This window comes from Inquilinus ginsengisoli, assembly GCF_050434925.1.
GTDB classification, from domain to species: Bacteria; Pseudomonadota; Alphaproteobacteria; order DSM-16000; family Inquilinaceae; genus Inquilinus; species Inquilinus ginsengisoli_B.
This window is the reverse complement of record NZ_JBNDJK010000001.1, coordinates 1,665,138-1,895,823: the sequence shown is the minus strand read 5'-3', so window position 1 is coordinate 1,895,823 and position 230,686 is coordinate 1,665,138. Positions and strand designations below refer to the sequence as shown.

181 protein-coding genes and 7 pseudogenes (2 of these 188 only partly in view) are annotated in these 230,686 nt (G+C 66.5%); 82 read left to right on the top strand and 106 right to left on the bottom strand.

What is annotated here, in order from left to right; translation table 11 throughout:
- From QFZ27_RS09100 to QFZ27_RS09070, 7 genes are all read left to right on the top strand, one after another.
- Nucleotides 1–971: the 3' portion of an ABC transporter substrate-binding protein gene (locus tag QFZ27_RS09100; RefSeq protein WP_429225872.1), read on the top strand. It extends 649 nt beyond the left edge of the window; the window shows 971 of its 1,620 coding nt (coding positions 650–1,620); its start codon lies beyond the left edge, outside the window; it ends in the stop codon at nt 969–971.
- Nucleotides 972–1,035: 64 nt separating this feature from the next.
- Nucleotides 1,036–2,013 (top strand): ABC transporter permease, encoded by a 978-nt coding sequence (locus QFZ27_RS09095; RefSeq protein WP_429225871.1) that lies wholly within the window; start codon nt 1,036–1,038, stop codon nt 2,011–2,013.
- The gene (locus tag QFZ27_RS09090; RefSeq protein ID WP_429225870.1) at nt 2,010–2,909 is read left to right on the top strand and encodes an ABC transporter permease; all 900 of its coding nucleotides are present in this window, start codon (nt 2,010–2,012) and stop codon (nt 2,907–2,909) included. The genes QFZ27_RS09095 and QFZ27_RS09090 overlap by 4 nt, the downstream gene beginning before the upstream one ends.
- Nucleotides 2,906–3,916 (top strand): ABC transporter ATP-binding protein, encoded by a 1,011-nt coding sequence (locus QFZ27_RS09085; RefSeq protein WP_429225868.1) that lies wholly within the window; start codon nt 2,906–2,908, stop codon nt 3,914–3,916. Before QFZ27_RS09090 ends, QFZ27_RS09085 begins: the two co-directional genes overlap by 4 nt.
- Nucleotides 3,913–4,947 carry an ABC transporter ATP-binding protein gene (locus QFZ27_RS09080; RefSeq protein WP_429225867.1) on the top strand — a complete coding sequence of 345 codons (1,035 nt, stop codon included), beginning with the start codon at nt 3,913–3,915 and terminating at the stop codon, nt 4,945–4,947. The genes QFZ27_RS09085 and QFZ27_RS09080 overlap by 4 nt, the downstream gene beginning before the upstream one ends.
- A 58-nt stretch (nt 4,948–5,005) precedes the next feature.
- On the top strand, nt 5,006–5,800 hold the full coding sequence (locus QFZ27_RS09075; RefSeq protein WP_429225866.1) for an alpha/beta hydrolase family protein: 795 nt from the start codon (nt 5,006–5,008) through the stop codon (nt 5,798–5,800).
- A gap of 60 nt (nt 5,801–5,860) precedes the next feature.
- Complete coding sequence (locus QFZ27_RS09070) at nt 5,861–7,072, top strand: M20/M25/M40 family metallo-hydrolase (protein ID WP_429225865.1); 1,212 nt, start codon at nt 5,861–5,863, stop codon at nt 7,070–7,072.
- Between the two features lie 358 nt (nt 7,073–7,430).
- Here QFZ27_RS09070 and QFZ27_RS09065 read toward each other — a convergent pair whose 3' ends face one another.
- The 6 genes from QFZ27_RS09065 to ltrA (QFZ27_RS09040) form a co-directional block, all read right to left on the bottom strand.
- Nucleotides 7,431–7,967: a group II intron maturase-specific domain-containing protein gene (locus QFZ27_RS09065; protein WP_429225864.1), complete on the bottom strand. Its 537-nt coding sequence runs from the start codon at nt 7,965–7,967 to the stop codon at nt 7,431–7,433.
- The gene (gene ltrA / locus QFZ27_RS09060) at nt 7,967–8,803 is read right to left on the bottom strand and encodes a group II intron reverse transcriptase/maturase (protein WP_429225863.1); all 837 of its coding nucleotides are present in this window, start codon (nt 8,801–8,803) and stop codon (nt 7,967–7,969) included. Before ltrA (QFZ27_RS09060) ends, QFZ27_RS09065 begins: the two co-directional genes overlap by 1 nt.
- A 627-nt stretch (nt 8,804–9,430) precedes the next feature.
- Nucleotides 9,431–9,796 (bottom strand): response regulator, encoded by a 366-nt coding sequence (locus QFZ27_RS09055; RefSeq protein ID WP_429225862.1) that lies wholly within the window; start codon nt 9,794–9,796, stop codon nt 9,431–9,433.
- A gap of 11 nt (nt 9,797–9,807) precedes the next feature.
- On the bottom strand, nt 9,808–12,897 hold the full coding sequence (locus tag QFZ27_RS09050; RefSeq protein ID WP_429225861.1) for a CheR family methyltransferase: 3,090 nt from the start codon (nt 12,895–12,897) through the stop codon (nt 9,808–9,810).
- Between the two features lie 604 nt (nt 12,898–13,501).
- Entirely contained in the window at nt 13,502–14,038 is a 537-nt protein-coding gene (locus tag QFZ27_RS09045) for a group II intron maturase-specific domain-containing protein (protein ID WP_429225859.1), read from the bottom strand.
- A complete protein-coding gene (gene ltrA, locus QFZ27_RS09040) occupies nt 14,038–14,874 on the bottom strand; it encodes a group II intron reverse transcriptase/maturase (protein WP_429225858.1) in 837 nt (278 codons plus the stop codon). Before ltrA (QFZ27_RS09040) ends, QFZ27_RS09045 begins: the two co-directional genes overlap by 1 nt.
- 917 nt (nt 14,875–15,791) lie before the next feature.
- On the opposite strand from ltrA (QFZ27_RS09040), the gene QFZ27_RS09035 reads away from it, so the two are divergent.
- Entirely contained in the window at nt 15,792–16,691 is a 900-nt protein-coding gene (locus tag QFZ27_RS09035; protein ID WP_429225857.1) for a LysR family transcriptional regulator, read from the top strand.
- Here the strand turns inward: QFZ27_RS09035 and QFZ27_RS09030 are convergent, their stop codons facing one another.
- From QFZ27_RS09030 to trbB, 11 genes are read right to left on the bottom strand one after another with little or no spacing between them, the layout of a single operon-like run.
- Nucleotides 16,692–16,940: a DUF2274 domain-containing protein gene (locus tag QFZ27_RS09030; protein WP_429225856.1), complete on the bottom strand. Its 249-nt coding sequence runs from the start codon at nt 16,938–16,940 to the stop codon at nt 16,692–16,694.
- Between the two features lie 6 nt (nt 16,941–16,946).
- The gene (locus QFZ27_RS09025) at nt 16,947–18,095 is read right to left on the bottom strand and encodes a TraB/TrbI/VirB10 family type IV secretion system protein (RefSeq protein ID WP_429225855.1); all 1,149 of its coding nucleotides are present in this window, start codon (nt 18,093–18,095) and stop codon (nt 16,947–16,949) included.
- Complete coding sequence (gene trbG / locus QFZ27_RS09020) at nt 18,092–19,051, bottom strand: P-type conjugative transfer protein TrbG (protein WP_429225854.1); 960 nt, start codon at nt 19,049–19,051, stop codon at nt 18,092–18,094. Before trbG ends, QFZ27_RS09025 begins: the two co-directional genes overlap by 4 nt.
- A complete protein-coding gene (gene trbF / locus QFZ27_RS09015) occupies nt 19,051–19,737 on the bottom strand; it encodes a conjugal transfer protein TrbF (RefSeq protein ID WP_429225852.1) in 687 nt (228 codons plus the stop codon). Before trbF ends, trbG begins: the two co-directional genes overlap by 1 nt.
- On the bottom strand, nt 19,734–20,966 hold the full coding sequence (trbL, locus tag QFZ27_RS09010; protein ID WP_429225850.1) for a P-type conjugative transfer protein TrbL: 1,233 nt from the start codon (nt 20,964–20,966) through the stop codon (nt 19,734–19,736). The genes trbF and trbL overlap by 4 nt, the downstream gene beginning before the upstream one ends.
- Before the next feature lies 1 nt (nt 20,967).
- The gene (gene trbK-alt / locus QFZ27_RS09005; RefSeq protein ID WP_429225849.1) at nt 20,968–21,222 is read right to left on the bottom strand and encodes a putative entry exclusion protein TrbK-alt; all 255 of its coding nucleotides are present in this window, start codon (nt 21,220–21,222) and stop codon (nt 20,968–20,970) included.
- 4 nt (nt 21,223–21,226) lie between these two features.
- Nucleotides 21,227–21,955, bottom strand: a complete 729-nt coding sequence (trbJ, locus tag QFZ27_RS09000) for a P-type conjugative transfer protein TrbJ (RefSeq protein WP_429225848.1) — start codon at nt 21,953–21,955, stop codon at nt 21,227–21,229.
- Nucleotides 21,952–24,384 carry a conjugal transfer protein TrbE gene (gene trbE / locus QFZ27_RS08995; protein WP_429225847.1) on the bottom strand — a complete coding sequence of 811 codons (2,433 nt, stop codon included), beginning with the start codon at nt 24,382–24,384 and terminating at the stop codon, nt 21,952–21,954. The genes trbJ and trbE overlap by 4 nt, the downstream gene beginning before the upstream one ends.
- 9 nt (nt 24,385–24,393) lie before the next feature.
- Nucleotides 24,394–24,663 (bottom strand): VirB3 family type IV secretion system protein, encoded by a 270-nt coding sequence (locus tag QFZ27_RS08990; protein ID WP_429225846.1) that lies wholly within the window; start codon nt 24,661–24,663, stop codon nt 24,394–24,396.
- The gene (locus QFZ27_RS08985; RefSeq protein ID WP_429225845.1) at nt 24,660–24,989 is read right to left on the bottom strand and encodes a TrbC/VirB2 family type IV secretion system protein; all 330 of its coding nucleotides are present in this window, start codon (nt 24,987–24,989) and stop codon (nt 24,660–24,662) included. The genes QFZ27_RS08990 and QFZ27_RS08985 overlap by 4 nt, the downstream gene beginning before the upstream one ends.
- Complete coding sequence (trbB, locus tag QFZ27_RS08980) at nt 24,986–25,981, bottom strand: P-type conjugative transfer ATPase TrbB (protein WP_429225843.1); 996 nt, start codon at nt 25,979–25,981, stop codon at nt 24,986–24,988. Before trbB ends, QFZ27_RS08985 begins: the two co-directional genes overlap by 4 nt.
- An 874-nt stretch (nt 25,982–26,855) precedes the next feature.
- On the opposite strand from trbB, the pseudogene QFZ27_RS08975 reads away from it, so the two are divergent.
- Nucleotides 26,856–27,203 (top strand): annotated as a pseudogene (locus QFZ27_RS08975) (nucleotidyl transferase AbiEii/AbiGii toxin family protein); the annotation flags it as partial.
- 96 nt (nt 27,204–27,299) lie between these two features.
- Here QFZ27_RS08975 and QFZ27_RS08970 read toward each other — a convergent pair.
- The 15 genes from QFZ27_RS08970 to QFZ27_RS08900 all read right to left on the bottom strand — a co-directional run bounded on the left by QFZ27_RS08970 (nt 27,300) and on the right by QFZ27_RS08900 (nt 38,146).
- Nucleotides 27,300–27,734: a CopG family transcriptional regulator gene (locus QFZ27_RS08970; protein ID WP_429225841.1), complete on the bottom strand. Its 435-nt coding sequence runs from the start codon at nt 27,732–27,734 to the stop codon at nt 27,300–27,302.
- Nucleotides 27,735–27,741: 7 nt separating this feature from the next.
- The gene (locus QFZ27_RS08965) at nt 27,742–29,733 is read right to left on the bottom strand and encodes a conjugal transfer protein TraG (protein WP_429225840.1); all 1,992 of its coding nucleotides are present in this window, start codon (nt 29,731–29,733) and stop codon (nt 27,742–27,744) included.
- 146 nt (nt 29,734–29,879) lie between these two features.
- A complete protein-coding gene (locus QFZ27_RS08960) occupies nt 29,880–31,610 on the bottom strand; it encodes a relaxase/mobilization nuclease domain-containing protein (protein WP_429225839.1) in 1,731 nt (576 codons plus the stop codon).
- 336 nt (nt 31,611–31,946) lie between these two features.
- Nucleotides 31,947–32,231, bottom strand: coding sequence for a hypothetical protein (locus QFZ27_RS08955; protein ID WP_429225838.1), 285 nt, complete (start codon nt 32,229–32,231; stop codon nt 31,947–31,949).
- A 295-nt stretch (nt 32,232–32,526) separates the two neighbouring features.
- Nucleotides 32,527–32,724, bottom strand: a complete 198-nt coding sequence (locus QFZ27_RS08950) for a hypothetical protein (RefSeq protein WP_429225837.1) — start codon at nt 32,722–32,724, stop codon at nt 32,527–32,529.
- A 273-nt stretch (nt 32,725–32,997) separates the two neighbouring features.
- A complete protein-coding gene (locus tag QFZ27_RS08945) occupies nt 32,998–33,645 on the bottom strand; it encodes a lytic transglycosylase domain-containing protein (protein ID WP_429225836.1) in 648 nt (215 codons plus the stop codon).
- Complete coding sequence (locus QFZ27_RS08940; RefSeq protein ID WP_429225834.1) at nt 33,642–34,187, bottom strand: S26 family signal peptidase; 546 nt, start codon at nt 34,185–34,187, stop codon at nt 33,642–33,644. Before QFZ27_RS08940 ends, QFZ27_RS08945 begins: the two co-directional genes overlap by 4 nt.
- Nucleotides 34,157–34,621, bottom strand: a complete 465-nt coding sequence (locus tag QFZ27_RS08935; RefSeq protein ID WP_429225833.1) for a DUF2840 domain-containing protein — start codon at nt 34,619–34,621, stop codon at nt 34,157–34,159. The genes QFZ27_RS08940 and QFZ27_RS08935 overlap by 31 nt, the downstream gene beginning before the upstream one ends.
- Nucleotides 34,618–34,842: a ribbon-helix-helix protein gene (locus QFZ27_RS08930; RefSeq protein WP_429225832.1), complete on the bottom strand. Its 225-nt coding sequence runs from the start codon at nt 34,840–34,842 to the stop codon at nt 34,618–34,620. The genes QFZ27_RS08935 and QFZ27_RS08930 overlap by 4 nt, the downstream gene beginning before the upstream one ends.
- Nucleotides 34,839–35,477 carry a ParA family partition ATPase gene (gene parA, locus QFZ27_RS08925; protein ID WP_429225831.1) on the bottom strand — a complete coding sequence of 213 codons (639 nt, stop codon included), beginning with the start codon at nt 35,475–35,477 and terminating at the stop codon, nt 34,839–34,841. Before parA ends, QFZ27_RS08930 begins: the two co-directional genes overlap by 4 nt.
- A complete protein-coding gene (locus QFZ27_RS08920) occupies nt 35,474–36,514 on the bottom strand; it encodes a replication initiator protein A (RefSeq protein ID WP_429225830.1) in 1,041 nt (346 codons plus the stop codon). Before QFZ27_RS08920 ends, parA begins: the two co-directional genes overlap by 4 nt.
- Complete coding sequence (locus tag QFZ27_RS08915; protein WP_429225829.1) at nt 36,511–36,804, bottom strand: helix-turn-helix transcriptional regulator; 294 nt, start codon at nt 36,802–36,804, stop codon at nt 36,511–36,513. The genes QFZ27_RS08920 and QFZ27_RS08915 overlap by 4 nt, the downstream gene beginning before the upstream one ends.
- A gap of 130 nt (nt 36,805–36,934) precedes the next feature.
- Nucleotides 36,935–37,477 (bottom strand): DUF2285 domain-containing protein, encoded by a 543-nt coding sequence (locus QFZ27_RS08910; RefSeq protein WP_429225828.1) that lies wholly within the window; start codon nt 37,475–37,477, stop codon nt 36,935–36,937.
- The gene (locus QFZ27_RS08905; RefSeq protein WP_429225827.1) at nt 37,419–37,700 is read right to left on the bottom strand and encodes a transcriptional regulator domain-containing protein; all 282 of its coding nucleotides are present in this window, start codon (nt 37,698–37,700) and stop codon (nt 37,419–37,421) included. The genes QFZ27_RS08910 and QFZ27_RS08905 overlap by 59 nt, the downstream gene beginning before the upstream one ends.
- 191 nt (nt 37,701–37,891) lie before the next feature.
- Entirely contained in the window at nt 37,892–38,146 is a 255-nt protein-coding gene (locus QFZ27_RS08900; protein WP_429225826.1) for a DNA -binding domain-containing protein, read from the bottom strand.
- Nucleotides 38,147–38,284: 138 nt separating this feature from the next.
- On the opposite strand from QFZ27_RS08900, the gene QFZ27_RS08895 reads away from it, so the two are divergent.
- Nucleotides 38,285–38,542: a helix-turn-helix domain-containing protein gene (locus QFZ27_RS08895; RefSeq protein ID WP_429225824.1), complete on the top strand. Its 258-nt coding sequence runs from the start codon at nt 38,285–38,287 to the stop codon at nt 38,540–38,542.
- Between the two features lie 161 nt (nt 38,543–38,703).
- Here the strand turns inward: QFZ27_RS08895 and QFZ27_RS08890 are convergent, their stop codons facing one another.
- Nucleotides 38,704–39,897, bottom strand: coding sequence for a DUF932 domain-containing protein (locus QFZ27_RS08890; protein ID WP_429225823.1), 1,194 nt, complete (start codon nt 39,895–39,897; stop codon nt 38,704–38,706).
- A 316-nt stretch (nt 39,898–40,213) separates the two neighbouring features.
- On the bottom strand, nt 40,214–40,522 hold the full coding sequence (locus tag QFZ27_RS08885; RefSeq protein WP_429225822.1) for a DUF736 domain-containing protein: 309 nt from the start codon (nt 40,520–40,522) through the stop codon (nt 40,214–40,216).
- 1,097 nt (nt 40,523–41,619) lie between these two features.
- Here QFZ27_RS08885 and QFZ27_RS08880 point away from each other — a divergent pair.
- The 3 genes from QFZ27_RS08880 (at nt 41,620) to QFZ27_RS08870 (ending at nt 42,787) form a co-directional block, all read left to right on the top strand.
- Complete coding sequence (locus tag QFZ27_RS08880) at nt 41,620–41,988, top strand: DUF7831 domain-containing protein (protein ID WP_429225821.1); 369 nt, start codon at nt 41,620–41,622, stop codon at nt 41,986–41,988.
- Nucleotides 41,989–42,271: 283 nt separating this feature from the next.
- Complete coding sequence (locus QFZ27_RS08875) at nt 42,272–42,454, top strand: hypothetical protein (protein ID WP_429225820.1); 183 nt, start codon at nt 42,272–42,274, stop codon at nt 42,452–42,454.
- 42 nt (nt 42,455–42,496) lie between these two features.
- The gene (locus QFZ27_RS08870) at nt 42,497–42,787 is read left to right on the top strand and encodes a hypothetical protein (protein ID WP_429225819.1); all 291 of its coding nucleotides are present in this window, start codon (nt 42,497–42,499) and stop codon (nt 42,785–42,787) included.
- Nucleotides 42,788–42,849: 62 nt separating this feature from the next.
- Here QFZ27_RS08870 and QFZ27_RS08865 read toward each other — a convergent pair whose 3' ends face one another.
- Entirely contained in the window at nt 42,850–44,925 is a 2,076-nt protein-coding gene (locus QFZ27_RS08865) for an ATP-dependent helicase (RefSeq protein WP_429225818.1), read from the bottom strand.
- A gap of 194 nt (nt 44,926–45,119) precedes the next feature.
- On the opposite strand from QFZ27_RS08865, the gene QFZ27_RS08860 reads away from it, so the two are divergent.
- From QFZ27_RS08860 to ligD, 5 genes are all read left to right on the top strand, one after another.
- Nucleotides 45,120–46,181, top strand: coding sequence for a PDDEXK nuclease domain-containing protein (locus QFZ27_RS08860; RefSeq protein ID WP_429225817.1), 1,062 nt, complete (start codon nt 45,120–45,122; stop codon nt 46,179–46,181).
- A 72-nt stretch (nt 46,182–46,253) separates the two neighbouring features.
- Nucleotides 46,254–47,351, top strand: coding sequence for an ATP-dependent DNA ligase (locus tag QFZ27_RS08855; RefSeq protein WP_429232434.1), 1,098 nt, complete (start codon nt 46,254–46,256; stop codon nt 47,349–47,351).
- The gene (locus tag QFZ27_RS08850) at nt 47,351–47,596 is read left to right on the top strand and encodes a hypothetical protein (RefSeq protein ID WP_429225815.1); all 246 of its coding nucleotides are present in this window, start codon (nt 47,351–47,353) and stop codon (nt 47,594–47,596) included. The genes QFZ27_RS08855 and QFZ27_RS08850 overlap by 1 nt, the downstream gene beginning before the upstream one ends.
- Nucleotides 47,597–47,672: 76 nt before the next feature.
- Nucleotides 47,673–47,855 carry a hypothetical protein gene (locus QFZ27_RS08845; RefSeq protein ID WP_429225813.1) on the top strand — a complete coding sequence of 61 codons (183 nt, stop codon included), beginning with the start codon at nt 47,673–47,675 and terminating at the stop codon, nt 47,853–47,855.
- 6 nt (nt 47,856–47,861) lie between these two features.
- Complete coding sequence (gene ligD, locus QFZ27_RS08840) at nt 47,862–50,519, top strand: DNA ligase D (RefSeq protein ID WP_429225811.1); 2,658 nt, start codon at nt 47,862–47,864, stop codon at nt 50,517–50,519.
- A gap of 187 nt (nt 50,520–50,706) precedes the next feature.
- Here ligD and QFZ27_RS08835 read toward each other — a convergent pair whose 3' ends face one another.
- Nucleotides 50,707–57,030 (bottom strand): autotransporter outer membrane beta-barrel domain-containing protein, encoded by a 6,324-nt coding sequence (locus QFZ27_RS08835; protein ID WP_429225809.1) that lies wholly within the window; start codon nt 57,028–57,030, stop codon nt 50,707–50,709.
- A 1,430-nt stretch (nt 57,031–58,460) separates the two neighbouring features.
- On the opposite strand from QFZ27_RS08835, the gene QFZ27_RS08830 reads away from it, so the two are divergent.
- The gene (locus QFZ27_RS08830; protein WP_429225807.1) at nt 58,461–59,450 is read left to right on the top strand and encodes an HWE histidine kinase domain-containing protein; all 990 of its coding nucleotides are present in this window, start codon (nt 58,461–58,463) and stop codon (nt 59,448–59,450) included.
- A gap of 321 nt (nt 59,451–59,771) precedes the next feature.
- On the opposite strand, the gene QFZ27_RS08825 is transcribed toward QFZ27_RS08830, so the two are convergent.
- Complete coding sequence (locus QFZ27_RS08825; protein WP_429232433.1) at nt 59,772–60,263, bottom strand: Ros/MucR family transcriptional regulator; 492 nt, start codon at nt 60,261–60,263, stop codon at nt 59,772–59,774.
- 274 nt (nt 60,264–60,537) lie between these two features.
- Here QFZ27_RS08825 and QFZ27_RS08820 point away from each other — a divergent pair, with 274 nt between their 5' ends.
- Nucleotides 60,538–61,230, top strand: coding sequence for an SOS response-associated peptidase (locus tag QFZ27_RS08820; RefSeq protein WP_429225805.1), 693 nt, complete (start codon nt 60,538–60,540; stop codon nt 61,228–61,230).
- A gap of 64 nt (nt 61,231–61,294) precedes the next feature.
- On the opposite strand, the gene QFZ27_RS08815 is transcribed toward QFZ27_RS08820, so the two are convergent.
- A complete protein-coding gene (locus QFZ27_RS08815) occupies nt 61,295–62,617 on the bottom strand; it encodes a recombinase family protein (RefSeq protein WP_429225803.1) in 1,323 nt (440 codons plus the stop codon).
- A gap of 336 nt (nt 62,618–62,953) precedes the next feature.
- Between QFZ27_RS08815 and tnpA (QFZ27_RS08810) the strand changes: the two genes are divergently transcribed.
- The 9 genes from tnpA (QFZ27_RS08810) (at nt 62,954) to QFZ27_RS08770 (ending at nt 79,178) form a co-directional block, all read left to right on the top strand.
- Nucleotides 62,954–63,418 carry an IS66-like element accessory protein TnpA gene (gene tnpA / locus QFZ27_RS08810; protein ID WP_429225802.1) on the top strand — a complete coding sequence of 155 codons (465 nt, stop codon included), beginning with the start codon at nt 62,954–62,956 and terminating at the stop codon, nt 63,416–63,418.
- Nucleotides 63,418–63,771 (top strand): IS66 family insertion sequence element accessory protein TnpB, encoded by a 354-nt coding sequence (gene tnpB / locus QFZ27_RS08805; protein ID WP_429232432.1) that lies wholly within the window; start codon nt 63,418–63,420, stop codon nt 63,769–63,771. The genes tnpA (QFZ27_RS08810) and tnpB (QFZ27_RS08805) overlap by 1 nt, the downstream gene beginning before the upstream one ends.
- 61 nt (nt 63,772–63,832) lie before the next feature.
- Nucleotides 63,833–65,425, top strand: coding sequence for an IS66 family transposase (tnpC, locus tag QFZ27_RS08800; RefSeq protein WP_429225800.1), 1,593 nt, complete (start codon nt 63,833–63,835; stop codon nt 65,423–65,425).
- 702 nt (nt 65,426–66,127) lie between these two features.
- Nucleotides 66,128–72,262 (top strand): hypothetical protein, encoded by a 6,135-nt coding sequence (locus QFZ27_RS08795; RefSeq protein WP_429225799.1) that lies wholly within the window; start codon nt 66,128–66,130, stop codon nt 72,260–72,262.
- Between the two features lie 394 nt (nt 72,263–72,656).
- Nucleotides 72,657–73,190 carry a hypothetical protein gene (locus QFZ27_RS08790; RefSeq protein ID WP_429225797.1) on the top strand — a complete coding sequence of 178 codons (534 nt, stop codon included), beginning with the start codon at nt 72,657–72,659 and terminating at the stop codon, nt 73,188–73,190.
- Between the two features lie 32 nt (nt 73,191–73,222).
- On the top strand, nt 73,223–73,864 hold the full coding sequence (locus tag QFZ27_RS08785; protein ID WP_429225795.1) for a hypothetical protein: 642 nt from the start codon (nt 73,223–73,225) through the stop codon (nt 73,862–73,864).
- 91 nt (nt 73,865–73,955) lie between these two features.
- Nucleotides 73,956–74,570: an ImuA family protein gene (locus QFZ27_RS08780; RefSeq protein WP_429225793.1), complete on the top strand. Its 615-nt coding sequence runs from the start codon at nt 73,956–73,958 to the stop codon at nt 74,568–74,570.
- The gene (locus tag QFZ27_RS08775; RefSeq protein ID WP_429225791.1) at nt 74,503–75,984 is read left to right on the top strand and encodes a Y-family DNA polymerase; all 1,482 of its coding nucleotides are present in this window, start codon (nt 74,503–74,505) and stop codon (nt 75,982–75,984) included. The genes QFZ27_RS08780 and QFZ27_RS08775 overlap by 68 nt, the downstream gene beginning before the upstream one ends.
- Nucleotides 75,981–79,178, top strand: coding sequence for an error-prone DNA polymerase (locus QFZ27_RS08770; protein WP_429225789.1), 3,198 nt, complete (start codon nt 75,981–75,983; stop codon nt 79,176–79,178). Before QFZ27_RS08775 ends, QFZ27_RS08770 begins: the two co-directional genes overlap by 4 nt.
- Nucleotides 79,179–79,724: 546 nt before the next feature.
- Here the strand turns inward: QFZ27_RS08770 and QFZ27_RS08765 are convergent.
- From QFZ27_RS08765 to QFZ27_RS08750, 4 genes are all read right to left on the bottom strand, one after another.
- On the bottom strand, nt 79,725–83,315 hold the full coding sequence (locus tag QFZ27_RS08765; protein ID WP_429225787.1) for a hypothetical protein: 3,591 nt from the start codon (nt 83,313–83,315) through the stop codon (nt 79,725–79,727).
- 51 nt (nt 83,316–83,366) lie between these two features.
- Entirely contained in the window at nt 83,367–84,215 is an 849-nt protein-coding gene (locus QFZ27_RS08760; protein WP_429225786.1) for a hypothetical protein, read from the bottom strand.
- An 840-nt stretch (nt 84,216–85,055) separates the two neighbouring features.
- On the bottom strand, nt 85,056–85,187 hold the full coding sequence (locus QFZ27_RS08755) for a hypothetical protein (protein ID WP_429225785.1): 132 nt from the start codon (nt 85,185–85,187) through the stop codon (nt 85,056–85,058).
- Nucleotides 85,188–85,536: 349 nt separating this feature from the next.
- The gene (locus tag QFZ27_RS08750) at nt 85,537–86,544 is read right to left on the bottom strand and encodes a LysR family transcriptional regulator (RefSeq protein WP_429225784.1); all 1,008 of its coding nucleotides are present in this window, start codon (nt 86,542–86,544) and stop codon (nt 85,537–85,539) included.
- 97 nt (nt 86,545–86,641) lie between these two features.
- Here QFZ27_RS08750 and QFZ27_RS08745 point away from each other — a divergent pair, with 97 nt between their 5' ends.
- Together QFZ27_RS08745 and QFZ27_RS08740 are read left to right on the top strand one after the other, a co-directional pair.
- Nucleotides 86,642–87,391 carry an SDR family oxidoreductase gene (locus QFZ27_RS08745; RefSeq protein WP_429225782.1) on the top strand — a complete coding sequence of 250 codons (750 nt, stop codon included), beginning with the start codon at nt 86,642–86,644 and terminating at the stop codon, nt 87,389–87,391.
- Nucleotides 87,392–87,423: 32 nt separating this feature from the next.
- The gene (locus tag QFZ27_RS08740) at nt 87,424–88,500 is read left to right on the top strand and encodes an alkene reductase (RefSeq protein WP_429225780.1); all 1,077 of its coding nucleotides are present in this window, start codon (nt 87,424–87,426) and stop codon (nt 88,498–88,500) included.
- A 591-nt stretch (nt 88,501–89,091) separates the two neighbouring features.
- Here QFZ27_RS08740 and QFZ27_RS08735 read toward each other — a convergent pair.
- The 7 genes and pseudogenes from QFZ27_RS08735 to QFZ27_RS08705 form a co-directional block, all read right to left on the bottom strand.
- Nucleotides 89,092–89,808: a hypothetical protein gene (locus tag QFZ27_RS08735; protein ID WP_429225779.1), complete on the bottom strand. Its 717-nt coding sequence runs from the start codon at nt 89,806–89,808 to the stop codon at nt 89,092–89,094.
- Complete coding sequence (locus QFZ27_RS08730; RefSeq protein WP_429225778.1) at nt 89,792–90,145, bottom strand: PadR family transcriptional regulator; 354 nt, start codon at nt 90,143–90,145, stop codon at nt 89,792–89,794. The genes QFZ27_RS08735 and QFZ27_RS08730 overlap by 17 nt, the downstream gene beginning before the upstream one ends.
- A gap of 778 nt (nt 90,146–90,923) precedes the next feature.
- On the bottom strand, nt 90,924–91,976 hold the full coding sequence (locus tag QFZ27_RS08725) for a serine hydrolase (RefSeq protein WP_429225777.1): 1,053 nt from the start codon (nt 91,974–91,976) through the stop codon (nt 90,924–90,926).
- A complete protein-coding gene (locus tag QFZ27_RS08720; RefSeq protein WP_429225775.1) occupies nt 91,943–92,230 on the bottom strand; it encodes a serine hydrolase domain-containing protein in 288 nt (95 codons plus the stop codon). Before QFZ27_RS08720 ends, QFZ27_RS08725 begins: the two co-directional genes overlap by 34 nt.
- 439 nt (nt 92,231–92,669) lie before the next feature.
- A pseudogene (locus QFZ27_RS08715) lies at nt 92,670–92,939 on the bottom strand (transposase); the annotation flags it as partial.
- Nucleotides 92,911–93,150, bottom strand: a complete 240-nt coding sequence (locus tag QFZ27_RS08710; RefSeq protein WP_429232542.1) for a hypothetical protein — start codon at nt 93,148–93,150, stop codon at nt 92,911–92,913. The pseudogene QFZ27_RS08715 and the gene QFZ27_RS08710, both read right to left, overlap by 29 nt.
- Nucleotides 93,147–93,578 (bottom strand): annotated as a pseudogene (locus QFZ27_RS08705) (transposase); the annotation flags it as partial. The gene QFZ27_RS08710 and the pseudogene QFZ27_RS08705, both read right to left, overlap by 4 nt.
- Before the next feature lie 80 nt (nt 93,579–93,658).
- Here QFZ27_RS08705 and QFZ27_RS08700 point away from each other — a divergent pair.
- The 4 genes from QFZ27_RS08700 to QFZ27_RS08685 all read left to right on the top strand — a co-directional run bounded on the left by QFZ27_RS08700 (nt 93,659) and on the right by QFZ27_RS08685 (nt 101,307).
- Nucleotides 93,659–94,144 (top strand): transposase, encoded by a 486-nt coding sequence (locus QFZ27_RS08700; protein WP_429225774.1) that lies wholly within the window; start codon nt 93,659–93,661, stop codon nt 94,142–94,144.
- 211 nt (nt 94,145–94,355) lie between these two features.
- Nucleotides 94,356–97,247 carry a beta strand repeat-containing protein gene (locus tag QFZ27_RS08695; protein WP_429225772.1) on the top strand — a complete coding sequence of 964 codons (2,892 nt, stop codon included), beginning with the start codon at nt 94,356–94,358 and terminating at the stop codon, nt 97,245–97,247.
- 1,391 nt (nt 97,248–98,638) lie between these two features.
- Entirely contained in the window at nt 98,639–99,370 is a 732-nt protein-coding gene (locus QFZ27_RS08690) for a class I SAM-dependent methyltransferase (protein WP_429225771.1), read from the top strand.
- On the top strand, nt 99,367–101,307 hold the full coding sequence (locus QFZ27_RS08685; protein ID WP_429225770.1) for a hypothetical protein: 1,941 nt from the start codon (nt 99,367–99,369) through the stop codon (nt 101,305–101,307). Before QFZ27_RS08690 ends, QFZ27_RS08685 begins: the two co-directional genes overlap by 4 nt.
- A gap of 429 nt (nt 101,308–101,736) precedes the next feature.
- Here the strand turns inward: QFZ27_RS08685 and QFZ27_RS08680 are convergent, their stop codons facing one another.
- Complete coding sequence (locus QFZ27_RS08680; protein ID WP_429225769.1) at nt 101,737–102,324, bottom strand: recombinase family protein; 588 nt, start codon at nt 102,322–102,324, stop codon at nt 101,737–101,739.
- A gap of 66 nt (nt 102,325–102,390) precedes the next feature.
- Between QFZ27_RS08680 and QFZ27_RS08675 the strand changes: the two genes are divergently transcribed.
- Entirely contained in the window at nt 102,391–105,489 is a 3,099-nt protein-coding gene (locus QFZ27_RS08675) for a Tn3 family transposase (RefSeq protein ID WP_429225768.1), read from the top strand.
- 112 nt (nt 105,490–105,601) lie between these two features.
- Here the strand turns inward: QFZ27_RS08675 and QFZ27_RS08670 are convergent, their stop codons facing one another.
- The 6 genes from QFZ27_RS08670 to QFZ27_RS08645 all read right to left on the bottom strand — a co-directional run bounded on the left by QFZ27_RS08670 (nt 105,602) and on the right by QFZ27_RS08645 (nt 125,322).
- Nucleotides 105,602–106,363: an AP2/ERF family transcription factor gene (locus QFZ27_RS08670; protein ID WP_429225767.1), complete on the bottom strand. Its 762-nt coding sequence runs from the start codon at nt 106,361–106,363 to the stop codon at nt 105,602–105,604.
- 786 nt (nt 106,364–107,149) lie between these two features.
- The gene (locus QFZ27_RS08665; protein ID WP_429225766.1) at nt 107,150–114,640 is read right to left on the bottom strand and encodes a hypothetical protein; all 7,491 of its coding nucleotides are present in this window, start codon (nt 114,638–114,640) and stop codon (nt 107,150–107,152) included.
- Between the two features lie 711 nt (nt 114,641–115,351).
- Nucleotides 115,352–115,513, bottom strand: coding sequence for a hypothetical protein (locus QFZ27_RS08660; RefSeq protein ID WP_429225765.1), 162 nt, complete (start codon nt 115,511–115,513; stop codon nt 115,352–115,354).
- 946 nt (nt 115,514–116,459) lie between these two features.
- Entirely contained in the window at nt 116,460–117,344 is an 885-nt protein-coding gene (locus QFZ27_RS08655; RefSeq protein ID WP_429225764.1) for a hypothetical protein, read from the bottom strand.
- A 636-nt stretch (nt 117,345–117,980) separates the two neighbouring features.
- On the bottom strand, nt 117,981–124,652 hold the full coding sequence (locus QFZ27_RS08650; RefSeq protein ID WP_429225763.1) for a hypothetical protein: 6,672 nt from the start codon (nt 124,650–124,652) through the stop codon (nt 117,981–117,983).
- A gap of 352 nt (nt 124,653–125,004) precedes the next feature.
- On the bottom strand, nt 125,005–125,322 hold the full coding sequence (locus QFZ27_RS08645) for a hypothetical protein (RefSeq protein WP_429225762.1): 318 nt from the start codon (nt 125,320–125,322) through the stop codon (nt 125,005–125,007).
- 925 nt (nt 125,323–126,247) lie between these two features.
- Between QFZ27_RS08645 and QFZ27_RS08640 the strand changes: the two genes are divergently transcribed.
- Nucleotides 126,248–128,485, top strand: a complete 2,238-nt coding sequence (locus tag QFZ27_RS08640) for a calcium-binding protein (protein ID WP_429225761.1) — start codon at nt 126,248–126,250, stop codon at nt 128,483–128,485.
- A gap of 581 nt (nt 128,486–129,066) precedes the next feature.
- Here QFZ27_RS08640 and QFZ27_RS08635 read toward each other — a convergent pair.
- The 4 genes from QFZ27_RS08635 to QFZ27_RS08620 form a co-directional block, all read right to left on the bottom strand.
- On the bottom strand, nt 129,067–129,327 hold the full coding sequence (locus tag QFZ27_RS08635; protein ID WP_429225760.1) for a ribosomal protein L7/L12: 261 nt from the start codon (nt 129,325–129,327) through the stop codon (nt 129,067–129,069).
- Nucleotides 129,328–129,915: 588 nt separating this feature from the next.
- Complete coding sequence (locus QFZ27_RS08630) at nt 129,916–130,959, bottom strand: tyrosine-type recombinase/integrase (RefSeq protein ID WP_429225758.1); 1,044 nt, start codon at nt 130,957–130,959, stop codon at nt 129,916–129,918.
- 20 nt (nt 130,960–130,979) lie between these two features.
- Nucleotides 130,980–131,162: a hypothetical protein gene (locus QFZ27_RS08625; protein ID WP_429225756.1), complete on the bottom strand. Its 183-nt coding sequence runs from the start codon at nt 131,160–131,162 to the stop codon at nt 130,980–130,982.
- Complete coding sequence (locus QFZ27_RS08620) at nt 131,163–131,354, bottom strand: hypothetical protein (protein ID WP_429225755.1); 192 nt, start codon at nt 131,352–131,354, stop codon at nt 131,163–131,165.
- 302 nt (nt 131,355–131,656) lie between these two features.
- Between QFZ27_RS08620 and QFZ27_RS08615 the strand changes: the two are divergent.
- From QFZ27_RS08615 to QFZ27_RS08600, 4 genes and pseudogenes are all read left to right on the top strand, one after another.
- Nucleotides 131,657–131,893: pseudogene (locus QFZ27_RS08615) on the top strand (DUF4158 domain-containing protein); the annotation flags it as partial.
- On the top strand, nt 131,821–133,092 hold the full coding sequence (locus QFZ27_RS08610; RefSeq protein WP_429232431.1) for a Tn3 family transposase: 1,272 nt from the start codon (nt 131,821–131,823) through the stop codon (nt 133,090–133,092). The pseudogene QFZ27_RS08615 and the gene QFZ27_RS08610, both read left to right, overlap by 73 nt.
- A 122-nt stretch (nt 133,093–133,214) precedes the next feature.
- Nucleotides 133,215–133,460 (top strand): recombinase family protein, encoded by a 246-nt coding sequence (locus QFZ27_RS08605; protein WP_429225754.1) that lies wholly within the window; start codon nt 133,215–133,217, stop codon nt 133,458–133,460.
- Nucleotides 133,457–133,606 (top strand): hypothetical protein, encoded by a 150-nt coding sequence (locus tag QFZ27_RS08600; RefSeq protein ID WP_429225753.1) that lies wholly within the window; start codon nt 133,457–133,459, stop codon nt 133,604–133,606. Before QFZ27_RS08605 ends, QFZ27_RS08600 begins: the two co-directional genes overlap by 4 nt.
- A gap of 468 nt (nt 133,607–134,074) precedes the next feature.
- Here QFZ27_RS08600 and QFZ27_RS08595 read toward each other — a convergent pair whose 3' ends face one another.
- Nucleotides 134,075–135,082, bottom strand: a complete 1,008-nt coding sequence (locus QFZ27_RS08595) for an AraC family transcriptional regulator (protein ID WP_429225751.1) — start codon at nt 135,080–135,082, stop codon at nt 134,075–134,077.
- 704 nt (nt 135,083–135,786) lie between these two features.
- On the opposite strand from QFZ27_RS08595, the gene QFZ27_RS08590 reads away from it, so the two are divergent.
- Together QFZ27_RS08590 and QFZ27_RS08585 are read left to right on the top strand one after the other, a co-directional pair.
- Nucleotides 135,787–137,430, top strand: a complete 1,644-nt coding sequence (locus tag QFZ27_RS08590) for a calcium-binding protein (protein ID WP_429225750.1) — start codon at nt 135,787–135,789, stop codon at nt 137,428–137,430.
- Nucleotides 137,431–137,543: 113 nt separating this feature from the next.
- Nucleotides 137,544–139,880: a beta strand repeat-containing protein gene (locus QFZ27_RS08585; RefSeq protein WP_429225749.1), complete on the top strand. Its 2,337-nt coding sequence runs from the start codon at nt 137,544–137,546 to the stop codon at nt 139,878–139,880.
- A gap of 146 nt (nt 139,881–140,026) precedes the next feature.
- Here QFZ27_RS08585 and QFZ27_RS08580 read toward each other — a convergent pair whose 3' ends face one another.
- Nucleotides 140,027–141,139 (bottom strand): tyrosine-type recombinase/integrase, encoded by a 1,113-nt coding sequence (locus QFZ27_RS08580; RefSeq protein WP_429225748.1) that lies wholly within the window; start codon nt 141,137–141,139, stop codon nt 140,027–140,029.
- Nucleotides 141,136–141,303, bottom strand: a complete 168-nt coding sequence (locus QFZ27_RS08575) for a hypothetical protein (protein WP_429225747.1) — start codon at nt 141,301–141,303, stop codon at nt 141,136–141,138. Before QFZ27_RS08575 ends, QFZ27_RS08580 begins: the two co-directional genes overlap by 4 nt.
- Before the next feature lie 70 nt (nt 141,304–141,373).
- Between QFZ27_RS08575 and QFZ27_RS08570 the strand changes: the two genes are divergently transcribed.
- Nucleotides 141,374–141,550 (top strand): hypothetical protein, encoded by a 177-nt coding sequence (locus QFZ27_RS08570; RefSeq protein ID WP_429225745.1) that lies wholly within the window; start codon nt 141,374–141,376, stop codon nt 141,548–141,550.
- 450 nt (nt 141,551–142,000) lie between these two features.
- On the opposite strand, the gene QFZ27_RS08565 is transcribed toward QFZ27_RS08570, so the two are convergent.
- On the bottom strand, nt 142,001–142,813 hold the full coding sequence (locus tag QFZ27_RS08565) for a LuxR family transcriptional regulator (protein WP_429225744.1): 813 nt from the start codon (nt 142,811–142,813) through the stop codon (nt 142,001–142,003).
- Nucleotides 142,814–143,558: 745 nt separating this feature from the next.
- Between QFZ27_RS08565 and QFZ27_RS08560 the strand changes: the two genes are divergently transcribed.
- Nucleotides 143,559–144,596 carry a GDP-L-fucose synthase family protein gene (locus QFZ27_RS08560; protein ID WP_429225743.1) on the top strand — a complete coding sequence of 346 codons (1,038 nt, stop codon included), beginning with the start codon at nt 143,559–143,561 and terminating at the stop codon, nt 144,594–144,596.
- A gap of 65 nt (nt 144,597–144,661) precedes the next feature.
- On the opposite strand, the gene QFZ27_RS08555 is transcribed toward QFZ27_RS08560, so the two are convergent.
- A complete protein-coding gene (locus tag QFZ27_RS08555) occupies nt 144,662–144,877 on the bottom strand; it encodes a response regulator (protein WP_429225741.1) in 216 nt (71 codons plus the stop codon).
- A 243-nt stretch (nt 144,878–145,120) separates the two neighbouring features.
- On the opposite strand from QFZ27_RS08555, the gene QFZ27_RS08550 reads away from it, so the two are divergent.
- Nucleotides 145,121–145,708 (top strand): LabA-like NYN domain-containing protein, encoded by a 588-nt coding sequence (locus QFZ27_RS08550; RefSeq protein ID WP_429232430.1) that lies wholly within the window; start codon nt 145,121–145,123, stop codon nt 145,706–145,708.
- Between the two features lie 289 nt (nt 145,709–145,997).
- Here the strand turns inward: QFZ27_RS08550 and QFZ27_RS08545 are convergent, their stop codons facing one another.
- The 7 genes and pseudogenes from QFZ27_RS08545 to QFZ27_RS08515 form a co-directional block, all read right to left on the bottom strand.
- A complete protein-coding gene (locus QFZ27_RS08545) occupies nt 145,998–146,375 on the bottom strand; it encodes a MucR family transcriptional regulator (RefSeq protein ID WP_429225739.1) in 378 nt (125 codons plus the stop codon).
- A 368-nt stretch (nt 146,376–146,743) separates the two neighbouring features.
- On the bottom strand, nt 146,744–147,985 hold the full coding sequence (locus tag QFZ27_RS08540) for an MFS transporter (RefSeq protein ID WP_429225737.1): 1,242 nt from the start codon (nt 147,983–147,985) through the stop codon (nt 146,744–146,746).
- Between the two features lie 516 nt (nt 147,986–148,501).
- On the bottom strand, nt 148,502–149,788 hold the full coding sequence (locus QFZ27_RS08535) for an NRAMP family divalent metal transporter (protein WP_429225736.1): 1,287 nt from the start codon (nt 149,786–149,788) through the stop codon (nt 148,502–148,504).
- A 266-nt stretch (nt 149,789–150,054) separates the two neighbouring features.
- Nucleotides 150,055–151,488: a PAS domain S-box protein gene (locus QFZ27_RS08530; RefSeq protein WP_429225734.1), complete on the bottom strand. Its 1,434-nt coding sequence runs from the start codon at nt 151,486–151,488 to the stop codon at nt 150,055–150,057.
- A gap of 433 nt (nt 151,489–151,921) precedes the next feature.
- Nucleotides 151,922–152,251 carry a response regulator gene (locus QFZ27_RS08525; protein ID WP_429225733.1) on the bottom strand — a complete coding sequence of 110 codons (330 nt, stop codon included), beginning with the start codon at nt 152,249–152,251 and terminating at the stop codon, nt 151,922–151,924.
- Between the two features lie 175 nt (nt 152,252–152,426).
- Entirely contained in the window at nt 152,427–153,002 is a 576-nt protein-coding gene (locus QFZ27_RS08520) for a fatty acid desaturase (RefSeq protein WP_429232429.1), read from the bottom strand.
- Between the two features lie 157 nt (nt 153,003–153,159).
- Nucleotides 153,160–153,342 (bottom strand): annotated as a pseudogene (locus QFZ27_RS08515) (fatty acid desaturase); the annotation flags it as partial.
- 1,210 nt (nt 153,343–154,552) lie between these two features.
- Between QFZ27_RS08515 and QFZ27_RS08510 the strand changes: the two are divergent.
- Complete coding sequence (locus tag QFZ27_RS08510) at nt 154,553–154,888, top strand: ribbon-helix-helix domain-containing protein (protein ID WP_429225732.1); 336 nt, start codon at nt 154,553–154,555, stop codon at nt 154,886–154,888.
- A 285-nt stretch (nt 154,889–155,173) separates the two neighbouring features.
- On the opposite strand, the gene QFZ27_RS08505 is transcribed toward QFZ27_RS08510, so the two are convergent.
- Nucleotides 155,174–155,887: a hypothetical protein gene (locus QFZ27_RS08505; RefSeq protein WP_429225731.1), complete on the bottom strand. Its 714-nt coding sequence runs from the start codon at nt 155,885–155,887 to the stop codon at nt 155,174–155,176.
- Nucleotides 155,888–156,104: 217 nt separating this feature from the next.
- On the opposite strand from QFZ27_RS08505, the gene QFZ27_RS08500 reads away from it, so the two are divergent.
- A complete protein-coding gene (locus QFZ27_RS08500) occupies nt 156,105–157,127 on the top strand; it encodes a DUF4158 domain-containing protein (protein WP_429225730.1) in 1,023 nt (340 codons plus the stop codon).
- Nucleotides 157,128–157,175: 48 nt separating this feature from the next.
- Here the strand turns inward: QFZ27_RS08500 and QFZ27_RS08495 are convergent, their stop codons facing one another.
- The 7 genes from QFZ27_RS08495 to QFZ27_RS08465 form a co-directional block, all read right to left on the bottom strand.
- Nucleotides 157,176–158,576 carry a DUF1254 domain-containing protein gene (locus QFZ27_RS08495; protein ID WP_429225728.1) on the bottom strand — a complete coding sequence of 467 codons (1,401 nt, stop codon included), beginning with the start codon at nt 158,574–158,576 and terminating at the stop codon, nt 157,176–157,178.
- 168 nt (nt 158,577–158,744) lie between these two features.
- Nucleotides 158,745–160,370 (bottom strand): DUF1254 domain-containing protein, encoded by a 1,626-nt coding sequence (locus tag QFZ27_RS08490; RefSeq protein ID WP_429225727.1) that lies wholly within the window; start codon nt 160,368–160,370, stop codon nt 158,745–158,747.
- A 421-nt stretch (nt 160,371–160,791) separates the two neighbouring features.
- Nucleotides 160,792–162,681, bottom strand: a complete 1,890-nt coding sequence (locus tag QFZ27_RS08485; protein WP_429225726.1) for a HupE/UreJ family protein — start codon at nt 162,679–162,681, stop codon at nt 160,792–160,794.
- Between the two features lie 122 nt (nt 162,682–162,803).
- The gene (locus QFZ27_RS08480; RefSeq protein WP_429225725.1) at nt 162,804–165,236 is read right to left on the bottom strand and encodes a DUF3604 domain-containing protein; all 2,433 of its coding nucleotides are present in this window, start codon (nt 165,234–165,236) and stop codon (nt 162,804–162,806) included.
- Nucleotides 165,175–165,987 carry a porin family protein gene (locus tag QFZ27_RS08475; protein WP_429225724.1) on the bottom strand — a complete coding sequence of 271 codons (813 nt, stop codon included), beginning with the start codon at nt 165,985–165,987 and terminating at the stop codon, nt 165,175–165,177. The genes QFZ27_RS08480 and QFZ27_RS08475 overlap by 62 nt, the downstream gene beginning before the upstream one ends.
- An 88-nt stretch (nt 165,988–166,075) precedes the next feature.
- Nucleotides 166,076–166,417, bottom strand: coding sequence for a hypothetical protein (locus QFZ27_RS08470; protein ID WP_429225723.1), 342 nt, complete (start codon nt 166,415–166,417; stop codon nt 166,076–166,078).
- 355 nt (nt 166,418–166,772) lie between these two features.
- Nucleotides 166,773–168,572: a tetratricopeptide repeat protein gene (locus tag QFZ27_RS08465; protein ID WP_429225722.1), complete on the bottom strand. Its 1,800-nt coding sequence runs from the start codon at nt 168,570–168,572 to the stop codon at nt 166,773–166,775.
- A 325-nt stretch (nt 168,573–168,897) separates the two neighbouring features.
- Between QFZ27_RS08465 and QFZ27_RS08460 the strand changes: the two genes are divergently transcribed.
- From QFZ27_RS08460 to QFZ27_RS08410, 11 genes are all read left to right on the top strand, one after another.
- A complete protein-coding gene (locus QFZ27_RS08460; RefSeq protein WP_429225721.1) occupies nt 168,898–169,125 on the top strand; it encodes a hypothetical protein in 228 nt (75 codons plus the stop codon).
- A gap of 238 nt (nt 169,126–169,363) precedes the next feature.
- Entirely contained in the window at nt 169,364–169,960 is a 597-nt protein-coding gene (locus QFZ27_RS08455; RefSeq protein WP_429225720.1) for a hypothetical protein, read from the top strand.
- A gap of 42 nt (nt 169,961–170,002) precedes the next feature.
- Complete coding sequence (locus QFZ27_RS08450; RefSeq protein WP_429225718.1) at nt 170,003–171,289, top strand: paraquat-inducible protein A; 1,287 nt, start codon at nt 170,003–170,005, stop codon at nt 171,287–171,289.
- Nucleotides 171,282–172,970, top strand: a complete 1,689-nt coding sequence (locus QFZ27_RS08445) for a PqiB family protein (protein ID WP_429225717.1) — start codon at nt 171,282–171,284, stop codon at nt 172,968–172,970. The genes QFZ27_RS08450 and QFZ27_RS08445 overlap by 8 nt, the downstream gene beginning before the upstream one ends.
- 86 nt (nt 172,971–173,056) lie before the next feature.
- On the top strand, nt 173,057–173,545 hold the full coding sequence (locus QFZ27_RS08440; protein ID WP_429225715.1) for a PqiC family protein: 489 nt from the start codon (nt 173,057–173,059) through the stop codon (nt 173,543–173,545).
- A 127-nt stretch (nt 173,546–173,672) separates the two neighbouring features.
- Complete coding sequence (locus QFZ27_RS08435; protein WP_429225713.1) at nt 173,673–174,380, top strand: hypothetical protein; 708 nt, start codon at nt 173,673–173,675, stop codon at nt 174,378–174,380.
- Between the two features lie 137 nt (nt 174,381–174,517).
- On the top strand, nt 174,518–175,282 hold the full coding sequence (locus QFZ27_RS08430; protein WP_429225711.1) for a bestrophin-like domain: 765 nt from the start codon (nt 174,518–174,520) through the stop codon (nt 175,280–175,282).
- 270 nt (nt 175,283–175,552) lie between these two features.
- Nucleotides 175,553–176,029, top strand: coding sequence for a hypothetical protein (locus QFZ27_RS08425; RefSeq protein WP_429225709.1), 477 nt, complete (start codon nt 175,553–175,555; stop codon nt 176,027–176,029).
- Nucleotides 176,030–176,470: 441 nt separating this feature from the next.
- On the top strand, nt 176,471–176,824 hold the full coding sequence (locus tag QFZ27_RS08420; protein WP_429225707.1) for a hypothetical protein: 354 nt from the start codon (nt 176,471–176,473) through the stop codon (nt 176,822–176,824).
- Nucleotides 176,825–176,915: 91 nt separating this feature from the next.
- Nucleotides 176,916–177,686, top strand: a complete 771-nt coding sequence (locus QFZ27_RS08415; RefSeq protein ID WP_429225705.1) for a DUF2092 domain-containing protein — start codon at nt 176,916–176,918, stop codon at nt 177,684–177,686.
- Nucleotides 177,683–177,895 carry a hypothetical protein gene (locus QFZ27_RS08410; RefSeq protein WP_429225704.1) on the top strand — a complete coding sequence of 71 codons (213 nt, stop codon included), beginning with the start codon at nt 177,683–177,685 and terminating at the stop codon, nt 177,893–177,895. Before QFZ27_RS08415 ends, QFZ27_RS08410 begins: the two co-directional genes overlap by 4 nt.
- A 517-nt stretch (nt 177,896–178,412) precedes the next feature.
- Here QFZ27_RS08410 and QFZ27_RS08405 read toward each other — a convergent pair.
- The 3 genes from QFZ27_RS08405 to QFZ27_RS08395 all read right to left on the bottom strand — a co-directional run bounded on the left by QFZ27_RS08405 (nt 178,413) and on the right by QFZ27_RS08395 (nt 182,265).
- Nucleotides 178,413–179,288 carry a hypothetical protein gene (locus tag QFZ27_RS08405; protein WP_429225703.1) on the bottom strand — a complete coding sequence of 292 codons (876 nt, stop codon included), beginning with the start codon at nt 179,286–179,288 and terminating at the stop codon, nt 178,413–178,415.
- On the bottom strand, nt 179,285–179,695 hold the full coding sequence (locus QFZ27_RS08400) for a hypothetical protein (protein ID WP_429225701.1): 411 nt from the start codon (nt 179,693–179,695) through the stop codon (nt 179,285–179,287). The genes QFZ27_RS08405 and QFZ27_RS08400 overlap by 4 nt, the downstream gene beginning before the upstream one ends.
- A gap of 587 nt (nt 179,696–180,282) precedes the next feature.
- The gene (locus QFZ27_RS08395) at nt 180,283–182,265 is read right to left on the bottom strand and encodes a calcium-binding protein (protein ID WP_429225700.1); all 1,983 of its coding nucleotides are present in this window, start codon (nt 182,263–182,265) and stop codon (nt 180,283–180,285) included.
- 699 nt (nt 182,266–182,964) lie between these two features.
- Here QFZ27_RS08395 and QFZ27_RS08390 point away from each other — a divergent pair.
- Both QFZ27_RS08390 and QFZ27_RS08385 read left to right on the top strand, forming a co-directional pair.
- Complete coding sequence (locus QFZ27_RS08390; protein WP_429225698.1) at nt 182,965–183,195, top strand: hypothetical protein; 231 nt, start codon at nt 182,965–182,967, stop codon at nt 183,193–183,195.
- A 454-nt stretch (nt 183,196–183,649) separates the two neighbouring features.
- The gene (locus QFZ27_RS08385; RefSeq protein ID WP_429225697.1) at nt 183,650–184,651 is read left to right on the top strand and encodes a GDP-L-fucose synthase family protein; all 1,002 of its coding nucleotides are present in this window, start codon (nt 183,650–183,652) and stop codon (nt 184,649–184,651) included.
- A 683-nt stretch (nt 184,652–185,334) separates the two neighbouring features.
- Here QFZ27_RS08385 and QFZ27_RS08380 read toward each other — a convergent pair.
- The gene (locus QFZ27_RS08380; protein ID WP_429225696.1) at nt 185,335–185,649 is read right to left on the bottom strand and encodes a response regulator; all 315 of its coding nucleotides are present in this window, start codon (nt 185,647–185,649) and stop codon (nt 185,335–185,337) included.
- Between the two features lie 633 nt (nt 185,650–186,282).
- Between QFZ27_RS08380 and QFZ27_RS08375 the strand changes: the two genes are divergently transcribed.
- The 3 genes from QFZ27_RS08375 (at nt 186,283) to QFZ27_RS08365 (ending at nt 188,693) form a co-directional block, all read left to right on the top strand.
- Complete coding sequence (locus QFZ27_RS08375) at nt 186,283–187,377, top strand: peptidoglycan-binding protein (RefSeq protein WP_429225695.1); 1,095 nt, start codon at nt 186,283–186,285, stop codon at nt 187,375–187,377.
- 119 nt (nt 187,378–187,496) lie between these two features.
- A complete protein-coding gene (locus QFZ27_RS08370) occupies nt 187,497–188,363 on the top strand; it encodes a class I SAM-dependent methyltransferase (protein WP_429225694.1) in 867 nt (288 codons plus the stop codon).
- Between the two features lie 120 nt (nt 188,364–188,483).
- The gene (locus QFZ27_RS08365) at nt 188,484–188,693 is read left to right on the top strand and encodes a DUF2934 domain-containing protein (protein ID WP_429225693.1); all 210 of its coding nucleotides are present in this window, start codon (nt 188,484–188,486) and stop codon (nt 188,691–188,693) included.
- 509 nt (nt 188,694–189,202) lie between these two features.
- Here QFZ27_RS08365 and QFZ27_RS08360 read toward each other — a convergent pair.
- The 5 genes from QFZ27_RS08360 to QFZ27_RS08340 form a co-directional block, all read right to left on the bottom strand.
- The gene (locus tag QFZ27_RS08360) at nt 189,203–190,009 is read right to left on the bottom strand and encodes a tyrosine-type recombinase/integrase (RefSeq protein WP_429225692.1); all 807 of its coding nucleotides are present in this window, start codon (nt 190,007–190,009) and stop codon (nt 189,203–189,205) included.
- A gap of 169 nt (nt 190,010–190,178) precedes the next feature.
- Nucleotides 190,179–190,400, bottom strand: a complete 222-nt coding sequence (locus QFZ27_RS08355; protein WP_429225691.1) for a hypothetical protein — start codon at nt 190,398–190,400, stop codon at nt 190,179–190,181.
- Between the two features lie 588 nt (nt 190,401–190,988).
- On the bottom strand, nt 190,989–191,387 hold the full coding sequence (locus QFZ27_RS08350; RefSeq protein WP_429225690.1) for a GlcG/HbpS family heme-binding protein: 399 nt from the start codon (nt 191,385–191,387) through the stop codon (nt 190,989–190,991).
- 455 nt (nt 191,388–191,842) lie between these two features.
- Nucleotides 191,843–192,424 (bottom strand): tyrosine-type recombinase/integrase, encoded by a 582-nt coding sequence (locus tag QFZ27_RS08345; RefSeq protein ID WP_429225689.1) that lies wholly within the window; start codon nt 192,422–192,424, stop codon nt 191,843–191,845.
- Between the two features lie 588 nt (nt 192,425–193,012).
- A complete protein-coding gene (locus tag QFZ27_RS08340) occupies nt 193,013–193,297 on the bottom strand; it encodes a ribbon-helix-helix domain-containing protein (RefSeq protein WP_429232428.1) in 285 nt (94 codons plus the stop codon).
- Nucleotides 193,298–193,841: 544 nt separating this feature from the next.
- Here QFZ27_RS08340 and QFZ27_RS08335 point away from each other — a divergent pair.
- From QFZ27_RS08335 to QFZ27_RS08315, 5 genes are all read left to right on the top strand, one after another.
- Entirely contained in the window at nt 193,842–194,132 is a 291-nt protein-coding gene (locus QFZ27_RS08335; protein WP_429225688.1) for a hypothetical protein, read from the top strand.
- A gap of 926 nt (nt 194,133–195,058) precedes the next feature.
- A complete protein-coding gene (locus QFZ27_RS08330) occupies nt 195,059–196,438 on the top strand; it encodes an IS1380 family transposase (protein ID WP_429225687.1) in 1,380 nt (459 codons plus the stop codon).
- Between the two features lie 253 nt (nt 196,439–196,691).
- Nucleotides 196,692–197,039, top strand: coding sequence for a hypothetical protein (locus tag QFZ27_RS08325; RefSeq protein WP_429225685.1), 348 nt, complete (start codon nt 196,692–196,694; stop codon nt 197,037–197,039).
- 333 nt (nt 197,040–197,372) lie between these two features.
- Nucleotides 197,373–197,732 carry a hypothetical protein gene (locus tag QFZ27_RS08320; RefSeq protein WP_429225684.1) on the top strand — a complete coding sequence of 120 codons (360 nt, stop codon included), beginning with the start codon at nt 197,373–197,375 and terminating at the stop codon, nt 197,730–197,732.
- Between the two features lie 391 nt (nt 197,733–198,123).
- Nucleotides 198,124–198,543, top strand: a complete 420-nt coding sequence (locus tag QFZ27_RS08315) for a hypothetical protein (protein WP_429225682.1) — start codon at nt 198,124–198,126, stop codon at nt 198,541–198,543.
- Nucleotides 198,544–199,442: 899 nt separating this feature from the next.
- Here the strand turns inward: QFZ27_RS08315 and QFZ27_RS08310 are convergent.
- The 5 genes from QFZ27_RS08310 to tnpA (QFZ27_RS08290) all read right to left on the bottom strand — a co-directional run bounded on the left by QFZ27_RS08310 (nt 199,443) and on the right by tnpA (QFZ27_RS08290) (nt 205,344).
- Nucleotides 199,443–202,463, bottom strand: a complete 3,021-nt coding sequence (locus QFZ27_RS08310) for a hypothetical protein (RefSeq protein ID WP_429225681.1) — start codon at nt 202,461–202,463, stop codon at nt 199,443–199,445.
- A gap of 229 nt (nt 202,464–202,692) precedes the next feature.
- On the bottom strand, nt 202,693–202,977 hold the full coding sequence (locus tag QFZ27_RS08305; protein ID WP_429225680.1) for a hypothetical protein: 285 nt from the start codon (nt 202,975–202,977) through the stop codon (nt 202,693–202,695).
- Nucleotides 202,938–204,594, bottom strand: a protein-coding gene (gene tnpC / locus QFZ27_RS08300; protein WP_429225679.1) for an IS66 family transposase whose coding sequence is annotated in 2 segments (ribosomal slippage) — nt 202,938–204,503 and nt 204,505–204,594 — 1,656 coding nt in all. Because the reading frame shifts where the segments join, the coding sequence is not laid out codon by codon here. Before tnpC (QFZ27_RS08300) ends, QFZ27_RS08305 begins: the two co-directional genes overlap by 40 nt.
- Before the next feature lie 58 nt (nt 204,595–204,652).
- Entirely contained in the window at nt 204,653–205,000 is a 348-nt protein-coding gene (gene tnpB, locus QFZ27_RS08295; protein WP_429225624.1) for an IS66 family insertion sequence element accessory protein TnpB, read from the bottom strand.
- Nucleotides 204,997–205,344 carry an IS66-like element accessory protein TnpA gene (gene tnpA, locus QFZ27_RS08290; RefSeq protein WP_429225678.1) on the bottom strand — a complete coding sequence of 116 codons (348 nt, stop codon included), beginning with the start codon at nt 205,342–205,344 and terminating at the stop codon, nt 204,997–204,999. Before tnpA (QFZ27_RS08290) ends, tnpB (QFZ27_RS08295) begins: the two co-directional genes overlap by 4 nt.
- Nucleotides 205,345–205,387: 43 nt before the next feature.
- Between tnpA (QFZ27_RS08290) and QFZ27_RS08285 the strand changes: the two genes are divergently transcribed.
- From QFZ27_RS08285 to QFZ27_RS08275, 3 genes and pseudogenes are all read left to right on the top strand, one after another.
- Entirely contained in the window at nt 205,388–205,690 is a 303-nt protein-coding gene (locus QFZ27_RS08285) for a DDE-type integrase/transposase/recombinase (RefSeq protein ID WP_429225677.1), read from the top strand.
- 1,042 nt (nt 205,691–206,732) lie between these two features.
- A pseudogene (locus QFZ27_RS08280) lies at nt 206,733–207,431 on the top strand (IS5 family transposase).
- Between the two features lie 108 nt (nt 207,432–207,539).
- Complete coding sequence (locus QFZ27_RS08275; protein WP_429225675.1) at nt 207,540–207,899, top strand: hypothetical protein; 360 nt, start codon at nt 207,540–207,542, stop codon at nt 207,897–207,899.
- Nucleotides 207,900–208,261: 362 nt separating this feature from the next.
- Here the strand turns inward: QFZ27_RS08275 and QFZ27_RS08270 are convergent, their stop codons facing one another.
- The 4 genes from QFZ27_RS08270 to QFZ27_RS08255 form a co-directional block, all read right to left on the bottom strand.
- A complete protein-coding gene (locus tag QFZ27_RS08270; RefSeq protein ID WP_429225674.1) occupies nt 208,262–208,765 on the bottom strand; it encodes a Ros/MucR family transcriptional regulator in 504 nt (167 codons plus the stop codon).
- A 137-nt stretch (nt 208,766–208,902) separates the two neighbouring features.
- Nucleotides 208,903–209,943, bottom strand: a complete 1,041-nt coding sequence (locus QFZ27_RS08265; RefSeq protein ID WP_429225673.1) for a site-specific integrase — start codon at nt 209,941–209,943, stop codon at nt 208,903–208,905.
- 38 nt (nt 209,944–209,981) lie between these two features.
- Nucleotides 209,982–210,563: a P-loop nucleotide/nucleoside kinase family protein gene (locus QFZ27_RS08260; protein ID WP_429225672.1), complete on the bottom strand. Its 582-nt coding sequence runs from the start codon at nt 210,561–210,563 to the stop codon at nt 209,982–209,984.
- 15 nt (nt 210,564–210,578) lie between these two features.
- The gene (locus QFZ27_RS08255; protein WP_429225671.1) at nt 210,579–211,118 is read right to left on the bottom strand and encodes a 2'-5' RNA ligase family protein; all 540 of its coding nucleotides are present in this window, start codon (nt 211,116–211,118) and stop codon (nt 210,579–210,581) included.
- Nucleotides 211,119–211,450: 332 nt separating this feature from the next.
- Here QFZ27_RS08255 and QFZ27_RS08250 point away from each other — a divergent pair, with 332 nt between their 5' ends.
- Nucleotides 211,451–211,912, top strand: a complete 462-nt coding sequence (locus tag QFZ27_RS08250) for a UPF0158 family protein (RefSeq protein ID WP_429225670.1) — start codon at nt 211,451–211,453, stop codon at nt 211,910–211,912.
- Nucleotides 211,913–211,976: 64 nt separating this feature from the next.
- Here QFZ27_RS08250 and QFZ27_RS08245 read toward each other — a convergent pair whose 3' ends face one another.
- Together QFZ27_RS08245 and QFZ27_RS08240 are read right to left on the bottom strand one after the other, a co-directional pair.
- Nucleotides 211,977–212,549: a recombinase family protein gene (locus QFZ27_RS08245; protein WP_429225669.1), complete on the bottom strand. Its 573-nt coding sequence runs from the start codon at nt 212,547–212,549 to the stop codon at nt 211,977–211,979.
- Nucleotides 212,550–212,942: 393 nt separating this feature from the next.
- Nucleotides 212,943–213,374, bottom strand: a complete 432-nt coding sequence (locus QFZ27_RS08240; RefSeq protein WP_429225668.1) for a hypothetical protein — start codon at nt 213,372–213,374, stop codon at nt 212,943–212,945.
- Between the two features lie 260 nt (nt 213,375–213,634).
- Here QFZ27_RS08240 and QFZ27_RS08235 point away from each other — a divergent pair, with 260 nt between their 5' ends.
- Nucleotides 213,635–213,991, top strand: a complete 357-nt coding sequence (locus QFZ27_RS08235) for a hypothetical protein (protein WP_429225667.1) — start codon at nt 213,635–213,637, stop codon at nt 213,989–213,991.
- Between the two features lie 240 nt (nt 213,992–214,231).
- Entirely contained in the window at nt 214,232–217,204 is a 2,973-nt protein-coding gene (locus tag QFZ27_RS08230; protein WP_429225666.1) for a Tn3 family transposase, read from the top strand.
- 57 nt (nt 217,205–217,261) lie between these two features.
- On the opposite strand, the pseudogene QFZ27_RS08225 reads toward QFZ27_RS08230, so the two are convergent.
- Together QFZ27_RS08225 and QFZ27_RS08220 are read right to left on the bottom strand one after the other, a co-directional pair.
- Nucleotides 217,262–217,501 (bottom strand): annotated as a pseudogene (locus QFZ27_RS08225) (IS6 family transposase); the annotation flags it as partial.
- Nucleotides 217,502–217,564: 63 nt separating this feature from the next.
- On the bottom strand, nt 217,565–220,462 hold the full coding sequence (locus QFZ27_RS08220; protein WP_429225665.1) for a beta strand repeat-containing protein: 2,898 nt from the start codon (nt 220,460–220,462) through the stop codon (nt 217,565–217,567).
- 306 nt (nt 220,463–220,768) lie between these two features.
- On the opposite strand from QFZ27_RS08220, the gene QFZ27_RS08215 reads away from it, so the two are divergent.
- The 3 genes from QFZ27_RS08215 to QFZ27_RS08205 all read left to right on the top strand — a co-directional run bounded on the left by QFZ27_RS08215 (nt 220,769) and on the right by QFZ27_RS08205 (nt 223,557).
- A complete protein-coding gene (locus tag QFZ27_RS08215; protein ID WP_429225663.1) occupies nt 220,769–220,897 on the top strand; it encodes a hypothetical protein in 129 nt (42 codons plus the stop codon).
- Between the two features lie 524 nt (nt 220,898–221,421).
- On the top strand, nt 221,422–222,123 hold the full coding sequence (locus tag QFZ27_RS08210; protein ID WP_429225661.1) for a hypothetical protein: 702 nt from the start codon (nt 221,422–221,424) through the stop codon (nt 222,121–222,123).
- A gap of 1,074 nt (nt 222,124–223,197) precedes the next feature.
- Nucleotides 223,198–223,557 carry a hypothetical protein gene (locus tag QFZ27_RS08205; protein ID WP_429225659.1) on the top strand — a complete coding sequence of 120 codons (360 nt, stop codon included), beginning with the start codon at nt 223,198–223,200 and terminating at the stop codon, nt 223,555–223,557.
- A 950-nt stretch (nt 223,558–224,507) separates the two neighbouring features.
- Here QFZ27_RS08205 and QFZ27_RS08200 read toward each other — a convergent pair.
- The 3 genes from QFZ27_RS08200 to QFZ27_RS08190 are packed head-to-tail and all read right to left on the bottom strand — an operon-like array spanning nt 224,508 to nt 226,023.
- A complete protein-coding gene (locus tag QFZ27_RS08200; protein ID WP_429225657.1) occupies nt 224,508–225,623 on the bottom strand; it encodes a tyrosine-type recombinase/integrase in 1,116 nt (371 codons plus the stop codon).
- Nucleotides 225,620–225,781: a hypothetical protein gene (locus QFZ27_RS08195; protein WP_429225655.1), complete on the bottom strand. Its 162-nt coding sequence runs from the start codon at nt 225,779–225,781 to the stop codon at nt 225,620–225,622. Before QFZ27_RS08195 ends, QFZ27_RS08200 begins: the two co-directional genes overlap by 4 nt.
- Nucleotides 225,782–225,783: 2 nt before the next feature.
- The gene (locus tag QFZ27_RS08190) at nt 225,784–226,023 is read right to left on the bottom strand and encodes a hypothetical protein (protein WP_429225654.1); all 240 of its coding nucleotides are present in this window, start codon (nt 226,021–226,023) and stop codon (nt 225,784–225,786) included.
- Between the two features lie 234 nt (nt 226,024–226,257).
- Between QFZ27_RS08190 and gspD the strand changes: the two genes are divergently transcribed.
- From gspD to QFZ27_RS08170, 4 genes are read left to right on the top strand one after another with little or no spacing between them, the layout of a single operon-like run.
- Nucleotides 226,258–228,465: a type II secretion system secretin GspD gene (gspD, locus tag QFZ27_RS08185; protein ID WP_429225653.1), complete on the top strand. Its 2,208-nt coding sequence runs from the start codon at nt 226,258–226,260 to the stop codon at nt 228,463–228,465.
- Nucleotides 228,466–228,468: 3 nt separating this feature from the next.
- Nucleotides 228,469–228,939, top strand: coding sequence for a GspH/FimT family pseudopilin (locus QFZ27_RS08180; RefSeq protein ID WP_429225652.1), 471 nt, complete (start codon nt 228,469–228,471; stop codon nt 228,937–228,939).
- Entirely contained in the window at nt 228,936–229,319 is a 384-nt protein-coding gene (locus tag QFZ27_RS08175; RefSeq protein ID WP_429225651.1) for a prepilin-type N-terminal cleavage/methylation domain-containing protein, read from the top strand. Before QFZ27_RS08180 ends, QFZ27_RS08175 begins: the two co-directional genes overlap by 4 nt.
- A complete protein-coding gene (locus tag QFZ27_RS08170) occupies nt 229,316–229,942 on the top strand; it encodes a prepilin-type N-terminal cleavage/methylation domain-containing protein (protein ID WP_429225650.1) in 627 nt (208 codons plus the stop codon). The genes QFZ27_RS08175 and QFZ27_RS08170 overlap by 4 nt, the downstream gene beginning before the upstream one ends.
- A 9-nt stretch (nt 229,943–229,951) precedes the next feature.
- On the opposite strand, the gene QFZ27_RS08165 is transcribed toward QFZ27_RS08170, so the two are convergent.
- Nucleotides 229,952–230,686, bottom strand: the 3' portion of a protein-coding gene (locus QFZ27_RS08165; RefSeq protein WP_429225649.1) for a hypothetical protein. 132 nt of this gene lie beyond the right edge of the window; the window shows 735 of its 867 coding nt (coding positions 133–867); the start codon falls outside the window, past its right edge; the stop codon is at nt 229,952–229,954.

Sequence of the window (230,686 nt, the reverse complement as noted above, 5' to 3'; positions counted from 1 at the left end):
GCCGCAACCCCCACTACTCCGGCAGGGCGCCGGAATGGGACCATGTGAAGTTCGTCCCGGTGCCGTCCGACGGTCCCCGCCTCGCCGGGCTGCTCTCGGGCGACTACGACTTCATCGACGCGCCGGCGGCCCGCGACATCGAGCAGATCAAACAGCACGACGACCTAGCCTATACGTCCAGGGAATCGAGCCGGGTGATCTTCCTCCAGATGGATATCGGGCGCGACAAGAGCCCGTTCATCGAGACCAAGGACGGCGCCAACCCGTTCCGGGACGAACGCGTGCGGCAGGCCATCTCGATGGCCATCGACCGCAAGGCCATCGTCAGCAGGATCCTGGACGGCTTCGCCGAGCCCGCATACCAGTTCGTGCCGAGCACGATGTTCGGTGCCCTCCGCGACCCGCAGCCGCTGCCCTACGACCCCGCCCAGGCGAAAAAGCTGCTCGCGGAGGCCGGCTATCCCGACGGCTTCGACCTAACGCTGCACGCGACCAACAACCGCTACATCAACGACTCCCAGGTCGCCCAGGCGGTGGCGCAGTTCCTCACCCGCGCCGGCATCCGGACCAAGCTCGACGCGATGACCAGCTCGATCTTCTTCACCCGGCGCGCCAAGCGGGAGTTCAGCTTCGCGATGGGCGGCTGGGGCTCGACCAGCGGCGGCGCGGCGTCCTTCCTGCGGCAATACGTGACGACCGACAACGACGCGCTCGGCATCGGCGCCTCGAACTATGGCGGCTGGTCCGACCCGGACTTCGACAAGGTGCTGGTCCAGGCGATCGCGACCGTCGACGAGACCAAGCGCGCCGAACTCCTCCGCCAGGCCATGCAGATGGCGGTCGACAAGCTCGGCTTCATCCCGCTGCACTTCGAAAGCTCGCTCTGGGCTTTCCGCAAGGGGCTGCACTATCAGGGCCGCATGGACCAGTACACGCTGGCCCAGGACATCACCACGGCCGCGTCGGACTAACGCCCTCCCGTTCCGCGGCCGGCGTCCGACGCGCCGGCCTCCCTCCTTCACCGGGCCGGCAGACATGACGCTCTACGCCTTCCAGCGCCTTCTGCAGAGCATCGCGGTGCTCTTCGCCGTGTCGGTGGCCGTGTTCCTCGCGGTCTATGCCATCGGCAACCCGGCCGACCTGCTGATCAGCCCCGACGCCACCCAGCTCGAGCGGCAGGAGCTGATCGCGCGGCTGGGCCTCGACCAGCCGGTCTGGACGCAATACGCCACCTTCCTGTGGAACGCGCTGCATGGCGACATGGGGACCTCCTTCGTGCATGGCGAGCCGGCCCTTCGCCTGATCCTCAGCCGCCTGCCCGCGACCTTCGAGCTGGTGACGCTGTCACTGCTGGTCGCCAGCCTCATCGGCATTCCGATCGGCCTGTGGGCAGGCCTGAACGACGGCAGCCGCCTCTCCGGGGCGGTGATGACCGGTTCGATCTTCGGCTACTCGATCCCGAGCTTCTGGAAGGGCTTGGTGCTGATCCTGATCTTCGCCGTCTGGCTGCGCCTCCTGCCCGCCTCCGGCCGCGGCGACACGGTCTCGGTCATCGGCATCCCGTTCAGCTTCCTCACTCTCGACGGGTGGCGGCACCTGGCAATGCCCGTGCTCAACCTATCGATCCCCAACATCGCGCTGATGATCCGGTTGACCGCGGCCGGGGCGGCCGAAGCCCGCAGCCAGGACTATGTCAAATTCGCCCGCGCCAAGGGCGTCGGCAGCCGGCGCATCGTCCGCCGCCACATCCTGCGCAACATCCTGAGCCCGATCGTCACCGTCCTGGGCATGGAGTTCGGCTCGCTGCTGGCGTTCTCGACCATCACCGAGACGGTCTTCGCCTGGCCGGGCATGGGCAAGCTGCTGATCACCAGCATCTACCAGCTCGACCGCCCGGTCATCGTCTCCTACGTGATGCTCGTGACCTTCATCTTCGTGGTGATCAACCTGCTCGTCGATTTCGCCTATGCGGCGCTCGACCCGCGCGTGAAGCTGGTGGAGCGCATGTCGTGACCGTCGCCACCCGACCACCGCTGAAAGACACGCCCGCGCGCCGGGCGATCCTCGCCGGGCTGAAGCGCCGTCCGCGCATCCGCGGCGCGCTGATCGCCCTGGCCGCGATCGTCCTGATCGGCCTGCTGCTGCCCCTGCTGGCGCAGCAGTATCCCTACGACCTTGCCTCGTTCAGCATCATGGACAGCCGCCTGCCGCCGGGGTCCGAAGGCATGGACGGCACGGTGTACTGGCTCGGCACCGACAGCCAGGGGCGCGACCTGCTGTCGGCGATCTTCTACGGCATGCGCATCAGCCTGCTCGTTGGCCTGGTCTCGACCGCGATCTCGTTGGCGATCGGCGTCACGGTCGGGCTGGTCGCGGCCGTGCTGGGCGGGCGCGTCGAATCCCTACTGATGCGGTTCGTCGACTTCATCCTGGGCTTCCCTTCCATGCTGGTGGCGCTGGTCCTGCTTGCGGTGATCGGACGCGGCATCGACAAGGTCATCATCGCCATCGTCGTCGTGCAGTGGGCCAATTATGCCCGCATCATGCGCTCGGCCGCACTGGGCGAGCGCGCCAAGGAATATGTCGAGGCTGCCTACAACCTGGCCTATCCCCAGCTCCGGGTGATGTTCCGCCACATCATGCCGAACAGCCTGAACGCGGTGCTGGTGATCGCGACCGTGCATGTCGCCTCGGCCATCACCCTGGAGGCCACCCTGTCCTTCCTCGGCGTCGGCGTGCCGGTGACCCAGCCGTCGCTCGGCCTGCTCGTCGCCAGCGGCTTCGACTATCTGATGAGCGGCGACTACTGGATCAGCCTCTATCCCGGGATCGCGCTGCTGATCCTGATCTTCTCCCTCAACCTCGTCGGCGACCGGCTGCGGACGGCGCTCGATCCGAAACGCGCATGACCGACGACCGGCCCACCGTGCTGCCTCTTACTCCCGTATTGGAGGTGAAGAACCTGCAGACGGTCTTCCACGACGTCCACGGGGCCTGGCCCGCCGTGAACGGGCTCAGCTTCACGCTCACTGCCGGCGAGGTTCTCGGCTTGGTAGGGGAATCCGGCTCCGGCAAATCCGTGGCCGGCTTCTCGATCCTCGGTCTGGTCGACCGGCCGGGAGAGATCACGCAGGGCGAGGTGATCTTCAAGGGCCGGGACCTGCTCGCCCTGCCGCCTGAGGCGCAGCGCCAGCTCAGGGGCGCGGCACTGGCGATGATCTTCCAGGATCCGCTGACGACGCTGAACCCCGTCCTGACGATCGGCGAGCAGATGGCCGAGGCGATCCTGGAACACGCCCGCATCGCCCGCGCCGAGGTTCGCCGCCGGTGCCTCGACAGCCTGCGCAAGGTCGGCATCACCTCTCCCGAGACACGGCTCTCGCAATATCCGCACGAGTTCTCGGGCGGGATGCGCCAGCGGGTGGCGATCGCCATCGCCCTGCTCAACAACCCCGACCTGATCATCGCCGACGAACCGACCACCGCCCTCGACGTGACGATCCAGGGCCAGATCATCGCCGAGATGCAGGCGCTGCAGCGCGAGACCGGCACCGCGATGATCTGGATCACCCACGATCTCGGCGTGGTGGCGGAGCTGGCGGACCGGATCGCGGTCATGTATGCCGGCGACATCGTCGAGATCGGCGCGACCGACGACGTGCTCGACCGGCCGCGCCATCCCTATACCCGCGGGCTGCTCAACTCCGTCCCCGGCGACACGGCGCGGGGCGACAGGCTGCGCCAGATCGAGGGCACCGCGCCGCCGCTGTCCGCGCGCCCCGCGGGCTGCGCCTTCCATCCGCGCTGCGACCGCGCGACCGACATCTGTCGCCGGGTAGAGCCGCCCGAGACCGCCGGGCCGTCCGGCCGGCGCTGGCGCTGCCATCACCCGCTGCCCGAGGATGCCGCCGCATGAACACGGACGCGATCCTCGACGCCGAGGGGCTCGGCCGCACCTTCACCCGACAGCCGCTTCTGGCCGAACGCCTGCTCAGCCTGGTCGGACGCCGGCCGGACATCCCCGTGGCGCGCGCGGTACGGTCGGTCGACCTCAGCGTGCGGCGCGGCGAGGTCCTGGGCCTGGTCGGCGAATCCGGCTGCGGCAAGTCCACGCTGGGGCGGATGATCACCGGCATCACCCGGCCGACCGCGGGCCGCATCCGCTACAACGGCGTCGCGATGGACGAGATGACGCCCAAGGCCCGGCGCGATTTCACCCTCGGCGTCCAGATGATCTTCCAGGATCCCTACGCCTCGCTCAACCCGCGCCAGCGCGTCGGCGACATCCTGGCCGAACCGCTGCGGGTCCATCGTCTGGCGCGGGGCGGGCCGGCCATTCGCGAACGGGTCGACGGGGCGCTGGCCGAGGTCGGGCTCGACCCGTCCTACCGCGACCGCTATCCGCACCAGTTCTCCGGCGGGCAGCGCCAGCGGATCGGCATCGCCCGGGCGCTGATCGTCGAGCCGGACCTGCTGGTCTGCGACGAGCCGATCGCGGCACTCGACGTCTCGATTCAGGCGCAGGTCATCAACCTGTTCCTTGAGCTGCGGGCACGGCGGGCGCTGACCTACTTGTTCATCAGCCACGATCTCTCGGTCGTGCACCACGTGGCAGACCGCGTGGCCATCATGTATCTGGGCCAGATCGTCGAGTTTGCGCCCGCCGCGGAGCTGTTCGCCACCCCGGCACACCCCTACACCCGCACGCTGCTGTCCGAGATCCCTTCGGTCAGGAACCGCAAGCGCCGCTTCCATGCCGTGCGGGGGGAGCTTCCCTCGCCGCTGCGCCCTCCCCCAGGCTGCGCCTTTCACCCGCGCTGTGCCTTCGCCATGGACCGATGCCGCATCGAGGCGCCGACGCTGCGCGCGATCGGCACCGGCCGCACGGTGTCCTGCCACCTCTTCGCCGATGAACGAGACCCAAATGACGCTTCAGTCCCTTCTTGAGAGCCATGGGACCCGTGCGATCCCATTCAATTTCGAGGGCCAGCCCGGTCGCGAGATCGTGCTTCACGCTTACCGCTCCGCCGGCTACGGGCCGGGCAAGGACGTGGTCTTCGTCCAGCACGGCATGCTGCGTAACGGCGACGAGTACCGCGACTTCTGGATCCCCGCGGCGGACCGGCACGGCCTGCTGATCGTGGCGCCGACTTTCTCCAACGACGGTTTCAAGGGCGCGGAGAACTACAACGACGGCATGGTGCGTGACGTTAAGGGGCAGATCGCACCGGCCGATACCTGGATCTACCGGGTGCCGGCGCTGGTCGCCGCCGCGCTGGTCGAGGCCGGGGTGATGGCGCCGGGCCGCGCCCGCATCTTCGGCCATTCCGCGGGCGGGCAGTTCCTGCACCGGATGGTGTCCCTGGTCGGCTTCGGCCCGTTCGCGGCCGTGGCCGCCGCCAATTCCGGCTGGTACTCCCTGCCGACACTCGACACGCCCTTTCCCGCCGGCCTCGCCGGGACCGGCCTCGGCGAGCCCGGCCTCAAGCGGCTGCTGGAGAGCCCGCTCCATGTGATGGCCGGGTCGAAGGACAGCGAGGCCACCGCCGACAACCTGCCCTCGCAGCCCGAGGCGGTGGCCCAGGGACCGGGGCGCCTGCACCGCGCCCGCAACTACCACGCCGTGGGCAAGGCGATGGCCGGCATCCTCGGCTGCGCCTTCAACTGGCGGTTCACCGAGGTGCCCGGCGTTGCCCATGACGGCCGCGCCATGTCGGTTGCCGCCGCCGGGATCTGGTTCGATGATCGGCTGCCCGATGTCGCCGCGCTCGGCACCGGACCCGCAACTGTCAACGCCTGACCCCGTCCGCCGCGCTTCTTGACCGAAAGGGGCCGCCTGATCGGCCCGCAAAGGCAATCCATGACCTACGAGATCCCGCAGATCATCGCCTCGCCGCAGTTCCAGGCGGCCATCGCAGCGCTCCGCAGCCAGCATGACCGCCTGGTCGAGGAGATCATCATGCTGACCGAGATCCCCTCGCCTCCCTTCAAGGAGGAGCGCCGTGCGCTGGCCTATGAGGCGATGTTCCGCGAGCTCGGGCTCGAGGCGGTGGGCCGCGACGCCATCGGCAACGTCACCGGCATCCGCCGCGGCCGGGCCAACGGCCAGATGGTCGTCGTCGCCGCCCATCTCGACACTGTCTTCCCCAAGGGCACGGACTGCACCGTCCGGCGGGAGGGCACGAAGCTCTTCGCGCCCGGCGTGGGCGACGACACGCGCGGCCTCGCAGTGCTGCTGGCCTTCATCCGCGCGCTCGACGCCGCCGGAATCGAGACCGAGCAGGACCTCCTCTTCGTCGGCGACGTCGGCGAGGAAGGCAAGGGCGACCTGCGCGGCGTCCGCCACCTGTTCACCGAAGGCCCGTTGCGCGACCGGGTCACGGCCTTCTTCACCATCGATGGGCTGGAGCTCGACACAATTACGACGGCGGCCGTCGGGTCCTACCGCTACCGGGTGACCTTCCGAGGCCCGGGCGGGCATTCGCTGAACGCCTTCGGCACCGTCAACCCGGCGCATGCGATGGCCGGTGTGGTGCTGGGCCTGTCGCGGGTCGAAGTGCCGGCCGAGCCGCGCACGACCCACTGCGCCTCGGTCTTCGGCGGCGGCACCTCGATTAACGCGATCCCGAACGAGGTGTGGGTGGAGATCGATCTCCGCTCCGAAAGCCAGTCGGAGCTCGGCCGGCTCGATGCCCGCCTGCATGCTCTAGTCGACGAGGCCGTGGCCGGGGAGAACGCCCGCGGCGACACCGCCGCCGGCCGGATCATCGCCGAGATGAAGCGCATCGGCAACCGCCCGGCCGGCCGCACCGACCACCGCGAGCGGATCGTCCAGGCCGCGCTCACGGCGCTGCCGGCCTTCGGCTTCGCCCCCGCGACCAAGGCCAGCTCCACCGACGCCAACATCCCGATGAGCCTCGGCGTCCCTGCGATCTGCCTCGGCTCCGGCGGCACCGGGGGCCGCGCGCATTCCCTGGAGGAGTGGATCGACGTCGAGCCGGAACTCTCGCTGCGCGGCCTCTCGGCCGGGCTGGCGACGATCCTGGGAACCGTCGGGATGCGGCTGGACTGAGCGGTCGCCGCAACTCGGTGCTCTAGACGAAGCGTACAGCAGGCACCAGTTGCTCCAACTGCGCCGGCTTTCTGCAATCCGCGATCCACGTCTTCCCCGAGGAAGGAGTTCCAATCCAGCGCTTACGCCCCGCTGGCCAGACTTCTACCGGGGATCTTCGGCTCGGTTCACGTGGGCTTATCCCGGATGCCGGCTGCGCCGGTTCGGAGATTGATGTAACCCGGTATGCTGTCCTGACGGATCAATTCCTCTGGAACCTGAAGATTTGGTGTCATCCAGATCGGGATAGGGGGAAGCCTCGCGGCTCCCCCCTCCCACACCACCGGACGTACGGGTCCGTATCCGGCGGTTCGGCGGATTAAGCGGGGAGCGGGTTGGCGATGGAGGCGAGACCGAGGGACTGAAGTGCGGCGGTGGGGAGTGCAATGGTGAGCGCGGGGCTGTTGCTGAGCCGCCAGGGGCCGTGTGGGCTGCCGGCGGTCTGGGCCGCCAGATCCCGGCCGACGCCGTGGCGTCGCAGCTCGGCAAAGCGCTTGGGTCCGCGCTTCCATTGCTTCCAGGCGATGGCGCGGAGCCGCCGCCTGGTCCACTGGTCGAGTGCGCGCAGCACCGACGGGGTCTGGCAGAAGCCGAAGTAGCCGCGCCACCCGATCAGGTAGACGGACAGCTCCTCGATGATCTGCTTGAGGCTGTCGCCGCGGGTGCGCCGCGTCAGGACCCGGACCTTCGCCTTGAAGCGGTCGATGGCCTTCGGCGCGATCCGGCGCCGCGGCTCTCTTCCGCCGGTGAAGCTGAAGCCCAGGAACTTGCGGGCGCTCGGTTTGGCGACCGCGCTCTTGGCCCTGTTGACCTTCAGCTTGAGCCGCTTGGCCAGGAACCGCTCGATGCCGGCCATCACCCGTTCGCCCGCCTGCTGCGCACATAGATGTTGCAGTCGTCGGCGTAGCGGACGAAGCGATGGCCGCGCTTCTCCAGCTCCTGGTCCAGAACGTCCAGCATCAGGTTCGGCAACAGCGGCGAGAGCGGTCCGCCTTGCGGCGTCCCCTCCTCCGTCGGGCCGACGAGGCCGCCCTCCAGCACGCCCGCGGTCAGAAAGCCGCGGATCAGCTTCAGGAGGCACTTGTCGGCCACCCGCTTGGCCACCAGCCCCATCAGGATATCGTGGTTGACCCGATCGAAGAACTTCTCCACGTCGAGATCCACCACCACGCCGTAGCCGGACGCAATATCGGTCTGCGCCCGGGCCACCGCCTGATGCGCCGAGCGCCCCGGCCGGAAGCCGAAGCTGGCCTCGGAGAACGTCGGGTCCCAGTCCGCCTGCAGCGCCTGCATCACCGCCTGCTGGATGAAGCGGTCGAGCACCGTCGGGATGCCGAGCGGCCTCACGCCACCCGACGCCTTCGGGATCTCCACCCGCCGCACCGGCTGCGGCTTGTAGGTGCCGTTGATCAGCTGAGCCCGGATCGCGGGCCAATGCCGCTTCAGGTGGGCCGGCAGATCGTCGACACCCATGCCGTCGACCCCCGCCGCACCCTTGTTGCGCCGCACTCGTGCCAGCGCCGTCTTCAGGTTCTCTCGGTCAAGGATGATCTCCATCGACGGTCCCGCGACCGCCAGGCGTTCGAGGCTGGCTCTCGCCGCGCGAGCTTCGGTCGCCTGGGCCGCAAGGCTCGGGGCTTCACCCTCCGCCGAGGGGCCCAGGGTCAGCTTGCTCTGATCTTTCTGCCGCATGGCTCGCTCGAGATCGCCGCTCTACTGGCCTCTTCCACCGTTCGGGCCTTCGGCGGCAACCGCCGCCTACTATGCCCTCAGCTGACTTCTGCGCCGCGGTCAGGCGGCCTTGCGGCCACCTCAGTCCCGAGGGACACGGCGCAGACCTCCCGAGGTAAGACCGACCGCCTTCACCGCACGCCCGCCGGATTTACCACCCCGGCCATTGATGGCCCTGGACTTCGCGATCAACGGCTCGCTCGTCCGGCCGGGTAGGCCTCATATCCGGTTCTTGTCCATCGGGCCGCGGCTTTGCTCCACGCTTCCTTCAGACCCCGCCTCGCGGCGACGCCCTTGCGCTTCGATAGTCCTTCACCGCCATCAGGCTGGACAGAGGACTTCCACCTCCAAGCTGTCAGTCATGCTCGGCACACCGCAGAAAACCCCGCCTTTTTGGGGCGGGGCTCTGGATCAGATCTCGATGTGTATCGAGTTATAACAAAGGTGGTTGCGGGGACACGCAACCATCTACGTTCACGCACGCCGATGTGCGATCATCGGACCACTGACCCGGCCTCAAGCGGGCACTGATTCCTCGATGCGCGCCGATCTGCGAGCCAGCGCCGGCATCGCATTCGGTCGTGCACTCTAGGAAGCAATAACCGCCTGTAGCGTCTCGACCAGCTCTCCTACTCGGATGGGCTTGGCGAGCACGGGGTGGCCGCACAAATCTCCTGGGATCTCCGCCCGCACATGCCCGCTGGCGAAGATGAAGGGAATTCCTCGGCGCTCAAGCTCCCGGGCGAGCTCGAAACTGTCCTCGCCGTTCAACCGTATGTCGAGAACGGCAGCTCCTACCCTCTCATGGTCGATCGCCGACAGCGCCGTGGCCACCGAGGGGACGGGTGGCATCACATTGAAGCCCGCAGCGGTCAACGCACCTGCTATCTGCTCCGCCAGGAGCCACTCATCCTCGACGATCAGAAGCTTGGCATTCCAGTCTGTGCGGCCCATTCGCGCCTCTGCTACAGCTCAAACCGCAAAGTGACGACCAACCCTTCAGGCGCGAATCTCAACTCGGACTTGCCGCCCAGGGCATGCTGGGTTTCGCGCTCGACGAGCTTCAGTCCGAAGCCGGGCTTCGCCGGCGCTGTCGGAGCAGGTCCGCCGGTTTCCTTCCAGACAACTTTGATGTCGTTTTTCTTCTGCGACCATGTCACGGACACCTCCCCCTCGGGCATCGACAGTGCACCGTACTTGCCGGCATTGGTCGCGAGCTCGTGTAAGACCATCCCGAGCGAAAGCGCGCATTTCGGCTTCAGCCGGATTTCCGGGCCGTCCAGCTTCACCCGGCGCTTGCCGAACGGCGCCAGCTGCTCGCGCGCCAGGGTCTTGATCGAAGTCTCCGTCCAGCTCTCTTCCGAGAGGAGCGAATAGGATGTCGCCATCGCCTGAAGCCTGCCGACGAATGTCTCGTGGAACGCCTCGATCGAAGCGGCGCCGCGGACAGTCTGTTCGGCAACGGCAATGACGATCGCCAACATGTTCCTGACCCGGTGGTTCAACTCGGAGACGAGAGTTCGCTGGTGCTCTTCGGCGCGGGCCAGCGAGGTCACGTCCACGAAAGTAACCACGACACCATCGATGCGATTCAAGGAGTTGCGGTAAGGCGCGAGCCGGACCAGATAGGTCCGATCATTCTCGACCGCCTCGACGCGCCGCTCCATGCTGTTTCCAGCCTCCAGCGTCGTCCGCACATCCTCGGTCAAGGTCGGCAGGCTGATGCGGCTGGTCAGATCCGTCAGGGGTCGGCCGCGGTCCCCGGGCAGGATGTTGAAGATGTCGGCCACTGCCGGGGTGAAGCTGCGGATGACGAGATTCTTGTCCAGGAAGACCGTCGCCAGCTGGCTGCTTTCGAACAGGTTCTGCAGATCGCTGTTGGCGAGGTCAAGCGCATCAACCTTGGAGTTGAGCTCGCTGTTGACGGTATGCAGCTCTTCGTTCAGCGACTGCAGTTCCTCCTTGGAGGCCTCGAGCTCTTCGTTGGTCGACTGCGACTCCTCATTGACCGAGACCAGCTCCTCGTTGCTCGATTTCAGCTCTTCCAGCGCCGTCTCGTATTCCTCGACCAGCGACTGCAGGCGCTCCCGCGTGTCCCGCAGCTCGCGTTCGAGTTGCAGGGCCGCGCCATCAGCGGGCACCTGCAGCCGGGCCAGGGCCTCCTCCCGGCTGAGCGTGGCACCCTGGTCGGCAAAAAGCACCAGGAACAGCGGCTCTTCGCTTTCGTTCCGGGCCATGGGCTCGATCGTCAGGGTGATGATCTGGACCCGCTCGTCGTCGCTTTCGACCGCAAGGCCCTCGCGGACGATGGTGCGCCCGGTCTCGACCGCCTCGCGCAGAGCGGTGCGCAGGTCCAGCCGCAGGCCGCGGCGGGCCATGGCAACGAGGTGTCGGTTCGGAATTCCGACCGCGGGTTCAAGGTACTTGCCGGTTCGGGCCGAATAGTGGACCACGTCGCCATCGCGGTTGATCACGACGTGGGGAGGAGCGAACTGCTCCAGCACGCGGGCTTCGACGGCGTGCCGCAGTCCCGCCGCTGCCGGCACCGCCCGCCGAATGCGTGAATCGTGCGCCTTGCCCGGTGTCAGGCCGGCCACCGAAAGCGGCAGCCGCCGGGCCATCTCCCCGCCATCATCCCGGCTGCGGAAGATCCGGTGTTTCTTGTCGACGGCGCCGAACAAGTCGGAGAACTGGCTGACATTCTCCGACGTGCCCAGGAACAGATAGCCGCCGGGCCGCAACGCGTAGTGGAAGACAGGGATGACCTGCCTCTGCGCCTCCGGGCCGAAATAGATCAGGAGGTTCCGGCAGGACACCAGGTCCAGCGTCGAGAACGGCGGATCGCGGAGCACGCTATGTGGAGAGAAGATGCACAGGTCGCGGACCTCCTTTCCGATCACAAAACTAGCACCGTCTGTGGAGAAGAAGCGCTGCCGTCGATCGGGCGAGACACCGTCGAGGAGACCTTCCGGGTAACGGCCGGTACGCGCGATCGCCAGGGCGTGCTCGTCTATATCGGTGGCGAAGAGCTGCACCTTGGGAACCGCGCTGAGCGTCTCCATGTGCTCGCGCATCAGAATCGCAACGGAGTACACCTCCTCGCCAGTGGCGCATCCCGGCACCCAGATACGGATCGCCTCATCGGCGCCGCGTCCCTCGAACAGCTTCGGGATGACCGTCCGCGCCAGCGTCTCAAACGCATCGGCATCACGGAAGAAACTGGTGACGTTGATCAGCAGGTCGCGGAACAGCACGCCGACCTCGGTTGGATCTGCCCGAAGCCGATCCAGATAAGCTTCGATCGTCGCCAGTTGATTGATTTGCATGCGCCGCTGCACCCGACGCAGGAAGGTTTTCGGCTTGTAGCCGGCGAAGTCGTGGCCCAGCTGGTTCCGTAGGGTTGCGCAGATCTCCAGCCTGACCTCCTCCACGGCGCTGAGCCTCTCGTCCTCCGTGTTCGCGCTCTCCGTCAACCGGTCCAGCTGGTTCAGGGACCGCGCGAATTCGACGAGCTGAGGGCCCATCTCTGCCGCCGGGACCGCGAGATCGATGAACCCGGTGGCGATGGCAGTCTGCGGCATGTCCGGATGGGCGGGCCCATGGCCGTCGGCCACCTGCGCCAGCGTCAGACCGCCGCGCTGCTTGACCGCCTTGGCGCCCAGCGTGCCGTCGCCGTCGCCTCCGGACAGGATCGCGGCAGCCGCGTACTCGCCCCGGTCCTCGGCCAGCGAGCTCAGGAACAGGTCGATCGGCTTGCGCTCCCGGTGCAGAGGGTCCGGCTTGCGGACATCAAGTGTGCCGCCGGCGATCGTCAGGATGGCGTCCGACGGGAGAACGTAGACGTGGTCCCGCTCGACCCGAACGCCGTGGGCTGCGACCAGAACGGGCATCGGGGTGAGCCGCGCCACCACCTCGTGCAGCAGGCTTTTGCGCTGGGGATTCAGGTGGGTCACGATTACGAACGCCATGCCGGGCTCCTGCGGCATGCCGCCGAAAAAGCCTTGCAGCGCCTCGACGCCGCCAGCGGAGGCGCCGACGCCGACGATCGGGATCATCGGTTCTCTGGACATCGTGGCACCTGAATAAGCCGGCCGCCTCGTGCGGTTCCGGTGAATCAACACTCTACCGCGCAAGCCGTGCCCTGTCCGATGTCGCGGCTGCGGGGGTTGGGATATTCGACTGCGCGAGACCGGACGCCCAGCAGCGTCGTCTGCATGAGGTGTCACGGTCGCGCAGTTCGCGCCAAATCTGTTGCCCCGGACTCAGCACATCAATCAGCTGCATACCGGGCATATCTATTTCCAAGACGACAAAGGGCTCCGAGCGGGAGCAAAGGAAAACGGCGAAGATTCCCGACGGCATCGCAGTGACTGGTCCGCAGCAAGCCGTGTGCGGTGATCGCGCTCCTCACGCATAAGATTGAGCGGCAATGCGAACAGCGCCGCCGCCACGAAGGCACCAGCCGATCTGGCCCGACCTTCCGACGGTGAAGGGGTGGTGGAGCGTGCGTCGTGCGCTACTCCTGTGCTGGCCTCGGCGCTCGGATCAAGCCTAGCCTTTCCTGTGGAAACTCGGCCGGAATCGGGATAGGGGGAAGCCTCGCGGCTCCCCCCTCCCACACCACCGGACGTACGGGTCCGTATCCGGCGGTTCGGCGGATTAAGCGGGGAGTGGGTTGGCGATGGAGGCGAGACCGAGGGACTGAAGTGCGGCGGTGGGGAGTGCAATGGTGAGCGCGGGGCTGTTGCTGAGCCGCCAGTGGCCGTGTGGGCTGCCGGCGGTCTGGGCCGCCAGATCCCGGCCGACGCCGTGGCGTCGCAGCTCGGCAAAGCGCTTGGGTCCGCGCTTCCATTGCTTCCAGGCGATGGCGCGGAGCCGCCGCCTGGTCCACTGGTCGAGTGCGCGCAGCACCGACGGGGTCTGGCAGAAGCCGAAGTAGCCGCGCCACCCGATCAGGTAGACGGACAGCTCCTCGATGATCTGCTTGAGGCTGTCGCCGCGGGTGCGCCGCGTCAGGACCCGGACCTTCGCCTTGAAGCGGTCGATGGCCTTCGGCGCGATCCGGCGCCGCGGCTCTCTTCCGCCGGTGAAGCTGAAGCCCAGGAACTTGCGGGCGCTCGGTTTGGCGACCGCGCTCTTGGCCCTGTTGACCTTCAGCTTGAGCCGCTTGGCCAGGAACCGCTCGATGCCGGCCATCACCCGTTCGCCCGCCTGCTGCGCACATAGATGTTGCAGTCGTCGGCGTAGCGGACGAAGCGATGGCCGCGCTTCTCCAGCTCCTGGTCCAGAACGTCCAGCATCAGGTTCGGCAACAGCGGCGAGAGCGGTCCGCCTTGCGGCGTCCCCTCCTCCGTCGGGCCGACGAGGCCGCCCTCCAGCACGCCCGCGGTCAGAAAGCCGCGGATCAGCTTCAGGAGGCACTTGTCGGCCACCCGCTTGGCCACCAGCCCCATCAGGATATCGTGGTTGACCCGATCGAAGAACTTCTCCAGGTCGAGATCCACCACCACGCCGTAGCCGGACGCAATATCGGTCTGCGCCCGGGCCACCGCCTGATGCGCCGAGCGCCCCGGCCGGAAGCCGAAGCTGGCCTCGGAGAACGTCGGGTCCCAGTCCGCCTGCAGCGCCTGCATCACCGCCTGCTGGATGAAGCGGTCGAGCACCGTCGGGATGCCGAGCGGCCTCACGCCACCCGACGCCTTCGGGATCTCCACCCGCCGCACCGGCTGCGGCTTGTAGGTGCCGTTGATCAGCTGAGCCCGGATCGCGGGCCAATGCCGCTTCAGGTGGGCCGGCAGATCGTCGACATCCATGCCGTCGACCCCCGCCGCACCCTTGTTGCGCCGCACTCGTGCCAGCGCCGTCTTCAGGTTCTCTCGGTCAAGGATGATCTCCATCGACGGTCCCGCGACCGCCGGGCGTTCGAGGCTGGCTCTCGCCGCGCGAGCTTCGGTCGCCTGGGCCGCAAGGCTCGGGGCTTCACCCTCCGCCGAGGGGCCCAGGGTCAGCTTGCTCTGATCTTTCTGCCGCATGGCTCGCTCGAGATCGCCGCTCTACTGGCCTCTTCCACCGTTCGGGCCTTCGGCGGCAACCGCCGCCTACTATGCCCTCAGCTGACTTCTGCGCCGCGATCAGGCGGCCTTGCGGCCACCTCAGTCCCGAGGGACACGGCGCAGACCTCCCGAGGTAAGACCGACCGCCTTCACCGCACGCCCGCCGGATTTACCACCCCGGCCATTGATGGCCCTGGACTTCGCGATCAACGGCTCGCTCGTCCGGCCGGGTAGGCCTCATATCCGGTTCTTGTCCATCGGGCCGCGGCTTTGCTCCACGCTTCCTTCAGACCCCGCCTCGCGGCGACGCCCTTGCGCTTCGCTAGTCCTTCACCGCCATCAGGCTGGACAGAGGACTTCCACCTCCAAGCTGTCAGTCATGCTCGGCACACCGCAGAAAACCCCGCCTTTTTGGGGCGGGGCTCTAGATCAGATCTCGATGTGTATCGAGTTATAACAAAGGTGGTTGCGGGGACACGCAACCAACCATCATGCGAGTGACGGCACAGCATTCGCTGACGCAATTGGGCAAGCTGACCGGTCCGCGTGAACGATGGCCGTTCGGCTAGATCATCCACCCAATTTGGTGAAACGATCACCGGACACTACCTCCATGGCGAGGAGCGTAGTTCACGGCTTCAATCCCGACCGGCCGCAATCGTGGCCACGATCGCATGCCCCTGCGCGTCTCCCCGACGGGGCAGTTCCTTATTCGAAGATCCCGCACGCCGCTGGGTGGCCAGTCGAGGGATATACCTCTGACTGACCTTCCCGACTGCCGCAACGCTCCGGCCAAAGGGGTTGAACATGCAATGCGACGCATCCGCCGCCCTGGATGAGACACTCGGAATGAGACGGACGAGTCGGGGCAGGTTCAAAGTTCGGTGATCAGCCAAATGTTCGATCCCAATTTACGATCGCTGAGATACCTGATCGCCGTGGCGGAGCATCTCAGCTTCCGCCGGGCTGCCGAGGCTTTGGGCATCCGGCAGTCTGCGGTCAGCCGCCAGATCCAGAAGCTCGAGGAAACAATCGGAGTAACGCTCTTCGACCGTCATCCAGGCGGCCTGCGGCTGACCCATGGCGGCCGGTCGTTCATCCGCGACACTCGCTACATCCTCATGCTGCTCGACCATGCAATCGACCGGGCGGATCGCAACGGCAGGGTGGAGACGGGGTTGCTGACGCTCGGATTCTTCCCCTCGTTCGTGACAGGTCGGCTCCGCGCCGTCCTCGAGCAGTTCCGCCACCGGAACCCGAACGTCGTGCTCGAGACCATGGAAGGGAGCCCGGTCGACCAGCTTGAATGGCTTCGGGCCCGGCGCATCGATGCGGGCGTCCTCGCGGGAGGCTATGAGGCACCCGACGTCGAACGCCTGCCGCTTTGGCAAGAGCAGATCTTCGTCGCGCTTCCGCAGGATCATCGCCTGATTGCCTCCGAGACCGTCGAGTGGCGGGATCTTCGGCGGGAGCACTGGCTCGTCCGAACCTTCGAGAGCGGCGCCGTCGTCTACAATTTTCTGATCGGCAGGATCGCGAGCGACGGGCACTTCCCGACGACCTCTCTGCACCTGACCTCGCGCGACAACATCCTGGGCCTCGTCGGCGCGGGATTCGGCATCACCATCGTTCCCGAAACCCTGGTGGAGCTGGCCTATCCCGGCGTCGCATTCCGGCCGATCGTCGGGGAAGGCGCGCTGCTCCCGATCTCGGCAGCCTGGCTTCGTTCCAACGACAATCCCGCCCTGCGCCGGTTCGTCCGTCTGCTTCGCAGCCTTGCCGAGCGCCGGGCGTAGTCACTTCGGGATACCGGCGGCGCCGCCCCTGGTACCCAGAGAACGCCTCGCCGTCGCGAAGCCACGGTCGGACGCCATGAACCGCATGAGCATCGGCACGACCAGACGGACAGGCTCTATCGCCGTACCGCTGTCCCGCCCGAGCAGCTCGGCATAGGCGACGAGATCCCGATGAACGGCGGCAGGCAGATCGACCGTGAGCTTGACCGGCCTGTCGTCGAGCACCGCTCCCAGCTTGAGCTTCGCCATCGTCAGTCACTCCCGATAGGGTTCCAGAAGGAGGTCACGGCTGACCATCACCCGGACCGGGAAGCCTTGCCGCACCGTGATGGTCGGAGGGATGTCGAGATTTCGCCGGACCACCTCCTGCCCGACATCGTCCAGGGTGTCGCCGCCGGCACGCCGCAGCGCCTGCAGGATCCCGCTCTCATCGCTGCCGGCATCCAGACCGGTGCCGACGCCGAGGATCGAGGAGAGCGCCGCAGCGGCGAACAGCCGGCCCCAATGGTGATCGACCTCGTCCTCGAGGCCGGCATGGCCTTCCGTATCCATGCTCGGCAACCGTTCCAGAACAATCGATTTGCCATTCGGAAGGATGAGTCGGGTCCAGACCTGGAGCACGCTGTCCTGCCCGAAGCCGATCCGGCTGTCATAGGTGCCGACCAGCAGCGAGCCTTGCGGCACCAGCAGGTGCCTGCCTGACGCGCTGTCGAAGGCGTTCTCCGTCACCCGGGCGATCACCTGTCCCGGCCGATCGGACCTGAGGCCGGTGACGAGCGCCGCTGCGATCACCGAGCCCGCCTGGAGCAGATAGGGCGACGGGGAATTCCGCAGCCGGTCCGGGCTCACTGTGGTCCGATCGGCGGCCGCCCCGCGGGCGTCGAGTTCGTTTCCCTGCCCCGAAGCGCTCGCCAGAGGGTCCTCGATCGATCCCGGGGTCGTGGAGCCATCTGCAATGCCCGAATGGGCGGATTCCGTATTCCTGGGCTGGCCACGGCCGATGAACAGCTTGCTGGTTCGCGCCGCCTCCTGCTCCTGGGCGATCCGCTGCTGTAGCGGGTCGACGCCGGGCCCGGTCGGCGGCGTCACCGGCCGCCCCTGTTCCTGCGCTCGAAGGATCGGCCGGCCGAGGTCGCCGGGCAGCGGCGGCCCGAGCTGCGGGACGCCGGCATAGTCCCTGGGCAGCGTGGCCAAGCCCTCGGCCGTCGTCCTGCGCTCGGTGCTGTAGAGCTCCTGTTGAGGCTCCGCCTGGCGGCCATCGTCGAGCGCCCAGACCAGGGCGCCGAGCACGGCCATCGCGGCCAATGCCGCCGCGGCAACGAGCGCCCTGCGCGACAGTCTTGCGACGGACGGCCGCTCCGGATGCAGGCGCAACGCTGCTCTGAGCTCAGCCTCTCCGGTCATCGGGCATCGGTCCGCACGATCCGGACCACCTGCTGCTCGCCGGCCCCAAGCCGCAGCTCGGCGGCAGCGAAGAGCCGGTCGACGACATAATAGTTCTGCCGGACTCGGTAGTTGACGAGCTGGGCATCACCTTCCGCGCCGATCACGAAGAGCGGCGGCATCTCACCCTGGCCCACCCCGCGGGGAAATTCGATGTATACCTTCGCGCCGTCGTCGAAGGCCTGGATCGGCCGCCAGGGCGGGTCGTCGCCCTCGATGCGATAGCGGAAGCGCAGCCGCGCCAGGTCGATGGCAGTCGCGACCGGCGCCGCCGCTTCGGCCTCGACATTCCGATGCCGCAGCGCGATCAGCTCGTCCTCCGGGTACTGCCACGACACGGCCGCCATGTAGGTCTCGGTCGTCGAGCGCAGCTCGATTAGATAGGTGCGCCGGTCGGTGTTGATGACGAGGTTCGTCACGAGGTCCGGCCGGGTTGGCTTTACCAGGATATGGACTCGGCGCGATGCCCCTGCCCCGCTTTCCGTGTCGCCGACGATCCAGCGCACCGTGTCGCCGGCGGCCACCGGCCCCGAGCCGACGAGGCCTTCGCCAGGCTGGAGCGCGATGTCGGTGACCTGCCCGGGTGCGGTGTAGACCTGATACAGCGCTCCGGCGGAATAGGGAAAGACCTGCACCGCATTGACGTAGCCGTCGCGGCTCGGCTGCATTCGGGCCGCGGCATTGGCGCGGCTGACCCGCAGCTTCGGATCGGACGGCTCGGGCGGCGCCCGCTTGCCGCCGGGCAGCGGCTTCAACTGCCCGGGCAAGGGCAAGGGCTTCGGCACCTCGACGATGTCGACCGGCTTCGGCGGCTCCGGAAGCCGCACTGCCTCGACCGGCTCGTCGTACCGGATCGAGGGCGTGCCGCTTCCGCAGGCGGCGAGTGGCAGAATGCAAAGGACCAGCAGGAGGCGCATCAGCCGAGCTCCTTCGACCAGTTGATGGCGTTGACGTAGATGCCGAGGGGGTTGCGGCGCAGTCCGTCAGCATCGTGCGGCGGGTCGACGATGATGGTGAGGATCGCAGTCCAGCGCTCGGTGGCGGCCAGGCTGCCATTCTCGAAACGACGTTCGACCCAGGCGACTCGGAAGCTGTCGCCAGAGGCGCGGATGACGCTCGACACCTCGACCGCAACCTGCTGGCGGCCGATCTTGCCGAAGAGATCGCTCACGCGTGCGTATTCGTTGAGCGCGACGGCGCCGCGATCGGTGACGAACTCATAGGCGCGCAGCCAAGCCTGCCGCACCACCACCGGATCGGCCGGAAAACCCCGCACATCCTCGATGAAGCGGGCGAGATGCCAGGCGATCTGAGGGTCGGTCGGCTGGTAGCCGGCGCTGGCGGGCGCCACCGCCTGGACCTGGCCCAGCCGATCGACCTCGACCACCCAGGGCACGACAGTGCCACGGGCCGCCTGCCAGAGGAGACCGGCGCCGAGGCCGCCGGCGAGCACAAGGCATCCGAAAGCCATGAACCGCCAGTTGCGGGCTTGGACCCGGGCCGAGCCGATGCGCTCGTCCCAGAGCTGTGCCGCCTTCTGGTACGGCGTCTCGGGCGCAGGCGCCCGGCCGTATCGGACCGAGGAGCGGCGGAACGGGTTCATCGGTGATCCTCCTCAGCGAGGGAGACGGAGGCCGAGCCGCCGCCGTGGTCGCTGGAGCGCACGGTGTGGGTGGCGGCCGCGACGCCGTGCCGGACGGACTCAGCGTGCTTCAGGCGCTGAGCCCAGCCGGGAGCGCCGCCGGCCGCTGCGGACGGAGTCGAGGGCTCTCGTGGCGCCGACGGCGGGATCGGCCCACCAGCTCCGGGCGACGCCCCTCCTCCACCCTGACCGCCGAGCGCCCGGATTTCGCGGCTGAGCTCCGCCCGGCGTTCCAGCTGTCGCTCGACCGCAAGGCCGCCAGTGAAGCGGCCGCCCGCAGCACCCAGGCGGGCCGCGGCCGAGACGGCTCCGGCTGCTGCCGTGCCGCCGGCGAGGGCGAGGCCGCCGGCCGCGAGCGCCGTTCCGGCCGCAGCGCCGGCGCCGAGCTGCGGGGCACCCGAGACTAGGCCGGTCGCGATGCCGGGCCCGAAGAGGCCAAGGCCGAGAAGAGAGAGCGCGGCGAGCACTAGCGCCAGCGCGTCCTCCAGTGTCGGCTGGGCCTCGCCGAAGCCGCGGGTGAACTCGCCGAAGAGGCCCGTGCCGATGCCGACGATCACCGCGAGCACCAGCACCTTCACACCTGAGGCGACCACGTTGCCGAGCACCTTTTCGGCCAGGAAGGCGGTCTTGCCGAAGAGGCCGAAGGGCAGCAGGACGAACCCGGCGAGGGTCGTGATCTTGAATTCGATCAGAGTGACGAAGAGCTGCACCGCCAGGAGGAAAAATGCCACCAGCACCACCAGCCAGGCGATCAGCAGCACGAAGATCTGGACGAAGTTGTCGAAGAAGGAGACAAAACCCATGAGCTCGCCCGCGGCCGCCAGGATCGGCCGGCTCGCGTCGAGGCCGACCCGTGCGAGGCGGCCCGGCTGGAGGAATTCGGCCAAGCCGACTCCCGAGCCCGACGCTTCGAGGCCCAGCCCCGCGAAGCTCTCGAACACGATGCGGGCCAGGCCGTTGAAGTTGCCGATCAGGAAGGCGAAGACGCCAATGAAGAGCGTCTTGCGGATCAGCCGTGCGAGAACGTCTTCATCGGCGGCCAGCGCCCAGAAGAGACCCGCCAGCGTGATATCGATCGCGATCAGGGTCGAGGACAGGAATGCGACATCACCCCTCAGCAGCCCGAACCCGGAATCGATGTATCGGGTGAAGACCTCGAGAAAGCGGTCGATGACGCCGATGCCGCCCATGTCAACGCTCCTCCTCGACCTTGCCGAGGAAGCGGTCACGGACCTGGTCCCAGGTATCTCGGCAGACCGGATCCTCGGGCCCGGCAAGGCCGAGAGATCGGCATCGGGCGAGCTCGGCCGAGAGATCGTTCTGATGCTGGGACAAGATGCGTATTACCGGTGTCTCCGGTTCGCGGCGGACGACGAGCGCGGTCGCCAGGAACCCAGCGCCGAGCAGGGCAAGCGTCGCCAGGCGAACGAGTTTTATGGGCTCCATGGCCTCACTCGTGGAACATCGTGACCGGTGAGGGCTGGTAGGCGGCGCCCGCGGCCAGGAAGCGCCGGCGTTGTTCTGCAGCCTGCTGCTCGGCCGCGGCCCGGCGCGCCTGCTCCAGTGCCTCGGCACGCCCCTGGGCCGCGAGCAGCGCCGTCAGGTCGGCCACCTGCTTGGCCTGTACGGCGAGAAGCTGGTTGCCGGCCTGGGTCGCCTGCAGCACGCCGACGGCCCCCTGGCTGGCGTCGACGAGCCTGCCGGTCACGGTCTGCGTTACCGGCAGCTCGTTTACCACCCCGGCCCCGATCGTCAGCGCGTGCTGGAACGCTGAGACTGAGGTCTGCCACCGGTCTCGGGCGCCGGCGATGAGGGCTTGATCGCTGAGATCCGCGTCGAGATCCCGGTACTGGCGAAAGGCGCTCTCAATCGACCCGACATCGTATGCGATCCGGTCGGCTTGACGCAGCAAGCCTTGGATTTCGGAGAACGAGCCGTCGATTTCGCCGAGCACCGAGGTCGGCAGGGAGGCGAGCTGGCGAGCCTGGTTCAACAGCATCTGCGCTTCGTTCTGAAGGCTGGTGACCTGGTTCTTGATCTGCTCCAGGGCCCGGGCGGCCGAGAGCAGGTTCTCGGCGTAATTCTTCGGGTCGAACACGATCCAGGCGGCCTGGGCAGCAGCCGGGGCGTTCAGGACGGCGCCAGCGATCAGCGCGGCGCAGAGGCGGCGACAGGTCATCGAGCGGGCTCCACGTTGAGTTGGGGCAGGAGGTCGGCCGCCCAGCCGAGACCGCGGCGGCGAAGCCAGGCCTCGGCGAAGCCGTCCCGGCCGTGGGTGGCCAGCGTGTCGGCAATGGCCAGCTGGTCGGCCTTCGACGAGGCGGCGCAGAATGCGAGCGCGGCGTCTCCGAGGCCGAGCTCGAACAAGCGGTTGCCGCGCCGGGATTGGCAGTAGTAGTCGCGCTTCGGGATCGCCCGGCCGAGGATCTCGATCTGCCGTTCATTGAGCCCAAACCGGCGGTACATTGCGGCGATCTGCGGCTCGATCGCCCGTTCGTTGGGCAGAAACAATCGGGTCGGGCAGCTCTCGACGATCACCGGCGCGATGCTGCTGGTCTCGATATCGGCAAGGGACTGGGTCGCAAAGACCACCGCGGCGTTCTTCTTGCGCAAGGTCTTCAGCCATTCGCGCAACTGCGCCCCGAAGCCAGGATCGGCGAGGGCCAGCCAGCCTTCGTCGATCAGGATCAGGGCCGGACGGCCGTCGAGGCGCCGGTCGATGCGATGGAACAGGTATGACAGTACGGCGGGCGCAGCGCCTGTACCGATCAGGCCCTCCGTTTCGAACGCCTGGACATCGGCGTTGCCGAGATGCTCGGCCTCGGCGTCGAGCAGCCGGCCATACGCCCCGTCGAGGCAATAGGGCTGCAGCCCCCGCTTCAGCACGGCGGATTGCAGCAGCACGGAAAGCCCCGTGAGAGTCCGCTCGCTCACCGGTGCGGAGGCGAGCGAGCTCAGGGCCGACCAGAGGTGCTCCTTGTCCTCGGGGCCTATCGCGACGCCCTCCTTGAGCAGGAGGGCGGCCACCCATTCGGCGGCCCAGCCGCGCTCCGCGCCGTCGTCGACGTCGGCAAGCGGCTGCAGGGTGACGCCGTCCTCGTTGCGGTCGGCAAGGCTGTCGCCGAGATCGTGCCAGTCCCCGCCCATGGCGAGGCAGGCGGCCCGGATCGAGCCTCCGAAGTCGAAGGCGAAGATCAAGGACCGCGCATAGCGCCGGAACTGCAGTGCCATCAGCGCCAGCAGCACGCTCTTCCCGGCGCCGGTCGGTCCGATCACCAGCGTATGGCCGACGTCGCCGACATGGAGCGCGAAGCGGAAGGGGGTCGAGCCCTCGGTCCGGCCGTGGAACAAGGGCGGACCATCGAGGTGGACATCCCGGTCGGGCCCGGCCCAGACCGCGGAGAGTGGAACCATGTGGGCGAGGTTCAAGGTCGAAACCGGCGGCTGCCGCACATTGGCGTAGACATGTCCCGGCACGCTGCCGAGCCAGGCCTCGACGGCGTTGACTGTCTCGGCGATGCACGTGAAGTCGCGGCCCTGGATCACCTTCTCGATGAGGCGCAGCTTCTCGGCGGCGGCAGCCGGATCCTGATCCCACACGGTGACGGTCGCGGTGACGTAGACTTGGCCGAGGGCATCGGTCCCAAGCTCCTGCAGCGCGGCGTCCGCATCCATCGCCTTGTTGTGGGCATCGGTATCGATCAGCGCCGTGGCCTCGTTGGTCATCACCTCCTTGAGGATCGCCGCAATCGATTTGCGTTTGGCGAACCACTGCCGCCGGATGCGGGTGAGGAGCCGCGCCGCGTCGGTCTTGTCGAGGCAGATCGCTCGCGTCGACCAGCGATAGGAGAAGGCGAGGCCATTCAGCTCGTCGAGGATGCCGGGAAAGGTCGCGCCGGGGAATCCGATGACCGTCAGCGATCTCAGATGCGCGGCGCCGAGCCGCGGCTCGAGACCGGCGACGAGCGGCTCGTCGGCCAGAAGCGCGTCGAGATGCATCGGCACCTCCGGCACCGCCACCCGCTGGCGTCGGGTCGATATGCAGGCATGGAGATAGGACAGCGTCTCTGCATCGTCGAGCCAGGTCGCTTCCGGCACGAAGCCCTCGATCAGCTTCAGGATGCGATCGGTCCGGTCGATGTAGCCGCGCAGCAGTTCCCAGGGATCGACGCCGCGGCGGCGGCCCTCGTAGAGCCAGGATTCGACCCTCGAGACCTCCTCGGCCGGCGGCAGCCAGACGAAGGTGAGGAAGTACGCGCTGTCGTAGTGGCTGCCCGCTTCCTCGAACTGTGCCCTGCGTTCGGCCTCCACAAGCGCCGAGACCGGATCCGGAAAGCGGCCTTCGGGATAGCTCTCAGCCGGCTGTCGGCGCGCCTCGGCAAAGATGGCCCACCCGGAGCCAAGCCGGCGCAGGGCATTGTTGAGGCGCGCCGTAGCGCCCACCAGTTCGGCAGGAGTGGCGGAATCGAGATCTGGCCCGCGATAGCGCGCGCTGCGCTGGAAGCTGCCATCCTTGTTCAGCACGATTCCGGGCGCGACCAGGGCCGCCCAGGGAAGCACGTCTGCGAGCTGCGCGGCCGTCTTGCGAAATTCGGAGAGGTTGAGCATCGCCTGAGCTCAGATGCCGAGATGAGAGGGGTAGCGGAGGTGCCGGCGCGCGACCTCGGCGAACCAGGGGTCCCGCTTGGCGGCCCAGACGGCAACGGCGTGTCCGACCAGCCACAGGACGACGCCGGCGATCCAGAGCCGCAACCCGAGCCCGATCGCAGCGGCGAGCGTGCCGTTGACGATGGCAATGGCCCGGGGGGCGCCTCCGAGCAGGATCGGCTCGGTAAGCGCCCGGTGCACCGGCGCGTGGAAGCCTGGAACGGAGTCGATCCCGGTCATGGCACGAGCGCGCCGCCGGTGAAGGAGAAGAAGCTGAGGAAGAAGCTTGATGCGGCGAATGCGATCGACAGGCCGAAGACGATCTGCACCAGTCGGCGGAAGCCGCCGGAGGTGTCGCCGAACGCGAGCGTCAGGCCGGTGACGATGATGATGATCACCGCAATGATCTTGGCAACCGGCCCCTCGACCGAGCTCAGGATCTGCTGCAGAGGTTCCTCCCAGGGCATGCCCGAACCCGCGGCCTGAGCCGGTTGGCTCTGAACGACGCAGCCGATCAGGCAAAGGACGGCAAGTCCTCGGAAGCGACGAGCGAAGGAGGGAATCACGGTTGAACTCCTGGAAGGATGGGTTGATGGGAATCCGAGATCGAGGCGAGGTGGTAGTCGCCCGCCGCGGCCAGGCCGTGGACCTCGGCAACCTCGATCAGCCGGCGCTGGGTGCCGCGGCCGGCGAGGACGGCGATGAGGTCGATGGTCTCGGCGATCAGCGCCCGCGGCACCGTGACGACCGCTTCCTGGATCAGTTGCTCCAGGCGCCGGAGCGCGCCCATGGCCGAGCCGGCGTGGATGGTGCCGATGCCCCCCGGATGGCCGGTGCCCCAGGCCTTGAGCAGGTCGAGGGCCTCGGCACCGCGGACCTCTCCGATCGGGATGCGGTCGGGCCGCAGGCGAAGGGCGGAGCGGACGAGATCGGAAAGCGACGCGACGCCGTCCCTGGTCCGCAGCGCCACGACATTGGGTGCCGTGCATTGCAGCTCGCGGGTGTCCTCGATCAGGACGATCCGGTCGCCTGTCCTGGCGAGTTCCGCGAGCAGCGCATTGACCAGGGTGGTCTTGCCGCTCGAGGTGCCTCCGGCAACGAGGATGTTGCGACGTCGCGACACGGCGCGGCGCAGCGCGTCGGCCTGCGCCGTGCTCATGATCCCGGCGGCGACGTAGTCGTCGAGGGTGAAGACCGCGACGGCGGGCTTGCGGATCGCAAAGGCCGGCGCGACGACGAGCGGCGGAACCAGCCCCTCGAACCGCTCGCCGGTTTCGGGCAACTCGGCCGAGACCCTGGGCGCTCGGGCATGGACTTCGGCGCCGACGTGATGCGCCACCAGCCGGACGATGCGCTCGCCGTCAGCCGGCGACATCCGTTCGCCGGTGTCGGCAAGGCCGTCGGTGAGCCGGTCGATCCAGAGCCGGCCGTCTGGGTTGAGCAGCACCTCGACGACGGTCGCATCCTGCAGCCAAGTCGCGATTGCCGGCCCGAGCGCCGTGCGCAGCATGCGGGCGCCGCGCGAGACCGCTTCCGCTCTGTCCGGGACTGTCGGCATCGCTTTCCCCTTCTCCGTCGGCCGGGGTCCGGCCATCAGGCGGGGACCATTAGAAGGGGCAGGATTCGCTTGGAGGCAACAAGGGGCAGCAGGGCGTAGGGCGGCAGCGCGCGAAGACAAGAAATCGGCACGAGGTCACTGAAATACCGCCTGCCGGCGAGAGCCCGAGACGGTTGATCTCGCGGCAGGCGGTCCAGGGCCTGCGGCACGGATATGAACGGCGTCTGACGCGGGCTCCCGCTGCGCAACCAGACGGATCGCTTCATCCGGCCGGGCATGCTGGGCCGGAGCACGGCGGCTCACCGGTTGCGACCGCGGGCATCGAATGTGAAAAACCTCTGCATATGCTGATGTCAGCCGAGGAACTGTCACAGACGGGCCAGCGCCCGGCAGAGAAGATCCTTCAGAACGGGACCCCGGTCCGGATGCATGACTGGTTCAGGCGGGGATCGGCCCGGAAACCATGGCTCGTCTCGTGAGCGATGGGGTTGCGGTCAGGCCGGCTCGCGGCGTCCATCAAATCGCGGGAGCCGCCCCGACGCCTGGCATACGCTCGCCGAAGCCGCAGCGCTCGTTCCAAGGGCTATTGTCCGCCTGACGTCGGCCCTGGATTTCACGAGCTGACCCTTCAGATGCCGTCGGGGGTCTGGATGGCGATCGATCGAGCCGGCTGGCGGCCAAGAGTGGCATACCCGCCCATCCGCTTTGTCCACCTCAGCGGCTGGGCGCTGCCCGACGGGCTCGATTACGGCGATCCCGACGCGGCGGCGATCACAGGGCGCTTCCGGAGGATCTGCGCGGTTCCCGTGCCAGATGACGGGGTCGTGTTCGACGTGCAGGGCCTTGAGGCTGCGACCATTCGCGACCAGGCCGATTGCGGCGGCGTGCTGTCCGTACCAGCGTCACCATCGCAAGAGCACGCGTGGCGATCCGGGTGGGAATCGGCTTCGGAGACGCTGTCACGCCGCAGCCGATCGAGATGGACTATCCGGCGTTGCTCGACCCACCGGCCCCGCGGTTGCGCGCCTATTCGCCCGAGACCGTCGTCGCCGAGAAGGGGGAGCCAATCGTTGCGCTGGGAATCGTCAACAGTCGCATGAAAGACTTCTGGGATCCGTCGACGATCTCGCGGACCTTCAAGTTCGGACGCGCCATGCTGGCGGCCACGCTGCGACGGACCTTCGAGCGGCGGGGCACGCCTTGGCCGACCAAGGTACCGGTTGCCTTTCAGGAGCCTTCGCTGCGGAAAAGGCCGGGCAGTGGCACGCCTTCCTCGGTCGTGATCGCCTGGCCGCGCCCGGAGCCGTCTGCGTCCCCGCTACTCGCTGCCCGAACCAGCCTCCTTCGTCGGAGTCGTCACTTCGGCAGAGATCTCCTGCAGCAGCCCCTTTCCCTTGGCGAGCCGCCTTCCCAGCGTTTCCAGGAACTCCTGATACCGCTCCCGCCCCTTGGCCTGGGCGGCCGCATGCGCGTCGCGAGGCAGAGGCGGCGTGACGGCGAGCCAGAACCTGATGAACAGCGCTAGCGCTTCGACCGAGATTCCAAGGTCGCGATCGAGCCGCTGCACCTGCCGGGAGAGATGGTCCAGGCGCCGGGCGAAAGCAGCCTCGCGATGATCCGGTTCGTCCGGCGAAAGGAACGAAGCAACGGCGGCTTCGACGATGGACGAGCGCGACAGCCGCTTCCGGTCGGCAAGGTCCTCGACCCTTCGCAGCAGGTCGGGCGAGAAGTAGACATTCAGCCTTGTCTTCACGGGTTCCTCAGAGTGATATGCCGTCGTCGGGGTCCAGCGCCGCCTGCCGGGCGACGGAGCGCATGGCCCGCCGCACCGCTCGTGCCTTCGATGCTTCGTCATCCGGCTCGTCTTCGAGGTCGGCGAAAACGGTCTCGGGCGCCGGCGCCTCCGGCACCATCGCCTCATGCGCGGGCAGCATGGGCTCGCGCCGAATTCCTCCGTTGGCCTGATCCTCCGCATCGCCGCCGGAACGCTCGCAATCCTGACCCCTTTGGTCCGGCGGCGCGCCGGTCCAATCGTCGGCACCCGATGCAGTCCCTGGCGAATCCAGGACCGGAATGGGATCCGCAGGCGGCGGCAGAATGCGGCCAGCGAAGCGGGGATCCTCGAAGTAGCGGACTTTCCCGGCCCGGACAGGAGGAAGGCCTGAGACGAGAACCAGTTCCTCTCCTGGTGGCAGCTGCATCACCTCCCCCGGGGTGAGCAGCGGTCGTGCCGTTTCCTGGCGCGACACCATCAGGTGTCCGAGCCAGGGTGACAGCCGATGACCCGCGTAGTTCTTCATCGCCCGCAGCTCGGTCGCGGTGCCGAGTGCGTCTGACACTCGTTTGGCCGTTCGCTCGTCATTGGTCGCGAAGGCGACGCGCACATGGCAATTGTCGAGGATCGAATTGTTGGGCCCGTAAGCCTTTTCGATCTGGTTGAGCGACTGGGCGATCAGGAAGCTCTTGAGGCCGTAGCCGGCCATGAAGGCGAGCGCGCTCTCGAAGAAGTCCAGGCGTCCGAGCGCCGGGAACTCGTCCAGCATCAGGAGCAGGCGCCGGCGCCTGCCTGCCGTCTCCAGTTGCTCGGTGAGCCTGCGCCCGATCTGGTTGAGCACCAGGCGGATCAGCGGCTTGGTCCGGCTGATGTCGGACGGCGGGACCACGAGGTAGAGCGTCGCCGGCTGATCGCGCTCGACCAGGTCCATGATCCGCCAGTCGCAGCGCGCGGTGACCTTGGCGATCACCGGATCGCGATAGAGGCCAAGAAAGCTCATCGCGGTCGACAACACGCCGGAACGCTCGTTGTCGCTCTTGTTGAGGAGCTCGCGGGCGGCCGAGGCGACAACTGGATGGGGCCGGTCCCCGAGGTGGCGCGTCGACATCATCGACCGCAAGGTGCTCTCGATCGGCCGCCTTGGATCGGAGAGAAAGGCGGCGACGCCGGCGAGCGTCTTGTCCGACCCGGCGTAAAGAACGTGGAGGATGGCGCCGACCAGAAGGCTGTGGCTGGTCTTCTCCCAATGGTTGCGCCGCTCCAGCGCGCCTTCGGGATCGACGAGGATATCGGCGATGTTCTGGACGTCGCGGACCTCGGCGTCGCCGCGGCGGACCTCGAGCAGCGGGTTGTAGGCGGTCGAGCCGGAATTGGTCGGATCGAACAGCAGCACGCGGCCGAAACGGGCACGCCAGCCGGCGGTGAGCTGCCAGTTCTCCCCCTTGATGTCGTGGACGATGGCAGAGCCGGGCCAGGTCAGAAGTGTGGGCACGACGAGGCCGATGCCCTTGCCGCTGCGGGTCGGGGCGAAGCAGAGCACATGCTCCGGCCCGTTGTGGCGGAGATACTCCCGCTGGAAACGACCGAGCACGACTCCATCGGGCCCGAGCAGGCCGCCCTCGCGGATCTCTTCTTCCCTCGCCCAACGGGCCGAGCCGTATGTGGACGCCTCCTTTGCCTCCCGCGCCCGCCACACCGACATGCCGATCGCGATCCCGATCGCGGCGACGCCGCCGGCAGCCGCGATCAGCCCGGCTTCGATGAACAGGCCCGGTGCATAGGCGTCGTACCAGTACCACCACCAGAAGAGGGCCGGCGGTGGATAGAGCGGCACGCCGGCGAACTCGGCCCAGGGACTGCCAAGCTCGGGTTGGTAGCCGAGCCTCCAGGCCGCCCACTGGGTCGCGCCCCAGACGGAAGCGAGCACCACCGCGAACACAACGACGATCTGACCCCAGAGAATCTTGGTTCCGGACATGCCACACCGTGCAAAGAGGACCGCAGAAGCCATGCCGGCGAGCCTGGCCGCAAGGCAACCGCCGAAAACGCGACGTCGCACTGGCGGCGCAGCCATCGCGTCAAAACAGGCCGTGTGCGGTGCGCCCGCCGGAGGATACGCCGCGCTCAGATCCCGAGCCCCCGGCTGCGCCCGAAGCTCCAGTCGACGCCGCCGTCCGGGCGCGCGACGCCAGACACCTCCTGGCCGAAGCGCCGCTCCAGCATCGGCGTCCAGGGCACCAGGCTGAACCCGAGCCCGTCTTCGATCATCGCGAAGCGACCCGAGGCGAGGTCGAGCCGGCGGCGGTAGGTGCCCGCGACGGGATCGCCGGCAGCGGTCTCCGATCTCGGCAGCCCGGTCTCGGCCGCGAGCGCCGCCGCGACGGTACCAAGCTCGCGCCAACGCAACGTGTCGAGCAGGTTGCGGGCGAGGACGACCCGCTGCCCTCGGCGGCGCGCCAGCCCGTCTTCGGCGAGCCGCTCGATCCGAGCCTCCACCGCCGCCCGGACCTCGGCTCCGAAGCCGCCGTCCGACAGCGTCGCCGGCTCGCGCGCGATGAGCTGGCGGTCGAGCCAAGTCGCGCCACGGGCACTCACCTGCGCCTGGATGTCGAGATCCGAGCGCGTGATCAGCTCCGTCCTGTCCGACCGGATCTCGACGATGCCGCCGAGCGGCGACGTGTGCTCGAGCGCCCCGAGATCCGGAAAGCGGAAATGATGAACCCGGCCATCGATCCCGTCGATGACCGCGTACGCCTCGCCGGCGAGTTCGTCGTGCAGTCCCTTGTCGACGAGGCGTCCCACTACCGTCGCCGCGGCGCCCCGGCCGTGGATGACATAGTCGCCGAGCCCTCGCTCGGCTCTCTGCCTGGTCAGGCTGCGGTGCATCGTGCGGATGATGTCGCCGCGATTGCCGAGCTCTCGCAGCGTTCGCTCGGCATCGGCCGCGACAACCCATTCGGCCGGGCCGGCGGGCGCTGCAAGTCCCATCCGCTCCAGCCGCTGCAGCCGGCCGATCATCAGCCGACGGAGGTCGGACGAGTCCTCGCCTGAACCGCCGGGCCGCAGATCGACGAAGCCCTCCTCATCCGCCACGCGGCGGATCTCGGCGTCGAGCCTGGTCCAGCGTTCGGCCTCGACCTCCCGCTCCAGCCCGAGCCGCACCGCGTGCTCGGGTTTCGGCCCGAGCTCGCGCGCGATCAGCGCCTCGGCTCGCGCCCGCAGGCCGCGGCTGATGTAGTCGCGCGCGATGACGAGATCGCTGCCATCCTCGGCGACGCCGCGAACCAGCATGTGGACATGAGGGTTGTCGGTGTTCCAATGGTCGACCGCGATCCAGTCGAGCCGGGTGCCGAGGTCGCGCTCCATCTGGGTGGCGAGGTCCCGGGCGAAGGCCCGGAGGTCGGTCATCTCCGCCGCGTCCTCGGGCGAGACGATGAACCGGAAGTGATGCCGGTCGTCGCGGCAGCGGGCGGCGAAGGCTGCGTCGTCCGCCACATCGTTGCGGGCGTCGAACATGCGTGCCTTTTCGCCATCGCGGGTCACGCCCTCACGCTTCAGGTAGGAAAGATGGGCCGCCATCGGCGCCGAGTGAAAGCTCCGCCCCTTGTGCCGGACCACACGGGCCTTGACGACGACGCGGCGTCCAGGCGCGAAGAGCCGATCGCGGCTGAAGGCAAGCCGCCCGCGGCCGAAGCCCGACCGGTCCGGCCGCGGCAGCCGAGGCGAGCGCGGCCCGACATGCCCGGCCTTCTGCGCCGCCTTCAGCACCTGGGCGATAAAGGTGGGCCGGCGACCGCTGCCGCGGCTGCGGATCCGGCCCAGCCGGACGCGAAGATCGTCGTCACGCGTGCCCATTGTCGATCACCTCGGAACCTGCGCCGAGCGCAGTGCCGCAAAATCCATTGATCCGATTCGGAAATCGCTTCGCCGCGGCACTCCCCGGGCCGCGCGTGGCCGGAGCAATCTATGAATATTCAAGAACTTACCTCACCAACGGCCACACCCTTTTATCTTGCCATAGCTCAAAAGTTGTCCCGCATCTCTCAGATCCGCAACCTGTAGTAGTGATATATCGCAGTGCGTCGGGGTGCTTCGCTGTGTTGGGCCAGCACTCGCCCCGGCAGCACTGCTGAGCACTGAATGCAGAAGGCGGGAGCGGCTCCCTGGGCACCGCCCCCGCCGTGGAGAGGCCTATTCGATGAGAGCGAGCCGCTTCTGGGCGGTCAGGATCTCGACGACGGTCGGGTTATCCCAGGCCTGCCATTGCAACAAGCAGGCGCGTTGCCGGGGCCCTGTGTTCTCAACGACGGGATTGTAATCCTCCTCCTCTTCGTCGCTCGGACGGGGCAGGTAGGGCGGCGCGTCCTTGCATGCCGCGATGGCATTCTCGAGCCGGCGGATGAGGTCGAACGCCTCCCGCCGATCATGCCAGTCGGCGTCGGTGCCCGGGATGGGACGGGATGATGCGATGGTCATCGGAATGCTCCTTGGTTGACGTCCTCCGCGTCGAGGACGTGCCCCGGGCTCGGCCGGCGGAGCGGCCGTCAAGGACGCCGGAGGCGCCGCGGAGCGGGGCGTGGGGGAGCCGAAATGCGTCAGCATTTCGGGGGGACCACGCCTCCTTGACGGGCGTTTCGTCCGGCTGACAGGATGAGACGACCGAGACGGGAAAGGGTTTGGAGCGGACCTCTCCAGGAGCGCCGGCCTTTCGCCGATGGCGGGCACGACGCTCGACGAACGCCGCGCCCGATGCGCTTGGAATTGTCTGCGATCAGCGTTCCCGATGCCGATCGGCTGCAGGGCGGCGGCGGCGCGGCCGCGTGTCGAACAGTTCGTCGAAGGCGCGGTCGAGTTCCGCCTGGCGGGCGGTCGCCTGCGCGAGCTCGGCCTCGGCCGCAGCGCGCTCGCGGCGGGTCAGATGGCAATGGCGCAGCTCGGCCTGAAGCTCGCGGATGTGGTCGTGGAGCATGGTCCTCTCCGTCCCAAGTCTGAAGACGGGAGGTGCGGCGCATGCCGGGGCGGGCCGGGTCGTGGATCGCCGCAGGCGACCGGCTGGCCGGCGAGCGGGGGAGCCGATTTTGTCGAGCGGGACGACAGACCGGCGCGCGCAGCGCGTTCCTTTCGCTCGGCAAAATTGGGGGGACCGCTCGTCCACGACGCGGCCCGTCCCGGCATGGGAGAATGGATGATCCGAAGAGACGGTCCCTCTCTCCGGTGGGGCTCCGCCGGTGCCGCCGCGCCATCATGGCGTGTGCTTCCGCGTGGTGCTCACCGGCACGAAGAGGCCGCCGGCCGAAGACGGCCGGAGGCTCCCCTCTCGGTCACCGCCATGCAGATCGACGAACAGGCTGGCGGTGGATGCAACCACCGGCGTATGCGCCCGCGCGGCGTCCGCATAGCCGAGGGCTGCGAGATAGGCCTGCGTCTCGGCCGGCAAGGGACGGCTCTTGGACAGGTGCTCGTCCATACGCCGGGGGCCAGCATTGTAGGCGGCGAACAGGCCGGGGTAGCCATAGCGGTCGTGCATCTCGTGCAAGTACGCCGCGCCGGCCAGGATGTTGTCGCGCGGGTCGTAGGGGTCGGCGCCGAGGCCGTAGCGGCCGCGCAGCTCGGCCCAGGTCTGCGGCATGAGCTGCATGAGTCCCATGGCGCCCTTCGGCGAGACGACGCGAGCGTCACCGCCGCTCTCAATCTGCATCACGGCGCGGATCCATGGCTCCGGCACGCGGAAGCGCCGTGAGGCTTCGGCGATGTAGGCCGACCAAGGGTCGTATGCTTCCACCGCGACGCTCGTCGCCGGTTCGGCTCGGACAGCGATCGTCCACGTGCAGACACAGAGCAGGATGGCGGCCGCCGATTGGATTCCTGGATGGCTGCGGCTTCGCATCATCGCGGCGCCCCGCATGTCCAGAGCGGCACCGCGCGGCCGATGATCGAGGCCATCGGCACCGCCCCGAAATACCGCCCGTCCAGCGAGTCCCAGACACCCCGGTTCATGAGGAAGACCTCGCCGGACCCGAGCCGTCGGCAGCCCTGCCAGACCGGCAGCGCCCGGCCGAACCGATCACGCTGGCGCGCCTGTCCGGCGGCGGCGCCATCGATCGCGATCTGCCGGCCCATGCGGCAGACGGTGCTGTCCGGCAGTGCCGCGATGCGCTTCATGAGCGGCACGCCGGCCGGCAGGTAACCGCGCTGGGCGAAGAGCGGGACGAGCGCGGCCGGCGTCCGCGCGAGCACGATATCGCCGACAGCGAGATGGTCGACTGCGCGCACGCGGTAGAGCCCGATCGGCAGGCTTGCCGAGGCGTTCCAGACGAGGCGCGGCATCGGCGAGACCAGCGCCGGGCCTGCAATCAGGCAGACGCCGGCGAGCATCGCGGCCAGGGGAGCAATGCGCGCCCTCATGCCTCGATCCTCCGGCGCCTGTGCCACGCGGGATGGCGCTCACGGCTGTAGGCCCGCGGCGCGAAGCCGGCGGTCAGGCGGTTGTTGACGTGCCGCCAGTGGTCCGGCGCGGCGTCGGCCGGGTCGATCCCGAACGCCAGGACGGCATCGATCGCCTGCAGCACCCGTTCGACCTTCGGCCAGCCGGACTGGCGAAGCAGGATCTCGGCGCCGGGCCGCACATGCGGCACGGTCGAACAGCGCTCGCCTGGCGCCGAGACGCGCAGGATGTCGATGCGCGAGACCCCGGTGCCGAGATCGGTCGCGGCCCAGCGCAGGACGGCGAAGACGTTGCCGGGCGCGAAGGACAGGATGCGCCGATGCTGATCGACACCCGCCTCCGCGACCGGCCGGCCGAAGCGGAGCCAGTGCTCGATCCGCCGGTGCAGACGCAGCAATTCGAGCTGGGTGAGATTGCTCATGGCACATCTCCGGTCTCATCGGATGCGGGGAAGTGGCGCGCGAGCAGGTCGCGCAGCAGATCGGCGACGGTGACGCCCTGGCGGTAGGCCGCGATCTTGATGCGGCCGCGCAGCTCCGGTGTGACGTCGATGGTGAGGCGGGCGGTGACGGGCTTGCGGGCTTCCGGCGCCCGAATCCACGCCTCAGGGCTGCCCGGTCGCCTGGCGAAGGGCCAGCTCATGGCGTCAGCCTCTCGATCTCGGCCGGGAGCATCCGGATCTCGCGGACGGCGATCCGACTGCGCGGGAACTCGCCGACCAGCCGCCCGCTGCGGACGGCGTCGGCGAAGGCGACGCGCTGGCCGATGCGCACGGCGAGCGCCGGCGGGTCGGCCCTGGCGAGCGACATCGCCGTGTCGTGCGCGATCACGGTGCCGGCCCCGCAGCGGTTCAGCAGAAACCGCGCCAGCAAGTCTGGCCGGAACTGCCGCGCCTCATCGAGCAGCCGCAGCGTCTCGGCCGAGGCCCAGCCGTCAAAGGGCGAGGGCTGGACCGGGATCAGCACGAGGTCGGCCGCGAGCAGCGCCGAGCGCATCAGCGCGGCGACGCGCGGCGGCCCGTCAATGACGACGTGGTCGACGCCGCGGGCGATCTCGGGCGCCTCCCGGTGCAGCGTGTCGCGGGCGAGGCCGATAACGCCGAAGTGCCGCGGCCGACCGGCCCGCGCCCGCTGCTCGGACCAGTCGAGGGCCGAGCCCTGCGGGTCGGCGTCGATGACGGTGACGCGCCGGCCCTGGCGGGCCCATTCGCCGGCGAGGTGCAGGGCGAGCGTGGTCTTGCCGACGCCGCCCTTCTGGTTGAGCAGCGCCACGATCACGGCGGGCCTCGCCGGGTGGTGCGGCGCGTCGAGCGAGCATCACCAACAATGTTAGAGTCTTCTAAGTTAGACTCTAAGTTACGGGCGCCGGTCTCGCTTGCAGACCAAAGGGTTAGCTGGGTTTCGTGCGCCTGATGTACCGATAGGCTTGCGCCCGAAGTACCGATACCCGCTGCGCCTGATGTACCGAGCGCAGTCACAGGCTTGTCCACCGATTCTGTGGATAAGTGCGGCCCCGCGATCGGCGTGATCCACAGGAGGTCGCGGCCCTTGAAGGCGAGGCGGTAGCCGGGCAGCGGCTGGCGGGCGGCGATTTGGCGGAGGTCGAGGGCAAAGTCGGACAGCCGGGCCAGGCTGCCGGACTTGGTGTGGAGGTGGCGGATCTCGAAGGCCCAGCCCGAGGGCTGCCGGCCGGCATGCTTGCGGGCGACCCGGTAGAGCCAGCGCTCGATGCCGCCCGTCAGCCGGAAATACGCCGGGTCGATGGTCAGGACCAGCGAGCGGTCGAGCACGCCGCGGTAGAACCAGTCCGGCAGCACGAACTCCATGCCACGGCAGCGGCCGGAGCCGTCGACCAGCTCCTGCCACTCGCCGATCCAGGAAAACTGATGCCGACGCCAGTTGAGGCCCTGGCGGATCGTGGTCAGCACAACGGTCGACTGGAGCCGCTGCAGCGCTGCCTTCAGCAGGCGATATTGACGGAAGCCGGTGTCCCGGCCGGTGGCCCGCAGGATCTGGTAGGGCGTGAAGCGCAGGAAGCGGGAGGTGCGCAGGCCGTGGTCGGCGGCCTCGACGATCTGGGTTGCGGCCCAGATCAGGATGTCGGCGTCCCAGATGGTCGCCATGCCGTGCTCGGGCATGGCGTAAATCTGCACCTCCGTATCGCCGGCCTTGTAGAGGACCGGCCGGGTGCGCCGGCCCTTGGCCAGCGAGAAGAAGGGGCGCTCCATCAGGTCGCGCTGATCGCGCGGGCTGACACCCTCCTCGGGCAACGCCACGAAGGGATCGAGCATCGTCCGTTCGGGGAGAGTGGTCATCGTCCCCTCCCCGGCTCTCCGGCGGTGTATTGCGGCGCCACGGCGGCGTGGCGCTTGGCCGGCAGCACGGTGTCGGCGCCCAGGTCCGAGGTCGAGCGCCGGGAGCCGCGGTCGGCCCAGGCCTTCAGGTCCTCGATGGTGTAGACGACGCGTCCGCCGATCTTGCGGTATTGCGGCCCGGTGCCGTAGGTGCGGTGCTTCTCCAGGGTGCGGCCGGAGAGGCCGAGGAAACGCGCGGCCTCGGGCGTCCGGAGAAAACGCGGCGGCATTCCGGCCAGAGGGTCGGGCATGGTCGGGCTCCGTGGTCTTCGGGAAGGCCGCCGGACAGGGCGACCGGTCGAAGGCCATGGTGGCGAAGCGCCGCCGCGTGGGAGGATGGCGAAGACCGGGGTGGCGATGATCGCCACCCCGGCCCGAAGATCAGCGGCGAGGCCCGAGCAGGCGGCGGTAGCCGCCGCGCATTAACGCCAGGCCGGAGCGGACGAGGCGGATGGTGCGGTCGCGGAGCGAGGAGGTCTTCCAGCTCTCCTCGCGGATGCGGTCGGCGCCGAACAGCACTTCGGCGATCTCGCGATAGCTCGCGCCCTCTAACCGCCCGTCGACGGCGCGGAGCGATGCCACAAGGCGCTCCCGTCGCTGCGTCGGCAGGATCGGCGGAGCCTGCGGCCGTCCTTCCCGAAGCAGACGCCAGAAGCGGAGGGTCGCTTCGGCCCGGAGCGGCGCCGTCTCGTCGAGTGAAAGGGCCGCGTCGACGGCGGTGCCGCGGGCCGGAGGTCCCGGCAGCCAGAGGCGATGCGTGCTGCGGCCGTCGCGCAGCAGCAGATGCAGGCCATCCGCGCTCCGGCGTTCGGCGACCGCGCCGAACCATGTGTCGGGATCGAAGACGATGGTGTCGGTCGGGGAATCAGGGAGGGAGGGGGTCAGAAACACCGTGCGGGCGTGCAGCTCGGGCAGCCAGAACACGGGCTGCTCGGAGGCGCGCCGGCGCGGATCCGCCAGAAAAGGTCAGCCCCCAGCGCCGGGCGAGGCTTGCCGCCTCGGCCTCGGAGCCGAGAGCCTCCTTCCCCTTCGCGCGCTCGTAGTCGCTCCGGTACTCCGGATGCCGCCGCAACGCCTCCCAGGCGAAGTCCGGGGCATCCAGATCGGAGTCGTAGGCGGCCCGTGACCGCCAGTCGCCGTTCGGCATGACGTCTCCCTCGGTCCGGCATCATCAACAATGCATGGCCGCATCTTGGGAGTTCATTCCTGATTGAGAAGTCCTCGCAACGGCATCACGCGATGCCGGATGCGTGCACATCCGGCTCCGCGGCTCGCCGCAAAGCTGCGGATGCGACGATGCGACGTTGCGGAAATCCAGTTCTCCGGATCGGCGACGGATCAGCCTTTGCGCAGGAGTTCGCGATAGCCCTGGGCGCTGAGCCAGCGGGCGCGGGCGAGATGGCTCTCATGGCATTTGCGGACGCGCTCCGAATCCCGGTCGGGATCGAGACCGAGCACGATCCTGGCGACCTCGCGCCAGTCCGCCCCCTCCTCCGCCGCATCGAGCAGGCGGAGATAGTCGACCAGATGCTCCCGGTCGTAGTCGGTCAGTTCGACGCCGATCGGCGCGGTATCGGCAGTCGGAGGAGCCACTCGTCCCTGTCCCTCATCGCGTCCGCAGTATCGGCCGCCCGACAAAATGCCCTGCAATCGGCGGGCCTGTCACGGGCAGCTTAGGAATACATACTATAGTTGATAAACTTATAGTGTGTATCTGTCGACCTTTGCCGTATGGATATGCGGCGGCTGGTCGGACGGAACGTGCGACGCGTCAGGCTTGAGAAGGGCCTGACCCAGGAGCAGTTTGCCGACGTCTCGGGCTTCAGCCAGCAGTATCTCAGCAGCCTGGAACGGGGACGCCGCAATCCGACCGTGGTCACGCTCTACGAGCTGGCGCAGGCGCTTGGGGTCTCGCACATCGAGCTTGTCACGCCCGACGAGGAGGCCACTGTCGAGGCCAAGAAGTCGCGGCGCCGCACGAGGCAATAGATCCGCCGCTCGCCGGGCCGCGCGGCCCGGCGAGCGGCGACGCACGCGTGCGCATGGCCGCCGACCCGGAAAGCCGGATCGGCGGCCATGCGCAAATTCTGACATCCACCGACGCGTAAAGCCGTGCAGGCTAAAATCCGGCTGCACGGCTTTACGGATAATCAGGCGGCGCGCTCCAGCAGCGCCCGCGCCTTGCCCTCAAGCTCAAGCCGGCCGTCCTGGTGCGGCTTGGTGCGGGCCACCGCGGTGATCCCCTGTACGAAATCGAACAGGCTCTCAGGCGGATGCCCCTCCTCGTTCAGCACGGTCGCGATAATCTTGGCCGTCTCCGGCTTGGAGAAACCGCGCTTGCGCAGGAAGGCCTGCCGATCCTCCTCGGTCCGGGCGACGATCCGCTCCCGCGCCGCCTTGATCCCGGCAACGAAGGGGGCCGGGCTGGAATTGGCGAAGCTGGCCAGGGCCGGTGCCGCCTCATGCGCGAAGCGCTGCGCCGCGAACTTCGAATGCCGGATGGTGATCTCCTCGAAGCCCTCCACGCCCCACAGGTTCCGATTCTGGCAGACGGCGCGGAGATAGAACGAGGCGATGCCGAGGGTCTTCGACCCGACTTCCGAATTCCAGGCGTAGAAGCCGCGGAAATAGAGATCCGGTTCGCCGTTCGGCAGCCTGCCCGCCTCGATCGGGTGGGTGTCGTCGACCAGGAACAGGAACACGTCCCGATCGCTGGCATAGAGGGTGGTCGTCTCCGCGGTCACGTCGACAAAAGGATTGTGGGTCATGGTCGACCAGTCGAGCACGCCCGGCACCTTCCAGCGGGTATCTCCGGTGCCGTCGCCGGCGATGCGCTGCACGGCGGCGACAAGCTCGTGATCCCAGATGCGACCGTAATCCGGCCCGGTGACGGCGCGGAGCTCGATCCGGCCGGCCTCGGCTTCGAGGGTCTTCACCAATTCGCCGCGGTGGCTGAGCAGGCCGTGCTGCAGGTTGATCCCGGCCAGCGGTGCCGGCAGTTGCCGTAGGTAGGCCGACGGAGCGCCGATCAGGGTGCAGAGCTGGCCGAAGCTCCAATGGGTGGGCGAGATCGGCTCGTCTCGGCCGGGGACGATCAAGGCGAGGCGCTCGGCGTCGTCCCGGCTCGCCTCGACTCGGACGGCCCGGCTCTCCACCGTCCGCGCGGTGGCCCGCTGGGCGCGGGCGCGCACCGCCGCATGCAGATCGGACAGGCTGAGGTACCGCTCGTCGGCGGGACGCGCGTACCACTCCGATGAGACGCGGCCGATACGATCGCCCCGGCCCACATCGACATGGAAGCCGCTCGAAACCGCTTCCTGATCCGGAATCACGCTGGTGGTCATAGCCGATCTCCTTGGGGTTGGGGTGTCAGCGCAGCGCTGCGCTGCACCCCTGCCCGTCGGCGAGACCGGGGGAGCAAGGGCAAGGGCGGCCGGAGCGGAGGGGTATCGCCCGGCCTGCACGAACCCCGGCTTCGGGCCGGGGGAGGAAGGTCGGGGAGACCGCTTCGGCCCCCTTGCCCGCGCGGGGGCGGAGCCCCAAAGCAAGATTCCACGGGACAGGTTGGACCGCAGGTCCGCCGCATGGATCCGGCGATGGTCACGATAAGCACAGGAAGACGCCCCGCTCCGGAGAGCGGGGCGCCGTGATCCGGCCGGCTCAGTCGCCGTTGCGGCGGGACCAGATCAGCGACAGGGCGTCCTCACCTTCGATCTCGACCAGCGACGCGTAGATCGGGGCTGGGAAGCTCGGGTCGTCGAGCTTGACCGAGAGGTAGTCGCGACCGGCGTTCGAGGTCTTCTTCCAGGCGGCGCCGAACTCGATGGCGCCTGCGTAGACGCGGTAGTCCGGGGCCTTGTCGTTCTCCCGCTCGGCCGGGCGGATCGTCGCCTTAACGTTGAGGGTCAGGGTCCGGACCGCGCCGGAGAAGCCGTCCGCGGACTTGGTGAAGGTGCCGATGGTCGCCATGATGCTCTCCTCTTCCGTTCTCGGGGCCGCGCCCATGCGGCCTCGATGGCGATCAAGGGGCCGAGGGCGATCGCGCCGCAGCCGTCAGGCCCGCAGCGCAGCGGAGGACGGCGAGCGCCGGCTTTTTTGCTTCGCGATGCAAAGCCGAGCCTACCAGGCGGCGGAAAAAAGCCAGCGGCCGCCGTTGCGGACCAGCGATCGAGGCGAAGCCGACCCCTCGGCCAGATCGGGCCATCCGAGGCGGCATGGGCGTGCCTGCGGACGGGCCACGAGGAGACGTGGCGGCCCGCGGTTCCTCTCCAAGAGGCCCGGCTGCACGGAGCGTGCAGGGACCCGTTCCGACAGGTGCCAGGACGGTAAAGACCAGCCGTGGGACGGAACGGCGTGGCGCCGACGGACTTGCGCCACAGCGGATCATCGTCGCGTCGCCGGGATGACGTCTCGGGGCCGACAGCCGTCGCTCTGTGCCTCGGCTCGACCACGGCCTGCGCCGCTCGAATGGGCTGTCGTGCAGGCATGGAGAAATGGCCTGCCTCAACACCTCGGGAACCGGCAGATATCGTCGAAGGTCGGCGTATCCTTCGAAGCGCACGGCCATCGGTGCGCGGCGGTCGGGTTGTCGAGGCAATGTGGGAGCGCAGCTCCCCTCGGCTCGACCGACAACGGCGGCCGAGCTCACCCGAGGATCCCGGCGCGGTCGAGCATAGCGACGGCGCAGCCGGCGACCGCGACGAGCGCCACGCGGGACCGGTACGGAAACAGGCCACCCTGGGCGGTTGAGCATGGCGACGGCGCAGCCGGCAACCGACCAGTGTGGCCCCGACCGGGCCGCACCGCTTGGACATGAGAAGGATCGTCACCCGAAAGGGCCGAGACGCCGCCGGCGGCTCGGCGAAGCTCGGCGCCACCGGCGCCGAGCGCAATAGAGCCCGACCCCGGCATCGTCGGGGCTCGACCTGGTCAGCCCGATCCGCCTGCCTTCGCCGACTCCCTCGGACCCGCGAGTGCAGTTCAGATCATGATCCTGGGAATGCCGGTGGTGATCCGCTCGCGGCCGAGGCTGCCGAACGGCGCACAATTGTGTGCAGCCGGCGTGCTTGCGCGAGCAGATCAAGGCCGCTCCCGATACCCTCTACACGTTCGGGGACAACTTCGAGCGAAAGGGCTTCGGCGGCCAGGCGGCCGAAGCGCGCGGGGAGCCGAACGCTGTCGCCATTCCGACGAAGCGCGCTCCCTCGATGCGGCCGGACGCCTTCATGACGGATGCCGACCTGGAAAGGCTTCAGGCGGAGGCACGACCGGCGCTGGATCGGCTGCGCCGACACCTCGACGCTGGTGGCGATGTTGTCATGCCAAGCGCGGGGATCGGGACCGGCCTCGCTGAGATGGCGACGCGAGCGCCGGCCTGCTGGTCCTGGCTCTGCGCCGAGCTCCGATCCCTTGGCATCGAGAATCCGGCTTCCTGACGTGGGCGGCCTCGTCGACGTGGCAGCGGGAGTCCGGCTCCCGCCATGGTTGGGGGGAGCCCGGAGCCGGACTGCCGGAAGGCCGTTTCGGTCGCAACCCTCCGGTGCATCGCGCTCCGATTATCCGATCCGATCCAGGGCCGACGGCCCCCCTTTTTTGGCGTCCGCGGTTGCACCCGAACGGCTCCGCGAGTGCCTTCCCTCCCCTATCTGGACGGCTCGGTTGTGGGCACGGAACCGGATCGCGCTCCACTCCGTAATCCTGTCGAGGAGGTGCTCAGCCATGACGAAGCGCGAGCTCATCGATACCGGCACCGACAAGCGTTATGTGCGCCGCAATGAAAAGGGCCAGTTCAAGGAGTCCGACGATGTCGGCCGGTCATTGTCGCAGGATGTCCGAAAGAAGGCCAAGACGGTCGCGAAGCCAGGCCAGGGCGACCGCGGCGACCGTCGCCCCACGAAGTAAGGATCACGAGTGTCGCGGTCCGCGACTGGCCGGACATGTGCCATGCCATCCGAAGGGGATCGTATCGAGGGCACGGGGGTGCTCTACAGTCCGTGGAGCGGGACCAGCTGGACGGGTCGATACCGCGTCGCCTCCCGCGTCCGTCGCAATGCGGCAGCCCATCGCCCCTACGGCGCCTTCCTCACCGACACGGACGTCGATATCGGCCATCTCGACGAGTTCATCGCAGGAGCAGACCTCTTGCTGCAGCTCGAAGATGGCCGGACGGTGAAGGTCAAGGTCGGAGGCATGGGCTGCCGCAAGCTGGTGCTGTTCGGTGCCCGGGTGCAGTGATAGTCCGGATCTCAAAAAGCGTGATTGCGGTGACCGGCCCAGGTGCCCGCCGGTCGATTGTTTCAGCTCCACATTGCTCTCGCCTTGGCGCCGACATCGACCCGCGCCCGAGCGGCGTTCGGCGCCGCTGACTGGGCGGCGACAGCGCTGGACCAAACCGAAGTCTCAAACAGGCCCAGGATCGCGTTCGGGATGAAGCGCGTCCGCGGCGCGTAGACGTGCCGGTCGCCGCGCTTCACTTGACTGTGCGTGTAGAATCGATGGGGCATGACCAGGTGCAGATCGTCCTTTGCCCGGGTCATGCCGACATGGAGCAAACGGCGCTCCTCCTCGATCTCCTCCGTCGATCCGGTGCCGAGATCGGACGGAATGCAGCCATCGACCACGTTCAGGATATGGACTGACCGGAACTCGCGGCCTTTGGCGCTGTGGATAGTGGACAGGTTCAGATAGTCGTCGTCGAGCAACGGCGGCCCAGCGTGGTTGCCGGTCGCGTCCGGAGGATCCAGCGCCAGGTCGGTGAGGAACTCCGACCGCGAGGCGGAGCTGGTGGCGATCTGCGCCAGCTGGACCAGGTCGGCCGCACGGGTCTCGGCTTCCTCATGGATCCGTTCCAGGTGTGGCGCGTACCAGTGCTGGATCGCGTCAAGCTCCGCTGGCCAGGCCAGGTCGCGATCGCGCAGGACGCGCATCAGCGCCACCAGATCTGGCCAGGCTGCAGCCGCGGCTGCAGGCGGCTTTGCCCCGGCGAGCGCTGCAAAAGGCATCAGCGCCGATGCCATCTCGTCCAGCACCCGGCCGGAATGGGCCGGGCCGACGCCCGGCAGCAGCTGCAGAACCCGGAAGCCCGCCACGCGATCGCGCGGGTTCTCCGCCCAGCGGAGGACGGCCAGCAGGTCCTTGACGTGCGCGGAGTCGAGGAATTTCAGGCCGCCGAACTTGACGAATGGAATGTTCCTCCGGACCAGCTCGACCTCGAGGGCGCTCGAATGGGTGGCGGTCCGAAACAGCACGGCCTGCTGCTTCAGCGGCACCCCAGCCTCGCGGTCCTCGAGCACGCGATCGGCGACGTACCGTGCCTGCTCGATCTCGTCCGTGACACTGACGAGGCGAGGCCGTTGCTCGGACGCCCGCTCCGACCACAGCTCCTTGGCATAGCGCTCCGGGGCCAGGTCGATGACCGCGTTCGCCGCGGCCAGGATCGGCTTCGTCGACCGGTAGTTCCGGGCGAGCGTCAGCACCGTCGCCGGCGGCGCGAACAGCTCCGGAAAATCCAGGATGTTGCGAATCGTCGCAGCGCGGAAGCTGTAGATGGCCTGTGCATCGTCGCCGACCACCGTCAGGCCGCGGCCATCGGGCTTCAGCCCGGTCAGGATGGAGGCCTGCAGGCGATTGGTGTCCTGGTACTCGTCGACGAGGACATAGTCGTACCGGCTCCGGATCTCGGCCGCTAGGTCGGGATCCGCCATCGCTTGAGCCCAGTGCAGCAGCAGGTCGTCGTAGTCCAGCACCATCTGGGCTTGCTTGGCCTCGACGTAGGCAGCGAACAGCCGGCGGAGCTCGTCGCCCCAGCTGGCGCACCAGGGGAAGGTGTCCTTAAGCACCGCGGTGAGTGGCAGCTGCGCGTTGACGACCCGGGAATAGATGTCAAGGCAGGCGCCCTTGGTCGGGAAACGTTCTTTTGTCGCGGACAACCCAAGCTCGTGGCGGATCACGCCCATCAGGTCTGCCGAGTCCTCGCGGTCGTGTATCGTGAACGAGATGTCCAGGCCCAACTGGTCGGCATGGTCGCGCAGCAGTCTGGAGCCGATTCCGTGGAAGGTGCCCGCCCAAGCCAGCGTCGCCGCGGCACCCTCGCCGAGCGCCCGCGCGGCGATCCGCTCCGTCCGGCGTTTCATTTCGTCGGCCGCACGGCGAGAGAAGGTCAGCAGCAGGATCCGGAACGGATCGGCGCCGGCTTCGATCAGCCGCACGACCCTGTGCGCCAGGGTGTTCGTCTTACCAGTGCCGGCGCCGGCGATGACCAGGAGCGGGCCGGCGGCGCTGTCGCCAATTCCAAAGTCCACGGCCGCGCGCTGTTCCGCGTTGAGCGTGTCCAGATAGGTCAGGGGCTGAGCGGTCGACTCGGCGGCGTTCATCCGACCAGTCAGCATCATTCCCGGTTTGTTCGCAATGCGCTTGCCGCGACCGTTTGCGTCGGGGGAGCCCGCAGGTTGCTGCTAAGAGGCCTTGTTTCGGCCTGCTCTCCGGACGGGTAGTCTTACGGGGTGGCATTGGCCATCATCGATCAGCAGTATGGACGGCTTTCTCACGAACCGCCGACGAAAACGAGATGACGGATCACCTTGCCGAGATTCCTGGGGGCTATAGCGATTGGCTCGCGGAGGTGAAGGCGCGCATCCGGGAGGCCCGGCTGAGGGCGTCCCTGTCGGTCAACGCCGAGCTGATTGGGCTCTACTGGCGCATAGGTCATGATATCCTGTCACGGCAGGGCCGACATGGATGGGGCGCGAAGGTGGTCGATCGCCTGGCTGCCGATCTCCGCGCCGAGTTCGAGGGTGCGCGCGGGTTCTCGCGCGCGAACCTGCTGTACATGCGGTCGTTTGCCGAAGCCTGGCCTGACCCTTCAATCGTCCAACGGGTCGTTGGACGAATTCCCTGGGGGCAGAACATCGAGCTGCTGACCAAGTTGAAGGATCCGGCCATCCGGCTGTGGTACGCGGAAGCGACCGTCGAGCATGGCTGGAGCCGGCCCGTGCTTGCGGCACAAATCCAAACCCGGTTGCATGAACGCCAGGGGCAGGCGATCACGAATTTCAGCCGCGCGTTGCCGCCAGCCGAATCCGATCTCGCCCAGAAGATCCTGAAGGATCCCTACCAGTTCGATTTCCTTTCCCTCGCCGAGAACGTCAGAGAGCGGGACCTGGAGCACGCATTGGTCACGCGCGTGAAGGATCTCCTCCTCGAGATGGGAAAGGGATTCACGTTCATCGGCAGCCAGCACCATCTGGAGATCGGCGGCCAGGACTGGTATGTCGACCTGCTCTTCTATCATCGACGATTGCGGTGCCTGATCGCCGTTGATCTCAAGATCGGCGCCTTCCGGCCGGAGCACGCCGGCAAGATGAATTTCTATCTTGCCGCGCTGGACGACCGCGAGCGTGAGCCCGAGGACAACCCGAGCATAGGCCTGATCCTGTGTCGGGAGCGAAATCGCGTCGTCGTTGAGTATGCGCTGCGCAGTGTCAGCAGCCCCATCGGTGTCGCCGAATACAAACTGCTGTTGGCCGACGCGTTGCCGGCGGCTCTTGCCGCAGCGTTGCCGACCGCTGAGGAGATCGAGTCGGGAATGGCGTTGCCTGACGACGATGAGATCGACAGCTACGACACGTAGCTGCAGTGGCTTGAGATCATCAATCGCGCGGCCGGGCATGGAGATGATTTCGGGCGGCTACATTTAGTGGAAATGCGGCGGAACCGTGGATCGGTGAAGCACCGTTTTCCTGTGGTGATCGCGCTGGCCCCAACCTCATCCTCCGGCAGGATACCCGGAATCGATATTCCGCTCTCCGTGGAGCCGATGGAGGCCGAGTCCGTGAGCGAGCTGCCGGAGGGCTCGTGCTGGCAGTATGAGCCGAAATGGGACGGCTTCCGCTGCATCGCCTTCAGGAACGGCGAACGCGTGGAGCTCCAGTCCCGCAATCAGAAGCCGCTGGGCCGGTACTTCCCCGAGCTCGTGACGGCGATGGCCGAACTCCCCCTCCACCGCTTTGTGCTGGACGGCGAGATCCTCGCCTTCATCGACGGTGAACCGACGTTTGAGGCACTGCAGCTTCGGCTTCATCCTGCCGCGAGCCGCGTGGCGAGGCTTGCTGAGCAGCAGCCCGCGACCTTCATGGCGTTCGACCTCCTCGCGGGAGAGGACGGCAGATCCGTCATTCCCCGCCCGTTGCGAGAGCGCCGCGCGCTCCTCGAGGAGCTGTTCGGGGGCATCGACCCCGACCTTGCGAGGGTAATGCTGTCACCCGCGACCACCGACCATGAGCTTGCGCTGCATTGGCTGAAAGATGTCGGGCACGGACTGGACGGCATCATCGCGAAGCGGCTCGACCTTGCCTATGAGCCCGGCGCGCGGTCGATGCGGAAGTACAAGCTGTGGACCACCGTCGATTGCGTCATCGCCGGCGTCTACTACAAGCAGCCCGGCCAGCAGCTCGATTCCCTGCTGCTGGGCCTGTACGACCGCGAAGGGCTGCTCCACTACGTCGGTCGCGTCCGTGTCGGAAAAACGAATCCGGAAACGGAGCGGCGGATCCGGCCGCTGATCGGCGGCAAGCTGGCCTTCAGCGGCCGCGCGCCGGGCGGACCGAGCCGCTGGTCAGGACGGGAGCGCAATCCGATCCCGGTGAAGCCGAAGCAGGTGGTCGAGGTATCGGCCGATCACATCACTGACAGCCACATGCGCCATGGCGCCCGGCTGCTGCGTTGGCGGGACGACAAGGCTCCGAAACGCTGCACCATGGACCAGATCCGTGGCGGGCGGAGCGGTGAGAAGGAGGCCTGATGAGCGACGACGACGGCATGCGCCATTGCTTTCCGGTTTGTGGTTGGACAATGGGAACGCTGCCGGAACGCGGCTGCCTGGTCGAAGTTCGATACTTGCCGGCCGCGATCTCCTCGAACGAGGACGCCCTGACCATCCCGCTCGCGATGACCGCCGAACAGGCGCGGGACCTTTCGAACCACCTCGCCTGGCTGGCCGATGAGGCAGAAGGCCGGACCGATCTTATGCCACAGACAAAGCAGTAGCCTCGCCCGACAGGGAATGCGGCCCGGGAACCATCGTTCGCTGCGCTCCGTCATTTATGGCGAGGAGGTAACAGCCATGAGCAAGCGAGAACTGATCGATACCGGCACCGACAAGCGCTACGTCCGCCGCGACGACAAGGGGCGGTTCAAGGAGTCCGACGACGTCGGGCGATCCTTGTCACAGGACGTTCGGAAGAAGGCGAAGACCCCTGCAAAACCCGGCCAGGGCGACCGTGGCGATCGTCGACCTTCGAAATAGCCCCCGATGGCGACGGCGAAGCTCGCACCCTACCGGGCCAAGCGCGATTTCAGTAAGACGGCGGAGCCGAGCGGCGACGTCTCGATCGCGCCCTCGGACCAGCTGCGCTTCGTCGTCCAGAAGCATGCCGCGACCCGGCTGCATTACGATCTCCGCCTCGAGCTCGACGGAGTGTTCAAGTCCTGGGCGGTGACCAAGGGGCCGTCGCGGGATCCCGATCAGAAGCATCTGGCGGTCGAGGTCGAAGACCACCCGCTCGACTATGGCGACTTCGAAGGTACCATACCGAAGGGCCAGTATGGCGGCGGCACGGTGCAGCTCTGGGACCGCGGCTACTGGCACCCGACCGGCAGGGCGTCGGCGCGCCAGGCGCTCGCCAAGGGCGAGCTCAGGTTCGCGCTCGAAGGCCAGCACTTGAAGGGCGGATGGATCCTGGTCCGGTTGAAGGGTGATCGCTACGGCGGCAAGAAGACGAACTGGCTGCTGATCAAGCATCGCGACGAATACGCGATTGAAGGGGATGACGCATCCCAGCGGCCGGACAAGTCGGTTGCTTCGGGTCGCTCGATGGCGGCGATCGCCGCCGGCCGGGGTCGAGGTCCGCGGCCTTTCATGATGGTGACCGACGCCGCGGCGCCTGCTGACGCTGTCTGGGCTTCGAAGGCCAGGAAGGCGGGCCGGGCGACGGCCACCGCGCCGTCGCCGCGGGCAAGGCGCCGCCGCGCCGCGGCATCGGAAATGCCCGACTTCGTTGCCCCGCAGCTCTGTGCGTCGGTCAGCCGCCCGCCGACCGGCGACGGGTGGGCGCACGAGATCAAGTTCGACGGCTATCGCCTCCAGCTGCGCGTGCAGGCTGCAAAGGCTGCCCTGCGCACCCGGAAAGGGCTGGACTGGACGCGCAAATTCCAGACGATCGCCGATGTGGCCGAGCAGTTCCCGGACTGCATCATCGACGGCGAGGCTGTGGCCCTGGACGAGAACGGCGCACCGGACTTCTCCGCACTGCAGGCTGCCCTGTCCGACGGCAAGTCCGAGGATCTCGTGTTCTTCGCCTTCGACCTGCTGTTCCAGGGGAGCGAGGATCTCCGCCTTCGCCCCCTCTCGGAGCGGAAGCAAGCCTTGAAGGTCCTGCTGGAACAGGAGGGCCAGGCAGCCGCGACTCACATCCGATACAGTGAGCATTTCGAGGAGGCGGGCGACGCGGTTCTCAAATCGGCATGCCGCCTGTCGCTGGAAGGCATCATTTCGAAAAGGCTCGACTCCCCCTACCAGTCGAGACGGTCGGACAGTTGGACCAAGGCGAAATGCCGCGGCGGTCAGGAGGTCGTGATCGGCGGTTGGACGACGACGGGCAAGCGGTTCCGATCGTTGCTGGTCGGTGTCAGGCGGGGGAACCATCTCGTCTATGCCGGGCGGGTGGGCACGGGCTTCGGCGAGACTGTCGTCTCCAAACTGCTGCCTCGGCTGAAGAAGGTCGCGTCCGACGCTTCGCCGTTCAGCGGGATCGGCGCGCCACGCAAGGATGCTTCGACCCATTGGATTCGCCCCGAGCTGGTTGCCGAAGTCGAGTTCGCCGGCTGGACCGGATCCGGCCTGGTGCGCCAAGCCTCGTTCAAAGGGATCCGGGACGACAAGCCTGCGGCCGAGGTGCAGGCGGAGGAGCCGGCACCGGCAGCCGAGACCGAGTTGGCGGAGCCGGCACCCGACGCCAATGCGAATCCCGCGCGGCCGCGGAGAAGCGGCCGCGCGGAGGTGATGGGCGTTCCGATCAGCCATCCGGACAAGGCCATGTGGCCCGAGGCCGGCGACGGAAGGCCGGGCACCAAGCTCGACCTAGCGGAATATCTTACGGCGGTCGGCCCGTGGATGATCGGCCACATCAAGGGCCGGCCCTGCTCCATCGTTCGCGCCCCCGACGGTATTGATGGGGAGCAACACTTCTTCCAACGGCATGCGATGCCAGGGACGTCGAGCCTGCTGACGTTGGCCAGGGTGTCCGGCGACCGGAAGCCCTATCTCCAGATCGACCGCGTCGAAGGGCTCGCCGCGATCGCACAGGTTGCCGGCCTCGAGCTCCACCCATGGAACTGTCAGCCTGGGGTTCCTGATCAGCCGGGCCGCCTCGTCTTCGACCTCGATCCCGGGCCGGATGTCGAGTTTGCGACAGTGGTGGAGGCCGCACGCGAGATGCGGGACCGGCTCGAGGCGCTGGGCCTCGTCAGCTTCTGCAAGACAACCGGCGGTAAGGGCCTCCATGTCGTCACGCCGCTGGCCGCACCACGGCGCGGGAAAGCGGTCACCTGGCCCGAGGCGAAGGGTTTTGCCCAGGCCGTTTGCCGCGAGATGGCCGCGGACCAGCCGGATCGGTACCTGATCAATATGGCCAAGAGTCGGCGCACCGGCCGGATCTTTCTCGATTACCTGCGCAACGACAGGATGGCGACGGCCGTCGCCCCGCTGTCGCCGCGCGCCCGTCCGGGCGCGACGGTGTCGATGCCGCTGACCTGGTCTCAGGTCAGATCGGATCTGGATCCGAAGCGGTTCACGATCCGAACCGCGGTCGGACTTCTCTCGAAGACAACGGCCTGGGATGGGTATTGCGACGCCGAGCGCTCGATCGCGGATGCCATCACCAGGCTCGGCAGAATGAAGGCGGCCGCATGAAGCGCGTGGCCATCAGGCGCGGGCGTCGCTATCGGCGACCGGAGATTGTCGGTCCAGACGTGCCGGATTCCAAGCGCGCGACTGGCATTCTCTCGTGCAGCCGAAATGGTGATTTAGGCCGCGTTGGCGCAACAACCGGGCCGTTGGGTGCTACCCCGCGGCCCGGCCAGTAAGGATGCCCTCGCTGTCAGAAGTGATAGGCGGCGCGGGCGCTGGCGGACTGGCTGAGGAACGAGCCGCCGATATCGGCCGAGTACTCGCCCTTCAGCTCGAAGCCGCCGGCCCGGAACAGCTGCAGCCCGACATCGATCCGGCCCAGCACATCCGGCGAGTCGATCTGGTCGCTGAAGGTGCCGTTGGCCGAGGACGCGCCGGCGAAGCTGGAATGGATCGTCCGGCTGTTGTCCGGCTGGTAGCTCATGCCGAAGGCGACATAGGCCCGCAGCGCGGTCTCCGGGTCCAGGTCCAGCCGGCCGCCGAACTCCACCATCGGCGACAGCGCCACGCTGGTCTTGCTGCTGCCGCGGACGTCCAGCGCGTAGAGGTCGTCGCCCTTCTCCTCGAAGCCGGGCAGGTCGGTGTAGACCACGTCGAGGTCGCCATAGGGCCGGATGTACCAGTCCTGGAAGGCGAACTCATAAGCCGCGCGCAGCCGGCCGCCGGCCAGGAAGATGCTCGGATCGCTCTTCAGCGTCTCGCTGGCGATGCCGGGGATGTCGACCCGGCGGTCGGCCTCGAACGAGCCGCCGGCGAAGGCGACGGAACCGGCGAACTGCCACGGCCCCATGACCCGCTTCACCGTGACCGAGCCGTCATAGGTGTCGCCGTTGCCGGAGGAGCCGCCATCCATCCTCGCCCAGCTCTGGCCGAAGCCGAAGGAGGCGCCGAGATACCAGTCGGGGGCGATCTCGTGCTGGGCGCCGATCCGGTAGGTGGTGCCCGAGACGTAATAGCCCTGGTTGTCGCTGGTGGAGGACTGGTCGGTCCAGCGCCCGGTGACCTTGGCCCAGGCGCAGTTGTCCTCGCCCAGCAGCACGCTGTCGTCGATGAAGACCGGGCAGCTCATCGCCGCGCCGAGGATGGTGCCGGCCGAATTGGCCAGGGCGATCGACTGGGCATGCGCCGCCTTGCTGGACCAGGCGTCCAGCGCCGCCTTGTAGTCGCTGCGGTCGTTGATCGTCGACAGCTCGGCGAAGCGGGTGGCGAAGGCCTTGTCGCCGTTGTCCCAGGCCCGGCCGTAATAGCCGGCCAGCGAGGACTGGCTGCCGTTCAGGGCCACGTCGCCGGGTTTGAAGTCCGAGCGCGGCGCCAGGGTCAGGGTGTTGCCGGACTGCGCCGTGTCCCAATGGAACAGCAGCGCGTCCAGCCCGTCGGCGGTGGAGGTGAGGTGCCCCGCGGTCACCACCGGCACCGCGCCCGGCAGCAGCGTCAGCACCGTCGGCACGATGGTGCCGTCCAGCGTCGCCGTGCCGTCGACCTGCAGGTGGCCGGCCGTCTTGTTCAGAGAATCGACGGTCACGCCCAGCCGGCCCTCGCCGGTCTGGATGAAATTCCCCGTCACCCTGGTGGCCCGCAGCTCGCCCGGCAGGCCCAGATTGAAAGTGCCGCTGGTGACGACGTCCGCAGCCTCCATCATCGGACCGGCATTGAAGGTGCCATCGCCGTCGATCTGGCCGCCATTGGTGTAGATGGAGCCGATGATGGTGCCGACCATGGTAGTGCCGTCGATGGTGCCAGTATTGTTGGCAACCGCAACCTGTCCGCCCCCGGTGACCTTGATCGCGGTGCCGTTGGTTCCATCGGCCGTCGTGATCGTGGCCCAGTCGTTCGTGACATAGGCCACCGGACCCTTGGCGGGAGTGTCGATCCAGACACCCGCGCTGCCCGAGCCGCTGCCGCCGGAGACGGTGGTGCCCTGGTTGTCGTAGTTGTTGATCTGCACATTCGCCTGCCCGGTCGGAGTGCCGTAGCCCGCGACCTGGGCGAAGATCCCGATCCCGTTCTGACCGGTCGCCAAAACCGAGTCGTTCACGGTCACCGCGACGGGGCCGCCAACACCTCCGCCGCTGGACGTTTTGGAGAAGAGGGGTGCGCCGGCATACAACGTCGAATTCCCGTTGGCGATCAGGCCGCCGCCGCCACCGACGCTCTGCGCGAAGATCCCGATCGAGCCGGGGCCGGCGGCATTGACGGAACCGCCCTGCTTCACAGTGACGTTCACTGCGCCGCCGTTGCCCTGAGCCGGCCTCCACTGCGTTGTCAGCGCGCCTGTCGATATCGACGACACGCTCGGATCCACAGACGTGGCGAGGACGGGGACGCCGTTCTGGCCGTCATCGACGCGGATGATGCCTCCGCCCCCGCCGATTGACTGCGCGACGATGCCGAACGCCCCGGCTCCCGTGGTGTTGATCGAGCTTTGATTGCCCACGGTTACATTGACCGTGCCGCCATCGCCCGGATTAACCGATTGGCTGCCGATATGGGTGTACAGGGTAGGCGCACTCTGCGTGGCAGTGACAATGCCACCGCCGTTGCCGATGCTTTGCGCCAGGATACCGAAGGCGTTGGCACCCGACGTCGAGATCGAGACCGGAGCATTGGGCGAGTAGTTGGGGTCGCTCGAGGTATTGTAGTTCACGGTGCCGCCATCGCCGGACGCGGTCGGACCGCCTCCTGCCATCAGGTTCAGGGTTCCATTCTGAGACGCAGTCCAGGACGAGGAGCCGGCCCCGCCGATACCGCCCCCCCCGCCGATGGATTGCAGAAGGACACCGTCGGCTCCGAAGCCGGAGGTGACGATGTTGGCCGTGCTCGTGTTGTACGTCAGGAAATCCACCTCACCGCCATCGCCGATGCCACCGCCGTTGACGATCCACTGGTTGCTATGATTCCAGTTGGGGGTGGAGATGGCGCCCACTGAGATGAGGCCTGTCGCGCTGTCGGAGCCGTCGGCACCGATGCCGCCGCCGCCACCGATGCTCTGGGCGACCACGGCGGCCGCGGCGAAGCCGCCGACGACCTCGCTTTGGGCGCTGGACGGACCTGTGACCACGGACATGCCGTCGTCGACAGTGATGTTCACGGCGCCGCCGTCGCCGCCGTCATTGTTCTCGCCGTTTCCGCCGATAAACTGTGAGAGATTGATCGTGACTTGATCAGACGCACCCGTGCCGCTCGCGGCGGCAGTGCCACCCTTGCCGCCGCCGCCTCCGATCGACTGCGCGACGACGCCGTGCGCCCAATCCCCCACCGTGGTGACTGGAACTCCCCCTGTGGTGACTGGAATCCCCCCTGTGGTGATTGGTGCGGAGATATCGACCGAAACCGCACCGCCGGTCCCGCCAGTCCCGTTGCCGCCCCCACCCAACGCGAAATTGAAGGTGGGGCTGATCGTCGGAGGTTTCCCGCCGAAGAATTCTGCGATCTGGCTGGCGTATTGGCGCGCCTTGAAGGCAGAAAGCACCGGATTGTCCGCCGAAGCGTCGGCTCCGGCGGATCCGCCGAGCCCACCGCCGCCGCCGATCGATTGCGCCAGCACGCCGGTTGCATCGCCACCGTAAGTGGTGATCGGGGCCTGCACACTGACCGCCACGTCGCCACCGGTTCCGCCGGACTTTCCGGTGCTGCCGAAGGTGAACGTCGCGCTCGGGGCGATCTTCGGGGCCTTCGGTTCATCGTCTCCTGTCGTTGGAGTGTAGCTCTGGGCGACGCTGACGGAGCCGCCCTGGGACGTGCCGCCGCCGCCGCCGACCGACTGCGCCAGCATGCCGACCGCCCCAGAACCGTAGGTCGTGATGCCGTTTCCGGCGAAGAGAGCGGCCTGCACGTCGCCGCCGTTGCCTCCGGACCCGCCTGTCGAGCCCAAGGTGACGTTGACCGACCCGCTGGCCCCGGTGCCGAATGACTGCGTGTTGCCGCTGCCGAACCCGGCATCGCCGCCGCCGCCGCCGATCGACTGCGCCTTCAGCCCGGCGGCGAAGTCGCCATAGGTGACGATGGAGGTCGGAGGGAGGCCCTGGTCCGGGGTGAGGTCGAAACCGCCCTGGCCCTGATTCTGGCTCTGGTCCCATGTGGCCGTGCCGCCCAGCGCGGCTCCCACCGAACTGCCCGCACCGCCGCTGCCACCGGTGCCACCCATCGAGACCGTGATGGTGATGCCTTCAGAGTAGGCCGCTTTTGGCACCGACTTCGATCCATATCCCAGCACCGTGGCGCTGGCGGAAGAGTCGCCGCCGGCGCCGCCGCCGCCGCCGATGCTCTGGACCAGCACGGCCGTGGATCCCTGGCCGCTGGTGGTGATTGTGCCGCCGTTCGACAGGGAGAATTGCGCAAGTCCTCCGGCGCCGCCGCTGCCGCCTGTCCCGCCCAGGGCCACTGAGGCGGAGATCGCGCCCTGGTCGCCGGAGCTTGTCACCGGGATCGCGATGGCCACGGCCTTCGACATCGCCGACCCGCCGTGCCCGCCCCCGCCGCCGATGCTCTGGACCACGACCCCGTAGCTGTCGACCGGGAGCGTGTTGCAGGGCAACGATGGGCAACTGGCCTGATCGCTGCTGTCGCCCGTGAGCCCTTGATCTTGGCCGGTCGCGATCGAGCCGCCTGCCACCGTGACGGCAGCCGAACCGGCGGCTCCGCCACCGCCGCCCGTGCCGCCGACCGCCACGTCTGCCGCAAAGCCGGGACTTACCGTGGCGGCGAAGGCCTGGCCGCCGGTTCCGCCGCCACCGCCGATCGACTGCGCCACAAGGCCGGGCGACTTCGAGCCGGAGGTCGTGATCGCCGTGTAGAGTGACATGATCTCGACCGGTCCTCCGGTGCCCCCCGTGGCGGCCGTGCCGCCAATGCCAACCCCGGCGAACAGCCCCCCGGTCGCGGCATTCCCGCCGTTGCCGCCGCCGCCGCCGATCGACTGCATCACGGCGGCGGCGGCGCCGTCGCCCGACGTGGTGATCTCGGAGCCCGAGTCGAGTGTGGCAATGACCCATCCGCCGTTGCCGCCGCCGCTGCCGGTGCCGCCGATGGTCACGGCAACGCCGGCTGCACCGCCGCCATCGCCGCCGCCGCCGCCGATCGACTGGCCCAGCACGCCGATGGCGGAGGCGCCGCTGGTCGTGATGCTGTCGTTGCTTGTGATTGAGGGGTCGCCGTTGCCTGCCGTGAAACTCACGGTCCCGCCATCGGCCGCGAAGCCGCCGCTGCCGCCGACATTCGCGATGACACCGCTGGCGCCGCCGCCGGCACCGCCGCCGCCGCCGATGGATTGGAGCAGGACGCCGAACGCATTCGCCCCGATCGTTGTGATCGTCCCGTTGTTCTCCACGCTGGTCTGGCTGGTGGTGCCGCCTGTGGCCCCTGTGCCGCCGTTGGAGTGGAAGAGACCCCAGGAGGCACCGCCGGATCCACCGCCCCCGGCCAGCGACTGTGCGACGATGCCATGGGCCGTCTGGCCCTGGGTGCTGATCGAGCCGTTGTTGTTCACCGTCACGATGCCCGAATCGCCGCCAGCGCCGCCCGTGCCGCCGCTGTCGTTGTTTCCCGCTCCACCCAAACCGGCTGCCCCGCCGAGAGACTGCGCCAGGATGCCGACGGAAGTATCCTCCGTCGTCGTGATGACGGAGCCGGTTCCGACGGTCACCGTCACCGAGCCCGCAGCGCCACCGTTCGCGCCGTTCCCGCCCTTGTATTTCTCACCACTTCCGGTGCCGCCGGCGCCGCCGCCACCGCCCTCGGACTGGGCGACAATGCCGGGAGAGGAGGTGCCGCTGGTGGAGATGATGGCGGTCAGGCCGACAGAGGGGTCGCCGATATCGCCGCCGACAACGACGTCACCGGCCGCTCCGCCCGCGCCGCCCGCGCCGCCGGAGCTGTCACCACCTAAACCGGTATTTACATAGCCGCCGACACCGCCCTGCCCGGCGAGACTGATGGCATAGGCGCCGGGCGAGTTGTCACCCGCCGTGGCCGCGGTAATGGCATTCGCAGTCGCGCCAGCCAGGATGATGCCGGCGGTGCCGGTGACCGCACCGCCGCCACCGCCGGGGCCGCCCGTGACGCCTCCACCGCTGTCGTTGTTCCCTCCGCCGGTCCCTCCGACGCCCCCTTGGCCCAAGGCCTGGAAGCCGGGCAGGTTGTCGCCGGATGGAGTGACAGTCGCGCCCGTAACCGAGACCGTTGGCGCGTTGACCGTTCCTCCCGCGCCGCCCGGGGCGCCGAAGTCCGTTCCGCCCCCCTGTCCCGCGGCGCCGAAGATGCAGTCGTAGTAGATCCCCTGCGGGCAGCTTTGGGCCGCGGCCGGGGCCGGCATGGCGAGCCCGGCCGTGGTGCCGAGCAGCCCGGCGATCAGGCCGGCCCGGGAAAGGCCCGGCAGCGTCCTGCGGGAAACGAGCCGCGCCGGTCCTGGGAGTCGTTTCGCAGCCGGGCGGCCCGGAGCGCCGGAGTTTCCGGCCGCGGTGATCACGAGCCGAATACCGGTCGTGGAGCGGGTGTCGGACGTCAGCCTGTGCGCCATCGCAGCCCCCCAAAATCGCTCATTCAATCGCCGCGTGTCCGTCCGGCGCGGACAAACCCCCACGTCGAGGCGCCGGCGAACAAAGCGGATGCAAAAGCAGCTTATGCCCATAGTGGAATATGTCTTAGATCCAGATCGGGGTGATCGATGGGTCCAGATTCATTGCATGGAGAATAAATCGCGAACCCAGATCCGTGTCGGCTGGGTCGCACACGCAGCAGCCATTGCGCTTACAGGCTGCCGTGCTGTCGGCAGATCCAGACGGGCTCGAGCGACCCCTCTCGGCGGTCACGGTCATCGAGCCGGCACGGGCTGCGCACCTGCGACTGCCGCTGATATGTCCGCTGTCCCTCAGGAGCCGTCATGCAGCGATTGTGCGCGAAGCTTCCACTTTCCGCCTTTTCATGGATCCTCCATATCCAGCGAGGCGGCCGAACCATTGATGCACTCCGGGCTGGAAGAAATTCCAATCCTCGGGGCTTGCGGCCTACGAAGGTCCCAGCATCGGTGACGATCAGGCCTCTGCGCCCATATGAATCGCCATGGCTTCATCGGAGAACACGACAGCGGAGCACCTTGCTGAGCTCATCCGCTTGTAGGCAGAGCGGGCCCGCGCCAACGGCCAAAACCGGGACAGATGGTCGAGGGCGCCGAGGTTATCATCATCCGACGGGATCCCGAGACCGGCCGGCAGGAGTTCGGCCTCCCCAAATGGGGATTTGTGCCCCCTGGGCGCCGGATACCTCCCGGCCGCATCTTCACGCCCGGGCCGAGACCGTCGCCGAACTCAAGGTGTTCGCCCAAGCGTTCGCCGACGTCGCTGCGTCATCTCGACGGACTTCTTCATCCAGCGCCGGACGATCGGTCAGCCCAAGGGGCGCCAGTTCGCCATCGGCATGGCGGACGGACCGACGGCGATGGCTTCGGTGACCGCAGTCTGCCGCTCCGTCAGGCGAACGCACTTTCCGCAACCGGTGCAGACTGTCGCCGCGCGCCGCCCGCGCCGAGGAGCGCGCTGGCCGGCACGAACACCCCGCCGGCGATCGCAAGGGACAGCCCCGATCGCGACACTCAGACTGACGCTGGTCGGGACATTCCGACAGCCAATCGTCGATCTCGGCATAGGCCCGGCTGCTGAAGCTTCCCTCTGCTGCACCAAGGGCGTCGTCTTGATATCAGACACACCCATCGTGTCCCAAAGGGCGAAAGCGGGATCCGGAGCGGCTTAGCGGCTCATCAAGCCAGCGGCACTCGTCGCTAGCGTCGGCTCAGGCTGACGCGACCGGAATTGGACAGGTCGACTGCACGTTGACAATGCCCGCGGGAACGCACCTTGCTATCGAGTTTACAGGGCCGGAAGAGCATTCTCTCACCAGCGGCTGAGCCTTAATTGGCCCGAACCGCTCCAATCGAGGGGACAGGGAAGGCTGATGAATCTCGTGGACATCTACCGTCTGATGCGCAATACGCACACTCAGGCGCAGAGTATTGTCGATAAAATTCCCGAACCACTGCTCGTTCTTGACAACCAGCTCCGCGTCGAATCTGTCAGCCGCAGCTTCTATGACACGTTTCAGGTGAGTGAGGACGACACCCTCGGGCGGCCGATCTTCGATTTGGGCGATGGCCAGTGGAACATCCCCGATCTACGCCATCTGCTCGAACAGGTCATTACCAGGAGCACAGCGGTTGTTGATTATGAAGTCGTGCACGAGTTCGCGAACTTGGGCTGGCGCACGATGCTCATATCCGCTCACCGCCTATACCAGCCGGACAGGTCCAGCCAGAGAATGCTGCTGTCGATCGTCGATGCCACGCCGAGCCGGCAGCGCGAAGCCGAAGCCGATATGCTTGTCGGCGAGCTGCGGCATCGGGTCAAGAACCTGCTCGCCATTGTCCAGGCGATGGCGCGGCAGACCGTGGCTGAGGACCGTTCCGGAGTGGAGTATCGGGACGACTTTCTTGGCAGGTTCAAGGCGCTCGTCACTGCGCATGATCTGGCATTTGGCGAGCCAGGTCAGATCGGGCTGCGCACCCTGATCGAGCAGACGGTCGAGCCCTATGCTGCCGGCAAGGAGAGACTCATCGTTGAACCCGGCCCGGCCATTACGCTCGCGCAGGTTCAGATTGTGCCTCTCAGCCTGATCTTGCACGAGCTCGCGACCAATGCCGTGAAGCACGGCGCTCTTTCGGTACCCGAAGGCCAAGTCCGGATCCTCTGGGATGTGTCCAACGATAGCGCTCCAAAGCTCGCGCTTCGATGGCAAGAATGCGGCGGCCCCCTGGTGACGCTGCCCGCCACCGCCGGCTTCGGCAGCCGTCTCATCGACTTCGTCGCTACGCGCGAGCTCGGCGGTCGAGTAGAACTCGAATACCTGCCTTCCGGTTTAAGCGTGGAGATCGTGGTGCCAATGCCGTGATCTGAGATCCAGGTGCGAGTATGACTGTGGCGCGAGCGGTTCTCATCGTGGAGGACGAGTACTCATCGCTATGAATCTCGATCAGATCCTGAGTCGGCATGGGCGGGTCATCATCGGACCAGCAGCACCGTCGCAGAGGCTCTGCGCCTCTTGCAGTCCGGCAACCTGCCGTTGCGGTTCTCGATATGGCCGTAAAGATGGAGCGGTTTCGCCCGTGGCGGATCGGTCGGTCGACCGCGAACGAATATCGTCCTGACTCGATAATGCTGGCGGCCTCGCCGATCGAGGCCGCCCTTCTCGGTTCGTATGACCTCGCAACCCTCAGGCGGTCGCTGCCTTTGCTGCCGCAGGTTTGCGGGTGCGGGGAACCTTGGCCGGCGCCGCCGGTGCGGGAGCCGGGACAGGCTCGACACGACGGGTGCCAAGACCGATCTTCTTCGCCATCGTGCTACGCTGCTGGGCATAGTTGGGAGAGACCATCGGATAATCCGCCGGCAGACCCCATCGCTCGCGATACTGGTCCGGCGTCATGTTGTAGGCCGAGGACAAGTGCCGCTTCAGCATCTTCAGCTTCTTACCGTCCTCGAGGCAGACCAGGTAATCGGGCGTGACAGACTTGCGGATGGACACCGCCGGCTCCGGGCGAGCCGGCGCGGTTGCCTCCGCTGCCTTCCCCAAGCCGCTGAGAGCGCCGTAGACCTGCTCGATCAGCGCCGGAAGGTCTCCTTGGGCCACTTTGTTGTGGCCGATGTGGGCTGAAACGATCTGAACGGTGAGGCGGCGCGTATCGTCCGCCGTGGACTGAGCAGATATCGAGCTAACTTCGCTCATCAAATTACTCCGGTAGGTTCGCGAAAATGCATCATCACAAATCCGCAGGTTAGCGCCGACCAACTATAATCAAGCATTCGCCCTTGCAACAGCTTTGTTCTTTGCCTCGCAGCCTTTCATGGATCCTCCATATCCAGCCAGGCGGCCGAACCTTGATGAGCTCTGGGCTGGAAGAAATTCCAATCCTCCGGCGCCTGCGGCCTCGGAAGGTCCGAGCACCGGTGACAATCTGGCCTTCGCGCCCATATGAATCGCCATGGCTTCATCGGAGAACACGACGTCGGAGCACCTTGCTGAGCTCATCCGCCTGCAGGCAGAGCGGGCCCGCGCCAACGGCCACAAGCCGGGACAGATGGTCGAGGGCGCCGAGGTTATCGTCATCCGACGGAATCCCGAGACCGGCCGGAAGGAGTTCGGCCTTCTCAAATGGGGCCTAGTGCTCCACTGGGCCCCCGACATGTCCCGGCCGCACCTGCACGCCCGGGCCGAGACGGTCGCCGAGCTCCAGCCGTTCGCCCAGTCCTTCCGGAAGCGCCGCTGCATCATCTCGACCGATTTTTTTACCCAGCGCCGGACGATCGGCGAGCCTAAGGGGCGGCTCTTCGCCATCGGCATGGCGGACGGGTCCAGCATGTTCGTCGCAGGCATCTGGGATGGCTGGAATGTGAAGGGGACCGACACCTGGATCCGCACCTTCGCCACGATCACGGTGGCGGCGAATGATGTTGTCGGCGAGATCCACGACCGCATGCCGGCGATCCTCACCCGGGACCAACTGCCGTTCTGGTTCGGCGATGTCGACATGCCGATCGAGCAGGTGCAGGCGATGCTCCGGCCCTTCCCTCCTCAGGTGATGATTCGCTGGCCGGCCAAATCACCGCGGCCACCGGCGGTTGCTGAAGAGCAGCAGCCGGATCTCGAGCCGGACCTCTTTGGGCCACAGTCATGATGCGTCCAAAGTAGCCGGAAGTGTCGTTGTAAGCCGAGCCTTAGGGTAGTGCTGGCATCCTCGATCATGTCGGGGTTCGCATGTATTTCTCCATGGCCCGATAAAAACGGGACGGAATCACGCCCAGTTGCCGCGCCGCCGAAATCTTCGAGTGCCCGCCCTTGAGCAGCGCTCGCGCTTCGTCCAGCCAGGGAGGCACTCCTCGCGACTTTGGCTGGCTGTCCAGCTTTCCGGAATGCGCCGTTTCGAGCACGGCTCCGGTGGACAGAGTGATACGCATGGAATCAGCTGACATGTCGATTCTGGACACCATCCGGCGTACTTGGCCGGTGGCGGCAAACTCGTCATGACGCTCATGTTGCACGCCCGTGATTCTGTTCAAGAGCTCAACGACCGCGGCCTCCACGTCGACGGCTCTGAACCGGTCGCTTGGCGTCGTTGCCGGACCATACCGCGTGATCCGGGGCACGTAGTACCGATAGGCGCGGCCCTTGCGATGCACGAAAGCGTGGATCAGCCGCCGTCCTGTCGCATCGAACAAGAGGCCTTTCAGCATTCCGTTGACTGGGGGCCGCCGTAGGGCGGCCTTGCGTCGAGCGCTTTCGGCAATCGCCATCTGGGCTCGGCGCCACGCGGCGTCTGAAACGACCGCTTGGTGCTGGCCAGGGAGGACCTGTCCCCTGTGAACGAGATCGCCTCGATACAGCCGATTTTGCAGGATGGTCACGATCACGCGCTTGGTGAATGGCCGTCCGAACTTGTTGAGATGCCCGCGTGCATTCACCTCGTTTGCCAGCAATCTGGCGGATCCGATGTCCGGATAGGCCCCGAAGATATAGCGGACGACCTTGGCTTGCGCTTCGTTGACGACGAGGCGTCGTTGCTCGACGTGGTATCCGTAGGGCGCGGGGCCGCTGAGCCACATCCCACGGGCCCTGGCGCCGGCAAACCAGTCTCTCAACCGCTCGCCGGTGATCTCGCGCTCGAACTGGGCGAAGGACAAGAGCACATTGAGCGTCAGGCGGCCCATGCTGGTCGTGGTGTTGAAGGACTGCGTCACGGCAACGAAGGTGACGCCATGGCTTTCAAAGAGGGCGACGAGGTTGACAAAGTCGCGCAGCGACCGGGACAGGCGGTCGATCTTGTAGACGACGACAACATCGATCCGATGTGCAGCGACATCGGCGAGGAGTTGCTGCAACGCCGGCCGATTCAGGTTCCCGCCCGAATATCCGCCATCGTCGTACCGCGCGGTTAGCGCGAGCCACCCTTCTCCAGCTTGGCTCGCAATGTAGCTTTCGCACAGCTCACGCTGCGCTTCCAGGGTGCTGAACTGCACCTCCGTGGCTTCATCTGCCGATTTTCGGGTGTAAATTGCGCATCGCAATGGATCAAAGCTCCCGCATATGATCGGCTGGGGCCGATCACAATGGTTGCAGCCGGGTTTCGGTTTTGATCCACGCCCGAAGGCGACGCTCGCATGGTATTTTCTGCGTTTGTCCGATGCAAGCTGCGCTGCCGTCGACCGTGCTGCCCAGGCGGGGCATGATTCGCGCACCGGCCGAGTGACAGCCGCCAAGTTTTCTGCGGACCTGCAGCCTGATCGTGAGCCGGCCCTTCTTGATCGTAAGCGTCCGGTCTGACCCGTCTATCGGCGAGGGGGCTATCTCACGATCATAGTGTCCATCAAGGGCATAGTGGACACTTGCTGATGTCGACAGATGTGGAGGCAGCGCTGTCGTCGGCCGGGATTCGGCGGACCTGGAGCGCGGCGGAGAAGCACAGGATCGTGGCGGAGTCACTGAAGCCCGGTGCCTCGGTGTCCCAGGTGGCTCGCCGGTTCAACATGAACACCAACATGCTGTTCAACTGGCGCCGCCTGGCACGGGACGGGTTGCTCCCGCCGCCTGAGCGCGAAGGGAAGCCGCCGACCATCGATTTCATTCGGCTCGGCACATGCGGCGAGGCTGACGAGTTGAGCGGAACAACGTTGCGCCTTCCGCTGCCGGAGACGCCAGGTCGGTCGGGCGGAGAGATGCGGCGTGGGCTGCCGCCGACACCGAAGCTGGAGGAGCGGGCCGGGGTGATCGAGATCGATCTGCCGGGCGGGACACGCATCCGGGTCGACGCCTTCGTCAACGAGCGGGCGCTGCGTCGGGTGCTGTCAGTGCTCAGGAACCTGTCGTGATGCTCAACATTGCGCCCGGCACGCGGGTCTACTTGGCCTGCCGCCCGGTCGACATGCGGAACGGTCTCGACGGGCTCGCGGCGAAGGTCCGGGAGATCGCCGGCGCCGACCCCTTCTCCGGCCATCTGTTCCTGTTCCGGGGCCGGCGTGGCGACTATCTGAAGGCCCTCTACTGGGACGGCTCGGGCCTGTGCCTGTTCATCAAGCGGCTGGAGCGTGGACGGTTCGTCTGGCCGCCGATCGGCGACACGACCCTGATTCTCAGCCCCGCCCAGCTGGCGATCCTGATCGAAGGAATCGACTGGCGTCGGACGGTCGTGCCGGAGCCGCCACGGCTGCCGGAACTGGTCTAGTAAAGCGCTGATTCCGCTGATTGATTCTGGATAGAAGCGGCCACATCGGCTACTCTGGACCATGTCGCCCGATACGGTGGATCTCCCCTCCGATCCGGATGCCCTACGCGCCTTCGCACTGGCGCGATGCGCCGAGCTGGCAGCTGCCAGAACCGAGCTCGCGACCGCCATGGCAGCGGTGCAGTGGAGCCGGCTGGAGATCGAGAAGCTGAAGGTGCAGCTCGCCCGGCTGCGCCGCATGCAGTTCGGGTGCTCCTCCGAACGGCTCAATCGGGAGATGGAGCAACTCGAGCTGAAGCTCGAGGAGCTGGAGGCCGGCGAAGCCCGGCAGGAGGCCGCCGCCGAGGCGTCCGGCGCCGCCAGGACCCGGCCGGACCGGATGCAGCCGAAGCGCCGTCCCTTACCGGATCACCTGCCGCGCGAGGAGATCGTCCACCAGCCGGACGGCGATGGCGCCTGCCGCTGCTCCGCCTGCGGCGCGGGCATGGCCCGGCTAGGCGAGGACGTCACCGAGGTGCTGGACTACGTTCCCGGGCACTTCAGGGTGCTGCGGCATGTCCGGCCGAAGTATGCCTGCGTGGCCTGCGATGCGATCACCCAAGCTGCGGCGCCCGCTTTGCCGACGCCGCGCGGCAGGGCGGCTCCAGGCCTGCTGGCCCATGTGCTGGTCGCCAAGTACGCCGATCACCTCCCGCTCTATCGGCAGAGCGTGATCTATGCCCGTGAGGGGCTGGATCTAGACCGCTCCACCCTGGCCGATTGGGTGGGCCAGTCGGCATGGCTGCTGGAGCCGCTGGTGGACGTGATCCGGCGCCACGTCTTCGCCGGCGACAAGATCCATGGCGACGACACGCCGGTGCCGGTGCTGGCGCCGGGGACCGGACGCACCAAGACCGGCCGGGCCTGGGTCTATGTCCGCGACGATCGTCCGTTCCAGGGCACGGCGCCGCCGGCGGCGGCCTTCTTCTATAGTCCCGACCGCAAGGCGGAGCGGCCGCGCCATCACCTGAAGACCTTCACCGGGTTCCTCCAGGCCGACGCCTATGCCGGCTTCGAAGGGCTGTATGATCCGGCGCGCCCGGAGCCCGGGCCGATCATCGAGGTGGCGTGCTGGGCGCACTGCCGGCGCAAGATCTTCGATGTCTGGGAGGCTACCAGGTCGCCCGTGGCCAAGGAGGCGCTCGACCGCATCGCCGCGATCTACGCCGTCGAGGCTGATGCCCGTGGCCAGGCCGCCGCCGAGCGGCTGAGGATCCGCGCCGCGGCGAAGCCGCTGCTCGTCGACCTGTTCGACTGGATGGGCGCCACGATCGTCAGGCTGTCGGCGAAGTCGGCGCTTGCCGAGGCCCTCCGCTATATCCTTAAGCGCCGCGCCGCCCTATCGCGCTTCCTCGACGATGCCCGGCTGGAGGCGGACAACAACATCGCCGAGAACGCGCTGCGCGGCATCGCCCTGGGCCGCCGGAATTGGACCTTTGCCGGCTCCGATGCCGGCGGCGATCGGGCTGCGGCGATGTACACACTGATCGGCACCGCCAAGCTCAACGGCCTCAATCCGGAAGCCTGGCTGCGCGATGTGCTGGCGCGCATCGCCGACGGCCATCCGATCAACCGGATCGACGAACTGCTTCCCTGGCATTGGCCGGCTCTCTAATCTGACGACAGGACGCTGAGGGCGGCTTGATCACCTGAGCGGCGAGGGACCGGATCCGACCCTCTACGGACACTCCGGCTGTGCGGGCGAGCGTCCGCTAAACCCAGGGATAGCGGACCTTTCTGACATGGTCGAGAGACGCGACCGCAGGACAACCTCACGATGAAGTGAGTGAACGGCATCGAAGCGCGACGACGGCGCAGCATTCGGAGTGCTCAGGAATCAATCGCTGGCCTTTCGGCCCGAGATGATCTCGCGGTGTCGTAAACGGCCGAACCGGTCCGCGTGTCTTTAAAATTGGAGCGCTGACCTTCGCCTCGTGCAGCGGGCGACTGGTTGCCACGCACGACGGCCGCTGGAATGGCGTCGGGTCGGTCGAACTCGACGGCCCCCTCCCTGAAGGACATCACCACCTCCAACCGGAGGCTCACGGACCAGCCGCGGCTGCGCAGCCAACTGTCGGCTCACGGGCGAGACCGTCTCTGTCACGGCGACATCGGGGTTCACAGATGTTCGCCATACGGACCTGCCAGATCGCATCTGGACCCATCGATAGGTCCCATCTGGACCTATGGCATGGCGAGTTATGTGCGTAGGCTCCCTCCCTCGTCCGCAAGGGTGGCAGGCGTTGTGACGGGGGCGGTGGCGTAGCCGTACCTAGTGAGAGGCCGGTTATTTGAGCGAGCAATTTGGGGGGCAGCGGTGACGCCAGATCTAGTTTCCAGAACAAGGGCCACGTCCGGTCTCGGAATTGCGGTCGGTTGGAATGTCGAGGTCACCCGGGCCGGCCTGATCGCCGTGCTGCTCGGCACCACGGCCTGGCTCGCCATGCCGAACCCGGCCGCGGCCCAAAGCTGCCCGCAGGGGATCTACTACGACTGCATCTTCGGGACCGCGGGACAGGGGGGCGGGACGGACTTCGGCGCCCCGGGCGGCGCGGGAGGAGCGGTCAACGCGCCGACGATGTCGGTCACGGGCGCGATTGTCGCTCCGTCCGGCGACAACCTGCCCGGCTTCCTGGCCTTGGGCCAAGGGGGCGTCGGCGGGACCGGCGGAGGGAACAGCGACGGCGCTGGAGGCGTTACGGGCGGCCCCGGCGGTGGCGGCGGTGCGGTCACCGACACGGTCGGCATCATCCTGGCTGGCGCGACTGCGAATGCCGTCACCGCGACCACGGCGGGTGACAGCTCGCCCGGCGCCTATGCCATCAGTCTCGGCGGCCAAGGCGGTCTCGGCGGCTATGTAGACACCGGGATAGGTGGAGACAGCACCAGCGGCGCGGGCGGCGCGGGCGGCGAGGCCGGTGACGTCGTTGTCGGCGGCGATATCGGCGACCCCTCTGTCGGCCTGACCGCCATCATCACCACGGGCGGCACGTCCTCTCCCGGCATCGTCGCCCAGTCCGAGGGCGGTGGCGGCAACGGCGGCGGCGGCGGAAATGGCCACTTCAGCGGTGGGAACGGCGGGAACGGTGGCGCTGCGGGCGCGGTGACGGTCACCGTCGGCAATGGCTCCGTCATCACGACGACGGGGGATAGTTCCGTCGGCATCCTGGCGCAGTCTCTCGGCGGGGCAGCCGGTTTGGGTGGAGCAGGAAACGGCGATGGCGGCGGCACGGGCGGCGCGGGCGGTAACTCCGGCAACGTGTCCGTGACGAACGGCGGTTCAATCAGCACCGCCGGCCAGACAGCCCATGGCATCCTGGCACAGTCCGTGGCTGGAGGCGGCGGATCCGGAGGCGCCTCCTGGGGTCTCTTTCACTCCAACGGCGGCTCGGGGGCCACAGGCGGCACCTCTCTGGGGGTTGGCGTCGAGAACACCGGATCGATCGCCACCAACGGGTCGAACGCGCATGGCGTCCTGCTCCAGTCCATCGGCGGCGGCGGCGGCGCCGGCGGCGGCGCCAGCGGTGTAATCTCGAATGTCGGCGGCAGCGGCGGCTTCGCGGCCGATGGCGGCGCCGTGAGCTTCACGGCAGGGAACGGAGACAGCTCGACCACGAGCAGCGACAGCATCACGACCAGCGGCGTCTCCGCCATCGGCGTGCTCGGCCAGTCGATCGGCGGTGGCGGTGGTGATGGCGGCGGCTCGTTTGGCGTTGTCGTGACCGTCGGCGGCACCGGCAGCGGCGGCGGAAATGGCGGACAGGTCACTGCCGCGCTTGACCCTGGCTCCCAGATCAGCACGTCGGGCGACGGCGCCATCGGCGTCGTGATGCAGTCGATCGGCGGCGGCGGCGGCAACGCCGGCAATGCCGCAAGCGGGGGGCTGTTCGCGTCGGTCACAATCGGCGGCGCGGCCGGCGACGGGGGCGCTGGTGAATTGGCTCAGATCACGTCAACCGGGACGACGATCACGACCTCCGGTTCGAAGTCGCCCGGCCTTGTGGCGCAGTCGATCGGCGGCGGCGGCGGGACCGGCGGCCAGGCCTTCGCCGGCTCCATCGGCCCCGGCTTTTCGGCAGCCGTGGCGGTCGGTGGCACGGCCGGCAATGGCGGGGCCGGCAATACGGCTGCCGTCATGATGGCAGGCGGCTCGATCGCGACGGGCCAGGATCCCCTGATCGTCAGCGGGGGAGCCACACCGGGCGCCTGCCCCTCGCTGCCCTGCAACCTGCTTCCGGTCGACAGTTACGGCGTCGTGGTCCAGAGCATCGGCGGCGGGGGCGGACTCGGCGGGTCGGCGCTGGCGAAAGCCGTGGCCATCTCGATCCCGGTGACAGGCGCCGGCACCCAGTTCGGGGTGGCCGGTTCAGCTTCCGTGGGCGGGAAAGGCGGCAGCGGCGGCGGCGGAGGAACCGCGCAATTCTCGCTGTCGAACGGCGGTACGATCACCACCAACGGCCAGGGATCCACGGCCGTGCTGGTCCAAAGCATCGGCGGCGGCGGCGGCGCCGGCGGCGACTCCTCCGCGAGCGCCGCAGTGCTGGGATATAGTCAGCTGACGGTGCCCACGGGCGCGAACGCGGAAGGCTTGGGGATCACGGTCAACATAGGCGGCAGCGCGGGCAGCGGCGGTGCGGGCAGTTCGGTGGGAGTCGCACTGGGCGGCACGGCCACATGGGACCAGAGTCAGGGAGGTTTCGACCTTAACCCGGACCAGGGCCTCGCCCCGACCTCGATCGTCACCTATGGCGACTTCGCGGACGGGCTGAAGGCGCAATCGATCGGCGGCGGCGGCGGCGATGCCGGTTTCGGCAGCGGCAACACGCAGGAGTTCGGCACCGGAGCCAGCGGGTCGATTAACGTCACCTTGGGCTCGACGGGCGGGTCCGGGGGCAACGGCGGAGATGTGCAAGCCAGCCTCTTCGCCGGCAACGGCATCACGACCTATGGTTCGGGGGCGGTCGGCATGCTGGCGCAGTCGATCGGCGGCGGCGGCGGCACGTCCCAGGGCGGCTCCTACAGCCTCGCCCAGACCTACACGCCAAGTACAGGTGACGGCAAACCGAAGGCCCCGACCCTCAAGCCCAGCGGGACAGTCAACCTCGGCACCACTGGGGGCAGCGGCGGAACCGGTGGCGACGTGACGGCCACTGTGCAGGCTCCGATCACCACTTATGGTGGCGATGCAACCGGCGTTCTGGTTCAATCGATCGGCGGCGGCGGTGGGCTCGGCGGATCGGCCGGGGCCGACGCCTCGGCGGACAATCCGATCCTTCCTGACTTGAAGGTGCGCCAAGCCGTCAGCAAGGTCGCCAACTTTTTCAACGGGCAACCTCCGCCGATCAGCGCCGCCTTCAATCTCTCGATCGGTGGGACCACCGGGACCGCCGGGACCGGCGGTACGGTTTCGGTGGATATCTCCGCGCCGGTCGCCACAGCGGGCGATTGGGCGAACGGCATTGTCGCGCAGTCGATCGGAGGCGGCGGCGGCAAGGGCGGCACTGCCGCCGCAACCGGCACATCTGATCAAATCACCATCGATCTCACTCACGCCATCGGCGGCAGCGGCGGCAGCGGCAATGACGGCGGCACCGTGACACTCAATCTGGATGACGGCGCCTCCATCGTGACAGGCGCACCCAACGTCCAGGGCACCGTCATCGGCGGGTTCGGCGCGGCCGCCGTAGTCCTCCAAAGCATCGGCGGCGGCGGCGGCATCGGCATCGACGGCTCCGACGCCGCGACGGGTCTCATCTCAGTGGGCAGCGCCACCGGATATGAATCCAATGGCAGCGGCCCTTGGATCGTCAACGGGGGCGGCAACGGCGACGGCGGCACGGTGAATTTCCAGATGAACAACACCGGCCAGATCAATATCGCGACCTCCGGCTTCGGAGCCGACGGCGTCCTACTGCAATCGATCGGCGGCAGCGGCGGTATCGGCGGAGCGGGCTCCTCGAACTGGACTGCATACGGCACCGGACGTTTGGACCTGATGGTTGGGGGCGGTCCGGACGCCGACGGCAGTGGCGGCACCGTCAACTACAACCAGAGCGGTTCAACCGGCGCACCCGTCGCCATCTCGACCTCGGGTGATGATTCCTTCGGCATTCTGGCGCAAAGCATCGGCAACGGCGGCGGCGTCATCACCGCCACACAGAGTGCGCCGACGATGACGACCAGTGTCGGCTACGTGTCGCAGAGCCAGGGCGATGGCAACGACGTCAATGTGACCATCGGCAGCCAAACCTCGATCAACACCTCGGGAGCTGGCGCGTTCGGCGTTGTCGCGCAGTCGATCGGCGGCGGAGGAGGCATCATCCGAGTGGATGGCGACCAAAGCGATGTCCCTTCGCTGACCACGGACCCGTCCTCGCTGGGTCAGGTCACGCAGTGGAAGCCGGGTCAGGGCGATGGGGGCGCCGTGAACGTCACTGTCAATCAAGGCGGGTCCGTCAACGCCACTGGCCCGGGCGCGATCGGGATTTTCGCACAGAGCATCGGTGGCGGCGGCGGATTGGTTGCCAGCGGCGGCACTATCTATGCCGGCGCACCCCTAACCGGTAGTGCCAGCGGCAGCGCTATCGGCGGCCCCGTCACGGTGACGGTGAACGGCTCGGTCTCGGCCACGGGTCAGAACGGGATCGGTATCTTTGCCCAGGTCGCGGGCTACGGAACCTCGACCCAACAAGCGGATGTGGTGATCAACAACTACGACAACGTGGGCACCACCGTCTCCGGCGGTACGGGATCAGGCAGCGCGGGTGTCTGGATCGACACGCCGGCGAATGGCCCGGTGGCCTTTGTCACGAACGACTGGGGCACCATCACCACGGCCGACGGAACCAACGGCACGGCGATCAAGGTCACCGGCGACGGACAGGTCGCCGTCGCCAACAATTCCGGCAACGTCGACGGCACCACCATCAACGGCACCATCAACGGGTCGATCTACACCAATGGCGGCCAGATCGACGGCAACGGCATCTTCAATGCCGGCCCGATGATGGAGGCCGCGGACGTCGTCACCAGCGGCACCTTCAATCTGGGCCTGCCGGGCGAGCTGCGGGCCACCAGGGTGACGGGGAATTTCGTCCAGACCGGTGAGGGCCGGCTGGGCGTGACCGTCGACTCTCTGAACAAGGCGGTCGGCCATCTGCAGGTCGATGGCACGGCCACCCTCGACGGCAAGATCGTGCCGACGGTGCTGACGCTGCTGCCGGGCGCGCTGCCGGTGGTGACCGCGGGGCATCTCACCTCCACCGCCGACGGGCTGGATTCGATGCTGTTCCACTGGGACACGGCGCAGTCCGGCAACACCCTGACCCTGGCGCCGCGCTCCGACTTCAAGCCCGGGGATGTGGCCCTGAACGACAGCCAGTCCTCGCTGGCCGGCTATTACGGCCGGGCCTGGGAGAACTCGGACAAGGCCTTCGCCACCCGCTTCGCCGAGCTGTCGACGATCAACGACCGCAGCGACTACAAGGCGGCGCTCGACGCCTGGTCCAGCAAGGCGGCGCACGCCCAGTCGATCGCCCTGGCCAATTCGGCCGGCACCATCCTCGGCGCGGCGATGAGCTGCCCGGTCTTCATCGACGACAGCGTGCTGCTGGGCGAGGACAACTGTGCCTGGGCCAAGGTCACCGGGCGCTGGACCGACCAGTCCTCCACCAGCGACACCCAGGGCTACTACGTCTCGGGCACCACCTACCGGATCGGCGCCCAGCACGAGATCGCCCCGGACTGGTATCTCGGCGCCTCCTTCGGCTTCGGCCAGAGCTGGGCGACGATGGATGGCGGCTCCTCCGGCGACGGCGACACCTATGACGGCTCGGTGACGGTGAAGCGGGTCATGGGGCCGTGGCAGTTCGCCGGCTCCGTCGCCTTCGCCAGCGGCTCGTTCGAGGCCAATCGGCGGGTCGACATCCCCGGCATCGCCAGCGAGACGCTGAAGAGCGACCCCAGCATCTTCCTGGCCGGCGGCCGGCTGCGCGCCGCCTATGAGTTCGCCTTCGCCGACTGGTACATCCGGCCCTATGGCGACCTCGACGTGATCTACACCGACCTGCCCGGCTTCGAGGAGAAGGGCGACGACCTCTACGCGCTGGACGTCCGCGGCAGCAGCAAGACCAGCGTGGCGCTGTCGCCGATGGTGGAGTTCGGCGGCCGGCTCGACCTCGACCCGGAGACCGCGCTGCGGGCCTATGTCGCCTTCGGCATGAGCTACCTGCCGGACAACAGCCGGACGATCCGTTCCAGCTTCGCCGGGGCGTCCTCGGCCAACGGCACCTTCAGCGACCAGATCGACTCGCCGGATGTGCTGGGCCGGATCGATGTCGGGCTGCAGCTGTTCCGGGCCGGCGGCCTGGAGCTGAAGGGCGAATATACGGCCGATGTCGGCGGCGCGTTCCTCAGCCAGTCCGCCAGTGCAAGGGCCGCATATCACTTCTGACGGCGAGGTTTCGGCAGCTACCGGGCCGCGGGCGACGTCCCGCGGTCTGGTTTCGCGTCGACCATCTGGTGTCCACTTATCCAATGCGGAGCAGACATCCGGTATCAGAACGCGAGCAGCCGCTTTCCGCCCTTTGGAGACGGTCAAAGGGCCTAGTTTGCTCTTGGGTATCAGAAGTCCACGGCCAAGGCCGGACGCTTACCCTTGATCCAGGCTATGACCCGTCGAGCCTGGCTCCATTATCTTGTGGCTGACCGTGCTGCCAACCCACCATAGGTAGCATTTTATGAATCGACTCGACTCCGGGCGGGATTGTTCTATTTTTGTTCTTGTTCACCTCTCGTTCTCTCACCGCCACCGGAGACCTCTCTGGTGGCTGCCCTGGAGGTCTGACATGGACATGAGCGTCACCACCAAAGCTGCCGAAGCCGGGTTCGATCCCGAACAGGCCCGGGCAGAACTCGACCGCGCTGCCGAACTGGCCATGGCGAGTCCCGCCAGCCAGGCCGCCTGCGATGTCATGAGCCTCGTCACGCGCAAATCGCCGGCGATCAAGACCATGCCGCTGACCACTCGTTTCCGGGGAGCCGGCGCCAGGACCGACGAAATGGACCGGTGGTGGGCAAGCTGGCGCTGCAACGGCCAGGGGTTCTCGCTGTACCTCTCGATGTATGGACCGTTCACCAGCGAGAACGCCGACGGCACCCCGGGCGTGCAGATCCAGGGCGACGGCTTTCTCTCTCTGGATGTCGATGACGAACAGGTCATGGCCCTTCGGGTCGAGCTCCGCTGTGACGATCCGGACGGTCGAATCGTCGTGGTTGGCGCGACCGAATTCGAAGCGGGTCCGTGGACGGATGTCGTTGTCGAACTCGCTCGGCGCCTGGCCGAGGCCGCCGTTCCACAGCCGCGGCGGAAGGCCGCCTGACGATGATCGCTCGGCCGAGCCTGAGCATTCCGATGGATCAGCCCGACTTCGGCGATGGCCGGGACTATGCGCCCGGCCACGTCGAGGTGCTCGAGGAGCGAACTGGCGAGATCATCGGCCGCTACGACCCGCAGACCCAGCCGATCACCAAGCTGATCGAGCTGGTCCACCAGGCCGTTGAGAATCGCCGGCGACCGGATTGGATGACGCTGCCCACCTGTCCGATCCCGAAGGACCTGCAGCCGCATGTCTACGCCATCGACTACCGGGGCTGGGCCTGGTCCGACGAGGATGAGTTTCCGGAAGGGGTGCACGTCGACCAGCTGCGCGCCTATCTCGCGGCGCTCGGCCCGGACGATGATGATGAGGAGCCGTTGCGGCTGCCGCTCGACGAGGCGGTTGCTCTGCCCGAGGCCGAGCTCCGTCGGCGCTTTGAGCAGATCCTGATCGGCTTCACCGACTACCCCACGAAGTCGGATTTTCCGCCGGATTTTCCCTGGGACGCCGCCCAGCTCACACGGGACGAGCTCCTCGGGATCGTCCAGCTCTTCGCCTACTGGTTCGATCCGGACCGCGGACATCCTCATCCATCCCGCCAGCAGCTGCGCACCCATGAATCCCGAGAGCGAGAATTCTGGGCCGCCGCTGGAGCCGTCCCCCGGCTCGACAGCTGATGTCCCCGCGCAGGCGTCGGCCGCGCGCCTCGCCGAGATCCGCGCGGCCGTCCGGGCCCTGGATCCCGGCAGCAATCCGGATCTCCCTTCGGTGCCGATCGGTGTGCCGGCGATCGACGGCCACCTCCCCTGGGGCGGCCTGGCCCTGCCGGGGCTGCACGAGATCGTTGGAATGCCGGCCGATGGCGCCGCGGTCGGCTTCATCGCCGTCCTGCTGGGGCGCCTCGGCCGCGGCCGAGCCGTGCTCTGGTCCAGCATCCGCCGGCCCGGGCTCTACGGCTACGGGCTGGCCGACCTCGGCACGGATCCTGCCGGCCTCCTGCTGGCGCGCGGCCGCCGTCCCGAGGACGTGCTGTGGCAGCTCGAAGAGGGACTGCGCAGCGGCGCCATGGCCGCCGTGGTCGGCGACGGCGTTGCGCCGGATCTGACCGCCAGCCGCCGGCTGCAGCTGGCGGCCGAGGCGGCACGATCGCCGGCTTTCATCCTGCTGCCTGCCGGCACGGCGGTGCCGCAGTCGGTGGCGCTGACCCGGTGGCGGGTCATGTCCCGGCCGAGCCCTCAGGGCCGGCCGGTCTGGTGCCTTGATCTGCAGCGGTGCCGCGGCGGCACCCCTGCGCGGTGGTGTGTGGAATGGAACGATGAGGCGGTGGCTTTCAGTCTGGCTGCCGACGTGGCCGACGGATCGCTGGCGACGGCAGCGGAGTGAGGCAGCGCCGGGACCGCTGGCGCTCTATGTCGAGGAGCACCAGGCGCTCCGAATCCACGCGGTCGACGGCGCCGCGGCCGCCGAAGGCCTCGCCCCGGGCCAGCCGCTGGCCGATGCCCGAGCCCTTGTCCCGAATCTTCTCGCGGCGCCGGCCGACCTGGCCGGCGACGCCGAGGATCTCGGCCGCCTCGTCGATTGGGCACGGCGCTATTCGCCGCTCGTCGCCGGCGACGGCGCCGACGGCCTCCTGGTCGACCTGACCGGTGCCGCGCATCTTCAGGGCGGCGAGGAGGCGGTGCTGGGCGACATCGTGCAGCGCCTCGGCCGAGCTCGGCTCGAGGCGCGGGCCGCGGTCGCCGACACGGCCGCGCAGGCCTGGGCCTGGGCCCGCTTCGCCGGCGGAGGCGTCGTCGCCGTCGGCGCCGGCATCGGTACCTTCGCGCCGCTGCCCGTCGCGGCCCTTCGTCTGCCGCCGGCGCTGATTGAAGGCCTGCAACAGCTGGGGCTTCGCCGGGTCGGGGATGTCTCCCCCCTGCCCCTCGCCCCGCTGGTCCGACGGTTCGGCCGCGAGATCGTCGTGGCCCTGGACGCGCTGTCCGGCCGCCAGGCGACGCCGGCGACATTCCAGGCCGAGGCGAGGACCTGGCGGCGCCGCGCCTCACTCGTCGAGCCGATCAGCACGGCCGAGGCGATCGAGACCGCGCTGCGCACGCTCCTCGACTCCCTTTGCGCCGAGCTCGCCGCCGCGGGCCGCGGGGCGCGCACCTTAGAGCTGACCCTATTCCGGGTTGACGCGACTAGCCAACGCGTTGCGATCGGCACCAGCCGGCCGCTGGCGGACACCGCGGCCGTGTTGCGCCTCTTCCGCGACCGGATCGCCGAGATCGACCCTGGATTCGGCATCGAGGCGATGCTGCTGGAGGCCGCTGAAACCGATCGGATCCTGCCGGCGCAGGCGGATCTCGCCGGCGGCCGCGACACCGGCACCGATCTTGCCGACCTGATCGACCGGATCGAGATCCGCAGCGGGCCGGGCAGCGTTCGCCGTCTTCTCCCGGCCGATCGCCACTGGCCGGAGGCGGCGGCGGTCGAGGTGCCGGCGACCTTGCCGCCGCCGGCACCGGGCAGCTGGTCGCATCCGGTGCCGCGCCCGGTGGTGCTGTTCGAGCGACCGGAGCCGATCGCGATCGAGACTCGCGGCTTGGCGATCGACGCCTTCAACTGGCGAGGCCTCCGCCATCGGCTTGATCGTGTCGTTGGTCCGGAGCGGGTCGAGCCCGAATGGGGCTGGGACACGCCGGAGCGAACCCGCGACTATTACCGCGTCGAGGACGACGGCGGCCGCCGCTACTGGATCTTCGTCACCGCCGGGGACAATGCCCTCGCCTGGTTCCTCCACGGCCTGTTCGCATGAGCTACGCCGAGCTCCAGGTGACGACCAGCTTCAGCTTCCTGCGCGGCGCCAGCCACGCGCACGAGCTGGCCGGCCAGGCGGCCGAGTTCGGCCATCGCGCCATCGCCGTCACCGACCGGAATACGCTCGCCGGCGCCGTGCGCCTCCACCAGGCCGCCAAACAGGCCGGGCTGCGGCCCGTCATCGGTGCGCGGCTGGACTTCACGGATGCGCCCAGCGTCCTGGTCTACCCGACCGACCGGGCCGCCTATGGACGTCTGTCCCGGATGCTGACCACCGGCAAGCGACGCACGACGAAGGGCGAATGCTCCCTGCAGCTGGCCGACCTGCTGGAAAACGCCGAGGGGTTGCTGGCTGTCGCCCTGCAGCCGGATGGCCGGTTCACCCGGGCCGCCGGCGAGCAGCAGCTGCAGCACCTCGGCGCGCTGCGCGCAACCTTCGGCGACCGCCTCTATCTCGGCGTCCAGAACCTGCTGCGCGGCGACGACGCGCGGCGCCTGGCCTGGGCCATCGACGCCGGCGCCCGCCTCGGCATCCCGTCGGTGGCAACCAATGACGTCCACGCCCACGCGCGCAGCCGCCGCGCGCTGCAGGACGTCATGACGTGCATCCGGGAGCGAACCACGCTCCGCGCGGTCGGTCGCCGGCTGCACGCCAATGGGGAGAGATACCTCAAGGACGAGGCGACGATGCGCGAACTCTTCGCCGCCTGCCCGCAGGCGGTCGATAGGACGACCGAGATCGTCGAGCGCTGCCGTTTCGACCTCGACGCGCTGCGCTACGAGTATCCGATCGACACCATCCCCGCCGGCGTCACCGCGCAGCAGCATCTGGTTCACCTCACCTGGGAGGGTGCCGCCCGGATGTATCCGGAGGGGGTGCCGGACAAGGTTCGCGGGATCCTCGAGCACGAGCTTGCGCTGGTCGACCAGCTTAGCTACGCCCCCTACTTCCTCACCGTGCACGACATCGTCTCCTACGCCCGCGGCGAGGGGATTCTGTGCCAGGGCCGCGGCTCTGCCGCGAACTCGGCCGTGTGCTATGTCCTCGGCATCACCGCCGTTGACCCGGCGCGATCTGACATGCTGTTCGAGCGCTTCATCAGTCCGGAGCGGAAGGAGCCGCCGGACATCGATGTCGATTTCGAGAATGAGCGGCGCGAGGAGGTCTACCAGTACATCTACCGGCGTTACGGCCGCGAGCGCGCCGGCCTGGCCGCCACGGTCATCACCTACCGCAGCAAGAGCGCCATCCGTGATGTCGGAAAGGCGCTCGGCCTCTCCTCAGACACGATCGACAGGCTCGCTCGGTCAGCACCGGGTTGGGACCAGGATATGACCGCCGCGCGGCTGCGCGATGCGGGCGTCGATCCGCGGGATCGCACCGCTCGACGTGTCCTGGCGCTGGCCGGCCAGCTCTATGGGTTCCCGCGCCATCTCAGCCAGCATGTCGGCGGCTTCGTCATCACCCGCGGCCGCCTGGACGAGAGCGTGCCGATCGAGAATGCGGCGATGGAGGACCGGACCTGCATCGAGTGGGATAAAGACGACCTCGACGCCCTCGGCATGCTGAAGATCGACATCCTCGCGCTCGGCATGCTGACCTGCGTCCGCAAGGCCTTCGAGTTCCTCGAGGCGCGGACCGGCCGCCCCTTCCGCTGGCACGACGTGCCGCCGGAAGACCCGGCCGTGTACGACATGCTGTGCCAGGCCGATAGCGTCGGCGTCTTCCAGGTGGAATCGCGGGCGCAGATGTCGATGCTGCCGCGGCTGAAGCCGAGATGCTTCTACGACCTGGTGATCGAGGTCGCGATCGTCCGGCCGGGCCCGATCCAGGGCGACATGGTCCACCCCTACCTCCGCCGGCGCCAGAACAAGGAGCCGGTGGCCTTTCCGAAGGAGGAGTTGCGTCGGGTCCTCGGCAAGACCCTCGGTGTGCCGCTGTTCCAGGAACAGGCGATGTCGATCGCCATCACAGCTGCCGGCTTCAGCCCGGGCGAGGCCGACCAGCTGCGCCGGTCGATGTCCGCCTACCGCCGGACCGGGCGGGTCGCCGAATACCGCGACCGCATGGTCGGCGGCATGGTCGCCCGCGGCTACGAACAGGCCTTCGCCGAACATTGCTTCAGCCAGATCGAGGGCTTCGGCGAATACGGCTTCCCGGAGAGCCATGCCGCCTCCTTCGCGCTCATCGTCTATGTCAGCGCCTGGCTCAAGCGGCACCACCCGGCGATCTTCTGCGCCGCGATCCTCAACTCCCAGCCCATGGGCTTCTACGCGCCGGCGCAGCTGGTCCGAGACGCCCGCGAGCACAGCGTCGAGGTCCGTCCGGTCGACGTCAACCACAGCGACTGGGATTGCAGCCTGGAATCGGGCGTCCGCGGCCTCGCCGTCCGGCTCGGCATGCGCCAGGTCAAGGGACTGCGTGAGGTCGACGCGGCGCGGATCGCGGCCGCGCGCGGCGACGGCTACAACGAGCCGCGCGACGTCTGGCGCCGTGCCGAGGTCACCGTGGCCACTCTGGAGCGCCTAGCCGAGGCCGACGCCTGGCGCTCCCTGGGACTCGACCGGCGGAGCGCCCTATGGGCGATCCGCGGCCTCGGCGACGTGCCCCTGCCCCTCTTCGAGGCCGCTGACCGGAGCCGAAGGCCAGGCGACAACCGGCCGTCGGTCGAGTTCGCCGGTGAGGCGCAGGTCCTGCTGCCGGCGATGACGCTCGGCGAGGAGGTGGTGCATGACTACCAGTCGCTCAGGCTCAGCTTGAAGGCGCATCCGATGTCCCTCCTCCGCCGGCACGTCGCCGGCGACGGTATCCTCTCCACCGCCGAAATGCGCGCCGCCAAGGACGGCAGCTGGGTCGCCACCGCCGGCCTGGTGTTGATCCGCCAGCGCCCGGGCACGTCCAGCGGCGTGATCTTCGCCACGCTCGAGGACGAGACCGGTGTCGCCAACATCATCGTCTGGCCGCAGGTCTACGAGCGGTATCGCCGCGCCGTCGTCGGCGGCCGCCTCCTCGAAGTGCGCGGCCGTCTGCAGAAGGAGGGGCTGGTGATCCACCTGATCGCCCGGCACGTCATTGACCGGTCGCCGCTGCTGCGCGAGCTGGGGCGGCTCGACGGGCCAGACCAGGTCGAACCACACCTGAGCGAACGCGAGGCGGTCGATGCGATGCCGGGGTCGCGGGATTTTCGGTAGCGGGAGGAATCCGCCTGACCCTCACTCCAAAGGCGCCGCGCGTGTCCTCGCCCGTGGGATCGAGGCCGAAGCCCAGGCACCACTCGCTCCACGCCCGCCAGGCCTTGCCGTAGGCCAACCGCATCTTGGCTAACAGCGAAGCCTCGACCAGTTGGTCGGCCTTCGCCGCCAGGGCCTTGATCTCGGCGATCTTTGCCTCGCTCACGGCCACCGGCCCCGCCGGCGGTGTCCACGGCATCGCTGCAGGCAGCAGTGCGGCGGCGTCCCCGATCACCTCGGTCATGGCCGCAGCAGCGCGCGCAGCGGGTGCAAAGCGGACGCGTCCCGGCGCCGGATGACGGCGGCCGCGATCGCCGCCGGCGTTCATCGCGAGCGCGACTGGGAGACCCGGGCCGGCAGTCACTCCTTCGTCACCCATCTGCTCGAGCGCAAGAGCGACATCCGCGCGTGTCGCCTGCCCTTTCTATACTCGCACACAGCGATCGGCAGTCGCGTCAGAGCTGGCCGGCGGCGACGGGCCTGAGCAGTGGAACGGAAACTCCGGCGTCACCCGACGATGGCATCCCCGATCTGAGTGACGGTGCTGCCGAGCCCAAGCACGAGATCGATGACCAGCAGGGCGGGAAGTGCGATCGCGGCAGCTTCCGTGTCTTTGGCAAGGATCAGGAACTTGAACAGGCGGCCTGTCTGAGGAACGATCGCGTTTGCCTGGTCCCAGCCCGTATAGGGCGGCTTGGATTGCTGCTGTTTTATTATCACCCCGACCGCCAAGCCGACCATCACGGCCCCCATGGCGGTGTCCAGGATTGGGCCGACGGCATCGGTGAAGCGCGCCAGGCCGCCCGTCGCGAAGGTGAAGACCAGATCCGAGATCAGCGGTATCCAGGATACGCTCCAAAAGGCGACCGTCCAGTCATCGGCCGGGCTGTGCAATCCGCCAACGAACAGGGGCCATGGCGCGCCGCCGATCTGTGACGCAAGGCCGGTGAGAAGGGTCATGATGGACCAGAATATCTTCAGATCCTCATCCGGCGCCTCTTGGAACGCCATGTAATCCGAGTACCCACTGCAGAATGCACCGAAGAAATTCGCAATCCCGGCCAGGACCCCGAACACCTTGATCATGGTCGGCGTCAATATCGGAACGCTGTCGGTGTCAGCACGCAGCATCGAAGTATCGCCGAGCTGGGGCCACGGCAACCCGTTCTGCTCGATGCTCTCGACGTCCGCCTCGGTAAACGGGGCCGCGCCATTGCTGACCAATATCTTGTAGAGGATGGTGCCGGGCACAGCCAGGACTAGCGAGAACGCGTCCAGAATCGTGAGGTCGTCACCGGGGTTTTCCGTACTTCCCGTGATGACGTATTTGTAGAGCCAGGAGATGATCGGAATATCGATCGTGGCGCTCCAGGACGCCAGCAGCCCGTTGATCGCGTCCTCGAGAGCCTGCAGCACAGCGAGGACAATATCCTCGACCGCGTCGATCACGAACAGCACCAGCCCCTTGGCCGCATTCAGGAGATCGATGACGACCAGATCGAAGAACTGATGCAGGTTCGTCACTTGGCTGGAGACGAAATCCTGTACCGCCTGTGTCTGGGTGTTGAAAGTGTCGCCGGTTAGCGAGCTTTGGATCAGATCGGAAATATTTTGGATCGACCCCGATCCGCCGCCTCCGCCTCCGCCGCCCGCGTAATAGGACTTCACGTGGTTGTGCACATAGGAACAGCGGGAACCATTCTGGGAATACGTCGTCGAAGCCGGTTGAGCGGCGAGCACGTTGCCGGACCCGCCGATCGGACTTTGGCCGGCGGCGTTGGCGAAGTCGTTGAAGCTCTGGCCCTGGGCAAAGATGGTTTCGAGATTGTCGAACGCCGTCGCGACCTGGGTTTTCACCGTGTCGAACTTGGCCTGCACTGCGCTTTCCGCCGCGGCGATGGAGCCGGAGACGAAGTCGAGGCCCGAGGTCACCATCACCTTGATGACCCGGTGCGTGTTGAGGATGTCGCCCCATTCGAACAGCTGCTTCAGCCAGTTCACGACATTCTTGATCTCGTCATAGACCTCGACCAGGCCCGCCATGATCCGGCTGAAGATCGTCTCCAACGCCTGGCCCGCCTCGCGGATCGTGTTGACCACAAATTGCTCGGCGTCGTTGAACACGATCGTGAGGTCGTCGGCGATCGTGACGGTGAAGCTCTCCAGCGCTTGCCAGGCGTGCTTGAAGAAGTTCGCCACGTCGCCGAAGAAGCTCAGGAAGCTGTCGGGCTCGGCCGCCGTCCGTGCCTTCGCCAGATAGGCCTGCGCTTGGGCTTCGGTGAGGGCCATGAAGCGTGGCGAACCGGTGCGCGGGAATTCGATGCGCCAGTGCCGGACAGTGACATGGCCGAGCGACAAAGTGTTGAGATCGGTGCTGCCGTCCTGCTGCAGCCACTGCCCCGCGGCCTGGATCGCGGCCACGGCGTCGGACGGGTCCGAATAGCCGGAGTTGATCAATCCAGCACTGGTCAGCGAGGCCACGGTCAGCGGCTGGCCCGGATCGTTGTTCGACAGGCGGGAGGCCACGGACGAGGGCGCGGTCGGCGGCGGATTCTCCCCCGACTTCACCTGCACCTGGTCGCCCTGGCAGGACCGCTGCGCCGTCGAACCGTCGGCATTGGTGACCGTGAAGGTCAAAGGGGGCATCGACAGGCTTGTGGTCTCCACCACGATGGAGGCCTGGCCGGTCGAATCGGCCTGGATCTGGGCCGGGGCCCCGGGGCCGACGGGATATGAGACGCCGGAGGCAACGATGACCACCGGCTGGTCGCTGCTGACCGAGACCAGGGCATCGGCGATCGGCGCCTGGTTGGCATCGACCACGGCCAAGCTCATCGACGTCCCGGCAATATTGGTCGGGGACCCGCTGCTCGGCGTCGGAGCCGCGATCTTGCGCGTCGACCACACGTAGTCCGTGAGGTTCTGGGCCATGTGATAGGCGCTGAGACCCGGGTCGACCAGGAACAATTCGGGCCCGCCGGCCATCGAGGGGGGCGCCGCCAGCGCGGTCACGGTGTTGCCGAGCGGCACCCAGGGCGCGAAGGTCGGCACGTCGTTTTCGCTGCCGGTCTGGCGCAGGATCCAGAGCGACTGGGATGTCGTCTCGGTGACCAGCACCATCAGGTTTCCCTGAGAATCGGCCCCGACCGTCGCGCCGGCGGCGCCGGCTGGCTGATTGCCGCCGGGGCCGGTGAGGGCGGTCATCGCCGCCCCTGATCCCTGGTCGTAGCCCTGGATCAGGTACAGGGTCTGGGTGGCGTCGACGACAAGCAGGTTGCTCTGCCCCGCGCTGCCGGGCAGCGGCAGGATTTCACTGATGCTCAGGGCGCCGAGGCCGGGATCGAAGGAAGCCACGTCGCCCGACCAGGCGAATTCGGCGTTCGATGTGCCGGGATCGGAGATCGAGGCGGGCTGCCAGTATATGACGCCGCCATCGATCCACAGCACGTTGAGGGCTCCATCAGCGCCGGGCATCAGGCGGAACGCCGCCCCGGTCGAAACCACCGGATCGAAGGTGCTGAGATACTGCTCATAGAGCACATCCCAGACCCCGTTATCCGCGTCGAACCACACCAGAAAGAAGGCCCCACCCGAGATGTTGCCGGTGACGCCGTAGAGGTATTGATTGCCCGAAGCGTCGATGTAGTAATCCGTCTGGTAGGTGTAGCCGAGCGCATTGGCCGAATCATGGGTCAGCGGGGCCCGGTTCCAGGTGCCCGGCGCCGGGGACTGCATCCAGGTGGCGGCGTTGCCGCTGGCACCCGGCAGCGGAAAGTAGGCTAGCGCGTTGGTGATGCCATCCTGGGCGAACGCCGCGAGCCGCGCGATCGGGCCGCCGGCGCCGGACGGCGCAGGAACCGGAATGGTCGTGGTGCTCCACCCGGAATGTGAGGTCTGATCCGGGTAGAAGTGAATCATGTTGCCGGAGGAGTCGACCGAAAGCAGCGAGGTCGACGGCGTCGCGACACCGGGATCCTGAACCGCCACGAACCGGCCGTTCGGGTTGGGGCCGACCGGCGCATCCTCGGTCAGCAGATAGTCATCAATCAGCCCGGCGGTGATCTGAATGTCGTTGGCATTGGGAGGGATCGTGCTCATGGCGGGGCTCCGCTGTCTTTACCGTTCGCAGGGATGGGCCAGGGCAAGGGCCTATTGGCCCTGGCAGGCGGGATCCTGATCGCCGGTCACACAAGGCTGACATTGGTTCACGATCGTGTACGGAAAGCCGCTCGAAGCCGGGTCGGTGGTGCCGCTATATGAATAAGTCCCCGCGGCGCCATAGTTTTCGGCGCAGCAGCCCGACGCCAGGGCTACGTCTGTGGATTGAACCCAAACGGAGCCGGAAAATGTGTGCGTGTGCTGTCGATCTTCACCCACAGCCAGGGGGTTACCCCCGAAGGTCGCCTGGGGCGTGCCGCCGGACGGCAGCCCGATGAGCAGGCGTCCGGCCGAAACCAGCGTCGGTTTCCAGCCTGTCGGACACTCTGCCGTCCCGTAGAAGGTGACCACGTCCTGCGGCACCCCGACTGGAGGATTCTGATTGCGCTGAAACGCGGTCTTCTGACAGAGCAGATACTGGATGTAGGGGGCGGTCTCCTCCGATTGTGGTGCCCCGGTCACGCTTGAGAAGGGCACTGTGCCGTCGACCGAGGTGTCATTGTTGTCGCCGAGGACAATTCCGGCGTACTCGACCTCGGAAAGATCAACGCTGGAAGAAAACGTATGGGTATGGGTGCGGACCTCTCCATTGCCGAGGGGCGTCTGCACGGTCGTGCCGAGCATGTTCGGTGGAACGGGCGGGGCGAACGGCACCAGGGTGACCCCGTTCAAGACTTGATTGTCAGCGCCGGTCGCTGGCGCCCAACCGGTTGGGCAACTCGCCAGGTTGAAATAGGCCATTGTTCCTTGGGGGTAGGTATCCTGGGCGGTGGCGGCGCCGGTGACGCAGGTCAGACAAGCTACAATCCGCGCCACGCGAAGGACAATTCCGCTGGTCATGCGCGCCTCACTGCTTTTGGCAAACGACGAGTTGAATGAAGGGCAGATTCCAGGTGGATGCGTCGGTACCCCCGAATGCCAGGTATGCGCCGGATCGCGCTCCCTGGTCGTTGCCGAAATGTGCTCCGTCGATTGATCGGACCGGGATGGTGACGGAGGCGACATAAGGATGCTGATGGGTGGGCTCTGTCTCGCTTGACATGGAAGTGCCCACCGTGGTCCCGACGCCGGCGCCATCGCCTCGCCCGACCAGAACCATCCCCTGGGCCGCCGTAGCAGGCGCCCAGCCCGTAGGGCACTGCGCGCCCGAGGACATGAAGAATGCCACCATGCCGGACGGTGATGTGTCGGATGGCTGGGCTTGAGCAAGTCCGGGCGAGGCGAAGGCGAACACAAGAAATGCGACCGCAGCATTGCGCCGCGAGACTTGGTGCGTCATAGAACACCTGGGGAAATTGATTAAATTGCCTTAATAAGTACGGCATAGATATTTCAGACGGTCAACTTAACTTTTTCATAAATAAGTGACGTTTAGATAATTTTTACTCAATAACGCATATTTCTGTATCTGCCCCTGCTTATAGACAGGCCGACAATCGGGACGCCGCCTGCAGCATCGGGGGCTTCACCGGCCATCAAGCCAAACTGCAGGTGGTCGCACTCGGCAACGGCTGCCGGGCCATGACGGCGACACCAGCGGTGACAGGGCCCCCGGCGTCGCCATCGTCGTCGTCTCAGACCACACATCGTCGCCGCGGCCGATTTCATCGTCTGAGGGCATTTCTGTCGGGCGTGGGTCGAAGACCACCGAAACCGGACGGCCCGGCGCCGGGTTCTCCCTCAGGTCAGCTGGTATTGGAACGCGTCGGGCGGGCCAGGGTCATCGACGGGATCGACGGGATTCCCCTCGGCCAGCCGCTCAAAAATCGCCGAAAGCACCGGCGGCAGCGTGGAGGACAAGATGTCGTACACATCGCGGCTGCCGGAGGCGCTTTCGATGCCTCCCGCGAACGTAGGGCGGTGAGAATCACTCCCTCGGGCTTCAGGGCGGGAACTGGCTGCTGGGGTCTCTGACTGGCGAGGGGATGGAAAGTTCGGCGCTCGACCGACCGGCGGACGAGGCAGGCGCCTAGCTGCGGGGAGCCCCCTTCGGCCTTGGAACGAACCCCGTCGTTCCGCTGAAGGTTAGCCCCAGCTTCCCGACGAAACGGATATGGCTCGTGCGCGCCATATGCGGCCGCCTCGATGACGTCTCCACACCGGCCGTCCCCAAACCCGCGGAATACCAGCCTTTCCTGGCGGTCCCGCCACCTCGCGGTACTCAATACCCGACATTCCTGCGCCTTCTCGGCACCGGACGCTCATCCGTTCCTGTTATTTGGATGACCGCGACCTGGTCGATGAGGGTGTCCCACGAGGCTGGGGACGGGAAGACCTCCAGCAGGAAGCTAAGGAATGCCTTCACGTTGGGGCTGGCGCGCCGGCTTTCCGGCCACATCGCTGTGATGCTCGATCGCTCCACCCCGAAGGCCGCGAGCACGGGAACCAGGAGTCCGGCGCGGACATGGCCGGCGGCGGCGTAAGTCGGCGAGATCCCTATTCCGGCCCCGGCGGCGAGCGCGGCGAGGACGGCATCGCTCAGGTCCATGACGATGCCGGCTTGGGGAACGATCTCGAGCGTGCGATCACTGAGACGGAACGGCCACCGTAGCGCCTGCCCTGAGCTCTGATAGCGGAAGTTCACGCAATCGTGATCCGCCAGTTCGTCCGGATGCTGCGGCGTGCCCCGCCGCGCGAGATAGCCGGGCGACGCAAACGCGCAGATGCGATGCGGAGCGAGCCGTCTGGAGACCAGCCGGGAGTCGCCGAGATCGCCCACCCGGATCGCGACGTCGATGCCGTCCTCGATCATATCCACGAAGTGATCGCTCAGCCGTAGGTCGATCGAAAGCTTGGGGTGGCGTTCCCGGAACCGCGGCATGGCTGGGGCGAGGAGATGGATCCCCACGGGCGACGACGCGGCGATCTTCAAAGTCCCGGCCGGCTCGGCGCGGGCGGCGACCGCCGCCTGCTCGATCTCCTCGGCCTCACGCAGGAGCCGCAGCGCACGCTCGTGCAGATCCCGGCCCTCGGGCGTCAATGTCAACGATCGCGTCGTGCGGGTGAAGAGCCGGAGCCCGAGGCGCTGCTCCAGGCGCTGCACGCTCTTGCTCACCGCCGACGGCGAGATCGACAGCGAACGCGCGGCCGCTGTGAAGCTCCCTAGGGATGCGACCCGGGCGAAGGCGATCAGGCCGGTCAGCCTGTCCAGACTGGTTTGTTCCGTCATGGAACGACAGAAACAAACTCAGGCCCGATTATCAATCCTGCGGTTAGAGCTCACCTTGTCGCCGCCAGCGTCCTCGGACGCATTCGGGAGATCTACCGTGCCAGCAAGCCCTGTCGCCGCCCCATTCTCGCAACACCTCACCGACCGCACCGTCCTGATCTTTGGCGGCACGTCGGGGATCGGCCTGTCGGCCGCAATTCAGGCCAAGGCGGCAGGCGCCAAGGTCATCGTCGTCGGGTTCGACGCCGATCGTGCACGCCTTGCCGCCGTCGAACATGGTTTCGAGAACTGGCGTGCAGCGGATGTGACCCGGCCCGAGACAATCGCACCGGCGCTCGCAGACATTGCGCATGTCGACCACTTGGTGCTCCTGGCCGGAAGCTTCGTCGCCGGCAGTATCCTCGATGCGGAGATCGATCATCTGCGCCGTGCCTTCGAGGAAAGGATCTGGGCGGCGGTGCACACCATCCGCGCTCTCGGGGATCGCCTCGCCCGCGACGGCTCGATCACCTTTATTTCCGGCGTGCTCGCCGACCGCCCCGCCCCGCAGGGCACCGCGGTCTTGGCCGCCGCTTCGGCGGCGATGGAAGCCTTCGCGCGCGCCCTGGCCCTCGAGCTAGCACCCCGCCGCGTCAACACGCTCTCGCCGGGAACCACCGACACGCCGCTGCTTGCCAGGACCCTCGGGGCCAACCGGGACGCCTATGTGGCCGCGCTCACCGGGAAGCTGCCGCTCGGGCGCCTCGGCACCGCCGAGCAGGCGGGAGCGGCCGTCGTCTTCCTGATGTCGAATGGCTTCATGAACGGCGAGACCCTGCACATCGACGGCGGCCAGCGCCTCGTCTAGCTCCCTGAGATTTCGCGGAGAAGGCCTGCTCCATGCCCACCCTGTTCGATCCGGTCCGGATCGGCGCAATCAATGCGCCGAACCGCATCCTGGTGGCGCCCATGACCCGCGCCAGGGGCACACGCGACCACGTGCCCACACCGATCATGGCCGAGTACTACGCACAGCGCGCCGGTGCCGGCCTCATCATCTCGGAGGCGATCGGGATCTCCCGGCGGGGTCTCGGCTGGCCCTATGCCACCGGCATCTGGACCGTGGAGCAGGTGGCCGGATGGCGCCGGGTGACCGATGCGGTCCATGGCGCCGGCGGCCGGATCGTGGCGCAGCTCTGGCACATGGGGCGCACGGTCCATCCCAGCTTCATCGAAGGCGCTCAGCCCGTCGCGGCGTCGGTGACGACAGCGCCCGGTCATGCCCACACCTATGTCGGCCGGCAGCCCTATGCCACGGCCCGTGCGCTGCGGCTCGACGAGATCTCGGGATTGCTTGAGGAATTCCGGGCGGCCACTCGCAACGCGCTGGAGTCCGGATTTGACGGCGTGCAGATCCATGCCGCCAATGGCTATCTCATCGACGAATTCCTGCGCGACGGCGCGAATTTCCGCAGCGATCGGTACGGTGGCTCAATCGCCAACCGCATCCGCCTGCTGCGGGAGGTGACCGAGGCTGTCGCGGGCGTCGCCGGGGCGGATCGCACAGGAGTTCGCCTCTCCCCCAACGGTGAAACGCAGGGTGTGCGCGACAGCGATCCCGAGCCGCTGTTCATCGCCGCCGCGGAGGCGCTGTCAGCGATCGGCATCGGCCATCTGGAGCTGCGGGAGCCGCCGCTCGACGGGACCTTCGGCGTCGGCTATCTGCCGCCGCTCGCGCCGAAGATCCGGCCGGCCTTCAAGGGACCGCTCCTGCTGAATTCCGACTTTGACGTCGGGCGAGCACAGGCCGAATTGGCTGCCGGCGTTGCTGACGCAATCACCTTCGGCCGCCCATTCATTGCCAACCCCGACCTGCCGCGTCGGCTCCGGAACGGAACGCCTCTCGCGAGGGACAATCCCGAGACCTGGTTCACGCAGGGGCCCGAAGGCTACACCGATTATCATGTGCTGGATTGACCCATTGCCGGATCGCCGTCGCCGGGCAGAGGAGCGCCAGAGGCCATCGATGTGGCTTCCCCAAACTGAACATGGCGCAAGCTGGCTGGGAGAGGCTCCACTTTGCCGGCATATAGCGCTGGAGGCTCCCGAAACCGGTCGTCGAATGTAGCTCCCCGAAGCGGACGTCACCGCAGGCGGCTCGGTGCGGACGCCACGACGACATCGATAGAATGACTGCTTGCAGCAGGCTGGCGGAGTTGCAGGTGCGTTGTCGGGCACAGCAATGCACGAACTATTCAGCTCGGGCGCGGCCTGCTGGTGAACCGCTGGCCCGCTCCTTAAGCTGCAAGCTATCCGGAGCGGGCCAGGGTTGGGCGCCGGTTGTCGATGACGTTCGCCCGACGTGCACAAGATCCTATTCAACTGCAGATGTCTACCAATCGGATCGGCCTAGCTCGACCTATGGACGCCACCTGGCGAGCGATGCCCGATGATGTCGCCTCCCTCACCTGCGCTTCCCAACCACCCCGCGCGAGGTCGGTGGCGCGGGGCGTGATCAGGGTATCCACGCTTTGGCTAAGGCCGCATCGACGCCAAGGCGAGGTCGGGTCAGAAGTCCAACGCTCTTGTGGCGCCGGCTGACCAGACGAGATAGGGCACCAGCGTCAGCGTAAGGCTTGCCAGCAGCTCGAGCATCGGCGTGACGTTCGACACCAACGCGTGCGGATCGACGCCCACTGCGATCCGGCCGCCGGCGCCCGGCAATGCCGGGAGGACTACCTCAAGGCTTGTAATGCTGCCAACAAGGGCGATCGCGATCATGCCGACGATAGGCCATAGCAGCCGCGTCCGCTGCCGCGCGGCGCTGATCGCGATTGCCCAGCCCAACAGCACCGGCAGGACATAGGTGTTGAAGGCGCCTGCGCCTTGGCCCAGCACCGCGAACCAGCCGGGCGGGACCAGATGGACGTCCGGGTTGCCGCCGAGGCCGAACGAGCGCACCGCCAGAATCAGGATCAGCACGGTCGCGGTCACGCACGCAGCAAGAATCACCGGCGGCACGACGACGAACGCCAGCCAGGGCAAGCGGGCAGCCCAAGAGCGGAACTCCGGCCGCTCTAGCATCACCTCTGCGAGCACGTCGGTGTTGCCGATCCGGGCCAGAGCCAGTCGCTCCGCTTGGGCTCGGGTGTCCGTATCCCAATCCAGTTTGCTGGTGAGGTCCGTCAGATGCTCCTCGAGTTCGGTGATGTAGCGGCAGACATGTCTGGGCGCGACACCGGCGCGCAGCAATCGCTCCCGCAGTTCCTCAAATGGCTTCGACATATTTCCCTCCCACGAACGCGCTCTGAATCGCACGCGTCACCCGGCTCCAGCTCGCGGCCAGGTCGGCCAAGCGCGTCCGGCCTTTGGGCGTGATCGTGTAATAAACGCGGGTTCGGCCGTTCACCATCCGTCGCTGCGAGGTTAGGGCGCCGTCGCGTTCGAGCGCGTGGAGCGCTGGATAAACGACGCCCTCGCCCAGCGAGATCGCGTCCTCGGTTTGCTCTCGAATCGCTTGTGCCAGTTCATAGCCATACATCTCCCGGTCGCCAATCAGCTGCAGGATCAGCAGCTCCGGCACACCATTCATGAAGTTCGGATTGGTTCTGCGTGTCGACATGGATCATCCCCTAGCCTCGTAGTTCGAGGCATCTCTTGATACCTAGAATCAATAGGGATGGAAAGCCGAAAGCACGGTCTCCGATCTTGATACGGGTGGAACCGGAGCGGCCGGCGCGCGTTTGGGTCCGGCAGCGCCAAGAAGAGCTTCGCTATTCAATCCAGCGCGGTGCCGACCGGAGTGGCGCCATATCCCGCCATCGCCGAGCCGCCTCGATTCCGGACACGAGGCAAAAATGGCGGGAACCGGCCTTCACACCCATCTCCGTCGGCCAGGGGTGCCTGGAACCGGCCATTGCAGCTGGTGCCTCGAGGCGGACGTGACCGTACGCGGCCCGATGAAGACCTTTGGGGGAGTGCGTATGATGTGCATTTCGGGCTGCCAAGAGAATGCTGTGAGAAATGTTGATCGGCCTTCCTGCTACTGGCGAGGTAGTCAATGGTTTATCAATTGGCGGTCCGGTCCTGATTGGGTTATTGGTCGTAATGTTGTGGGTTCTCTCGCGATTGAGGCAGCTCTTCAGCACAATCTGCAAGGAGTAGGAGCTTGTACGGCAGCCATCATCCCCGTCTTCGCATTTTTAGCTTGCAGACTAGCTGCCATATCTCGCGCAAGTCGGCACTCGTTGACCGGAAGACTGTCGCCCGACACTGCCGTTCTTCGCCTCCCCTGCCGCCAGGCCGCGGCTCGGGAGGGCTAATACCCGCCGTGGCCTGAACCGATTCCGATGGGTGTCGACGCTTCGGATATCGCTATTTTTATGCAAGCACCGGCCACGTCATCGATGCCGGTCGAACCGCAGCTCCGTGCCGAACTGCGTGAGGATCAGCGCCCGGCATCGGCGATTTGCGTCCCGATCGAAGGAGGCCCGCAGATCGGTTGTGGGCGAGGTGAAGGCATCGCGGGCGTGCCGGACCAGCGGCACCGGCGCCTGAGATCCGAATCGAAGTGCCAAGCCAAAACCATCTCCGGCAAGAGCGACCCGGATCGTCGCACCGCCGGGGTGGCGGTAGCTGCCGAGGTACTCCTTCACCTCCGAAGCCGGGACCTCCGCCGCGGCGTCGGGACGATCGGTCCATCCGAACGCCCGCCCCAGCGCCGCCGGAATTTCGTCCAGCAGCGGCCAGCCCTGCATCGAGTTGATCATCACGACGACGGCGGCGCACCGCTCCGGATACACCTGCATATTGGCCAGGAAACCCTCGTCGTCACCCCGATGCCCAAACTGGAAGGCCTCGCCTTGCCCATCGCAGAACCAGCCGATCCCCACGAAGTTCCGGCCCACCTCCTGATGTGTCAGCTGGGGACGCAGCATGGCGGCAACCGTCTCGCGCCTGAGCCCGAGTGCGGAGCCGCGGCCTTGGAGGATGCGCATCAATTCGGCCCCGAGGCGTGCCAGGTCGCCGGCGGTCGTCCAGAGCCCTGCGGCCGCCATCTCTGGATAGACGTGCCAGCCGCCGGGCACGGGCTCGCTGTTCCAAGAGTGGCCGCTCGCCGCCCGCGCCGCCTCCGCCGGCAGGAGCGGCTGGTCGTAGGTGCTGTGGCGCATGCCGGACGGGTCCAGGACAAGCTCCCTCATCGCTTCCGGGAAGGGCCGCTTCAGCACATCCGTGACGACCTGCTGGGCAATCGTCGTCCCGCCCCCGGAATACCGGAATGCGACGCCCGGCAGGCCCTCCACGACCACCGGCGGGGTATTGGCCGGCAATGCGCCGTCTAACACCTCCGTGACGCTCGGCCATGGACCGGCCGCAGGATAGCCGGGGAAGCCACGCACGCTCGTTCCCGCGGAATGGCTCAGGAGCTGACGCAGAGTGACCCGGGCGACCATCCGCCGTTGCTCGGGATGCGCCAGGAGGTGAGATAGGTGTTCACATTCTCGTCGAGATCGAGCAGCCCGCGCTCGACAAGCCGCATCACCGCGGTGGCGAACACCGGCTTGCTGACGGAGCCCGCCTGGAACAGCGTGTCGGCGGCAACCGCCGTCGAGGAGCCTGCGAGGCCGACGCCAAACCCACCCTCCCAGACCATTTCGGAGCGATCGACGATACCGATGCTGACGCCGGGCGTGGCGTATGCGCTCATCTGGTCCGCGAGGGATCGTGGCGGAGACGTACGGACGGGAATCGGCGTCTCCCGCTTCAAGTCGGTGAGAGCTTTCGAGACGCGCTCTTGAGCGGAAGCAGGCATAGTGAGCTCTTGACCGTCGTTGCGCCGGAGACTCCGTCAATCTGCTCGACAGGCGCGGATTGCACAACGAGCTCTCCCCTTTGGCTGCGGAGACCTCACCGCTGCGCTGCCGGCTCAGGTTTTTCTCGACCTTGCTATTCGGCGCTCTTGGGTGCGGTTTCCGCCCTCCCGGTCAGCCGGGCCGACCGGAGGCTACCCGATAGCGGCCATCGGCCTCGGCTCCGGAAGGCGGATCTGACCCGATTCGACCGAGGCCGTGTGGAAACGCGAGTTTGATGAGCGGGGAGGGTTTCGTCGGCATTTGGCTGTGGCAGCGGGTTCGGCAGTTCGAATGTCAGGCCCGGATGGCGTGCAGCAAGCCCGCCACACCGAGGATGGAGATCACCCTCTTGAAGTTGTAGGCCAGGATTTGGAGGCTCATCTCGGTGCTGACCCGCTGTAGCCCTCGGGTCAGGAAGTGGGTGGCCCCCATCCAGGCCTTGAGGGTGCCGAACGGGTGCTCGACCGTCTGGCGGCGGATGCGCATGGCCTCCGGCGCCCGATCCATTCGCTGCTGCATGGCGTCGATGACGGCTTCATGCTCCCAGCGTTTGACGCGGCGCTCCTTGCCGGTCGGCCCACGAGAAGAAGACCATCGAAGGGCTGTAGCTGAGGTCGAGGGAGGCCTGCATCGCGCCGAAGGCGATTTCGCCGCGGTTGTCGGCGCCGATGGTGACCGTGGCGGGGCCGCAGAGATCGAGATAGCCGTGATCCCACAGATCGGCTTCGACGATCCGCCATTGGCCGACGAGCGGGTGATCACCGACGGCCATCATGCGGCGAGCAGCTTCGGCAGCCGCACCAGGTTGTAGGCGGCGACAGCGAAGGTGAAGGCCCAGCCGACACGGTCGCGGCCGCGGAACCGGGTCTTGCGTTGTCCGGCGACCGTCTTGATCCAGCCGAACGCCTCCTCGATCCGCTTGCGCAGGCGCTGGCTGACTCCATAGCCGGCATGCCGGGTCGTGCGCCCATCGATCGCGGAACGGCGCCCGCTGGTGTTCTGCGCCACGTGCGGCGTGACGTTCATCGAGCGCAGCTCATTGACGAAGTCCTCCGCGTCATAGGCCTTGTCGGCACCGAGCGTGATCGCCCGCGGCCGGTCGGCGTGCGGCTCGATCATGTGCAGGGCCGCCACCCGCTCGGCATGCCCGTCCGCCTGGGTCAGGCACGCATCGACCAGCAGGCCATGCCGATTCTCCATCAGAGCTGAAGGCCCGGTGGCGTCGAGGACGTGCTGCTCGCCGTCGTCGACAGCTGAAGGGCTTCCCGGAGGCGATCACCGCCGTGTTCCCCAAGACGACGGTCCTGGCCTGCATCGTCCATCTCTGCTGCGGCATATCCTGGACTTCGTCCCGTGAAGGACCGCGAGGCCGTGGCCGCGGCGCTGAAGGGCATCTGCCGGGCGGTCGACGCCGCCGCGAGGCCGCGCTCGCCGCCTTCGAGGACGGGCTCTGGGGCCGCCGCTATCCGGCCATTGGCAAAAATTGGCGACAAACCTGGAGCGAGGTCGTGCCGTTCTGCGCCTTTCGCGCCGACGTCCGGCAGATCTTGTACACCACGAACGCGATCGAGGCCTTGAACGCCAAGCTGCGCCGCGCCGTCCGCGGCAGGGGCCATTTCCCGACCGCCGCCGCCGCGATCAAACTGCTGCTTCGGATCTTGAACCACTCCGAGAAGGAGTGGAAGATGCCGCCCCGGGAATGGATGATGGTCTCGGCCCAGTTCGCCGTGCTCTTCGGCGGACGCTTCACGAGCGCCATGGCGGCCTGAGTGTTCAACCGCCCGCCCTTATACGGAATTCCCGACACTTCCCCAAAGTCGGCGGAGCGTGTAGAACCCTGAGGGTCGGCGACGTGAACCCACGTTCATTACTCGTATGATTGTTGTTCGTATAACTCTGTTTTGTTTCTGATTTTCCCGGTGGCGTTTTTCCCGGCCAAGGGCCGCCATCGTCAGCAGAATCGATGGGGAGGCTTTCCGTATGACCGTCAATGCCAGTTCGCTCACCCGGATTTCAGTCAGCACCGGCGGCACCAGCGCGGACAACGTCGCCACCGGCGGCGTGATGTCGGCCGACGGCCGTTATGTCGTGTTCCAGAGCACCGCGACCAACCTGGTCGGCGGCGATCTCAACGGCTTCTTCGATGTCTTCCTGCGCGACACGCAGACCGGCACCACCACGCTGATCTCGACCGCGACCGGCGGGACGCAGGGCAACAACGTCTCCAGCGTCGCCGCGGTCACCCATGACGGCCGCTATGTGTTCTTCAACAGCACCGCGACCAACCTGGTCGGCGGCGACGGCAACGCCGTTCTCGACGTCTTCATGCGGGACACGCAGACGGGCGTCACCACCCGGGTCTCGACCACCTCCGTCGGCGGCGAGGCGAACGGCGCGTCGCAGAATGTCGACGTCACCGGCAACGGCGCCTTCATCGGCTTCCAGAGCACCGCGACCAACCTGGCCGCGGGCGACAGCAACGGCTTCAGCGACGCCTTCGTCAAGAACCTGTCGACCGGCGTCGTCACCCGCATCTCGGTGGCGGATGACGAGTCGCAGGCCAACGGCAACTCCCTGGTCACCCGCTTGTCCGACGACGGCAACCGCGCCTCCTTCGTCAGCTCCGCCAGCAACCTGGTCGCGACCGACACCAACGGCGCCGTCACCGACGTCTTCGTCCGCGACATCGCCGCCGGCACCACCACCCTGGTCTCGGTCTCCACCGGCGGCGTGTCGGGCGACGGCACGTCCTTCGGCTCCTCGATCTCCGGCAACGGCCGCTATGTGGTGTTCGAGAGCAACGCGACCAACCTGGTCGCCGGCGACACCAACGGCGTCACCGACATCTTCGTCCGCGACCTGCAGACCAACACCACCACCCGCGTCTCCACTGCCGGCGGCGGCAGCCAGGGCGACGCACTCTCGAGCCAGGCGTCGATCTCCGCCGACGGGCTCTACGTCGTGTTCTTCAGCCTGGCCAGCAACCTGGTGCAGGGCGACACCAACGGGCTCCGCGACATCTTCCTCAAGGACACGGTGACCGGCACGGTGACGCGCCTGTCCGTCGCCGCCGACGGGACGGAGCTGAACGACCTTTCGAACACGCCGCAGATCTCGGCCGACGGGCACTACGTCACCTTCCAGACGCAGGCCACCGACACCGGCATGGGCGCCGAGGGCAACGGCACCGGCTTCGACGTGTTCCGCATCTCGCTGGTGGCCGGGGCCGGGGCCGACCGCATGCTCGGCTCCGACGGCAACGACACCATCGACGGGCTGGCCGGCGACGACATCCTGCTCGGCGGCTTCGGCAACGACCTGCTCACCGGGGGCGCCGGGGCAGACCAGATCTCCGGCGCCGCCGGCACCGACACGGCGAGCTACGCCGCCTCTGCCACCGGGGTCACTGTCGATCTCATCGCGGGAACCGGTACCGGCGGCGATGCCCAGGGCGACACGCTGTCCGGCATCGAGAACCTGATCGGCTCGGCCCAGTCGGACCAACTGTATGGCGACGGCAACTCCAACATGCTGACCGGCGAGGAGGGTAACGACAACATCGTCGGCGGTGCCGGCGCCGACGATATCGACGGCGGCAATGGCACGGATGCGGCCGGCTACTTCAACTCCAGCGCCGCGGTGACGGTTGAACTCGGGGCCGGCACCGCTAGCGGCGGCGACGCCGCAGGCGACCGTCTGACCAGCATCGAAAATCTAGGTGGCAGCGTCTTCGACGACACCCTGACCGGCGATATCGGCGCCAACCAAATCAATGGCGGGGGTGGCAACGATACTATTGCCGGCGGCGTTGGCAACGACACCCTCTATGGCGGCAACGGCAATGACCATGCCGACGGCGGCCTCGGCGCCGATACGCTCACCGGCGGTGCGGGTATCGATACGCTCACCGGCGGCGTGGGCAATGACGCGATCAATGGCGGCGAAGACGCCGATGACATCAATGGCGGCGTCGGTATCGACATTGCGGACTACAACGGCAGCGGCGTTGGTGTAACGGTCAACCTGGCGACCGGCGCCGGCAGCGGTGGCTATGCCGAGGGCGACCTGCTGCACGCGATCGAGAACCTGCAGGGCAGCGCCTTCGACGACACTCTGACCGGCGCCGGCGCAGCGAACATGCTGGTGGGCCTGAACGGCAACGACGTGCTCGACGGCGGCGGCGGTTGGGACGCGCTCTATGGCGGCAATGGCGACGATCACCTGATCGGCGGCGACGGTGGCGACATCCTGCGCGGCAGCGCCGGTGCCGACCAGCTGACCGGCGGTGCCGACTACGACATCGCCAGCTATTGGGACAGCGCGGTGGGCGTGACGATCAACCTCCAGACCCAGGTCAACACCGGCGGCGCGGCGCAGGGTGACACCATCGCCAGCGACATCGAGACGATAAACGGCAGCAATCACGACGATGTCATGACCGGCAACGCTCTGGGCAACGCGCTGATCGGGTTTGACGGCGACGACATCCTCACCGGCGCCGGCGGCAACGATACCCTCCGGGGAGGCAGCGGCGCGGACGTGCTGAACGGCGGGGCGGGCTCGGACTATTTCAGCTACACCGCCATCTCCGACAGCACCGCTGCGGCGGACGACACGATCCAGGACTTCCAGCACGGCCTCGATGTGATCTCGCTAAGCCTGATCGATGCCGACGGCAATTCCGGGAATGGCGACACGGCCTTCAGCTTCATCGGCGCTGCGGACTTCTCTGGCACCGCCGGGCAACTGCGCTATGAAATCGACAGCGGCACCACGACGGTCTCGGCAGATGTGAATGGCGACGGCACCGCCGACATCGTCATTCATCTCGACGGTGCGGTCACCCTGCAGGGCTCCGACTTCCTGCTCTAGCGCACACGGCCAGGGTGCCAGCGCATGTGGCACCCCGTCGTCTCTCTTATCACCGGAACGGAGACCGTTCATCGCGGCCAATCTCGACAAGCACCTGAGCCCTGCGCAGCAGCATGGAACTCTTCCTTCCCAATCTGGGCGCGGATATGGACTTCAGTCCTGGCACCCTGTATTCTGTATCTTTCAACGATCAAACTTAGGTTACTGATATGTACAAGCTTCTTCGGAACGGATCGATTGTGTTTGAAGGCTCGCTTGCCGACTGCTCGGCTCGACTCCCGCCAGAAGCGGACGAATCTGGTAACGACGGTGACGGAGCCGTTTGGGTGGTGGTTCCGCTTCGTTCGGCTTATTGGGGCCGCGTTGACAGTGCTTCCGCGGACATCTACCTGGAAGGCGGCGAAGTCCCTGCAAAGGGGTAGGTTCGCGACGCGGCAAGATGATAGTATGCCGAAACAGACGCGGTTCTCAGCAACGCTTGCGATTTGCCACAGAAGCGCTTGATCCTCTCGGGTCCACTCGGGCGTGCTAACGCCTTCCGTGCGATGCATGTTGGTTGACATCATCGATCTCCACACGGACGGCTGGCGGTAGCTTTATCCTCGGCGCTCAAGTCGAGTGAACTGCGTGCACTGCTCCGAGGCCAGGACACGGACGCCAGCTTTCACCTCAATTCGGCACAGCATTGCGCAACTTCGCGCATCAATAGGCATGAAGGCTTCCAGACCTCGGTCACGGGGCGCTCCTTCGGTCGGCATCAGCCGGATGGCCGGGCACCTTCGAAAGGCAGCGACCGTAACCGCCGCCCCCACGACGGACATGTGGGGGTCATTACAAGAGGAGTGCGTAAGCGTCCGACATCGAGGAACAAAGAAGCAACCAATCATGAAGCTGCTCTGAACCGCATGGTCGGTGAAGCGCATGCGCCCGATCCTGACCATGGTCACCTAATCGCGAGCGCGCGTCCTTGGCATAATGCAGCGAGTGCCTCGGCAGGCACCCCGACCGTCTCCATAGGCCGGAAAGCGGACCCACTGAGGATGGTGGTGCCGCGGCCGTGCTGTCGGCAAAGGGTGAATAACCGTCACTGCGATGGGCTCCCGAGAGCGGACATGACCGGACGCGACCCAAAGCTGCCGCTCCCGGCAGGGAACCTGAAACGTCTGGATGCATGAGTCATCGCCAACGCGCAAGCACCGCGACAGCCGGGATGTTGTTCAACCAGACCGGAGCCTCACACCATGAGGCACCAGGGACGGCGCAACGCAATTGGCCCGGTCGGATACCCGGTACCCACCTTCGGATTCTGATCCTACCACCGTCGGCTGAATCGTCACCGGCCGACTTGTCTCGCTATGCTGTCCCTTTCTCCGGAGAGGGGCAGTTTTTACATGAGCGACGTTTCCGAGATCTCGCAGTATGAGCGCAACCAAAATTTCAACAAGATCACAACGTTTATTCACTCTGGCAGATACGCATCGCTCCTCCGCCTTGCGGGCGAGCTCAGCGCCACGATGAAGGGGCGCTCGGTTAGGGCACTCGATATCGGATGCGGCCCGGGCACGGCCGTGGGGCCGCTGCTCAGTGCTTATGATGTCGACTACACCGGCATCGACCTTAGCGCCGAGTACCTGGATGCGGCGCGCCGCAACCATGGGCATCGTCCGAACTGCAAGTTCGTGCAGGCGGATGCAGCCGATCCGAGCCACTATCAGCCTGACAGCGCCGACATCGTGTTCGCGCTGGAGACCCTGGAGCACATCCCCGAAGGCGCCGTCGTCCGCATCATCGAGAATGTCTGCCGCATCGTGCGGCCGAAGCTTTTCGTGGTGACGGTACCGGTGGAGGTGGGGCCGGCGGTTTGGATCAAGAACGGCGGCTCGGCTCTGATGGGCTACAATCGTGGCTCTGGTACCCTGCGCGAGACGTTCTGGGCCGGGCTCTATCAGATGGACCGCATCCCGACGCACACGGTCTGGCATATCGGCTTCGACTGGCGCTGGCTGGCGCAGACGATCCGACACAATGCGCCGATCAGAGAAGTCAGCAGTCTGCCATTCTCGTGGCTGCCTCGTTGGCTGGCGCCGAACATGCTGATGGTAGCTGAGCCGCAGAAGCAATGACGAGGCGAGGGAGCACAATCGTCAAGCGTCTCATCTGCGCCGCGCTGCTCCTGGTGTGTTCGGCAGCGACGGCGTATCCGGGCACGTCCTCGTCCGCAAGCCCGGCCAAATGGCTCTCCGAATCCCGCTTCGTCATCTCGTCGATGGAAACTGGCCCGGTCGGCTATCTCGAAGCCTGGGGTGGCTCGGAATTTGGTTACGCCTATACCTATTCGATCTCGGACGCGCCTGCGAGCGTGACCGTGGATGTCAACACCGGCATGCTGTCGATCGGGACGCCGCTGGCCGTCGGCACATATGGCTTCAAGACATCCGTGCGAAACCGCGGGAATACCTCGAGGGTCGCAGACTTCCCGGTCACACTCGAGGTGGTGGCCGGGGTCACCGCCAATCGGACCAAGAGCGCCATTCTTCACAGGGATTATGTGGTCGACTCCGGTGAGTACGGCATGCCGGTTGGCGCCGACTACACCGAAGTCCTGATGAAGATTCGGCGCGCGATCGTCCTCGATCAGGAGGCGGTGGGAGACGGCAATCTGAGGCCGATGATCATCTTTCATGGCGGCCGCCAGTACGACTATGTGAACAATCGCTGGACCTTCGGCATCCAGTTCCTCGAGATCCGGAGCGACACTCCCGGCGTCCGCGCGAAGTTGCGCAACATCGTGTCGAACAACCCTTACCATATCGCCTCGGCCACCCTGCAGCTAGGGCGGCAATATTTCCAATGCGTTGGTCCGGCCGGCGATTGGATCTGCGAGCAGCCGAGATCGATCGGCTATAAGATCGATACCACCGCCGCCGGCGATGATGCGGTGATGCTAAAGGAGGCGAGCGACGCCCGCAGTCTCCCAATCGGCCGCTACGTGATGGTCGGTTCCTATGACCAGCAGATGTATGGTTTCCCCCCCAATATCCGCTATTTCGAATACGCGAAGGTGGTGTCCATCAGCGGCAGGAGGGTCGTCCTGGACCGGCCTCTTCGGCACAGGCACAAGGACAACTACTGGGAAACCCTCCAGGACCCGAACTCCCTCGGCGTCGCGCGGATTTATGCGATCGATCGTGACGACCAGCGTCTGACATTGCGCGCACGCATCAAGGACATCGAATTCCTGGTCAATCCCAACGCCGAGACGGTCCGGTTAGGAGGCAAGCTCTTTGCCGCTGCCCTCGACATGAGCTTCGAGAACTGCGTCATCCCCCATTTCGTGCCGACGCAGGCCCGATTCGCTCGGGTCGCCGGTGGATCAGTGTCGGATGGCGAGCTGGACAAGCTGGTCAGCATGGTCGTGTTCGACGGCACCACGACTGCGGGCCTGCATGAAGGGACCGGCGTGGACTATCTGCTGTTCAAGAACTCCAATGTGACCAGCGGCTACGGGCTCGCGCCACGCCAACTGCGCGCCATCGATTCAACCCTCCGCGGCGTCGAGCACGCGCCGCTCGCGTTCAAAGGATCGTGGACGGCGCAACAGGTGGATGTCAGCGGCAGCGCATTTGTCGGCGCCGGGCTGGTCCTTGCCGAATGGCCGCCCGAAAGCCTGGTCGTCGGTCAGGACGGGGTAAGCTGGGACGGCCGGCGGCTGACGGCTCCCGCGGTATCCTCCTCGTCCGATGGGAAGAAGATCTGGGGCCGTGCCGCCTGGGAAGGCGCGATCGTTTACGCTGACGCGGTGCCGTCGCCGAATTGGGGCATCATCACCGATATCACCGGCGAGGCCGACTCCATGTATTTCGACATTGACTGGAAAGCAGGCCCCGGCCCGGTAGCGGGAACCCAACTCTACGTGCCGAGGCTGCACGACGTGACCATCAGAGCCTCGCACACCACCCCAGGCCTGTCATGGAACGATACCGATGCCGGCCGACAGACCACGCCTGCTGGCAACCGGCCATTTCCGGAAGGCTATCCAGTGGACTTGTCTGGCTTTTAGGGGGTCCGGAAGGTGTTGGCCGGCGACATCGCCCCGATGCAGACCTGCCTGCGCAACTTCCGCTTAGGATCGCGCGATCCGGACTTTTCTTGCGCCCGACCCGATCGTCAGCTTTCCGCCCATCTCGGTCGGCCAGGCCGGCTGTGGGCCGCCCGAAAGCCGCCACTGGGCTGCTTCCCTTGATGCTCATCACATCCACCACCCGGAAGGGAACGCTGACAGTCGCCCATCCGCGCGACGGGGTCCGCTTTGGGGCACAGATGGATCGCTGGGGACGTCCGCTTTGCGGACGGCCCTGGGGGCCGTGCTCCGCTGCGGGTCGAGAGCTGTCCTCGCGGTCGCCCAGCCTCCAAAGTCAGCCGAGCAACAACGGTGCTACGCTTGGCCCATGAAGCCAACGCCTGGAGACGTTGAATGTCTATCATGCCATTACGGCGGCTCGTCAGTAGGTTTCGCCATCAGGCGGTGCTCGGCAACGATGCGGGAAACCGTGGGTTCGCTGATGTCGTACAGCCGGGCCATGTCGGCCCCGGTCTTGCGGCCCGATAGCACGCTCTCGGCGATCTCCCGCCGCTTGGCCGGGGTCAGCGCCCGAGGGCGGCCGCCGATCCGTCCCTCGGCCCGGGCTTGCGCGAGACCGGCCGAGGTCCGCTCCCGGATCATCGCTCGCTCGAACTCAGCGAAGGCTCCGATCATCTGCATCATCATGCGCCCGGCCGGCGTTGTCGTGTCGATCGCCTCGGTCAGCGACCGGAAGCCGGCGCCGGCCGCTTCGATCGTCTCCATAATCAGCAGCACGTCCTTCAGCGAGCGCGACAGCCGGTCGAGCTTCCAGACGATGACAGTATCGCCCGCCCGCAGGCGGTCGAGCATCAAGTGCAGCTCTGGCCGGTCCCAGCGGCCACCCGAAGCGCGCTCCTCGTAGACACGCTTGCAGCCTGCTTCGGCGAGTGCTCGCGCCTGCGCGGCGTTGGACTGCTCTTCACCCTTGCTCACCCGCGCGTAGCCGATCAGCACGATCCCTGGGCCTTTCGATAACGGCCGTTTACGGCAGCCTGTCTGGGCTGACGGCGCTCCGCCGCGTTGGGCCTTTCACAAACCTCTTCCAGAATTGATCCGAATGGCAAGTGCTTTTTGAAAGGCTCGCGGTGCCCGGGCTCGAATCGCGGTTACGGTCAGGCATCCATCTTTGAGCGGAGTTCGATCTTGTCACGTCGTCCCTTGCTGAAGTCTGATCGCTGGAATGCGCTGCTCGCCGTGCCGACGGACGAAGAGGGGTTGATCCGGCACTGCACGTTGGATCCCGCAGACCTCGATCTCGTGTTGGCGAAGCGGACGCCGCACAACCGCCTTGGCCTCGCCCTTCAGCTGTGTCTGATGCGGCATCCTGGACGGGCTTGGATTCATGACGAGGTGCTGCCGGAGACGATGGTCGCATTCGTCGCGGAGCAGATCGACGTCTCCCCGGACGTTCTCGCCGAATACACCAAGAGAGATCAGACCCGGCGCGAGCACGCCGCCGAGGCGCAGCGCCACCTCGGGCTGCACGTGGCGGCCCGGAAGGACCGGCGCGCGGCACTGGCCGCGGCCCTCGACGCGGCCGACGCCACCGACCAGGGGCAGCCGATCGCCGAGGCGATGATCGCGGCGCTGCGCGACCGCCGCGTGGTGCTGCCGGCGGCCGACACACTCGACCGCATCGGCCGCGCCGCCCGGGCTCTTGCGCGGCGGCGCATGGAGGCGGCCCTGCTCGACGGGCTGCCGGCGGAACGGCTGGAGGAACTGGACCGGTTGCTCCTGGTTGACCCCACGATCCGGATCACCCGCTTCGCCTGGCTCAAATCGTTGCCTGAGGCACCGGGGAAGAAGAACCTGCTGGCGCTTCTAGAGCGGCTGCACGTCGTCCGCGGCTCCACCCCCGATCCCCGGCACCGCGAGCGCATCCACCCCGACCGCTGGCGCCAGCTGGTGCGCGAAGGCGAGGCCACCCCGGCCCATCTCGCCGCCGACCTGAACGCCGGTCGCCGCCGCGCCACGGTGGCGGCCCAGTTGATCGAGCTTGGCTTCCGCCTGACCGATGCGGCGGTGGCGATGTTCTGCCGGTTGGTGGGCCGGCAGTTCGCTCGGGCCCGCTCGCGCCGGAACAAGCGCCACCTCGAGACCGGCAGGAGCGCCGGGGAACTCCTCGGGCTGTTCCGCGCCATCCTGCGCACCCTCAGCGAGGCCAACGACACCGACAGCGACGCGATCGAGCTGCTGCACGAGCGGATCGGGTGGCACCGCCTGATGCAGGCCCAAGCCGAGCTCGAGAGCTTCGAGGGCGCGGACGATGCCGATCCGCTGCTCGAGGTCGCGGCGCGGTCGGACCGGATCCGGCACTGCGGCCAGGCGCTGATCGAGGCCTTCGTGTTCCGCTCGGCCCGGCGGAGCGATCCGCTGCTGCTGGCCCTGGACCTGCTGGACCAACTCTACCGCGAGGGTCGCCGGGTGCTCCCGGCCCGGCCCCCGGTCGGCCATCTGGCGGACAAGGTCCGCAAGGCGGTGTTCGCCGCCGGCAAGCCGGAGCGCAAGCCGTACGAGGTCGCGACCCTGGCGGTGCTGCGCGACCGGCTGCGCTCGGGCGATGTCTGGGTCGAGGGCGGCCGCACCTTCCGGCCGCTCGCCGCCGACCTGGTGCCGGCGGCCGCCGTCAAGGCCCGCAAGGAAGCGGATGACTTGCGCCTCGGCATGCCGCCCGATGCCGTCGCCTGGCTCACCGAGAAGCGGCAGGAACTGGCCCTCAAGCTGCAGCAGTTGGCGAACCGCGCCCGCGCCGGCAAGCTCAAGGGCGTCCGCCTGGTCGACGGCAAGCTGGTGGTCTCGCCGGATCGTTCCTCGGTGCCCAAGGCGGCCGACGCCGCCAAATGGCTGATCCTTGACCGCATGCCGCAGATCCGGATCACCGAGCTGATCGCCGAGGTCGACGCCTGGACCGGCTTCGCCGAGGCCTTCACCCACCTGCGCACCGGCGACCTGCCGCGCAACATCCAGGCGCTGCACGCGGGAATCCTCGCCGACGCCATCAACCTCGGGCCCAAGCGGATGGCCGAGGCCTCCGCCGGCGTTACCGCCCGACAGATCGGCTGGTGCCGCCAGTTCCATGCCCATGACCCGGCGTTCAAGGCCGGCGTTGCCCGGATCATCGACGCCCAACTGGTGCATCCCTACGCCCGGATCTGGGGCGACGGCACAACCTCGTCTTCCGACGGCCAGTTCTTTGCCGCCGCAGGCCGCGCCGGCAAGCGCAGCGACGTCAACACCCATTACAGCAGCGGACCTGGCGGCAAGTTCTACACCTGGGTCTCCGATCAGCACGGGCACTATTACATCCTGCCGATCGGCGTCACCGAGAGTGAGGCCGCCTATGTGCTGGACGGCATCTACGGCCATGAGAGCCGGATCGACATCGCCGAGCACTATGTCGACACCGGCGGCGCCACCGACCACGTCTTCGCTCTGTTCGCGGTGCTGGGCCGACGCCTGGTGCCGCGGCTGCGCAACCTGAAGGACTGGAGCCTGTACGCCTTCGCCGACGCCGACCCGCTGCTGCGGCAGCACATCGGCGGCCGGATCGACGAGCGGGCGATCCGTGAGGCCTGGGACGAGGTGCTGCGCATCGGCCTGTCGATCGAGGGCCGAGAGGCGGCGCCGTCGGTGGTGCTGAAGAAGCTGGCGGCGCTGCCGAAGACCAACCTGCTGGCCCGGGCGCTGCGCGAGATCGGCCGGATCGAGCGCACCCTGTTCATGATCGAGTGGTACTCCAGCCCGGCGCTGCGGGCCCGCTGCCGGGCCGGGCTGAACAAGGGCGAGGCCGGGCACAAGCTGACCCGGGCGGTGTTCTTCCACGAGCGCGGCGAGATCCGCGACGGCTCCTTCGAGAGCCAGGCGTTCCGGGCCTCCGCCCTCAACCTGGTGGTCAGCGCCATCATCCTGTGGAACACCGTCTACCTGTCGCGGGCGGTCGACCAGCTGCGCGCCGAAGGCCACGACCTGCCGGACGAGATCCTGCGCCATGTCTCTCCGCAGATCTGGGAGCACATCAACCTGACCGGCACCTACGACTGGAACCACCAGGACCTGCCGCCCAGTGGCGCCTTCCGCCCCCTGCGCGGGTCCCCGCCCGAGCCCCGAGCCGCTGCCTGATCTGGCGATGTTGCTCTTGTGTTCTCAGATGTCGGACGCCTACGCACAGTTCTTGTAGCTACCCCATGTGGCCCGATCCAGTACGAGACTACGGCTGCGATCAACCACAACATTATCCGTCCGGGTCGCTCTTGCTGTTCGTATTCGTTATTTGTTTCTCTACCAAGTCCGCCCTTCGGCCAACCTCCTCCAACACCATCTGCTTACGACTTTCCACAGCTAGCTGCCGGGCGCCATCTTCACCGTAAACACCTACCGAGAATGTGCGCATATATTTCTTTCCATTGCGAGTTGCAAAGGCCGCCCAAAAGGGACCGCCCTTTCGTTTTTTATAGCGGCCCACTCCTGGAATGCCAATTGGAGAATCGCGACGCGGCTCCAATCTCAAATTGAGCGTTTTTAGCTCACTACGCTCGGCGATACTTGTCTGAGCAAAGAGAGGTGCGTATTTCTGTACTAAATCTGACTGCCGTTTGCGCTCATCAACAACCATCTGCTCGCGACATTCGATTGCCAACTGGCGAGCAAGATCTTCCCCATGAATTCCCACCGAAAATTTTCGCATGCGTTTCTTGCCATCTCGAGACACGGAAGCTGCCCAAAATGGACCGCCCTTTTTTCTCGCATAGCGACCTACCCCGGGCACCCCAATCTGGGAATTTTGGCGAGGCTCCAATCGTCGGTTAAGATTTCGAAGTTCCTCGTGTTCCTTGATGTCGGCCAGAGCGAACGTTTCAGCCGCTTTTTTTGCACGATCGGGTCCACCGTATTTGAGATCGGAAAACAACTTTACACGTTGGCGGCCCATAATATAGTATTGAGCACGCCAACCCACTTCATTATCTAATGGTCGATTTATTCTCCAAATGCGCATTCGCTCCTCGATGCCACTCAGATGGTTCTACTAACCTGCAGTCGATAATAACTACGGACGCTCGGCTCGGTCAATCGATGTCAGTTCCAAAACGAAACATCGTCCGGCATGAGAGCAGACATCATTGTGACCACACGCGAGTGCCCGAAAGGCTCGCATTGTGCGACCGCCTTTGTAAACCGCCTGATCCGCCAAGTGAGGGTTTTGGATTTGAGCAGGCGCCAGGCCGTCAATCGCGCACAGGATTGAAGTGCACCCTTTGGGTGAGACACGATAATCAGGGACAGTTCTCGGCGAGTGCGACAGCGGCCGGGGCGAGCCCCGGCCGCTGTCGCGGCCAGTTGTCTTCATATTCCTCAGGCGTGAGGTAATCGAGCGCAGAGTGCAGCCGCTGTCAGTTGTAGACCGTCTCGATGAACAGGCCGATCTCCGCCCGGGCGTCCTCGACATCGCGATAGGCGCCGCCGTCGACCTCTTCTTCCTTGAGCGTGCGCATGAGCGCTCGGCCTTGGCGTTGTCGTAAGGGTTGCCGACTCGGCTCATGCTGGGCTTAAAACTCAATGAACGTATTGAACTAGTGTGCCAAACTATGATTCTCTTGGCTCCCGGATCACTTTGAGGAGCAGGACGCCTCGTGAGCACCCTGTTTCGGCTCGACGACGAGCAGTGGGCGCCGATTTAGCCGTTCATGCCGAAGAACCAGCCCGGGCGCGGCGCAAGGACGACCGCCGGGATGCGCGAAGCGCCGCCCTGCACCTCCTACGATGGCACCCCGGTCACCAGGCGTTAGAGCGAGAAGTCGGAGCCCTGCAGCGTGATCGCGCCGGTGAGATGGATGACGAGGTCCGCAGTGCTGTCGCCGTTCACGTCGGCCGAGACAGTCGTGGTATCGCCTGCGATCTCGTAGCGGAGTTGCCCGGCGGCGCCGGAGAAGGCGCTGGTGCCGATGAAGTTGAAGGCCATATCGCCATTCGTGGCATTGCCGTCAGCGTCAATTGCCTGCACCCAGATCAGATCGCCGTGTTGGAAGTCCTGGATCGTGTCGGTGGAGAACGCTGTGCTGTCGGAGACGGCGGTGTAGCTGAAATAGTCCGCCCCGGCCCCGCCGTTCAGCGTGTCAACGCCGGCGCCTCCTCTCAGCGTGTCGTCTCCTCCGGCGCCGCTGAGGGTGTCGGCCCCACCGAACCCGACCAGCTCGTTGGCCAGGGCGTCTCCGACCACAACGTCGTCGTGGTTGCTGCCGTTGATCGATTCGACATCATTGTCGATCGTATCGCCTTGGGCGTCGCCGCCAGTGTTGAGCTGGGTCTCGAGGTTAATCGACACGCCCACGGAGCTGAACCAGTAGCTGGCGGTGTCGTTGTCGGCACCGCCGATCAGGTGGTCGGCGCCGTCGCCGCCACGCAGGATGTCGCCGAAGGTGCCGCCACTCAGATGATCGTCACCAGCACCGCCCTCCAGGGTGTCCCAACCATCGCCGCCATCAATCTGGTCATTGCCGTCGCCGCCATAGAGGGTGTCATTGCCGCCCGCCCCGGCGACGGTGTCGTCGCCCCCCCCGCCATTGATCCCGTTGGCGCCGGCATCGCCGGACAGCGTGTCGTTGAAGATGCTGCCGCCAAGGTTTTCGATATTGGTCAGCGTGTCGCCTTCGGCATCGCCGCCGGTGCCCGTGCCAGCCGCGAGGTCCACCGTCACCGCGGCCGTGGACTCGAAGTAGCCGGCCGCGTCGATCTTGGCGCCGCCGTTCAGCACATCGGCACCGCCGCGGCCGTAGAGCATGTCGTTGCCGTCGCTGCCGGTCAGCGTGTTCGCGGCCGCGCCGCCGCTTAGGGTGTCGGCGAAGGCGGAGCCTATTAGGTTCTCAACGCCGGCCAGCGTGTCGCCCTCGGCATGGCCGCCCGTGCCGGTGCCGGCGATCAGGTCGACGTCCACGCCGGAGGACGACGCGGCGTAGTCGGCCGTGTCGACCCCGTCGCCGCCGTCCAGCGCGTCGGCCCCGCCGTGCCCGACGAGCACGTCGTCGCCGGTCCCGCCGGCGAGGCCGTTGGCTCCGGCATTGCCGCGCAGGGTGTCGGCCAAGACCGAACCGATCAGGTTCTCGATTTGGAACAGCGTGTCGCCCTCGGCATCGCCGCCGGTGCCGGTTCCGGCGATGAGGTCGATGACCACCCCGACGGCGGAGGCCGCATAGTCCGCCGTGTCCACCCCGGCGCCGCCGTCCAGCGCGTCGGCCCCGCCGCGCCCGACGAGCACGTCGTTGCCGGCCCCGCCGGCGAGGCTGTTGGCCCCGGCGTCGCCGCGCAGGGCGTCGGCGAGGGCCGAGCCGATCAGGTTCTCGAAGCCGGTCAGCGTGTCGCCCTGAGCTTCGCCGCCCGTGTTCACGCCGCTCGCCAGGTCGATGGCGACCCCGACCGTGGATCCGGCATAGGCCGCCGTGTCGCTGCCGGCGCCGCCGTTCAGCGTGTCGGCCCCGGCGGCGCCGTCGAGCAGGTCGTTGCCGTTGCCGCCGGCGAGCACATTGGCCACGCCATTGCCGGTCAGGATGTCGCCGGAGTTCGAGCCGGAGAGATTCTCGATGCTGTTGAAGGTGTCGCCGGCGGCATCGCCGCCCGTGGCGGTGTTGGCGGCGAGGTTGACCGTGACGGCCGCGGACGCGATGTAATCGGCGGTGTCGCTGCCGGCGCCGCCCTGCAGGATATCCGCGCCGCCGCGGCCCGCGAGAACATCGTCGCCGGCGCCGCCATCCAGGACATTCGCCCCGGCCTCGCCGTTGATCGTGTCGGCGAAGGCCGAGCCGATGATGTTCTCGATGCTGTTGAAGCTGTCGCCCGCGGCGTCGCCGCCGGTCGCGGTGTTGCTGGAGAGGCTGAGACTGACGCCTGCGGCGGAGGCGGCGTAGGAGGCGGTGTCGGTGCCGTTGCCGCCCTGCAGCGCGTCGGCGCCGCCGAGGCCCTGGAGCATGTCGTTGCCGTTGTCCCCGTTCAGGGTGTTGGCCGCGGCGTCACCGGTCAGCGTGTCGTTGAGGGCCGAGCCGCTCAGGTTCTCGATGCCGATCAGCGTGTCGCCCGCGGCATCGCCGCCGAGACCGGCGCCGTTGACCGTGACCACGACCGCGGCGGCCGAGGCGCTGTAGTAGGCGGTGTCGCTGCCGGTCCCGCCCTGCAGCGCGTCGGCACCGGCGCCGCCTTGGAGCCGGTCGTTGCCGTCACCGCCCGACAGGACATTGGCCCCGGCGTCGCCGGTCAACGTATCGACAAAGGCCGAACCGGTCAGGTTCTCGATGGCCGTCAGCGTGTCGTTCTGGGCATCGCCGCCCGTGCCGGTGCCGGCCGCGAGGCTGGCCGTGACGCCCGCGGCGGAGGCGGCATAGCTCGCCGTGTCGATGCCGTCGCCGCCCTGCAGCGTATCGGCACCGCCGAGGCCCTGGAGCGTATCGTTGCCGTCGACGCCGTCGAGGGTGTTGGCCCCGGCATCGCCGGTCAGGGTGTCGGCCTGGTTCGAGCCGGAGAGATTCTCGATGCTGTCGAAGGTGTCGCCGGTCGCATCGCCCCCCGCGGCGGTGTTGGCGGCGAGGCTGATCGTGACGCTCCCGGTCGCGAGGTAGTAGGCGGTGTCGCTGCCGGCCCCGCCTTGCAGGATGTCGGCGCCGCCGCGGCCTGCCAGCAGGTCGTCGCCGGCGCCGCCGCTCAGGACATTCGCCCCGGCCTCGCCGTTGATCGTGTCGGCGAAGGCCGAGCCGATGATGTTCTCGATGCTGTTGAAGCTGTCGCCCGCGGCGTCGCCGCCCGATGCGGTGTTGGAGGTGAGGCTGAGGCTGACGCTCGCGGCCGAGGCGGCATAGGTCGCGGTGTCGGTGCCCGCGCCGCCATTCAGCGTGTCGGCACCGGCGCCGCCGTCGAGCAGGTCGTTGCCGTCGACGCCGTCGAGGATGTTGGCGCCGGCATTGCCGGTCAGGATGTCGGCCTGGTTCGAGCCGGAAAGATTCTCGATGCTGTCGAAGGTGTCGCCGGCGGCATCGCCCCCCGCGGCGGTGTTGGTGGCGAGGTTGATCGTGACGCTGCCGGTCGCGATGTAGTCGGCCGTATCGCTGCCGGTCCCGCCCTGCAGGACGTCCGCGCCGCCGCGGCCCGCCAGCAGGTCGTCGCCGGCGCCGCCGCTCAGGACATTCGCCCCGGCCTGGCCATTGATCGCGTCGGCGAAGGCCGAGCCGATGACGTTCTCGATGCTGCTGAAGGTGTCGCCCGCGGCGTCGCCGCCCGAGGTGACGCCGCTCGAGAGACTGAGCGTGACCCCCACGGCGGAGGCGGCATAGGAGGCGGTGTCGGTGCCGTTGCCGCCCTGCAGCGCGTCGGCGCCGCCGAGGCCCTGGAGCGTGTCGTTGCCGTCGCCGCCGCTCAGCGCATTGGCCGCGGCGCTGCCGGTCAGCGTGTCGTTCAGGGCCGAGCCGATCAGGTTCTCGATGGCCGCCAGGGTGTCGCCCTGGGCGTCGCCGCCGGTGCCCACGCCGGTCAGCAGGTTGACGGCGACCGCCGCGGCCGAGCCGGTGTAGTCGGCGGTGTCGGTGCCGTTGCCGCCGTTGAGGGCGTCGGCCCCGGCCCCGCCGTGGAGGGTATCGTTGCCGTCGCCGCCGCTCAGCGCATTGGCCGCGGCGCTGCCGGTCAGCGTGTCATTCAGGGCCGAGCCGGTGGCGTTCTCGATGGCCGTCAGCGTGTCGCCCGCGGCGTCGCCGCCGGAGACGGCACTCGTCAGCAGGTTGATCGACACTGCCGCCGCCGAGCCGGTGTAATCGGCGGTGTCTGCCCCGTTGCCGCCGTTGAGGGCGTCGGTCCCGGCCCCGCCGCGGAGCGTATCGTTGCCGTCGCCGCCGGCCAGCGCATTGGCCGCGGCGCTGCCGACCAGCGTGTCGTTGAGGGCCGAGCCGGTGAGGTTCTCGATCGCCGTCAGCGTGTCGCCCGCGGCGTCGCCGCCGGTGCCCGTGCCGGTCAGCAGGTTGACCGCGACTGCCGCCGCCGAGGCGGCATAGGTCGCCGTATCGGTGCTCGCGCCGCCGTCCAGTGCGTCGGCCCCGGCGCCGCCATCGAGCAGGTCATTGCCGGCGAAGCCGTACAGCGTGTCGGCGCCGCCGAGGCCCCGGAGCGTATCGTTGCCGTCTACGCCGTCGAGGACGTTGGCCCCGGCATCGCCGGTCAGCGTGTCGGCGAAGGCCGAGCCGGTCAAGTTCTCGAAGCCGGACAGGGTGTCGCCCGCGGCGTCGCCGCCCGAGGCGGCGCCATTGACCGTGACCACGACCCCGGCGGCGCCGGAGGTGGTGTAGGAGGCGGTGTCGATGCCGGCGCCGCCCTGCAGCGCGTCGGCCCCGACGCCGCCGTCGAGCGAATCATTGCCGTCGCCGCCGGACAGGATGTCGGCGCCGCCGAGGCCCAGGAGCGTATCGTTGCCGCCGGCGCCGTCGACGATGTTGGTCCCGGCATCGCCGATCAGGATGTCGGCCTGGTTCGAGCCGGAAAGGTTCTCGATGCTGCTGAAGGTGTCGCCCTGGGCATCACCGCCGGTCGCGGTGTTGGTGGCGAGGTTGACCGTCACGCCCGTGGCGGAAGCAAGATAGGCGGCCGTGTCGCTGTCGGCCCCGCCTTGCAGGGTGTCCGCGCCGCCGAGGCCCTGGAGCGTGTCGTTGCCGGCGCCCCCGGACAGGACATTATTGGTCGCGGCGTCGCCGGTCAGCGTGTCGGCGAAGGCCGAGCCGGTCAGGTTCTGGATGCCGGTCAGTGTGTCGCCCGCGGCGTCGCCCCCCGAGGCGGCGCCGTTCACCGTGACCACGACCGCGGCGGCGGAGGCGGCATAGCTCACAGTATCGATGCCCGCGCCGCCATTCAGCGCGTCGGCCCCGGCGCCGCCGACGAGCAGGTCGTCCCCGCCGGCGCCGGAGAGGGCGTTGGCCGCGGCATTGCCGGTCAGGGCGTCGGCGAGGTTCGAGCCGGAGACGTTCTCGATGCTGCTGAAGGTGTCGCCGGTCCCATCGCCGCCCGCGGCGGTGCTGGCCGCGAGGTTGACCGTTACGGCCGCGGCGGACGCGACATAGTCGAGCGTGTCGGTGCCGGTCCCGCCTTGCAGGTCGTCGGCGCCGCCGCGTCCCGACAGCACGTCGTCACCGGCGCCGCCGACCAGGACATTCACCCCGGCGTTGCCGTTGATCAGGTCGGCGAAGGCCGAGCCGGTGATGTTCTCGATGCCGCTGAAGCTGTCGCCCGCGGCGTCGCCGCCCAGGGCGGTGTTGGTCGAGAGGCTGACCGTGATGCCCGCGGCGGAGGCGGCATAGGTCGCCGTGTCGGTGCCCGCGCCGCCGATCAGCGTGTCGGCCCCGGCGCCGCCATTGAGCAGGTCGTTGCCGTCGATGCCGTCGAGGATGTTGGCCCCGGCATTGCCGGTCAGGCTGTCGGCCTGGTTCGAGCCGGAGAGATTCTCGATGCTGTCGAAGGTGTCGCCGGCGGCATCGCCGCCCGTGGCGGTGTTGGTGGCCAGGTTGATCGTGACGCTGCCGGTCGCGATGTAATAGGCCGTGTCGCTGCCGGCCCCGCCGCGCAGGACGTCCGCTCCGCCGCGGCCCGCCAGCTGATCGTCGCCGGCGCCGCCATCCAGGATATTCACCCCGGCACTGCCATTGATGTTGTCGGCAAGGGCCGAGCCGACAATGTTCTCGATGCTGTTGAAGCTGTCGCCCTCGGCGTCGCCGCCCGTCGCGGTGTTGGACGAGAGGCTGAGACTGACGGCCGCGGCGGAGGCGGCATAGGAGGCGGTGTCGGTGCCGTTGCCGCCCTGCAGCGCGTCGGCGCCGCCGCGACCTTGGAGCGTGTCGTTGCCGTCGGCGCCGGACAGGACATTGGCCCCGGCATCGCCGGTCAGCGTGTCGGCGAGGGCCGAGCCGATCAGGTTCTCGATGCCGGACAGGGTGTCGCCGTCGGCGTCACCGCCTGAGGCGGCGCCGTTGACCGTGACCACGACCGCGGCCGCCGAGGCGCCATAGCTCGCCGTGTCGGTGCCGGCGCCGCCGGTCAGCGTGTCGGCCCCGGCGCGGCCCTGGAGCGTGTCGTTGCCGTTGCCGCCGTCGAGGATATTGGCCGCGGCGGAACCGGTCAGCGTGTCGGCGGAGGCCGAGCCGATGAGGTTCTCGATGGAGGTCAGCACGTCGCCCTGGGCGTTGCCCCCGATGCCGGTGCCGGCCGTCAGATTGACGGTCACCCCGGCGGACGCGGCGTAGGTCGCCGTGTCGGCGCTGAAGCTGCCGTTCAGCACGTCGGCCCCGGCGCCGCCGTCGAGCAGGTCGGCGCCGCCGCCGCCATTGAGGGTGTTGGCGCCGGCGTCGCCGGTCAGGATGTCGGCCTGGCTCGAACCGGTGAGGTTCTCGATGCTGGTGAAGGTGTCGCCCGTGGCCTCGCCCCCGGACGCGGTCGAGGTGGCCAGGTTGACGGTCACCCCGACGCTGGAACCGCCATAGGCGATGGTGTCGATGCCGGCGCCGCCGTTCAGCGCGTCGCCGAGCCCGCCGCCTTCGAGAACGTCGTTGCCGGCCCCACCGTTCAGCGTGTCGGTGCCGGTGCCGCCGATGCCGGCGAAATTGTCGCCGTAGAGCTGGTCGTTGGCATCGAGGCCGTTGAGCGTGTCGTTGCCGCCGCCCCCCGCCAGGGTGGTGCTGACGGCCTGGTTGGCGGTCTGGATGTCGTTGAAGCCCGAGCCCAGGATCCACTCGATGCCGGAGAGGGTGGCGCCCCCGGTTCCGGTCCCGGTCAGCGTCCCGGCGACCAGGTTGACGGTGAGGGCCGAACCCCAGACGCGGATGTCGAGGATGTCGGCGCTGCCGGCGCCGCCATCCAGCACGTCGCCGCCGCCGCTGATCTGGACGTAGTCGTTGCCGGTGCCGCCGCTGATCACGTTGTGGCCGCTGTCGCCGGCCAGCTGGTCGTCGAAGGCGCTGCCGATCAGGTTCTCGAAGCCGCTCATGGTGTCGCCCTGGGCCTCGCCCCCTCCGGCGGCAGCGTTCAGGGCCACCGCGACGCCCGAGGTGGCGTTGGCGTAGGTGAGCGTGTCGATGCCGGTGCCGCCGCTCATGGCGTCGGCGCCCGCGCCGCCCCAGATGATATCGTTCCCGCCGAGGCCGCTGAGCGTGTCGTTGCCGGCGCCGCCATTGATGATGTCGATGCCGTCCGGATTGGCCGCGTCGCCCGGATTGGTCCCGGTGAGGGTGTCGTTGCCGGCGGTGCCGTTGAGGGTCTGGGTCACGGGTCGTCCTCCTGCTGCCGCGTCGGCGCCGCCGGTTTTGGGGGAGCGGCCGGGCTGTGAAATGCGCCCGGTTGGCCGGGACTCAGATATAGAAAGATTTATCAGACATTCTGCATAGTCTGTTAGTCAAAATCGTTAGGAATCGTCAACGGATCGGTCCATCTGCCGGACAGGCCTCAGCCAAGTATCGATCGGCGATCAGTGACGGGAGCCAGACGAGACAGCGTTACTACTGAGCGTGGATGGCGACGGTGCCACGGTCCTTGTCGCCGCCCGGGGCGCTGAAGCTCTGGTCGCAGTCCGGGTTGCGACCGCGGTCGAGACGATCTGGCCGTGGTCCATGAACATTTCGGCCAGCACCACCGACTGGTCGAGCAGGCTGCCTGGGATTGCCGCGCAGGTCGAAGATGACGCCGCGGGCCCTGCCATTGAGCCGCGCAGCAGACCGGTCACGGTGTTGCGCATCGCGGCGGTGTTGTTGAAGCGCGTCAGCTCGACGATGATTCGAACCGGACGAGTACCGCGAGCGCTGGAGCCTGCCGGCGGACTACCCATAGACTAGTCGCTCTCAACGACGCCCAGCAGCGCAGCTCGTTGGTGAAGAGCATCGGCCTAGGCCGGCGTCCGAAGGAACCGGCGGCCCGACCTCGAGCTTCGGCTTGCGCGCCCCGCACTCATCGCACCGCAGCCGGTTGGCGATCTCCTGCAGCGTCAGGTGTCCCACCGGCGCCGATCGAGATCGACCGAGCCCTTGTGCTGGCACCTCACGCCGGTGCAGGAAGCGCGCAGCCGTTCGGCGCGGGTCAGATCCTTCAGCCGGAGCAGCCGCGGCGCGGTGGGCAGCCGGCGTTCGGCTTCGTCGGGACCACGCATCACGAGATCCGCAATCTGCAGGCGGGACAGTCCCATGGACCGGGCGCGACGTCGGATGACGTTCAGCTTCGCGTGATCCCGGAACGGGTCCTGTCTCATGGGTCAACACGAAGAGCTTCGATCTGTCGCTCGGCGACCGCGAGTCCCATCGCCAGGAGGCCTGGATCTCGTCCTCGCGCATCCCCAGCCTCTGCGCTGCCCAGCGCAGTTCGTGCCGGCGTATGTCGTCCTCGATCTAGACGTCGATCAGCTTCGTGTTCAGGTCGCGCGGCATGGCTACTTCCACCTCCGCTTGTGCTGGCTGCGCTTTACCAATTGTGGCGGCGGCCCGATCTCGCCCAGCCGCCGGGGCCGGAACTGAACGGCGCTGATAGGGGCCGCCTCAAGGTTTTATCGCCAGAATACGCTAAGCCGGACAAATCAGGAACACCGGGCACGGTTGCTCACGACCGCCCCACCCTGGATCGATCGCGCAAAAGGGCTCCCTTTCGCCCATTCCCTGGACTCGCTACCGGCACTCGGGTGGTCATCCCCTCATCGCCCGGACATCGGCCGCGGCGTCGTGTCAACCGACGACGATTTGAAGCGAAGGTACATCCACACGGCGCGCTGGATCACGTCCGATGGAAAGCGGTAACCGGCATAGCCAGGCGGGGTCATGGCCACCGCTACGCCGCGCCGGCGCTTCGAAAGTCAGCGAACGTGACAAGCCCACCGTGCGAGCGCAGTTGGATGGCCGACCCCGCAACGTCTGCCGGACTTCACGCGGTGTGGCCGGGCCAGTATTGCGCAAACGGACGCGAAACGCCGATCCGAGCGATGTCCGCTACCTGGATGCCGGGGCCGCGTCACGGCGGCCCCGGCGGCAACTATGCCGGCAACGATATTTGGGCCAGTTCCGCTTGCAGCGCGAAAGCTCGCTTCGGCCTAGTTGAGCAGGAGTTCGTCAGCTCTGGGTGCCGTTGAATGTCACCGTGATGCTGCCGTTTCCCTCGTTAGTACCGTCCTGGTATTGGATGTTGGTTGGTGGGTTGGATTGATCGAGGACAGGCAAGTAGCTGGAACCACCACCACCACCGCCACCTCCGTTATCTATCGAGCCGACAGATTGGGCTGCCCCGCCTCCGCCGCCTCCGGCATATCCAGCGCCGCCTCCCCCACCGCCATGACTGGTACCAAACGTATCGAAGCCCCCTGGGCCCCCTGCACCGCCATCCGATCCCGAATAGCCATTGGAGCTGCTCATCCCTGCCCCTCCGGAGCCTCCGTTGTCACCATTGGCACCGCCGCCACCCGAGCCGCCCGGTGATGCGCCACTGCCGCCCGCAGTCGCGTTTTGACCGCCGGCGCCGCCTTGTCCCCCTGCACTTTTGCCCGTCCCTTGGCCACTACCCCCGCCACCGCCAGCAAAGATGATGTACGGCCCGGGCTGGCCCTGCTGACCCGGCTGCTGGCCCGGTTGCGGCACCATCAGTTGAATATCCGTACGGCCTCCGCCGCCACCTCCTTGCCCGCCTGAGCCTAATCCTGATCCGCCGTGTCCACCGCCGTTGTAGCCGCCCGAGCCACTGGCGCCCGTCGACCCGATGTTGATCATCAGTTGGTACCAGCCCTGATTGCCCCAGTCCGACGTGACTGGGATCGTGGCCGTGACTTGCCCGCCGTTCCCGGCTGGGTTTTCTGACTTGGTACCCCAATTGCCTGCGGCCCCTGCAGCCGTCACACTGATGCTCGTGAGAGTGAAGCCTGACGCCTGCAAGATGGTGTACAGCGTCGATCCGGACTGGTTGAGGCTAATTGCCGTCCCATTGCTCACGGTCAATGTCGTCATGCTCGTGCTCCTTTCGGTCTCAACATCGCGACCCGCCTGACGGCTCGATGCAGCTTGCCTTAATGTTTGTCCATCTCGTGAGTAGCCGCATTCCCGCGGCGCGCTCGATCGCATGGACAGGACGGTGATCATATTGCCTGCCATGTTATGCGAGTAGGTCCAGATAGACGCTTTCGATGAGTCCAGATTCCAGGCGCGTTCGTCGAGACGCTAGGTTCCGACGCCTCGACCTGGTGGGTCAATTCGGCGGTGTCCTCAGAAAAGACGGAGATGCTGGAGGTTTTCCGGATGGGTGACGCCGAGCTGGAGGATTGCGGCGCTGTCTGCCGGCACCGTGGCGTCGTTGTTTCGCATCGTCGTCCCGTCATCGCCCGGACATCGGCCGCGGCGTCATGTCGCCCGACGACGATTCTACCGTTTCCGCGCCGCGCAACGATCGTTCCAATGCGCGATAATCGTCCATATCGTGCGTTGTTATCAACGCGTTAGCTGCGGGTGATGTAGGAGGTCTCGCCGAACGTGAAGAGCCGCAGAGAAATAAAACCCGGGCGCCAGACGACGTCGCAACGATGCTTCACTGAAGCCGGCCGGGCCGCGGGTTTCCCCCGCGGCCCGGCTCGCTGATGGTCTTCGCCGTCAGAAGTGATAGGCGGCGCGGGCGCTGGCGGACTGGCTGAGGAACGAGCCGCCGATATCGGCGGTGTACTCGCCCTTCAGCTCGAAGCCGCCGGCCCGGAACAGCTGCACCCCGACATCGATCCGGCCCAGCACGTCCGGCGAGTCGATGTGGTCGCTGAAGGTGCCGTTGGCCGAGGACGCCCCGGCGAAGCTGGAATGGATCGTCCGGGTGTTGTCCGGCTGGTAGCTCATGCCGAAGGCGACATAGGCCCGCAGCGCGGTCTCGGTATCCAGGTCGAGCCGGCCGCCGAACTCCACCATCGGCGACAGCGCCACGCTGGTCTTGCTGCTGCCGCGGACGTCCAGCGCGTAGAGGTCGTCGCCCTTCTCCTGGAAGCCCGGCAGGTCGGTGTAGACCACGTCGAGATCGCCATAGGGCCGGATGTACCAGTCCTCGAAGGCGAACTCGTAAGCCGCGCGCAGCCGGCCGCCGGCCAGGAAGATGCTGGGGTCGCTCTTCAGCGTCTCGCTGGCGATGCCGGGGATGTCGACCCGCCGGTCGGCCTCGAACGAGCCGCCGGCGAAGGCGACCGAGCCTGCGAACTGCCACGGCCCCATCACGCGTTTCACCGTGACCGAGCCGTCATAGGTGTCGCCGTTGCCGGAGGAGCCGCCATCCATCCGCGCCCAGCTCTGGCCGAAGCCGAAGGAGGCGCCGAGATACCAGTCGGGGGCGATCTCGTGCTGGGCGCCGATCCGGTAGGTGGTGCCCGAGACGTAATAGCCCTGGGTGTCGCTTGTGGCGGACTGGTCGGTCCAGCGCCCGGTGACCTTGGCCCAGGCGCAGTTGTCCTCGCCCAGCAGCACGCTGTCGTCGATGAAGACCGGGCAGCTCATCGCCGCGCCGAGGATGGTGCCGGCCGAATTGGCCAGCGCGATCGACTGGGCATGCGCCGCCTTGCTGGACCAGGCGTCGAGCGCCGCCTTGTAGTCGCTGCGGTCGTTGATCGTCGACAGCTGGGCGAAGCGGGTGGCGAAGGCCTTGTCGCCGTTGTCCCAGGCCCGGCCGTAATAGCCGGCCAGCGATGCCTGGCTGTCGTTCAGGGCCACGCCGCCGGGCTTGAAGTCCGAGCGCGGCGCCAGGGTCAGGGTGTTGCCGGACTGGGCCGTGTCCCAGTGGAACAGCAGCGCGTCCAGCCCGTCGGCGGTGGAGGTGAGGTGCCCTGCGGTCACCACCGGCAGCGCGCCCGGCAGCAGCGTCAGCACCGTCGGCACGATCTGGCCGTCGAGCGTCGCCGTGCCGTCGACCTGCAGGTGGCCGGCCGTCCTGTTCAGCGAGTCGACCGTCACGCCCAGCCGGCCCTCACCGGTCTGGACGAAATTCCCGGTCACCCTGGTGGCCCGCAGCTCGCCCGGCAGGCCGAGATTGAAGGTGCCGCTGGTGACGACGTCCGCGGCCTCCATCATCGGACCGGCATTGAAGGTGCCGCTGCCGTTGATCTGGCCACCATTGGTGTAGATGGAGCCGGTGATGGTGCCGTCGATGTTGCCGGAATTGTTGGTGACGGCGATCTGCCCGCCGCCGGTGACCGTGATCGCCGTGCCGTTGGATCCGTCGGCCGTGGTGATGGTGGCCAAGTCATTCGTCACCGAGGCTGTCGGGCTGTTCGCCGGCGTGTCGACCCAGACACCCGCGCTGCCCGATCCGGTGCCGCCGGAGACGGTGACGCCCTGGTTGTCGTAGTTGTTGATCACGACGTCGACCCGCCCGGTCGAAGACGTGGTGCCCGTGCCCTGCGCGAAGATGCCGATTCCGCCCTGACCCGTGGCGGAAACGGAAGAATTCGCCGTCACGTCGACATTTCCGGTGGTGTATGACGCGGTGGGATTGACCGAGCCGGCGAACATGTCGCCGTTCTGGGCAACGAACCCGCCGCCGCCGCCGATGCTCTGCGCGAGGATGCCGATCGAGCCCGGCCCGGAGACGCTGATGGGAGCGTTCTCAGCGGTCTGGACCGTCACGTCCCCGCCATTGCCGCTCCCCTTCTCCGTGGTCAGCCAGTTCCCCACCGACGTGCTCAGCGTCGGGGTGTCCTGCCACCACTGCACCACGCGGATGACGCCGCCGCCGCCGCCGATCGACTGCGCCACGATGCCGTGCGCTGCCATGCCGGTCGTGGTGATGCCGCTGCCGGCGGGCAGATAGACCGAGACGGCGTTGCCGTCGCCGCTTCCCTTGCCTCCGATCGTGTAGCTCATCGAGCTGGAGATCGGGTTGGTGCTGATGACGCCGCCGCCACCGCCGATACTCTGGGCCAGGATGCCGTAGGCGTCATAGCCGGTGGTGGAGATCGTCACCGGGTTGCCGGCGCTCGACGAGGCGAAGGTCGCGGAGCCGCCGTTGCCGCTGGCCCCGCTGCCGCCGCCGACCGTCAGGGCCAGTGCGCCCGATTCCGGCGTCCCCAGATTCTGGCCCCAGCGTTCATTGCCGGTGCCGCCGATGCCGCCGCCGCCGCCGATCGACTGCAGCACCACGCCATCGGCCACGGCATTGGTGGTGGCGATGGTGACGGTGGACGAGTTCGTCAGGGTGACAGCCGCCGAGCCGCCATTGCCGCCGCTGCCGCCCTTGCCGTCCGTGGTGCCGCCGACCGAGATGTCGCCCGTGGCGCTGTCGGAGCCGTCGGTGCCGACACCGCCGCCGCCCCCGATGCTCTGGACGACGATTCCGGCCGCGCCGACGCCGCCGGTGCTCACCGACGAGCCTTCGTCCAGCTCGACGGTCGCGGACCCGCCGTCACCGCCGGCGCCGCCGCTGCCGCCGATGGCATGCTGGAGATTGATCGTCACCTCGGCCGACCCGCCTGTGCCGGTCGCGACCGCAGTGCCCCCCTTGCCCCCGCCGCCGCCGACCGACTGCGCGATGATGCCGCTGGCCCAGGTCCCCAGGGTCGCGATCTGAGCACCCAGGGTCACCAGAACCGTGTCGCCGTTGCCGCCGGTTCCCCCGGTCCCGCCGATGGCGAGGGCGAGGGTGGGGTCGTAAGACGGGGTCGAGCCATCGGTGATGTAGTTGTTCACGTCGCTTTGCCATTCGCGGCCGTTGAGCGCGGCCACGAACGGATTGTCGCCCGAAGCGTCGGAGCCGGCAGACCCGCCAAGGCCGCCGCCGCCGCCGATCGACTGCGCCAGGATGCCGACGGCATCGCCGCCGAGCGTCGTGATCGGCGCGTCGGCATTGACCGTGACCGTGTCGGCATAGCCGCCGCCGCTACCCTGGATTCCCAGCTGGACGGACAGGCCCGGCTTGATGGTCGGATTGGCGCCGCCTTCGCCGCTGCCGCTATTGGGCTTGAAGCTTTGGGCGACGCTCATCGAGCCGCCCTGCGACGACCCGCCGCCGCCGCCGATCGACTGCGCCACGATGCCGATCGCGCCCGAGCCATGCGTGGCGATGCTGTTGCCCGAGAAGGTGTCCACGGTGACCGCGCCGCCATTGCCGCTGGTACCTCCCTGCGAGCCCAGGACGAACGAGAACGACGTGGTGGTGCCGGTGCCGAAATCCTGCGTGTTGCCGGCGCCCGACCCCGCATTGCCGCCGCCGCCGCCGATCGACTGCGCCACGATACCGTCGGCGAAGTCGCCATAGGTCGTGATCGAGGTGGTGCCGCTGGCATCCGCCACCGGCCCGTTCGACCCCACCGTTCCGCTGAGCGCCACCTGCACCGTGCCGCCATTGCCGGCGCCCCCGCCGGTGCCGCCGACGGAGAATGCGACGGTTCCGCCCGGTCCATCCTTGTTGTCGGGCAGGGTTTGGGGAAAGCCGACAGCGGCAGCACTGGCGGAAGAATCGCCGCCGGCGCCGCCGCCGCCGCCGACGCTCTGGATCAGCGCCCCGGCGGAGCCTTGGCCGTAGGTGGTGATGGTGCTGCCGTTCGACAGGGAGAACTGGACGGCACCGCCGTCGCCGCCGCCCTTGCCCTTGCCGCCAACGCCCACCGAGATGGCGAGCGCGACCTGATCGCCCTCTCCCGTCACCGGGGTCGAGACGGCGATCGATTGTGCCGTGGCCGACCCGCCCAGGCCGCCACCGCCTCCGATGCTCTGCACCACGACCCCGAAGGAATCGACCGGCAGCCCGTTGCAGGGTGACGAGTTCGCCTGCGACTGCGACGGTGTCTGCGTGCAGGGAACCGGGATGGTGCTGCCCGACCCGTTCACCAGGATGGAGTTCTGCCCGGTCGAGATCGTGGTGTCGGCCAGGGTGACCGTCACCGCGCCGCCATCCGTGCCCGATCCACCCGTACCGCCGATGGCGACCGAGGAGGAGAACCCGGCCCCGATCGAGCCGGAGAGCGATGCTCCCCCGGTGCCGCCGCCGCCGCCGATCGACTGCGCCACGAGGCCCTGCGAATGCGAGCCGGCGGTCGTGATCGTCGCCCCCGTCGCGTTGAGGTTGACGGTGCCGCCGACGCTGCCATCGCCGGCATTGCCGCCGATGGCGACCGTCGCGAACAGCCCGTCGCTGCTGGCATTGCCGCCATTGCCGCCGCCGCCGCCGATCGACTGCATGACCACCGCGGCCGCGAGATCACCTGTGGTGCTGATCGCAGCACCCGGGTTCAGCGTGCCGGTGACCGCTCCACCGCTTCCGGCGACGCCACCCTGGCCGCCGATGGTCACGGCGACACCCTCCGAGCCACCGCCGTCGCCGCCGCCGCCGCCGATCGACTGGCCCAGCACGCCGATCGCGGAAATGCCGTTGGTGGTGATGTTTCCGCCACTCGCCGTGAAATTCACCGTGCTGCCATCGGCGGCGAAGCTGCCGCTGCCGCCGACATTCGAGATCGGGCCGCCGGCGCCGCCGCCGGCACCGCCGCCGCCCCCGATCGACTGCAGCAGGGCACCATGGGCGTTCGACCCGTTGGTGGTGATCGACCCGGTGTTGGTGACGTCGACTTCGCCCGAAGTGCCGCCCGCCGATCCCGAACCGCCGCTGGAGTGGAAGAGAGACCAGGAGGAGCCTCCCGACCCACCGCCCCCGGCCAGCGACTGGGCGACGATGCCATGGGCCGTCTGGCCGGATGTGGTAATCGAACCGCCATTGGTCACGCTCACGGTGTCCGAATTGCCGCCTATGCCGCCGGTGCCGCCATGTTCCTCCAAGCCTTCTCCACCTTCGCCGGCCGCTCCGCCGAGGGACTGCGCCAGGATGCCGACCGAGCCGGACTGGCTGGTCTGGATCGTCGAGGCGCTGTCGAGCATCACGGTCACGGTGCCCGCGGACCCGCCATTCCCGCCATTGCCGCCATAGATCTCGCCGACTCCGCCGCTGCCGTTGCCGTCCCCGCCGCCACCCCCTTCGGACTGGGCGATGATGCCGGGCGAGGAAGTGCCGCTGGTGTTGATGGAGGCCGAGACCAGGCTCACCGTGACCGCGCCGGTATCGCCGCCCGCCCCGCCATACCCGGCCGTCCCCTCTCCCAAGGCCGGGTTGAGATAGCCGCCATCGCCGCCCTGGCCGCCGAGGCTCAGCGCGTAGACGCCGGGAGAGTTGTTCCCGGTGGTCGCTCCGGTGGGACCACTGGGAGACGACCCGGTCAGGGTGACGGCGGCCGATCCATTGACGGCACCGCCCCCCCCGCCTTGGCCGGCATGGAGGCTGACGCCGAGGCTGTCCAGGCTCCCGCCCTGCCCTCCGTTGCCGCCCTGGGCGAAGGCCACGATGCCGGGCAGGTTGACGCCGATGGTCGAAACGCTCGCGTCGGTGGCCGAGACGCTGGCCCCGGCCACGGCGCCCCCGTCCCCGGCGTTTTGACCGTTGGAGCTGTTGCCGCCGCCAAGCCCTCCGACTGCCGTCGCCAGGACGCCGCCGCTCACCCCAAGAGCGCTCGGCGGCGTCCCGTTGAGCTGCAGGGTAACGTCTCCGCCCTGGGTCAGCGTGACCGTTGCGGGTCCTGCGGCACCGCCGATGCCGACGTCGTTGCCTACGATATAGCCGTTGCCCCCCGCCGACTGCGCCAGGATTCCGGCGAAGCCGGTGCTGGTAATGTTCACATCAGCGTTGACGGCGCCGCCGCTCGTAATCGATACGCCGGCCGACGACCCCCCCGATCCGCCGTTCAAGCCGTCTCCGCCGGTATCCGCTCCCCAGATGCCGGCTCCGCCGCCGACCTGGATGCTGTTCAGGGTGACGGTGACGGGCCCGGCGTTGTTGATGGTCACGCCCGCAGGCACGCGGCTTCCGTTGACGCCGATGCTCGATCCACCCGGATCGCCGTTGCCGGCTGTCTGGACCGCCTGAATGCCGTAGGTCTGGCCGCCCGTCGTCGAATCCTCGTACAGAGTGATCGATCCGGCATTGGTGAGCTGCAGTCCCTGGACGTTGCCGCCGCGCCCACTGTTTTCGGTCGCACCAAAGGAACCGAAATTCAGCCCGACCGCCTCGTCGGTCTTCACATACATGATGATGTAGCCGTGCGAGGTCACCAGCATCGGCGGCGCATCGATATTGCCGGTCTGGAAGCCCCATGTGGACCCGGTGCCGGAATAGGTGCAGGTTTTGACGCCCCCCAACATGAACATGTTGCAGGCCTGTGCCGCGGCCGGGTTCGGCAGGGCGAGCCAGGCTGCGGTTCCCAGCAGCCCGGCGACCAGGCAGCGCCGATACGGGACCGGTTGGGTCGGCAACGCTGCTCTGAAGGCGGCCAGGCTCGGAGATGACGACTGCGCCCGGTAGCTCAGCGCCCCGGCAAGACTCGCCGCCGCATCGTTCACCAAGATCGCGCCAGACTTGAAATCTGCCCCGGACAATCCTTGCGCCATGATCCCCCCAAAGCCTCAATCAAATGTTGCCGCTCACCCGCAGGCGCGGCCGGACGAAGCTTATTGCCGTATGTATTCCGGCCATAGATCCAGTTGGGGGGAATCGATGGGTCCAGATTCGGCCGGGGCCCATTATTTGATAGTAGTTGGCCCTCCGTTGCCGCTTGCTGTCGAAACAAGAATCCCATGGCCGCCCGGCTCCTGATAGCCCTCGCCGTCAGAAGTGATAGGCGGCGCGGGCGCTGGCGGACTGGCTGAGGAACGAGCCGCCGATATCGGCGGTGTACTCGCCCTTCAGCTCGAAGCCGCCGGCCCGGAACAGCTGCAGCCCGACATCGATCCGGCCCAGCACGTCCGGCGAGTCGATCCGGTCGCTGAAGGTGCCGTTGGCCGAGGACGCCCCGGCGAAGCTGGAATGGATCGTCCGGCTGTTGTCCGGCTGGTAGCTCATGCCGAAGGCGACATAGGCCCGCAGCGCGGTCTCCGGGTCCAGGTCCAGCCGGCCGCCGAACTCCACCATCGGCGACAGCGCCACGCTGGTCTTGCTGCTGCCGCGGACGTCGAGGGCACAAAGTCGTCGCCCTTCTCCTCGAAGCCCGGCGGCGCCTCGATCATGATTCTACCGCATCCGCGCCGCGCAACAAGCTGTTCAGTGCGCGATAACTGCCATTATCGGCCAACGAAATCAGAGGGTTGACGTCCATAAGGGTGAAAACATGTCGCCGTTGGGCCACGAAATCTACGACCGCAATCCGCCCGATCCGGAAATCGCACCCCCCCTTCTTGCAATCTGGTGGCTCCAGGCTGTGATGAATGCTGCCGGGACATCCTCGAGCCGCTCGATATCCGACATCGCCATGCCAGCCCGACCTGCCTCGCCACTTTGATCCTACAGCCGATCGGTGCTCAGCGGAACGCGCTACCCCACACCACGCCCGGCCGCAACTGAGAAGGACAGACCGCTGCTGAGCCAAGATCCGGGCCTCTTTCTCGGTCAAACCGTGGGCCGAGCGCGCGGACGCGCTCGTCGCGGTCTCGCTCTTGGCCAACACCCGGACGCCGGGGCCTGCCCGGGCATCGCGCGAAAAGCTGAGGCCGGTCAGGCATAGTGCCCAATGCGAGGCGGCCCGCGCCGTCGCTTCGGCAATCGCCGGAGTGATTATCTTCCCAAGGCTTTTTTTGGTGCGCCTGGGAGGATTGTCTTGTATACATATTCAAGTATTTCATTGTTGGACTGACCTGCCGATGTCGGTCAGAGAAGCATTCAGGCGTTGCCGCCAAGCGTTGGAACGTCCTTGCATACGTCCAAGAGGGTTGCGCTTCGCGGCGCGACGCCCGCGCATTCGGTTCTAAACCGACGCAGCTCCTGGCATCCCGCAACGCCGGTGCGCGCATCCGTTCACAGCTGTCACCATTGCTCCGCCTTTGCGGGGCATTAGCCTGAAGGGGAGGATTTGACCATGGCCATCATCAACGGAACCGCGGGCAACGATGTCATCAACGGCACCAGCAGTACCGACATCATCAACGGCCTGGGCGGCAATGACTGGATATGGGGTCACGCGGGGGCCGACATTATCAATGGCGGGGCCGGCGACGATGACAGGATCTCCTATACCGCCTCGAACGCCGCCGTATCGATCAATCTCGCCACCGGTGCCGCCAGCGGCGGCCATGCCGCCGGGGATATATTCCTCAACGTCGAAGGCGTGATCGGCAGCAGCTTCAACGACACGCTCGTCGGCAATGCCGGCGGCAATCAGCTTTGGGGCCATACCGGCGACGACACTCTGAGGGGCGGGAACGGTGACGACGGCCTGCTGGGCGACGTCGGCGCGGACCGTCTCGACGGCGGCGACGGGATCGATACGGCACGCTATGACTTCGCGGCCGCCGGCGTGTCGATCGATCTCGCGAACGGCACGGCCAGCGGGGGTGAAGCCGAAGGCGACATCCTCATCAGCATCGAGAATCTTCGGGGCTCCGCGCACGATGATTTCCTGGTTGGCGGCGCGGGTGCGAGCACGCTGGAAGGCCTAGCCGGCAACGACCGGATCATCGGCATGCAAGGCGACGATGTCATCGATGGCGGCGCAGGTGATGACGAGCTGCATGGCAGCTGGGGCGCCGACACGCTCCGGGGCGGGGATGGCATCGACATCATCGCCTATCTCAATTCGGATGCCGCCGTCACGGTCAACCTCGCCACCGGCCAGGCGGAAGGAGGCTACGCTGCTGGGGACACGTGGACCGGCATCGAAGGCGTCAGCGGCAGCCAGCTGAACGACACCCTGACCGGCGATGCGGCCGCGAACACGCTCATCGGCCTTGAAGGAGAGGATCGCCTCGACGGCGGCGCGGGCGCCGATACCCTCGATGGCGGGGCCGGCAACTTCGATGTCGCCCTGTACAGCGATTCGTCTGCCGCCGTCGCGGTCGACCTGCTCGCCGGCACGGCCGGCGGGGGCGATGCCGCCGGAGATACCCTGGCGGGCATCGAGGGCCTGATCGGCTCGGGCCACGGCGACCAGCTCTTCGGCAATGACCTGTCGAACGGTATCAACGGCGACGCCGGCGACGACTTCCTGCGCGGGCGTGGCGGATCCGACCTGCTCCTCGGCGGCGACGGCGCCGACACGCTCGACGGCGCTGCCGACGACGACGGCCTCTTCGGAGACGCCGGCGATGACAGCCTGCATGGCGGCGCGGGGGCCGACGAGCTCGACGGCGGGGCCGGCATCGACGAGGTCTACTACGACGACTCATCTGGCGCGGTCTCGGTCAACCTCGCCACCGGCGCGGGCAGCGGCGGCGATGCCGCAGGGGACCAGCTGATCGGCATCGAGGATGTCTTCGGCAGCGGCTTCGACGATAGCCTGACCGGCGATGCGGCGGCGAACCGGCTCATCGGCTTGGGCGGAAACGACGTCATAGACGGCGGCGCGGGCGCAGATTGGCTCATCGGCCAGGATGGCGCGGACGTCATCGCAGGCGGCGCCGGCGATGACGACCTGCACGGTGGCACGGGGGCCGATACGCTCGATGGCGGAGACGGCGTTGACCTGATCTCCTATGAGCTCTCGTCTGGCGCCGTGTCGATCAATCTCGCCGCCGGCACGGCCAGCGGAGGCGATGCCGCCGGCGACCAGTTCACCGGGATCGAGATCGTATGGGGCAGCGACTTCGACGATACGCTCACCGGTGACACCGGCGACAATGATCTGGACGGCTTTGCCGGCGACGATGTTCTGCGCGGGGGAGCCGGGACCGACGGCCTGACCGGCGGCGACGGCGCCGATCGCCTGGTCGGAGGCGCGGGCGACGACCGGATCTCGGGCGGTGCGGGCGCCGACACGCTGTACGGCCAGGCCGGCGCCGATGGGTTCGTCTTCGCCGCGGCCGGCGACTCCGTCCCCGGCTTCGACACCCGCGACGTCGTCGCCGACTTCTCATCGGCCGAGGGCGACAGGATCGACCTCGGTGCCATCGATGCCGATGGCGACGGCGGCAACGGCGACACAGCCTTTACCTTCATCGGCGCCGCTGCTTTCTCCGGGCAGGCCGGGCAGTTGCGCGTCTTTGACAGCGGCGGGCAGGTCACCGTGATCGGTGCCGACATCGACGGGGACGGCCGAGCGGACCTGTCGATCGCGCTGATCAACGCTCCGGCCCTGACCGCGGCGGATTTCGTTCTATAGTCCGATCGAGATCCATGCGTGGAGGTGCGGTCAGCAACGCCACCGCACCTCCGCTTTCTCCGTCGCCGATCCTTCACGGCGGTCTCACCCGACACGTCCACCTTCAATTGGAGTGCTCATTCGGGGTCATTAAAAGAGGAGTGCGTGGGCGTCCGACATCGAGGAACAAAGAAGCAACCAACCATGATGGTGCTCTGAACCGCATGGTCGGTGAAGCGCATGCGCCCGATCCTGACCATGGTCACCTGATCACGAGCGCGCGTCCTTGGCATAATGCAGCGAGTGCCTTGGCAGGCGCCCCGACCGTCTCCATAGGCCGGAAAGCGGACCCACTGAGGATGGTGGTGCCGCGCCCGTGCTGTCGGCAAAGGGTGAATGGCCGTCACTGCGATGGGCTTCCGAGAGCGAACATGACCGCCGCGACCCGAAGCGGACCATTACCTGTGCGGCTGCATCTCTCTCGTGGATAGCGATCTGGGAACGGGTCCTAGATTGTAGGTGGGGGCCGCGCTTTGGCACACTGGGCGGATGGTTTGGCAAACTCATCCGCCCTTATGCAGAACACCGCTTCGTTCTGACGGCTATTGCAACTTGACCGTTGCACCCGCGCTCTCGAATTTCTCCTTCACCTCCTCAGCGTCGGCTTTGCTTATCTGCTCCCTGATTGTTCTCGGCAGGCTCTCGACAAGTTTCGTTGCTTCTTTCAGGGTCAGGCCGGTGATCTCCCTCACTGCCTTAATAGCGCCAACGCTATTGGGGCCAACCTCAACCAGTATAACATCAAATGCTGTCTGTATCGGATCCTGATCGGCGACAGGTCTATTGCTCGCGTTTTGAGCCATCTGAGTTGTCCTTTGGAAAGTAGAGAAACAACTATCTGGCGCTGAGTTGAATCTGGCAAGAGGAATCCGATACACGACAACCCGAGTCCACCGACAATAGGATCGATGCTATAGACGATTTGCGTATAGAACGTGCCGGAAGAACGATCGATCCCTACGGCGTAACCCCATCCGCTGGCCATGGCCGCTCCCCTGGAGCCTGTGTTGAGCGTACCACCCGGCCGCAGGCTTTCCGGCCGCGCAGGCGGTCAATGTCGTCGACGGAACGGACGGGCTTCTTTCCGCGGCGTCGCTCGCATTTCCAATCGTCGTCTTGAAACAGGAAAATATGGGCAAAGGCGCGCCTTGAATGGTCGACGGTATACCAGAGCGGGCGGAGCCGCGAAATGACCCGATTGCGCCTGCCGGCCGGCTCACGGTTCCACGCGACAAAAGCTCAGACTCTGCGGACGGTCGGCCACTCGACATCAAGCTCAACCTGGAACGCTCCAGTGCTGCCGACCGCGTTCTGCCCGATATCGGACCATCGGAGAGGCGCAGCGTCGACACCGCGTCTGCAGTCAGCAATGGGGACGAACCTTACTTCGGCTACTCGCTCAACAGCTTGTCCGTGAAATTTCCCACCCACAAACTCGAATGCCGCCGGTAGCCGCGGGCGGTGCGCGCGTCCTTCCAGCGGCCGTGCTGCATCGCGGCCTCGAGCGGCACGCCCTTGCGGTCGGCGGCGGTCATCATGCCGGCGCGCAGGCTGTGCCCAGAAAACTCCCCCTCCGCCAGCCCGGTCCCCTTGATCACCCGCTTGACCAGCCGGGCGACGGTCTTGCTGTCGATCGGCTGCAGCCGGCCGTCGATTCCATAGGTCAGGTGTCCGCCGCGGTCGATCCGGCAGAACAGCGGCCCGGGCGTGTCGCCCCGCGCCGCGAGCCAGGCCGAGACCGCGGTGGCGGCGCAGAGCGGCGAACTCGGCACGGCCTGGATGCCGACCTCGTCGCCGCGGCGCTCCTGGTCGGTCTTGGAGCCGGCCACGAACAGCACCAGCCCCTCGGGCGTGAAGCTCAGGTCGCGCAGGTCGAAGCCGGCCAGTTCGGAGCGGCGGAAGCCGCCGGCGAAGCCGGTCAGCAGCAGCGCGCGGTCGCGCAAACGGCGCTTTGGGTCGGGTGCCGTCTCCGGAACTAGCAGCAGCATCACCGCCCGCAGATTCTCCTCAAGCAGCGCCGCCTTCCGCGAGGGCCGCACGCCCTTGGTTCGGCGCAGGCCGGCGAGGAAGGCCTGGAACTGGGCGTCGTCGAACGACAGGGGACGGCCGAGCCGGCGCCGGACCTCGAGCACGGCGGCGCGCCGCAGCTCGAGGGTGGAGAGCTTCCGGGTCTCCGACAGGGCGGTGAGGTGCATTGCCAGCCAGGGCGCGTCGGCGCGTTGCGGATCGAGGCCGAAGCCGAGGCACCATTCGCTCCATTGCCGCCAGGCCGAACCATAGGCCTTCCGGGTGTTGGCCGAGAGCGAGGCCTCGACCAGGGCGTCGGCGCGCTCGGCCACGCGGCGGATCGCGGCGATCTGCGCCTCGGTGAGGGCGGCGTCCGGCAGCACCGTCATCGTCGCGAGCGGATCCGTCGCGGCACGATCGTCCAGCATGGCCCCCTCCCCTTCCCCGCTCACGGACCCGACAAGGCGCGCGACCACAGCATCTCGACCGGATGGAACCGGACCAGCGCGATCTTGTGCAACACCGTCGGCCGCGGCTGCCCGGCCGCGATCGCGTTCCCGACCGCCGCGGGCCCCGCGGCCAAGCGCAGGCCCGCGGGGCTCAAGCCCCCGCCGAGCGTGACGTGCGGCACCTAGGCCTCGGCCAGATAGTGGGCCCAGCAGCGCGGTCCTGACGCCCAGGTCGCTTCGTGATAGGCGCGGTGCAGGGCGAGCAGCTCGGCCGAGACCACCGGCGCCGCGAACAGGACGGCGGCCGGCCCTGGGAACAGGCCCAGGCTCGCCAGCTGGACGGCGATCGCCGGCTGTGCTTGGGGGAACCTCAAGGTTTTACCGCCAATGCACCTTTCGCCGGACAAAACAGGAACACAGCCCGGTGACGGGCGACAGCACGAAAGTGAAGACAACGTGCGGCCGACAGCAACGGAGGATAGTCGATCTGGCCGGAATGGAGGCTGAAGGCCGGCGTTTGGAGGTGCCTGTTTGTAGCTCCGTTGCCATGTAGGTTCCGAATTCGTCGCCGCACCGTCTTGTTTCCATCCCTTTCGGACAACGGCGGACCATTCCCGCTGGACTCACTGCCGGCGCTGGGCTGGTCTGAACCGATCGCTCTCTGCCGAGATTCTCCATGGCGCGGTACAATCTGTTGACCGACGACGAGCGGCATCGGCTCTTCGACATTCCGACCGACCGGGCGGCGCTGATCCGGCACTACACGCTCGCCCCGGAGGAGTTGGAGTTCGTCCTGGCCCGGCATGGCGATAGAAATCGCCTTGGCGTTGCCGTGCAGCTCTGCCTGCTGCGGCATCCGGGCTTCGGCCTGCGAGACTGGGAAGCAGTGCCGGACGAGGTGCTGCGCTATCTCGCGATGCAGCTCGCCGTTCCGGCAGAGGTCTACCGCGACTACGGGCGTCGGCGGCAATCCTCGCCGACGCCATCAACCTCGGGCCCAACCGGATGGCCGAGGCCTCCGCCGGCGTTACCGCCCGACAGATCGGCTGGTGCCGCCAGTTCCATGCCCATGACCCGGCGTTCAAGGCCGGCGTTGCCCGGATCATCGACGCCCAACTGGTGCATCCCTACGCCCGGATCTGGGGTGACGGCGCGACCTCGTCTTCCGACGGCCAGTTCTTCCCCGCCGCGGGCCGCGCCGGCAAGCGCAGCGACGTCAACACCCATTACAGCAGCGGACCTGGCGGCAAGTTCTACACCTGGGTCTCCGATCAGCACGGGCACTATCACATCCTGCCGATCGGCGTCACCGAGAGCGAGGCCGCCTATGTGCTGGACGGCATTTACGGCCATGCGTCCCAGCTGGACATCACCGAGCACTATGTCGACACTGGCGGCGCCACCGACCATGTCTTCGCCCTATTCGCGGTGCTGGGCCGGCGCCTGGTGCCGCGGCTGCGCAACCTGAAGGACTGGAGCCTCTACGCCTTCGCCAGCAGCGAACCTGACACACTCTTGCGTCAGCATATCGGCGGCCGGATCGACGAGCGCGCGATCCGCGAGGCCTGGGACGAGGTGCTGCGCATCGGCCTGTCGATCGAGGACCGCGAGGTGGCGCCATCGGTGGTGCTGAAGAAGCTGGCGGCGCTGCCGAAGACCAATCTGTTGTTCAAGGCCCTGCGCGAGATCGGCCGGATCGAGCGCACCCTGTTCATGATCGAGTGGTATTCCAGCCCGGCGCTGCGGGCCCGCTGCCGGGCCGGGTTGAACAAGGGCGAGGCCGGGCACAAGCTGACCCGGGCGGTGTTCTTTCACGAGCGCGGCGAGATCCGCGATGCCTCCTTCGAGAGCCAGGCGTTCCGGGCCTCGGCCCTCAACCTGGTGGTCAGCGCTATCATCCTGTGGAACACCGTCTACCTGTCGCGGGCGGTCGACCAGCCGCGCGCCGAAGGCCACGACCTACCGGACGCGATCCTGCGCCATGTCTCGCCGCAGATCTGGGAGCACATCAACCTGACAGGCACCTACGACTGGAACCGCCAGGATCTCCCGCCCAGCGGCGCCTTCCGCCCCCTGCGCAGGACGGCGACCAACGTCCCGGCCGCAGCATGACCTCCTCCGCGGAAATCCAATGAGGTTGCCGGTTTGTTCATGGATTCCGGACGCCTACGTCCTACTCTTGTAGCGACCCCAAGAAGAGCTTCGCTATTCAGCGGTGCGCCGCCGTCGTCGTTATGATCAACTCGATCCAGGGCTTCGGCCGCTCGCTACCGCACCTGATCGAGACCGTGAACGCGTTGGAGGCTCAGGGCGTCGGCTTCCGCTCCCTGACGGAGGCGATTGACACCACCACACCTGGCGCCTGGCTCATCTTCCACATCTTCGGCGCCCTCGGGCAGTTCGAGCGCGACCTCATCCGGGAACGGACCCGCGCCGGTCTCGCCGCCGCGGCCGCCGGGGCGGACGGAAGCCGGTGGTGACGGAGGAGAAGCTCCACCGGGCCAGGACGCTCATCGCCCAGGGCCTCACGGTTCGCGAGGCCGCGGCACGGATCAAGGTGGGCAAAACCGCGCTGTATGCGACGCTCGGCGAAGAGACCGTGGACGCCTCTGATCGCTCGACCTGAAGGGTTCCGCGTACGTTCTCGCGAACCGGACAATCTGATCACTTTCGTGTCGTGGCCCCGTCTACAGACTCGAGTGCCGGCGGTAGATCCGGGCCGCGGCGTAGCTCCTCCAGCGCCCGTGCTCCATCGCTTGTTCGAAGGGCACGCCGAGCCGGTCCGCCGCGGTCATCATCCCGGCCCGCAGGCAGGTGGCCTGCGGGCCCGGTCTCGCAGTGACCGCCGCTATTGACCGGATCCGGAAACCCATTCCGGCGCATCGGCCCCATATGGCACGAAACGCGATATGGCGCCGCGAACATTCCCGCCGCCGCTAAGTAACCTATCATCAGGTCGGCCAGGTACAGCACGGGGGAGAACCGGGGCGTGCCACCCTCGCCCTTTGCCACGGAATCCAGAGACGACTTGGCCGTTCTGATGGAAGCCGCTTGAACCGAGAGGTCATTGGTTGCCCGCGTGGGGATGCGGGACTCAGCGCCAACGGCGGAAGGTGGTGCTGGGGCTTTCGCCGAAGCGCTGCTTGTAGGCGACCGAGAACTTGCCGAGATGGCCGAAGCCCCATTGCAGGGCGATGTCGGTCACCGAACTGCGCTGCGGATCGGCCGACAGCAGGGCCTCGTGCACCCGCTGCAACCGCAGCTCCCGTAGATAGGCCATCGGCGTGGTGCCGCGGTATTGCTGGAAGCCGGCCTGAAGGCTGCGGGCGCTGACCCCGGCCTGGGCCGCAAGCTCGGCGACCGACAGCGGCTGGTCGAGATTGGCCTCGATATAGGCCTCGGCACGCTTGACGTAGAACGGCGCCAGCGTCGCCTGCGGCTGCTGAAACAGCTCGCTGTGGTTGTGCGGCTGGCCGAGCAGCAGGGTGGTCATCATCAGCTGCTCGAACTGCGCCGCGGCCAGCGGCGAGCGCAGCAGGAGGTTCTCCTGCTCGATCGCCGCCTGCATATGATGCATCAGCTGCAGCCAGTCCCGGCCGGCGCCGCCGGTCAGGTCGAAGCCGAGCTCGAATTCCAGCGGGCGGCGCAGCTCGCGGCCCAGCAGCGCCTCGCAATGCCGCGCCAGCCGGTGGCGATCGATGCGCAGCACGAACTTCTCGCAGTCGTGGCTGTAATGGATCCGGGTCGGCAGGTGCGGCGCCAGCACCGTCGCCAGCGTCGGCGTCGAGATCACCGACTGGCGGCCGCTGGTGGTCTTGGAATGGCCGGTCAGCGGGGTCTCGATCAGCACACCGTTGGTCGCCAGGGTCTCGTGCCGGTCGATCATGACATCGACGCCGTAGCGCAGTTGGACCAGCCGCAGCCCGCCGATCTCGCCGAACTTGTTATGGGCGTCGAAGGGCCTGGGCCGACCGATGCGCTCGATCCCGTGCGGCTCGATGGAGCCGGAGACCGCAGCCCGGATCTCGTCGAGCTCGGTGACCCTCTGCGCCGCAACCTGCCATGCCCCCGGCGCCGCAGCCGGATCAGCCGCGGCGGACACCGCGTCCCCGCATCAACCACCCCCCGCGCCGTCCGGCATGTGACCCGCCGGTGCGAACGCGACTGAAAATACGACCATATGCAGATCGACGCTAACATCGCCGCGGTTCCGGAGCAATCGCTGCGCAAAAGGGATAGCGGCCGGGGCGGGGGCGGTCGCCATACTATCCCGCCGGACGGCGGGCCGGCCCCCGAGTCCCTGCGGTCAGGCGGCCCGGAAGACCAGATTTCGGGCACGAAGATGGCCGAGGCAAGGCCCTCCCGCGGTGTTTGCAAACGAACATTCCTGCGTTTCCGGACCAGGGATTGCGCAAAAGGGATAGCGACCAATCCCGGTTTTGCCGTTTATTGCGGATGTCGCCGCGATGGAGCTCGGCGGCACTCGAACAAGAGACGATCATCGCCCTTGGGACCGCATGCAGCGCGCATGCCCTTGGGGACACTGGGCCGACCGGCCGTCGCGAAGCCGGCCGGCAAATGCGGCCCCGACGGGCCGCGGCGACCGCGGACAGGGCGGCTGGAGACGTCGTCAACGACGGGCACGCGTCCGCGGCCGGAGCACTCGATCGACGAGGAGCCCGGCGATTTTCCAGCAGCAGATTTCTGGGTGGACCGCGCTTCGGGGGGCCGAAGGCGCGGCTGCGCAACCAAGCGGCGTTCGATCGGTGGGGCCGACGAGAGCCGTCTTTTCGAAGGGGAACCTCCATGGCGTTCATTCAAGGCAACGACGGCGACGACGATCTCGCCGGCACCGAGACCGCCGATACGATTTTTGGCCTCGGCGGCGACGACGTTCTCTACGGGGCGGGCGGCGGCGACGTCCTGCACGGAAACGAGGGCAATGACGTCCTGGCCGGTGGCGCCGGCGCGGACACGCTGCAGGGCGGTCCTGGCATCGACACGCTCAATGGCGGCGAGGGCGACGACGCCTTGTCCGGTGGGGTCGGGGCCGACACGCTGAACGGCGGCGACGGCATCGATTGGATCCACTACATCGGCTCGTCGGGTGGGGTGACCATCACCATCGGCAGCATCGGTTCTGGCGGCGACGCTCAGGGCGACGCGATCGGCGCCGATATCGAGAACATCACCGGCAGCGATTTCGGCGACGTCCTGTTTGGGTCGGCGGCCGCCAACGAGCTGAAGGGCAGCCTCGGCGCCGATTATCTGACCGGCCTGGCCGGCAACGATACGCTCGACGGCGGCGCCGGCGACGACGTTCTGCTGGGTGGAGCCGGTGGGGATACGCTGATCGGCGGCACTGGTATCGACACCATCGACTACAACGGCCGGGCGGCGGTGACGGTGAACCTGACGACGCTGACCGCTGCTGGCGGCGATGCCCAGGGCGACGTGATCGGCGCCGGCATCGAGAACATCCGCGGCACCGGCACCTTCGACGATGTCCTGACCGGCTCGTCGCTCGCCAATGTCCTCGGCGGCTATGGCGGGCATGACACGCTGAGCGGCCTGGGTGGCGCCGACACGCTGAACGGGATGGTCGGCAACGACGTGCTCCGCGGCGGGGAGGGGGCCGACGTGCTGAGCGGCGGCGACGGCATCGACACCGCGAGCTACTTCACCAGCTCGACTGCGGTCTCGGTCAGCCTCGCCACCGGCAAGGGCAGCGGCGGCGAAGCCCAGGGCGACATCCTGACCGGGATCGAGACGCTCTCCGGCAGCCAGGGCGGCGATACCCTGGCCGGGGACGGCGGCGCCAATACGCTGCAGGGCTGGAACGACAATGACGTGCTCCGCGGCGGGGCGGGGGCCGACGTGCTGGACGGCGGCGCCGGCATCGACACCGCCAGCTACTATGAGAGCGCGGTCGGAGTTGCGGTCGGTCTCGATACCGGCACCGGCAACGACGGTGATGCCGAGGGCGATACTTTGATCGGGATCGAGAACCTTTCCGGCAGCCAAGGTAACGACGGCCTGGTGGGAAATTCCGGTGCCAATGTGCTGCAGGGCTGGAACGGAACCGACGTGCTGCAAGGGTTGGCAGGCAAGGATACGCTGAGCGGCGGCGGCGATGCCGACAAGTTCTACTTCACCGCCATCGGCGACAGCGGGGTCGGTCCCAATGCGGACGTCATCACCGACTTCAGCCATGCCCAGGCCGACAGCATCGATCTGAGCGTCATCGACGCCAGCACCGCCGCTGCTGGCGACCAGGCCTTCAGCTTCATCGGCAGCGCGCTGTACACCGGCGTGGCCGGTCAACTGCGTTTTGCCGTGGCCGGCGGCGTCACCACCATCGCCGGCGACGTCAACGGCGACAAGGTCAGCGACTTCCACATCCAGCTGACCGGGGCCATCGGCCCGGTGGCCTCCGACTTCGTGCTGTAGCGGCACTTTCGGGACGGACCGCGCATCGGGGGGCCGATTGCGCGGATGCGCAACCACGCGGCGCTCGATCGGTGGGGCCGACGAGAGCCGCTCGACTTCGAAGGGGAACTTCCATGGCCATCCTCAATGGCGACGACAACGCCAACGACCTCGACGGCACCCAGGCCGCCGATACGATCCACGGCCTCGGCGGCGACGACTCGCTGTCCGGGTTGGAGGGCGATGACGCCCTGTACGGAGGGGCCGGCAACGACCTTCTCGTCGGCGGCGCCGGCGCAGACACGCTGATCGGCGGCGAGGGCATCGACACGGTCAGCTTCAAGTTCGACGGCATGTTCGGCGTGAGCGTCGGCATCGGCGGCTTCCCCGGCAACGGCGGCCATGCCCAGGGCGACGTGATCGGCGACAGCGTCGAGAACCTCGAGGGCACGCTCAACAACGACGACATTCTGACCGGCTCCGACACGGCCAATGTGCTGACCGGCTTCGGCGGCGAAGACTACCTGGACGGCAAGGCCGGCAACGACACGCTCAACGGCGGTGCAGGCGATGACGACCTGTTCGGCGGCGCCGGGGCCGACACGCTGAACGGCGGCACCGGCATCGACTGGATCCACTACTTCGGCTCGTGGGTCGGGGTGAACGTCACCATCGGCAGCACCGGCAACGGGGGCAATGCCCAGGGCGACGTGATCGGCGCCGATATCGAAAGCATCACCGGCAGCGATGGCAACGACGTCCTCACGGGGTCGGCGGCGGCCAACGAGCTGAAGGGCGACGGCGGCGCCGACACGCTGATCGGCCTGGGCGGCAACGACACGCTCGACGGCGGCGCCGGCGACGACTATTTGCGGGGTGGAGCCGGCGCGGACACGCTGATCGGCGGCGCCGGCATCGACACCATCGATTATGACGGACCGGCGGCGGTGACGGTGAACCTGACGACACTGACGGCGTCGGGCGGCGACGCCCAGGGCGATACCATCGGCGCCGATATCGAGAACATCATGGGCACCGGCAGCTACAACGACGTCCTGACCGGCTCGGCGGTCGCCAATGTCCTCACCGGCTATGGCGGGAATGACACGCTCGATGGCGTCGGCGGAGCCGACACATTGAACGGATTGAGCGGCAACGACGTGCTCCGCGGCGGGGAGGGCGCCGATGCGCTCGACGGCGGGACCGGCATCGATACGGCCAGCTACTACACCGGTTCGATCGGGATCATCGCCTACCTCGGCGGCGGCACCGCCAGCGGGGGCGAGGCCGAGGGCGACACGTTGACCGGCATCGAGAACCTCTCCGGCAGCCAGGGCAACGACAATCTCGCCGGGAGCGTCGGCGCCAACACGCTGCAGGGTTGGGGCGGCGATGACGTGCTTCGCGGCGGCGTCGGGGCCGATGTGCTGGACGGTGGCGCCGGGATCGACAGCGTCAGCTATGCCGAGAGTGTCGCCGGGGTCACGGTCGACCTCGCCGCCGTCACCGCTGGCGGGGGCGATGCCGCGGGCGACACGCTGATCGGCATCGAGAATGTCCAGGGCGGGCAGGGGAACAATACCCTGACCGGGAACGGCGGCGCCAATACGCTGTGGGGCTCGATCGGCGACGACGTGCTCCGCGGCGGCGGCGGGGCCGATCATCTCGTGGGTAGCGCCGGCATCGATACGGCCAGCTACTACACTGGCGCGGCCGGGGTCACGGTCGACCTCACCGCCGGCACCGGCAGCGGCGGCGATGCCGCGGGTGACACCCTGAGCGGGATCGAGAACCTCTCCGGCAGCCAGGGCCACGACATCCTCGCCGGCAACGGCGACGCCAACAAGCTGCAGGGCTGGAACGGCGACGACGTGCTCCGCGGTGGGGAAGGAGCAGACGCGCTCGACGGTGGCGCCGGCATCGACACCGCGAGCTACTATGAAAGCGCGGTTGGAGTTTCGGTCAGCCTCGCCAGCGGCCTCGGCTTCGCCGGCGCCGCCCAGGGCGACACCCTGACGGGGATCGAGAATCTCTCCGGCAGCCAAGGCCATGACGAGCTGCTGGGGAACGCCAGCGCCAATGTGCTGCAGGGCTGGGGCGGCAATGACGGCCTCGCCGGCGGGGCCGGCAAAGACACGCTGAGCGGCGGTGCCGGTGAGGACACGTTTTACTTCTTCACCCTCGGCGACAGCGGCGTGGGGATCAATGCCGATGTCATCACCGACTTCAGCCACGCCCAGTTCGACCGCATGGACCTGCATCTGGTCGACGCCAATACCAGCGTCTTCGGCGACCAGGCTTTCAGCTTCATCGGCAGCGCGCTGTACACTGGCGTGGCAGGCCAGCTGCGCTATGCGGTCAACGGCGGCGTTACCACCATTGCCGGCGACGTCAACGGCGACAAGGTCAGCGACTTCCACATCCAACTCACCGGCAATCTCGTTCTCGTCGCCAGCGATTTCGTACTCTAGAACATGAGCCCGATCCGATGGGCTCGGCCACCGGATCGGGGTTGGCTTGGCGGCTGGCCGGCTTGGAAATACAGGGTGAGCACGACCGAGACGCGCCAAATCCGGCCTCTTAGCGCGGTTCAATCATCAGGCCCGGCCATGATCCCCTACTCTGATTGGAGCAGCCTGCCCGTAAAATTCCCCGTCCACAGGCTCGAGTGCCGGCGGTAGATCCGGGCTGCCGCGTAGCTCTTCCAGCGCCCGTGCTCCATCGCCTGCTCGAAGGGCACGCCGAGCCGGTCCGCCGCGGTCATCATTCCGGCGCGCAAGCTGTGCGCCGAAAACTCCCCCGCCTCGATCCCGGTCCGGATCAGCACCCGCTTGACCAGGCGTGCGATCGTTGCCGGGTCGACCGGCAGCAGGCAGCCGTCGGCGCCGGGCACCAGGTTGCCGCCGCGGTCGAGCCGGCCGAACAGGGCCCCCGCGGTTTCGCCACGGACCTCGAGCCAGCGGCGCAGCGCGGTCACGGCGCACAGTGCCGAGCCGGGCACCGTCTCGATGCCGACCTCGGCGCCGTGGCGCTCCTGGTCGGCCTTGGAGCGGCCGACGAACAGCACCAGGCCCTCGGTGGTGAAGTTGACGTCACGGAGGCCGAAGGCGGCGAGCTCGGAGCGGCGAAAGCCGCCGGCGAAGCCGATCAGCAGCAGCGCCATGTCCCGCCGGGCCCGGCGCCCCTCCCCTGCCCCGCCGGCGAGCGCGGCGCCGGCCAGATCCGTATGCGTGCCTGGGGTCAGCACCAGGGAGGCGGCGCGGAGGTTCGGTTCGAGCAGCGCCGCCTTACGGGTCGGCCGCGCGCCTTTGGTCCGGCGCAGGCCCTTGAGGAACGCCTCGAACTCGGCGTCATCGAGCTGCAGCGGTCGCTTCAGCCGCTTGCGGATGGCCACCACCGCGGCGCGGCGCAGCAGGATGGTGCTGAGCGACCGTTTCTCGGAGAGTGCGGTCAGGTGCATGACCAGCCAGCGCTCGTCGGCCGCGGCCTCAGGGTTCTCGCCGGTGGGGTCGAGGCCGAAGCCGAGGCACCAGTCGCTCCAGGCCCGCCAGGCCTTACCGTAGGCAACGCGGGTGTTTTCGGAGTGGGACGCTTCGACCAACTGGTCGGCCTTCTGCGCCAGCCCCTTGATCTCTGCGATCTTCGCCTCGCTCAGGGCCGCCGGCCCCGCCGGCGGCGTCCAAGGCCTGGCCGCGGGCAACGCCACGGCGTCGTCGGCGAGGTCGGTCATGGCTGCAGCAGCGCGCGCAGCTGATCCAGCGCCGCCGCCTCGCGGAGCCGGGCGACGGCAGCCGCCATCGCCCCGGGGCTTCCGATCGCCAGCGCCTGGCGGAGTACCTCGTCCTCGGCCTGGCCGCGGCGCTCCGTGCGGTCGCGGTATTGGCGCATCGTCATCGCCGCTCCAGCACGGCGCGGCCAAGCGCGGTGACGACCAGCTGGTGCCGGCCCCCGGCCGCGGCGCCAGGTGTCCGGCCGCGATCGCCAGGCGCTGCAGGCGGTCGGGGGCGCGGCGGCCGTCCGCGCGATCGATGCGGGCGTCGGGATGGGCGATGCCGAGCTGCAGGACCGCAGGGAGGTCCGCCGCCGGCGCCGTCTGATCATCGTCCCGCATCATCGCCCTCCCGACTGGGCGCCGCCGTGATCCCCCGCGCGTCGCCCGGACACGATTCTACCCCACTCCGGTCGCGCAACAAACCGCCCAATGCGCGATAACTGCCATTATCGCTTGTTGTTTCAATGTCTTAGCTCACCGCCTTGGGGCGACCTCTCGCCAGAGGAGGGTCCAGATCCTCTAGGCGAAATGGGTTCAGATTTGTGGGTCGCCCGGCGGTCGAGACTGAGGGGACGAGACGACAGCTCTCCGCCCTTGCCTGCCGGGCCACCAAAGGGACAGGGCACACCAGGGCTACCGCCAGAGCAGAAACCGAAGCTGGGGCCCCCCAGTGGCGCCTCGCAAGCTCATCTAACGGTCTGAACCAGGCGGGAGGCAAGGGCGCCCCGCCGGCGTCGCCACCGGCCTGCGCGCCCCGGCCCATCAGGTAAGCGGAGCCGGAAGCAGGTGCCCGGATGCTTGGCGGGCGAGTGGGTTCTGCTAGACCAGCCGTGCGGACGACCTCGGGGCCGCCTTTGCCGCGTGCAGCTTGAAAGCGACCTCGGTCCGATTCCGGGCCTGCAGCTTCCGCATGATGCTGCGCGCGTGCACCTTCACGGTGCTTTCGCAGAGGTTCAGCTCATAGGCGATGATCTTGTTCGGCTTACCGCAGGCAATAGCTTCGGCGACTGCAGCCTGCCGCTCCGTTAGGCCGAACGCGCTTTCCGCATCCAGCGCAGGCTGCCGCTGCGCGCCGCCCGCGCCGAGGAGCGCGCTGGCCGGCACGAACACGCCGCCGGCGATCGCCAGCGACAGCGCTCCGATCGCGACGCTTAGGCTGACGCTGGTCGGGATATAGCCACGCGCGCCTTGGGACAGGATCTCGAGGACCTGGGAAGGATCCTCGCTGTCGCCCATCACGATCACCGGGATCGTCGGATACGCCTGGGTCAGGCTTTGCAGATCTGCCGACAGACCCGGATCGTCGCTGCCGGTTCCACCGATCCCGATCAGAATGGCCGACGCGCTGTGCCGGTTCTCGTCGGACAGCCAATCGCCGATCTCGGCATAGGCCCGGCTGCTGAACCCTGCCTCCGCCGCCCCAAGGGCGGTCGTCAGCAGCTCCCTTCCAAGGGCACGGCGATCGACGATCGCGATCGATGAAGTGGCGGGACGGTCGTCCGCGAGGGCCTGGAAGCATGAGTTGCCAGTCGGCGTGAGACCCCAAGCGCCTTCCGCCTCCGGCTGAGGCGTCTGATTCATTGCCGAGGTGGGTTCACCTGCATCGCGATTTTCTTGTCTGTAGGCAAGCATAGCCTCTCCTGTTCCGGCAGGCGACCTGCCGTGACAAATGCTTTCTATTTATCTCCTCGGATCCGATCGGAACGGCCAGAGTCAACCAAAGTGGCTCCGCAGCCGATCGACAATACTCGCCATGTCCCGAGCCATGTTTCCCCGGTGGGATCTGCAATTACTTACTTCATAGCAGTCTATGTAGGAACGCCAAACGAGGCGGCGACGTCAAGTGCGAATGGTAAAATTTTAGGATAAATCGTTCGGATGAGCATCCGCCTTTCGGAGCAATCGACCACTCCTGGGAGCGCGCCCGCCTGCTCGCGGTCCCCGGCTAATCACGTTCCCCGCTTTGCCTGTAAATCGGCAAGGGATCCCGACGCCGATCGGCACGCTAAGTGCCGGGCTTCGCGCGATATTCAGGGGTCACGACCTGGCGCCGAGTCACATCCCCTGTCGAGCGCCTGCGGCGGCAGGTCGGAGAAGACGCGCGTGACGTGCTTCCAGCGGCTCTGCCGCATCGCGTCCTCCCCTCCAAATGCCTTTTGATCGGCCGTGTCATGGCAAATCATTTCGGGCCCTCCCCGCGCCTCGCGACGCCATCTGCCAATCGTCGGAGGTGCTCATGCTCACACCATCGAGCATGCCGAAATGTGCTTTAGCATTAGGCACCGCCACCAAGCCGGAATGATATAGTTGGATTTGATGTAATTGCGAACAAATCGCAAGTATGACGAATGTCTCTGGTCGCGAGGTATACTTTCAAATGTCGAACAATTCGGCCGACGAGGTCTTGGATCTCCGCGGCAAGCGCGTCTGGGTCACGGGCCACAACGGCCTGGTCGGGTCGGCCATGGTGCGGCGGCTTGAGCAGGAGCAGTGCAGGGTGTTGGTGGCCGACCGGTCGACCGTCGACCTGACCTGCCAGGCCGCCACAGAGGCGTGGATGGAGCGGGAGCGGCCGCAGATCGTGTTCGCCGCGGCGGCGCGGGTCGGCGGGATCGTCGCGAACGCGACCTATCCCGCGGAGTTCCTGTACCAGAACCTGATGATCACGGCGAATGTGATCCATGGCGCACACCGCACCGGGGTCGAGAAGCTGCTCTATCTCGGATCGAGCAGCATCTATCCGCGCGACACCGCCCAGCCGATCCGCGAGGACCAGCTGCTGACCGGCTCCCTGGAGAAGACCAACGAGGGCTATGCGATCGCGAAGATCGCCGGCGTGAAGCTGGTCGAGACCTATGCACGCCAATACGGCTGCCGGTTCGTCGCGGCGATGCCGACCAACCTCTACGGCCCGAATGACAAATTCGATCTGGAGACGTCGCATGTGCTGCCGGGGCTGATCCGCCGGATCCATGAGGCGAAGGTCCAAGGCCACTCCACGGTCACGCTGTGGGGCTCGGGCCGGCCCCGGCGTGAGTTCCTGCACGTCGATGACCTCGCCGACGCCTGCGTCGCTCTGATCCAGTGCTACGAGCAGCCGACCCCGATCAACATCGGCGCAGGGTTCGATATCGCGATCGCCGATCTGGCCGCTCTGATCGCAGAGATCGTCGGCTACCAAGGTAGCTTGAACTTCGACACCAGCCGGCCGGACGGCACTCCGCGGAAGCTCCTCGACGTCAGCAAGATCACGTCGCTGGGCTGGGCTCCGAACACCGGCCTCCCCGAGGGCATCTGGACAACATACGAGCACTGGCTCGCCACAGGAGGCGGCTCGCCGCAGCCCATGCCCGGCAGCATGATGTCGCCTGACAGCATTGGTCGCGCCGCCGGCACACCGGCGATCGCTCACTGAATGCAGTGGCAAGCCTGCAGCATGGCTGCTGGAACGAGGCAACGGTGCGGGAGTGCACTATCGCTTCAGTGGCTCCGGATCGATGTCCAGTGCGGCCGGGTGATCCTCCCTTGATGGCAACGGAGGTCGATGCTCGACGAGCCGGCGAGGAACGGCGCCTCCTCGCCTGTGCCCACTGGACCACCGGTGCCATATCCCACCTCGCTGACGATCGCCTGCATCAGCATGGCGATCAGCAGCTCATCCTCGACGATGAGCACGCGGCGAATTCGAGCATTCACGACCAGCCCCTCCTCGTGCCAAAGAGAACGGTTCGCGTCGCCGACGGTTTCGGGACCGAGCGCATCGTCTGGAGAGGGAACTAATGCCTGCCACGGATACGACGCACGTCGACAAGAAACCTCCCATCCAGCCGATCTGGAGGTTTTCGGCTCATTCCTCGCGTGCTCTCAGTCGCTCGACGCCTACGCAAGGTCAGGCAGCGCACATCTGTCAGCGCGGGGGCACGAGAGGTACTGTCGGTGATGTTCTATAAGGAGGAACGGCTCGCGCTGTTCATCGACGGTGCGAGCCTTTATGGCGCGGGACGCGCTCTCGGCTTCGATATCGATTTCCGGCGGCTCTTCAATCTGTTTGCCAGGAAGGGACGCTTGGTCCGGGCCTTCTACTACACGACCGTGGTTGAGGATCAGGAGTATTCGCCACTGCGGCCGCTGATCGATTGGCTGGAGTATCACTCTTACACGACCGTGACCAAGCCGCAGCGGGAATATACCGATAGCCGCGATCGGCTTCGGATCCGGAGCTCCATTCACGTCGATCTCGCGATCGACGCGCTCAGGATGGCCGATCAGGTGGACCACATCATCCTGATGTCAGGCGACGGCGAGTTTCTGCGGCTGGTTGCCGCGATCCAACGCAGAGGGGTCCGCGTCACCGTCGCGTCGTCGCTTCAGACGAGCCCACCGCTCGTCTCGGACGAGTTGCGGCGCCAGGCCGACGGCTTCCTCGAAATCGCGGACCTCGTTCCCGAAATCCAGCGGCTGCGGTTGAGTGACCCGGACGCAGCCGCAGCCGACGACGAGGCTGACAAGGCCAAACGCGGCCGCTGAGCTGGCGGACGCCGGGCGGCGGAAGTGGAAGCACAATTCAACGTGCCGAGGCCCATCGGGTACGAAGGCGCAGGCGCGCCGACTTTTTTGGAATAGGGAATGCCTCACCGTCGTCCTGAGATTGGGAGCCGTTCAGCTCCCATTCCACTGGAACCCCTCCACCCCGCCTCGGCGGGGTACTTTTTTGCGGCGGAGCCTGAGGCAGAACGTTCGGCGACCAGGGCGGCCGATCCAGCTGTCGGGCACGATGAGCCGTAGAAAACCTCCTTGTACCGGCGCTGCGCCGCTGTCAACGACAGCGCGACCGGAACCGCTCACGAGGGGAGTCACCGATCCGGGTGCCTGCGCTAGAACCTCTGAGGCCTGGCGGTCCGGACCATGGAAACACCGCATCCTCTTCCGCGATGCGGCGGAGTTCAGCATCACTAGTATCGGCGCGGGATGGTGCCGTCGCCTCGAGCTGCCTCAGCTGCTGACCCTCAGTGCCCAGATTGCGGGATCCCCGATCGGCCAGATCGGATAAGGCCTTATGGACCTGCTGGATGAGTTCCGGCACCTGTGCCGCTGCAATCGCCCTCGTGCGGAGATGGGCGATCACGATTGCCACGGTCGCCTCGAACATATCGTCCGGCATCGCCGCCGCCTTGCCGACTTGATCGATGGCCATTGGCCTCCTCGCTACTGCCCCCTGAGCCCACCATTGCGAGACGTCCGGGAGGCGGTGCCTATTCCAGCGGGATGTCGAGAGCGATTGTCCGTATCATCGGCGCCACAGCACCCCGGCACCTGATTGGCTGATTCTCTCTTATCCGGGCATGAGCAGTGGAAGGCGGCGTCCGATGACCCGACGCCATCCGTCGAGTGATGGAATCCCGACGTGGCGGCGTGACCGCGGCGACGGGCACCAGAACTGGTGCCCTGAGGCAGAGTGGATCCGGGAGCGGCCACACCGGAGGTTCCGGCGGCGGAACCGGTGGCTTCAGTGGCGGCGCCGCAGCCGGCAGCGGCGGCTGATCCCACTGGCAGCGCACCCGATCAGCCGGGCCCGGCCGGCTCCCTCGGCAGTTCCAGCCGGGTTTCGGGCATCGCCATCGCGAACACCAGCGCGGCGATTGCGGCGACGAGGCTCAGCGTGAGGAAGGCGGCATCGAAGCCGAATGCATCGACCATCACCCCGGCGACCAGGCCGCTGATCGAGGCGCCGATGCCTGTCATCGTCGCCACCGCGCCCAGGGCCAAGTTGTAGTGGCCGGTGCCACGCACGAGGTCGGCGACGACCAGCGGCGTCAGGGCGGCATAGATGCCGAACCCGATTCCGTCCAAGAGTTGCGCCGCGATGAGCCAGCCAGTGTCGTGCGAGAGGGTGAACAGCACGGCGCGCACCGGCAGGACGGCGAAGCCGATCAGGAAGATCGGCTTGCGGCCCCAGCGGTCCGCCGTGTGGCCGACCAGGATCGAGATCGGCAGCATCACCGCCTGAGCCGCCACGATGCAGATAGACATCATCGCCGTCGCCCAAGCGGGATGGGCGAAAGCGAGCACCTGCCCGACCAGCGGCAGCAGCGGCGCGTTGGCGAAGTGGAACAGGAAGGCACAGATCCCGAACGCCACCAGCGGCTTGCACCCGAGCAGCACCCGCCAGCCGGGCCGGGCCGCGCGCCTCCGCGCCTTGCCGTCTGGATCCGCGGCACGGGCGAGATCGTGATCGATGGCCTGCGCCGGGATCGACAGCGTCGCCGCCGCCGCCAGCACGGCGAAGATCGGCACCAGCAAGAACACCGCCCGCTGGGAGAACCACCAGCCCATCGCGGCGGCTAACAGGGCGATCACCACATTTCCGGCGTGGTCGAAGGCCGCATTGCGCCCCGTCCGCTGCGCCAGCCGGCGACGCCCGATTAAGCCGAGGGTCAGGGCCGCGACGGCGGGATAGAAGATGTCGCCAACCACCGCAATCATCGTGGACGCGGCCAGGATCGACCAGAAGTCCGACCGGGCGAAGACGACGACCGCGCCCAGCGCCATCACCGCCAGGGCCAGAACGATGGCGCCGCGCTTGGCGCGGCTGCGGTCGATCACCGCGCCGATCGGGGTCTGCAGCGCCAGGGCCGCGACCCCGCTGACCAGGGTGACGACGCCGAGGGCCGACTGGCTCCAGCCCCGCTCGGTGACGAGATAGACGTTCAGATAGGGACCGACGGCCCCGCGCGCATCGGCCAGCAGGAAGTTGATCGCATCCAGCGAGCGCGGACTGAAGCAAGCCCGGGAAGCTGAAGCCACGTCGGATGTCCGGTCGGCGCTCACCATGGCAGCAGAACATCAGCCAGCGCCGGAAGGAACGCCGACAGCGGGGTGAGCCGAGCCAGTCGGGTCAGGGGCGACGATATCCGGCTGGCGAGGATCAGGAGAGGCTGGATTGTGGATCGGCTGGACGAAGCTGGTGGCATTGGCGATGAGGGCTCCGATGAGGAACGTGGAGAGTGGTGCGTCCCGCCCAGGGACGGGATCTGCACCACCGCGGTCACATCGTTTGACAACCAGGTGTCACGCCGATTCCAGCGATATGGATCAACGCGAATTGCCAACGGGGCGATCCCAGGCGGCCCGTTCGAGAGCGTTTCTCCTGTCCGGCCGGCCTGCGCAGCAACCGTTGCGCCGGAGCCTCCAAACCGGGGACTGGCCAACCCGACAATCGACCCATGCCGAGTCTCCGGCTCGGCCGAATGAATCCTGCTTTTCTGGATGAAGGCCGCCTCGTGCGACTGCAGCGCGACCAGGCGGACGGAGCCGAAGCGCTTACGCGAACCATCTCCAGACCATGGCCACGGCGATCAGCCCCATGAAGGTCGTCGTGGTCCAGCCGAGCAGGGCCAGTGGGCGCGGCAGTCGGAACTCGCCGACAACCGCTGTCCGGCCGCTCATGATCATGATCAGCACCATAATCGGTACGGCGACGAGGCCGTTGATGACAGCGCTCCAGAACAGGGCTTTGATCGGATCGATCGCTGCCGTGTTGAGGGCGATGCCGATGACAATCGCTCCGAAGATGGTGCCGTAGAAGGCTTTCGCCTCCGCGGGCCGGCAGGCCAAGCCGGCCGGCTGGCCGAGAGTGCCGCAGACGCCAAAGGCCACGGCGCCTGCGAGCACCGGCACGCCGAGCATGCCGGTGCCGATGATGCCGGCAGCAAAGATCGCGAAGGCGAAGTCTCCGGCGATCGGACGGAGGGCCGACGCCGCATCCGCCGAGGTCTGGATGTCAAGCTTGCCGGACGCGTGCAGAGTGGCCGCCGTGGTGACGATGATGAACAGCCCGATCAGGTTCGACAGGCCCATGCCCAGCCAGGTATCGATGCTGATGCGGCGGAGCTCGGCCGGCGCCTGCCGCGGAGCCTCGGTGAGCGGCTTCATCCGCGGGCTCTCGGCCTGGCGTTCCGCCTCCTGTGAAGCCTGCCAGAAGAACAGATAGGGACTGATGGTGGTGCCGAAGATGGCCACGGCGGCGGTGATGTAGTCCGTGTTAGCCTGCAGACTGGGCCACACCAGCTGCCGGGCGACTTCGGCCCAGGGCACATGGACCGCGAAGACCGTCCCGACATAGGCGAGGAGCGACAGGCACAGCCACTTCAGATAGGCCGAGTAGCGCTCGTAAGGGATGAAGGTGATCAGGCCGGCGCAGAGCAGGCCAAAGCCGATCACATACGGCTCGCGCGGGCCGCCGACGAGCAGTTGCAGCGCCGCTGCCATGGCGCCGAGGTCGGCGCCGAGATTGACCACGTTTGCGGCCAACAGGAGCAACGCCACGGCGAAGCCGACGGGCCGCGGGAAATTCTCCACGATATTGGTCGCCAACCCTTTGCCTGAGATTCGGCCCAGCCTCGCGCACGCCTCCTGGATGGCGACCATCAGGGGAAAGCTGAGTAGCAGCGTCCAGCCCAGGCTGTATCCGAACTGGGCTCCCGCCTGGGAATAGGTCGCGATCCCGCTCGGATCGTCGTCCGAAGCGCCTGTAACCAGTCCGGGCCCCAGCTTCCCGAGCCAGCCGCGGGTCCGGGGCTTGACCGGTGAAGAGGTCGTAGTGGCCATCCGCATGCCGCGCCGTCGAGGCGCGCTCCTCATCCGAATTCACATGCCTGCCAGGCAATCATGGGCCCCACGCCCGTCGCGCAGCGGCCATACCCAGCGTGCCGATCCCCTTCAGGCAATTGACGGAGCGAAGCGCAACTTCGTTCCCAGAAGCGAGTTGATGGCCGTGCTCCGCCGAGGCGCCGACATGCACGAAAACGTGCCTGGCACGCCCCTCCCGGAATGTTCGAGCTGGCCGGACCAAACGGCCTCCCGATAGGTGAGATTCAGGCCTTCGGCCCGGATCCGTCTAGCTGCGCTAGCGGTAGGGTCATCGCGATCACCAGCCCATCCGGCTGCCACTTCCGTGACAGGGTTCCGTGCAGGTGGTTCTTCACGGTTCCTTCGGACAGCCAGGTTCCGAACCCCGTGGAACCTGGAGCCCCCGAAACGGGCGGTCCGCCACGTTCCATCCAGGACAAGTTTAGCTCGGCGCCCTTAACGGTGGTGACGATCTCAACGCCACCATTGACGCCCGAGAGAGCTCCATATTTGGCCGCATTCGTCGCAAGCTCGTGGAAGACGAGCGCCAGGCCGGTCACGGCTGGCCCTGCCACAGGCACGTCGGGCCCCGCGATCAGGACACGCTCGCCAGCCGTTGCCTCGAAGGGCGCGATAATCGTTCGAATCAAGGTGTGCAACGTGGTCGGCTCGGCCACTCCCTTCTGCTGGAAATCGGCGAGGGTCAGCTCGTGGCCGCGGGCGAGCGCCGCGAGGCGATCCTGGACGGAGCGAACCAGCTCGTCGACCGAACTGCTGGATCGACCGCTCAGAGTGACGATGGCGCTCGACAGCGCGAAGAGGTTCTTCACCCTGTGGCTCATCTCCTGCAGCAGCAGCGCCTGACGCTCCCGCGCGCGCTTCTGCTCGGTGATGTCGCGGACGATCGTCGATGCGCCGACGATCCGCCCGTCGGAGTTCTTCAGCGGCGAGACCGAATAGGACACCTCGAGCAGGCTGCCGTCCTTCCGGCGTCTCACCGTCTCGAATTGATTGATCCGCTCTCCGGTCCGGATGCGTGCCAGGATCTCCGGCTCCTCATCATGGCGCTCGAGCGGGATCAGCATCGTGACGGGCCGTCCCACCATCTCTTCGGTCGAGTAGCCGAACAGCCGCGTGGCGGCGCCGTTCCAGTTGGTGATCGCGCCGGTGAGATCCTTCGCCCAAATGGCGTCCTCGGAAGACTCGACGATCGCGGCGAGCCGTAGCGCGGATTGCTCGGCCTCGTGCCTCTCGGTGACATCAATCATGAGATTTACCGCGCCGGTGAGCTCACCCGCGGCGTTGAACAGCGGCGTCGGGTACGGGATGAAATGAACCCTGCTGCCATCAGGGCGCTGAGCGATGGTCTGCATTCCGAGGACCGGGCGCCTTTTGCGAAGCGAGCGGGCCAGTGGCCCCCGCTCATGCGGCAGGGGCGTCCCGTCGGCTTGGAACAGCCGCAGCGCGCCATTGTAGCGAGCCTTCCCGATCTCGGGGCGATAGCCCCACAGCTTCGCCGCGGCCTCGTTGTAGAAGGTGATGCAGCCGGCAGCATCAGTCATGTACACGGCCACCGGCAACTCTCGGAGCAGCCCCTGCCACTGAAGCTCCGTGGCAAGGCGTCCCAACCGGAACTGCAGCGACGGCTCAGGGTTAGGTGGCGATGCGGATCCGGTCATGTCGATCGTCTCGTCCGAAGCTTCGCCGCTCGACCCAGGGGAGCGCGATCCGATAACGGTACGGCGCGGAGCGCTAGCAGGCAAACATCAGAATCACATGGCGGTGAGACAGCTTGTGCGAATAAGAATGACTGATTGTGCTGGGACTGCCCAATCCCATGCCGAGTAAATAAAAGCGTCGTTATGGTTAAATACTCGGAACCGAATGCGATCGGGCCCTTTCATGGTGATCGTGAAAATGGGGCACCGTCGCAGAAGGGCGGAGCCCGCCCGACACTGCCCCTGGTGTATCGGAGTTGTCAGCTCGTCCGTGGTCTGGAACCACAATCTCATGGCCTGCATCTCAGGACAGCGGCATTCTTCCTTGCTTCTGCCTCGACGGTGAATGCGCCGCTTCGGCGGGTCGACCTGTTGTGAAGCAGCAGACACCGGTTCAGCGTGAGCCGCGCCGCGCGAGCGTATTCAAGACCATCTCGATCGTTGCCGGCTCGATTGGTTTTGAGACAAGCGGTCGGTCCGAGTGCTCGGGCGCGATCAGATGCCGCGGCCGCGAGCTGACGAAGGCGTAGGGAATGCGGCGGCATCGAAGCGCATCCGCAACCGGGTAAACCTCGGCAGTCGGGCCAAGCTCGACATCGAGGAGGGCGGCAGAGATTTCCTCGGAATTCGCCAGGGCCAATGCGGCCGACAGTTCACCGACCGGTCCAACCACCTCGAACCGGCGTCGTGAACAATCGATTGGATTTGGCACGCGATCATCCATTCGTCCTCGACGATGAGGACGCGTTTTCGGTCCGCTGATGGGCTCATGAGGTGAACTCCGCCAACCGATATCCCCGACAACGGGTGGGGCCGACCGCCGGTTCGGCGGTGCAGGCACCTCAACTTACGCTTTTCTGTCGGCGCGATAGCAGAGGAAGCCCTGGAGATACATTCAGTCAGCGCGCTACCGTCCGACGCTCTCCCGCAGCGCACGCGCCTCGTTTCGGTGTCCAGGGAAGCCGACCATCCGCTGCCGCGTCTCGTCCCACAGCGCGAAGAACGGCGCGCGCAGGGCATCCCAAAGGGTCAGGCACGGCATGCAGCTGCTGGATCGCGGCGTGGCAGGCCGGCAGGCGATAGTTGGGGATGCGCGGGTTGAGATGGTGGATGTGGTGAAAGCCGATATTGCCGGTGAACCATTGCAGGATCCGCGGCAGCTTCAGATAGGATGATCCCTGCAGCGAGGCCGCGCCGAACGTCCAATCGGCGTCCCGCTGCCACAGCGTCTCCTCGAAGCGATGCTGCACCGCGAACAGCCAGACGCCGATGATCGAGGCGATCACCATGATCGGCAGCTGGACCAGCAGCACGCGCTCGAACCCCAAAGCGAGCCCGAGCCCGACAAAGACAATGGCGATGCCGGCGTTGGTGGCATGGACCGACAGCCGTTCCCGGCGCCAGTCCTTCGACGTGTCGAAGGGAATCCGGTACAGCAGCAGGAAGACCAGCGGCGGCAGCAGCAGACCGGTGATCGCCGGATGGCGGCTCAGCCGGTACAGGAAGCGGCGGCGGCGAGAGGGCCTGGTACTCCGCGACGGTCAGGCAGGTCGAGTAGATGTCGGCCCCGCTGTCGCGCCGGTCGAGATTGTTCCAGACAGCGTGGTGCCCGGCATGCTGGCGGCGCCAGTTCGCGAAGGGCGTGAAGGTGATCAGGCTGCACAGGCGGCCGAACACCAGGTTGGCGCGGCGCGAGGCGAAGAACGACGAGTGCCCGCAATCATGCTGGATGAGGAAGAGGCGCACGGTGAGGCCGGCCGCGATCACCGCCAGCCCGAGGGTCAGCCAGTACGACACCCCCAGGCTGGCATACATCGTGGCGCAGACCGCGACGAAGCCGGCCAGTGTCGAGGCCAGCTGCCAGACCGCCCGCGGCAGGCTCGGCGTCCGGAAACGGGCCACCTCGGCTCGCAGCGCCGCATCGGCGTCGACCAAGTTTCGATTAGGTTTACACTTTCCAGTCAATGGCGGCCCTCTTGGAAGCCGGATCCCGCCGGCGCAATATAGAATCTCGTCAATCAGGTTTACGCCGTAGGATCAGTCCGCCTCGAATAAACTCCTGTAGCGGCCGAGTCCAATGTTGACGCCGAACTTAACATGGCTGCCCAGCCGTTATGTACGCGACGACGCTGGACGTGCACCATAGGGCGCGAGGAATTCATCCTCGGTCAGGTGCAAGGCCATTCGAGCAAGATCTGGTTTGTCCGTCTCGAGCCAAGCGCCGCGGTAATCGCGCAGGTGCCGGAACATCCCTCCGTCAAGCATCGTGCCGCCTTCCTCATACAGCAGGGCACCAGATCCATAGCTCGACTGATGATGTTTGCCACTCCAACGAAGAGGGAGTGGCTGCTCTCCCGGAATGTGAAGGATATAAGGCATGACTATGCACCTCTCGATTGATCTGCCAATCCTCCGAGGGCCACCGAGGTCGGTCGTGCGCTGGAACTCGGGGCCCAGCGCCGCCTGATCCGGCGCCAAAGTGGGTCCAAAGGATAGACCCCATATCAGGTGAATACATGCCAAAACCGGTGCCGGTTCCGTGCAGGTCAGCTAACGATATGAATCCGGCGTCAGGTCGTGACCCCTCAATATCGCGCGAAATCCGGCGCTTGCCGTGCCGATCGGTCGCCGGGAGCCCACGCCGATCGACACCCGTGAGCGGACATAACCGTCGGGTCCAGGCAGCGGAGAGGGTGGAGAGGCGTAGTGAGGAACTCGGACCCTGGGTGCTCGAGCCTTCTGCAATCAAAGAACGAAATCCGCCGCGGCAAGGGGCGCGGTCGGAGAGGACGGTGATGATCGGGTCCGGCTTGTCAGTCGCCGTTGACGTGAGAAAGATGAGGCGCCGGACCTGCTGAATTCGACTTCATTGCTTGCAGAGCATCTGAAACCGAACGCTTCTATGGTGGACGAAATGCTGTGACCGCGAGTGACAGGACGAAATTCATCTGCTAAGATTACGATACAAGATAGCTTATGTTCGACATTTCGTGATCAATTAACGCGGCAATTTTCATGGTGTCTCATGAAAGGTTCAAACGACAATCGCGACACGTCCGTGCACTTTGCGCGCGAGCAGCCGGTACCCACCTCAAGAACCCGAAATGTAACAATCGGCGGAGCGAGGTCGAGCATACGTCTAGAAGATGCGTTTTGGGATGGCCTCGACGAGATTATCCAGCGCGAAGGCGTGACATTGGATCAGCTTATTACGGGAATTAGACGGCGTCTGTCGCCAGACGCGAATCTTTCTGGCGCGGTACGTGTATTTATACAGAGCTACTATTACGCGCTGAGTCAGAAAGCGACACCCAGGCTCCCGCCGGGATCTCGCTGGAGAGTTCCAAAACTGCGGAACTGATATCCGGTTCACCGGCTCGAATAGGAGACCGAAATCATGTGCTACTTGGCTTCCAGCGCTTGTCGGGTCCAGCCGACGGCTTCTATCGATGGAGGCCGGAGCCGACGGTCGGACACCGCGAAATCCTCATCTCGATCCCTCTTTTAGCCTTGAGCCTGTCGTCACCTACCCGCGGCGCCCTGATCGGCGAGTGATGTTTGTTGTCCGCCGCAGCGACCTGGCCGCTCAGGCAAGTGCCTTAGCTCACCGCACCGGCCGCATACGGCGGCCGGTGCAGCTCTTCCGTCAGAGCATGTAATCCGCGGCGCCCGATGCTGCCTCATCTGCACCAAACACCTCGTCGAGGTTGACGATGGTGCCGTTGATGAAGCCGACGAGTCCGCCGACCGTGCCGCCGACGCTGCCGAGAACGCCCTGAGCACTGACTTCGTTGCCATAGTCCAGGCCGATCTCCAGCCCTGCCGTGAGCCCGCCGGCAAGGCCGCCGCTATCGCCATTCAGCAGCTGGCCGACAGGCCCGAGATCGATGATGTCAGTGACGGCAAGAAGTCCGTCGACCAATCCGACGGCAGTATCGAGCACGCCGTTCACCAACCCTGTCACCGTGTGTACGAGGCCACCGACCAGCGGGCCGACCAACGGAATTCCGCCGACCGCATCGCCGAGATTGTCGACTGCACCCACGGCGATGCCGACAACACCGCCCACCGCGCCACCTGCCACGCCGAGGAGGCCCTGCTCTCCGGCCTCTTGGCCTTCGGCCACGCCCGTGGTCAAGCCGCTCACCAACCCGCCAAGCAAGCCATCGCTGTCGCCGTTCAGAACCTGCTGGACAATGCCAAACACGCTACCGAGAAGGGGCCACAACAAGATCTGTTCATGGCGACTCGCTAAGGTAGAACAATTTAGGAACAGGGTTTGGGTTTGAGACCAGCCCGTCCGAGCGTTGGGCGCGCCATCATCATTGACGTTGAGCGTACCGTCGCAGTTCCGGCCCACTTGGCGACCTCGGCGGGGATGGCTCGAGGGTCTGCCATGGCCGACATCGCCATGGGCAGGGTCCAGCGATCGCTCTAGCGGGGCCAACCGCCCATGGGCTCGCGCCGCGGCGCCTTCAATCCATTGCTTGGTCGGATTTGTAGCGTTGCGCGATCGCTTGCAGCAAGCGGAACGGACCGCCAGGATACCCAGCTTATTCTGGCGAAGGGAAGATCGATTGGCCAGACGGACTCTCCTTAAGCCGGGCGGTTACGAACGACTCCTCGGCATTCCAGACGACGAAGAAAGCCTCATCCGCCACTACAGCCTGTCACCGGAGGACCGGTTCGAGGCGTTGGATCGGCGGCGCCCCTGGAATCAACTCGGCTTTGCCCTGCAGCTTTGTCTGATGCGCCATCCGGGCCGGATGCTGAGGGCTGACGAGGCCCCGCCGCGGGCGATCGTCGCCTATGTCGCTGACCAGCTGGGACTACGGCCGCACGACTTCGCCGCTTACGCACGCCGAGAGGAAACCAGGCTTGAGCACGGCCGCCTCCTCCAACAGTATCTTCATGTCCGGCTGCCGACTGCAGAGGACCGCCGGGCTGTGTTGGTGGCGGCGATTGACGCAGCCGCAGCGACCGACCGCGGAGAGGCGATCGCTCAGGCGATCGTCGACGTTCTGCGCAAACGGCACGCTCTGCTCCTCTCGGCCCGGGAGATCGACCGGATCGGACGGGCGGGTCGGGCGATCGCCAGAGGGCGTGCTAATGCCGCGCTGATCGAAGGGTTGTCGCCCGAACAGTTGGCTGCCCTCGATGCGCTGCTTGTAGCAGAGCCTGCGATCCGCCAGACGCGGTTCGGCTGGCTGCGGTCACACCCTGAAGCACCGGGAGCCGACAACCTCTCCGGCCTGATCGAACGCATCGCGTTCGTCCGCGCGCTCGGCATCGATTCCACTCGCCGAGAGCGCATCCACCCGGGCCGGTTCAAGCAAATGGTCCGAGAGGGCGAGGTCACGCCGAGTTGGCTAGCGGCCGACTTCAACGCCGGACGCCGCCGTGCGACGATAGTTGTGCAGTTGATCGCACTCCGCGAGGCATTGACCGACGCGGCGGTTGCGATGTTCGTCAAGCTGATCGGCCGTCTGTTCTCACGTGCTACGCTTCTGGGCTTGGTCATCTGGGCTTTGGGTCAGCATCCTGCCCCGCCCTCTTTTGGGCGGAATGTCGCCGCTGCATCCGCACGAGCACAGCGATGATTTGCTCGCTGAGTTCGCCAATCGCGCTGCGTCCACCGAACCGGCCGTTCACTGTGTCTTCGTCATCGGCGGCGCGGTCCACTTGCCTTCCGTCGCTTCGTCTTTCGGCCAGTAGAGGCGCATGATTGCGGAGAATGGCCCCTTTGGTGCTGGCAGCCAATTCGGCTCCTTGTCCTTGCCCGGCGACTCATTTTGCACGTAGAGCGTCAGCCCGCCATCGGCGTCCTTCACGAACTGAGGCAGCATCGGTGAGTTGAGCAAGTATCGGTTGATCGGATTGGCGACGAGCAAGCTCGCCGGCAACTCATACATCGTCAGCGACCAGAACGCGTTGACAGGCGGCAGTTGGCCCGGTGCAAAGCGCAGGGTATAACGGTTGGCACCGTCCAGCTTCTTCTTCTCCTCGTCCACGTAATATACTGGATACATCGCCTCCTGCTTCGAATTTCCGTAGATGCCGAGTACGGCGGCGGCCATACGGTACGGGTAGTTGTTCTTCAAATATTTCCGCGTGCCGAAGACGTCGCCGGAGGTCACCTTCCCCGCAGCAAATTGTCTCTCCAGGCTGGCGAAGTCAGCCCAGGCATCGGCCATCCCCTGCTCGATGGCTGCCGTCACTTCAGGCGAGAGCTTGCCGGCGTCCAGGGCCTTTCCCGCGCCGATGCCGAGCTTGGCGAAACGCGCCATCAGGTCGGTCTCGGAAGGATCGGTCGGACAAAACTGCAAGGTGAAGCTCAGGATGTTGAAGAACTCGAGCGACGTCTTCTCCTCATCCGGCGTCAACGGCTTGATAAAATCAACCGTCGGTGCGGCGGGTGGCGCGGGGTGACCGAGGAACGCCGAGAGCGGCTCGGCCTTGTAGCCGGCTTGAACTTTTCTCACGTTGTCGAGATCGTCCGGATTAAACAACTGCGTGCGATAGACGGCGAGCACGAACTCGGTCTCCGAGCGGAACACCTTGGTCACTCCCTTGGGCGTCTCGCCTTTCCAGCCGGGCCCGGCGATCAGGAAGCTGCCGCCGTCATTGCCGGTCGCACGGCTGCCGATGTAGTCAAAGTTGAAGGTGTAGGCATCGATGAGCTGGATGCTGAAATAGCGATCCTTTTCAATCGGCGGCACCGTGAGCACCAACGGCTCGGCGCGCAGATCCATGCCGACAAACGAGTAGGGAGTATCTGAGTTGGGCGTCTGGATCGCCGTATCGGCCGGCGTATAGACGCGCGCGGTGTTGAAGATCCGGTTCCAAGGGCCCTTGTATTCGGGATTGCTGGTGTCGACAAAATATGCGTGCTGGATGCGGTAGTTGTCGACCATCGGGAAGCCGTAAATATAGGCTTCCTTGGCTATGGCGCGGGCTTCAGCGGCCGTCACCTCCTGGGCTTGAACGCTGGTGGTGACTGAGGCCAGGCCACCGGCGATCGCCAGGACCATTGCTGCCATTCGTAACATGGGGGTTCTCCTACTGTGCGCCGCCCGCTCTGGCCCGGCGGCTGGTGCGGGAGAGACGCTCCGATCCGCGGTTCGATTTTGGGCGACCAATGCGACCATTCCACTTTCCGGCTACCTATCTCAAATCCGTCCGCTGGCCGGTACCGGCCGGCGGACGAACTTCCCGCCTCATTGCACGAGTTCGACCTCGCCCGGCCGCCAAGTCTTGGCGAAGAACGGCTCGAGCGGGCTGTAGAGCCGCAGGCACGGGATAAAACCCTTGCCGGGTATGGTCTGGATCCAGTTGCCCCGCTTCACGCCTTCCGGCTGCGTCGGGCCGAAGTAGACCGTCGTCGTGCCGTCGGCGTCCGCTTCCGCGGCGGGCGACGGAAAGCTCTGGCTGCCCGCGCGCGGATAGCGCTGCGGCGTGTCGAGCATCGAGCGCGTCATGTTGTCGTAAAGCGTGAACGACCAGAAGTTCGCCTGCGGGATGTCCTTCGGCAGCGTCACCTTGTAGGTCTTGGCGCCGTCGAAGGGCTCCTTGTTTGCATCGACCATCGTCCATAGGTAGGTCGAGCCGATGCCGGGCAGACGCATGGCCATCGCGGGCGTGATCCCGGTAACGCCGTAGAAGAAGTCCGTCCGCGCGTCGAGCGTGCGATAACCGGTGGGCGGAAAGGGCTTGACGCCTTCGGGGGTAATCAGCGGGATCGGCGTCTCGAACTCGTAGCCGACTTCGAACAGCATGTTCTGCCAACCCGAGCCGGGGTAGTAGTACAAAGCCGGATCGCGAGGAGCCATGAACAGGGTGCGCGAAGTGGCGTTGGCGAGCGCAAGCGCTTCGGTGAGAATCTTCTTCATCCTCGCATCCGGCGCGAAGGGTTTGCCCTTGATGATGCCGATGGCCGCGATCGGGCCCATCAACTCGGGGTCGAGCGACCCTGCAGGCTCCTGCTGCACGACTTCATTGAGCATCTCGTAATAGCTGAAGTCGTTGGGCGGGATGGTGTTCATCACCTTGCCGGTGCCTTCGTGGAACACGGTCGGCGGTGGTGGCGTGATTTTTCCAAGCTTAGCCTTTCCGCTCAGGAAGTCGGCAATGGGGGTGCCAACGCCGCCGGCCTCGTATGGATAGACCTTGGTGAACGTTCTGATCGATTCGGCCACGGGCTTCGGATCGTTGTTTTCCAGGAACGAGCGAGCGAACCATATGACGAGGCTGGTCCGGGCGCGGGCAATATTGAATCCACCAGGTAGCGGACCATCGTAGCCAGGCGGCAGAATGAGGTATTTCCCGCCCTCGCCGCGATCGGACCCAGGCAAACCAATATCGACAACCCAGCGGAACCAGTAGTCATCGATGGCGCCAAGTGCCTTGGGTGGCACCTCTAGCACCATGGGACCCTTGGTCAGGTCCAGCATGCCCATAGAGTAGATCGTGTCCGCGTTGGCAGTCAGGAACAGCGACTTGGCATCCATCAGTTCTGAGAAGACCAGGACTTCGTTATCCTTCACCCCGGCGCTCAGAAGGCCCTTGTGAAGGGAGCGTATGCTGACCCCTTGCATGGTGTTCACAAACGCCTCGAAGGCGTGCGTGAAGTCCAGGTTGTCATAGATCTTGGCGACGGTGTCATTGCTCGGCATGCCATCCTTGAAGTCGAGCGTGCCAATGCGCGTCTCGACCTTGTCCGGCGTGATGAGCGCCGGGGGAATTTCGGTAGACATCTGGGCGGTGGCTTCAACTCCGCCAAAGACAAGACAGGTTGTCGCGACCAAAATCGAAAATCCGGAAAGCCTGCTGTTAATCGGCTTCATGGCTCGTGCTCCATTTTATTCGGTGGACCAGCTCGTGATTGGCGAAGACGCAGCAGATCGGCAAATTGTCGACAACAACACGGCCAAGCATAGGCCTGGACCCATCAATGTTCCTGAAGGCATCATCACTGGTGTTGATCGCTCCGCAGTTCGTCCTTCTCTTGACCAATCCCGATTGCGACTGCCGCGACACCGGCGATCGGACAGCTGTCGGCGTACCGCATGGTCTGGCGCCGAAAGCTGTTTCGTAGCCACGCGATATAGAGGGGTCATGACGCTGCGCCCGCTCACAGCCGGTGCGCTCTCGCGATCCGTCTCGATCTCAGACACGATCCTCTCCTACCCCTGCATCGCCTCAACTGCCGCTACTGCCACCGCTGCTCGATATCCATCGATGCCGTCGGGCGGCTGCGCCGCGGGCTCACGCCCAGAACGTCGCCACCCGCTCCCAAAACCAAAATGCCGCCAACACTCCGATCGCATATGTGGCGGACAACCGTGCGATACCCGCCACCCATTGAAACGCAGCCAAGCGTCTCGCGAGCGACATCGCCGCCAGCACCGCGGCGATGAAGACGAGTTGTCCGAGTTCCACACCGACGTTGAAGGCGAGCAGGGCGAGCGGAACATCGCCACGCGGCAGCCCGATCTCGGCCAAGGCGCCTGCGAAGCCAAGGCCATGGAGAAGGCCGAAGGCGAAGGCCACAGCCCAGGGCCAGCGCGCGGTCAGACTGGTTTCGCCACACCGTATCCGGATGATCTCGCAGGCCAGCAGCAGGATGCTCAATGCAATCGCCGCTTCGACCGGTGGCCCGGGCACATGCACGACCCCAAGCGTGGCAAGGGCCAATGTCATGGAATGGGCGGCAGTAAACGCGGTGACCGTGAGCAGCAAGCTCCGGACGCTCCGCACGATGAGGATGAGGGCCAGCACGAACAGGAGATGATCGTAGCCGAAGAGGATGTGCTCGACCCCGTGCATGACGAAAGCGCCGACGACAGCCAAGGGCCCGCGCGAGGCCGTGATCTCGATCCATGGTCGGGACGGACGGACCAGCGTGGTTGAGTATCCGCCGTCATCCAGCTGCACTCGCACCAGCACATCTGTGATCGTGCCCTGCAGGCCGATGAAATCGATACGCTTTCCTGCCAGCCCGCCGTCGACTTCGATCACTCTGCGCTCGAGCAGCGAGTCAGGGAGTGCCCGCTGCGTCGGCGCGGTGAGGTTGCGAACGCCTTCCGGGACCAAGAGCACCACCGGCAGACGCATCCCGGCGAGCAGCGGCGTGCGCCAGAGCACGTCGTACCGACCGGGCGCCGTCTCCGTGAGCTCCAGGTAGGCGGGACGCGCTTCGTGCGCCCACGCGCCAGGTACCTGCGCCAGCACCACCACCAGGATGCCGAGCACCAGTCGCAGCAGGCGCCGCCGACCTTGCTGTCGGCGGGTCACGGGGGGGGCTCCTGCGAGAGTCAGACCGGCAGGTGCAACCACCTCCGAAGGCGCCGGCAGGACGACCTCGTAGCGCGCCCGCATCACGTCAAACGCCTTGCGTTTCGACTCGGCCCGCTGCTCGTCGGCCCACGCGTCCTTGACTGCCGGTTCCACCTCCTCGAAGGCAGGCACGCGGTCCGGCGTCAGCGAGTCCATCCAGACGAGATGCCAACCATACCCGGATTCGATCGGCCCTTGCCACGTACCCGACTGGAGCTGGAACAGCGCCTGAGTGAAATTCGTCCCGAAGGTGTTGGCCACCTGCGACAGTGTCCGGTCGCCATAGTGGTCCTGGAACATAAAGCGATCGGCGAGGCCCACCGCCGCAGAGGAGTCTGCGGACTGGCCGGCAAGGTGCTCCCGTATCTGCCCGGCCGCGTCGCGCGCTCGCCCGCCCGGCCGGTCGGGCGAGAAGTAGAGGTGGCGGAACGACACCCGGCCCGGCAGCACGAAGCGCTCGGCATTCGCGTCGAACCAGGCCCTGAGCTCCGCCGTCGTCGGATCGCGAACGGTCGTCAAATCGTCCGCGAGAAACCCCATCTTCTGCGCCATCCGGCGCTTGACGATGGTGTCTTCCTTGTCCAGGCCGAGCGCCAAGGCCTCCCGATAGAGAACCTCCTCGCGGACCGTGTTCTCCACCAGTTTGCGCATCTCGTCGGGCGTGGGCGGCCGCCTCATCTGCGCGCTCCACCCGATGATCAGTTGCAGCAGATCGTCCGTGGTCAGCTCGATCCGGTTGGGCTCATCCGGCCGGCTCGATTCCGGATTGAGCGTGCCATAGGCGACGAACAGCGCCAGCCCGGCCAACAGGAAATGCAAGAGTGGCTCGCTCAGCCAACGCCGGCGGTTCGACGACTTCGGGTGCGATGGCGCGGACCCGCCCGGTCCCGCACCGACGCCATATGCCCGCCCGGTCCTCCCTGGATCCGCACCGCTGCCGATCATGGGCTGACGCCCTCGATCTCGTAGTTGGCGTAGCCGAATTCATTGCTGCGCGCGGCGACGAATTTGTCGCCCAGCTTGTAGACGGTCACATCGAACGGGGTGTTGCCGATCGTCGTGATGATGTGCCCGTCGCGGATCTCATAGAGGGCGGGCGAACCCATTTCGCCGCTGTGCAGCACGTCGCCGATCTCGCCCGGCTCGGGCGCCTTGCCGTCGATGCTCACGATCAGGCGCCGGCCCGCCCTGCCGTAGAAGATCTCGAACGGCTGCCCGGTCGCGACATTGCGGGCCTTGATCGTCTTGCCGACGACCAGCGCATTCAGCTGTGCGTCGTCGAGCGCCACTGCGCCCTGTTGCAGCAGATCGGTCACCCTTGTCCCGCGCCGGGCACCCTTGCGCGCCTCGTCGGTCGGCGTGAACCAGATCGGCGAACTCCAGGCGCGCTCCTGGACCGTCGCCGGTACGACATCCGGCGGCACGACACCCACCTCCTTCGCCTGGATGGTGGTCCAGCGCGGCGTCGGGATCTCGATAACGCGGGCGTAGTAGAAAGCATCCAGGGCCGGATCGAAATCCGGATCCGTCCAGACGGCCTTCAGCTCCACCGCGCCGATGGTGTTGGTGTAGCTGGCCTCGTGCAGGTTCACCGTGCTGCCGACCGGCGACAGGAAACCCGTCTCCGGATCGATCGTCCGCTCCCCAGACCAGACGACGTCGTAGATCTTCTCGAAGCTCTGGCCGCTGTGGGTCCAGCCCTTGACGATCTGGATGCGATCGAGATTGCCGCTCTCCGGATCCTTCACCGCCCAGACGGCGAACGACGGCGGCGCCTCGCCCGTCGGCGGCGGAAGGTCGCTGCCCATCGGCACGCCATTCGCGTAGCTGGCCGCGATCCAGCTATCGCCACTCAGCGCGTCTGAGCCGAGGTCCCAGCCGGCGAAGAACCGCAGCTTGATGCGAACGCCGCTGGTGCCGAAGGTCTCCTTGCGCTGCATGGCGGCGAAGAGCGACGCGCGGGTGTTCTCCTCGGCCCACACGCCGGTGAGCCCGGCCGGGTTCTCCCGCCGCACGTCCAGCCCGGCGAAGACATGGCCGGCCATGCGCTGCTGCGCCGTGCCGTCGTTGAGGCCGTGGCCGCCAAAGAAGTTCGCCTGCCGGTAAGGCACGCCGGTGTTGTGCGAGTCGGAACCGCCGACGAGGCCGAATTTATAAGGGTTGTAGCCATGCGCCTCCAGCATCGCGAGGCCGTTCTTGTAGGCATCACGGATGTAGCTGCCGGGGAGGTGCGGCACCCGACCCGCCGGATCACCCAGCAGATAGTAGAGCAACTCGAAATTGGCGAACTCATCGGTCGGCGACAGCGCCGGCGTCGTCTCCGACTGGCCCTTGATCTGCTTGATCTCCGACAGGGGCTCGTTGGTCACCCGCTGCTGCGCCCAGGCCGCATCGATGGGCCGACCCTTGCTGTCGACCTCGGTCGGAAACATCGTGCCGTCGCTGAGGTTGGCATTGTGGGAGATCGCGAGCAGTTCGTTGCCGGTGCCGCGCTGGGCGTCCATCCAGCTCCACAGATCCTCCGGATGCTGCGAATCGAGCGAGCTGAATGGCATCTCCGGCACATGCGCGCAATCCTTGAAGAAGATGTTGCGGTGCAGGTTCCGGTTGTTCGGCGTCGAGGTCCACTCATAGGCGCAGAATGCCGTGAATCGGCCGGGATCGTTGAACTTCTCGGCGGTTGCGACCGTCTCTTTCCAGACCGTGCCTGCCACCTCAGGGACGACCAGTTCCTTGACCGGATCGTTGTCGATCATGGTTGTGCCGAGCCAGAGATAGATCCTCTGGATGTCGGCCGCGTCGCGGACCTTGAGCTTCTCCGCGATCGGCAGCTTGCTGATCGGCGAACTGGGGTCGTTCGCCAGCCGGACCGTGCCGACATATTCCGAATGGTCGGTCACGCCCATCCAGTCGAGCGGGGTCGTGATCTTGATCGTGTAGCCCAGCGGGTGCGCGATGGGCTCACCCTTCGCATATTTGTACGCCTCGGCCGGCCCGGTCATATGGTTGCCGAAGATGTAGGCGTCGAACGACCAGCTGGTATGGACATGGGTCTCGCCGAAATAGGCGTCCCGCTGCGGGTTCGCTTGAGCGAAGGCCGGCAGCGCCGCCAGGCTGGAGAGCCCGATCCCGAGTAGCCCGGTACGCACTCCATGTCGCAGAACGTGCATGTCAGCCTCCCTGGTATCCTTCGCGCGGTTTGCCGTGACAGCATTGGTTCGCTGCAAGCCAGCTTGTCGATCACCGCGGTGAACTCCGCTGGCGAGCCCACCCCACTTCCGGCTGCCAGCGATTTCTGGCATGCCGCCGCGATCAGAACCGAAAGGTGACGCCGGCGATCGGCCCGTAGAGCGCCATATCGTCGAGAGGCGCATGGCCGCCGAAGTCGTAGCCGAGATAGCGGTATCCGATCGCTCCCGAGACCGAATTGCTGAAGGAATATTCGACCGCGCCGAGCACCTGCCAGGTGAGATCGGAGTTGCCGGCGCCGATGTCGGCGTAGCCGATCAGCGAGAAGCCATCGCCGAGTTCGACGCCGGCGCGGACGCCAACGATTCCGTCGACGATGGTGGCGCTGTCGTCGAAGTCGCGAGAGCGGTCGAAGGGTCCCTGGCCTTTCAGGTCCCCATCGACCGACAGCGCGACGATGCGGGCGCCGAGGAGAAGATCGACGCCGAGCTTTGGCTCGTCCACTACCCGCGCGGTGGCGCCGACCGTGGCCAGAAGGGCTTCCATGTTGACGTGGTACTTGGTCCTGAACGGGCCGGACAGATTGCCGTTGACGGTGAGGGACACATAGTCGAGATCGACGAGCAGGCCGATCCGGTCGTAGCGGACGGTGCCGACGATCATGCCGGCAAAATCGAGATCGCCCAGGATGTCGGAGAAGCCCTTGTCGATTGACAACGATGGGATGCGGCGGTCGCCACTGGTGCTGCCGCTGACGGAGGGCAGCCAGGCATAGGGGGTGATCCGGACAAACCACGGACCTGCCGTTGTGCTCGCGGGCGGCGCCGCGGCGTCCTGAGCCGCTGCCGGCGTCTCCAATGCTGCACACCATAAGGCCCCAGTGACCGCGCCAACGGCGATCACTCGTCGGGTGGACTCCGCAAGGATTGTCGTCACTTTGGTTGCCCTCTCCCATCACGGTCCGACCGTCGACGCGGCGGCGCCGGCTTCAGCCTTGCTTCGGGCCGCCGTTAGGTCGCGGCCGTCATCGGCCCATGGTGATCTCGATCGCATCGGCGCCGAGGCTCAGCATCAGCCCTTCCCGTTTGGCGACCAGATGCATGACAACGCCGTCATCGTTTTGCAGCCAGAGATCGCCCCCGCTCGCAGTGCCCAAGGCGAAGCCGTAGCGCCCCTGGGCGTAGGTCCCTGGGAACTGCTCGATGCTCTGTAGCTTGTAGACCTCGCCGCGGGCTTCGACCGTCGACAGGCCGATGCCGCCGATGCCGACGCCGCCGACCTTGAACGGGTAGCTCCGGCCCCGAAAATTCAGGGTCCCACCACCGGCGCTGCCGCTGCCGATATAGGCCGCCTGGACCTCGTGCATCTCTACCGTGCCGTCGGGCGCCTGACCTGCAAGCGTCGGGGGAGGGCCGGACTGCTGGCCGGAGCAAGCGGCGAGCAGCAGCGCTGCGGCCGCCAGACATGCGCCGAACCGTATCGTCCGCCGAGGGTGGTATGCGACCCGTCGGAATGCCAAGTTCATCACAGCAATCGCTCCATGCGAAATGGACCAGGAGGCTGAACAGGGCTGGACCGGCAATCCTTCGGCACCTGCGATGGCCAAGCCGAGCCATGCTTTTCGATTTCAGCCGAGAGGATGCGAATGGCGGCAGCGCTTGGACAGGTATCCACGGGTAAATTACCGTTGCAGCGGCCGGTTTACCCCTCCAGCGAAGCGGCTAGAGACCCGCCTGCGGAACGCTGAGCCCGGCCTTGCGCAGCCCGTCGACCACGGCGCGAATGATCTCCGGTGCGACGTTCCGGGCCTGCAGGTCGGTTACCACCCGGCCGCCGTAATCGGGACTGAGCTTCAGCAGCAGGTCGATCTCCACAGCGGCTTCGTCCTTCCGCCCGAGCTGGGCATAGGCGATCGCATGGGCCACATGCGTGAACCGATTGTCCCGTTGGTCGATCTTCGAAGCCTCGGTCAGCGCGTCCTCGAACCGTCCGGCCATGTAGTGCGCCAGAAAGAAGCCGAGGCGATAGATCGTGGGCTGGCCCGGGTTGCGGGCGAAGGCTTCGGCCAGGAGCGGCAGGCCGTCGGCGAACTGTCCTCGCAGGCACAAACGGCCGCCGAGATCGGCCATGAGTTCCGCGTTGTTGGGGCTGCGGACCAGGCCGGCGCGGGCGGCCGCAAAGCTCTGCTCGACATCCCGCCTCAACCAGAACACCAGGTGCTGCGCCTGGTAGCCCAGCGGCGCATCGGGGGCCAGGACCACGGCATGCTGCGCCAGCGCCAACCCGCGCTCGAGCGGATCGAAGGCCACGGAGCCCGGCGGTATGCCGAAGCGCACCAGGTCGGCATAGACAAGGGCCAACGCGGCCCAGGCGTCGGCGTAGTCCGGGTCGTCGACGATCGTCCGTTCCAGGCAGTCCCGCACGGACGGATAGAGGGCGCTGTCCGTTCGGCGCCAGTAGGCATAGAAGAGCAGGACGCACTCGTAGGAGCTGAACTGCTCCGGCGCCTTGCCGGTCAATCCGGTGATCCTGTCCGCATAGATGGCGCCATAGGGCTGCGCCACGCTGTCGACGACACGTCGCGCGATCTCCGCCTCGGTGTCCACGATCCGAGCGGGAACGACTGGGCTCTCAAAGGATTGCGACCAGAGATGGCGCCCTGTCCTGCCATCGACCAGCGAGACCAGCAGCCGGATGCGGTCCGGCGTCGTGCTGATGCTGCCCGACAGCACGTAATCGGCCGACAGCTGCCGCGCGAGCACGTCGGCGCTGTTCCCCGGACCGTGCTCGAGGCTGGTGTCGGTGCCGAACACGAAGAGATTTTTGTGGCGGCTCAGCGCGGCGATGATTTCCCGGGTCAGACCCGGCCCGAGATGGAGCCGGGTGGCTTCTGCGTCGCGTTCCTCGAGCGGCGCCACCACCACCGCCGGGCCTTGGCGCTCGATCAGTTCAGGCTGAGCAGTAGATGACCACGGGTGTGCACCCATGCGCCACAGCGCGCCCAGCACGACGAGCGCAATCAGGATGCCGTGCAGAGGAAGCCGCCGAGGCAATCGGCGTAGCCAGTTCCGCCGCGATGGGATCTCCGGCGAGACCGCCACAGGAGCATCGACTTCATCCGGCGGATCCGTTGCCGGCGGGGGAGGCGACACCGCAGGCAACGGATCCGCCACCCTGACCGTGAAGGTCGGAACGTAGTGGCCCTTCGGGATGGTGACCCGGATCGCGTCGTCCCGGCCGCCGGTGAGATAGTAGTGGTCCAGTGAACGGCGCAGCCGGCTGGCCTCGATCCGGACGATCGGATCGATCTGCGGGTCGAAGCTCGCATCGCGATCGAAGACCGCCATGGCGACGCTGTAGCCCTTGATGCGGTCGTCCCGCCCGGCGAGCGTCTCCTCGACGACGTGGCGGAGGAAGCGGCGGTTCCGCTCGGAGGCATCAAAGTCGACGCTGACAAGAATGCGTTCGAGCGCCTCTTGGATTGGTCCGATCGGCAGGACGGGTGAAGTCGCGTCCGGCATCACGCCGCCCTCCAGAGGACGGCGGCCGTGACGGCAGGGTCAGCAGTGGCCGCGCGCCGGCTCTTCGGGAATTGGGATTCCCTTGGAGGTTCGGTTTCGTCTGCCCGCTCGGCTTCGTTGGGCCGGCTATCAACTATCCTGCCGGAGCGTCGATGAATTGACGCGTCCATGATGTGGCCGCCTCCCTGCGGCACCACCTCGAATTATACCGTAAATTACTCCCGCTCGCTCGATTACTACCCGACTATGTTCGGGGCAGCAGATGTGTGGCTCGGCCACGAGCGGCCGCCGGCCGCAACGGCCGTTTGAGAGGGCTGCCGATGCAATGAAGAAGGCCATCGAGCGATTCCCGGACCAAGCGGATCTGATCGGTCACTTGGCCGAACAGTATGAGACGTTCCGCTCGCTTTGCGAAGACCACCAATTGGCCGCGGAGACCCTGGACACCCTCGTCGCCAGACGTCCGGCGGACAACAAGCTGATCGGTGAATACCGCGCGCTCGTGGAAGAGCTGGAAGCAGATATCGCGACGGCCCTGAAAAAGATGCGGTGACGACGGCGCAGATCTCGGACCGGTCTTCCGTTGATTGTACGAGCGTGCTGGAGCTCGCGCGAGGCTGCTGGCAGGGCCACAGTCCCCGCAGCAACCGGCCGGCCTTCGGATGGCTTAAAGGGGGTAATTTACCCCCAGGCTACCCGTAGGCAACTTCGCCATGCCGCTGGCGTGAGGCAGCCTGAGATGTCGAGGCCTCGATCCTCGACCCAACCGACAATGTGCAAGGGAGGTTCACATGACCGTATCGGCCCGGACCCATGCGTGGGCACTGAGCGGACTGGCTGCGTGCCTGTTCTACCTCGCCACAAGTGATCTGTCCCCCGTCGCAGCCCAGGAGGGCGCCGGCGCGAGCGTCCTGACGACGGCGACCGCGACGGTGCAGTCGATCAACCTGGAAACGCGAATGGTGACGCTCAAGGAGAGCGACGGCCGGCTCTCGACCATCCATGTCGGTCCGCAGGCCGTCAACCTGCCGCAGGTCAAGCCTGGCGACCGCGTCAATGTCAGCCGCTACGAGGCCGTGGCCATCGACGTCACCAAGGCGGCTGCGGGCTCGGTGGCAATGGTAACCCAAACCACGGAGGCGGCACGGGCGGAACCGGGGGAACTCCCTGCTGGCGAAGCCTCGGTGGTGACCAAGGTCACGGCCCAAGTCGTCGGCATTAACGTCGCTGAGCACAAGGTCATGTTCATCGGTCCCGCCGGCGTGGTCCGCACGGTCATCGTCAAGAGACCGCAGGTTCAGCAGCTGCTGAATCAGTTGAAGGTGGGCGACATGGTGGAGATCTCCTTCGCCGAGTCTGAGGCCGTCTCCGTGACACCGGCAACATAACGAGCACGGAAGCGGGCCCGGCCGACTGATCGGAGGACACCGGTGCATCCGTCCCTGGACCTGATCGCGGCGCAGCATCGCGAGGACGATGCCCCGCTTGGCCGCGTGATGGAGTGCCACGAATGCGGCTTGCGGCACGCGGTGCCGCGGCTGGCAGACGGGACGACAGCCCGGTGTGTACGCTGCGGCGCCACCCTGCACCGGTTCCGCGCCAGCTCGCTCGACCACGCCTTCGCCTACGCATGCGCCGGGCTGGTGTTCTTCCTGATGGCGAACTTCCTGCCCTTCATCTCGCTGGAGATCTCGGGACGGGTGCAGGCGGCCAGCCTCGTCACCGGGATCTTCGTCCTCTATGGCCAGGGCTTGTGGGAGCTGGCGGCGGTGGTCGCCCTCACCATGTTCGTCGCTCCAGGGCTCCGGCTCGGCACGTTGTTCGTGGTGCTGGGCGGCCTGCACCTGAAGCAGCCGCCGCGCTGGCTGCCGCAGCTCCACCGATGGGCCGTCCTGCTCGGACCCTGGGCGATGATCGAAGTCTACATGCTCGGCGTCTTCGTCGCCTATGTGAAGCTGATCGACCTCGCCACCGTCGTCGTCGGCCCGGGCCTCTATTCGGTCGGCGCCCTGATGCTGGCGATCATCGCCGCCGGCACCACGCTCGACACCGAGACTGTGTGGGGTGAATTCGAGCGGCGCGGCCTGACCACACCGCCGCCGCCGGTCGACCCGCACCGTCCGGCCTGCCTCTGCCACGCTTGCGGCCTCGTCTCCAACCTTCCGGCCGGCGGGCATGGTGACTGCCCGCGCTGCGGTGCTGTGCTGCACCGGCGCCGGCCGGACAGCCTGACCCGCACCTGGGCGCTGGTGATCACCGCGATCATCCTCTACATCCCGGCCAATGTCTTCCCGGTGATGACGGTGATCTCGCTGGGCAGCGGCGCCCCGGACACGATCATCAGTGGAGTGATCGAGTTGGCGGATGCCGGCATGTGGCCGCTGGCGGCCCTGGTCTTCTTCGCCTCGATCACCGTGCCGGTGCTGAAGCTCATCGGCCTGATCACCCTCCTGGTCACGACCCGGCGCGGTTCGGCGCGGGGCCTGCGGCGGCGCACCGCGATCTATCGCGTGGTCGAGGCGGTCGGCCGCTGGTCGATGATCGACATCTTCATGATCTCGATCCTGGTGGCGCTGGTCCAGCTCGGCCAGCTGGCGACGATCGAGCCCGGGGTCGGCGCCGTGTGCTTCGCCGCCGTGGTGATCACCACCATGATCGCAGCCATGTCATTCGATCCGCGCCTGATCTGGGACGCGGCGGGGGAAAACCGTGACTGACACCGATCATCCCGCGCCCGGGACGCCGGCCGCGCCGCGCATCGACCGCAAGCGCCGATTGTCGCCGATCTGGCTGGTGCCGATCGTGGCGGCGCTGGTCGGCGTCTATCTCGCCTGGATCACCCTGTCCGAGAAGGGGCCGACCATCACCATCAGCTTCCAGACCGCGGACGGGCTGGAGGCCGGCAAGACCCAGATCAAGCACAAGGAGGTGGTGTTCGGCACGGTCAAGAGCCTGGCCCTGACCGAGGATCTGAGCCATGTCGAAGTCACCGCCGAGATGACCAAGGAGGCGGCGCCGCATCTGCGCCAGGGCACCCGGTTCTGGGTGGTGCGGCCGCGGCTGTCGGCCAGCGGCGGGCTGACCGGCTTCTCCACCATCGTCTCCGGCGCCTATATCGAGCTCGACCCCGGCCAGGGGGCCGACGAGCACAGCTTCACCGGGCTGGAGGACCCACCGGTGGTCCGGGCCGACATGCCCGGCACCGAATTCCTGCTCACCGCCGACCGGATCGGCTCGATCGGCGCCGGCTCGCCGATCTATTTCCGCGACGTCCAGGTCGGCCAGGTGATGGGCTTCGATTCATCCAACCTCGAAGCCGGGGTCAAGATCCATACCTTCGTCCGCGCGCCCTATGACCGGCAGGTCTATGCCGGCACCCGGTTCTGGAACGCCGCCGGCATCTCGCTGACCACCGGGCCGCAGGGCTTCCGGCTGCAGATCGAATCGCTACAGGCGGTCCTGGCCGGCGGCATCGCCTTCGACACCCCGTCCACCGCCCGGACCGGAGAGCCGGCGAAAGCCGGCACCAGCTTCGCGCTGTACAAGGACCAGACCAGCGTGCAGGAATCGGAGTACACGATCCGCCTGCCCTACCTGGTCTATTTCGACGGCTCGGTCGGTGGCTTGGCGCCCGGCGCCCCGGTCGAATGGCACGGCATCAAGATCGGCCAGGTCACCGATGTCCGGCTGCAATACGATGCCGCCGCGGGCCTGGCCCGGATCCCGGTCACGATCGAGGTGGAGCCGCAGCGGATCGAGCTGGTCGGCACCGACCAGGCCTTCGGCAGCGGCGCCAATGTGGAGGCGCTGGTCCGGCGCGGGCTGCGGGCGCAGTTGAAGACCGGCAACCTGCTGACTGGCGCAATGGTGGTGACCTTCGACATGGTTCCCGATGCGTCGCCGGCGGAGCTGGGCGCTGGTGACCGTTATCCGGTGATCCCGAGCGTGCCGGGGCAGTTGGACAGCGCCGTGCGCTCGATTAGCGGCATCCTCGGCAAGGTCGCGGCGCTGCCGCTCGACCAGCTGATCCAGCAGGCCGATGCGACGCTCAAATCCTTCGAGACGCTCTCCGCCTCGCCGGAGATTACCACGTCGCTGCGATCGCTCGCCGGAACCCTGGTGGCCACGCAGCAACTTGTCTCGCAGGCCAACACCGATCTCGGGCCGGTCATGGACAAGCTGCCGCCACTCCTGACCTCGGCGCAGCAGGCGGTCCAGCGGCTGAGCGGGACATTGCTCTCCGTCAACAACGGCTATGGCAATGACTCGAGCTTCAGACGCGACCTGGTGCGGCTGATGAGCCAGGTCGACGACACGCTGCGCTCCGTCCGTGTGCTCACCGACTATCTGGAGCAGCACCCCGAATCCCTGATCCGCGGCAAGGCGGGAGGGGGTTAATGGCGCTAATGTCCTGCACGCGGCGCGGCCTTCTCGGCTTGGTCATCGCCGCCTCACTGTCCGCCTGCGCCTCATGCGCGCCCAAGGTGTACACCCTTGTGGCGGTGCAGGGCACTGCCGTCGGCGGCCGGCCGGTGACGGCGTCGGTGGCGGAGGTCGACATCGCCAAATATCTCGATCGGCCGCAGATCGTCACCCGCTCGGGCACGGTGGAGCTCGGCGTCGACGAGTTCGAGCGCTGGGGCGAGCCGCTGGCGAACATGGTGCAGCGGGTGCTGGCGGAAAACCTCGAGCTGCGTCTGCCAGCGGGTTCGGTCGTCACCACCAGCCGGACCCTGGCGGGCGACGAGGCCGTGACGGTCGAGCTTGCGCTCAGCCGGTACGATCCGGAGGCCGACGGCACCATCGTGCTCGAGGCGCAGTGCCGCCTGCGGCGCAGCGCTGGCGGCAGGGCGAAGACCGAGATCGCCCGCATCACCCGCCGTCCGGCCGATGAGACCACGGCCGCCAAGGTCCAAGCGATGAGCGACGTCCTGGGCGAGCTCGCCGACCGCATCGCCGGGGGGATGCGCTGATGGGACGTCGGCATGGGCAAGTTGGCAGGCATTAAGGATGTCCGGCAGGCGGCGAGTTTGACGGATTCGAAGGCCAAAGCGCGGCCGACTCTGCATACCGAGTGAGACCGCCCGCGAGGAGAGTTCCATGACACCTCACGCGATCGAGGAAACCGGCAGAGGGCGATGGACGAGGTTGCGCTTCATCCTGGTGCACGAGTTCCGCAAGCTGCTGCCGCCGACCATCTTCTTCTTCGTCGGATTCAACCTGATCCTGTTCAGCAAACGGCTCTTGCTGGCCGACTACCTGATCCAGTTCAGCGGCTTCTTCCTGGCGACGACCGCGGCTCTGGTGGTCGGCAAAGTCGTGCTGATCGCCGACACCATGCCGTTCCTGCGACGCTTCGATCGGGCGCCTCTGGCACAGCCCATCCTGTTCAAGACCGTCGTCTACTCGCTCCTGGTCTCCGCGGTGCGTCTCCTCGAGGCGTTTGCCCATTACCTGATCGGGGGCGGCAGCCTGGGCGGCGGCGGCTTCCTGAACGAGCTCCTGGGCAGCTTCAGCTGGGACCATTTCATCGTGACGCAGATTTGGATCTTGGTGCTGTTCCTCGTCTACGTCACGGCGAGCGAGATCAACGGCCTCATCGGCGACGGCGAGCTGTTCAAGATCCTGTTCACCCGACGCTCGTCGGAGCTGAAGTTGACCCGGCGCGCGCGCATCCGGCTGCTGGCTCGGCTGTCCCGATTGGCCGATCCTCATTCGATCGATGTGCTGCGCGATCCCAAGACAACTCCGCATGCCGAACTAGTGGCGATCCTGCGCAGTCTCGGGCACAGGGGTCGCCCGGGATGAGTGGTTTAGCGCCGCGAGCGCGGTGGCCCTGCGATCCGGAGACCGCGACGCAGGGCCTCCGATCAGGAGGTAGCACGGAGTTCCCTTGATCCGAAATTGATGCTGGGGAAGGTCCGAACAGACCAGGAGGTCAGATCGTGAGTGCGCCGGCAATTGCCTCGATCGTGTTCTTGTGCGTGTTCGGCGGCGCGTTGCTGGGGATAGGCCTTCGTCACATTCTGCCCGAGCACCATCTGAATGATGCTTCCAAAGATGTGGTCAGGCTGGGCATGGGCCTGGTCGCAACCATGGCAGCGCTGGTTCTCGGCCTGTTGATCGCGTCGGCGAAAACTTCCTACGATGCCCAGAACAACGAGCTCGACCAGATATCCGCAGATTTCATCCTGCTTGACGGCACACTGGCGCGCTATGGGCCGGAGGCACGAACCATCCGGGATCAACTCCGCGGCACGATCGAGTTCGCGCTGGAGCGAATCTGGGCTCCCGGGGCGCCCGAGGCAACCGCGGCCGGCGCCTTCGAGCCGACGGCGGCGCGCGGATTTCTCTACCACCGAATACTGGACCTCGAACCGCAGACCGATCGTCAGCGCATGCTCCAGTCCCAGGCGTTGCAAATCGGCTTGGAGCTTGGACAGGCACGCTGGTTGCTGGTGACGCAATTGACGGGCAGCTCGATCTCGATGCCATTCCTGGCGGTGCTCGTCTTCTGGCTCTTCGCTCTGTTTGCCAGCTTCGGGCTCTTCGCACCATCCAATGCAACGGTGTTCGCGGTCGTGCTGGTTGGCACACTGTCGGTCTCAGGCGCGATCTTCCTGATTTTGGAACTTGCCCAGCCGTTCGAGGGGATCCTGCAGCTGTCCAGCGCCCCCCTGCGCGGCGCTTTGGCCCATCTTGCGCAGTAGGGGCAAATGCAACAGGTGTGTGCGAGCGGCAGCGCGTGCAGGCGCGGTCGCCGCGGAGTTCCGCGACCGCTCGGGTTCAATCACGCGCCTTGGTAATCGACATATCGAGTTCGGCTTGCCGCCATCAGCGTGCCCAGACTGATGATCTGGTTCGGTCCCGAGGTATGGGCAGGCCACGAGGGCAATCGGGTGCAGGCGATGCCAAGAAGGGCTGGCGCTTCCTCATTCGCCTTCGTGGTTCGACAAAACGACGAAGTTGGGAGCTCCCGAATGGGTCAACCGTCACGACGCGTCGCCTACGCTATGCTCCTGATCCTCCAGACCGCGACGGCCTCCTACCTGATGTGGCTCATCCTACCGATCTTTCGGAGGGTCGTGTCGCGCCTGGGGGAGCCGCCGAATGTCGACTTGTCGGTCGAGATTGCCATCATCGGGGGCGCTGTCGTCCTGCAATGCTGCTACTGGACAAGGCTGCGCTGGATTCCGGTCTTCGCGCCGTTCCGGAGCATCGTTGTCGGACACCTCCTCCTGTTCGCCAGCCGTGCCAGCTTCTTTTTCGGCGGCGCGCTCTTCTCAGTCATCTTCTTCAGGCATGTGCCGGAGCTGGACGCGTTGCCGCCCCTCGGCCAAATCTTGGGGAGGGCATTGGCCGTGATGGCGGTCCTCTTCTCCTTGTTCTGCTATTCGCTCGAATTGGAGCGGCTCGGAAAGGCGATCGAGGCACCTCCCAGAGATGATCCGCGATAGCACTCGCCACTGTCCAGGAATCTGGCCGCTTCCCTGGTGGGCTGGATCGGCCACCGCAACGGTAATTTACCCGTGGATACCTGTCCAAGCACTGCCACCACAGGCACCCTCCAAGCTGAAAGCCAAGAGCGTGGCTCGGCCTGGCCATCGCAGGCGCCGATCGATGACGCCTCACGGTCAGCCCCGACCCGACACGATGGCCCGATTGCGCGGCACTGGACCCAACGCGTCGACGGAGGGATTGCTGCAATGAACTTGGAACAGGTCACAACTGATCCCCGGCGGGCGATACGGTCCAGCAGATGCCGACTGACGGCATTGGTGTCGCTCTCAGCGTGTTCTCAATCGCCCGCTGGCCCGCCACTCGGCATGGACCCGAAGCGAGGCTGAGGCTTGGCCCGTCGATTCAACGGCGGACCGATAACAGGGAGGAGAGCCGAAATGGCGACGGTCCTTGCCGACGCCGCCCGACGAGTGCTCACTATCGGCCTCGTTGCTGACGCCCTGCGGTCCGCAGCGTCGGCGATCCCGGCGATGGCCCGGGACACCGCTGTGCCGCCCGCGAACACAACGGCAGGGCCACGGTTTGCCCAAATTACGCCCTATGCCTGGCTGCCCTCGGTCAGCGGCACCACCGGCGGTGACCGCCGCGTCCCGTCGCTGTCGATCGACCAGAGCTTCTCGGACATCCTCAGCGATCTCGACTTGGCCGGCATGATCGTCGGCGCGGTCCGCGACGCGCGGATCGGGCTGTTCGTGGATTGGCGTCCGGGCGAAATCGAGCTGGTGAAGTGATAGGCCAATCCACCACAGAAAGAACTGAACAATGCAAACCACCATTCCGAACACAGTAACCACGCCACCATCGCGATGGAGAACCCCCGCGATGCATATGGCAGCGGCGGCCGTGGCCGTGATGGTCGGGTTGGGCGCAACCTCAGGAGCGACAGCCGATGAGGCAGACGCCAAGAGCCTGCTCAAGGCAATGTCCGATTATCTGGCGGCGCAGAAGGCGATATCGTTCGGATACGATACCAACTTCGAGGTCGTCACCAAAGATCAGCAGAAACTGTCGCTGGCGAGTTCCGGTACGATCACTCTTAACCGGCCCGACAAGATCCATGCCACGCGCTCCGCCGGGTTTGCCGATGTCGAAATGATCTTTGACGGGAACACGCTGACGTTGCTCGGCAAGAATGCGAACCTCTACACTCAAATCGCTGTGCCCGGCACGATCGACAAATTGGTCGACGAGTTGCGGGACAAATACAACAAGCCCCTCCCTGGTGCAGACTTGCTCCTGTCGAATGTCTACGATGTGCTGATGCCTGATGTCGTCGACGTGAAGGACCTCGGCAGCGGTGTGATCGGTGGCGTTGAATGCGATCACCTCGCCTTTCGAACCAAGGACGTCGATTGGCAGATCTGGATCGCACAGGGGGACCGTCCCTATCCGTGCCGATATGTCATCACCTCCAAGCTCGTCGCCAGTGCACCGCAATACAGTGTCCAAACCAGGGACTGGAGGACCGGAGCTGAGGTCGCATTGGAGGATTTTACCTTCAAGAATTCAACGGACGCTAAAATGATGGACCTGAGGGAACTCCCTGATATCGACGAATTGCCGCAGCATTTTGCCGTAGGAGGCGTCCAATGACCGCGTTGAAGCTGTTTGCCGTCGCTCTGGTGGCTGGGATCATCGGGCTTGGAGGGCCCGAACTCGGAGAGCGGCTTTCGATCCCTGGCGTGCACGGCATGGTTTCGACTGCCGAGGCCAGGGTCGGACGTCCGTTGACACCGGTGAGCGTCGCCGGAGTGGCACGGCGCACGGTTCGGCGCTGTGCGGTGGGCGTGTATTATTGTTAGGGTGGGCCTCGTCGCGAGAAGCGCTGAATGTGAGAGGGCGCCAGGTCATGACCCCTCACTATCGTAGAAAATCGGGCACTTGTCGTGCCGATCGGCACTGAGACCCATGCCGATCTACACTTCTGCCTCGGACACCGCCGCTGGAGCCCGTCCGGACTTCTCCACGGCGAGGCGCAGCGTCTCGGCGTGGCCAGGAGTGACCATGTGGAGTACGTGCGCAGGTGGCGAGGCGGAGGGAACGGCTGTGAGACGGAGCTACTTCGAGATGTGGGGCGCGGCTAGGCATGCCGGCAGCAGCGGCCCATACAAGCCGCAATCCGTCACCGGCGAGTTCCCGAGGTGGCCCAGCGATGCCGAGGTCGTTGAGGCATTCACCCGTGCGGGTCTCGAGGTGGAGCGCGTCATCGGCGTGGCACCGGTGAAGGCCCCGGAACTCGGTTAGCGAGCGGCGGCCGACCGAAAGCACTGGCCACGATGAGCAGCTATTACAGTCCATCCCTCTACGGCATCAACGACGTCACCATCCCGGAGGGCGGCGGCAGCTTCGCCGGGCACCGGGTTGCCGCCGCGGTCGAGCCGGCAGAACAGGGCGCCCGCCAAGTCGCCACGAGGCTCCAGCCAGCGCCGCAGCGGTGACGGCGCACAGCGCCGAGCCGGGCACGGCCTCGATGCCGATCTCGGCGCCGTGGCGCTCCTGGTCGGCCTTGGAGCGGCCGACGAACAGCATTAGGCCTTCGGTGGTGAAGCTGACGTCACGGAGGTCGAAGGCGGCGAGCTCGGAGCGGCGAAAGCCGCCGGCGAAGCCGATCAGCAGCAGCGCCATATCGCGGAGCGCGCGACGCCCCTCCCCTCCCCCGCCGGCCAGCTCGACGCCGGCCAGGTCCGGGTGTGCATCCGGGGTCAGCACCAGGGACGCGGCGCGCAGGTTGGGCTCGAGCAGCGCCGCCTTGCGCACCGGCCGGGCGCCCTTGGTGCGGCGCAGGCCTTTGAGGAAGGCCTCGAACTCGGCGTCATCGAGCTGCAGCGGCCGCTTCAGCCGCTTGCGGATCGCCACGACGGCGGCCCGCCGCAGCAGGATGGTCGACAGCGAGCGCCTTTCTGAAAGGGCGGTCAGGTGCATGACCAGCCAGCGCTCGTCGGCCGCGGCATCAGAGTTCTCTCCGGTCGGGTCGAGGCCGAAGCCGAGGCACCAGTCGCTCCAGGCGCGCCAGGCCTTGCCGTAGGCGATCCGCGTGTTCTCGGAGAGCGAGGCTTCGACCAGCTGGTCGGCCTTCTGCGCCAGCGCCTTGATCTCGGCGATCTTCGCTTCGCTCAGGGCCACCGGCCCCGCCGGTGGTGTCCATGGCATCGCCGCGGGCATCGGCGTGGCGGCGTCTTCGATCAGATCGGTCATGCCTGTAGCGTCGCGCGCAGCCGCGCCAGCGCGGCCTCCTCCTCCTGCCGGATCCGCGTGATGGCGGTGGCGACCGCCGCCGGCGCGCCGTCGGCCAGCGCCCGGCGGGGGCCGTCATGGTCGGCATGATCCCGCATGAAGCGATCGAGCTGGTCCCGGTACTGCCGGCCCGTGGCTGCGGCCCGCTCGATCATGGCGCGGCCCGCCTCGGTGACCACGAGTTGATCGCGAACGCCGGGCTTGGTTGCCAGGTGTCCCGCCCTCATGGCCTGGCGCTGCAGCCGGCCGCGGGCGGTGCGGCCATCCTCGCGGTCGATCCGGGCGTCCGGATGGGCGACGCCGAGCTGGAGGATTGCGGCGCTGCTGCCGGCCCCGTGGCGTCGTGGTTTCGCATCGTCGTCCCTCATCGCCCGAACATCGGCCGCGGCGCCGTGTCGCCCGACGACGATTCTACCGCATCCGCGCCGCGCAACAATCGTTCCCATGCGCGATAATCGCCCTTATCGCTCGCAAAATCATATGCTTAGCCGAATATCATAATCTGAATGGCAGGCTGGACTGTTGGCGTCGCCGTCAGGTTCGCGCAAGGAGCGGACCTCGTGACGACGCGCGGTATTGGCGCGCGTGTGCGCAAGGGTGAAGGGTTTCGGACGCCGGCCCTCAGCGCCGGCGGATAGGTCTCGACGGGCCGGCATCCGAAACCCTTCACCTGAGTGGGACAGGAGGAAGGGCGTCAACGCCGCGCCTCTCCGCCGGTCTGGTTTCGGCTCTTTGCGGTCATTCCGACGAGTCGCCTCGTCTGTCCAAGTTGCAGCCCTTTCGGCCATGCGAATGCGAGCGTTCGAAAAAGGAACGAGCGAGGGGCAGCAATTCCCCTCGCTCGCGGCCGGCGTCATTTCGTGGCACTCGATCCCGCCGGCCGGTGCGGCAATGGCACAAGCCCCACCGGCCGTACCTGGGCCCGTGACCTAGGGAGGTCAGTCGGGCCGGGATCTCACAGCATGAAGTCCGAGGCCTGCAACGTGATCGCTCCATCGAGATGGATGACCATGTCGGCGGTGCCGTCGCCGTTCACGTCGGCCGAGACCGTCGTGGTGTCGCCGACGCTTTCATAGCGCAGTTGCCCGGCGGTGCCGGAGAAGGCCGCGGTGCCGATGAAGCTGAAGGCCGTGTCGCCATTCGCGGCATTGCCGTCGGCATCGATCTTCTGCACCCAGATTAAATCGCCGTGCTGGAAGCCCTGGATCGTGTCGGCGGCCGCGGCGGTGCTGTCGGACACGGCGGTGTAGCTGAAATAATCAATGCCGCTGCCGCCGTTCAGCGTGTCGGCGCCCATACCTCCGCGGAGGGTGTCGTTGCCACCGGCACCGCTGAGGACGTCGTGCCCATCAAACCCGACAAGCGCGTTGGACAGGGCGTTGCCGGTCATGGTGTCGTCATGGTTACTGCCGTGAATGATCTCGACGTCGCGGTCGATGGTGTCGCCCTCGGCCATGCCGCCCGAGTTGACGTTGGTCTCGAGATTGATGGTCACGCCGACCGTGCTGTCCCAATAACTGCCGACATCGTAGTCGGCGCCGCCGGTCAGGTGGTCGGCGCCGTCGCCGCCGCGCAGGATGTCGCCGCCGGCGCCGCCGATCAGATGGTCGTCACCGGCCTCCCCCTGCAGGGTATCCCACTCGTCGCCGCCATCGACCTGATCGGCGCCGTTGCCGCCATAGAGATTGTCATTGTCGCCTGCTCCCGCGACGGTGTCGTTGCCGCCGCCGCCATTGATCACGTTGACGCCGCCATTTCCAGACAGCGTATCGTCGAATTTGCTGCCGGCCAGGTTTTCGATACTGGTCAGGGTGTCGCCTTCGGCATCGCCGCCGGTGCCGGTGCCGGCCGCGAGGTCCACCGTCACCGCGGCGCCGGAGGTGGAGTATCTGCCCACATCCGTGCCGTCTCCGCCGTTGAGGTTATCCCCGCCCGCGCCTCCACTGAGGTCGTCATTGCCGTCGCCGCCGGAGAACGCGTTCGCAGCCGCACCACCAATCAGCGTGTCGTTGAACTCGGTCCCGGTGACGTTCTCGATGCTGTTGTAGGTATCGTCCTCGGCTATGCCACCACCGACCCCTGTCGCCAGATTGACGGTCACGGCAGCGAATGGCGCATCCCGGCTGTAGTCGACAGTGTCGTTGCCGTCCCCACCGTTCAGGACATCGGCGCCATAGGTTGCGCCCGCCCCGCTGCCGTTGCCTCCTATGAGGGTGTCGTCGCCGGCGCCACCCTCGATGGTGTCGTTGCCGGCAGTACCGATCAGCACGTTGGCACCGTCGTCACCCGTCAGCGTGTCGTCGAATTGGGTGCCGGTGACGTTCTCAATGCTGTTGTAGGTGTCGCCCTCGGCCATGCCACCACTGGCCCCGGTCGCCAGATTGACGGTCACGGCCACGAATGCCGATTCCCGATTGTAGTCGACAGTGTCATTGCCGTCTCCACCGTCGAGGGCATCGGCGCCATAGGTTGCCCCGGTCCCGGCGCCGCTGCCTCCTGTCAGGGTGTCGTCGCCGGCGCCACCCCGCAGGGTGTCATTGCCGACGCCCCCGATCAGCAAGTTCGCAGCCGCATCACCAATCAGCGTATCGTCGAATCCGGTGCCGGTGACGTTCTCGATGCTGCTGTATGTGTCGCCCTGGGCCTGGCCGCCACCGACCCCGGTCGCAAGATTGACGGTCACGGCAGCGAATGCCTCTTCATCGCTGTAGTAGACGGTGTCGACGCCGTCCCCGCCGTTCAGGGCATCGGCACCATAGGTTGAGCCGATCCCGCCGCCGCTGCCTCCAATGAAGCTGTCGGAGCCGGCGCCACCCTCCAGGGTGTCGTCGCCGGCGCCACCCCCCAGGGTGTCGTCGCCGGCCAATCCATTGATCGTATCGGCGGCGGCCGTCCCGGTGAGGGTGTCCGCATCTGCAGTACCGTCTATTACAGCCATTGGGATTCTCCAAAAAAATTCTTATCGAGGCGTGTGACTTCCGTCGTCGACTCCCGAGCAGACGGCCAGCGACAGAGACCAAAGTCCTTGACGAACGAATTGCATGAAAGCTGATTCGTCAGGCGAACTCACCAAATTCCGATTAATTTTCAAGGAAGCATATTCAACAGATAACAATAGTAAATAAACCGATTCATCCACCCCCCATCAATCCCAATCGTTGGCTGCGTATAGATGCATCTGCCAGCCAGGGCGGACGGACTGCATGAGCCCGCTGAGGTCTAGTTGCGGGAGCCGCCGCAGTGACGTGGAATGTCCGGTTCTGAGCGGCCTGGACGGCCTTCGGATTACGGCAAAGGGGACGGACCGGCCCCATCGCCGAAGGTCTGGAATCGGAGTCAACCAGATTGATCTGGATGTCCGGTTCGGAGGAACTCAGCAGGCCTCCGAACGTCGGCTATGGGGACGATCCGGACGACCTGGCCCGTTGTAGCTCTACCAGCGGCCGTGCTCCCTGGCCTGCATGAGCAGGTGCTCAAGGAGACGGCGACGGTGCAATGGAGCGGCGCGTCGGGGTGCGAAGGCCGATTACTTCGCCAGGGTGCCGCGCTTCGCATCAGCCGATGCCGGTGTCGGGTCTCTCCAAGCTGTGCTAGACGCGTTGATCAGGGCACGACTGCAGACGGGCGGAGCCTTGCCATGCCTTTGGACGATCGACAGCGGAAAGCGCCTGAGGCGCTGGCCACGCGAGATCTGATCGGGGTGATCGCCGAAATCGACCGGACGTACTCTCGGGGTCTCGACGCTCGGGCGATGCGGCAAATGACCGAGATTCTGGAGGCGCGCCCCGATCTGACTCAGGACGGAGCCGATCTCATTGCCGAAATCCGCGTGTGCCGGCTCCGCCCGAACTCAGTCGCCTCGAACTGAGGGATCGGAGGCCCCTTCGCTGGGAGATACAAATTGAGGCCCCGGGTGCAGATGCTCGCGCGCGATCAGGTGTAGCCAGCCAGACCGATCGGCCGTGTGGGTCGGCTGACGAGTCGCCCGGACTATCTGTGGGTGTAGCGTCCCCACGCCATTTCGATCTCAGCATGAGAGCCCCCGAGCAGGTCTCTTCGCTCGTCATCCCGGCTGGAAGGGCAATCCGCGAGGGCGCATTCTCCGGGCAGTCGGCCCACCATCATCGCCTCGTTGCACCGCCGGGTCGATCTGATCGAATGCTGCAGGAAATCCGTGTCACAGGAGTACCCGCATCTTCTTTTGTCTATGGTGTCGTCACCGATTATGCGAGCTAAAATAAATTACGAAACAAACGTATGGCAAATATTCTGATTGTCATTTGCGACAACTTGCAGAGGAGAGCGACGGAATATCGGACGGAGTGGCCGGCCAGCGGTTGGCGCTGCGCGGCAAACGTGTCTGGATTACCGGGCACCACGGTATGGTGGGCTCGGCCTTGCTCCGGCGGCTCGAGCGCGAGGACTGCACGCTCCTGACGGCCGGCCGGTCGGCCGTGGATCTGACCTGCCAGGCGGCCACGCAGGCCTGGATGGAACGGGAGCGGCCTGAGATCGTGTTCGCGGCGGCGGCTCGGGTCGGCGGGATCGTCGCGAACGCGACCTATCCCGCGGACTTCCTGTACGAGAATCTGATGATCACCGCGAATGTGATCCACGGGGCGTACCGGACCGGGGTCGAGAAGCTGCTCTATCTCGGCTCGAGCTGCATCTATCCACGCGACGCGGTCCAACCGATCCGTGAGAACCAGTTGCTGAACGGCCCGCTTGAGAAAACCAATGAGGCCTATGCGATCGCGAAGATCGCCGGCGTGAAGCTGGTCGAGACCTATGCGCGCCAATATGGCTGCCGCTTCGTCTCGGTGATGCCGACCAACCTTTACGGCCCGAACGACAATTTCGACCTGGAGACGTCGCATGTGCTGCCGGCGCTGATCCGCCGGATCCATGAGGCGAAGCTACAAGGCCAGCCCGTTGTCACGCTCTGGGGCTCGGGCCGGCCGCGGCGCGAGTTCCTCCATGTCGATGATCTCGCCGGCGCCTGCGTCACGGTCATGGAGGGCTACGATCAGCCGACCCCGATCAACATCGGCGCCGGGTCCGACCTCACGATCGTTGAGCTGGCCGCGCTGATTGCCGAGATTGTGGGTTATGAGGGCGTCTTCAGCTTCGACAGCAGCCGACCAGACGGCACACCACGGAAGCTCCTCGACGTCAGCGAGATAACGTCCCTCGGCTGGTCCCCTACGATCGGCCTAGCCGAGGGCATCCGGACGACATTCGAGTATTGGCTCGCCATCGAGGCGGTGAGCGCAGCACACCTCAGCGCATTCCAGGTCCGGCCGATGATGACCGCGATCGGGTAGCGACCCTTTCCGACCTCAGGGGTGCAGTTGGAAGCCAAGGGACTCCTGGCCCGACGACGAGAGTCCTGCATCATCCGATGTCGGGCGCGGCGTTTGGCAAGATAGAGCGCTATCAGCCCTCGGGAAAGGCCGTGCGATGCCCGCCGATGATCGCGTTGAGCAGTCCTCGGAGACGATCCTCTTCCGATCTCGTCATGGGTTGGGCGGAAAAGGGTCCTCCGCTCACTTCATTTCTTCGACTGGATGGCAGCAGCATGGCGTTCCAGCTGGAGGCGGCTCCCCTGGTCATCCCACGAGCCAGGAAGCTGCACCCGCGACGAAAGCAATCCGCCTCCCAATTGTCGAACTCCTGATCCAGCCGTGCCAGGTAGCGACATGCCCAATCCGGAGTTGGGCCAATCGGAGAGTTAGCCATTCCCATGTCTATCCCCCATCCAAGCGAAGCTGACCCGCCGCCTCCGACAACTCGTTTCTTGGTCATAAACGAACTATCGCGGCGTGGCAGGCGAACGATCCCCCAATTGGAGGATGCCTGGGCCCAGGTCGCACGACGGAGCCTCCGGGGTGCCCATCGTAGAGTGTGAATCGGCTCCAGGTCGTGACTCCTCAATGTCGCGCAAAATCCGGCACTTACCGTGCCGATCGGCGTCGGGACTCCTCGCCGATTTACAGACTGACCTCCCCTACGGAGTCTTGGCGGAAGTGATGGACCGGATCGCCATCGCCAACTCCTCCAGCGATAAGGGCTTGGCGAGCTTCGGCAGATTCGCCCCGATCCCATTCGGCAGCTCGGCATAGCCGGTGGCCAGGATCACCGGAAGGCCGGGCCATTCCGCCGCGATCCGGTCGGCCAGCTCGGCACCGGTCATCCGCCGCATGGCGTGGTCGGTGATCACCAGGTTCGCAGCGTCGCGGCGGAGCGCATCGAGCGCCTGGTCGGCCGCGGTCGCGCCGACGGCGGCATGGCCCAGCTCCTCCAGCATCGCGATCGTGTTCATCAGCAACCAGGCCGACTTCGTCGACCGCCATGATATGCAGCCGGCGCAGCGCCTCCGTCGCGTCCGGGGCCGCTATGTCGCCACCCCAAAACGGCTTTGTGTGCATCCATATCCCTTTCGGGCATGCTCCAAAAGTGTAAATTTAGCTCATGCAAACGAAGTAAATGAAATGCGGATTCGGCCTTGGACATGACATCCGATTTGTGGTTATTTATTTATGTCTACCAATCTCAAGACGAGCCAAGCAAACTTTCAATGCATGCTGGGTGGTCGCGTTGCAAGGCTCGGCAAGTCACCGGCGCTTCAGGCCATGAATGTGGGCGGCTGTTCCGTCGACGAGGCAGAGGTGCCCCCCAGCTCGGAAGCTGGCCCATGGTTTGCTAACTTCGCCAACCTGGCGGCGGCGCGTAGACATCGGGGCGCAGGATCTAGTGCGCGCTCGTGGAGAGCAGGTGAGAGCGGCGTGTGAGCCAGCGATGCTCGAAGAAGCCTTTCGGCTCGGCCGCGCCAATCATGCATGACGCACACCAGTTCGGGTGAACGCTCATGAAGGTCAACTGCGAATACAGCGTCGCTCAGTGCGGCCATAGGTGGACCATCGCTCGCAGGGCAGCCTCCGGCGGAGTGGTCGCCATGCTGCTTTTCTTCACGGGCATTGGTTGGTGCGCCGTGGAAGGGGTGGCCGCGAGGCGAGCCGAGGCGGCGTCCCTCTCGGAGACTGAGGAGGTCCAGCTGGAGGGCGGTGCCATAGTCGCTCCGGCGGACAATTCGACGGGCCAGGCGCTAATTCGGGACGACGTCTCACCTGAGTTGCAGGCGATAACGCGCGATGCCATTGCCGGACGAGCTGACGCCGAGCATCTTCTCGGCACTTTCTTTGCTTTGGGCAAGGAGGTACCTCAAAATTTTGAGAGCGCCGCCTACTGGTATCGTCGCGCCGCCGACCGAGGGTTTATCATCGCCAGCTATGAACTTGGCGTGCTGTTGGAGCTGGGGCTGGGTGTGCCGCGCGACCCGGCACGAGCAGCAGCGCACTTTCGTGAGGCGGCAGATGCCGGCCACGCGGAGGCGCAAAATGCTTTAGGGCTCGCCTATTCCAGAGGCTCCGGCGTCGTGCGCGACCCGCGAGAGGCGTTGAACTGGTTCCGCCGGGCGAACGCCAGCGGCAATCCGCGTGGCGCCTACAACATAGGCAGGCTCTACGAGGATGGCGACCTCGGTGCGCTCGACCGGCGCGCCGCCGCCGACTGGTATTGGGTCGCAGCTGATGCCGGCTATGCCGAGGCCAAGGCCGCATTGGAACGGCTGCAGGTGACCGCGCATGCCCGCCCGCCCGGTACGCCATTCGCCGGTTTCATCATCCTGTCACCGGACACCGCTGTTGTCGTCCCGGCACAGAGTACGGCGAGTGCAACTCGCCCGGAGCCGCTCCTCGATAGTCCGGAGACACGGATCGCGACGCCCGAGACGGGGGTACCTGTCGTGGCTCCTCAACCCCCGGCGGCGACTGCCGAGCCGACAACGACCGCTGCCCAGATCAAAGAAATTCAACAGCTGCTCGGACAACTGCACTTTGATGTCGGCCGCGCTAATGGTTGGATGCGACGCAAAACCAGCACCGCCATCGCTGCATTTCAGGAAAGCCGGGGGTTGCCCGTGACGGGGCGGCCGTCGGCAGAGCTTCTGGAAGCGCTACGCACTGCCGTGCAGTCGACTCTCTGGAACTGAGAGTGGCAACCGGCACAGCCTGGAGCGATGGCAATCGCTACGCCGCTCGCGGATACCCCTAGAGGCCGCTAGGGTGACTGTCCGCTGATCAGGTGGAGATTCGGCCGGAGACTGATCCAATGGAATCCGGAGCTGAAAAAAATCACGGGATTGGAGTAAGTTTTCTGAATGCACTATGGAGACACGGCCCTCTCGGCACCGCTAAGCGTGTCAACATAGCCTTGAGCCGCTATAGTTGCGGGCTCCGCGGCTGTCAACGCCTATTCAACTCAATTGATACGTGCCTTCAAAGAATTCATGACCATCTTGATGGTCACTTTGATCGGAGGTTTGGCACGGATACGTCAGGCCATATTTCCCTCAACCAGATGACGATTGAAAGAGGGAGCATCCAAGAGGGAATTTGGTATGAACCAATGTCGGCCAAGATATTTGAGCAAATTATGGATGATCTAGATATTAATTACGGTGAGTTCGATTTTATAGACTTCGGGTCTGGAAAAGGCCGCGTTTTGCTACTTGCATCGAGCTATGGATTCAAGAATGTTGTTGGCGTGGAATTTGCCAAAGAGCTTCATGAAACAGCCAAGAGAAATATTGAGCTCTGGCGCCAAGATAGCCGCCGGAGCGCCCGCATAGAGTCCCTCCATATGGATGGAACGGAATACCTAATACCCGACGTGCCTCTTGTTGTCTTCTTTTTTAGTCCGTTTACGGATAATACAATGGCACGGGTTCTTGGGAACATCAGAACGTCCTTTCAGGTCAGCGACCGAAATATCAAGATTATTTTTTATGGTGAAAATCCAGAAACAATTCGACTATTGAGGGAAATGAATTTTCAATCGAAAGAACTTAATCTTCATGCCGATTGGTCGCAGTTTAATAAATACCGAGCCTTCATATTCACCGGTCTGCGGGATGGCCGGACCAATCTGAATGACTTCCTGGCCCCGATCCTGGCTTCCGTGGCACTTATGGGATGAAGCGCGATCGGACTATAGCCCGCCTGCTCAACAGGGGTCGTTTGCAGGAGCAACACCAGAAACCACAGGGAATCCGCCTACATCTGTTCTGTCGGTTCGCCTTGCACATTGGAGGAAGACATGATCGAAGATCGTTCGGAACGGATCCGGCAGAGGGCCTACGTCATCTGGCAGCGGGAAGGCCGGCCAGAGGGCCGTGAACAGGAGCATTGGCGTCAAGCGGAGGCGGAAATCGAGGCCGAGGATGTCGCGGGCGGCGAGACACCGCCCAATGATGTCGGTCCTGGCGGGATTGTCCCGCCAAAACGGCGTTCGAAAGAGGCGCGGTAGCAATCGTCTCCGGCGCGGTACTCTCGTGGAGGCGAACGCGCTGCCCCGCTCGCGCGAGACTTGCCTCTGCCGTTTCCAGTCTCGACGCTGATGGCTTAGAATCGGCATCTGCTCCCAGAGTCAGTTGCCCATTGCATCTTCCTGGCGCTCGGCGCGCTCTAGTCTCAGCGATACCGCGCTCCGCTGCCGCCCGGACGGCCCGCCGCCAGCATGTGAGAATAGCTTTGGTGATGGTACGCAACCGACGGTGAAGAGTGCGAGGGCACGGTTCGATGTTGGTGACTTGGCGATGGTCCGACCCAGCCTCGCAACACTAGATATGGCCGCCGGGCCATGCTCCCACACCGGATGGCAATCGCTCATTTGCACCGGCATCATGACACCCCGAAACCAGGAACTCTGTGGGGTCTTGCCACGCACGCTCATGCATTGCGGTCGTATGCCCCCCAAACCAGGCGTCGTAGTTCCTCATCGACCGACAGTGTGCGCCCGATCCTTGCGGTGATCCCCTACTCCTCCGCGAGCAGTTTCTCCGTAAAATTCCCCTGCCACAGGCTCGAATGCCGGCGGTAGCCGCGGGCGGTGCGCGCGTCCTTCCAGCGGCCGTGCTGCATCGCCGCCTCGAGCGGCACGCCCTTGCGGTCGGCGGCGGTCATCATGCCGGCGCGCAGGCTGTGCCCGGAAAACTCTCCCTCCGCCAGCCCGGTGCCCTTGATCACCCGCTTGACTAGGCGGGCGACGGTCTTGGTGTCGATCGACTGCCGCCGGCCGTCGAGGCTATAGGTGAGGTGTCCGCCGCGGTCGATCCGGCAGAAGAGCGGCCCGGGCGTATCGCCCCGCGCCGCAAGCCAGGCCGAGAGGGCGGTGACGGCGCAGAGCGGCGAATTAGGCACGGCCTGGATGCCGACCTCCTCGCCGCGGCGTTCCTGGTCGGTCTTGGAGCCGGCCACGAACAGCACCAGGCCTTCGGCCGTGAAGCTCAGGTCTCGCAGGTCGAAGCCAGCCAACTCGGAGCGGCGGAAGCCGCCGGCGAAGCCGGTCAGCAGCAGCGCGCGGTCGCGCAAACGGCGCTTCGGGTCGGGGGCCGTCTCCGGATCGAGCAGCAGCATCACCGCCCGCAGGTTCTCCTCGAGCAGCGCCGCCTTCCGCGAGGGCCGCACGCCCTTGGTCCGGCGCAGGCCGGCCAGGAACGCCTGGAACTGGGCGTCGTCGAATGGCAAGGGGCGGCCGAGCCGGCGCCGGACCTCGAGCACGGCGGCGCGCCGCAGCTCGAGGGTGGCGAGCTTCCGGGTCTCGGACAGGGCGGTGAGGTGCATCGCCAGCCAGGAGGCGTCGGCGCGCTGCGGATCGAGGCCGAAGCCGAGGCACCATTCGCTCCACTGCCGCCAGGCCGAGCCATAGGCTCTCCGGGTGTTGGCCGAGAGCGAGGCCTCGACCAGGGCGTCGGCGCGCTCGGCCAGGCGGCGGATCTCGGCGATCCCCCGTTCACGGACCCGCCAAGGCCCGCGACCACAGCACCTCGACCGGTTGGAACCGGACGAGCGCGATCTTCTGCAGCACCGCCGGCCGCCGCCGCCAGGTCGCGATCGCGTTGCCGACCGCCGTGGAACCGTCGGCCGGACGCAGGCCTTCGGGCGCGACGTCGCGGCGCCAGGGGCACTCGGCGCAGGGTTTGGCCTGGTACCGGCATCGAGAGCCCAGGTTCACTCAGCTCGGATCCAATCATTCAATACGTATTGATCGGCGAGCCGGAGCCGCCGACGTCCCATACCGATCTGCATGCTATTCCGGGAATGGGGCATGATCAAAACTGATACGGCAGTGCCGCAGCCCCGCCCGCTAGCTTCGCCAAAATCACTGGACCACCAGCGACGGGCAGCCTTCCAAGCGCTCCGCCACTTGGCCGGGGAGGGTCATTCAAACAGGGGCGATGCCGAGGCAGTTCTCGCGACGCCTGACACCGGAGGACCTGCGGCGATACCAGTTGCACTCTGGCCGCCCAGGGCGCCTCGCCGGGCGATGAACGCCGCGGTCTCGGCACTCAGGTTCTGCTGAGGGTCACGCTCGGCGTGCCGGCCTTCGGCGAGAGGCTGGCGACGGTGCGCACAGGCCAGCGGTTGCCGGTCGTGTTCAGCCGCAGGAGGTGGCGCCGCTGCTTCACTTTGCGCCCGGCCTCAAGCACGAGGCGGCTCTCAGCGTGGCCTGTGGCTGCGGTCGCGATCGTTGGTGAGGCTTGGCCCCAACCTCCGCCGCCTGCATTTCACGTCGAGCCGGCGCCCCTATCTTGGGTGTCGGTTAGCTACATACTGCGGCAGCGGCTTCGGCAACAGCCTGATCCTGCTCGCCGCTACCCCCACTAACGCCGACTGCCCCTACAATAGCACCGTCGACAACCAGCGGGATGCCGCCTGCAAAAATCATAATCCTATTGTGATTTGAGACGTGAATTCCGAAGAATTGATCGTGCGGCTGGCTGTTCTGGCCGAGATCTTGTGTAGAAATGTCGAACGCTCTTGACGTAAATGCCTTGTTAATTGCTATGTCGATACTACCAAGCCAAGCACCATCCATCCGGATAAACGCTTTTAAATTAGTGCCGTCATCCACCACTGCGATATTCATCGGCTGGCCAATCTCTTTGGCCTTTGCTTCACCAGCAGCGATAACTCGATGAGCTTTTTCGAGGGTAAGCATCATATCTCTCCCACCGAAAGGTGTACTGCCGCAATGTGTTCACAGGCGGATCGCTCCGACAGTCGCTGAACGCGCAGACCCTCGACCGCATGGTCTGCCCTGCGACTGCTCCGTAGGCCGAGTGGCCAAACTCCCGCAATTCTCCATGGGGCCAATCTACCGCTCCCGGACCGAGATGGCCGGGTGCGTGCGCCGGCTTCCCGTCCCAGGAGCGCCTATGGGAATGTCCATTCAGAGGAGCGGCCGCCTTCACCCAACGTCGGCGATGAGAACTGACCGGCCCTGGGGGCGAGGTCCGGTTTGGGGGCTTGATAAGCCCACGGGAATGTCCGGTCCGGGTGAGCCCAACAGGCATCCGAACCTCAGCAATGGGGACAATCCGGCCACCCCATAATTCGCTGATCACCGGCGGACAGCATGCATGCTGCCCAGTCTTCGGAGTCCGACCCCCGGAGCTAATCGGCCAGCAGCTTGCCAGTGAAATTCCCCTGCCACAGGCTCGAATGCCGGCGGTAGCCGCGGGCGGTGCGCGCGTCCTTCCAGCGGCCGTGCTGCATCGCCGCCTCGAGCGGCACGCCCTTGCGGTCGGCGGCGGTCATCATGCCGGCGCGTAGGCTGTGCCCGGAAAACTCTCCCTCCGCCAGCCCGGTGCCCTTGATCACCCGCTTGACCGGGCGGGCGACGGTCTTGGTATCGATCGACTGCCGCCGGCCGTCGAGGCTATAGGTGAGGTGTCCGCCGCGGTCGATCCGGCAGAAGAGCGGCCCGGGCATATCGCCCCGCGCCGCAAGCCAGACCGAGACGGCGGTGACGGCGCAGAGCGGCGAAGTAGGCACGGCCTGGATGCCGACCTCCTCGCCGCGGCGTTCCTGGTCGGTCTTGGAGCCGGCCACGAACAGCACCAGGCCTTCGGCCGTGAAGCTCAGGTCTCGCAGGTCGAAGCCAGCCAACTCGGAGCGGCGGAAGCCGCCGGCGAAGCCGGTCAGCAGCAGCGCGCGGTCGCGCAAACGGCGCTTCGGGTCGGGGGCCTTCCACATCGGTGTGCCGATAGAGCAAACGCGCGATATCATCCTCGTTATCGTGCTGACGGCCGCTACCGCGGACTGGATCCCCTTGCTTTGGCAAGCTCGCGGTCCGTCTGCTCGGACTCCGCCGCTGGAGCCCGTCCGGACCTCCGCGGCGAGGCGCAGCGTCGCAGCGTGTCCAGGAGTGACCGTGCGGGGTACATGTGCAGAGGCGAGGCGGAGGGGACGGCTGTGAGACCGCGCTACTTCGAGATGTGGGGCGCGGCCAGGCATGCCGGCAGCAGCGGCCCATACAAGCCGCAATCCATCACCGCCGAGTTCCCGAGGTGGCCCAGCGATGCCGAGGTCATTCAGGCATTCACCCGTGGGGGTCTCGAGGTGGAGCGCATCATCGGCGTGGCACCGGTGAAGGCCCCGGAACCCGGTCGCAATCGTTAAGGAATACGGCGTCACGATAGGACTGTCCGTGGCCCTCCGACATGAGATCAGACGGGACGTCGCAGCGGTCATTAGGGCTGCGGCAACCAACCGGTAGCGGAGGGTCGTATGACGGGACCGAAGGGCGTAGAGGCGGCAGCCGACGGGGGACCCCCTCACGCCTCAAGGCTTGGTGGAGCCTGGAGGTACTCTGGGCCTACCCCCGTTCGCCAGGGCCCAAAAATACCCCAGCACAAAGACGCGGATGGCACCGGCCAAATTGACATCATCCGGGCTGGCGGCCCATACTCTAGTAACTAAAGCATTCATCGAGATGCCTTCCCGCCGCACAATTTCCTCAAATGCATCCCAGAACGGCTGCTCCAGTCGCATGCTAGTCCGGCGCCCCTGTACGGAGACATTGCGGGTGAGATGGATTGCGGCCTCTTTCGGATTCCATATAGGCATCGTCTCAATTTCCAAGAATTACTTTATTATCGGATCGTTAATTTCGGATGAAGTCACAGAAGTATTGTACTACGAGTTAAGATTTTTACCAGGCTTTTATTCATATAATGCGAATTTCCACAACAATCTATGGTTCCGTCCAGCGGTCCGCGTCAGAGGTTTCGTCCTTGTCGAGCATTGCAGATGCATTCGGCACCGGGAACCGGATATCCGCTATCGTTCAAAGCGGCCATTCAACTGTCGTGGGTGCAACTTCCCGTTCCGCCCCTTTCGGTCGGCGAGGTCGGGTTCGGAGTGCCTGAAACCGGCCATCCGACTCGGCGCTTCGAAGCGGACATGACCGGAGCGACCCTTCGCGGTCAGTCGGGCCGCCGGGACGTCCACCCGATAGCGGCCATCGTCCTCGGCTCCGGAAAGCGGACATGACCCGATTCGACCCTATGCAGCCATTGGCAGGGCGCGTGCTATCGATCACACTTGCCCGATGGCAACCAGAAAACTTCGTCCCTCCGGACTAGTTCCTGAAAGCTTGGCAGCACAGGCTTTGGACACGGTGATGAAAGGCGGCTTAGGCCATCCGGCTCTTGCGATCTGTGCAGACTTGGTCTCCGCGGATTGCCGGCGTTGTGAGTGGTACGCTGTCGAAGTGAAAGCGTCCGCTTTGGACGAAGACGGGTGGCTCGCTTTGCTCGATGAGGACGAGCGGACCGGAAAAATGGCGGAGTCTGCATTCGCTGCCTTCGCAATGAGCGGGTCGCAGGAGTACCTTTGCACAGAGATCGCCAAGGTCATCGAGCGCCTCAATCACCGCTCCGATCTGCCCCGAAATAGCTGACGCCAAGCGTCCGCTTTCCGCCCAACCCGGTCGGCTAAGCCGACCAAGGGGAGCCCCAAAGCAGCCGTCCTGGTCGACTCCGGAGAGCAGAGACGGCCCGATTCGACCCGTTTCGGTCATGGGGCGCGACCATGGTGAGTCTCTTCTCCGCTCCGCTTCAGTCGACAATCTTAGGTCCACCGCATGCAGCATGGCGCTTGCCGACGGCGACAGGTATATTCATATCAGGCTATCGAGCCCTGAAACCCGTGCTATAAAATTTCCATGAGACCAGCAATTATAAACCTGATTCTTCTGATCAGCTTTCCGATTATCGTGGGATGCTCCATATATTTATTGAGAAGAAATCGGAAATGGACATTCAAAGGGAGCCTCTCGTACGGATACGCCAAGCTCTTCTATTACTTTTCGACTGTCGCGATTGGCGCCGGGGTGTTCGTTGCCCTCTTCGGGGCACTTAGTCTGCTCACAGGGGGGGATCGTCATGCGATGTCGATTTGGGTCGGCATTCTGGTCGCCCTCATAGCCTATGTATTTCGCTTTATTGGAAAATTTTGGATAGAATCGGAGCAACAGCGCTCCAACTAGCATTGCAAAGTTGGATCTGGCCGCAATCGCTCATTAGCTTTGCAGCGGGTCAACGAACCGGACGTGTTGTTAGCTGACGACAGGCGAGTGCATTTCCGCTTTCTGCCCGTTTCAGTCGGCCAGGTCGGCTGCGGGGTGCCCGAAACCGGCCATCCGACTCGGCGCCTCGAAGCGGACATGACCGCACGCGACCCGAAGCGGTCACTTCACTTTTGCACGCACAAATGCTTACTCCTAGGCTAGCCCGGATATCTCACAGAGGGTAGGTGCATCGGGGCTTTGGATCTGAGAAAGTTGTTTTGCGAGAACGACTTATCTTGGATCAAAGGAGCTCCCCGATGCCGACAGAGTGTAGCTCGGATCTGTTTGGATTTGCACCTGTCGAAGGGCGTGCGGTGGTGGCCTCGTTCGATGGCGGGGCGATCACGTCGGATGCCGGGGCGTTGTTGCTGGGAGCGACGGATCGGGCGATCCGGCTGGTCGACCGGTTCGCTCTGTGCTTCCGGGATAGCCGTGCGGCGGATCTGATCGAGCATCAGGTCGGCACGCTGGTGGGGCAGCGGGTGTTCGGCCTGGCGCTCGGCTATGAAGACTTGGTCGACCACGACACGCTGCGGCACGACCCGATGCTGGCGATCTTGGCCGGAAAGCTGGCGGCCCGCCGCAAGGGCTGCGCACCGGTCGCCGGCAAATCGACGCTGAACCGGCTGGAGTTGAGCCGGCCGGAGCCATCGCGCTATCACAAGATCAGCCATGATCCGGCGGCGATCGAAGCGCTGCTGGTCGACCTGTTCCTGGAGGCGCATGCCCGTGCGCCGAAGCAGATCATCCTCGATCTCGACGCCACGGACGATCCCTTGCACGGTCGCCAGGAAGGCCGGTTCTTCCATGGCTACTATGGCGGCTACTGCTACCTGCCGCTCTATGTGTTCTGCGGCCGCCATCTGCTGGTCGCGAAGCTCCGGCGCTCGAACATCGATGCGGCGGCGGGAGCGGTCGAGGAGGTCGCCCGCCTCGTGGCCCAGATCCGACGCCGCTGGCCCCGGGTGCGCATCCTGTTGCGCGCCGACAGCGGCTTCTGCCGGGAGGGCCTCATGGCGTGGTGCGAGAGCCATGCGGTCGATTACCTGTTCGGCCTCGCCCGCAACGGCCGGCTCGTGACCGAGATCACGGTCGAGCTGGCGGCGGCGCAGGCCGACGCCGAGCGCACCGGCGGCCCCGCCCGCCGCTTCAGGGACTTCACCTGGTCCACGCTCGACAGCTGGAGCCGGGCCCGCCGCGTCGTCGCCAAGGCCGAATGGACCCAGGGCGAGGCCAATCCCCGCTTCGTCGTCACCTCGCTCCCGCGCCGGCAGGCCGAGGCCCGCTCGCTGTACGAAAAGATCTACTGCGCCCGCGGCGAGATGGAGAACCGCATCAAGGAATGCCAGCTCGATCTCTTCGCCGACCGCACCTCGGCCAATACCATGCGCGCCAACCAACTCCGCCTCTGGTTCGCTTCCATGGCCTATGTCCTGCTCGCCGCTCTCCGCCGCATCGGGCTGCGCCACACCCAGTTCGCCCAAGCCACCTGCGGCACCGTCCGCCTCAAGCTCCTCAAGATCGGCGCTCTCGTCACCACGAGCGTCCGCCGCATCAAGTTCGCCATGGCTTCAGGCTGCCCCTACCACCACGAGTTCGGGCTCGCCCATGCCTTCCTGGACGCCGCACGGCGCTGACGAACCAGACAGCGCACAGGCCACATCATCTCGGACGCCACCGCCGCTGACGGCGGCGACCAGCCGTGGCCGAAATCCGTCAACTCCCCGGAAAATCCGACGCCCACGCCGGAATCACTCCGCCTCCAGCCCGACCGGTCTCCCTTCCTCGACACCCGGTGAGATATCCAGGCTAGGGCTGGTCCATGACGGGCAGGACGCTTTAGCAATAGAAATTTGCTGATATCGCAATAGGGCATTTGTGGAGGGATATATGCGGGTACGCATACTACTGATTCTCGCTGCACTATCGATGCTTCCGATAGCAAGCTCATGCGTTTCTGGAGAGGCCCAACGAGGTTCTGATGCGGTTGTCGCAGCCAGAGACTATATTTTGAAGAACTGTAAAAAATTTGACATCAGCACCGCTCACATCACCGAAGAAAATTACGGCGATCAAGTTGTTATAGAATTCATGCCGAGAGATTTCCGAGAAGAGATTGAGGAAGACGAAAAAGATGGATATGTATACATCCCTAGATTTGATCCTGAGATACTTTTTATGTTTAATAAGAAGCCGTTGAAAATGACTCACGCAAGAGGCTGTGAGCAATATTCTTAAATGCAGCGATCGGATTCAGAGCGATGCAAAATATCCAGTTGGTTGCCACGCCTCTGATCGTGGTCGCGGATTTCCGCTTTCCGCCCTTGGCGGACAGCCAAGCCGGCCGCGGGGTGCCCGAAACCGGCCTTTCGACTCGGCGCCTCGAAGCGGACATGACCCGATTCGACCCAAAGCCGACAATCGGTTGCCTTAGTGCTTTCCTCGGGAGGGGCACCGCGACTGCGAAAGTTTGCGTCTTAGCGATCGGTTCTGGAGGGGCCCGGCCGTTGTCCATATCATGATTTAGTACTTGGATCCGGTTATTGCCGACAATCTGCGGGGGATCAAGCGATGGTTATGGGGGGTGCCATTACCCGTTCGGATGGACAACCACTCGGACAGATTGATAATGTAAAACTGAAGTTGGCCGAGGTATTTGACGGTATTCGGTTCGTTCTTGTTCACGATCAAGGGCCGATCAAAGCTAGCGGACTTTTGGTAACACTCTTATCGTTCTTGGCGCAGAGAACGGAGTATCCCCATTGGGAAGGCGCATTTGAGGGCCGAGAATTTGCGGTGACCTTCGAGTTTACTGCAAAGCCAGTGGTCTCCAGGATACGCTTGGCCCTTTATGGACGGGGTACGCCGAACGCGACGCCGTATTTGGCTGAGCTACAAAAGCGGACGGGCTGGAGGATCAAATTGAATTGAGCCGGCCGATATCGAGGTTTGAAGAGGGCTACGGCTGGCCGCTTTCCGCCCGTTGCGGACGATTGCGATCAGGTTCGGTTGCGTAGGATACTCCCGGCCGGCGAGTCCGATTTTAGTAAAGGATTTCGGGATGATTAAATTTCTTGTTGTCCTCCTTATCTCTGTACCCACTGCTGCAGTTGCTGACATGACGGCAACCTTCACCCATAAGCCAACGGGCGCTGAGATGGTGCTAGAGATTGCAGAGAATGGTGATTGGCGGGGCGGATTTTAGACCACAGACAAGAACAATGATTTCTACTATCTTACAAATAATGGCGAACCGTACATCGTTTCCAGAACCCAGGGCGTCCTCAATGCCAAAAGGCTTCGAGATAACGCGAAGCTATATATGGAGCTTGCGCGTCGACGCGGAACTCCAATTGACCTCGCCAACATTAAACAGCAGTATAGTGCATACGAGTTCGTCTTTGTCGGTCGACGGACTGTTCTGGGACGAGAAACTGCGCTATGGAGGAGTTGTCCTCGATCGATTCAATGCACCGAGGGTTTCGAGATCGAACTTAGTAGCGATGAGAGCCTAAGGCTGCTGGGAACGACACTGCGCGATGCCTACAGCTACGAGTTCTCTCCACTGATGGGGATCTTCGGCCCCGCTCAGCCAGGAAATCTCGAACAAACCCTCGCCACCGGGAACGTGGTGCGATATGGCAGTCTGGAGCTAACTGAGGTCTCTTTCCGCCCCATCGATCCAGACCGCCTAGCGCTCCCGACGAAAATCGACACCTTCGAGGATATGATCTCCAGGTGAATCGCGCTGATCGTAAGTAACGGCACCAACTCCTTCGCGCGCGCCTAGGACCGGCTCCCACGCGCCCCTTACAGCTTCAAAGTCCGCTTTCCGCCCTTCTCGGACAGCCAAGCCGGCTGCGGGGTACCTTAAACCGGATATGACTGACACGCCAAGCCGAGGTCGCCGCGGGCGAACGGGTCGCGCAGCGGCATGCCAAAATCAGGGGGGCAACACCTTTTGCAACTCCTCCAGCGAGGGGCGGGGATGGTCCTTATCCGGGAAGAAGACGGGTATGCCGCATAGTGTCTGCTGCCACTTTCCGGTCATTGGCGGCCGCAACTGCCCATCCTCGGCAAGAATGGTCGCTCCGCGATCATCGGCACACGTACAATTGTGAATCATTCCGCGACACTGCCGTGTCATCAGGTCGAGAGGATTCTGAGATCTGGTCTGGGCCGCTTGAGGTGGCTGCGTCGGCTTGGGTGAGGAGGCAGAGCAACCCACAACCAACAAGATGCCGCCTAGGAACAGCCACGCTGGGCGTATCATGGCTTTTGTCCCTGTCGCTGTGCCGGAATCAAATGTGTGCGGAACATCAGCCACCACGCACCTCGGACATGCATCTGAAGGGTATCCCTTCTGAGGCGCATCCGTCGATACACTAACCAAAACGTCGTCAATGTGCGCCTGGTCCGCCCCGACCGATCTGCTGATCGGGCGTGGCCGGTTTCCGCCCCTTCCAGCCGGCCAGGCCGACCTACGGCTGCCCCAAAGCGGCCGTCGCCGTCGACTCCGGATAGCGGACCTGACCGCATGCGACCCAATGCGGACAAGAGGCGCGGCATTCTTGCCGCGCCCTCCTACGGTCCGGATTGGGTTCTCTGCGGATACCCGGTGATTGCTGATGACCGCAGACGCTACAGCACGAAGTCGCCGGCGAGCAGGCCAATAGCGCCAGTGAGTTGGATGTGGAAGTCGGAGACACCGTCGCCATCGACGTCGCCGGCGATGGTGGTGACGGCGCCGTCGGACGCGTAGCGCAGCTGACCGGCCTGGTGGGTGTAGAGCCCGGTGCCGATGTAGGTGAAGGCCTGGTCCCCGGCGACGCCGGTATCGGCGTCGATTGCCGACAGGTCGATCTTGTCGCCCTGCGCGCGGCTAAAATCGGTGATCCGGTCGGCGTTGGCTCCGGTGAGGCTGTCACCGATTGTCGTGAAGACGAAGCGGTCCGCCCCGGCGCCACCGGCCAGCACATCCTTGCCGGCGCCGCCCGCGAGCACGTCGTTGCCATTCCAGCCTTGCAGGGTGTTGGCAAGGGCGTCGCCGGAGAGGTGGTCATCGCCTTGGGTGCCCGACAGGATTTCGAAGCCCGCTAGGGTATCGCCCTCGGCGTCGCCGCCATGGCCGATGCCGGTCGCAAGGTCGACCGTGACGCCGACGGCGCTGTACCAGTAGCTGGCGGTGTCGCTGCCATCGCCGCCGTCCAACTGGTCGCCGCCTGCCCCGCCGCGAAGCACGTCGGCACCGGCTCCCCCACTGAGCCCGTCGGAGCCGTCGCCACCTTCGAGAGTGTCGTTTCCGCCGGCCCCAGTGATCTCGTCGTTGCCGTTCCAGCTCTGCAGCAGATTGGCGCCGTCGTCTCCGACCAGGGTATCATTGCGATAGCTGCCAAACAGGTTCTCGAAGCCCGTCAGGGTATCGCCCTCGGCATCGCCGCCATGGCCGATGCCGGTCGCAAGGTCGACCGTGACGCCGACGGAGCTGTACCAGTAGTTGGCGGTGTCGCTGCCATCGCCACCGTCCAACTGGTCGCCGCCTGCCCCGCCGCGAAGCACGTCGGCACCGGCTCCCCCACTGAGCCAGTCGTTGCCGTCGCCACCTTCGACAGTGTCGTTTCCGCCGGCCCCAGTGATCTCGTCGTTGCCGTTCCAGCCCTGCAGCAGATTGGCGCCGTCGTCTCCGACCAGGGTATCATTGCCCTGGCTGCCGGACAGGTTCTCCACCGCAGTGAAGGTGTCGCCGGCGGCGTCGCCGCCGGTGGCGCTGTTGGTGGCCAGGTCGATCGCGACTCCGATGTTGCTGTCGAAGTAGCTGGCGAGATCGATGCCGCTGCCGCCGTCCAGGCGGTCGGCGCCGGCGCCGCCGAGGAGCACATCGTCGCCGAGATCACCGAACAGCGTGTCGTCCCCGGCCAGGCCGTCGAGGGTGTCGCTGCCCTCATTGCCGTCCAACACATTGGTCACGGCGGATCCCGTCAGCATGTCGTCGCTGCTCGAGCCGTTGATGTTCTCGATGTCGGCGGAGATCCTGTCAAAACCCGACACGATCAGCGTGGTCAGGTTCGCCCATACGACGGCCGTGCCGGCATAGTCGATGGTGTCGATGCCCGCGCCGCCGGAGAGATGGTTTTCGCCATCACCGCCATGGAGGAGATCGTCGCCGTCGCCCCCGTTCAGTGTGTCGTCGCCGTCAGCACCGGTGAGCACATCGTTGCCGTTCCAGCCCTGCAGCAGATTGGCGCGGTCATCCCCGACCAGGGCATCACTGCCCTGGCTGCCGGACAGGTTCTCCACCGAAACGAAAGTGTCGCCGGCGGCATCGCCGCCGGTGGCGCTTTTGGTGGCCAGGTTGATCGCGACTCCGGTGTGGCTGTCGAAGTAACTGGCGAGATCGGTGCCGGCGCCGCCGTCCAGGCGGTCGGCTCCGGCGCCGCCGCGGAGCACGTCGTCGCCGAAATCGCCGACCAGCACGTCGTCCCCGGCCCGGCCGGCGAGCGTGTCGCTGCCGTCATTGCCGTCCAGCACGTTGGCGACGGCGGAACCCGTCAGGGTGTCCCCCATGCTGGAGCCGTTGATGTTCTCGATGTCGGCGGAGATCACGTCGCCTGTGCCCTCGCCACCTGACACGGTCAGCGTGGTCAGATTCACCGTCATGCTGGACGCGCCGGCATAGTCAAGGGTGTCGATGCCTGCACCGCCGGCGAGATGGTCGGCGCCATCACCGCCATCGAGGAAATCGTCGCCGTCGCCCCCGTTCAGTGTGTCGTCGCCATCGTCGCCGTAGAGTCTATCGTTGTCGCCCTCTCCGAACAGACTGTCCTCGCCGGCATTTCCGCTCAACTGGTCACCGCCGTCTCGACCGGACAGGACATTGTCCTGGTCGTTTCCGAAGAGTCCGTCACCGGCATTTGTGCCGGAGAGGTTCTCGACGCCGAAGAGGAAGTCACCACCGGGGCCGCCACTCGATCCGTCGCCATTATCGAGGACTTCCAAGACGCCGCTGGTGAGGAGGCCGAAATCGGCGGTGTCGATGCCGGCCCCGCCAATGATGAAGTCCTGGCCCTCGCCGGGGAACACCAGGTCGTCGCCGTCGCCGCCTATCAGGACATCGTCACCCGAGCCCCCCGACAGGGTGTCGTCGCCGATCCAGCCATCCAACCGGCTGCCCTCGGCTGCCGCGGACAGCACGTCGTTGAACTGCGTGCCGACCACCTCCTCGATGTTGAGCAGGACGTCGCCCTCGGCGTCGCCGCCGCTTACCATATGGGTTGACAGGGAGACCGTCACGGCCGCGAAGCCTCCATAGCTCACCCGGTCGATCCCGGCGCCGCCATCGAGGGTGTCCGCCCCCGCCCCGCCGGACAGCAGGTCGTCGCCAGCCTCGCCGAAGAGCAGGTCATTTCCGGTCATACCAAGCAGGCGGTCATTGCCGGAGCCGCCATGAAGCTCGTCGTCGCCACCCGGGGTGTAGTTGCCGACATCCCCGCGGACGTCGTCCGCTCCGCCGCCGGCGAAGACCAGGTCATTGCCGCCGCGGCCCTCGATGTAGTCACTGTCGTCGGTCGCGAGTGGGATGTCGATATAGCCCGGCGGAACGGTGTTCCCATCGCCGGCGACGTGGATGAAGTCGTTGGAACCGGATCCTCCAACATCGGCCATGATCGACTCCGTTTAATTCGAACGGCGGCGCGGTGGCCGCGCCACGGCCGGACCGCCTCGACATCCCGAGAAGATCGATGCTAGGGCAGGGGGAGTCGCCGGGCGACGCCTCCAAACGGACTGTCTCCAAACGGACTAGGAAAGTGTCCGGCCTACGGCGCGGCCCTTCATGACCTGCGGCTCGACGGCATACCCCATCGTCAGCATCCGGTGAGGACCGTAGAGGGATCTATTGGGAGGATCCAGGCTTGGGCGGAGCAGGAACGGCGGCGCGCTGGTCGGCGATGATCTCCTGCAAATATTCAATGCCGGAGCGGGTGAAAGCGGTGACGCCGTCCTCACCGCCGCCGTAGACATGCAGCCGACCGTCCTCGGGTTCCATGTCGATCGAGAGTTCCTGCAGCCAGTCCTCGTCCTCGCCGAGCATCCGGGCGACGTGGCCGATGGTGAAGACGGCGGTGGTGGCGGCCACGGTCAGGCTGCCTTGCGGCGCGGTGCCGGCCGCCAGTGCCACGGCAGGAGCTCGTCGATCCTGCTGGCGGGATGCCCTGCGATCCGGGCCAGGACGTCGGCCAGCCAGGCCTGCGGATCGACGTCGTTCATCTTGGCGGTGACGATCAGGCTGTACATGGCTGCGGCCCTCTGGCCACCACGGTCGGACCCGGCGAACAGCCATGACTTTCTGCCGAGAGCTATACCGCGCAGGGCTCGTTCCGCCGCATTGTTCGACAGGCAGATCCGGCCGTCATCGAGGAAGCGGGTGAAGGCCGGCCACCGCTTCAGCATGTAGTCGATCGCACGGGCGAGATCGTTGCCGCGGGAGAGCTTGGCGCGCTGCTCGCGCATCCAGCCCTCCAGCTCGGCGACCAGTGGCGCGCTCAGCTCCTGCCGGACCGCACGGCGCTGCTCGGTGCTCTGGCCGTTGATCGAGCGCTCGATCTCGAACAGGGCGTCGATGCGCCGGACCGCCTCCAGCGCCAGCGGCGAGATCACGGCCCGCGCCTTGCCCCGGGCCGCGCGGCGGGCGTTCTCCGCCAGATCCGCCATGATGAAGAACGGCCGCCGGGCATGCACCCAGCACGCCGCCTCCAGGATCGGGCCCGGCTTGCGGTCAGGCTCGTACAACTTGGTGTAGCCGCCGAAGGCGTCGGCCTGGAACAGCCCGGCATAGCCGGTCAGGTGGGCCTGAGGATGCTCGCCGGTCCGATCGCGCGAGTGGTAGAACATCGCCGCTGGCGGATCCTGACCGCCGAACGGCCGGTCGTCGCGCACATAGACCCAGCACCGCCCGGTATCGGTCCTGCCCTTGGCCAGGACCGGCACGGTCGTGTCGTCGCCATGCAGGCGCTCGGCCGCGAAGACGTGCGCCTCGATCCGCCGGATCAGCGGCGCCAGCACCGCGCAGCAGGCGCCCACCTGATCGGCCAGGGTCGACAGGCTGAGCGGCACGCCTTCCCGGGCATAGCGCTCGGCCTGGCGGTTGAGCGGCTGATGCTGCCCGAACTTCTCGAACAGGATCATCGCCAGCAGGCTGGGGCCGGCCCAGCCCCGGGCGATCACATGGAACGGTGCCGGGGCCTGGCTGATCCGTTCGCAGTCCCGGCAGGTGAACTTCTCGCGGACATGCTGGATCACCTTCCACTGCCGGGGCACCACCTCCAGCGTCTCGGTGACGTCCTCACCCAGCTTGCGCAGCCGCTCGCTGCCGCAGCAGGTGCAGGCGGTCGGGCCCGGCTCGACCACGCGCTCCCGCGGCAGATGCTCCGGGAACGGCTTGCGCGCCGGCCGCTTGCGGGTGAAGGCCGCCACGGCCGTGGTCCTGGCGACGGCAGCTTCGGCGGCAACTTCGTCCTCGGCCGCCGTGCTCTCGATCTCCTCGAAGCTCAGCTCCATCTGGTCGAGCAGCCGCGCCGCCCGTTCCGAGCGCTGGCCGTAGAGCTGGCGCTTCAGCTTCTCGATCTGCAATTGTTGGTGCGCGATCAGGGCCTCATCGTCGGAGGCCTTGGCCCGGGCCACCGCCAGCTCCGCCTTGATCCGGGCCGTGTCCTCGAGCCGCTGGCCGCCGCTCGGCGGCCAGCGCCGCCTTCAGCGCGTCGACATCATCCGGCAGGGCCTCAGGAGTGGCGTCCATACCAGGATGGAATCAGAAATCCGCACCGCTGGCTCGCCCAAAATGCGGGCCCCGATCCCTATCCCGCGCGCTCCGGCCGGAAGGTGTGGCGCGGGTTCCGCCAATCGATTCCGTCGAGCATATAGGCCAACTGCGATGCCGAGATGCCGACCACGCCGTCGGCCGGCGACGGCCAGATGAAGCGGCCCTTCTCCAACCGCTTGGCGTAGAGCGACATGCCCAGCCCGTCATGCCAGAGAATCTTGATCAGGTCGCCTCTGGCACCCCGGAACACGTACAGGTCGCCGGCATGCGGATCCCGGCCCAGCGCCTCCTGCACCTGCAGCGCCAAGCCGTTCATGCCGCGCCGCATATCGGTCCGGCCGACCGCCAGCCACACCCGGACACCGCTCGGCACCGGGATCATCGCCGCTCCAGCTCATCCAGCACCAGCCGCAGCGTCTCCGCCTCGACCCCGCTGCCGACCCGAAGGCAATAGCCGCCGAACTCGATCTCGATCGGGCCGTCGCCCCGTGCCCGCTCGACCGGCCGATCCGGCCTCACCGTCACCGGCATCAGACGCAGCTCCGTCGGCGCCACCTCGGCGGCATAGCGCTTCCGCCAGGCGAACACCTGGTTCGCGTTCACATCGTACCGCCGCGCCACCAGCGACACCGACGACCCCGGCTCCAGCGATGCCGCCACGATCTCCCGCTTCAGCGCCTCCGGCCACGACCGGTTCCGACGCCCCTCACGCAAACTTGTGTCCATAACTGCATTCGTGGACACTTCCTCCACTCCACGCTGTCAACCAATGCCCCAGCTTCGGTCAACGCGACTAACGCAGAAAGGCGGCCTACGGCGGAGGGTTACACCCCATCTTCGAGCCAAGCGGCTGAACAACCGGGCCGAAAGCTCGCACCTCCCGGTCCGGCGACGGGAGCGCAAGCTGCAACGGTTCAAATCGGCGGCCTCGGCGCAGCAATTCCTGTCGATGCACGCCGCGACCTACAACACCTTCAACGTTTGCCGCCATCTCACTACCGCCCGCACGTACCGCTGCTTTCGCGCCGAGGCGTTCGCGGCATGGCGGGATGCGGCTGGCGTCGTCGCCTGAGCTTGGCGGACGCTCGTCTCAGAGCGGGCAAACTCGACAACGTGACAACGCCTCGATCCGCGCCACCGTCTCTCTCTTTAATGGGCTTCAATTCGGGCAAACGCCCCAGACGGGAAAACGGCCACTTTTTAGGCAAATCGGCTGATGACTTTTTTTGATCGCCTCGGGCTTGCCAAGCTTGATATGTCGTGCTTATGTTGCAGTGCGATATGCGGTACGTCTGCCGCTGTCGTAACGCACTTCTTGGGCGTTTCCTCCCTAAACTCAGGCCGCATTTATGCGGCCTGTTTTCTTAGCGCAGACCCAAAGCTCCCCGGACAGGGGAGGGCGGCAGCGGTCGGCTTGGTTGCCCTTAAGTTCATCCCGATCAGTGCGATCCGACGATCGCCCTTGTGGATTCCTGCAAGTTCGCGAGGACGATCAGCGATGCACGGGCCAACGCATTCGAGGAGGATCCTATGGGCAGCGGGTTGCAGCAAGGTCGGCGCGCACAGTCGGACACGCCTTTTTCCCAGATAACGACGTCGATCAGCTTCCCTAGGCCGTGAGGGCTGAAGTGGCGGGTGTCGGAGAGTGGATGGTGGAATTGGGGTCGCTACAAGAACAGGTCGTAGGCATCCGGAATCCGTGAACAGATTGAGAACCTGTTCGGCCAGGAAAGGTTCGTACGGCGGAACTCGATCTGAAAGACCGCGCGTGTCTCTTCGCGACCTCGATGGCGGTGGTGGGCAACCGGTTGAGCGGCAAGCGGGCCTGGGTAGAGACTGCTATGGCACTATTCCTGTGTCGGCAGGGTGAACAGCGGCCACCGCGTTCGGCTCCCCAAACCGGTCATGACCGCAGTCGACCCGAAGCGGTCTCCTCGGGAGAAGGCGCCGCGCCTGTGAGAGTTCGCATCCTAGGCCTAAAACTCAATCAGCATATTGAATGTGTGTAGCAAACCGTCATTCTCCTGGCTCCTGGATCACGTTGAGGAGCGAGACGCTTCGTGAGCACCCTGTTTTGGCTCGATGACGAGCAGTGGGCGGCGATTGAGCCGTTCATGCCGAAGAACCAGCCGGGGCGCGGCGCAAGGACGACCGCCGCATCCTGTCGGGCATCTTCCACGTGCTCAGGACCGGCTGCCGTTGGCAGGACTGTCCGAGGGAGTATGGTCCGGCCACCACCATCTACAACCGTTTCAACCGCTGGTCGCGCCGACGCTTCTGGACGGGCCTGCTCGAAGCGCTTGCCGGCGCCGGTGCCGCGACCGACAGCGCCGCAATCGATTCCACCTACGTGAAGGCCCAGCGCTCCGCGTTCGGCGGAAAAGGGGGGCCAAGGCGCAGGGCATCGGGCCTCGCGTGGCGGGAGCACGACGAAAATCCATGTACTCGCGGACGTGATCGGCCGGCCGTTCGTCGTGATGCTCACGCCCGGCAACGTCGCCGACGTCTCCGCCGCCCCGACATTGATCGAGCGGGCGCAGAGGGTGGGCTATCTCATCGGCGACAAGGGCTACGACGCCGACCATCTGCGCGCGACGATCCGTGCTCACGGCGGCCGGCCGGTGATCCCCGGCAAGGCCAACCGCAAACGCAAGATCCCGCTCGACAAAGCTCGCTACAAGTCTCGCCACCTCGTCGAGAATGCTTTTTGCCGCCTGAAGGATTTCAGACGAATCGCCACCCGCTACGACAAGCTCGCTCGAAACTTCTTGTCCACCGTCGCCCTGGCGATTTTGCTCGTCTTCTGGATCTGATTGAGTCTGGAGCCTAGCGATCGGTGCTTGGGGAGGGGCGGCTGTCTTCCGTATCATGATTTGATATTCGGATCCGGCTACGGCCGACAATCTGTGAGGGATCAACCGATGGTTATGGGGGGCGCAATTACCCGTCGAGATGGACAACCACTCGGGCAGATTGGAGATGTAAAGCTGAAATTGGCCGAGGTGTTCAACGATATACGGTTCGTTCTTGTTCGCGATGAAGGGCCGACTAAAGCCAGCGGACTTATGGCCACACTCTTATCGTTCCTGTCGCAGAGAAGAGAGTATCCGCATTGGGAAGGTGCATTTGAGGGCCGAGAATTTGCGGTGACCTTTGAATTTACCGCAAAGCCGGTGGTTCCAAGGATGCGCTTGGCCCTTTACGGACGGGGAACGCCGAACGCGACCCCGTATTTGGCCGAGCTGCAGAAGCGGACGGGCTGGAGAATCAAATTGAATTGAGCCGGCCGATTGCGAGCTTTGGAGGAGGCAGTGGCTGGCCGCTTTCCGCCCAATGCCGTCGGCAAGGCCGACCAGGGGGCGCCTCAAAGCGGCCATCGACCTCGGTGCCGAAGCCGGACCTGGCCCGATTCGAACCAAAGCGGCCCTGACCGCTTTCGGGGCACGATTGAGCCGTCGGTAATGTCCGCTTCGGGGCAGCTTGGAGCGCTCTCGGCCGTCCGCAATGAGCCGAATGCGGTCAGCGGAGAGGCGCGGCGTCGCTACGGCGTCTTCCGTCGGCTTCGGGGACGGTCCGGAAATCGTCGCCGTCCGCTCGGGACGGTGGGGAGCGGCGGCCTCGCGCTGCCGCTCCCTCTTGGCCATTATGCCTTTGCGGCCGGGGTCTTCCGGGCGCGCGGTGCCCTGGCGGGCTGCGGCGCGGGCGCGACCGGCTCCGCCGTCGCCTTGCCGCGACCGGTGCCAAGGCCGATCTGCTTGGCGAGAGCGCTCCGCTGCTGGGCATAGTTCGGCGCCACCATCGGATAGTCAGCCGCGAGGCCCCAGCGCTCCCGGTATTGGTCCGGCGTCATGTTGTAGGCCGACGCCAGATGCCGCTTCAGCATCTTCAGCTTCTTGCCGTCCTCGAGGCAGATGACGTAGTCCGGCGTCACAGACTTGCGGATCGGAACCGCCGGTTCCGGACGGGCGATCACGGGCTCAGTCGGCTGGCCCAGCTTGTCGAGTGCGCCGTAAACCTGAGCGATCAATCCTGGCAGGTCTGAAACCGCGACGCTGTTGTTGGCAACATGGGCCGAGACAATTTGCGTCGCCAGACGGCGCGTTACATCGACGGTCGCCGATATGGTGGTGGCGCCAACGTCACTCATCAAAGCACTCCAATGTTAGGAACAGCATGGCACTAATAGGTCGCATGGATTTTTGCAATCGACATATCGTCGATGCGAGATCTTTGCAATGATCGGTCTCATGGCATCAAGACTGCTCGACCTTTATCCATATGCCCTTATTCGTCGGCCAGCAGCTTGCCGGTGAAGTTGCCCTGCCACAGACTCGAATGCCGGCGGTAGCCGCGGGCCGTGCGCGCGTCCTTCCAGCGCCCGTGCTGCATCGCCGCTTCCAACGGCACCCCCTTGCGGTCGGCGGCGGTCATCATTCCGGCGCGCAGGCTGTGGGCGGAAAACTCCCCCTCCCCCAGCCCGGTCCCCTTGATCACCCGCTTGACCAGGCGGGCGACGGTCTTGCTGTCGATCTTCTGCAGCCGGCCGTCGAGCCCATAGGTCAGATGGCCGCCGCGGTCGATCCGGCAGAACAGCGGACCGGGCGTGTCGCCGCGGACCGAGAGCCAGGCCGAGACCGCGGCGACGGCGCAGAGCGGCGACCGCGGCACCGTCTGGACGCCGACCTCCTCGCCCCGGCGCTCCTGGTCGGTCTTGGAGCCGGCGACGAACAGCACCAGGCCTTCGGCGGTGAAGCTGACGTCCCGCAGGTCGAAGCCGGCGAGCTCGGAACGGCGGAAGCCGCCGGCGAAGCCGGTGAGAAGCAAGGCTCGGTCGCGCAGACAGCGTTTCGGCGCCGGCGCCGTGGCCGGATCGAGCAGCAGCAGGACCGCGCGCAGATTCTCCTCGAGCAGCGCCGCCTTCTTGTCCGGGCGGGCGCCCTTGGTCCGCCGCAGGCCGGCGAGGAAGGCCTGGAATTGGGCGTCGTCGAAATGCAGCGGATGGCCGAGCCGGCGGCGGATCTCCAGCACGGCGGCGCGCCGCAGCTCGAGGGTGGAGAGCTTGCGGGTCTCCGACAGCGCGGTGAGGTGCATCGCCAGCCAGGAGGCGTCAGCCGTCTGCGGGTCCAGACCGAAGCCGAGGCACCATTCACTCCACTGCCGCCAGGCCGAGCCGTAGGCTTTTCGAGTATTGGCCGAGAGCGAGGCCTCGACCAACTCATCCGCCCGCGCGGCCAGACGGCGGATTTCCGCACGCTGGGCCTCGGTCAGGGCGCCGTCCGGCAGCGCTATGGCCGGCGTGGACGGCTCGTCCAGTGTCGCCTGCATCCCTTTCCCTCCCCTGCCGTTGAGCGGCGCTTCCTGGCTCATGGCGCCAGCACCAGGTGGCGGGCGCCCGCCGGCGCCAGCCGGCCGCGAACGGCCAGCAGATGCGCCTCGATCGCCGCGGCCGCGTCGGCGGCGGCGAGATGGGTGGTGTCGAGGTCAAGCCGCTCGGGCACGTCGGGCTTCAGCAGCCGGTCGGATCGGATCATCGCTTCCAGCACGTTCGGGTCCGTCAACTTGCGTCCCTGGCGCTCCAGTCTCTGGACCCGGGACCGCAGCACGGTGTCGTCGGCCTCGAGTACCACCGGCACCAGCGGCACCGCCCGCGTCTCCGCCAGGGCGACGACGTGGCGCCAGGCCTCGCGCTCGCGCGCAGCGCCGAGGCACAGGGCGTTGGTCATGACGAAGGTCTCCGATCGCGGCCGGTCGGCCAGCGCCAGGTAGGCGGCGGCGCGCACCGCCTCGTAGAGCGGCCAGCGCGCCGGGTCATCGATGCCGGTGCAGCGGATGGCGACGTCGTGCAGCAGGTGGTTGTCGATCAGGCGGGCCTGCAGCCGCGGCGCCAGCAGGCGCGCGACGGTGAGCTTTCCGACCCCGGGCCAGCCGTTGAGATGCACGATCACCCTCCCCTCCCCCGCTCACGGACCCGCCAAGGCCCGCGACCACAGCACCTCGACCGGATGGAACCGGACCAGCGACAGCCGGTGCAACACTGCCGGATGCGGACGCCAGGCCGCGATCGCGTTGCGGACCGCCGTCGGCACCGCGGCCAGGCGAAGGCCCTCGCCGAGCGTCACATGCGGTACCCAGTTTTCCGGCAGGTAGTGGGCCCAGCAGCGCGGGCCGGACGCCCAGGTCGCCTGGTGATAGGCGCGGTGCACGGCCAGCAGTTCGGCCGAGACCACCGGAGCGGCGAACAGCACGGCGGGCGGTCCCGGGAACAGGCCCAGGCTTGCCAGCTGGATGGCGAGCGCGGGCTGCCGCTCGGCGAAGCGCTGCAGCGACACGGTGACCGCCGCCGGGACCAGGCGATCGTAGACGGCGAGCGAAAGATGCGGCGCGACCCTGGCCCGCCGCGGCGTCGTCGCGTGCGCCTCGGCGCGCTCGACGGCCTCGATCAGGGTCGCCAGGGCGACGGCGCTGCGGGGTTCGAGATCGAGGTGGACGGCGAACGGCACGGGGCCTCCGGAGCGGCGACCGGACGAGTCTAGCCGACGCGCATCGCGAGCGGAAGCCTCAACGCCCGATAAGCCCCATTTATCGTCCAATGAAATCAATGTATTACTACGACCGCAGCCTCGGGCCACCGAGCTCCTGCCATGGCCATGGCGGCCGGCACCGCGGCCGGGCCGCCTGACCGTGACGGCCGATCGCATTCGCCCTGATCATCGACCATGTCACGCGGAAGCTCGACAACAACGAGGACTGACTCCAGAAACTCTCGATCAACCTCGAACTCCATATCAGCCGAGTGCAAAATGGGGGCGACCCAGTTTGGGGAGAGCGCCGCATGGTCGATACAGATCAGGTCACCGTCGATCGTACCGAGTTCCTCGTCGCTTACGAGTTCGTGAGCTTCGGAGGCGTCGGCGAGAACATGGCCTACATCTCACTCGACACCGGGAAAACCCACCTGGTGTCGGCATCCGTCGACATGATGGAGGAGGAAGCGGTACCCGACGATCTGGAAACGTCCGATCGATACCTAGCCATGCCGGACAAGAACGAACTCGGTCTCGGCCGCGATCTGGTGCTGCGCTTTGCCGCTCGCGAGCTTCCGGACGACCACGATGCAGTCAAGGACATGTTCAGGCGAAAGGGGGCGTATCGGAACTTCAGGCACTTGCTGGAAACGCGGGACGTGCTGCAGCGGTGGTACGACTTCGAGAACCGCGAAACCGAGAATGCCCTGAAGGTCTGGTGCGAGGAGAACGCCATCCAACTGGCCGACCGTTCGATGAAGAGCCCATAGGGGTGACGACACGAAAGTGATCAGATTGTCCGGTTCGTGAGAACATGTCCGGAACCGTTCAGGCCTAGCGATCAGAGGCGTTCACGGTCGCTTCGCCGAGCGCCGCATACAGCGCGGTCTTCCCCACTTTGATTCGTGCCGCGGCCTCGCGGACCGTGAGGCCCTGGGTGATGAGCGTCCCGGCACGGCGAAGCTTCTCCTCAGTCACAACTGGCCTACGTCCGCCCCGTCGACCGCGGGCGACGGCGGCGTCGAGGCCGGCTCGGGTCCGTTCGCGGATGAGGTCACGCTCGAATTGCCCGAGGGCGCCGAAGATGTGGAAGATGAGCCGGCCGCCGGGTGTGGTGGTGTCGATCGCTTCCGTCAGGGAGCGGAAGCCGACGCCCCGAGTCTCCAACGCGTTCACGGTCTCGATCAGGTGCGGCAGCGAACGGCCGAGGCGGTCCAGCTTCCACACCACCAAAACGTCGCCCTCGCGCACGAAAGTCAGGGCAGCCGTGAGACCCGGCCGGTCAGCTTTGCCGCCGGATGCCCTGTCCTGGAACACCCGAACGCAGCCAACCTTGGCAAGAGCGTCAAGCTGCAGTGCCGGATCCTGATCGGCCGTTGAAACCCGCGCGTAGCCGATCTCTGCCATCCCGCACCGGTCCTTGTCCGAAAACCCGTCCGGCAAACTACTTGTCCGGAAAGCCATCGTCAATGTCGGTTGGCGGACAAATCGCGAGCTGGCCGGCAAACGGCCGTTGAGCGGACAGGTGCCAACGCTTTCAAGATGCAGCACCTTCCTTCGATGGCTGCTTCCGGCTCTTTGCGGACGGTCTCCGACCCTCCTGGCTTCCCGGAAGCGGACAATTCCGGCGATCAATCTCGCCTCGAAGCGGACAGGATCGCTTCGGGTCGGATCGGGTCAGACCGGCCTTTCAGCACCGAGGCGACGGCCGCTTCCAGCACCCGCAGTTCGGCCTAACCGGCGGCAAAGGGCGGAAAGCGGAACTTCATCGTCCTGTCGAAACGGCGGGCTGATGCGCCCTCACTCATCCTTGCGTGGAGGGGGCCGGAAAACCCGGTAAGTCTCCGGGAAACCAGGTGGAGCGCCATCAAAGTTTACGACGTCCCTCATCTTGTGCAGCCATTTTTCCTGCCAGGGCGTTAATTCCCCAATGAGCCGCGACACCTGCACAAGAATAGAGCGCGCTTCGGACCATGATATCGGCACCGATGGTCCGCCAAGCTCGCTATAGACCACCGAATCCGTGTCTGGCAGCCTCTTTGAAGGATCCGCATCGATAACAATGGGCGAATGATATCCCAAATTCTCTCTGTGGGCTTCATCGATTTTTCTGGTGTTAATTCCAATAAAAAGTATGAATCGTTTGCCCTCGTCACTTGTAAATGTAGCGGTGAGCGATCCGCCATCCCGGATCATTTCGATGGAAACAGGCGCGTGCACCGACGGGATCATGGCAACGTCCAACAATGTCGAGCAGGGTACACTCTGGCACTGGCTCATAGGCGGCTCAACATCCGCTTTGGGTCGAGTGCGGTCAGGTCCGCTTTCCGGAGCCGAGGGCGACGGCAGCTTTCGGGCGCCCCGCCGACCGCGTTAGGCGGAAAGTAGCCGATCACCGGGGCTCTGTTCGATTGTGAGAGACGGATTGTGCAGTCCCAACGATGTCTGTCAGCGTGGAGTCGCAAGGTCTCGGTAAGGTCCAGGAGAGCGGCATGATTTCTGAAACCGCAAAATTGCCGAAGGACCAGAGCTATGTGCTCAAGCCCTCCGCGCTCGCCTCCGCATTGCAAGCGGCCGGGGTGACCATTGACACTCATTTCGTGCGCGCACCGAGCCGTATCTTCATTGATGCGAACTTCTGGCCGCCACACAACCTGCCCCACGATCGGTTGTATGTGACTTCTGGTACGGTTCCGCGAGAGCAGGCGGAACGAGCACGGCTGTTTGTTGAACACAAGGCCTTACCGGATCTGGCTGGTTGGATAGCCGACATCATGAGCCGCGACCCGGCTTCGCCGGTCCGGCGAGAGGCGCAACTGATGAGGATCTTGTTTCCGGTCGCCTATTAGGCGAGCAGCTACACATGTCGCCTTTGGGTCGCGTGCGGTCATGTCCGCTCTGGGGAGCCCGACTCGATGGCCGCTCCTCACCCTTTCCGGCCGGCCCGGGAACGAGAAGTACCAAGGGCGGATATCGGGGTGGCGATCCGTCAAACGGACCTGATCCGGACAGTGCCGCACCAACCGCTGAAGGAAAGGGAGACCACGCGCCCGCTGCCGCTATGATGGCCCGAACGATCGGAGAGGGCGATGGCGCGACGGCGGCTCCTGACCGGGGAACAGTGGGCGAAATTCCTGACTGTTCCGACCGACGAGCGCGACCTGATTCGATATTGCACACTCGGCCGCGACGATCTGGACGCCATCGCCACCAAGCGCACCACGCGCAGCCGCCTCGGCTATGCGGTGCTCCTCTGTTATCTGCGTCATCCCGGCCGGATGCCCGATCCCGACGAGATGCCGCTACCAGCGCTGTTGGCGTTCGTCGCCCACCAGGTGGGTGCCGATCCTGACGACTACACCGATTATCGGCGCAGGAGCCAAACCCGACGTGAGCAGATGGCCGACATCATCGAGCGGACGGGCCACCGGAGCTTCGATCGCACGACGTTCACCGAGTTGGCATCGTGGCTCCTGTCGATCGCGCAGGTGAACCGGGATCCGATGGCGCTTGCGACCGCCCTGGTCGACGAGCTGCGCCTCCGGCGGATCCTGCTCCCGTCAGCAGGCGTGCTGGAGCTGATCCTGCACCAGGCGCGCAGCCGGGCCGAGCGGCTGATCCATCGCATCCTGGTGGACGCGCTCGGATCGGACGGGCGTGGTCGGGTCGAGGCACAGCTGGCGCCTTGGGCCGACACCGGCGTTGCTATGCTGACCTGGCTCCGTCAAGCGTCCCAGTCGCCGGCGCCGCGCAACCTGGTCGGGGTTGTGGACCGCCTCGTAGCGCTGCGCGGCCTCGCCGTCGATCGAAGCCTGCAGAACCAAGTGCCCGAGGCGGCCTTCGAGCGGCTGGCAGCCGAGGGCGTGCGCGCGACCGTGCAGCACCTCCGTGACCTGTCCCAGGTCCGCCGGCATGCGCTGCTGGCAGCGACGGCGATCCGCATGGAGGCGACTCTGACCGATGCGGCGCTCGGCATGTTCGACAAGCTCATGGGCTCGCTCGCCCGTCGGGCGGAGAATCGCACTGCGGAGAAGACCCTGAAATCGGTTCGGGAGACGCAGGGCCAGCTTCGGACTCTGGTCGCCGCCTGCCGCATGCTGATCGATGCACGCGAGGGCGGCCATGATCCGTTCGAGGCGCTGGACAAGAGCGTCGGCTGGTACAAGTTCGTGGCCAGCGTCAGCGACGCCGAGGCACTGGCGCGGCCGGACACCACGGACCCGCGGGCCGAGCTGCTGGGGCGGTACGCCACCATCCGTGCCTTCGCGCCGACTTTGCTGAGCGCGTTCCAGCTCAAGGGCGGCCCCTCGGTCGCGTCGCTGCTGCGGGCGCTCGAGCTGCTACGGACCATGCATGCCACGGGTAAGCGCGGCCTGCCGACCCAGCCACCGACCGGCTTTATCCGCCGGTCCTGGCGCCGCCTCGTCATGCCCGGTGGGGTGATCGATCGGAAGGCCTATGAGATCTGCGCCCTCTCGGAGCTGCGCGACCGGCTGCGAGCTGGAGATGTGTGGGTCGAGGGCAGCCGCCAGTTCCGCGACTTCGAGTCGTGCCTGGTGCCGCGACCGACCTTCGACGCCCTGCGCGATGAGGACGCCCTCCCCGTCGCCGTCGAGAAGGACGGAGCCGCGTACCTGACCAAGCGCCGGCAGGCGCTGACGAACCGGCTTGCGGAGGTTGCCGGCCTCGCCGCCGGCGGCAAGCTCGAGGACGTCGACCTGTCGTCGGGCGAGTTGAAGGTGTCCCCCATCCGGGATCGGACGCCGGAGGCGGCCGCAGAGCTTGGTCGCAGCGCGTACGAGGCGCTGCCCCGGATCAAGATCACCGATCTGCTGCTGGAGGTGGATGGCTGGATCGGTTTCAGCGCGTGCTTCACCCACCAGCGCAGCGGGCGGTCGCCGGACGACCCGGCGGCGCTGCTCACGGCCATCCTCGCCGACGGTATCAATCTCGGGCTGACCCGCATGGCAGAGGCCTGCCGCGGCGTCTCGATGCGGCAGCTCGCCTGGGTGCACGACTGGTATGTCCGTGAGGAGACCTATGCCGCCGCGCTGGCCAGGATCATTGACGCCCATCGGGCCCTGCCGCTGGCTGGAGTCTGGGGCGACGGAAGCACCTCATCCTCGGACGGCCAGTTCTATCGTGCCGGCGGCCGCGGCGAAGCGGTCGGCGAGGTCAACGCCCGCCACGGCAACGAGCCGGGCGTGGCCTTCTACACCCATGTGTCCGACCAGTACGGCCCGTTCCACACCAAGGTGATCGCCGCCACGGCCAGCGAGGCACCGCACGTCCTCGATGGCCTGCTCTACCATCAGACGGGCCTGTCCATCGAGGAGCACTACACCGACACGGGCGGCGTCACCGACCACGTGTTCGGGCTGTGTCATCTGCTGGGCTTCCGGTTCGCACCCCGCATCCGCGACCTCAAGGACCGCCGCCTCTACCTGTTGCCTGGCGACGACGCCCCGCCGGCGCTCCAACATCTGATCGGCGGCGCGATCGATGTCGACCACTTGGCGGCGCACTGGGAGGAACTGCTGCGCCTGGCCACCTCAATCCGCGTCGGCACGGTGACCGCCTCGGCAATGCTACGGCGTTTGGCGGCCTATCCGCGGCAGAACGGCCTGGCCTTGGCGCTACGCGAACTCGGCCGCATCGAGCGCACTATGTTCACTCTGGATTGGCTGCGCGATCCGGCACTGCGCCGGCGGGCCAACGCTGGGCTGAACAAGGGCGAGGCACGCAACGCCCTGGCGCGGGCCATCTTTTTCAACCGGCTCGGGGAGATGCGCGACCGCAGCTTCGAAAACCAGGCCTACCGCGCCTCCGGACTGAATCTGCTCGTGTCGGCGATCATCCTCTGGAACACGCGGTATCTGCAGGCTGCCCTGGAGGATCTCAGCCAGCGCGGGACCGACGTGCGCCTGGACCTGGCCCGCCACGTCGCGCCGCTCGGCTGGGAGCACATCGGCCTCACCGGTGACTATGTCTGGGGTGCCGATCCCGTGCCGGCTGATGGTCTGCGGCCGCTCCGCCGGCCAGTGTCCGTGCTCGCGGCCTAGTTTCTGGTCCGTTCCAACGAACCGGACAATCTGATCACTTTCGTGTCGTTACCCCAACATCTCGTCGAGGTGCCATCGCCGGTGCGGCACCGGCCGCCGAGCACGAAGGCGCCGAGCGATTGCGGGACCGAAGCCGATCACCCAACGCCGGAGCGTCTCGTACGACACCTCGATGCCGCGTTCGGCAAGCAGGTCCTCGACGTCGCGATAGCTCAGGGTAAAACGGAGATACATCCAAATGGCGCGCTGGATCACATCCGGTGGAAAGCGGTAGCCGGAATAGCAGGGTTGAGCCATGGCAAACAGCTAGGCTGATCACCAGAGCCCCGCAAGGCCGCGAACGTGACAAGCCCTCATGGCCTACAGCACGAAATCCACGGCGGTCAGCGCATGGTCGGAATTGACGGTGATGACCGCGTCCTCCACCCTGTTGCCGGTGGTCTCGAGATAGACGCCGTAGCGGTTGCCGTCGAAGGCCAGGACCCGGATCTGCCCGGCGGCGGTGAAGCCGCCGGTGCCGAAGGTGAAGGCGGTGTTGCCGTTGGTGGGGTTGCCGTCGGCATCGATCGCCGACAGGTCGATCCTGTCGCCGGTCGCGAAGTCCAGGATGGCGTCCTTGCCCAGGCCCGAGACCGCGCTGTCGGACAGGGCGGTGTACACGAACCGGTCGTTGCCGGCGCCGCCCTTCAGCAGGTCGCCGCCCCCGCCGCCGGTGAGCACATCGCCGCCGCCCATGCCCCACAGGGTGTTGGCGGCGGCGTCCCCGGTCAGCGTGTCGACCTGGCCCGAGCCCAGCACCTGCTCGATGCCGCTCAGCGTGTCGCCCGCGGCGTCGCCGCCGGAGACGGCCCCCGTGGCCAGGTTCACCGACACCCCGGCGGCGGAGCTGGCGTAGCTGGCGGTGTCGACGCCCGACCCGCCGATCAGCGTGTCGGCTCCCGCCGCCCCTTCGAGCGCGTCGTTGCCGTCACCGCCGTCGAGCTGGTCGTCGCCGGTGCCGCCATAGGCATTGTCATGGCCGGCCTCGCCGAAGACCTGGTCGTTCTCGCTGCCGGCATCGATGCTGTCATCGCCGATGCCGCCATGGATGGTGTCGATCCCGGCGGCGCCGACGAGGCGATCGGCACCGTCGCCGCCGGAGAGCGCGTCGTTGCCGGCTTCGCCGGAGAGCGCGTCGTCGCCGCCATTGCCGACGATGGTGTCGTCGCCGAGCTCGCCGCCGATGATGTTGCGGACGTTACTGCCGGTCAGCTGGTCGGCGTTGCTCGACCCGTACAGGTTCTCGATGTTGGTCAGCGTGTCGCCCGCGGCGTCCCCGCCCGAGGTGACGCCGGTCAGCAGGTTGACCGAGACCGCCGCCGTAGAGCCCTGGTAGTTGGCGGTGTTCGAGCCGCCGCCGCCATCCAGGGTATCGGCGCCCCCGCCGCCGCGGAGCTGGTCGTCGCCGGCCCCGCCGCTGAGCGCATTGGCCGCGACGTCGCCATACAGCCGGTCGTTGAAGTCGGAGCCGCTGAGATTCTCGATGCCGGTCAGCGTGTCGCCCTGGGCGTCGCCGCCGGTGCCGGTTCCCGCGATGATGTCGACGACCACCCCGGCCGTCGAGGCGGCGTAGGAGGCGGTATCGATGCCGATGCCGGCATCGCCCTGCAGAGTGTCGGCCCCGGCGCCGCCCTGGAGCACATCGTTGCCGGTGCCCCCGGCCAGGACATTGGCCCCGCTATCGCCGGTCAGCGTGTCGGCGAAGGCCGAGCCGATCAGGTTCTCGATGGCGGTCAGGATATCGCCCGCGGCGTCGCCGCCCGAGCCGGCGCCGTTGACCGTGACCACGACGCCTGCCGCCGAGGCGGCATAGGTCGCCGTGTCGGTGCCCGCGCCGCCATCCAGCGCGTCGGCCCCGGCGCCGCCGTCGAGCAGGTCCGCGCCGCCACGGCCCTGGAGCGTGTCGTTGCCGTCGAACCCGGCAAACAGATTCGCCGCGCCATCGCCGGTCAGGATGTCGGCCTGGGCCGAGCCGTAGACATTCTCGATACCGGTCAGGGTGTCGCCTTGGGCATCGCCGCCGATGCCGGTGCCGGCCGCGAGGCTGACAGTGACGCCCGCGGCGGAAAGGAAGTAGTTGGCCCCGTCGCTGCCGGCCCCGCCTTGCAGGACGTCCGCGCCACCGTCGCCCCGCAGCACGTCGTCGCCGGCACCGCCATCCAGGACATTCGCCCCGCCATCGCCGGCCAGGAAGTCGACGAAGGCCGAGCCGGTGATGTTCTCGATGCTGCTGAAGCTGTCGCCCGCGGGATCGCCGCCCGACGTGGAGCCGGACGCGAGGATGAGACTGACGCCCGCGGCCGAGGCGGCGTAGGTGGCGGTGTCGATGCCGGCGCCGCCCTGCAGCGCGTCGGCCCCGGCGCCGCCCTGGAGCGTGTCGTTGCCGGCGCCCCCGGCCAGGACATTGGCCCCGGCGTCGCCGATCAGGGTGTCGGCGAAGGCCGAGCCGGTGAGGTTCTGGATGCCGGTCAGGGTGTCGCCCGCGGCGTCGCCGCCCGAGGCGGCGCCGTTGACCGTGACCACGACCGCGGCGGCCGAGGCGGCGTAGGAGGCGGTGTCGCTGCCGGCGCCGCCCTGCAGCGTGTCGGCACCGGCGCCACCCTGGAGCGTGTCGTCGCCGCCGCCGCCGGCCAGGAAGTTCCCCGCGACATCGCCGGTCAGGGTGTCGGCGAAGGCCGAGCCGGCCACGTTCTCGATGCCGGACAGGGTGTCGCCCTGGGCATCGCCGCCCGCGCCCAAGCCGTTGACCGTGACCACGACCGCGACGGCCGAGTCGCTGTAGACGGCGGCGTCGATGCCGGCGCCGCCCTGCAGCGTGTCGGCCCCGCCGAGGCCCTGGAGTCTGTCATCGCCGTTGCCCCCGGTGAGGACATTGGCCCCGGCGTCGCCGGTCAGCGTGTCGGCGAGGACCGAACCGGTCAGGTTCTCGATGCCGGACAGGGTGTCGCCCGAGGCGTTGCCGCCCGAGGCGGCGCCATTGACCGTGACCACGACCGCGTCGGCCGAGGCGGCATAGCTCGCCGTGTCGGTACCGGCGCCGCCCTGCAGCGTGTCGGCCCCGGCGCCGCCCTGGAGCGTGTCGTTGCCGCCCAGGCCGGAGAGAATGTCGGCGCCGGCGAGGCCATTGATGATGTCGATGCCGTCCGGGTTGGCCGGATTGCCCGGATCGGTCCCGGGGAGGGTGTCGTTGCCCGCGGTGCCGTTGAGGGTCTGGGTCACGGTTCGTCCCCGCTGTCGAGGCAGCGCCGCCGATTTCGGGGAGGAGCGGCCGAGCTGTGAAATGCGCCCGGCCGGCCCCGGGACTCAGAATGAAACAGATTTAGCAGAGGTTCCGCATATTATGTTAGGCAAAATCGTCAGGACGATGGGTCCGGCTTGCCATGGGGCGACGGATATCCGGCTGCTGCTGTCCGCTCGGTAGCAGGGTTGGAAAGGCCAGGGGAGATGCGCTGCGGCCGTGCAGAACCTGGTTAATGCGATGTTCATGGCAGCCGGCGCAATTTGTTCATGATATGTTCAATAAGCGTGGCCGCCCCAGATCTCGACATCCAGGCCTACTGCCACGGCCTCGCGCTGCAGCAGGCCCAGATGCTCACCCGCCTGGCCGAGATCACCATGCAGCTGGCCGAGGGCCGAAGGCACCCGCGCCATTGAAGCGCAGGCCCCGCGCCACCCAGCCCAAGGCCGCGGTGGAGGGGGCCACCTCCGGCGGTGGCATTGGCGTAGCTGAGCGTGTCTACGCCGGCACCGCCGCTCATGGTGTCGGCGCCCAGTGCGTTCCAAGAAAGCTTGATCGTCAGTTTCCGAGCAATTCAAGCTGCTGGCAAATGTTCCCTCCCAACCCGCTGTCGCGATGCCTCTCAACGACACGACACTGACGGGCCGCATGCCATCCGGCGAACGAAGGCTTACCGCCCTTCCCCGCCAGCGCGACCGGGCCGGGGTGCGCCATATCCGGCCGTTGCCCCGGCGGCCCGGAACCGGGCATCGCTCAAACCCGCAGCATCCGGCCCGTCTCTGTCGACCCAGATCCCAGAACGCTCCCACAACCGGCCGTTGCAGCCGGCTCTACGAAGCGGACATGACGGGATTCGACCCTGAGCGGACGATTGCGATCAGGGTCGGTTGCGTAGGATACTCCCGGCCGGCCAGTCCGATTTTTAGTAAAGGATTTCGGTATGATTAAATTTCTTGTTGCCCTTCTTATCTCTGTACCCACTGCTGCAGTTGCTGACATGACGGCAACCTTCACCCATAAGCCGACCGGCGCTGAGATGGTGCTAGAGATTGCAGAAAATGGTGATTGGCGGGGCGGATATCAGGTCACAGACAAGAACAATGATTTCTACTACCTTACAAAGAATGGCGAGCCATACATCGTTTCCAGAACCCATGGCGCACTCAATGCCAAAAGGCTTCGGGATGACGCGAAGCTATATATGGAGCTTGCGCGCCGACGTGGCACTCCAATTGACCTCGCCAACATTAAACAAAAATATAGTGCATACGAGTTTATTTTTGTCGGTCGACGGACTGTTCTGGGACGAGAAACTGCGCTATGGAGGAGTTGTCCTCGATCGATTCAATGCACCGAGGGATTCGAGATCGAACTTAGTAGTGATGAGAGCCTAAGGCTGCTGGGAACGACACTGCGCGATGCCTACAGCTACGAGTTCTCTCCACTGATGGGGATCTTCGGCCCCGCTCAGCCAGGAAATCTCGAACAAACCCTCGCCACCGGGAGCATGGTGCGATATGGCAGTCTGGAGCTAACTGAGGTTTCTTTCCGCCCTATCGATCCAGACCGCCTGGCGCTCCCGACGAAAATCGACACCTTCGAGGATATGATCTCCAGGCTGAATCGCGCTGATCGTAAGTAACGGCCAACTCCTTTGCGCGCGCCCACGACCGGCTCCGGCGCGCGCCTTACAGCTTCAAAGTCCGCTTTCCGCCCAACCCGGTCGGCCAGGTGGGCTGCAGGCTGCTCCAAAGCGGCCATTGCGGTCGGCTCCGGAGAGCGGACATGACCGCACCCGACCCGAAGCGGACAAGAGGGTATGGCGCAGATACGGCGCCTTTCCGGTCTGCTTCCGAGTTTTCGGAGATGGTCCCGCGCGTGCGGGCCCGTTGCGTTGGTGCGCGCATCATTAAGGAGAAGAGATTAATTGGCCGCAGTAACGGTCGGCAGGCCCGCCGTACTTGATCACTGGATTCGGCTGCGGGAAGCATCTATACTGATGCTCGCTAGCTCCATATTTCGAGCTTTGAATTGTATATGTGGCGATGCCAGAGTTGACATCAATAGACCATCGTCGCTGTCCTTTGGCATTTGGAGTAGTCTTTTCTAATATTTCGAGCTTTCTGTCTTCTTTATTATATGTAAATTTGTCTATATTTTCTTCTATAATAAGTGCATCCATTCCGCCGAGAGTTCCGGAGCAAATTCTTTTTTCTTTTGGATACATTAGTATTTGCATTTCGGAAGGTTCGGACGGCGGAACGCACTCCCATGCAATCGCCGATCTCCACTCGGTCGGCAGGGCATCCCATTTATCGGGCGTGAGTTCGCTATTCGCTAAGGCACAGGACGCAACCACTAGACACGCCAAGAAGAGGCTATATGCTTTCCGGACCATGCCGCCCCCCATATTTCTGAACGCATCATTGCCATGATGCGGGAGGTGCGTCGATCTCGGCTCGGGCATGCAAGGTCAACTTTCCGCCCCTCGCGGTCAGCCAGGCCGATTCCAGGTCGTCCAGAAGCGGACGTCGCGCCCGATGCCGGAGAGCCGACCTGACCGTACGCGACCCGAAGCGGTCTCTTCGGGAGAAGGCGCCGCGCCTGTGAGAGTTCGCATCCTAGCGATCGGTGCTTGGGGAGGGGCCGCTGTCATCCGTATCATGATTTGATATTCGGATCCGGCTGCGGCCGACAATCTGCGAGGGATCAACCGATGGTTATGGGGGGCGCAATTACCCGTCCAGATGGACAACCACTCGGGCAGATTGAAGATGTAAAGCTGAAATTGGCCGAGGTGTTTAACGATATACGGTTCGTTCTTGTTCGCGATGAAGGGCCGATTAAAGCCAGCGGACTTATGGCCACACTCTTATCGTTCCTGTCGCAGAGAAGAGAGTATCCGCATTGGGAAGGTGCATTTGAGGGGCGAGAATTTGCGGTGACCTTTGAATTTACTGCAAAGCCGGTGGTTCCCAGGATACGCTTGGCCCTTTACGGACGGGGAACGCCGAACGCGACCCCGTATTTGGCCGAGCTGCAGAAGCGGACGGGCTGGAGAATCAAATTGAATTGAGCCGGCCGATTGCGAGCTTTGGAGGAGGCAGTGGCTGGCCGCCTTCCGCCCAACCCGGTCGGCTAAGCCGACCAAGGGGAGCCCCAAAGCAGCCGTCCTGGTCGACTCCGGAGAGCAGAGACGGCCCGATTCGACCCGTTTCGGTCATGGGGCGCGACCATGGTGAGTCTCTTCTCCGCTCCGCTTCAGTCGACAATCTTAGGTCCACCGCATGCAGCATGGCGCTTGCCGACGGCGACAGGTATATTCATATCAAGCTATCGAGCCTGAAACCCGTGCTATAAAATTTCCATGAGACCAGCAATTATAAACCTGATTCTTCTGATCAGCTTTCCGATTATCGTGGGATGCTCCGTATATTTATTGAGAAGAAATCGGAAATGGACATTCAAAAGGAGCCTCTCGTACGGATACGCCAAGCTCTTCTATTACTTTTCGACTGTCGCGATTGGCGCCGGGGTGTTCGTTGCCCTCTTCGGGGCACTTAGTCTGCTCACAGGGGGGGATCGTCATGCGATGTCGATTTGGGTCGGCATTCTGGTCGCCCTCATAGCCTATGTATTTCGCTTTATTGGAAAATTTTGGATAGAATCGGAGCAACAGCGCTCCAACTAGCATTGCAAAGTTGGATCTGGCCGCAATCGCTCATTAGCTTTGCAGCGGGTCAACGAACCGGACGTGTTGTTGGCTGACGACAGGCGAGTGCATTTCCGCTTTCCGCCCTTCGCAGACGGTCTGGCCGTATGGATCGCGCCAGAAGCGGCCACAGGACGGCCTCCCCTCGGATACTCGCACACACGCCGCCTGGAACGGGATCGATCGTGATCCGGTCCTCCGGGTGCCGAGGCCGCCTTTGGGCAAGGTCAGATCGTCGGAAATGTCCGCTTCCGGGAAGCCAGGAGGGCCGGCGACCGTCCGCAAAGAGCCGGTCGCGGAAGGGAACCGAGCGCCTATCGACCCTGCAGCAACTTGCCCGTGAAATTCCCCACCCACAGGCTATCGTGGCGCCGGTAGATCCGGGCCGAGCTGTAGCTCTTCCACCGCCCGTGCTCCATGGCCTTCTCGAGCGGGACGCCGAGCAGGTCGGCGGCGGTCATCATCCCGGCCCGCAGGCTGTGCGCCGAGAAGTCCGCCGCGCCGATGCCGGTGCGGGTCACCACCCGTTTCACCACGCGGGCGATCGTCGCCGGGTCGACCGGCAGCAGCCGGCCGTCGGCACCGGCCAGCAGGTTGCCGCCGCGGTCGAGCCGGCAGAACAGGGATCCGGGCGTCTCACCACGGGCGTCGAGCCAGCGGCGCAGCGCCGTCATGGCGCACAGAGCGGATCCCGGGACGGCTTCGATGCCGATCTCGGCGCCGTGCTGCTCCTGATCGGCCTTGGAGCGGCCGACGAACAGCACCAGCCCCTCGGCCGAGAAGGACACATCCCGGAGGTCAAAGGCGGCGAGCTCGGAGCGGCGGAAGCCGCCGGCGAATCCGATCAGCAGCAGCGCCATATCGCGGAGCGCGCGCCGCCCCTCCCCTCCCCCGCCGGCCAGCTCGATGCCGGCCAGGCCCTGGTGTGCATCCGGGGTCAGCACCAGGGACGCGGCGCGCAGGTTGGGCTCGAGCAGCGCCGCCTTGCGCACCGGCCGGGCGCCCTTGGTCCGGCGCAGGCCCTTGAGAAAGGACTCGAACTCGGCGTCATCGAGCGCCAGCGGCCGCTTCAGCCGCTTGCGGATCGCCACGACCGCGGCCCGGCGCAGCAGGATGGTGTTCAGCGACCTCTTCTCCGACAACGCCGTGAGGTGCATCACCAGCCAGCGGGCGTCGGCCGCGGTCGCCGGGTCCTCGCCCGTGGGATCGAGGCCGAAGCCGAGGCACCACTCGCTCCATGCTCGCCAAGCCTTGCCATAGGCCAACCGAGTGTTGGCCGACAGCGAAGCCTCGACCAGCTGATCGGCCTTCGCGGCGAGGGCTTTGATCTCGGCGATCTTCGCCTCGCTCAGGGCCACCGGCCCCGGCGGCGGGGTCCACGGCATCGCTGCAGGCAGCACTGCGGCGGCGTCCTCGATCACCTCGGTCATGGCCGCAGCAGCGCGCGCAGCGGGCGCGAAGCGGTCGCGTCCCGGAGCCGGATGACGGCGGCCGCGATCGCCGCCGGCGTTCCGCCCCCCAGCGCCCGGCGGAGCCGGTCGGCATGATCGTGCAGGAAGCGCTCGGGATTGCCGTGGTCCTGCTGCATCCTCAGCGCCCGCCCGCGAGCACGGCCCGGCCGAGCTCGATGACCACCAACTGGTCGCGGACGCTGGGCCGCGGCGCCAGGTGACCCGCCTTCAGGGCCTGGCGCTGCAGCCGGCCGCGGGCCGTGCGGCCGTCCTCGCGGTCGATACGGGCGTCAGGATGGCTGATGCCGAGCTGCAGGAGAGCCGGTCGGTCCGCCACCAGTGGCTCCACCGGCGGCGTGAGGTCCTGGTGCTGCATCATCCCTCCGGGTTGCCTGGGATGTCGCCGCGGCCCCGTCCGCGTCGACTCTGGCGCGATTCTACCCCATCCGCGCCGCGCAACAAACGGTCCAATGCGCGATAACTGCCCCCGTTATCGTGCGCTGAGGCGCTGCGGGAGATCCAAGACCGTCACTTGCCATCGCGGTCCCGGCCCGTCATGGTGAGGAGGATCCGAATAGGTACAAATTCGGACGTGTGGGGGACGGTTCGGAGCATGCACCGTGTGGGGAAGGCCGGCTGGCTTGCCGGTTTGCGTCTTGCTGCAATTTTGGCGGCAGCGCTGGGCGTCGTCAGTTGCCAGCAGAAGAACCAGGACTCCCTCCCACGGTACAACCCGCTGGCCACGGCGAACTTCGACGTGCCGTCGAAGCTGGCGCGGCAGCCCTCCGGCTCGGTCGCGGTGACGTCCGCTCCGACCGACCTTCGTGCCCCACAGCTGTATTTCGGCGCCGACGGCACCCCGCTCGCAACCGGAGCCGCCGGCGCGCCGGTCATCGTCACCGGCCAGGGCGCGCAGATCAATTTCGAGAACGCGGACATCCGCGACTTCCTGAAGGCCGTCCTCGCGGACACGCTGAAGGCGTCCTACAGCGTCGATCCGCGGATTCAGGGAACTGCGACGGTGTCCAGCAGCGCCGCTCTCAGCCGGCAGGACTTGCTGGCGACGGTCGAGACCGTGCTGCGGATGAACGGCGCCGCCCTGATTGCCGACGGTGCCGCCTATCGGATCGTGCCCGCCGGCGAGGCCGCGGGCGGGCGGGTGATGGTGCAGCTGGGGTCGGACCCGACGCCGCTGCCGGCCGGCTACGGCGTGTCGATCATTCCTCTGCGCTTCGTCCAGGCGGCCACCATCGCGCCGCTGATCAGCCCGGTGGCGAACAGCAACATGGTCCGGACCGATCCGGCGAGGAATCTCGTGGTGATCTCCGGGCCGAGCAGCGACCGGGCGGCGATTGCCGAAATGGTCGCGGCCTTCGACGTCGACGCGATGCGCGGCGTCTCCGCCGGGCTGTTCCCCTTGCGCCGCTCCGATCCGAACTCGATGATCCAGGAGCTCCGCTCCGTCTTCAAGCTAGGCGCCGAGGGCACGCCGATGCAGGGCGGCATCGACTTCATCCCGGTGCGCCGGCTCAACGCCGTGATGGTCGTGGCGAAGCAGCCGGTGCGCCTGCGCCAGGCCGAGACCTGGATCAACCGGCTCGACCAGGGCGACAAGCAGGGCGTTCAGCTCTACGTCTATCGGGTCGAGAACGGCACGGCCGAGAACCTCGCCTCGATCATGGGGCAGTTCATGGGTGGGGGGCGCGGCCGCTCCTCGGGCGGGGGCAGCAGCCCGGTCGCGCCATCCCTGCCGGTCCAGACGGCGTCCACCGGCGGGTCGTCGATCCCGTCACGCGCCGATGGCGGTGCGATGGACGCGGGCGCGGTCATGTCCGCCGGCGAGAAGCTCGGCATCTTGTCGGACGATCTGAACAGCATGGTGGGTAGCGGCGCCGGCGGAGGTGGATCGGGCAATGCGGGGCGCGGCCCCGATCCGTTTGATGGCGCCCAGATCGTCGCCAACAAGGAGCGCAACTCGCTCATGGTCATGGCGACGCCCGAGGCCTGGCGGAAGATCGAGGCGGCGATCCGGCTGATGGACACGCCGCAGTACCAAGTGCTGATCGAGGCGACGATCGCCGAGGTCACCCTGACCGACCAGCTGCGCTACGGGGTGCATTTCTGGCTGGAAAGCGGCAACTTCTCCAGCGTCTTCACCCAGAACAGTGGTTTCGGAGTCAATCCGTCCGTCCCGGGCTTCAACTTCATCATCAGCAGTGGGAATTTTCGGGTCATCCTCGATGCGCTGGCCAGCATCACCAATGTCCGGGTGGTGTCGTCGCCATCGCTGGCCGTCCTGGACAACCAGACCGCGCAGTTGAAGGTTGGCGACCAAGTCCCGGTGATCACCCGGCAGCAGCAATCCACCGACAACCCGGACGCGCCGATCGTCAACAACGTCGAATACCGCGACACCGGCGTGATCCTGCAGGTGACGCCCCGCATCAACCCCGACGGCCAGGTCAATCTCGAGATCCGCCAGGAGGTCAGCAACGTCGTGGAAGGGGCGCCCGACGCGATCAACCCGACCATCGCGCAGCGGGAGGTCGGGACCTCGGTGTCCGTGGCGAGCGGCCAGACCGTCATCCTCGGCGGCCTGATCTCCGACCGGCAGAGCGATGGCAGGTCCGGCGTCCCGGTGCTGCGCGACATACCCCTGGTCGGCAACCTGTTCAGCGGCGTCTCGGACAACGACCAGCGCACCGAGCTGGTGATCCTGATCACGCCGAAGGTGATCCGCAACGCCGCCGATGCGAAGGCCATCGCCGAGGAGTTCCGGAGCCGGATGCAGCTGTTCGGCGCGCCTCCTCCCAAGAAATAGACCATGCTGGATCGGTCGCGGATCGATGATCGGGCCCGAACGGCCGGCTTCACCCTGATCGAGATGCTGATCGTGCTGGTGATCCTGGGACTGGCGACGGCCGTGGTCGGGCTGGCGGTGCCGGAGTGGCGCGCCCGGTCGGCCCTGCGCGAGGCCGGGGCTGGGGTTGAGCGGCTGCTGGCGCAGGCGCGCGATACGGCCTTGCGGCAGCAGAGCCCGATGCTAGTCCGCTTCGATCCCGAGGGTCGGCGCTTCGGCATCCCGGCGCTCGACCGCTGGCAAACGGTGCCTGACGGGGTCGACCTGACCCTCACCGGCGCCGCGATCGCCCCGGGCGGCAACGTCCCTGCCCTGCTGTTCCTTGGCGACGGGTCGAGCAGCGGCGGCGTCCTGACCCTGAACCGCGGCGAGCACCGCCTGGCCCTGCGCATCGCCTGGCTGACCGGCACCGTCCGCCAGGAGGCCACGCCGTGACCGGGCGCGAGGCCGGCTTCACCCTGGTCGAGGTGCTGGTGGCGCTCGCCGTGCTCGGCGGCATCACCGCCACAGCGCTGGCGCTGCTGGTGTCGAGCCGCGACCGCGACGCCCGCGCGACGACGCAGGCCCGGGCCACCCTGGCGGCCGAGGCGATCCTGGAACGGGTCGGGCTCGACCTGCCACTGGTGCCGCGCAGCGCCAGCGGCCGCCTCGGCGACGGCAGCGCCTGGTCGCTCGCCATCGCCCCCTGGCGCGAGGACGGCATGCCGCAGGCGGCCGGCCAGCCCGGGCTGCTGTCGATCACCGTCCGGGTGGCGCCGCGGCGCGGGCCGGCGGTCCAGCTGGTCACCCTGCGCGCCGCCGGGCTGCCGCCGTGACCCGCGCCCCGGCCCGCGGGCGCCGCGAACGCGGATTCACCCTGGTCGAGGTGCTGGTGGCGCTGGTGCTGGCCGGACTGGTGGCGTCCGCCGCCGTCGGCCTGCCGAACCTGTTCGCCCGCTTCGACCAGAAGTCGCGGCAGGAAGCAGAGCTGCGCGACGGCGTGGCCGCGGCCGGCGGGCTGCTGCGTGCTTTGGCCGAAGGGGCTGTGCCGAACCTGTCGTCCGACGAGACGGCCGACGCGACGGAGCTGACCCTGCTGTCCTGGGGGCCGCCGATCCTGACCTTGGACCGGCCGATTCCCCTGACTCTGCGGGTCGTGTCGGCGGATGGGCGGTCCGCACTGCGGCTGGCCTGGACCGATTCCGGGACGGGAACGGCGCGGGAGGAGACGGTGCTGGAGGGCGCCCGCTCGATCCGGCTGAGCTATTTCGCGGCCGGGAGCAGCGGCGGGAACTGGCGGTCCGAATGGGCCCGCCCCTGGGCGTTGCCGGCGGCGGTGCTGCTGCGCGTCGATGCGCCTGAGCTCGGAGCCCCGATCGACCTGATCGGCCGCACCCGCGCCCGGCTGCCGGAAGCCTGCTTGGCGCTGCCGCAGGAACCGCGCTGCCAACCGGGATAGCGGGCACCGTCAGCTGCAGGCGATCGCCGCCGGCTCGGCAAGGTCGCGCTGCGACAGGATCCGGATCATGGGGGCGCGTGCCGAGAGCAGGATCACCGCCTCGCGGACGAGATGGGCAACGCGCGGGGTGGCCGCCTCAGCCCGCAGCCGGTAGACCGGCTCCTCATCCGCCAGGAAGCGCTGCAGATGGGCCAGCCGCGGATCGTCGGCCGACGACGCCCGGCCCCGCAGCGTCTCGACATCCGTGCTGGTCAGGCCGGGCAGCCGGCGCAGTTGCTCGTCTGCCAGGCCTGCGGCGGAGATGCCGCGGCTGCCGGTCAGCACCGTGAAGCGGTCCTCGAACAGCCGCGCCACCGGCGTCAGCCGGGCGCAGGGCGGCAGCAGGGCGAGCACGCTCGGCACGAGCATGCTCGGTAACGGCGCCGGCTGTCGCCGCGCCGCCTCGATCCGCTCCAGCGCCTGCTGGCGGAGACCCGGCGGCACCGGCATCCCGTCGAGCAGGGCCTGGATCAGCTCCAGCGAACCGGCGTTGAGGTCGGCCCTGCCGCTCTCGCGCAGGAAGGACAGGCGGATTTCCGCATCCGCGAAGCGCCACGGCACCGGCGCCGGCGAGGCCAGGAGGCGCTCCAGCAGTGGGTCGTCCTCGGCCCGCAGCGCCTGGACCAGCCGGGCGATGCCGGCATCGGCGAGGGCACGGGCCTTGGCCACCTCGACCGCCGCGCTGGTGGAGCCGACCGCGCTGCG

Coding starts and splice junctions, on each gene's coding strand:
- QFZ27_RS09095 (WP_429225871.1), top strand. CDS start 1,036: ATGACGCTCTACGCCTTCCAGCGCCTTCTGCAGAGCATCGCGGTGCTC.
- QFZ27_RS09085 (WP_429225868.1), top strand. CDS start 2,906: ATGACCGACGACCGGCCCACCGTGCTGCCTCTTACTCCCGTATTGGAG.
- QFZ27_RS09080 (WP_429225867.1), top strand. CDS start 3,913: ATGAACACGGACGCGATCCTCGACGCCGAGGGGCTCGGCCGCACCTTC.
- QFZ27_RS09070 (WP_429225865.1), top strand. CDS start 5,861: ATGACCTACGAGATCCCGCAGATCATCGCCTCGCCGCAGTTCCAGGCG.
- QFZ27_RS09065 (WP_429225864.1), bottom strand. CDS start 7,967: ATGGCCGGCATCGAGCGGTTCCTGGCCAAGCGGCTCAAGCTGAAGGTC.
- ltrA (WP_429225863.1), bottom strand. CDS start 8,803: ATGCGGCAGAAAGATCAGAGCAAGCTGACCCTGGGCCCCTCGGCGGAG.
- QFZ27_RS09055 (WP_429225862.1), bottom strand. CDS start 9,796: ATGGGCCGCACAGACTGGAATGCCAAGCTTCTGATCGTCGAGGATGAG.
- QFZ27_RS09050 (WP_429225861.1), bottom strand. CDS start 12,897: ATGATCCCGATCGTCGGCGTCGGCGCCTCCGCTGGCGGCGTCGAGGCG.
- QFZ27_RS09045 (WP_429225859.1), bottom strand. CDS start 14,038: ATGGCCGGCATCGAGCGGTTCCTGGCCAAGCGGCTCAAGCTGAAGGTC.
- ltrA (WP_429225858.1), bottom strand. CDS start 14,874: ATGCGGCAGAAAGATCAGAGCAAGCTGACCCTGGGCCCCTCGGCGGAG.
- QFZ27_RS09035 (WP_429225857.1), top strand. CDS start 15,792: ATGTTCGATCCCAATTTACGATCGCTGAGATACCTGATCGCCGTGGCG.
- QFZ27_RS09030 (WP_429225856.1), bottom strand. CDS start 16,940: ATGGCGAAGCTCAAGCTGGGAGCGGTGCTCGACGACAGGCCGGTCAAG.
- QFZ27_RS09025 (WP_429225855.1), bottom strand. CDS start 18,095: ATGACCGGAGAGGCTGAGCTCAGAGCAGCGTTGCGCCTGCATCCGGAG.
- trbG (WP_429225854.1), bottom strand. CDS start 19,051: ATGCGCCTCCTGCTGGTCCTTTGCATTCTGCCACTCGCCGCCTGCGGA.
- trbF (WP_429225852.1), bottom strand. CDS start 19,737: ATGAACCCGTTCCGCCGCTCCTCGGTCCGATACGGCCGGGCGCCTGCG.
- trbL (WP_429225850.1), bottom strand. CDS start 20,966: ATGGGCGGCATCGGCGTCATCGACCGCTTTCTCGAGGTCTTCACCCGA.
- trbK-alt (WP_429225849.1), bottom strand. CDS start 21,222: ATGGAGCCCATAAAACTCGTTCGCCTGGCGACGCTTGCCCTGCTCGGC.
- trbJ (WP_429225848.1), bottom strand. CDS start 21,955: ATGACCTGTCGCCGCCTCTGCGCCGCGCTGATCGCTGGCGCCGTCCTG.
- trbE (WP_429225847.1), bottom strand. CDS start 24,384: ATGCTCAACCTCTCCGAATTTCGCAAGACGGCCGCGCAGCTCGCAGAC.
- QFZ27_RS08990 (WP_429225846.1), bottom strand. CDS start 24,663: ATGACCGGGATCGACTCCGTTCCAGGCTTCCACGCGCCGGTGCACCGG.
- trbB (WP_429225843.1), bottom strand. CDS start 25,981: ATGCCGACAGTCCCGGACAGAGCGGAAGCGGTCTCGCGCGGCGCCCGC.
- QFZ27_RS08965 (WP_429225840.1), bottom strand. CDS start 29,733: ATGTCCGGAACCAAGATTCTCTGGGGTCAGATCGTCGTTGTGTTCGCG.
- QFZ27_RS08960 (WP_429225839.1), bottom strand. CDS start 31,610: ATGGGCACGCGTGACGACGATCTTCGCGTCCGGCTGGGCCGGATCCGC.
- QFZ27_RS08955 (WP_429225838.1), bottom strand. CDS start 32,231: ATGACCATCGCATCATCCCGTCCCATCCCGGGCACCGACGCCGACTGG.
- QFZ27_RS08950 (WP_429225837.1), bottom strand. CDS start 32,724: ATGCTCCACGACCACATCCGCGAGCTTCAGGCCGAGCTGCGCCATTGC.
- QFZ27_RS08945 (WP_429225836.1), bottom strand. CDS start 33,645: ATGATGCGAAGCCGCAGCCATCCAGGAATCCAATCGGCGGCCGCCATC.
- QFZ27_RS08935 (WP_429225833.1), bottom strand. CDS start 34,621: ATGAGCAATCTCACCCAGCTCGAATTGCTGCGTCTGCACCGGCGGATC.
- QFZ27_RS08930 (WP_429225832.1), bottom strand. CDS start 34,842: ATGAGCTGGCCCTTCGCCAGGCGACCGGGCAGCCCTGAGGCGTGGATT.
- QFZ27_RS08920 (WP_429225830.1), bottom strand. CDS start 36,514: ATGACCACTCTCCCCGAACGGACGATGCTCGATCCCTTCGTGGCGTTG.
- QFZ27_RS08915 (WP_429225829.1), bottom strand. CDS start 36,804: ATGCCCGACCCTCTGGCCGGAATGCCGCCGCGTTTTCTCCGGACGCCC.
- QFZ27_RS08905 (WP_429225827.1), bottom strand. CDS start 37,700: ATGCCGAACGGCGACTGGCGGTCACGGGCCGCCTACGACTCCGATCTG.
- QFZ27_RS08895 (WP_429225824.1), top strand. CDS start 38,285: ATGGATATGCGGCGGCTGGTCGGACGGAACGTGCGACGCGTCAGGCTT.
- QFZ27_RS08890 (WP_429225823.1), bottom strand. CDS start 39,897: ATGACCACCAGCGTGATTCCGGATCAGGAAGCGGTTTCGAGCGGCTTC.
- QFZ27_RS08885 (WP_429225822.1), bottom strand. CDS start 40,522: ATGGCGACCATCGGCACCTTCACCAAGTCCGCGGACGGCTTCTCCGGC.
- QFZ27_RS08875 (WP_429225820.1), top strand. CDS start 42,272: ATGACGAAGCGCGAGCTCATCGATACCGGCACCGACAAGCGTTATGTG.
- QFZ27_RS08870 (WP_429225819.1), top strand. CDS start 42,497: ATGCCATCCGAAGGGGATCGTATCGAGGGCACGGGGGTGCTCTACAGT.
- QFZ27_RS08865 (WP_429225818.1), bottom strand. CDS start 44,925: ATGAACGCCGCCGAGTCGACCGCTCAGCCCCTGACCTATCTGGACACG.
- QFZ27_RS08860 (WP_429225817.1), top strand. CDS start 45,120: ATGACGGATCACCTTGCCGAGATTCCTGGGGGCTATAGCGATTGGCTC.
- QFZ27_RS08855 (WP_429232434.1), top strand. CDS start 46,254: ATGCGGCGGAACCGTGGATCGGTGAAGCACCGTTTTCCTGTGGTGATC.
- QFZ27_RS08850 (WP_429225815.1), top strand. CDS start 47,351: ATGAGCGACGACGACGGCATGCGCCATTGCTTTCCGGTTTGTGGTTGG.
- QFZ27_RS08845 (WP_429225813.1), top strand. CDS start 47,673: ATGAGCAAGCGAGAACTGATCGATACCGGCACCGACAAGCGCTACGTC.
- ligD (WP_429225811.1), top strand. CDS start 47,862: ATGGCGACGGCGAAGCTCGCACCCTACCGGGCCAAGCGCGATTTCAGT.
- QFZ27_RS08835 (WP_429225809.1), bottom strand. CDS start 57,030: ATGGCGCACAGGCTGACGTCCGACACCCGCTCCACGACCGGTATTCGG.
- QFZ27_RS08830 (WP_429225807.1), top strand. CDS start 58,461: ATGAATCTCGTGGACATCTACCGTCTGATGCGCAATACGCACACTCAG.
- QFZ27_RS08820 (WP_429225805.1), top strand. CDS start 60,538: ATGGCTTCATCGGAGAACACGACGTCGGAGCACCTTGCTGAGCTCATC.
- tnpB (WP_429232432.1), top strand. CDS start 63,418: ATGCTCAACATTGCGCCCGGCACGCGGGTCTACTTGGCCTGCCGCCCG.
- tnpC (WP_429225800.1), top strand. CDS start 63,833: ATGTCGCCCGATACGGTGGATCTCCCCTCCGATCCGGATGCCCTACGC.
- QFZ27_RS08790 (WP_429225797.1), top strand. CDS start 72,657: ATGGACATGAGCGTCACCACCAAAGCTGCCGAAGCCGGGTTCGATCCC.
- QFZ27_RS08785 (WP_429225795.1), top strand. CDS start 73,223: ATGGATCAGCCCGACTTCGGCGATGGCCGGGACTATGCGCCCGGCCAC.
- QFZ27_RS08775 (WP_429225791.1), top strand. CDS start 74,503: ATGAGGCGGTGGCTTTCAGTCTGGCTGCCGACGTGGCCGACGGATCGC.
- QFZ27_RS08770 (WP_429225789.1), top strand. CDS start 75,981: ATGAGCTACGCCGAGCTCCAGGTGACGACCAGCTTCAGCTTCCTGCGC.
- QFZ27_RS08765 (WP_429225787.1), bottom strand. CDS start 83,315: ATGAGCACGATCCCTCCCAATGCCAACGACATTCAGATCACCGCCGGG.
- QFZ27_RS08760 (WP_429225786.1), bottom strand. CDS start 84,215: ATGACCAGCGGAATTGTCCTTCGCGTGGCGCGGATTGTAGCTTGTCTG.
- QFZ27_RS08750 (WP_429225784.1), bottom strand. CDS start 86,544: ATGACGGAACAAACCAGTCTGGACAGGCTGACCGGCCTGATCGCCTTC.
- QFZ27_RS08740 (WP_429225780.1), top strand. CDS start 87,424: ATGCCCACCCTGTTCGATCCGGTCCGGATCGGCGCAATCAATGCGCCG.
- QFZ27_RS08735 (WP_429225779.1), bottom strand. CDS start 89,808: ATGTCGAAGCCATTTGAGGAACTGCGGGAGCGATTGCTGCGCGCCGGT.
- QFZ27_RS08730 (WP_429225778.1), bottom strand. CDS start 90,145: ATGTCGACACGCAGAACCAATCCGAACTTCATGAATGGTGTGCCGGAG.
- QFZ27_RS08725 (WP_429225777.1), bottom strand. CDS start 91,976: ATGGTCGCCCGGGTCACTCTGCGTCAGCTCCTGAGCCATTCCGCGGGA.
- QFZ27_RS08720 (WP_429225775.1), bottom strand. CDS start 92,230: ATGAGCGCATACGCCACGCCCGGCGTCAGCATCGGTATCGTCGATCGC.
- QFZ27_RS08710 (WP_429232542.1), bottom strand. CDS start 93,150: ATGATGGCCGTCGGTGATCACCCGCTCGTCGGCCAATGGCGGATCGTC.
- QFZ27_RS08695 (WP_429225772.1), top strand. CDS start 94,356: ATGACCGTCAATGCCAGTTCGCTCACCCGGATTTCAGTCAGCACCGGC.
- QFZ27_RS08690 (WP_429225771.1), top strand. CDS start 98,639: ATGAGCGACGTTTCCGAGATCTCGCAGTATGAGCGCAACCAAAATTTC.
- QFZ27_RS08685 (WP_429225770.1), top strand. CDS start 99,367: ATGACGAGGCGAGGGAGCACAATCGTCAAGCGTCTCATCTGCGCCGCG.
- QFZ27_RS08670 (WP_429225767.1), bottom strand. CDS start 106,363: ATGCGCATTTGGAGAATAAATCGACCATTAGATAATGAAGTGGGTTGG.
- QFZ27_RS08660 (WP_429225765.1), bottom strand. CDS start 115,513: ATGCGTGGTCCCGACGAAGCCGAACGCCGGCTGCCCACCGCGCCGCGG.
- QFZ27_RS08655 (WP_429225764.1), bottom strand. CDS start 117,344: ATGACGACATTGACCGTGAGCAATGGGACGGCAATTAGCCTCAACCAG.
- QFZ27_RS08640 (WP_429225761.1), top strand. CDS start 126,248: ATGGCCATCATCAACGGAACCGCGGGCAACGATGTCATCAACGGCACC.
- QFZ27_RS08635 (WP_429225760.1), bottom strand. CDS start 129,327: ATGGCTCAAAACGCGAGCAATAGACCTGTCGCCGATCAGGATCCGATA.
- QFZ27_RS08630 (WP_429225758.1), bottom strand. CDS start 130,959: ATGCTGGACGATCGTGCCGCGACGGATCCGCTCGCGACGATGACGGTG.
- QFZ27_RS08605 (WP_429225754.1), top strand. CDS start 133,215: ATGATCAACTCGATCCAGGGCTTCGGCCGCTCGCTACCGCACCTGATC.
- QFZ27_RS08590 (WP_429225750.1), top strand. CDS start 135,787: ATGGCGTTCATTCAAGGCAACGACGGCGACGACGATCTCGCCGGCACC.
- QFZ27_RS08585 (WP_429225749.1), top strand. CDS start 137,544: ATGGCCATCCTCAATGGCGACGACAACGCCAACGACCTCGACGGCACC.
- QFZ27_RS08580 (WP_429225748.1), bottom strand. CDS start 141,139: ATGACCGACCTCGCCGACGACGCCGTGGCGTTGCCCGCGGCCAGGCCT.
- QFZ27_RS08575 (WP_429225747.1), bottom strand. CDS start 141,303: ATGACGATGCGCCAATACCGCGACCGCACGGAGCGCCGCGGCCAGGCC.
- QFZ27_RS08565 (WP_429225744.1), bottom strand. CDS start 142,813: ATGCTTGCCTACAGACAAGAAAATCGCGATGCAGGTGAACCCACCTCG.
- QFZ27_RS08560 (WP_429225743.1), top strand. CDS start 143,559: ATGTCGAACAATTCGGCCGACGAGGTCTTGGATCTCCGCGGCAAGCGC.
- QFZ27_RS08550 (WP_429232430.1), top strand. CDS start 145,121: ATGTTCTATAAGGAGGAACGGCTCGCGCTGTTCATCGACGGTGCGAGC.
- QFZ27_RS08545 (WP_429225739.1), bottom strand. CDS start 146,375: ATGGCCATCGATCAAGTCGGCAAGGCGGCGGCGATGCCGGACGATATG.
- QFZ27_RS08535 (WP_429225736.1), bottom strand. CDS start 149,788: ATGGCCACTACGACCTCTTCACCGGTCAAGCCCCGGACCCGCGGCTGG.
- QFZ27_RS08530 (WP_429225734.1), bottom strand. CDS start 151,488: ATGACCGGATCCGCATCGCCACCTAACCCTGAGCCGTCGCTGCAGTTC.
- QFZ27_RS08525 (WP_429225733.1), bottom strand. CDS start 152,251: ATGGATGATCGCGTGCCAAATCCAATCGATTGTTCACGACGCCGGTTC.
- QFZ27_RS08510 (WP_429225732.1), top strand. CDS start 154,553: ATGAAAGGTTCAAACGACAATCGCGACACGTCCGTGCACTTTGCGCGC.
- QFZ27_RS08495 (WP_429225728.1), bottom strand. CDS start 158,576: ATGTTACGAATGGCAGCAATGGTCCTGGCGATCGCCGGTGGCCTGGCC.
- QFZ27_RS08490 (WP_429225727.1), bottom strand. CDS start 160,370: ATGAAGCCGATTAACAGCAGGCTTTCCGGATTTTCGATTTTGGTCGCG.
- QFZ27_RS08480 (WP_429225725.1), bottom strand. CDS start 165,236: ATGCGCCTCTCGACGATATGGCGCTCTACGGGCCGATCGCCGGCGTCA.
- QFZ27_RS08470 (WP_429225723.1), bottom strand. CDS start 166,417: ATGCACGAGGTCCAGGCGGCCTATATCGGCAGCGGCAGCGCCGGTGGT.
- QFZ27_RS08465 (WP_429225722.1), bottom strand. CDS start 168,572: ATGCCGGACGCGACTTCACCCGTCCTGCCGATCGGACCAATCCAAGAG.
- QFZ27_RS08460 (WP_429225721.1), top strand. CDS start 168,898: ATGAAGAAGGCCATCGAGCGATTCCCGGACCAAGCGGATCTGATCGGT.
- QFZ27_RS08455 (WP_429225720.1), top strand. CDS start 169,364: ATGACCGTATCGGCCCGGACCCATGCGTGGGCACTGAGCGGACTGGCT.
- QFZ27_RS08435 (WP_429225713.1), top strand. CDS start 173,673: ATGACACCTCACGCGATCGAGGAAACCGGCAGAGGGCGATGGACGAGG.
- QFZ27_RS08425 (WP_429225709.1), top strand. CDS start 175,553: ATGGGTCAACCGTCACGACGCGTCGCCTACGCTATGCTCCTGATCCTC.
- QFZ27_RS08420 (WP_429225707.1), top strand. CDS start 176,471: ATGGCGACGGTCCTTGCCGACGCCGCCCGACGAGTGCTCACTATCGGC.
- QFZ27_RS08415 (WP_429225705.1), top strand. CDS start 176,916: ATGCATATGGCAGCGGCGGCCGTGGCCGTGATGGTCGGGTTGGGCGCA.
- QFZ27_RS08410 (WP_429225704.1), top strand. CDS start 177,683: ATGACCGCGTTGAAGCTGTTTGCCGTCGCTCTGGTGGCTGGGATCATC.
- QFZ27_RS08405 (WP_429225703.1), bottom strand. CDS start 179,288: ATGACCGATCTGATCGAAGACGCCGCCACGCCGATGCCCGCGGCGATG.
- QFZ27_RS08400 (WP_429225701.1), bottom strand. CDS start 179,695: ATGAGGGACGACGATGCGAAACCACGACGCCACGGGGCCGGCAGCAGC.
- QFZ27_RS08395 (WP_429225700.1), bottom strand. CDS start 182,265: ATGGCTGTAATAGACGGTACTGCAGATGCGGACACCCTCACCGGGACG.
- QFZ27_RS08390 (WP_429225698.1), top strand. CDS start 182,965: ATGCCTTTGGACGATCGACAGCGGAAAGCGCCTGAGGCGCTGGCCACG.
- QFZ27_RS08380 (WP_429225696.1), bottom strand. CDS start 185,649: ATGAACACGATCGCGATGCTGGAGGAGCTGGGCCATGCCGCCGTCGGC.
- QFZ27_RS08375 (WP_429225695.1), top strand. CDS start 186,283: ATGCTGCTTTTCTTCACGGGCATTGGTTGGTGCGCCGTGGAAGGGGTG.
- QFZ27_RS08370 (WP_429225694.1), top strand. CDS start 187,497: ATGGAATCCGGAGCTGAAAAAAATCACGGGATTGGAGTAAGTTTTCTG.
- QFZ27_RS08365 (WP_429225693.1), top strand. CDS start 188,484: ATGATCGAAGATCGTTCGGAACGGATCCGGCAGAGGGCCTACGTCATC.
- QFZ27_RS08360 (WP_429225692.1), bottom strand. CDS start 190,009: ATGCACCTCACCGCCCTGTCCGAGACCCGGAAGCTCGCCACCCTCGAG.
- QFZ27_RS08350 (WP_429225690.1), bottom strand. CDS start 191,387: ATGCTTACCCTCGAAAAAGCTCATCGAGTTATCGCTGCTGGTGAAGCA.
- QFZ27_RS08345 (WP_429225689.1), bottom strand. CDS start 192,424: ATGTGGAAGGCCCCCGACCCGAAGCGCCGTTTGCGCGACCGCGCGCTG.
- QFZ27_RS08340 (WP_429232428.1), bottom strand. CDS start 193,297: ATGCCTATATGGAATCCGAAAGAGGCCGCAATCCATCTCACCCGCAAT.
- QFZ27_RS08330 (WP_429225687.1), top strand. CDS start 195,059: ATGCCGACAGAGTGTAGCTCGGATCTGTTTGGATTTGCACCTGTCGAA.
- QFZ27_RS08325 (WP_429225685.1), top strand. CDS start 196,692: ATGCGGGTACGCATACTACTGATTCTCGCTGCACTATCGATGCTTCCG.
- QFZ27_RS08320 (WP_429225684.1), top strand. CDS start 197,373: ATGGTTATGGGGGGTGCCATTACCCGTTCGGATGGACAACCACTCGGA.
- QFZ27_RS08315 (WP_429225682.1), top strand. CDS start 198,124: ATGGAGCTTGCGCGTCGACGCGGAACTCCAATTGACCTCGCCAACATT.
- QFZ27_RS08310 (WP_429225681.1), bottom strand. CDS start 202,463: ATGGCCGATGTTGGAGGATCCGGTTCCAACGACTTCATCCACGTCGCC.
- tnpB (WP_429225624.1), bottom strand. CDS start 205,000: ATGATCCCGGTGCCGAGCGGTGTCCGGGTGTGGCTGGCGGTCGGCCGG.
- tnpA (WP_429225678.1), bottom strand. CDS start 205,344: ATGGACACAAGTTTGCGTGAGGGGCGTCGGAACCGGTCGTGGCCGGAG.
- QFZ27_RS08285 (WP_429225677.1), top strand. CDS start 205,388: ATGCCCCAGCTTCGGTCAACGCGACTAACGCAGAAAGGCGGCCTACGG.
- QFZ27_RS08275 (WP_429225675.1), top strand. CDS start 207,540: ATGGTTATGGGGGGCGCAATTACCCGTCGAGATGGACAACCACTCGGG.
- QFZ27_RS08270 (WP_429225674.1), bottom strand. CDS start 208,765: ATGAGTGACGTTGGCGCCACCACCATATCGGCGACCGTCGATGTAACG.
- QFZ27_RS08265 (WP_429225673.1), bottom strand. CDS start 209,943: ATGCAGGCGACACTGGACGAGCCGTCCACGCCGGCCATAGCGCTGCCG.
- QFZ27_RS08250 (WP_429225670.1), top strand. CDS start 211,451: ATGGTCGATACAGATCAGGTCACCGTCGATCGTACCGAGTTCCTCGTC.
- QFZ27_RS08245 (WP_429225669.1), bottom strand. CDS start 212,549: ATGGCAGAGATCGGCTACGCGCGGGTTTCAACGGCCGATCAGGATCCG.
- QFZ27_RS08240 (WP_429225668.1), bottom strand. CDS start 213,374: ATGATCCCGTCGGTGCACGCGCCTGTTTCCATCGAAATGATCCGGGAT.
- QFZ27_RS08235 (WP_429225667.1), top strand. CDS start 213,635: ATGATTTCTGAAACCGCAAAATTGCCGAAGGACCAGAGCTATGTGCTC.
- QFZ27_RS08230 (WP_429225666.1), top strand. CDS start 214,232: ATGGCGCGACGGCGGCTCCTGACCGGGGAACAGTGGGCGAAATTCCTG.
- QFZ27_RS08210 (WP_429225661.1), top strand. CDS start 221,422: ATGATTAAATTTCTTGTTGCCCTTCTTATCTCTGTACCCACTGCTGCA.
- QFZ27_RS08205 (WP_429225659.1), top strand. CDS start 223,198: ATGGTTATGGGGGGCGCAATTACCCGTCCAGATGGACAACCACTCGGG.
- QFZ27_RS08200 (WP_429225657.1), bottom strand. CDS start 225,623: ATGACCGAGGTGATCGAGGACGCCGCCGCAGTGCTGCCTGCAGCGATG.
- QFZ27_RS08195 (WP_429225655.1), bottom strand. CDS start 225,781: ATGCAGCAGGACCACGGCAATCCCGAGCGCTTCCTGCACGATCATGCC.
- QFZ27_RS08190 (WP_429225654.1), bottom strand. CDS start 226,023: ATGATGCAGCACCAGGACCTCACGCCGCCGGTGGAGCCACTGGTGGCG.
- gspD (WP_429225653.1), top strand. CDS start 226,258: ATGCACCGTGTGGGGAAGGCCGGCTGGCTTGCCGGTTTGCGTCTTGCT.
- QFZ27_RS08180 (WP_429225652.1), top strand. CDS start 228,469: ATGCTGGATCGGTCGCGGATCGATGATCGGGCCCGAACGGCCGGCTTC.